197 protein-coding genes, 4 tRNA genes and 5 pseudogenes (1 of these 206 only partly in view) are annotated in these 202,678 nt (G+C 64.3%); 97 read left to right on the forward strand and 109 right to left on the reverse strand.

Features of this window, described 5'->3' with window-relative positions; all coding sequences use genetic code 11:
- The 3 genes from thrC to J8G26_RS06645 form a co-directional block, all read right to left on the reverse strand.
- Nucleotides 1-223, reverse strand: partial view of a threonine synthase gene (gene thrC / locus J8G26_RS06635; RefSeq protein WP_210568346.1) — the 5' portion only. The gene continues 1,208 nt to the left of window position 1, outside the view; only the first 223 of its 1,431 coding nucleotides appear in the window; its start codon is at nucleotides 221-223; the stop codon falls past the left edge of the window.
- A gap of 41 nt (nucleotides 224-264) precedes the next feature.
- Nucleotides 265-1,626, reverse strand: coding sequence for a homoserine dehydrogenase (locus J8G26_RS06640; protein ID WP_210568347.1), 1,362 nt, complete (start codon nucleotides 1,624-1,626; stop codon nucleotides 265-267).
- A gap of 71 nt (nucleotides 1,627-1,697) precedes the next feature.
- A complete protein-coding gene (locus J8G26_RS06645; RefSeq protein WP_210568348.1) occupies nucleotides 1,698-2,927 on the reverse strand; it encodes a pyridoxal phosphate-dependent aminotransferase in 1,230 nt (409 codons plus the stop codon).
- Between the two features lie 157 nt (nucleotides 2,928-3,084).
- Here J8G26_RS06645 and J8G26_RS06650 point away from each other — a divergent pair, with 157 nt between their 5' ends.
- The 4 genes from J8G26_RS06650 to J8G26_RS06665 all read left to right on the forward strand — a co-directional run bounded on the left by J8G26_RS06650 (nucleotide 3,085) and on the right by J8G26_RS06665 (nucleotide 6,417).
- Nucleotides 3,085-3,465 (forward strand): Mth938-like domain-containing protein, encoded by a 381-nt coding sequence (locus tag J8G26_RS06650; protein WP_087744415.1) that lies wholly within the window; start codon nucleotides 3,085-3,087, stop codon nucleotides 3,463-3,465.
- Between the two features lie 134 nt (nucleotides 3,466-3,599).
- A complete protein-coding gene (locus tag J8G26_RS06655) occupies nucleotides 3,600-4,085 on the forward strand; it encodes a peroxiredoxin (protein WP_087744413.1) in 486 nt (161 codons plus the stop codon).
- Nucleotides 4,086-4,267: 182 nt separating this feature from the next.
- Entirely contained in the window at nucleotides 4,268-6,025 is a 1,758-nt protein-coding gene (locus J8G26_RS06660; RefSeq protein WP_210568349.1) for a PhoH family protein, read from the forward strand.
- Between the two features lie 2 nt (nucleotides 6,026-6,027).
- A complete protein-coding gene (locus tag J8G26_RS06665; RefSeq protein WP_210568350.1) occupies nucleotides 6,028-6,417 on the forward strand; it encodes a hypothetical protein in 390 nt (129 codons plus the stop codon).
- Nucleotides 6,418-6,495: 78 nt separating this feature from the next.
- On the opposite strand, the gene dnaB is transcribed toward J8G26_RS06665, so the two are convergent.
- The 5 genes from dnaB to rpsF form a co-directional block, all read right to left on the reverse strand.
- Nucleotides 6,496-7,914 carry a replicative DNA helicase gene (dnaB, locus tag J8G26_RS06670; RefSeq protein ID WP_087744406.1) on the reverse strand — a complete coding sequence of 473 codons (1,419 nt, stop codon included), beginning with the start codon at nucleotides 7,912-7,914 and terminating at the stop codon, nucleotides 6,496-6,498.
- A 167-nt stretch (nucleotides 7,915-8,081) separates the two neighbouring features.
- Complete coding sequence (gene rplI / locus J8G26_RS06675; protein WP_087744403.1) at nucleotides 8,082-8,534, reverse strand: 50S ribosomal protein L9; 453 nt, start codon at nucleotides 8,532-8,534, stop codon at nucleotides 8,082-8,084.
- Nucleotides 8,535-8,546: 12 nt separating this feature from the next.
- Nucleotides 8,547-8,828 carry a 30S ribosomal protein S18 gene (gene rpsR / locus J8G26_RS06680; protein ID WP_005795932.1) on the reverse strand — a complete coding sequence of 94 codons (282 nt, stop codon included), beginning with the start codon at nucleotides 8,826-8,828 and terminating at the stop codon, nucleotides 8,547-8,549.
- A gap of 17 nt (nucleotides 8,829-8,845) precedes the next feature.
- Complete coding sequence (gene priB / locus J8G26_RS06685) at nucleotides 8,846-9,136, reverse strand: primosomal replication protein N (RefSeq protein WP_087744402.1); 291 nt, start codon at nucleotides 9,134-9,136, stop codon at nucleotides 8,846-8,848.
- Nucleotides 9,137-9,156: 20 nt separating this feature from the next.
- A complete protein-coding gene (gene rpsF / locus J8G26_RS06690) occupies nucleotides 9,157-9,567 on the reverse strand; it encodes a 30S ribosomal protein S6 (RefSeq protein WP_086927867.1) in 411 nt (136 codons plus the stop codon).
- 242 nt (nucleotides 9,568-9,809) lie between these two features.
- On the opposite strand from rpsF, the gene grpE reads away from it, so the two are divergent.
- From grpE to accD, 16 genes and pseudogenes are all read left to right on the forward strand, one after another.
- Nucleotides 9,810-10,361, forward strand: a complete 552-nt coding sequence (gene grpE, locus J8G26_RS06695) for a nucleotide exchange factor GrpE (RefSeq protein WP_210568351.1) — start codon at nucleotides 9,810-9,812, stop codon at nucleotides 10,359-10,361.
- An 81-nt stretch (nucleotides 10,362-10,442) separates the two neighbouring features.
- Nucleotides 10,443-12,389, forward strand: a complete 1,947-nt coding sequence (gene dnaK / locus J8G26_RS06700) for a molecular chaperone DnaK (protein WP_087744398.1) — start codon at nucleotides 10,443-10,445, stop codon at nucleotides 12,387-12,389.
- Nucleotides 12,390-12,494: 105 nt separating this feature from the next.
- On the forward strand, nucleotides 12,495-13,637 hold the full coding sequence (gene dnaJ / locus J8G26_RS06705) for a molecular chaperone DnaJ (RefSeq protein WP_087744396.1): 1,143 nt from the start codon (nucleotides 12,495-12,497) through the stop codon (nucleotides 13,635-13,637).
- Nucleotides 13,638-13,890: 253 nt separating this feature from the next.
- On the forward strand, nucleotides 13,891-15,255 hold the full coding sequence (locus tag J8G26_RS06710) for an MBL fold metallo-hydrolase (RefSeq protein ID WP_210568352.1): 1,365 nt from the start codon (nucleotides 13,891-13,893) through the stop codon (nucleotides 15,253-15,255).
- Nucleotides 15,256-15,498: 243 nt separating this feature from the next.
- Entirely contained in the window at nucleotides 15,499-16,437 is a 939-nt protein-coding gene (locus J8G26_RS06715) for a LysR family transcriptional regulator (protein ID WP_087744393.1), read from the forward strand.
- A 36-nt stretch (nucleotides 16,438-16,473) separates the two neighbouring features.
- Nucleotides 16,474-17,895: a 3-isopropylmalate dehydratase large subunit gene (gene leuC / locus J8G26_RS06720; RefSeq protein WP_210568353.1), complete on the forward strand. Its 1,422-nt coding sequence runs from the start codon at nucleotides 16,474-16,476 to the stop codon at nucleotides 17,893-17,895.
- Between the two features lie 11 nt (nucleotides 17,896-17,906).
- Nucleotides 17,907-18,032 (forward strand): entericidin A/B family lipoprotein, encoded by a 126-nt coding sequence (locus J8G26_RS06725; RefSeq protein ID WP_210568354.1) that lies wholly within the window; start codon nucleotides 17,907-17,909, stop codon nucleotides 18,030-18,032.
- Nucleotides 18,033-18,043: 11 nt separating this feature from the next.
- Nucleotides 18,044-18,694: a 3-isopropylmalate dehydratase small subunit gene (gene leuD, locus J8G26_RS06730; protein WP_210568355.1), complete on the forward strand. Its 651-nt coding sequence runs from the start codon at nucleotides 18,044-18,046 to the stop codon at nucleotides 18,692-18,694.
- Nucleotides 18,695-18,770: 76 nt separating this feature from the next.
- Nucleotides 18,771-19,841, forward strand: coding sequence for a 3-isopropylmalate dehydrogenase (gene leuB, locus J8G26_RS06735; RefSeq protein WP_210568356.1), 1,071 nt, complete (start codon nucleotides 18,771-18,773; stop codon nucleotides 19,839-19,841).
- A gap of 310 nt (nucleotides 19,842-20,151) precedes the next feature.
- A complete protein-coding gene (gene asd / locus J8G26_RS06740) occupies nucleotides 20,152-21,282 on the forward strand; it encodes an aspartate-semialdehyde dehydrogenase (protein WP_210568357.1) in 1,131 nt (376 codons plus the stop codon).
- 285 nt (nucleotides 21,283-21,567) lie between these two features.
- Complete coding sequence (locus tag J8G26_RS06745; protein ID WP_246881268.1) at nucleotides 21,568-24,108, forward strand: FimV/HubP family polar landmark protein; 2,541 nt, start codon at nucleotides 21,568-21,570, stop codon at nucleotides 24,106-24,108.
- A complete protein-coding gene (gene truA / locus J8G26_RS06750) occupies nucleotides 24,108-24,977 on the forward strand; it encodes a tRNA pseudouridine(38-40) synthase TruA (RefSeq protein WP_210568359.1) in 870 nt (289 codons plus the stop codon). The genes J8G26_RS06745 and truA overlap by 1 nt, the downstream gene beginning before the upstream one ends.
- A pseudogene (locus tag J8G26_RS06755) lies at nucleotides 24,974-25,736 on the forward strand (phosphoribosylanthranilate isomerase). The gene truA and the pseudogene J8G26_RS06755 overlap by 4 nt, the downstream one beginning before the upstream one ends.
- The gene (gene trpB / locus J8G26_RS06760) at nucleotides 25,714-26,997 is read left to right on the forward strand and encodes a tryptophan synthase subunit beta (protein ID WP_210568360.1); all 1,284 of its coding nucleotides are present in this window, start codon (nucleotides 25,714-25,716) and stop codon (nucleotides 26,995-26,997) included. Before J8G26_RS06755 ends, trpB begins: the two are co-directional and overlap by 23 nt.
- Nucleotides 26,994-27,803 (forward strand): tryptophan synthase subunit alpha, encoded by an 810-nt coding sequence (gene trpA / locus J8G26_RS06765; protein ID WP_210568361.1) that lies wholly within the window; start codon nucleotides 26,994-26,996, stop codon nucleotides 27,801-27,803. Before trpB ends, trpA begins: the two co-directional genes overlap by 4 nt.
- 106 nt (nucleotides 27,804-27,909) lie before the next feature.
- Nucleotides 27,910-28,782, forward strand: coding sequence for an acetyl-CoA carboxylase, carboxyltransferase subunit beta (accD, locus tag J8G26_RS06770; protein WP_210568362.1), 873 nt, complete (start codon nucleotides 27,910-27,912; stop codon nucleotides 28,780-28,782).
- Nucleotides 28,783-28,917: 135 nt separating this feature from the next.
- Here the strand turns inward: accD and J8G26_RS06775 are convergent, their stop codons facing one another.
- Nucleotides 28,918-29,466: a YggT family protein gene (locus J8G26_RS06775; RefSeq protein ID WP_210568363.1), complete on the reverse strand. Its 549-nt coding sequence runs from the start codon at nucleotides 29,464-29,466 to the stop codon at nucleotides 28,918-28,920.
- A gap of 77 nt (nucleotides 29,467-29,543) precedes the next feature.
- Here J8G26_RS06775 and J8G26_RS06780 point away from each other — a divergent pair, with 77 nt between their 5' ends.
- From J8G26_RS06780 to J8G26_RS06835, 12 genes are all read left to right on the forward strand, one after another.
- Nucleotides 29,544-30,182 carry an LON peptidase substrate-binding domain-containing protein gene (locus tag J8G26_RS06780; RefSeq protein ID WP_210568364.1) on the forward strand — a complete coding sequence of 213 codons (639 nt, stop codon included), beginning with the start codon at nucleotides 29,544-29,546 and terminating at the stop codon, nucleotides 30,180-30,182.
- A gap of 4 nt (nucleotides 30,183-30,186) precedes the next feature.
- Nucleotides 30,187-32,112, forward strand: coding sequence for a nucleoside-diphosphate sugar epimerase/dehydratase (locus J8G26_RS06785; protein ID WP_210568365.1), 1,926 nt, complete (start codon nucleotides 30,187-30,189; stop codon nucleotides 32,110-32,112).
- Nucleotides 32,109-33,341, forward strand: a complete 1,233-nt coding sequence (locus tag J8G26_RS06790; RefSeq protein ID WP_210568366.1) for an oligosaccharide flippase family protein — start codon at nucleotides 32,109-32,111, stop codon at nucleotides 33,339-33,341. The genes J8G26_RS06785 and J8G26_RS06790 overlap by 4 nt, the downstream gene beginning before the upstream one ends.
- The gene (locus J8G26_RS06795; RefSeq protein WP_210568367.1) at nucleotides 33,325-33,927 is read left to right on the forward strand and encodes an acyltransferase; all 603 of its coding nucleotides are present in this window, start codon (nucleotides 33,325-33,327) and stop codon (nucleotides 33,925-33,927) included. Before J8G26_RS06790 ends, J8G26_RS06795 begins: the two co-directional genes overlap by 17 nt.
- On the forward strand, nucleotides 33,920-34,978 hold the full coding sequence (locus J8G26_RS06800) for a glycosyltransferase (protein WP_210568368.1): 1,059 nt from the start codon (nucleotides 33,920-33,922) through the stop codon (nucleotides 34,976-34,978). Before J8G26_RS06795 ends, J8G26_RS06800 begins: the two co-directional genes overlap by 8 nt.
- Entirely contained in the window at nucleotides 34,975-36,003 is a 1,029-nt protein-coding gene (locus J8G26_RS06805; protein ID WP_210568369.1) for a glycosyltransferase family 2 protein, read from the forward strand. Before J8G26_RS06800 ends, J8G26_RS06805 begins: the two co-directional genes overlap by 4 nt.
- Entirely contained in the window at nucleotides 36,000-36,698 is a 699-nt protein-coding gene (locus J8G26_RS06810) for a class I SAM-dependent methyltransferase (RefSeq protein ID WP_210568370.1), read from the forward strand. The genes J8G26_RS06805 and J8G26_RS06810 overlap by 4 nt, the downstream gene beginning before the upstream one ends.
- A 73-nt stretch (nucleotides 36,699-36,771) precedes the next feature.
- The gene (locus tag J8G26_RS06815; RefSeq protein WP_087748190.1) at nucleotides 36,772-37,947 is read left to right on the forward strand and encodes a DegT/DnrJ/EryC1/StrS family aminotransferase; all 1,176 of its coding nucleotides are present in this window, start codon (nucleotides 36,772-36,774) and stop codon (nucleotides 37,945-37,947) included.
- Between the two features lie 7 nt (nucleotides 37,948-37,954).
- Nucleotides 37,955-38,587, forward strand: coding sequence for a sugar transferase (locus J8G26_RS06820; RefSeq protein ID WP_087744355.1), 633 nt, complete (start codon nucleotides 37,955-37,957; stop codon nucleotides 38,585-38,587).
- 58 nt (nucleotides 38,588-38,645) lie between these two features.
- Nucleotides 38,646-40,190, forward strand: coding sequence for a lysine--tRNA ligase (gene lysS / locus J8G26_RS06825; RefSeq protein WP_210568371.1), 1,545 nt, complete (start codon nucleotides 38,646-38,648; stop codon nucleotides 40,188-40,190).
- A gap of 156 nt (nucleotides 40,191-40,346) precedes the next feature.
- Nucleotides 40,347-41,345: a diguanylate cyclase gene (locus J8G26_RS06830; RefSeq protein ID WP_210568482.1), complete on the forward strand. Its 999-nt coding sequence runs from the start codon at nucleotides 40,347-40,349 to the stop codon at nucleotides 41,343-41,345.
- Nucleotides 41,346-41,393: 48 nt separating this feature from the next.
- Complete coding sequence (locus tag J8G26_RS06835) at nucleotides 41,394-42,065, forward strand: mechanosensitive ion channel domain-containing protein (protein ID WP_246881269.1); 672 nt, start codon at nucleotides 41,394-41,396, stop codon at nucleotides 42,063-42,065.
- A gap of 76 nt (nucleotides 42,066-42,141) precedes the next feature.
- On the opposite strand, the gene nagZ is transcribed toward J8G26_RS06835, so the two are convergent.
- The 21 genes from nagZ to J8G26_RS06940 all read right to left on the reverse strand — a co-directional run bounded on the left by nagZ (nucleotide 42,142) and on the right by J8G26_RS06940 (nucleotide 60,854).
- Nucleotides 42,142-43,311: a beta-N-acetylhexosaminidase gene (nagZ, locus tag J8G26_RS06840; RefSeq protein ID WP_210568372.1), complete on the reverse strand. Its 1,170-nt coding sequence runs from the start codon at nucleotides 43,309-43,311 to the stop codon at nucleotides 42,142-42,144.
- Between the two features lie 59 nt (nucleotides 43,312-43,370).
- Nucleotides 43,371-43,787 carry a holo-ACP synthase gene (gene acpS / locus J8G26_RS06845; RefSeq protein WP_210568373.1) on the reverse strand — a complete coding sequence of 139 codons (417 nt, stop codon included), beginning with the start codon at nucleotides 43,785-43,787 and terminating at the stop codon, nucleotides 43,371-43,373.
- Nucleotides 43,788-43,846: 59 nt separating this feature from the next.
- Nucleotides 43,847-44,644 (reverse strand): pyridoxine 5'-phosphate synthase, encoded by a 798-nt coding sequence (locus tag J8G26_RS06850; protein ID WP_210568374.1) that lies wholly within the window; start codon nucleotides 44,642-44,644, stop codon nucleotides 43,847-43,849.
- Nucleotides 44,641-45,405 (reverse strand): DNA repair protein RecO, encoded by a 765-nt coding sequence (recO, locus tag J8G26_RS06855; protein WP_087744344.1) that lies wholly within the window; start codon nucleotides 45,403-45,405, stop codon nucleotides 44,641-44,643. Before recO ends, J8G26_RS06850 begins: the two co-directional genes overlap by 4 nt.
- 10 nt (nucleotides 45,406-45,415) lie before the next feature.
- Entirely contained in the window at nucleotides 45,416-46,420 is a 1,005-nt protein-coding gene (gene era / locus J8G26_RS06860) for a GTPase Era (protein ID WP_087744342.1), read from the reverse strand.
- On the reverse strand, nucleotides 46,417-47,100 hold the full coding sequence (gene rnc / locus J8G26_RS06865) for a ribonuclease III (RefSeq protein WP_087744340.1): 684 nt from the start codon (nucleotides 47,098-47,100) through the stop codon (nucleotides 46,417-46,419). Before rnc ends, era begins: the two co-directional genes overlap by 4 nt.
- Entirely contained in the window at nucleotides 47,101-47,463 is a 363-nt protein-coding gene (locus tag J8G26_RS06870; RefSeq protein ID WP_087744338.1) for a DUF4845 domain-containing protein, read from the reverse strand.
- Between the two features lie 33 nt (nucleotides 47,464-47,496).
- On the reverse strand, nucleotides 47,497-48,471 hold the full coding sequence (lepB, locus tag J8G26_RS06875; RefSeq protein WP_210568375.1) for a signal peptidase I: 975 nt from the start codon (nucleotides 48,469-48,471) through the stop codon (nucleotides 47,497-47,499).
- The gene (gene lepA / locus J8G26_RS06880) at nucleotides 48,471-50,279 is read right to left on the reverse strand and encodes a translation elongation factor 4 (protein ID WP_087744335.1); all 1,809 of its coding nucleotides are present in this window, start codon (nucleotides 50,277-50,279) and stop codon (nucleotides 48,471-48,473) included. Before lepA ends, lepB begins: the two co-directional genes overlap by 1 nt.
- A gap of 507 nt (nucleotides 50,280-50,786) precedes the next feature.
- The gene (locus J8G26_RS06885) at nucleotides 50,787-52,253 is read right to left on the reverse strand and encodes a DegQ family serine endoprotease (protein WP_087748189.1); all 1,467 of its coding nucleotides are present in this window, start codon (nucleotides 52,251-52,253) and stop codon (nucleotides 50,787-50,789) included.
- Between the two features lie 269 nt (nucleotides 52,254-52,522).
- Nucleotides 52,523-53,143 carry an RseA family anti-sigma factor gene (locus J8G26_RS06890; protein WP_087744333.1) on the reverse strand — a complete coding sequence of 207 codons (621 nt, stop codon included), beginning with the start codon at nucleotides 53,141-53,143 and terminating at the stop codon, nucleotides 52,523-52,525.
- A 67-nt stretch (nucleotides 53,144-53,210) separates the two neighbouring features.
- The gene (rpoE, locus tag J8G26_RS06895) at nucleotides 53,211-53,837 is read right to left on the reverse strand and encodes an RNA polymerase sigma factor RpoE (RefSeq protein WP_210568376.1); all 627 of its coding nucleotides are present in this window, start codon (nucleotides 53,835-53,837) and stop codon (nucleotides 53,211-53,213) included.
- A 13-nt stretch (nucleotides 53,838-53,850) separates the two neighbouring features.
- Nucleotides 53,851-54,369, reverse strand: a complete 519-nt coding sequence (locus J8G26_RS06900; protein WP_210568377.1) for a hypothetical protein — start codon at nucleotides 54,367-54,369, stop codon at nucleotides 53,851-53,853.
- Nucleotides 54,370-54,494: 125 nt separating this feature from the next.
- Nucleotides 54,495-55,739 (reverse strand): beta-ketoacyl-ACP synthase II, encoded by a 1,245-nt coding sequence (fabF, locus tag J8G26_RS06905; RefSeq protein ID WP_087744327.1) that lies wholly within the window; start codon nucleotides 55,737-55,739, stop codon nucleotides 54,495-54,497.
- Between the two features lie 48 nt (nucleotides 55,740-55,787).
- The gene (gene acpP, locus J8G26_RS06910) at nucleotides 55,788-56,027 is read right to left on the reverse strand and encodes an acyl carrier protein (RefSeq protein ID WP_003058049.1); all 240 of its coding nucleotides are present in this window, start codon (nucleotides 56,025-56,027) and stop codon (nucleotides 55,788-55,790) included.
- Between the two features lie 103 nt (nucleotides 56,028-56,130).
- The gene (gene fabG, locus J8G26_RS06915; protein WP_087744325.1) at nucleotides 56,131-56,877 is read right to left on the reverse strand and encodes a 3-oxoacyl-ACP reductase FabG; all 747 of its coding nucleotides are present in this window, start codon (nucleotides 56,875-56,877) and stop codon (nucleotides 56,131-56,133) included.
- Nucleotides 56,874-57,824: an ACP S-malonyltransferase gene (gene fabD / locus J8G26_RS06920; protein ID WP_087744323.1), complete on the reverse strand. Its 951-nt coding sequence runs from the start codon at nucleotides 57,822-57,824 to the stop codon at nucleotides 56,874-56,876. Before fabD ends, fabG begins: the two co-directional genes overlap by 4 nt.
- Before the next feature lie 57 nt (nucleotides 57,825-57,881).
- Nucleotides 57,882-58,859, reverse strand: a complete 978-nt coding sequence (locus J8G26_RS06925; RefSeq protein ID WP_210568378.1) for a beta-ketoacyl-ACP synthase III — start codon at nucleotides 58,857-58,859, stop codon at nucleotides 57,882-57,884.
- Nucleotides 58,859-59,911 carry a phosphate acyltransferase PlsX gene (gene plsX, locus J8G26_RS06930; protein WP_210568379.1) on the reverse strand — a complete coding sequence of 351 codons (1,053 nt, stop codon included), beginning with the start codon at nucleotides 59,909-59,911 and terminating at the stop codon, nucleotides 58,859-58,861. The genes J8G26_RS06925 and plsX overlap by 1 nt, the downstream gene beginning before the upstream one ends.
- A 108-nt stretch (nucleotides 59,912-60,019) precedes the next feature.
- Nucleotides 60,020-60,202, reverse strand: a complete 183-nt coding sequence (rpmF, locus tag J8G26_RS06935; protein WP_210568380.1) for a 50S ribosomal protein L32 — start codon at nucleotides 60,200-60,202, stop codon at nucleotides 60,020-60,022.
- Between the two features lie 100 nt (nucleotides 60,203-60,302).
- On the reverse strand, nucleotides 60,303-60,854 hold the full coding sequence (locus J8G26_RS06940) for a YceD family protein (protein WP_210568381.1): 552 nt from the start codon (nucleotides 60,852-60,854) through the stop codon (nucleotides 60,303-60,305).
- A gap of 25 nt (nucleotides 60,855-60,879) precedes the next feature.
- On the opposite strand from J8G26_RS06940, the gene J8G26_RS06945 reads away from it, so the two are divergent.
- Together J8G26_RS06945 and J8G26_RS06950 are read left to right on the forward strand one after the other, a co-directional pair.
- Nucleotides 60,880-61,479 (forward strand): Maf family nucleotide pyrophosphatase, encoded by a 600-nt coding sequence (locus J8G26_RS06945; RefSeq protein WP_087744314.1) that lies wholly within the window; start codon nucleotides 60,880-60,882, stop codon nucleotides 61,477-61,479.
- Complete coding sequence (locus J8G26_RS06950) at nucleotides 61,476-62,291, forward strand: SAM-dependent methyltransferase (protein WP_087744311.1); 816 nt, start codon at nucleotides 61,476-61,478, stop codon at nucleotides 62,289-62,291. Before J8G26_RS06945 ends, J8G26_RS06950 begins: the two co-directional genes overlap by 4 nt.
- Nucleotides 62,292-62,412: 121 nt before the next feature.
- Here J8G26_RS06950 and J8G26_RS06955 read toward each other — a convergent pair whose 3' ends face one another.
- From J8G26_RS06955 to J8G26_RS06970, 4 genes are read right to left on the reverse strand one after another with little or no spacing between them, the layout of a single operon-like run.
- Nucleotides 62,413-63,462: a S49 family peptidase gene (locus J8G26_RS06955; RefSeq protein ID WP_087744309.1), complete on the reverse strand. Its 1,050-nt coding sequence runs from the start codon at nucleotides 63,460-63,462 to the stop codon at nucleotides 62,413-62,415.
- A gap of 3 nt (nucleotides 63,463-63,465) precedes the next feature.
- Nucleotides 63,466-63,843, reverse strand: coding sequence for a Rieske 2Fe-2S domain-containing protein (locus J8G26_RS06960; protein ID WP_210568382.1), 378 nt, complete (start codon nucleotides 63,841-63,843; stop codon nucleotides 63,466-63,468).
- Nucleotides 63,844-63,879: 36 nt separating this feature from the next.
- Nucleotides 63,880-64,551: an HAD-IA family hydrolase gene (locus J8G26_RS06965; RefSeq protein WP_087744305.1), complete on the reverse strand. Its 672-nt coding sequence runs from the start codon at nucleotides 64,549-64,551 to the stop codon at nucleotides 63,880-63,882.
- Nucleotides 64,552-64,558: 7 nt separating this feature from the next.
- Nucleotides 64,559-65,590 (reverse strand): RluA family pseudouridine synthase, encoded by a 1,032-nt coding sequence (locus J8G26_RS06970; RefSeq protein ID WP_087744303.1) that lies wholly within the window; start codon nucleotides 65,588-65,590, stop codon nucleotides 64,559-64,561.
- Between the two features lie 599 nt (nucleotides 65,591-66,189).
- On the opposite strand from J8G26_RS06970, the gene J8G26_RS06975 reads away from it, so the two are divergent.
- The 4 genes from J8G26_RS06975 to queF all read left to right on the forward strand — a co-directional run bounded on the left by J8G26_RS06975 (nucleotide 66,190) and on the right by queF (nucleotide 72,146).
- On the forward strand, nucleotides 66,190-69,369 hold the full coding sequence (locus J8G26_RS06975) for an Rne/Rng family ribonuclease (RefSeq protein ID WP_087744301.1): 3,180 nt from the start codon (nucleotides 66,190-66,192) through the stop codon (nucleotides 69,367-69,369).
- Between the two features lie 134 nt (nucleotides 69,370-69,503).
- Nucleotides 69,504-70,286, forward strand: coding sequence for a peroxide stress protein YaaA (gene yaaA, locus J8G26_RS06980; protein WP_087744300.1), 783 nt, complete (start codon nucleotides 69,504-69,506; stop codon nucleotides 70,284-70,286).
- A 36-nt stretch (nucleotides 70,287-70,322) separates the two neighbouring features.
- The gene (locus J8G26_RS06985) at nucleotides 70,323-71,234 is read left to right on the forward strand and encodes a 2OG-Fe(II) oxygenase (protein WP_210568383.1); all 912 of its coding nucleotides are present in this window, start codon (nucleotides 70,323-70,325) and stop codon (nucleotides 71,232-71,234) included.
- Nucleotides 71,235-71,300: 66 nt separating this feature from the next.
- Nucleotides 71,301-72,146, forward strand: a complete 846-nt coding sequence (gene queF, locus J8G26_RS06990) for an NADPH-dependent 7-cyano-7-deazaguanine reductase QueF (protein ID WP_210568384.1) — start codon at nucleotides 71,301-71,303, stop codon at nucleotides 72,144-72,146.
- 30 nt (nucleotides 72,147-72,176) lie between these two features.
- Here the strand turns inward: queF and J8G26_RS06995 are convergent, their stop codons facing one another.
- The 6 genes from J8G26_RS06995 to argH all read right to left on the reverse strand — a co-directional run bounded on the left by J8G26_RS06995 (nucleotide 72,177) and on the right by argH (nucleotide 81,923).
- Nucleotides 72,177-73,739 (reverse strand): PAS domain-containing methyl-accepting chemotaxis protein, encoded by a 1,563-nt coding sequence (locus J8G26_RS06995; RefSeq protein ID WP_210568385.1) that lies wholly within the window; start codon nucleotides 73,737-73,739, stop codon nucleotides 72,177-72,179.
- Nucleotides 73,740-73,842: 103 nt separating this feature from the next.
- Complete coding sequence (locus J8G26_RS07000; protein ID WP_210568484.1) at nucleotides 73,843-75,048, reverse strand: DNA polymerase IV; 1,206 nt, start codon at nucleotides 75,046-75,048, stop codon at nucleotides 73,843-73,845.
- A 166-nt stretch (nucleotides 75,049-75,214) separates the two neighbouring features.
- A complete protein-coding gene (locus J8G26_RS07005) occupies nucleotides 75,215-76,381 on the reverse strand; it encodes an alpha-hydroxy acid oxidase (protein WP_349238308.1) in 1,167 nt (388 codons plus the stop codon).
- Nucleotides 76,382-76,570: 189 nt separating this feature from the next.
- Nucleotides 76,571-78,847 (reverse strand): diguanylate cyclase, encoded by a 2,277-nt coding sequence (locus J8G26_RS07010; protein ID WP_210568386.1) that lies wholly within the window; start codon nucleotides 78,845-78,847, stop codon nucleotides 76,571-76,573.
- Between the two features lie 431 nt (nucleotides 78,848-79,278).
- Nucleotides 79,279-80,265, reverse strand: a complete 987-nt coding sequence (locus tag J8G26_RS07015; protein WP_210568387.1) for a Bug family tripartite tricarboxylate transporter substrate binding protein — start codon at nucleotides 80,263-80,265, stop codon at nucleotides 79,279-79,281.
- 179 nt (nucleotides 80,266-80,444) lie between these two features.
- Complete coding sequence (argH, locus tag J8G26_RS07020) at nucleotides 80,445-81,923, reverse strand: argininosuccinate lyase (RefSeq protein ID WP_210568388.1); 1,479 nt, start codon at nucleotides 81,921-81,923, stop codon at nucleotides 80,445-80,447.
- 51 nt (nucleotides 81,924-81,974) lie between these two features.
- Here argH and J8G26_RS07025 point away from each other — a divergent pair, with 51 nt between their 5' ends.
- Together J8G26_RS07025 and J8G26_RS07030 are read left to right on the forward strand one after the other, a co-directional pair.
- Nucleotides 81,975-83,105, forward strand: coding sequence for a histidine kinase (locus tag J8G26_RS07025; RefSeq protein WP_210568389.1), 1,131 nt, complete (start codon nucleotides 81,975-81,977; stop codon nucleotides 83,103-83,105).
- Nucleotides 83,102-83,869: a LytTR family DNA-binding domain-containing protein gene (locus J8G26_RS07030; protein ID WP_210568390.1), complete on the forward strand. Its 768-nt coding sequence runs from the start codon at nucleotides 83,102-83,104 to the stop codon at nucleotides 83,867-83,869. The genes J8G26_RS07025 and J8G26_RS07030 overlap by 4 nt, the downstream gene beginning before the upstream one ends.
- Before the next feature lie 52 nt (nucleotides 83,870-83,921).
- Here the strand turns inward: J8G26_RS07030 and J8G26_RS07035 are convergent, their stop codons facing one another.
- The 5 genes from J8G26_RS07035 to yghU form a co-directional block, all read right to left on the reverse strand.
- A complete protein-coding gene (locus J8G26_RS07035; RefSeq protein WP_210568391.1) occupies nucleotides 83,922-84,809 on the reverse strand; it encodes a ZIP family metal transporter in 888 nt (295 codons plus the stop codon).
- Nucleotides 84,810-84,934: 125 nt separating this feature from the next.
- Nucleotides 84,935-85,831, reverse strand: coding sequence for a dienelactone hydrolase family protein (locus tag J8G26_RS07040; RefSeq protein ID WP_210568392.1), 897 nt, complete (start codon nucleotides 85,829-85,831; stop codon nucleotides 84,935-84,937).
- A 179-nt stretch (nucleotides 85,832-86,010) separates the two neighbouring features.
- Nucleotides 86,011-86,511: an NAD(P)H-dependent oxidoreductase gene (locus tag J8G26_RS07045; RefSeq protein ID WP_210568393.1), complete on the reverse strand. Its 501-nt coding sequence runs from the start codon at nucleotides 86,509-86,511 to the stop codon at nucleotides 86,011-86,013.
- A gap of 7 nt (nucleotides 86,512-86,518) precedes the next feature.
- On the reverse strand, nucleotides 86,519-87,151 hold the full coding sequence (locus J8G26_RS07050; protein WP_210568394.1) for a glutathione S-transferase: 633 nt from the start codon (nucleotides 87,149-87,151) through the stop codon (nucleotides 86,519-86,521).
- A gap of 27 nt (nucleotides 87,152-87,178) precedes the next feature.
- Nucleotides 87,179-88,054, reverse strand: a complete 876-nt coding sequence (gene yghU, locus J8G26_RS07055; RefSeq protein ID WP_210568395.1) for a glutathione-dependent disulfide-bond oxidoreductase — start codon at nucleotides 88,052-88,054, stop codon at nucleotides 87,179-87,181.
- A 114-nt stretch (nucleotides 88,055-88,168) separates the two neighbouring features.
- Here yghU and J8G26_RS07060 point away from each other — a divergent pair, with 114 nt between their 5' ends.
- Nucleotides 88,169-88,618: an HNH endonuclease gene (locus J8G26_RS07060; RefSeq protein ID WP_232476489.1), complete on the forward strand. Its 450-nt coding sequence runs from the start codon at nucleotides 88,169-88,171 to the stop codon at nucleotides 88,616-88,618.
- A gap of 118 nt (nucleotides 88,619-88,736) precedes the next feature.
- Here J8G26_RS07060 and J8G26_RS07065 read toward each other — a convergent pair whose 3' ends face one another.
- The 3 genes from J8G26_RS07065 to polA form a co-directional block, all read right to left on the reverse strand.
- Nucleotides 88,737-89,042, reverse strand: a complete 306-nt coding sequence (locus tag J8G26_RS07065) for an AzlD domain-containing protein (protein WP_210568396.1) — start codon at nucleotides 89,040-89,042, stop codon at nucleotides 88,737-88,739.
- Nucleotides 89,039-89,782 (reverse strand): AzlC family ABC transporter permease, encoded by a 744-nt coding sequence (locus tag J8G26_RS07070; protein ID WP_210568397.1) that lies wholly within the window; start codon nucleotides 89,780-89,782, stop codon nucleotides 89,039-89,041. Before J8G26_RS07070 ends, J8G26_RS07065 begins: the two co-directional genes overlap by 4 nt.
- Before the next feature lie 312 nt (nucleotides 89,783-90,094).
- Nucleotides 90,095-92,890 (reverse strand): DNA polymerase I, encoded by a 2,796-nt coding sequence (gene polA / locus J8G26_RS07075; RefSeq protein WP_210568398.1) that lies wholly within the window; start codon nucleotides 92,888-92,890, stop codon nucleotides 90,095-90,097.
- 62 nt (nucleotides 92,891-92,952) lie between these two features.
- Here polA and J8G26_RS07080 point away from each other — a divergent pair, with 62 nt between their 5' ends.
- From J8G26_RS07080 to J8G26_RS07090, 3 genes are all read left to right on the forward strand, one after another.
- Nucleotides 92,953-93,312: a hypothetical protein gene (locus J8G26_RS07080; RefSeq protein WP_210568399.1), complete on the forward strand. Its 360-nt coding sequence runs from the start codon at nucleotides 92,953-92,955 to the stop codon at nucleotides 93,310-93,312.
- 54 nt (nucleotides 93,313-93,366) lie between these two features.
- Nucleotides 93,367-94,317, forward strand: a complete 951-nt coding sequence (locus J8G26_RS07085) for a homoserine kinase (RefSeq protein WP_210568400.1) — start codon at nucleotides 93,367-93,369, stop codon at nucleotides 94,315-94,317.
- A 99-nt stretch (nucleotides 94,318-94,416) separates the two neighbouring features.
- A complete protein-coding gene (locus J8G26_RS07090; RefSeq protein WP_210568401.1) occupies nucleotides 94,417-95,259 on the forward strand; it encodes a BPSS1780 family membrane protein in 843 nt (280 codons plus the stop codon).
- A 323-nt stretch (nucleotides 95,260-95,582) separates the two neighbouring features.
- Here the strand turns inward: J8G26_RS07090 and J8G26_RS07095 are convergent, their stop codons facing one another.
- The 3 genes from J8G26_RS07095 to J8G26_RS07105 all read right to left on the reverse strand — a co-directional run bounded on the left by J8G26_RS07095 (nucleotide 95,583) and on the right by J8G26_RS07105 (nucleotide 101,570).
- The gene (locus J8G26_RS07095) at nucleotides 95,583-97,784 is read right to left on the reverse strand and encodes a PhoX family phosphatase (protein WP_210568402.1); all 2,202 of its coding nucleotides are present in this window, start codon (nucleotides 97,782-97,784) and stop codon (nucleotides 95,583-95,585) included.
- A gap of 141 nt (nucleotides 97,785-97,925) precedes the next feature.
- Complete coding sequence (locus J8G26_RS07100) at nucleotides 97,926-99,065, reverse strand: FUSC family protein (RefSeq protein ID WP_210568403.1); 1,140 nt, start codon at nucleotides 99,063-99,065, stop codon at nucleotides 97,926-97,928.
- A gap of 30 nt (nucleotides 99,066-99,095) precedes the next feature.
- Nucleotides 99,096-101,570 (reverse strand): UvrD-helicase domain-containing protein, encoded by a 2,475-nt coding sequence (locus tag J8G26_RS07105; RefSeq protein WP_210568404.1) that lies wholly within the window; start codon nucleotides 101,568-101,570, stop codon nucleotides 99,096-99,098.
- 32 nt (nucleotides 101,571-101,602) lie between these two features.
- On the opposite strand from J8G26_RS07105, the gene J8G26_RS07110 reads away from it, so the two are divergent.
- From J8G26_RS07110 to J8G26_RS07125, 4 genes are all read left to right on the forward strand, one after another.
- Nucleotides 101,603-102,328: a hypothetical protein gene (locus J8G26_RS07110; protein WP_087744239.1), complete on the forward strand. Its 726-nt coding sequence runs from the start codon at nucleotides 101,603-101,605 to the stop codon at nucleotides 102,326-102,328.
- 196 nt (nucleotides 102,329-102,524) lie between these two features.
- Nucleotides 102,525-103,502, forward strand: coding sequence for a GMP reductase (locus tag J8G26_RS07115; RefSeq protein ID WP_087744238.1), 978 nt, complete (start codon nucleotides 102,525-102,527; stop codon nucleotides 103,500-103,502).
- Between the two features lie 147 nt (nucleotides 103,503-103,649).
- A complete protein-coding gene (locus tag J8G26_RS07120) occupies nucleotides 103,650-104,573 on the forward strand; it encodes an NAD(P)-dependent oxidoreductase (protein WP_349238309.1) in 924 nt (307 codons plus the stop codon).
- A gap of 82 nt (nucleotides 104,574-104,655) precedes the next feature.
- Nucleotides 104,656-104,731: transfer RNA gene (locus J8G26_RS07125), tRNA-Lys, on the forward strand.
- An 837-nt stretch (nucleotides 104,732-105,568) separates the two neighbouring features.
- Here J8G26_RS07125 and J8G26_RS07130 read toward each other — a convergent pair.
- The 4 genes from J8G26_RS07130 to J8G26_RS07145 form a co-directional block, all read right to left on the reverse strand.
- Nucleotides 105,569-106,369, reverse strand: coding sequence for a hypothetical protein (locus J8G26_RS07130; protein WP_210568406.1), 801 nt, complete (start codon nucleotides 106,367-106,369; stop codon nucleotides 105,569-105,571).
- A 3-nt stretch (nucleotides 106,370-106,372) separates the two neighbouring features.
- A complete protein-coding gene (locus tag J8G26_RS07135; RefSeq protein WP_210568407.1) occupies nucleotides 106,373-107,053 on the reverse strand; it encodes a hypothetical protein in 681 nt (226 codons plus the stop codon).
- Between the two features lie 111 nt (nucleotides 107,054-107,164).
- Nucleotides 107,165-107,374 (reverse strand): hypothetical protein, encoded by a 210-nt coding sequence (locus tag J8G26_RS07140; RefSeq protein ID WP_210568408.1) that lies wholly within the window; start codon nucleotides 107,372-107,374, stop codon nucleotides 107,165-107,167.
- 2 nt (nucleotides 107,375-107,376) lie between these two features.
- Nucleotides 107,377-107,580 carry a hypothetical protein gene (locus J8G26_RS07145; RefSeq protein WP_210568409.1) on the reverse strand — a complete coding sequence of 68 codons (204 nt, stop codon included), beginning with the start codon at nucleotides 107,578-107,580 and terminating at the stop codon, nucleotides 107,377-107,379.
- Between the two features lie 391 nt (nucleotides 107,581-107,971).
- Here J8G26_RS07145 and J8G26_RS07150 point away from each other — a divergent pair, with 391 nt between their 5' ends.
- Entirely contained in the window at nucleotides 107,972-108,247 is a 276-nt protein-coding gene (locus tag J8G26_RS07150) for a hypothetical protein (protein WP_210568410.1), read from the forward strand.
- Nucleotides 108,248-108,249: 2 nt separating this feature from the next.
- Here the strand turns inward: J8G26_RS07150 and J8G26_RS07155 are convergent, their stop codons facing one another.
- The 14 genes and pseudogenes from J8G26_RS07155 to J8G26_RS07215 form a co-directional block, all read right to left on the reverse strand.
- Nucleotides 108,250-108,681, reverse strand: a complete 432-nt coding sequence (locus J8G26_RS07155; RefSeq protein WP_210568411.1) for a hypothetical protein — start codon at nucleotides 108,679-108,681, stop codon at nucleotides 108,250-108,252.
- A gap of 149 nt (nucleotides 108,682-108,830) precedes the next feature.
- Nucleotides 108,831-109,256: an HGGxSTG domain-containing protein gene (locus tag J8G26_RS19625; protein ID WP_349238310.1), complete on the reverse strand. Its 426-nt coding sequence runs from the start codon at nucleotides 109,254-109,256 to the stop codon at nucleotides 108,831-108,833.
- A complete protein-coding gene (locus J8G26_RS07160) occupies nucleotides 109,156-109,623 on the reverse strand; it encodes a hypothetical protein (protein WP_011806449.1) in 468 nt (155 codons plus the stop codon). Before J8G26_RS07160 ends, J8G26_RS19625 begins: the two co-directional genes overlap by 101 nt.
- A gap of 11 nt (nucleotides 109,624-109,634) precedes the next feature.
- Nucleotides 109,635-110,435: a hypothetical protein gene (locus J8G26_RS07165; RefSeq protein WP_210568412.1), complete on the reverse strand. Its 801-nt coding sequence runs from the start codon at nucleotides 110,433-110,435 to the stop codon at nucleotides 109,635-109,637.
- The gene (locus J8G26_RS07170; RefSeq protein ID WP_011806451.1) at nucleotides 110,428-110,742 is read right to left on the reverse strand and encodes a hypothetical protein; all 315 of its coding nucleotides are present in this window, start codon (nucleotides 110,740-110,742) and stop codon (nucleotides 110,428-110,430) included. Before J8G26_RS07170 ends, J8G26_RS07165 begins: the two co-directional genes overlap by 8 nt.
- Complete coding sequence (locus tag J8G26_RS07175) at nucleotides 110,739-111,149, reverse strand: hypothetical protein (RefSeq protein WP_049756497.1); 411 nt, start codon at nucleotides 111,147-111,149, stop codon at nucleotides 110,739-110,741. Before J8G26_RS07175 ends, J8G26_RS07170 begins: the two co-directional genes overlap by 4 nt.
- Before the next feature lie 154 nt (nucleotides 111,150-111,303).
- Complete coding sequence (locus J8G26_RS07180; protein ID WP_011806453.1) at nucleotides 111,304-111,489, reverse strand: hypothetical protein; 186 nt, start codon at nucleotides 111,487-111,489, stop codon at nucleotides 111,304-111,306.
- A gap of 393 nt (nucleotides 111,490-111,882) precedes the next feature.
- A complete protein-coding gene (locus tag J8G26_RS07185; protein ID WP_210568413.1) occupies nucleotides 111,883-112,704 on the reverse strand; it encodes a hypothetical protein in 822 nt (273 codons plus the stop codon).
- Between the two features lie 101 nt (nucleotides 112,705-112,805).
- Complete coding sequence (locus J8G26_RS07190) at nucleotides 112,806-113,087, reverse strand: BrnA antitoxin family protein (RefSeq protein WP_210568414.1); 282 nt, start codon at nucleotides 113,085-113,087, stop codon at nucleotides 112,806-112,808.
- Nucleotides 113,074-113,352, reverse strand: coding sequence for a BrnT family toxin (locus tag J8G26_RS07195; protein WP_210568415.1), 279 nt, complete (start codon nucleotides 113,350-113,352; stop codon nucleotides 113,074-113,076). Before J8G26_RS07195 ends, J8G26_RS07190 begins: the two co-directional genes overlap by 14 nt.
- Before the next feature lie 56 nt (nucleotides 113,353-113,408).
- Nucleotides 113,409-114,767 (reverse strand): integrase family protein, encoded by a 1,359-nt coding sequence (locus J8G26_RS07200; RefSeq protein ID WP_210568416.1) that lies wholly within the window; start codon nucleotides 114,765-114,767, stop codon nucleotides 113,409-113,411.
- 910 nt (nucleotides 114,768-115,677) lie between these two features.
- Nucleotides 115,678-115,989, reverse strand: coding sequence for a HigA family addiction module antitoxin (locus tag J8G26_RS07205; RefSeq protein ID WP_087744230.1), 312 nt, complete (start codon nucleotides 115,987-115,989; stop codon nucleotides 115,678-115,680).
- On the reverse strand, nucleotides 115,973-116,284 hold the full coding sequence (locus J8G26_RS07210) for a type II toxin-antitoxin system RelE/ParE family toxin (RefSeq protein WP_210568417.1): 312 nt from the start codon (nucleotides 116,282-116,284) through the stop codon (nucleotides 115,973-115,975). Before J8G26_RS07210 ends, J8G26_RS07205 begins: the two co-directional genes overlap by 17 nt.
- Nucleotides 116,281-116,574, reverse strand: a pseudogene (locus J8G26_RS07215) (hypothetical protein); the annotation flags it as partial. The gene J8G26_RS07210 and the pseudogene J8G26_RS07215, both read right to left, overlap by 4 nt.
- 109 nt (nucleotides 116,575-116,683) lie before the next feature.
- On the opposite strand from J8G26_RS07215, the gene J8G26_RS07220 reads away from it, so the two are divergent.
- Nucleotides 116,684-117,916 carry a multidrug effflux MFS transporter gene (locus J8G26_RS07220; RefSeq protein WP_210568418.1) on the forward strand — a complete coding sequence of 411 codons (1,233 nt, stop codon included), beginning with the start codon at nucleotides 116,684-116,686 and terminating at the stop codon, nucleotides 117,914-117,916.
- A gap of 110 nt (nucleotides 117,917-118,026) precedes the next feature.
- Nucleotides 118,027-119,211, forward strand: a complete 1,185-nt coding sequence (locus J8G26_RS07225; RefSeq protein WP_349238311.1) for an HD domain-containing phosphohydrolase — start codon at nucleotides 118,027-118,029, stop codon at nucleotides 119,209-119,211.
- A 70-nt stretch (nucleotides 119,212-119,281) separates the two neighbouring features.
- Here the strand turns inward: J8G26_RS07225 and J8G26_RS07230 are convergent, their stop codons facing one another.
- Nucleotides 119,282-121,147: a DEAD/DEAH box helicase gene (locus tag J8G26_RS07230; protein WP_210568419.1), complete on the reverse strand. Its 1,866-nt coding sequence runs from the start codon at nucleotides 121,145-121,147 to the stop codon at nucleotides 119,282-119,284.
- Nucleotides 121,148-121,463: 316 nt separating this feature from the next.
- A complete protein-coding gene (gene orn / locus J8G26_RS07235) occupies nucleotides 121,464-122,042 on the reverse strand; it encodes an oligoribonuclease (protein ID WP_087748185.1) in 579 nt (192 codons plus the stop codon).
- Between the two features lie 38 nt (nucleotides 122,043-122,080).
- Between orn and J8G26_RS07240 the strand changes: the two genes are divergently transcribed.
- From J8G26_RS07240 to rsgA, 3 genes are read left to right on the forward strand one after another with little or no spacing between them, the layout of a single operon-like run.
- Nucleotides 122,081-123,388: a M48 family metallopeptidase gene (locus J8G26_RS07240; RefSeq protein ID WP_210568420.1), complete on the forward strand. Its 1,308-nt coding sequence runs from the start codon at nucleotides 122,081-122,083 to the stop codon at nucleotides 123,386-123,388.
- Nucleotides 123,385-123,720 carry a 4a-hydroxytetrahydrobiopterin dehydratase gene (locus J8G26_RS07245; protein ID WP_210568421.1) on the forward strand — a complete coding sequence of 112 codons (336 nt, stop codon included), beginning with the start codon at nucleotides 123,385-123,387 and terminating at the stop codon, nucleotides 123,718-123,720. Before J8G26_RS07240 ends, J8G26_RS07245 begins: the two co-directional genes overlap by 4 nt.
- 30 nt (nucleotides 123,721-123,750) lie before the next feature.
- Nucleotides 123,751-124,695: a ribosome small subunit-dependent GTPase A gene (gene rsgA, locus J8G26_RS07250; RefSeq protein ID WP_210568422.1), complete on the forward strand. Its 945-nt coding sequence runs from the start codon at nucleotides 123,751-123,753 to the stop codon at nucleotides 124,693-124,695.
- 42 nt (nucleotides 124,696-124,737) lie between these two features.
- On the opposite strand, the gene J8G26_RS07255 is transcribed toward rsgA, so the two are convergent.
- From J8G26_RS07255 to rpsP, 6 genes are all read right to left on the reverse strand, one after another.
- Complete coding sequence (locus J8G26_RS07255; protein WP_210568423.1) at nucleotides 124,738-125,724, reverse strand: CobD/CbiB family protein; 987 nt, start codon at nucleotides 125,722-125,724, stop codon at nucleotides 124,738-124,740.
- 56 nt (nucleotides 125,725-125,780) lie between these two features.
- Entirely contained in the window at nucleotides 125,781-126,500 is a 720-nt protein-coding gene (locus J8G26_RS07260; RefSeq protein ID WP_349238312.1) for a CoA pyrophosphatase, read from the reverse strand.
- Between the two features lie 95 nt (nucleotides 126,501-126,595).
- A complete protein-coding gene (gene rplS / locus J8G26_RS07265) occupies nucleotides 126,596-126,982 on the reverse strand; it encodes a 50S ribosomal protein L19 (RefSeq protein ID WP_086913118.1) in 387 nt (128 codons plus the stop codon).
- A 140-nt stretch (nucleotides 126,983-127,122) separates the two neighbouring features.
- The gene (trmD, locus tag J8G26_RS07270; protein ID WP_210568424.1) at nucleotides 127,123-127,881 is read right to left on the reverse strand and encodes a tRNA (guanosine(37)-N1)-methyltransferase TrmD; all 759 of its coding nucleotides are present in this window, start codon (nucleotides 127,879-127,881) and stop codon (nucleotides 127,123-127,125) included.
- Between the two features lie 29 nt (nucleotides 127,882-127,910).
- Complete coding sequence (gene rimM / locus J8G26_RS07275) at nucleotides 127,911-128,480, reverse strand: ribosome maturation factor RimM (protein ID WP_210568425.1); 570 nt, start codon at nucleotides 128,478-128,480, stop codon at nucleotides 127,911-127,913.
- A gap of 76 nt (nucleotides 128,481-128,556) precedes the next feature.
- Nucleotides 128,557-128,808 (reverse strand): 30S ribosomal protein S16, encoded by a 252-nt coding sequence (gene rpsP / locus J8G26_RS07280; RefSeq protein WP_010463504.1) that lies wholly within the window; start codon nucleotides 128,806-128,808, stop codon nucleotides 128,557-128,559.
- 147 nt (nucleotides 128,809-128,955) lie between these two features.
- Between rpsP and J8G26_RS07285 the strand changes: the two genes are divergently transcribed.
- Nucleotides 128,956-129,477: a GNAT family N-acetyltransferase gene (locus J8G26_RS07285; protein ID WP_210568426.1), complete on the forward strand. Its 522-nt coding sequence runs from the start codon at nucleotides 128,956-128,958 to the stop codon at nucleotides 129,475-129,477.
- 173 nt (nucleotides 129,478-129,650) lie between these two features.
- Nucleotides 129,651-130,097 carry a hypothetical protein gene (locus tag J8G26_RS07290; RefSeq protein ID WP_210568427.1) on the forward strand — a complete coding sequence of 149 codons (447 nt, stop codon included), beginning with the start codon at nucleotides 129,651-129,653 and terminating at the stop codon, nucleotides 130,095-130,097.
- Between the two features lie 75 nt (nucleotides 130,098-130,172).
- On the opposite strand, the pseudogene J8G26_RS07295 reads toward J8G26_RS07290, so the two are convergent.
- The 9 genes and pseudogenes from J8G26_RS07295 to J8G26_RS07335 form a co-directional block, all read right to left on the reverse strand.
- A pseudogene (locus tag J8G26_RS07295) lies at nucleotides 130,173-130,435 on the reverse strand (DUF47 domain-containing protein); the annotation flags it as partial.
- Nucleotides 130,435-130,797, reverse strand: a complete 363-nt coding sequence (locus J8G26_RS07300; protein ID WP_210568428.1) for a DMT family protein — start codon at nucleotides 130,795-130,797, stop codon at nucleotides 130,435-130,437. The pseudogene J8G26_RS07295 and the gene J8G26_RS07300, both read right to left, overlap by 1 nt.
- A 184-nt stretch (nucleotides 130,798-130,981) precedes the next feature.
- Nucleotides 130,982-131,710: an ABC transporter ATP-binding protein gene (locus J8G26_RS07305; RefSeq protein WP_210568429.1), complete on the reverse strand. Its 729-nt coding sequence runs from the start codon at nucleotides 131,708-131,710 to the stop codon at nucleotides 130,982-130,984.
- A 2-nt stretch (nucleotides 131,711-131,712) separates the two neighbouring features.
- Complete coding sequence (locus J8G26_RS07310; RefSeq protein WP_087748183.1) at nucleotides 131,713-132,495, reverse strand: ABC transporter ATP-binding protein; 783 nt, start codon at nucleotides 132,493-132,495, stop codon at nucleotides 131,713-131,715.
- 20 nt (nucleotides 132,496-132,515) lie between these two features.
- Nucleotides 132,516-133,592, reverse strand: coding sequence for an ABC transporter ATP-binding protein (locus J8G26_RS07315; RefSeq protein WP_087744204.1), 1,077 nt, complete (start codon nucleotides 133,590-133,592; stop codon nucleotides 132,516-132,518).
- A gap of 12 nt (nucleotides 133,593-133,604) precedes the next feature.
- On the reverse strand, nucleotides 133,605-134,534 hold the full coding sequence (locus J8G26_RS07320) for a branched-chain amino acid ABC transporter permease (protein WP_210568430.1): 930 nt from the start codon (nucleotides 134,532-134,534) through the stop codon (nucleotides 133,605-133,607).
- 316 nt (nucleotides 134,535-134,850) lie between these two features.
- A complete protein-coding gene (locus tag J8G26_RS07325; RefSeq protein ID WP_210568431.1) occupies nucleotides 134,851-136,200 on the reverse strand; it encodes a replication-associated recombination protein A in 1,350 nt (449 codons plus the stop codon).
- 93 nt (nucleotides 136,201-136,293) lie between these two features.
- Nucleotides 136,294-136,926 carry an outer membrane lipoprotein chaperone LolA gene (gene lolA / locus J8G26_RS07330; protein ID WP_087744196.1) on the reverse strand — a complete coding sequence of 211 codons (633 nt, stop codon included), beginning with the start codon at nucleotides 136,924-136,926 and terminating at the stop codon, nucleotides 136,294-136,296.
- 54 nt (nucleotides 136,927-136,980) lie between these two features.
- A complete protein-coding gene (locus J8G26_RS07335) occupies nucleotides 136,981-139,317 on the reverse strand; it encodes a DNA translocase FtsK (protein ID WP_210568432.1) in 2,337 nt (778 codons plus the stop codon).
- A gap of 336 nt (nucleotides 139,318-139,653) precedes the next feature.
- On the opposite strand from J8G26_RS07335, the gene trxB reads away from it, so the two are divergent.
- From trxB to rpmG, 3 genes are all read left to right on the forward strand, one after another.
- Nucleotides 139,654-140,607, forward strand: a complete 954-nt coding sequence (gene trxB / locus J8G26_RS07340; RefSeq protein ID WP_210568433.1) for a thioredoxin-disulfide reductase — start codon at nucleotides 139,654-139,656, stop codon at nucleotides 140,605-140,607.
- Nucleotides 140,608-140,793: 186 nt separating this feature from the next.
- Entirely contained in the window at nucleotides 140,794-141,027 is a 234-nt protein-coding gene (gene rpmB, locus J8G26_RS07345) for a 50S ribosomal protein L28 (protein ID WP_086927950.1), read from the forward strand.
- A gap of 11 nt (nucleotides 141,028-141,038) precedes the next feature.
- Nucleotides 141,039-141,209, forward strand: a complete 171-nt coding sequence (rpmG, locus tag J8G26_RS07350; RefSeq protein WP_008904999.1) for a 50S ribosomal protein L33 — start codon at nucleotides 141,039-141,041, stop codon at nucleotides 141,207-141,209.
- A 118-nt stretch (nucleotides 141,210-141,327) separates the two neighbouring features.
- Here the strand turns inward: rpmG and J8G26_RS07355 are convergent, their stop codons facing one another.
- Entirely contained in the window at nucleotides 141,328-142,542 is a 1,215-nt protein-coding gene (locus tag J8G26_RS07355) for a fatty acid desaturase (RefSeq protein WP_210568434.1), read from the reverse strand.
- A 156-nt stretch (nucleotides 142,543-142,698) separates the two neighbouring features.
- Nucleotides 142,699-143,973, reverse strand: coding sequence for an RsmB/NOP family class I SAM-dependent RNA methyltransferase (locus tag J8G26_RS07360; RefSeq protein ID WP_210568435.1), 1,275 nt, complete (start codon nucleotides 143,971-143,973; stop codon nucleotides 142,699-142,701).
- A 133-nt stretch (nucleotides 143,974-144,106) separates the two neighbouring features.
- Between J8G26_RS07360 and J8G26_RS07365 the strand changes: the two genes are divergently transcribed.
- Nucleotides 144,107-144,373 carry a DUF1653 domain-containing protein gene (locus tag J8G26_RS07365; protein ID WP_210568436.1) on the forward strand — a complete coding sequence of 89 codons (267 nt, stop codon included), beginning with the start codon at nucleotides 144,107-144,109 and terminating at the stop codon, nucleotides 144,371-144,373.
- Between the two features lie 82 nt (nucleotides 144,374-144,455).
- On the opposite strand, the gene purN is transcribed toward J8G26_RS07365, so the two are convergent.
- A complete protein-coding gene (purN, locus tag J8G26_RS07370; protein ID WP_087744187.1) occupies nucleotides 144,456-145,037 on the reverse strand; it encodes a phosphoribosylglycinamide formyltransferase in 582 nt (193 codons plus the stop codon).
- Between the two features lie 24 nt (nucleotides 145,038-145,061).
- Between purN and J8G26_RS07375 the strand changes: the two genes are divergently transcribed.
- The 3 genes from J8G26_RS07375 (at nucleotide 145,062) to J8G26_RS07385 (ending at nucleotide 148,237) form a co-directional block, all read left to right on the forward strand.
- Nucleotides 145,062-145,763 carry a YceH family protein gene (locus J8G26_RS07375; RefSeq protein ID WP_210568437.1) on the forward strand — a complete coding sequence of 234 codons (702 nt, stop codon included), beginning with the start codon at nucleotides 145,062-145,064 and terminating at the stop codon, nucleotides 145,761-145,763.
- A gap of 47 nt (nucleotides 145,764-145,810) precedes the next feature.
- Nucleotides 145,811-146,992, forward strand: coding sequence for an acyl-CoA dehydrogenase family protein (locus J8G26_RS07380; protein WP_210568438.1), 1,182 nt, complete (start codon nucleotides 145,811-145,813; stop codon nucleotides 146,990-146,992).
- A 129-nt stretch (nucleotides 146,993-147,121) separates the two neighbouring features.
- Nucleotides 147,122-148,237 carry an acyl-CoA dehydrogenase family protein gene (locus tag J8G26_RS07385; protein ID WP_210568439.1) on the forward strand — a complete coding sequence of 372 codons (1,116 nt, stop codon included), beginning with the start codon at nucleotides 147,122-147,124 and terminating at the stop codon, nucleotides 148,235-148,237.
- Between the two features lie 77 nt (nucleotides 148,238-148,314).
- Here J8G26_RS07385 and J8G26_RS07390 read toward each other — a convergent pair whose 3' ends face one another.
- Both J8G26_RS07390 and J8G26_RS07395 read right to left on the reverse strand, forming a co-directional pair.
- On the reverse strand, nucleotides 148,315-149,256 hold the full coding sequence (locus tag J8G26_RS07390; RefSeq protein WP_210568440.1) for a bestrophin family ion channel: 942 nt from the start codon (nucleotides 149,254-149,256) through the stop codon (nucleotides 148,315-148,317).
- Between the two features lie 96 nt (nucleotides 149,257-149,352).
- Nucleotides 149,353-149,910 carry an HNH endonuclease gene (locus J8G26_RS07395; RefSeq protein WP_210568441.1) on the reverse strand — a complete coding sequence of 186 codons (558 nt, stop codon included), beginning with the start codon at nucleotides 149,908-149,910 and terminating at the stop codon, nucleotides 149,353-149,355.
- Between the two features lie 256 nt (nucleotides 149,911-150,166).
- Here J8G26_RS07395 and J8G26_RS07400 point away from each other — a divergent pair, with 256 nt between their 5' ends.
- From J8G26_RS07400 to lspA, 3 genes are all read left to right on the forward strand, one after another.
- Nucleotides 150,167-151,216 carry a bifunctional riboflavin kinase/FAD synthetase gene (locus J8G26_RS07400; RefSeq protein ID WP_210568442.1) on the forward strand — a complete coding sequence of 350 codons (1,050 nt, stop codon included), beginning with the start codon at nucleotides 150,167-150,169 and terminating at the stop codon, nucleotides 151,214-151,216.
- A gap of 108 nt (nucleotides 151,217-151,324) precedes the next feature.
- Complete coding sequence (gene ileS / locus J8G26_RS07405) at nucleotides 151,325-154,168, forward strand: isoleucine--tRNA ligase (RefSeq protein ID WP_210568443.1); 2,844 nt, start codon at nucleotides 151,325-151,327, stop codon at nucleotides 154,166-154,168.
- Nucleotide 154,169: 1 nt separating this feature from the next.
- Complete coding sequence (lspA, locus tag J8G26_RS07410; RefSeq protein ID WP_210568444.1) at nucleotides 154,170-154,679, forward strand: signal peptidase II; 510 nt, start codon at nucleotides 154,170-154,172, stop codon at nucleotides 154,677-154,679.
- Between the two features lie 42 nt (nucleotides 154,680-154,721).
- On the opposite strand, the gene lolD is transcribed toward lspA, so the two are convergent.
- Complete coding sequence (lolD, locus tag J8G26_RS07415) at nucleotides 154,722-155,402, reverse strand: lipoprotein-releasing ABC transporter ATP-binding protein LolD (RefSeq protein WP_087744171.1); 681 nt, start codon at nucleotides 155,400-155,402, stop codon at nucleotides 154,722-154,724.
- A 46-nt stretch (nucleotides 155,403-155,448) separates the two neighbouring features.
- On the reverse strand, nucleotides 155,449-156,702 hold the full coding sequence (locus J8G26_RS07420) for a lipoprotein-releasing ABC transporter permease subunit (protein ID WP_210568445.1): 1,254 nt from the start codon (nucleotides 156,700-156,702) through the stop codon (nucleotides 155,449-155,451).
- A gap of 80 nt (nucleotides 156,703-156,782) precedes the next feature.
- Between J8G26_RS07420 and J8G26_RS07425 the strand changes: the two genes are divergently transcribed.
- From J8G26_RS07425 to pstS, 10 genes are all read left to right on the forward strand, one after another.
- A complete protein-coding gene (locus J8G26_RS07425) occupies nucleotides 156,783-157,739 on the forward strand; it encodes a phosphoglycerate mutase (RefSeq protein ID WP_210568446.1) in 957 nt (318 codons plus the stop codon).
- Nucleotides 157,736-159,508 (forward strand): single-stranded-DNA-specific exonuclease RecJ, encoded by a 1,773-nt coding sequence (gene recJ / locus J8G26_RS07430; RefSeq protein ID WP_210568447.1) that lies wholly within the window; start codon nucleotides 157,736-157,738, stop codon nucleotides 159,506-159,508. The genes J8G26_RS07425 and recJ overlap by 4 nt, the downstream gene beginning before the upstream one ends.
- A 164-nt stretch (nucleotides 159,509-159,672) precedes the next feature.
- A complete protein-coding gene (locus tag J8G26_RS07435; protein WP_210568448.1) occupies nucleotides 159,673-160,536 on the forward strand; it encodes a 3',5'-nucleoside bisphosphate phosphatase in 864 nt (287 codons plus the stop codon).
- A gap of 32 nt (nucleotides 160,537-160,568) precedes the next feature.
- Complete coding sequence (locus tag J8G26_RS07440) at nucleotides 160,569-161,204, forward strand: L-threonylcarbamoyladenylate synthase (RefSeq protein WP_210568488.1); 636 nt, start codon at nucleotides 160,569-160,571, stop codon at nucleotides 161,202-161,204.
- A 101-nt stretch (nucleotides 161,205-161,305) separates the two neighbouring features.
- On the forward strand, nucleotides 161,306-161,968 hold the full coding sequence (locus J8G26_RS07445) for a site-2 protease family protein (protein ID WP_210568449.1): 663 nt from the start codon (nucleotides 161,306-161,308) through the stop codon (nucleotides 161,966-161,968).
- A gap of 36 nt (nucleotides 161,969-162,004) precedes the next feature.
- Nucleotides 162,005-163,309, forward strand: coding sequence for a tryptophan--tRNA ligase (locus J8G26_RS07450; protein ID WP_210568450.1), 1,305 nt, complete (start codon nucleotides 162,005-162,007; stop codon nucleotides 163,307-163,309).
- Between the two features lie 137 nt (nucleotides 163,310-163,446).
- A complete protein-coding gene (locus tag J8G26_RS07455; RefSeq protein WP_210568451.1) occupies nucleotides 163,447-163,881 on the forward strand; it encodes a thioesterase family protein in 435 nt (144 codons plus the stop codon).
- A gap of 63 nt (nucleotides 163,882-163,944) precedes the next feature.
- The gene (locus J8G26_RS07460) at nucleotides 163,945-165,924 is read left to right on the forward strand and encodes a phosphate transport regulator (RefSeq protein WP_246881272.1); all 1,980 of its coding nucleotides are present in this window, start codon (nucleotides 163,945-163,947) and stop codon (nucleotides 165,922-165,924) included.
- Nucleotides 165,921-167,552 carry a PEP/pyruvate-binding domain-containing protein gene (locus J8G26_RS07465; RefSeq protein WP_210568452.1) on the forward strand — a complete coding sequence of 544 codons (1,632 nt, stop codon included), beginning with the start codon at nucleotides 165,921-165,923 and terminating at the stop codon, nucleotides 167,550-167,552. Before J8G26_RS07460 ends, J8G26_RS07465 begins: the two co-directional genes overlap by 4 nt.
- Nucleotides 167,553-168,113: 561 nt before the next feature.
- Nucleotides 168,114-169,181 carry a phosphate ABC transporter substrate-binding protein PstS gene (pstS, locus tag J8G26_RS07470; RefSeq protein ID WP_210568453.1) on the forward strand — a complete coding sequence of 356 codons (1,068 nt, stop codon included), beginning with the start codon at nucleotides 168,114-168,116 and terminating at the stop codon, nucleotides 169,179-169,181.
- 144 nt (nucleotides 169,182-169,325) lie between these two features.
- On the opposite strand, the gene J8G26_RS07475 is transcribed toward pstS, so the two are convergent.
- Together J8G26_RS07475 and serS are read right to left on the reverse strand one after the other, a co-directional pair.
- Nucleotides 169,326-169,415 (reverse strand) — tRNA-Ser (locus tag J8G26_RS07475).
- Between the two features lie 33 nt (nucleotides 169,416-169,448).
- Nucleotides 169,449-170,765 (reverse strand): serine--tRNA ligase, encoded by a 1,317-nt coding sequence (serS, locus tag J8G26_RS07480; protein ID WP_210568454.1) that lies wholly within the window; start codon nucleotides 170,763-170,765, stop codon nucleotides 169,449-169,451.
- 149 nt (nucleotides 170,766-170,914) lie between these two features.
- Here serS and J8G26_RS07485 point away from each other — a divergent pair, with 149 nt between their 5' ends.
- Complete coding sequence (locus J8G26_RS07485) at nucleotides 170,915-171,613, forward strand: CBS domain-containing protein (RefSeq protein WP_210568455.1); 699 nt, start codon at nucleotides 170,915-170,917, stop codon at nucleotides 171,611-171,613.
- 93 nt (nucleotides 171,614-171,706) lie between these two features.
- Here J8G26_RS07485 and ispH read toward each other — a convergent pair whose 3' ends face one another.
- The gene (ispH, locus tag J8G26_RS07490) at nucleotides 171,707-172,702 is read right to left on the reverse strand and encodes a 4-hydroxy-3-methylbut-2-enyl diphosphate reductase (protein ID WP_087744140.1); all 996 of its coding nucleotides are present in this window, start codon (nucleotides 172,700-172,702) and stop codon (nucleotides 171,707-171,709) included.
- 3 nt (nucleotides 172,703-172,705) lie between these two features.
- Complete coding sequence (locus J8G26_RS07495; RefSeq protein WP_210568456.1) at nucleotides 172,706-173,170, reverse strand: FKBP-type peptidyl-prolyl cis-trans isomerase; 465 nt, start codon at nucleotides 173,168-173,170, stop codon at nucleotides 172,706-172,708.
- Between the two features lie 90 nt (nucleotides 173,171-173,260).
- Here J8G26_RS07495 and radC point away from each other — a divergent pair, with 90 nt between their 5' ends.
- The 6 genes from radC to J8G26_RS07525 all read left to right on the forward strand — a co-directional run bounded on the left by radC (nucleotide 173,261) and on the right by J8G26_RS07525 (nucleotide 179,280).
- Entirely contained in the window at nucleotides 173,261-173,971 is a 711-nt protein-coding gene (gene radC, locus J8G26_RS07500) for a DNA repair protein RadC (RefSeq protein WP_087748179.1), read from the forward strand.
- 89 nt (nucleotides 173,972-174,060) lie between these two features.
- Nucleotides 174,061-174,687 (forward strand): Smr/MutS family protein, encoded by a 627-nt coding sequence (locus tag J8G26_RS07505; RefSeq protein ID WP_246881296.1) that lies wholly within the window; start codon nucleotides 174,061-174,063, stop codon nucleotides 174,685-174,687.
- 206 nt (nucleotides 174,688-174,893) lie between these two features.
- Entirely contained in the window at nucleotides 174,894-175,583 is a 690-nt protein-coding gene (locus tag J8G26_RS07510) for a DUF3334 family protein (protein WP_210568457.1), read from the forward strand.
- 100 nt (nucleotides 175,584-175,683) lie between these two features.
- Nucleotides 175,684-175,771: transfer RNA gene (locus J8G26_RS07515), tRNA-Ser, on the forward strand.
- A gap of 285 nt (nucleotides 175,772-176,056) precedes the next feature.
- Nucleotides 176,057-178,408, forward strand: a complete 2,352-nt coding sequence (locus J8G26_RS19335) for an EAL domain-containing protein (protein ID WP_246881273.1) — start codon at nucleotides 176,057-176,059, stop codon at nucleotides 178,406-178,408.
- Nucleotides 178,405-179,280 (forward strand): phosphate/phosphite/phosphonate ABC transporter substrate-binding protein, encoded by an 876-nt coding sequence (locus J8G26_RS07525; RefSeq protein ID WP_210568458.1) that lies wholly within the window; start codon nucleotides 178,405-178,407, stop codon nucleotides 179,278-179,280. Before J8G26_RS19335 ends, J8G26_RS07525 begins: the two co-directional genes overlap by 4 nt.
- A gap of 34 nt (nucleotides 179,281-179,314) precedes the next feature.
- On the opposite strand, the gene arsB is transcribed toward J8G26_RS07525, so the two are convergent.
- From arsB to J8G26_RS07550, 5 genes are all read right to left on the reverse strand, one after another.
- Nucleotides 179,315-180,340 carry an ACR3 family arsenite efflux transporter gene (gene arsB, locus J8G26_RS07530; RefSeq protein ID WP_210568459.1) on the reverse strand — a complete coding sequence of 342 codons (1,026 nt, stop codon included), beginning with the start codon at nucleotides 180,338-180,340 and terminating at the stop codon, nucleotides 179,315-179,317.
- A 70-nt stretch (nucleotides 180,341-180,410) separates the two neighbouring features.
- Nucleotides 180,411-180,911: an arsenate reductase ArsC gene (locus J8G26_RS07535; protein ID WP_210568460.1), complete on the reverse strand. Its 501-nt coding sequence runs from the start codon at nucleotides 180,909-180,911 to the stop codon at nucleotides 180,411-180,413.
- A 150-nt stretch (nucleotides 180,912-181,061) separates the two neighbouring features.
- On the reverse strand, nucleotides 181,062-182,306 hold the full coding sequence (gene arsJ / locus J8G26_RS07540) for an organoarsenical effux MFS transporter ArsJ (RefSeq protein ID WP_210568461.1): 1,245 nt from the start codon (nucleotides 182,304-182,306) through the stop codon (nucleotides 181,062-181,064).
- A gap of 1 nt (nucleotide 182,307) precedes the next feature.
- The gene (locus tag J8G26_RS07545; RefSeq protein WP_210568462.1) at nucleotides 182,308-183,351 is read right to left on the reverse strand and encodes an ArsJ-associated glyceraldehyde-3-phosphate dehydrogenase; all 1,044 of its coding nucleotides are present in this window, start codon (nucleotides 183,349-183,351) and stop codon (nucleotides 182,308-182,310) included.
- 110 nt (nucleotides 183,352-183,461) lie between these two features.
- Nucleotides 183,462-183,785: a metalloregulator ArsR/SmtB family transcription factor gene (locus J8G26_RS07550; protein ID WP_087744073.1), complete on the reverse strand. Its 324-nt coding sequence runs from the start codon at nucleotides 183,783-183,785 to the stop codon at nucleotides 183,462-183,464.
- Nucleotides 183,786-183,877: 92 nt separating this feature from the next.
- On the opposite strand from J8G26_RS07550, the gene arsA reads away from it, so the two are divergent.
- Together arsA and J8G26_RS07560 are read left to right on the forward strand one after the other, a co-directional pair.
- Nucleotides 183,878-185,638, forward strand: coding sequence for an arsenical pump-driving ATPase (gene arsA, locus J8G26_RS07555; protein WP_210568463.1), 1,761 nt, complete (start codon nucleotides 183,878-183,880; stop codon nucleotides 185,636-185,638).
- A gap of 216 nt (nucleotides 185,639-185,854) precedes the next feature.
- Nucleotides 185,855-186,205, forward strand: coding sequence for an I78 family peptidase inhibitor (locus tag J8G26_RS07560; RefSeq protein ID WP_232476480.1), 351 nt, complete (start codon nucleotides 185,855-185,857; stop codon nucleotides 186,203-186,205).
- Nucleotides 186,206-186,353: 148 nt separating this feature from the next.
- Here the strand turns inward: J8G26_RS07560 and hemW are convergent, their stop codons facing one another.
- The 5 genes from hemW to J8G26_RS07585 form a co-directional block, all read right to left on the reverse strand.
- Entirely contained in the window at nucleotides 186,354-187,604 is a 1,251-nt protein-coding gene (gene hemW / locus J8G26_RS07565) for a radical SAM family heme chaperone HemW (RefSeq protein WP_087744067.1), read from the reverse strand.
- Between the two features lie 7 nt (nucleotides 187,605-187,611).
- Nucleotides 187,612-188,211 carry an RdgB/HAM1 family non-canonical purine NTP pyrophosphatase gene (gene rdgB / locus J8G26_RS07570; protein ID WP_210568464.1) on the reverse strand — a complete coding sequence of 200 codons (600 nt, stop codon included), beginning with the start codon at nucleotides 188,209-188,211 and terminating at the stop codon, nucleotides 187,612-187,614.
- Between the two features lie 45 nt (nucleotides 188,212-188,256).
- Nucleotides 188,257-188,985 carry a ribonuclease PH gene (gene rph / locus J8G26_RS07575; protein WP_210568465.1) on the reverse strand — a complete coding sequence of 243 codons (729 nt, stop codon included), beginning with the start codon at nucleotides 188,983-188,985 and terminating at the stop codon, nucleotides 188,257-188,259.
- A 110-nt stretch (nucleotides 188,986-189,095) separates the two neighbouring features.
- Complete coding sequence (locus J8G26_RS07580) at nucleotides 189,096-189,998, reverse strand: PP2C family serine/threonine-protein phosphatase (RefSeq protein ID WP_210568466.1); 903 nt, start codon at nucleotides 189,996-189,998, stop codon at nucleotides 189,096-189,098.
- Between the two features lie 82 nt (nucleotides 189,999-190,080).
- Nucleotides 190,081-191,097, reverse strand: a complete 1,017-nt coding sequence (locus J8G26_RS07585) for a serine/threonine-protein kinase (protein ID WP_210568467.1) — start codon at nucleotides 191,095-191,097, stop codon at nucleotides 190,081-190,083.
- A gap of 76 nt (nucleotides 191,098-191,173) precedes the next feature.
- Here J8G26_RS07585 and J8G26_RS07590 point away from each other — a divergent pair, with 76 nt between their 5' ends.
- The 4 genes from J8G26_RS07590 (at nucleotide 191,174) to J8G26_RS07605 (ending at nucleotide 195,343) form a co-directional block, all read left to right on the forward strand.
- Nucleotides 191,174-192,091 (forward strand): YicC/YloC family endoribonuclease, encoded by a 918-nt coding sequence (locus tag J8G26_RS07590; RefSeq protein ID WP_210568468.1) that lies wholly within the window; start codon nucleotides 191,174-191,176, stop codon nucleotides 192,089-192,091.
- Between the two features lie 36 nt (nucleotides 192,092-192,127).
- On the forward strand, nucleotides 192,128-192,748 hold the full coding sequence (gmk, locus tag J8G26_RS07595; protein ID WP_087744056.1) for a guanylate kinase: 621 nt from the start codon (nucleotides 192,128-192,130) through the stop codon (nucleotides 192,746-192,748).
- Nucleotides 192,749-192,764: 16 nt separating this feature from the next.
- A complete protein-coding gene (rpoZ, locus tag J8G26_RS07600) occupies nucleotides 192,765-192,968 on the forward strand; it encodes a DNA-directed RNA polymerase subunit omega (protein ID WP_005794722.1) in 204 nt (67 codons plus the stop codon).
- A 95-nt stretch (nucleotides 192,969-193,063) separates the two neighbouring features.
- Nucleotides 193,064-195,343 (forward strand): bifunctional (p)ppGpp synthetase/guanosine-3',5'-bis(diphosphate) 3'-pyrophosphohydrolase, encoded by a 2,280-nt coding sequence (locus J8G26_RS07605; RefSeq protein WP_087744054.1) that lies wholly within the window; start codon nucleotides 193,064-193,066, stop codon nucleotides 195,341-195,343.
- 25 nt (nucleotides 195,344-195,368) lie between these two features.
- Here J8G26_RS07605 and greB read toward each other — a convergent pair whose 3' ends face one another.
- A complete protein-coding gene (greB, locus tag J8G26_RS07610; RefSeq protein ID WP_210568469.1) occupies nucleotides 195,369-195,941 on the reverse strand; it encodes a transcription elongation factor GreB in 573 nt (190 codons plus the stop codon).
- Between the two features lie 79 nt (nucleotides 195,942-196,020).
- Nucleotides 196,021-196,097: transfer RNA gene (locus tag J8G26_RS07615), tRNA-Arg, on the reverse strand.
- A gap of 431 nt (nucleotides 196,098-196,528) precedes the next feature.
- Between J8G26_RS07615 and J8G26_RS07620 the strand changes: the two are divergent.
- The 8 genes and pseudogenes from J8G26_RS07620 to J8G26_RS07655 all read left to right on the forward strand — a co-directional run.
- Nucleotides 196,529-197,852 (forward strand): annotated as a pseudogene (locus tag J8G26_RS07620) (integrase family protein).
- Between the two features lie 15 nt (nucleotides 197,853-197,867).
- Nucleotides 197,868-198,191, forward strand: coding sequence for a type II toxin-antitoxin system RelE/ParE family toxin (locus tag J8G26_RS07625; RefSeq protein WP_210568470.1), 324 nt, complete (start codon nucleotides 197,868-197,870; stop codon nucleotides 198,189-198,191).
- Nucleotides 198,188-198,478, forward strand: coding sequence for a helix-turn-helix transcriptional regulator (locus tag J8G26_RS07630; protein WP_210568471.1), 291 nt, complete (start codon nucleotides 198,188-198,190; stop codon nucleotides 198,476-198,478). Before J8G26_RS07625 ends, J8G26_RS07630 begins: the two co-directional genes overlap by 4 nt.
- Before the next feature lie 103 nt (nucleotides 198,479-198,581).
- On the forward strand, nucleotides 198,582-199,433 hold the full coding sequence (locus J8G26_RS07635; RefSeq protein ID WP_210568472.1) for a hypothetical protein: 852 nt from the start codon (nucleotides 198,582-198,584) through the stop codon (nucleotides 199,431-199,433).
- Nucleotides 199,434-199,506: 73 nt separating this feature from the next.
- Complete coding sequence (locus J8G26_RS07640) at nucleotides 199,507-199,764, forward strand: hypothetical protein (protein ID WP_210568473.1); 258 nt, start codon at nucleotides 199,507-199,509, stop codon at nucleotides 199,762-199,764.
- Between the two features lie 55 nt (nucleotides 199,765-199,819).
- Complete coding sequence (locus tag J8G26_RS07645; RefSeq protein WP_210568474.1) at nucleotides 199,820-200,161, forward strand: hypothetical protein; 342 nt, start codon at nucleotides 199,820-199,822, stop codon at nucleotides 200,159-200,161.
- Nucleotides 200,161-202,128, forward strand: coding sequence for an AAA family ATPase (locus J8G26_RS07650; protein WP_246881274.1), 1,968 nt, complete (start codon nucleotides 200,161-200,163; stop codon nucleotides 202,126-202,128). The genes J8G26_RS07645 and J8G26_RS07650 overlap by 1 nt, the downstream gene beginning before the upstream one ends.
- A pseudogene (locus tag J8G26_RS07655) lies at nucleotides 202,116-202,678 on the forward strand (hypothetical protein); the annotation flags it as partial. The gene J8G26_RS07650 and the pseudogene J8G26_RS07655, both read left to right, overlap by 13 nt.

A 202,678-nucleotide genomic window follows, 5' to 3' on the forward strand; every position in this document is an offset into this window, starting at 1 on the left:
GGTCGGCGGCGGGGATGTCGTCGATGTAGAGCGACAGGATCTGGAACGCCAGCTCAGCGTAGCCCTGCTCGTGGTAGGCCTTGCGCAGGCGCGTGAGGGCGGCGTCGTCCACCTGCGGGTAATGCTCGGGCAGGTACAGGCCGCCATCGGGCGCCAGGCCTTCGAGCAGGATGTCGCAGAAATGCTTGCGGTCGGGGTGGCCGCGTGTGGAGAGGTACAGCATGGCGTTCGTTGTGCTCGTTGTGCTCGTTGTGCTTGCGGCGCTCAGTTCAGCTCTTCCTTGCGGATGCGTGTGATGGGGGCCAGCACCGTGGGCAGGGCCTGCATCTGGGCGATGGCGTCGTTCATGGTGCCTTCGCGCGTGTCGTGCGTGAGGATGATGAGGTCGGTCTGCGTGGAGCCCTCGCCGCCCACTTCGTCGGCCTCGCGCTGCAGCACGGCGTCGATGCTGATGCCGGCACCGGCCAGGATGCCAGTCACCTTGGCCAACACACCGGCCTGGTCGGCCACGCGCAGGCGCAGGTAGTAGCTGGTGACCACTTCGCTCATGGGCAGCACGGGCAGCTCGTTCATGGCCTGGTCCAGCGTGTGTGGTTGGAAGGCCAGGTGTGGCACGCGGTTGAGCGGGTCCACGGTGTGCAGGCGCGTGATGTCCACCAGGTCGGCAATCACGGCGCTGGCGGTGGGCTCGGAGCCCGCACCCTTGCCGTAGTACAGCGTGGCGCCCACGGCGTCGCCCTGCACCACCACGGCATTCATGGCGCCTTCCACATTGGCGATCAGGCGCTTGGACGGCACCAGGCTGGGGTGCACGCGCAGCTCGATGCCACCAACGGCTTTGCCGGCGGCATCGGTTCTTTCCACGCGCTTGGTGATGCCCAGCAGCTTGATGCGGTAACCCAGTTGCTCGGCGTATTTGATGTCGGTGGCGCTGAGCTGGGTGATGCCTTCGACATAGGCCTTGTCGAACTGCACCGGGATGCCAAAGGCGATCGCGCTCATCAGCGTGACCTTGTGCGCGGCGTCCACGCCTTCGATGTCGAAGGTGGGGTCGGCCTCGGCGTAGCCCAGGCGCTGCGCTTCTTTCAGCACCACGGCAAAGTCCAGGCCCTTGTCGCGCATCTCGCTCAGGATGAAGTTGGTTGTGCCGTTGATGATGCCGGCCAGCCACTGGATGCGGTTGGCAGTCAGCCCTTCGCGCAGCGCCTTGATGATGGGGATGCCGCCGGCCACGGCGGCTTCAAACGCCACCATCACCCCCTTGGCCGATGCGGCGGCAAAAATTTCGGTGCCATGCACGGCCAGCAGCGCCTTGTTGGCCGTGACCACATGCTTGCCGGCCGCAATGGCTTCGAGCACCAGCGCCTTGGCAATGCCGTAGCCGCCGATCAGCTCGATGACGATGTCGATCTCGGGGTTGGCGATGACGGCGCGCGCGTCGCTCACCACGTGCACGCCGTCGCCCACCACCTTTTTCGCGCGCTCCACGTCGAGGTCGGCCACCATGGCGATCTCGATGCCACGGCCCGCCCGGCGGCGGATTTCTTCCTGGTTGCGTTGCAGCACGTTGAAGACGCCGCTGCCGACGGTGCCAATGCCCAGCAGGCCTACTTGGATGGGTTTCATGAGAGTTTTATCAATCAAAATTGGCTCTAGCGCTTATACAGCAAGCGCTAGCAGCTATCAAAAAAAGAGTATCAGTCGGTGCCGAACCGCTTGCGGTATTGCGCCAGAAAGCGCGCCACGCGAGCAATGGCCTCGCGCAGGTCGGCCTCATGGGGCAAAAACACGATGCGGAAATGGTCCGGAGCTGGCCAGTTGAAACCCGTGCCCTGCACCAGCATGACCTTGGTCTCCTGCAGCAGCTCCAGAAAGAACTGCTGGTCGTCCTTGATCGGATAAATCACGGGGTCGAGGCGCGGAAACATATACAGCGCAGCCTGCGGCTTCACGCAGGTCACGCCGGGAATGGCGGTGATGAGTTCATAGGCCAGGTCGCGCTGCTTGCGCAGGCGCCCGCCCTCGCCCACCAGCTCATTGATGCTCTGGTAGCCGCCCAGCGCCGTCTGCACGGCCCACTGGCCGGGCACGTTGGCGCACAGGCGCATGTTCGAGAGCATGTTCAGGCCCTCGATGTAATCGCGGGCGGGTTTCTTGTCGCCCGACACCACCAGCCAGCCCGCGCGGTAGCCGCAGGATCGGTAGCTTTTGGACAGCGAGTTGAAGGTGAGTGTGAGCACGTCCTCGCTCAACGAGCCGATGGCCGTGTGCTTGGCGCCGTCGTACAACACCTTGTCGTACACCTCGTCAGCAAAAATGACCAGGCCATGCTCGCGGGCGATGGCGACGATGCCCTTAAGCAGCTCGTCCGAATACAGGGCGCCGGTGGGGTTGTTGGGGTTGATGACCACGATGCCCTTGGTCTGGGGCGTGACCTTGGAGCGGATGTCGTCGAGGTCCGGCATCCAGCCGTTGGCTTCGTCGCACAGGTAATGCACGGGCGTGCCGCCCGACAAGCTGGCCGCCGCCGTCCACAGCGGGTAATCGGGCGAGGGCAGCAGCAGCTCGTCGCCGGTGTCGAGCAGCGCATTGGTGGCCATCACGATGAGCTCGCTGGCGCCATTGCCCAGGTAGATATCGCCGAGCGTGACGCCCTTGATGCCCTGCTTTTGCGTCTCGTGCATCACGGCCTTGCGCGCCGCGAAAATACCCTTGCTGTCCGAATAACCGGCCGAATTGGGCAGGTTGCGGATCATGTCCTGCTGGATCTCTTCAGGGGCATCGAAGCCAAACACCGCCAGGTTGCCGATGTTGAGCTTGATGATCTTGTGGCCGTCTTCCTCCATCTGCCGGGCCGCGTCCATGATGGGGCCCCGGATGTCGTAGCAGACGTTGGCGAGCTTGGCGGATTTGTGGACGGTTTTCATGGGCTGACGGTGGAATGCGGTGGGGCCAGAGACCTGCCAGCGCCCGGGGCGCCTTGGCGAAACCTATAATTTGACCACAGATCGACCGCGCCCCAGAGGCCACAGCGCCCCGCAAAGCCCCGCCCCGCGGCCCGCGCCAACCCAACCCAGCCCTCGCATGAAATTCCAGCCCGAACCGTCCACCGCGCAGACCATCCGTGCCTACGGCCCCGGCTGGATCGGTGTGGATGCGGAAAAGATCACGACCAGCATCATCCTGGGCTCGGGCGGCCTGCGCATGGTCTGGCCCTGCGCCCGCTTCGAAGACCTGACGCCAGACCATTTCGCCCAGCTGGCCACGCTGGAAGCGGAACTGATCGTCTTTGGCAGCGGCCTACGCAACCGCTTTCCGCCGCCGGCCTGGCTGCAGCCGCTGATGGCCCGGCGCCTGGGCCTGGAAACCATGGACACCCCCGCCGCCTGCCGCACCTACAACATCCTCGCCAGCGAAGGCCGCAATGTCGTGGCCGCGCTCATCCTGGAATCACCCGGGTCTTAGAGAAGGCCTTGGAGATTGGTCCTGGGGCGTTTTCAGGGTAAAATCACGGGTTGCGGTCGGGGGCACCACCAAGATCAATAACACCCCAGCTCCCCCGGCTTTTCAACGACTACATCCTGAGAGATTGAAGTGCTATGGCGATCGTTGTCAACAAACCCCTCCCTGAATTTGAAGCCAACGCGACCGGCGGAATCAAGGTCTCCAACACCTCCCACCTCGGCCAGATTGTGATTCTGTACTTCTATCCCAAGGACAACACACCTGGCTGCACCACGGAAGCCATGCAGTTCCGGGACAAGTACAAGGACTTCGCGAAAGCGGGCGCTGCCGTTTTCGGCGTGTCGCGCGACAACATGAAGTCGCACGACGAGTTCAAGGAAAAGCTGGAGCTGCCCTTCGAGCTCATCGCTGACACCGAAGAAAAAATGTGCCACATGTTCGGCGTGGTCAAGAACAAGATCATGTACGGCAAGAAGGTCAAGGGCATTGAGCGCAGCACCTTCCTGATCGGCCCCGACGGCATTCTTCAAAATGAATGGCGCGGCCTCAAGGTGCCAGGCCACGTGGAAGAAGTGCTCAAGGCCGTCAAGACCATCAAGGCCCTGAAAAAGGCCGCCTGAAGCTCTACGCTGCAGGCTCCCCCACACGGACTGCGGACACCTTCCGCGGTCCGACATGGTGAATGGGCATAATGGTTCGATGCTTCTGAAAACAGCCACGCTTTTTTCCTCCCCCCCAAGCCGCCTTGGCCTCCAGGCGGCTTTTTGCTTTCTGAACACCCACTGACCGAGGCCCTGCCAACATGCCCCTGCCCCCCGCCCCCAGCCGGCGCGCTGCCCTGCTTGCGCCCGAAGACTACGAAGCCAGCGCGCGCCCCCGTCATACGGAAAATCTGCTCCCCGACGTTGCCATCAAGGCAGAACCGGCCAGCCGCGTCGGCCGCAAGAGCGAACGCAGCCAGGCCGCCGCCGTCGAGCTGGCCGCGGCGCCCGCGCTCATCCAGGTAGAGACCAAGTCACGCACACCGGCACCCGCCCCCGAGCCAGCCGTCGCCCCCGCACCGGCCGCGCGCCGTACCAGCCGGACACGCAGCAACGGCTCCAGCAAAACCGCCGCCACCGTGCCCACGGCCCCCGTTGCTTCGCGCAGCAAAAAATCAGCACCACAAGGGCCGTCCAAGCTGTTTGTGCTGGACACCAACGTGCTGCTGCACGACCCGACCAGCCTGTTCCGCTTCGAGGAACATGACATCTTCCTGCCGATGATCGTGCTGGAAGAGCTTGACGGCCACAAGAAGGGCATGACCGAAGTGGCGCGCAATGGCCGCCAGACCAGCCGCACGCTGGATGCACTGGCAGGCGTCCATGGTGCCGACATCGCACACGGCCTCAAGCTCGACTCCACTGGCCAGCGCGCCGCCGGCGGCCACCTGTTCTTCCAGACAGTGCCGCTCGACTACAGCCTGCCCACCAGCCTGCCGCAAGGCAAGGCCGACAACCAGATCCTGGGCGTGGTGGAAGCCCTGCGCAAACTGCATGCGCCGCGCGAGGTGGTGCTGGTGTCCAAGGACATCAACATGCGCGTCAAGGCGCGCGCGCTGGGACTGAACGCCGAGGACTACCAGAACGACAAGACACTGGAAGACGGCGACCTGCTCTACTCCGGCGTGCTGGCCCTGCCCACTGATTTCTGGGTGAAAAGCGGCAAGAACGTGGAAAGCTGGCAAAGCGGCGCGCACACCTACTACCGCATCGGCGGCCCCATCGTGCCGCAACTGCTGATCAACCAGTTCGTCTACTTCGAGGCACCGGGCGAGCCCAGCCTGTTTGCCCGGGTCAGCGAAATCCGCGAGAAGACGGCGGTGCTGCAGACGCTCAAGGACTATGGCTCGGCCAAACACGCGGTGTGGGGCGTGACCACGCGCAACCGCGAACAAAACTACGCCATGAACCTGCTCATGGACCCGGAGGTCGATTTCGTCACGCTGACCGGCACGGCCGGCACCGGCAAGACCCTGCTGGCGCTGGCCGCCGGCCTCACGCAGGTGCTGGACGACCGCCGCTACACCGAAATCATCATGACCCGCGCCACCGTGAGCGTGGGCGAGGACATCGGTTTTCTGCCCGGCACCGAAGAGGAAAAAATGGGCCCCTGGATGGGCGCGCTGGACGACAACCTGGAGTTCCTGGCCAAGGGCGATGGCGGCAACGCCGGCGAATGGGGCCGCGCGGCGACCAATGAGTTGATCCGCAGCCGCATCAAGATCAAGAGCATGAACTTCATGCGCGGCCGCACCTTCCTGAACAAGTACGTGATCATCGACGAGGCGCAAAACCTGACGCCCAAGCAGATGAAAACCCTCATCACCCGTGCCGGCCCGGGCACCAAGATCATCTGCATGGGCAACCTGGCGCAGATCGACACGCCTTACCTCACCGAAGGCTCTTCGGGCCTGACCTACGCCGTAGACCGCTTCAAGGGCTGGCCGCACAGCGGCCACATCACGCTGGCACGCGGTGAACGCTCACGCCTGGCAGACTTTGCCAGCGAGGTACTCTGAAGATGGCGCTCGGCTGGGTTGCAGCCCTCAAGCTGGTGCCCTGGGGCGACGTCCTGGAAGCAACGCCCCAGATTTTGCAGGCAGCCAAGAAGCTGCTGGGCAGCAGGCGCCAGGGCACAGCAGATGCCGCTGCGGGCACGCTGGCGGGTGCGGGCGACGCAGCAGTCTCGCCCCCGGTCGCACTGCAGCTGCAGCAATTGCGCGAACGCGTGGCACGGCTGGAGCAGGAGCAGCAAGAGTCCGCCGTCCTGATCCAGTCCCTGGCCGAACAGAATGCCCAAGTGGTGCAGGCGGTGGAAGTGCTGCGCCTGCGCAACCAGCGCCTCACGGCAGTCATCGCGGTGTTGGGGGCGGGATGCGTGGGGCTGGTCGTGTGGGCATTGCGGCAGTAGCGCTGTCGGTCCCTGCACAAATGCTTCAATTTTGATAGCTGCTAGCGCTTACCTAGAAAGCGCTAGCAGCTATTTTTATTAGAAATCGTCGCCCGAGCCCATCGCCAGGCTCTCGAAGCGCGTCTGCGACTTCTGGAAGAACAGCTTCACGGTGCCGGTGGGGCCGTTACGCTGCTTGCCGATGATGACCTCGGCCACGTTCGGCTCCTTGCTGTCCTTGTTGTAATAGTCGTCGCGGTAGATGAACATGATGATGTCGGCATCCTGCTCGATGGCGCCGGATTCGCGCAGATCGCTCATCATGGGGCGCTTGTCGGTGCGCTGCTCCACCGAGCGGTTGAGCTGCGACAGCGCAATCACCGGGCACTGCAGCTCCTTGGCCAGCATCTTCAGGCCGCGCGAGATTTCGCCCAGCTCGGTGGCGCGGTTTTCACCCTGCGAGCCGCTGGAGCCACTCATCAGCTGCAAATAGTCCACCACGATCAGGCCCAGCTTGCCGCACTGGCGCGCCAGGCGCCGGGCGTTGGCGCGCAACTCCGATGGCGTGAGGCCAGGCGTTTCATCGATGTGCAGCGACACGGTGCGCAGCTTTTCGATGGCTTCCGTCAGGCGCGGCCATTCTTCATCACTGAGCTTGCCGGTGCGCAGGTTGCCCTGGTTGATGCGGCCAATCGAGCCCACAATACGCACGGCCAGCTGCGCTGCGCCCATTTCCATCGAGAAAATGGCCACGGGCAGGCCTTCGTTGAGCGCCACATGCTCGGCAATGTTCACGGCAAACGCCGTCTTGCCCATGGAGGGGCGCGCCGCCAGCACCACCATGTCGCCGGCCTGCAGGCCCGAGGTCATGCGGTCGAGGTCGATGAACCCGGTGGGCACGCCGGTGATGTCGTTGGGGTTGTCGGCCATCTCCTGCACGCGGTCGAGCAGGTCCACCACCAGGGTGTCCATGGCCTGAAAGCCCTGCTTCATGCGCGAGCCCTCTTCACCGATGTTGAAGATCTTTTGCTCGGCCTCGTCCAGGATCTTGTCCACCGGCTTGCCCTGCGGGTTGAAAGCGTTGGTGGCGATTTCGTCGCTGGCCGTGACCAGCTTGCGCAGGATGGCCCGCTCGCGCACGATCTCGGCGTAGCGGCGGATGTTGCTGGCGCTGGGCACATATTGCGCCAGGTTGTTCAGATACCCCAGGCCACCGATTTCCTCGGCCTTGCCCAGCCCCTGCAGCTGTTCATACACCGTGATCACGTCGGCCGGCTTGCTGCCATTGATCAGGCCGCCAATGGCGGCGTAGATCAGCTTGTGCTCGTAGCGATAGAAGTCGCCATCCTTGAGCAGATCGCCCACGCGGTCCCATGCGTTGTTGTCGAGCAGCAGCCCGCCGAGCACGCTCGACTCCGCCTCGATCGAGTGCGGGGGCACGCGCAGCTGGGCAATCTCGCGGTCCGGCATGGACGGGGCGAAACCGTGGTCTTCGAGCGGGGGGAAAACAGCGGACATGGGGTTCCTTGGGGCAAGCTTTCAATGCTAGCGCAGAGCAGCCTGACGGGATGGGGACAAGCCTGTGGACAACCAGGGGGCAGACTGTGGGTGACCCTGTATGGACGCAGCGCACCAAAAACAAAAGCCGCCCGAGGGCGGCTTTTGCGACTAGTCACGAATGACGATCAGGCGGTTTCGCCGTAGACCGACACGTTGACTTCCACGACCACGTCGGTGTGCAGAGCCACGCTTACCGAGGTGTCGCTCACGACCTTGATGGGGCCGTTGGGCAGGCGGATCTGGGCCTTGGCAACCTTGTAGCCTTGCTTGTTCAGCTCTTCGGCGATGTCATGGTTGGTCACGGAACCAAACAGACGGCCGTCCACGCCAGCCTTTTGCGTCAGCTTGACGGTGGTGCCGGCCAGCTTCTCGCCTTGGACCTGGGCTTCTGCCAGCTTGGCAGCAGCGGCCTTTTCGAGTTCGACGCGCTTGGCTTCGAACTCAGCCTTGTTGGCTTCGGTGGCGCGGCGGGCGCGGCCCGAAGGAATCAGGAAGTTGCGGGCGTAGCCGTCCTTGACCTTGACGATTTCGCCCAGGTTGCCGAGGTTCACAACCTTGTCGAGCAGGATGATTTGCATGGGTTGTGCTCCTTAGATCTTGTGCTGGTCGCTGTAAGGCACCAGCGCCAGGAAGCGCGCGCGCTTGATGGCGGTGTTCAGCTGACGCTGGAAGATGGCGCGCGTGCCGGTCAGGCGCGCGGGGATGATCTTGCCGTTTTCGGCGATGAAATCGCGCAGCGTGTCGACATCCTTGTAGTCGATTTCTTCAACGCCCGTCACCGTGAAGCGGCAAAAGCGCTTGCGCTTGAACAGCAGGGACTGGGTGTTGCGCTTTGGGCGCTTGTCTTTGTTGAACTTCTTGAACGTGGCCATTGCGGACCCCTTGCAAATTAATTTTGTTGAATATCCTGGATGTGGAGCACTGCGTTCTTGCCGTTGCGCGGTGTGGCCAGAAACCCACTGAAAGTCCAGAGACTTCCGATGTTCTGCCTTGCCAGACGCTCGGCCATTGCACCAAAGGCAACGGCTTTCATGGCGGCCTTGACGTCCCGGGGCTGACCTGCTTCTGACTGGCTTGACTCGTGTTCGAGGCGCAAGGCAATGGCAGGCAATCCGGCGGGCGTGTAGCGCAAGGCCTCGGCCTCGGCGATACAAGCGGTCAAGACAACGCGGTTTTCCACTCCTCAGGCGGAACTGTCAATCAGCGATCGCCAGAACGCTCGCCACGATCACCACCGCGCTCGCCAGCAGCCGCGTATTCGGCTTGGCTGACCTTGCGGGCTTCTTCGCGCTCGACGGTCTTCATCATCGAAGACGGGCCCGTGTCGGCCTTCTTCTTTTGAACCGTCAGGTGGCGCAGCACGGCGTCGTTGAACTTGAAGGCATGCTCCAGTTCAGCCATCACGGCCTGGTCGGCTTCGATGTTCACGCACAGGTAGTGGGCCTTGGCCAGCTTGTTGATCAGGTACGCCAGTTGACGGCGGCCCCAGTCTTCCACGCGGTGCACCTTGCCACCGCCAGCGGTGATCATGCCCTTGTAGCGCTCCAGCATGGCTGGAACTTGTTCGCTTTGATCCGGATGGATCAACAAAATGATTTCGTAATGACGCATGCATACTCCTTCTGGGTAAGACCACCCGTTGCGTCCCAATCCTTGGTGGATTGCGCGGTGTGGCAAGGCAAAGCCGGCGATTATAGCCTGCATCCTGGCGCTTGTACACTCAGACCCTCACCGATGCATCTCCGCGGTGTTATTTCGCCCGACCAAAGCAGCGTTGTGCCACCGCGGACCTTGAAATACAGGCCGCCCGCCCCATTCTTTTCGCGTATCCGTTCGTTTCAAAAAATCCCGACATGTCCGATAACAGCCAGCAATCCCCCCTCCAAAGCACTCCTGCCCCCGAAGAAGTCGAAGCCGCCATGGCCGCCCACGCTTCTGACGAAATGGCCCGCCTGCAGGGCGAACTGGCCGAAATCAAGGCCAAAAGCGCAGAACTGGCCGACCAGTTCCTGCGCGCCAAGGCCGAGGCCGAAAACGCCCGCCGCCGCGCCGAAGACGAGGTCTCCAAGGCCCGCAAATTCGGCATCGAAAGCTTTGCTGAAAGCCTGCTGCCCGTGGCAGACAGCCTGGACGCGGCACTGGCCATCAAGGAAGCCACCCCGCAGCAGCTGCGCGAGGGCGCCGACGCCACGCTGCGCCAGCTGACCTCGGCCCTGGAGCGCAACAAGGTGCTGGCCATCAACCCGGCCGCAGGCGACAAATTCGACCCGCACCAGCACCAGGCCATCAGCGTGGTGCCTGCCGAGCAAGAGCCAAACACCGTGGTGGCCGTGCTGCAAAAAGGCTACGTGATCGCCGAGCGCGTGCTGCGCCCCGCCCTGGTCACCGTGGCCGCCCCCAAATAATTTCCGGAAAACAGCTTGAACCCCTTCAGGTTATCCACAAGTTACTAGTCATCCAACCATTCCAACATTGCGGAGAAGAACATGGGAAAAATCATCGGTATCGATCTGGGCACCACCAACAGCTGCGTGTCCGTCATGGAAGGCAACACCACGCGCGTGATCGAAAACAGCGAAGGTGCCCGCACCACGCCGTCGATCGTGGCCTACCAGGAAGACGGTGAAGTGCTGGTCGGTGCCTCGGCCAAGCGCCAGGCCGTGACCAACCCCAAGAACACGCTGTACGCGATCAAGCGTCTGATCGGCCGCAAGTTCACCGAAAAAGAAGTGCAAAAGGACATCGACCTGATGCCCTACAAGATCACGGCCGCCGACAACGGCGACGCCTGGGTCGAAGTGCGCGGCACCAAGATCTCGGCCCAACAGGTCAGCGCCGACATTCTGCGCAAGATGAAGAAGACCGCCGAAGATTACCTGGGCGAACCCGTCACCGAGGCCGTCATCACCGTGCCCGCCTACTTCAACGACGCCCAGCGCCAGGCCACCAAGGACGCCGGCCGCATTGCCGGCCTGGAAGTCAAGCGCATCATCAACGAGCCCACAGCAGCCGCGCTGGCCTTCGGCCTGGACAAGCAGGAAAAGGGCGACCGCAAGATTGCCGTGTATGACCTCGGTGGCGGCACGTTCGACGTGTCCATCATCGAAATCGCCGACGTGGATGGCGAAAAGCAGTTTGAAGTGCTGTCCACCAACGGCGACACCTTCCTGGGCGGCGAAGACTTCGACCAGCGCATCATCGACTTCATCATTGCCGAGTTCAAGAAAGAGCAAGGCGTCGATCTGTCCAAGGACGTGCTGGCCCTGCAGCGCCTGAAGGAAGCCGCTGAAAAGGCCAAGATCGAGCTGTCCAACAGCGCGCAGACCGACATCAACCTGCCCTACATCACGGCCGACGCCTCGGGCCCCAAGCACCTGAACATCAAGCTCTCGCGCTCCAAGCTCGAAGCCCTGGTGGAAGAGCTCATCGAGCGCACCATCGCCCCCTGCCGCACGGCCATCAAGGACGCCGGCATCAGCGTGTCCGACATCAACGACGTGATCCTGGTCGGCGGCATGACCCGCATGCCCAAGGTGCAAGACAAGGTCAAGGAATTCTTCGGCAAGGAACCCCGCAAGGACGTGAACCCCGACGAAGCCGTGGCCGTGGGCGCGGCCATCCAGGGCCAGGTGCTGTCGGGCGACCGCAAGGACGTGCTGCTGCTGGACGTGACGCCGCTGTCGCTGGGCATTGAGACCCTGGGCGGCGTGATGACCAAGATGATCACCAAGAACACGACCATCCCGACGAAGTTCGCGCAGACCTTCTCGACGGCCGACGACAACCAGCCGGCCGTGACCATCAAGGTCTTCCAGGGCGAGCGCGAGATGGCTTCGGGCAACAAGCTGCTGGGCGAGTTCAACCTGGAAGGCATTCCACCCGCATCGCGCGGCACGCCGCAGATCGAAGTGTCGTTCGACATCGACGCCAACGGCATCCTGCATGTGGGCGCCAAGGACAAGGGCACGGGCAAGGAAAACAAGATCACCATCAAGGCCAACTCGGGCCTGTCGGAAGAAGAAATCCAGCAGATGGTGAAGGACGCCGAGCTGAACGCTGCCGACGACAAGAAAAAGCTCGAACTGATCCAGGCCCGCAACCAGGGCGAAGCCGCCGTGCACAGCGTGAACAAGAGCCTGGCCGAGCATGGCGACAAGCTCGATGCGGGCGAAAAGGACGCCATCACTGCTGCCGTCAAGGCGCTGGAGGAAGTCCTCAAGGGTGAAGACAAGGACGCCATCGATGCCAAGACCACGGCACTGATGACCGCCAGCCAGAAGCTGGGCGAGAAGATGTATGCCGAATCCCAGGCGGCGCAGGCGGCCCAGGCAGCCGGTGGCGCGGACGCGGCCAGTGCATCGGCTTCTTCGGCCAAGCCTGCGGACGACGACAACGTGGTCGATGCTGAAGTGAAGGAAGTCAAGAAAGGCTGAACAAGCCCCCATTGACCCCAGCCGCCGCGCGGGGCCCGAAGGACCTTTCAACCGAGGTTCCAAGGCCGGCGCGGCGTTCCTGTTCCAACCGGGCGCAGAAAGACCATGTCGAAAAGAGACTATTACGAAATCCTGGGTGTTCCCAAAAACGCCTCGGAAGAAGACATCAAGAAGGCCTATCGCAAGCTGGCGATGAAGCACCACCCTGACCGCAACCAGGGGGACACCGCCAAGGGCGCCGAAGAAAAGTTCAAAGAGGCCAAAGAGGCCTACGAAATGCTGTCGGACGCCCAAAAGCGCGCGGCCTACGACCAGTACGGCCACGCCGGCGTGGACCCGAACATGCGCGGCCCCGGCGGGCCCGGTGCCGAAGGCTTTGGCGGCTTTGCCGAGGCCTTTGGCGACATCTTTGGTGACATGTTCGGCCAGCAGGGTGGACGGCGCGGCGCGGGGGGCCGGCAGGTGTACCGCGGCAGCGACCTCAGCTACGCCATGGAAATCACCCTGGAGGAAGCCGCGCGCGGCAAGGATGCGCAGATCCGCATTCCGTCGTGGGAAAGCTGCGACACCTGCCACGGCAGCGGCGCCAAGCCCGGCACCAGCGCCAAGACCTGCTCCACCTGCACGGGCAGCGGCACGGTGCAGATGCGCCAGGGCTTTTTCAGCGTGCAGCAAACCTGCCCGCACTGCCGCGGCACCGGCAAGATCATTCCCGAGCCCTGCACCACCTGCCACGGCCAGGGCAAGCTCAAGAAGCAAAAGACGCTGGAAGTGAAGATTCCGGCCGGCATCGACGACGGCATGCGCATCCGCAGCACCGGCAATGGCGAGCCCGGTACCAACGGCGGCCCGCCGGGCGACCTGTACATCGAGATCCGCCTGAAGAAGCACGACATCTTCGAGCGCGATGGCGATGACCTGCACTGCCAGGTGCCGGTGAGCTTCATCACCGCCGCCCTGGGTGGCGAGATCGAGGTGCCCACGCTGGCCGGCAAGGCGGCCATCGACATTCCCGAAGGCACGCAGGCCGGCAAGCAGTTTCGCCTGCGCGGCAAGGGCATCAAGGGCGTGCGCGCCAGCTACCCCGGCGACCTGTATTGCCACATCGCGGTGGAAACGCCCGTCAAGCTCACCGAACACCAGCGCAAGCTGCTGCGCGAGCTGGAAGAATCGCTCAAGAAGGGCGGCGGTCGCCACTCGCCCAGCGGTGATAGCTGGACCGACCGGCTGAAGAACTTCTTCAGCTGAACACCGGGCGCCGCGCAAGGCGCCACGCGCCCCGCGCCCCGCGTTTCGCGTTTCGCGTTTCGCGTTTCGCACCAGGCTGCCCCGCACCACGCCGGGCAGCCTTTTTTCTTACCCCCCGCGAGCCCCTTTCCCGCTTTCCTGCAGTCTTTGCCAACGCAGCTTGACCTGAACCACATGACGCCCCGCTCCGCCGTGAGCCGAAGGACGGCGCAGGCCGCTACGATGGCAGCCATTGCACGCAGGGAGAATCGCTATGGACGTCACCATCACTTTTCTGGGCGGTGCGGGCACCGTCACCGGCTCCAAATACCTGGTGCGCCACAACGGCCACAGCATGCTGGTCGATTGCGGCCTGTTCCAGGGCTACAAGCAGCTGCGCCTGCGCAACTGGCAGCCCCTGCCCCTCACGCCCCACCAGATCGACGCCGTGGTGCTGACCCATGCGCACCTGGACCACAGCGGCTACCTGCCCCTGCTGGCACGCGACGGCTACATCAAGCCCATTCACGCAACCACCGGCACGCGCGACCTGTGCGCCATCCTGCTGCCCGACAGCGGCCACCTACAGGAAGAAGACGCCGCCTTTTTGAACCGCCACCAGCTCTCGCAGTACGCACCGGCGCTGCCGCTGTACACCCGGCTGGATGCGCAGCATTGCATGAAGCAGTTCCGCATCCATGCCTACCACAAGGCGTTTGAGCCCATTGCTGGCTGGCGCGTGAGCTTCACGCCGGCCGGGCATATCCTGGGCGCGGCCAGCGTGCTGCTGGAAGTGGGCGGTCGGCGCATCCTGTTCTCGGGCGACCTGGGCCGCCCCGACGACCTGGTCATGAACCCGCCCGAGGCACCACCCCAGGCCGACACGGTGCTGGTCGAGTCCACCTACGGCGACCGCCAGCACCCGCAAACAGACATCTTGCAGGAACTGGCCCCCGCCCTGCAACGCCTGTCCCAGCGCGGCGGCGTGGCCGTGGTGCCGGTGTTTGCCGTGGGCCGCGCGCAGGCGGTGCTGCATGCGATCAACCTGCTCAAGAAGCAGGGCGTGGTTCCGCGTTCACTGCCGGTGTTTCTGGACAGCCCCATGGCCGTCAGCACCACAGGATTGTTCGCGCACCACGCGGGCGAGCACCGGCTGACGGCGCACGAGGCAGACGCCCTCTCGCACGGCGCCACCATGGTGCAGACCACCGAAGAATCGAAGGCCCTGGCGCGCCGCCACGGCCCCATGGTGATTCTTTCGGCCAGCGGCATGGCCACGGGCGGGCGCGTGCTGCACCACCTGGCGCTGTATGCGGGCGACCACCGCAACATGGTCATCATCACCGGCCACCAGGCGCCAGGCACGCGCGGCGCGCGCATCGCCAGCGGCGAAAAGACCACCCGCATCCACGGGCAGGACATTGCGGTGCGCGCCGAAGTGGTGCAACTCACCGCCGCCTCGGCCCACGCCGACGCCAACCAGACCCTGGCCTGGCTGCGCAGCATGGGCCATGCGCCCGACCGGGTTTACGTGGTGCACGGCGAGATGGGCGCGGCCGACATGCTGCGCCAGCGCATCGAGCATGAACTGCGCTGGCGCGCCGCAGTGCCCGAGCATGGCAGCACACTGACCGCCTGAGGGCGCGCAATGGACTGCGCGACAAGCGCAACGCATCAAAAAGATGAGCACCTTGCGCTCGTCTTTATTGGATTTGAGCGATAAAAGCCTCTGAAGAGCATTGAAATCAAGCGCCAACAGCTCACTTTTTTGATGAACTAACCCCTTGCACGACGAATGCCATCGTGTTCTGCGATGACAAACACGAAAAATTGGGTGGAAAATGCGAAGTCTTCTCAAAACAAGAAGGCTACGCCCCAACCCATGAAAAGCTCCGAGCGCAGTTTTGCGCGCCGCATTGACCTGACCTCGCTGCAACTCTTTGTCGCGGTGTGCGAGCTCGGCAGCATCGGCCGCGCGGCGGAGCGCGAGTTCATTGCAGCATCGGCCGTCAGCAAGCGCCTGTCCGACCTGGAAACCGCCGTGGACACCGCCCTGCTCTACCGCCACAGCCGGGGCGTCACCCTCACGCCGGCGGGCGAAAGCCTGTTGCACCATGCGCGCACGGTGCTGTTTGGCCTGGAGCGCATGCAGGGCGAACTGAGCGAATACGCCGAAGGGGTGCGCGGCCATGTGCGCATGCACGCCAACATCTCGGCCATCGTGCAGTTTCTGCCCGAAGACCTGGGCGCTTTTGCGCGCGCGCACAGCCAGGTCAAGATCGACCTGCAGGAACACCTCTCCAGCGATGTGCTGCACGCCGTGCAGGAAGGCGCGGCCGATCTGGGCATCTGCAACACCGGCGGGCCCGCCGCCGCCGACCTGCAAAGCCGCCCCTATCGCACCGATCGCTTAGTGCTGGTTGTGCCCGCAGCGCACGCCCTGTCTGCGCAAGCTGCTATTCATTTTGAAGAAGTGCTGGACTGGGACATTGTCGGCCTGCACGCCAACAGCAGCATCAGCCTGGCCATGCGCGCCGCCGCCGCTGCCGCTGGGCGCCCACTGCGCCAGCGCATTCAGGTCACGGGGCTGGATGCCATGTGCCGCATGATCGACAACGGCCTGGGCGTGGGCCTGCTGCCCGACCGGGCCTTTGCCCTCATGCACGGCGTGGGCCGGCTGCAGGCGGTGCCCCTGACCGACCCCTGGGCCCAGCGCGAGTTGCGCGTGGTGGCCCGCGACTTCGATGCCCTGCCCGTCACCGCGCGGCTGCTGGTGGAACACCTGGTTCGCCCGTCGCCCGGCACTTTCACGCCGACCTAAAATCCAACTTACCCCCACCCACGAAAAGAGACCGCCATGGGACGCACCCTGTACGACAAGATCTGGGACGAACACGTCGTCCACACCGAAGAAGATGGCACCTCCATCCTCTACATCGACCGCCATCTGGTGCACGAAGTGACCAGCCCCCAGGCCTTTGAAGGCCTGCGCGAGGCGGGCCGCAAGGTCTGGCGCATGAGTTCCATCGTGGCCACGGCCGACCACAACACACCCACCACCGGCTGGGAAAACGGCTACGACGGCATCACCGACCCGATCAGCAAGGAACAAATCACCACGCTGAACGACAACATGGCGCAGATCACGCCCGCCGCGTTCTTCCCCTTCATGCACAAGCGCCAGGGCATCGTGCATGTGATTGGCCCCGAAAACGGCGCCACCCTGCCCGGCATGACGGTGGTCTGCGGCGACAGCCACACCAGCACGCACGGTGCGTTTGGCGCGCTGGCCCACGGCATCGGTACCAGCGAGGTCGAGCATGTCATGGCCACGCAGACCCTGCTGGCCAAGAAGGCCAAGAACATGCTGGTGCAGGTGGACGGCCAGCTCGCCAATGGCGTGACACCGAAAGACGTGGTGCTGGCCATCATCGGCAAGATCGGCACGGCGGGCGGCACGGGCTACACCATCGAGTTTGCAGGCTCCGTCTTCCGCGCGATGAGCATGGAAGGCCGCATGACCGTGTGCAACATGGCCATCGAAGGCGGCGCACGCGCGGGCCTGGTGGCGGTGGACGACAAGACCATTGAATACGTCAAGGGCCGCCCCCTCTCGCCCACCGGCGTGGAATGGGATCAGGCCGTGGCGTACTGGAAGACGCTGCACTCCGACCCCGACGCGAAGTTCGACACCGTGGTCAAGCTCGACGCGGCCGACATCGTGCCGCAAGTCACCTGGGGCACTTCGCCCGAAATGGTGCTGGGCGTGGATGCCCGCGTGCCCGACCCCGACAAGGAAAAAGACGCCAACAAGCGCGGCGCCATCGAACGCGCCTTGACCTACATGGGCCTGCAACCCGGCAAGGCGATCAACGACATCACCATCGACAAGGTGTTCATCGGCAGCTGCACCAACAGCCGCATCGAAGACATGCGCGAAGCCGCCGCCGTGGTGAAGAGCCTGGGCCGCAAGGTGGCCAGCAACGTGAAGCTGGCAATGGTGGTGCCCGGCTCGGGCCTCGTCAAGGAACAGGCCGAGCGCGAAGGCCTGGACAAGATCTTTGTCGCCGCAGGCTTTGAGTGGCGCGAGCCCGGCTGCAGCATGTGCCTGGCCATGAACGCCGACCGCCTGGAGTCCGGCGAGCGCTGCGCATCCACCAGCAACCGCAACTTTGAAGGCCGCCAGGGCGCTGGTGGCCGCACCCATCTCGTCAGCCCCGCCATGGCCGCCGCCGCCGCCGTGCACGGCCATTTTGTAGACATTCGCCAATTCGCCTGAAGGAGACCGCCATGAAGAAGATTGCCACCCTCATCGCCCTGTCCGCCGCTTTTGTGCTGGCGGGTTGCAACACCGTCAAGGGCGTGGGCCAGGACATTGGCAAGGCCGGCAACGCCATCGAGCGCGCCGCCAAATAACAAAGAACGCCATGCAGAAATTCACCAAGCTCCAGGGCCTTGTGGCCCCCATGGACCGTGAGAACGTCGATACCGACGCGATCATCCCCAAGCAGTTTCTGAAGTCGATCAAGAAGACCGGCTTTGGCGTGAACCTGTTTGACGAATGGCGCTATCTGGACCACGGCGAGCCCGGCCAGGACCCCGCCAGCCGCAAGCCCAACCCCGACTTCGTGCTGAACCAGCCGCGCTATGCAGGCGCCTCCATCCTGCTGGCGCGCAAGAATTTTGGCTGCGGCTCCAGCCGCGAGCACGCGCCCTGGGCGCTGGACCAGTACGGCTTTCGCGCCGTGATTGCGCCCAGCTTTGCCGACATCTTCTTCAACAACTGCTTCAAGAATGGCCTGTTGCCCATCGTGCTGCCCGAGGCAACGGTGGCCCAACTGTTTGACCAAGTGCTGGCCTTCCCCGGCTACCACCTCACCATCGACCTGGAGCGCCAAGTCATCGTGCGCCCCCAGGGCGAAGAGATCCCGTTCGAGGTGCAGGCCTTCCGCAAATACTGCCTGCTCAATGGCTTTGACGACATCGGCCTGACCCTGCGCCAGTCCGACAAGATCAAGGCCTTTGAAGCCCAGCGCCTGGCGACCAAGCCGTGGCTGGCGCACTCGATGGTCTCCTGATTCAATTTTCAAGCAAAAACAGCCTCTAGCGCTTACCAGACAAGCGCTAGTAGCTATCAAAAACAAAGTAAAACCAATGAAAATCGCAGTTCTGCCGGGTGACGGCATTGGCACCGAAATCGTCGCCGAGGCCGTCAAGGTGCTCCAGGCGCTCGACCTGAAGTTCGAGATGGAATCGGCCCTGGTCGGCGGCGCCGCGTATGACGCCCACGGCCACCCGCTGCCCGAATCGACCCTCCAACTCGCCAAGGAAGCCGACGCCATCCTGTTCGGCGCCGTGGGCGACTGGAAATACGACAAGCTCGACCGGCCGCTGCGCCCCGAGCAGGCCATCCTGGGCCTGCGCAAGAACCTGGGCCTGTTCGCCAACTTCCGCCCCGCCATCTGCTACGAGCAGCTGGTGGGCGCATCCAGCCTCAAGCCCGAACTGATCGCGGGCCTCGACATCCTCATCATCCGCGAGCTGACGGGCGACATCTACTTTGGCCAGCCGCGTGGCCGCCGCGTGGCCACCGATGGCCACTTCCCCGGTGCCGAAGAAGCGTTTGACACCATGCGCTACAGCCGCCCAGAGATCGAACGCATCGCCCACGTCGCCTTCCAGGCCGCCCGCAAGCGCAGCAAGAAGGTCACCAGCGTGGACAAGGCCAACGTGCTCGAAACCTTCCAGTTCTGGAAGGACGTGGTGACCGAAGTGGGCCAGCAGTACCCCGATGTGGAACTGCAGCACATGTACGTGGACAACGCGGCCATGCAGCTGGTGAAGGCGCCCAAGGCGTTTGACGTGGTGGTCACCGGCAATATGTTTGGCGACATCCTCTCGGACGAAGCCTCCATGCTCACCGGCTCGATCGGCATGCTGCCCTCGGCCAGCCTGAACAGCAGCAACCAGGGCCTGTACGAACCCAGCCACGGCAGCGCGCCGGACATCGCCGGCAAGGGCATTGCCAACCCGCTGGCCACCATCCTCAGCGCCGCGATGATGCTGCGCTTCAGCCTGAACCAGGAAGCCGCCGCCCAGCGCATCGAAGCCGCTGTGCAAAAGGTGCTGGCCCAAGGCCTGCGCACGGGCGATATCTGGAGCGAAGGCACCACCAAGGTGGGCACGGCGCAGATGGGGGATGCGGTGGTGAAGGCGCTGGGGTAATCCTTCACTGCATTCCACCAGGGCGGCCATGTGCCGCCCTTTTGCGTCCACGAGGCGCGCGACCCGTCCCCGGAAGTTGGCACCATGCAGCCATCCGGTACAATCATCCCCCATGTTTGCCGCCCGCCCGTTCGCCCTGAACACCGCTACTGCCGCCCTGGCAGGCGTGGCTGTGCGCGCAATCACCACCAAAACCACGACCATTAAGGGCTGATCCAGCTCCGGTACCGTCGTGCGCCCTCCCTGGCCAGACGAGCCGGGGCAAACAGTCTGGTCTGGCACTGTTTCTTAATCTGAAAGGGGCGTTGAAATGAGCAAGTTGGTAGGTTTGGTCGGCTGGCGCGGCATGGTCGGCTCGGTGTTGATGGACCGCATGGTCGAAGAGAAAGACTTCGACCTGATCGAGCCATTGTTCTTCTCCACGTCCAACGCTGGCGGCAAGGCCCCCGCGCAGGCCAAGAACGAAACCACGCTGCAAGACGCGTACAACATCGACGCCTTGAAGCGCTGCGACATCATCATCACCGCGCAAGGCGGCGACTACACCACCGAAGTCTTTCCCAAGCTGCGCTCGGCCGGCTGGAACGGCCACTGGATTGACGCCGCCTCCACCCTGCGCATGGAAAAAGACGCCGTGATCATCCTGGACCCCGTCAACATGCCCGTCATCAAGGACGCGCTGACCAACGGCGGCAAGAACTGGGTGGGCGGCAACTGCACCGTGAGCTGCATGCTGATGGGCGTGGGCGCGCTGTACAAGGCCGGTCTGGTCGAGTGGATGAGCACCCAGACCTACCAGGCCGCATCGGGCGGCGGTGCGCAGCACATGCGCGAGCTGCTCACCCAATACGGCACGCTGAATGCCGAAGTGAAGGCCCTGCTCGACGACCCCAAGAGCGCCATCCTGGAGATCGACCGCAAGGTCATCGCCAAGCAGCGCAGCCTGTCGGCCACTGAAACCGCCAACTTCGGCGTGCCCCTGGGCGGCTCGCTGATCCCCTGGATCGACAAGGACCTGGGTAACGGCATGTCCAAGGAAGAGTGGAAGGGCATGGCCGAGACCAACAAGATTCTGGGCCTGGGCGAGGGATTCAGCTCTGCCGCCATCCCGGTTGATGGCTTCTGCGTGCGCGTGGGTGCCATGCGCTGCCACAGCCAGGCCCTGACCTTCAAGCTCAAGAAGGATGTGCCCGTGGCCGACCTCGAAGCCATGATCGCCGCCGACAACGAGTGGGTGAAAGTGGTGCCTAACACCCGTGAAGCCACCGTCAAGGACCTGACCCCCGTGGCCGTGACCGGCACCATGACCATCCCGGTGGGCCGCATCCGCAAGCTGGCCATGGGCCCCGAGTATGTGGGCGCCTTCACCATCGGCGACCAGTTGCTGTGGGGTGCCGCCGAGCCGCTGCGCCGCATGCTGCGCATTCTGCTGAACGCCTGATACACCCTGCCCAAAAGCGCGCGCAAACCCCAATTGCGCGCGCTTTTTTGCGCCCAGCACGCTGACACAGTCCGTTACGCCGCGTTGGCAATTGGCAACATATCAATACCCCAACACAGAGCATCGTCACCTCGACTAAAGCCTCGGCGCCACCTCAGCTTGTCAGTGCAAAACATTGATGCTATGGTGCTTTTTACATATTTTCACGCGCCGGGGCGGGATCAATCCATGAGAAGAACAACGCCGCTCAACCGAGCCGCACAACCACCACGTTTGATGGCACACATGCATCGTTGGAAATTTTCTGTCCTGGCGGCCGCGGCCGTCGCTTTGACCGGTTTTTATGCCGACGATGCCTCCGCCCTCGCACTGGGCCGCATTACGGTGCAATCTGCTCTTGGTGAGCCACTGCGCGCAGAAATCGACCTGCCCCAAATCACACCGGCCGAGGCCGACACCCTGAGCGCCAAAACGGCATCTCCCGAAGTCTTTCGTGCCCAGGGCATGGAGTTCACTCCGGCGGTGAACAATCTGCGCGTGCAGCTGCAGCGGCGGACCGACGGCACGGCGGTGCTGCGCTTGTCCAGCGACCGCCCTGTCAACGACCCCTTCATAGACCTGGTTCTCGACGCCTCCTGGAGCAGCGGCCACATCGTGCGCAGCTACACCATGCTGTTCGATCCGCCAGCCTTGCGCCGCGCAACGCCCACGGTAACCGCGGCACCGCAGGTTTCGGCCCCCGTGGCCCAGGCGCAAACGGGTTCTGCACCGATCGCCCCGCGTGCAACGGCGCCTTCCGCCCCGCGTGCGCCCCGCAGCGCTGCAGCCGCCAGCCCACGCCCCGCTTCAGCCAACAGTGTCACCGTTCGGCCAGGCGACACGGCGGGTCGCCTGGCCAACACGTATCGCCCTGCCAGCGTATCGCTGGACCAGATGCTGGTGGCGCTGATGCGCGCCAACCCGGACGCCTTCATCCAGGGCAACGTCAACCGGATCAAGGCCGGTGCCGTGCTGCAAATGCCGGACGAGGCAACCGCATTGGCGACCCCACCGGGCGAAGCCCGCCAGGTTCTGGCGGCACAAAGCCGGGATTTCAACGTGTTCCGCCGCAAACTCGCTGCGGCAGCGCCCACCGCCCAAGTGGCGGCCGCAGAGCGCTCTGCCAGCGGCACGGTGCAAGCCCAGGTCGAAGACAAGAAACCCGCAACCGCCGCGCCCGACAAGCTGACCCTGTCCAAGGGCGCCATGACGGGCCAGAAGGCGGCAGAAGACCAGCTGGCCAAAGACAAGCAGGCCAGCGAATCCTCGGCCCGCATGGCCGAACTGGCCAAAAACATCAACGAGCTGAACAAGCTCAGCGCGGCGTCTGCGCAGGTCAGTGCACCTGCCGCCGCAGCCTCCAGCGCGCCCGGCGCAGTGGCAGCAGCCATGCCGGCTGCGGCGTCCATCCAGCCAGCGGCCTCCGAGCCCGCGGCCATGGCGGCATCCCCCGCAGCCAGCGTGCCTGCAGAAGCCGCGGCACCCGCATCCGCCCCTGCGCCAAAACCTGTACCCAAGCCCGCACCGGTGCCAGCGCCAGCCCCTGCACCCGAGCCGAGCTTCCTGTCGGGCCTCATGGAAGACCCCCTGGTGCCTGCCGGGGGGCTCCTCGCACTGATCGCGCTGGGCGGTTACGGTGCCTACCGCGTGGTGCAACGACGTCGCGCCAATGCCGGTGTCGACAGTTCGTTCCTGGCAAGCAGCCTGCAACCCGACTCCTTCTTTGGCGCCAGCGGCGGCCAGCAAGTGGACACGGCCAACAGCCAGATGACCACCGGCTCATCTATGGCCTACTCTTCCAGCCAGCTCGATGCCGGCGGTGACGTGGATCCCGTGGCCGAAGCAGACGTTTACCTGGCGTATGGCCGCGACCTCCAGGCCGAAGAAATCCTCAAGGAAGCGATTCGCCACAATCCAGCCCGCGTATCGGTGCACGTCAAGCTGGCCGAGATTTACGCCAAACGGCAGGATCGCAAGGCCCTGGATGCAGTGGCCGCAGATGTGTTCAAGCTGACGCAAGGCGAAGGTCCGGACTGGACCCATGTCAGCGAACTGGGCCGCGATCTGGACCAGGAGAACCCGGTGTACCAGCCTGGCGGCCGTCCTGGCACGAACCAAGGCGATGCCACCGCTCCATCCCCGGCCACTTTGTCGGCCGCCGTGATGGCCATGCCCCCCGCAGCAGCACTGCCACCCGACCTGGATTTCAATCTCGATCTGGATTTGCCCGAAGATGCGCTAACCGAGGCGCCAGCCGCTGCGGGTGGCTTTGCCGCAGCGGCGGCAGCTGCAACCGCCGCCGAGGAAAGCGACACCGAATTGGCAGCCGTTGCGCAACTTGACCTGCCCGCATCGCTGTCTGCCGTCCAGCCCGCCGAGGCAGCCGCACCTGCGATCGCGACGCCGCCGATGGCCGACCTCGATTTCCCGACCTCCGACGACCTCACCATGCTCCCGTCCGACGCCATGTCGCTGACGGACAGCGCCACGGAGGACACCACCGACATGGCCCCCATGGAAACAGCTCCCATGGAGTTCGACCTGGGCGACCTGACGCTGGACCTGGATGCACCTTCCCAGTCTGCCTCAGCCACGGCAATGGCGCCCGCCGCAGCAGACAGCGACGTCGATGCCGACGACCCCTTGGCCACCAAGCTAGCGCTGGCGCATGAGTTCAATGCCATCGGCGATACCGACGGGGCCCGCACCCTGGTCGAAGAAGTGGTTGCCGAATCCACGGGGGCGCTCAAGGCCCGCGCCCAGCGGCTGCTGGCCGACCTGGGCTGATGCGCCCCATCGATCCAGACACCCCGCAAGACACCGACCCAGGCACTCTCTCCAGGGTGGCCATGGGGGTGGCCTACAACGGCCAGCGTTACAGCGGCTGGCAAAGCCAGTTGTCGGGCAACACCATCCAGGATCATCTCGAAGCGGCCCTGGGCCGCTTTGCCACGCACCAGGTCAGCACGCTGTGCGCGGGCCGCACCGATGCGGGGGTGCACGGCCTCATGCAGGTCGTTCACTTTGATACGCCACTGCACCGCCCGGCGTCGTCGTGGGTGCGCGGCACCAACACCTTTTTGCCAGCGGATATTGCGGTGCAATGGGCCCAGCCGGTGCCCGAAAATTTTCACGCGCGTGCCAGCGCGACTGCGCGGCGCTATGCCTATGTGCTGCTGCAGTCGCCCGTGCGCCCCAGCGTCGATGCGGGCCGCGTCGGCTGGGTGTTCTACCCGCTCGACCACGCCGCCATGTTGCAGGCCGCGCAACAGTTGCTGGGTGAACACGACTTCACCTCCTTCCGGGCTTCGGCTTGCCAGGCCAAGTCGCCCGTCAAAACCTTGCAACGCATCGACATCACCCGCACGCCGGCCACCGGGGCAGCGCCGTCAGAAGGCTTTGCACCCTGCTACTGGCGCTTCGAGTTCGAGGCCAACGCCTTTCTGCACCACATGATTCGCAACATCATGGGTTGCCTGATTGCCGTGGGCCAGGGCAAAAAGCCCCCGCAATGGATCAGCGAGGTGCTGGCTGCGCGCTCCCGAGATGCGGCAGCCCCCACCTTTTCACCCGATGGCCTGTATTTTCAGGGCCCCGTCTATGAACCCCACTGGGGCCTGCCCAGCCGCACGGCTGCGTATGATTGGCTGCCATGAGCAGCCTGCCGCCAGAAAAACCACACCCCTCTTCCTGCATTCGCACCCGCATCAAGGTTTGCGGCCTGACACGCGAGCAGGATGTGGACGCAGCCGTTGCCGCCGGCGTGGATGCCATCGGCTTCGTGCTGTATGCCCCAAGCCCCCGGGCCGTCTCCCCACAAAGGGCTGCCGCACTGGCCGACCGCCTGCCACCCTTCGTCACCCCAGTGCTGTTGTTCGTCAACGAGACCGCTTCAAATATCATAGCTGCAAGCGCTTTACTGGCGGGCGCTACAATCCAATTTCACGGGGATGAGTCCCCTGCCGAATGCCTGGCCTCCACCCTGGGGGGCGCCCGGCCGTTTCTGCGCGCAGCCCGCATTCCCCTGGGCGACGGTGCAGCGCGGTTCGACCTCGTAAAATACGCCCATGATTACTCGAAAGCCCAAGCCATCCTGCTCGACGCCCATGTCGACGGTTTTGGCGGCGGCGGCAAGGCATTCAATTGGTCACTCCTTCCACCAAGCGTAGCCTCTCATCTCGTTTTGTCTGGTGGACTCACGCCTGCAAACGTGACCGATGGCATTGTGCAAGTACGCCCGCGAGGCTTCTCGCTGGCCGTTGATGTCAGCTCCGGCGTCGAGGCCGATGGCCCCGATGGCAAGCCCATGAAGGGCATCAAGGACGCCGACAAGATCCATCGCTTCGTGGCCGCCGTGCGTGCGGCCGATGCACAACTTGCAAAGAATCCCCCATGAATTCCTACCAGCAACCTGACTCCTCGGGCCACTTTGGCCCCTACGGCGGCAGCTTCGTCAGCGAGACGTTGACCCACGCCATCCAGGAACTGCGCGAGGCCTATGCCCGCTACCAGCACGACCCCGAGTTCCTGGCCGAGTTCCACTACGAGCTCAAGCACTTCGTGGGTCGCCCCTCGCCCGTGTACCACGCAGCGCGCACCAGCCGCGAGATGGGCGGCGCGCAGATTTATCTCAAGCGCGAAGACCTCAACCACACCGGCGCCCACAAGATCAACAACGTGATCGGCCAGGCCATGCTCGCCAAACGCATGGGCAAGCCGCGCATCATTGCCGAAACCGGCGCCGGCCAGCACGGCGTGGCCACGGCCACCATCTGCGCCCGCTATGGCCTCGAATGCGTGGTGTACATGGGGGCGGAAGACGTCAAGCGCCAAAGCCCCAACGTGTACCGCATGAAGCTGCTGGGCGCCACCGTGGTACCCGTCGAGTCGGGCAGCAAGACGCTGAAAGACGCACTCAACGAAGCCATGCGCGACTGGGTGGCCAACGTGGACAACACCTTCTACATCATCGGCACGGTGGCGGGCCCCCACCCCTACCCCATGATGGTGCGCGACTTCCAGAGCGTGATCGGCAAGGAATGCATCGACCAGATGCCCGAAATGCTGGCCGCCCAGAAGGCAGCGACCACGCAGCCCGATGTGGTGGTGGCCTGCGTGGGCGGCGGCAGCAATGCCATGGGCATCTTCTACCCCTATATTCCGTTTGAAAAGACCCGCCTGATTGGCGTGGAGGCTGCGGGCGAGGGGCTGGAATCGGGCAAGCACTCGGCATCGCTGCAAAAGGGCAGCTCGGGCGTGCTGCATGGCAACCGCACCTTCATCCTGCAGGATGCCAATGGCCAGATCACCGAAACCCACAGCATCAGCGCGGGCCTGGACTACCCCGGCGTGGGCCCCGAGCACGCCTGGCTGCAAGAGATCGGGCGTGCCGAATATGTCGGCATCACCGACCAGGAAGCGCTGGCCGCCTTCCACTACCTGTGCCGCACCGAAGGCATCATCCCCGCGCTGGAATCCAGCCACGCCGTGGCCTACGCCATGAAGCTGGCCAAGACCATGCGCCCCGACCAGTCCATCCTGGTCAACCTGTCGGGCCGGGGCGACAAGGACATCGGCACCGTGGCCGACCTCAGCGGCGCCGATTTTTACTGCCGCCCCAGCTGCCAGGGGCAGTCCGTCAAGGGCGGCGAGCAAACCATCAAGGTGGTCCAATGAGCCGTATCGAATCCACGTTTTCCGCACTCAAGGCCCAGGGCCGCAAGGCGCTCATTCCTTATGTGACCGCCGGTTTCCCGTTTGCCGACATCACCCCCGCCCTCATGCACGGCATGGTCGAGGCCGGTGCCGACGTGATCGAGCTGGGCGTGCCGTTCTCCGACCCCATGGCCGATGGCCCGGTGATCCAGAAGGCGGGCGAAAAGGCCCTCGGCCTGGGCATTGGCATGGTGCAGGTGCTGAACCATGTGCGTGAATTCCGCAAGCGCAACAACACCACGCCCGTGGTGCTGATGGGCTATGCCAACCCCGTGGAGCGCTACGACCAGCAACACGGCACCGATAGCTTCGTGCGCGATGCGGCTGCGGCTGGCGTCGATGGCGTGCTCGTCGTGGACTACCCGCCCGAGGAATGCGAAGCCTTTGCCGCCAGCCTGCGCGCACACGGCATGGACCTGATCTTCCTGCTGGCCCCCACCAGCACCGACGAGCGCATGGCCCAGGTGGCCCGCGTGGCCAGCGGCTATGTGTATTACGTGTCGCTCAAGGGTGTCACAGGTTCTGGCGCACTCGACACCGCTGCGGTGGAGCAGATGCTGCCCCGCATCCGCCAGCATGTGCACATCCCCGTGGGCGTGGGCTTTGGCATCCGCGATGCCGCCACGGCCCAGGCGATCGGCAAGGTGGCCGACGCCGTGGTGATCGGCAGCCGCATCATCCAGCTGATCGAAGACCAGGAACACGCCAAGGTGGTGCCCATCACGATCGACTTCCTGCGCGGCATCCGAAAAGCGCTCGACGCATAATGCAGCCCGGCGCACCTTCGGGGTGCGCCAACAGATTCACACCCGGCTCGCCCGGCGAACGCCCACCAGCTTCGCCGTAAGCCGGGCCAATGAAGAGGAAAACACCATGTCTTGGCTCGAAAAACTTCTGCCCGCCAAAATCCAGCAAACCGACCCTACCGAGCGCCGCCAGGTGCCCGAAGGTCTGTGGATCAAGTGCCCGAGCTGTGAAACAGTGCTCTACAAGGCCGATCTGGAGCAAAACCAGAACGTCTGCCCCCACTGCAGCCACCACCACCGCATCGGTGCACGGGCCCGGCTGAACACCTTCCTCGACCCGGAAGGCCGCTACGAAATCGGCCAGGAAGTGCTGCCCGTGGACGCCCTCAAGTTCAAGGACAGCCGCAAATACCCCGAGCGCCTGAAGGAAGCATTGGAAAACACCGGTGAGACCGACGCCCTCATCGTCATGGGCGGCGCGGTCAAAAGCATCAACCTGGTGGTCGCCTGCTTCGAATTCGACTTCATGGGCGGCAGCATGGGCAGCGTGGTGGGCGAACGCTTTGTGCGCGGCGTGGAAACCGCTATCGAGCAGAAAGTGCCGTTTCTCTGCTTCACCGCCACCGGTGGCGCGCGCATGCAGGAAGGCCTGCTGTCGCTCATGCAGATGGCCAAGACCAACGCGGCCCTGACCCGCCTGGCCAAGAAGGGCCTGCCCTACATCAGCGTGCTGACCGACCCGACCATGGGCGGCGTGAGCGCCGGTTTTGCCTTTGTGGGCGATATCGTGATTGCCGAGCCCAAGGCCTTGATCGGCTTTGCCGGCCCCCGCGTGATCGAATCCACTGTGCGCGTGACGCTGCCCGAGGGCTTTCAGCGTGCCGAGTTCCTGCAGACCAAGGGCGCCGTGGACTTCATCTGCGACCGCCGCGAACTGCGCGACACCGTGGCCCGCAGTCTGGCCATGCTGCAACGCCTGCCTGCCGACGCCGTGATGTGAACCCAGGCAGCCCCGTGCGCAAAGCCGCACACAGGGGCGGTGGGCCACGCGGGCGGCATGAAGATACTATTATTTTGATAGCTATCAGCGCTTTATCCATAAGCGCTAGTGGCCAATTTCGCTGATATTTTCAGATCATCGCAGAACGCTGGCCTGCAAATGGCCCAGCACGATCATCACGACCTGCAGCAGCACCAGCACCGCCAGCGGCGACAGATCGATGCCGCCCACCAGCGGAATGACACGGCGAAACGGCCGCAAGATGGGCTCGCACAACCGTGCAATCACATCGGCCAAGGGTGAGCGCGCCTGCACCCACGACATCACGGCGAAGACAATCAGCAAGCCGATCAGCCCCGACACCGCCACGCGCGCCAGACCGAACAATGCCAGCCACGGCAGCCAGGCCCATGCCGATGCGGCGCCCAGCAGCAATGTGAGCAAGAAATACTGCACCAGTTGCAGCAGCACGGCGGCCACCAGGCTCGACACATCCCAGCGCCCCACGGGCGGAATCACCCGGCGCAGCGGCATGATGAGCCAGTCCGTCAGCGCAAAAACCAGCCCACCGACCGGATTCGAGAACGAAACACGCTGCCACTGCATGTACAGGCGCAAAAGGCAAGCCCCGGTCAGCAGGCCACCAATGACGTCGAGCAGGAAAGAGGCGATCTGGTAGAGCATGGATGAGACAAATTGGAGTGGGTCGCGAGCGCAAGAAGACCGCGCCATGGGATGATAGCGGCCGAAGACCTGCGCCCATGACACAACCCCTCACCCTGTCATCCCTTCCGCTGTTTCCGCTCCATTCCGTGCTGTTTCCTGGCGGAGTGCTGGCGCTGCGCGTGTTCGAGGTGCGCTACCTCGACATGGTGCGCAAATGCCACCATGCAGGCGCCCCCTTTGGCGTCGTGGTGCTCACGCAGGGCCAAGAGGTGCGCCATGCGGGCGCGCCCGACGAGCTATTCCACGACATCGGCACCCTGGCCGTGATCGAGAAGATCGACAACCCGCAGCCCGGGTTGATCACCCTGCTGTGCCGCGGCAGCCAGCGTTTTCGCATCACAGAGCGCAGCCATTTGCCCCACGGCCTGTGGGTTGCCAATGTGGAGCAATTGGCCGCTGACATGCCCGTGCCGATTCCCGAGGATCTTCTGCCCACCGCCACCACCCTTGCCCAGGTGCTGTCATCCCTGCGCGAACGGGACGCCGACGCTGCTACAGCCATCACACCCACCCCCGCTCAACTGGCCGACTGCGGCTGGGTTGCCAACCGCTGGTGCGAGCTGCTGCCCATCCCGCTGAAACTCAAGCAGCAGCTGATGGAACTTGACAACCCACTGGTCCGGCTGGAGCTGGTGGGGGATGTGCTGGAACGCACCGGAATTGCGCCCCCCTAGACGAATGCCCCAAGACCGGCATTTATTGCGCCATGTTCTGGAATGGCCGCGCTCTGCCAAACGACTGTTCGTCGTGGCCATGGATGGCTGCATGGGCATCCTCGCCATGTGGCTGGCTTTCAGCTTGCGGCTGGACACCCTGCATTGGCCCGAAGGCCTGCAATGGCCGGTTTATGCCATGGCGCCCCTGCTTGCCTTCCCTATTCTGGTAAACCAGGGACTTTACCGCGCCATATTTCGCTATACCGGGGTCACAGCGCTGATCACAACAGGCAAGGCGGTGGCAATCTATGGCGCCGTTCTTTTATCAATATTACTCAGCGTGCAATGGGAAGGTGTTCCCCGAAGCGTGGGCATTCTGCAGCCGCTGATTCTGTTGTTGATGATTGGCACCAGTCGCGCTCTGGGTTGGCACTGGCTCAGGGGACGCCCGGGCACTGCACCGAGCCGATTGCTGATTTATGGTGCTGGGAGCGCTGGCGCGCAGACAGCGGCCGGCCTTGGGGGTGCACATCAGTACCTGTTGCAAGGTTTTGTGGATGACGACGCTGCCAAGGCCGGGCGTAGCATCAATGGCACCCGCGTCTATGCACCACAAGACCTGCCCCACATCATTGATCGCCTCGGCGTCACCGACGTATTGCTGGCACTGCCCAGCGCCACGCGCCAGCGCCGCCGCCAGATCATCGAAAGCCTGCGCGATTTGCCCGTGCGCATTCGCACCCTTCCCGGGCTGACCGACCTGGCCAGCGGGCGAGTCACCATCACCGACTTTCAGGACCTGGACATTGAAGACCTGCTCGATCGCGAACCTGTAACGGCCAATCCCGAGCTGCTAAGCCGCAATTTGGCAGGCAAGGTAATCATGGTCACCGGCGCAGGCGGCAGCATCGGCAGCGAACTGTGCCGTCAGATCGTGCAGGAAGGCCCGGCGCGGCTGCTGCTGGTAGATCACAGCGAATACGCGCTCTACGCCATCCACCACGAGTTGCAGGCGCTGCACGACCAGGGCGTGCACGCCTGCGAACTCGTGCCACTGCTGGCCAGCGTGGCCGACCCGCGGCGCATGGCTGATATCTACCATGCGCACTGCCCCGGCTCCATTTACCACGCCGCCGCCTACAAACATGTGCCGATGGTCGAGGCCAATGCGGGCGAAGGCGTGCTCAACAATGTGTTCGGCACGCTCAATATGGTGCGCATGGCGCTGGAATATGGGGCACGGCATTTCGTGCTCGTTTCCACCGACAAGGCCGTACGCCCCACCAACATCATGGGCGCGAGCAAGCGCGTGGCCGAACTGGTTCTGCAGGCCATCGCGGCCAGCGACCAGCCGCCGTTTGACACGGCAGTGGCCACGCCCCCCTGGCACTGCCCTACGCGCTTTTCCATGGTGCGCTTCGGCAACGTGTTGGGCTCCAGCGGCAGCGTGATTCCGCTGTTCCGCCACCAGATCACTGCGGGCGGCCCCATCACGGTCACGCACCCGGAGGTCACGCGCTATTTCATGACCATCCCCGAGGCGGCGCAGCTTGTGCTTCAAGCCGGCGCCATGGCTGAGGGCGGCGATCTGTTCCTGCTCGACATGGGCGAGCCCATCCGCATCGTGGAGCTGGCCCGGCGCATGGTGGCGCTGTCGGGTCTGACCGTGCGCGACGAGCAGCATCCGGGCGGCGACATCGCCATCGAGTTCACCGGCCTGCGCCCTGGCGAAAAACTCTACGAGGAACTACTCATCGGCGACCACCCCCTGCCCACCGCGCACCCGCGCATCCTGCGCGCACGCGAGGAACACGCCCCCTGGGAAGGTATGCAGGCCACACTGGAGACCTTGCGCAACGCGGCCCTCGCGGACGACACCCTCACCATCAAGGCCCTGTTGCGCCAGCTGGTGCCCGGCTACCAGCCCGCCGATTCCACCCAACCATGACGTCCGGCCTGCTGCGCGCCACGTTGACGCTGCTCACGGGCAGCGTGCTGGCCCACGCCCTGCCGTTGCTGCTGGGCCCGTTGCTCACGCGGCTGTACGCGCCCGGCGATTTCGGCCAGTACGCCCTGCTCTGGGCCGTGGCCACCAACCTGGCCGTGGTGGCGTGTGCGCGCTACGAGTTCGCCCTGCCGCTCGAAAAGAAACCCCAGGGCGCTGCGCTGCTCATGGCCCTGTGCGCGCGCCTGCTGCTGGCCGCCACGGCCGCGTCCATCCTCCTGGCCGCGGTGCTGCTGTTCTGGCAGGACATGGCCCTGGCCTGGCTGCTGCCGGCGGGCGTGCTGGCCATCGGCGCCACCCAGTGGCTGATCCTTTGGGCCACGCGCGCGCAGCGCTTCGGCTTGCTGTCGGCGGCGCGCTTGGTACAGCAGGGCGGCGGCGCCGTGCTGCAGGTGCTGCTGGGCCTGCTCAAGGCGGGGCCCGTGGGCCTGCTGCTCGGCCCCATCGTGGCGGGCCTGGGCGCCGCCTGGCTGCTGGCCCGGCCGGCCCCGCAGGGTGGTTGGCGGCGCTTGCTGCGCCAGCCGCTGCCGCGCCTGAAGGCCATGGCCGCGCGCCACCGCGACTTCCCGCTCTACAACACGCCGCACGCCTTCATCGGCGCACTGCAGGACACGTTGGCCCTGCTGCTCATCGCCGCCTGGGCGGGCGATGCGGCCGCCGGCTTCTGGGCACTGGCGCTGCGCTACCTCAAGGCCCCCGCCACGCTGCTGGGCGGCGCGCTGTCGCAAGCGCTCTACCCGCAGCTGCTACAGGCCCGCAGCGCGGCCGAGGCCCGTGCCCTGGTGCGCCGCGCCATGCTGGCGCTGGCGCTGCTGGCCGCGCCGCTGGCCGCCGTGCTGCTGCTATGGGGGCCTGGCCTGTTCACATGGATCTTCGGAGCACAGTGGTCCGATGTCGGAGCACTGGCGCGCGGCCTGGCCCTTTACATCGGGCTGCACTTCATCGCCTCCCCGCTGTCGGTGGTTACGCTGGCCTGGCGCGCCCAGCCCTGGGCGCTGCGGCTCTCGCTCGTCGGGCAGGGAGTGTTCTTTGCCGGACTGGCGGCCGGACTCCATTGGGGCGGGCTCGCAGGCGCGGCCTGGGGCGTTTCGGCGGCGATGGCGGCGTACTTCCTCTACTATTTCCGGGCCCTCGCGTTCTGGAGCGACATTCCCCATGAGAGCCTTGCTTAACCGCTGGCGCCGCTGGCTCTGGCGGCAGCTTTTCTACCGCATGGTGTTCGGCGAGCAAGGCCGCGCGGGCCAGGCCCTGCCGCACACCCGCATCGCGCCCAGCACCTGCATCGATGGCACACAGGGTCTCGATCTCGCCGACCATGTGTTCATCGGCCAGTTCAACTTCCTCGACGCCACGGCCGGGCTGCGCATCGCCGAGGGCGTGCAGATCACCAACTTTGTCAGCATCGTCACGCACAGCTCGCACCGCAGCATCCGGCTGCTGGGCCGCGCCTACGCCGGCCACGCCAACACCATGCCCGGCTACGTGTGCGCGCCCATCGAGATTGGCGCCTACAGCTTCATCGGCCCGCACAGCGTGGTGGAGGCAGGCAGCCGTATCGGCAAGGGCGTGGTGGTGTGCTCCCACTCGCGCGTGCGCGGCGAGGTGCCAGATTTCGCCATCGTTACCGGCTCGCCCGCGCGTGCCATCGGCGACGTGCGCGCCAAAGACGCCCAGTTGCTGGCGCAGCACCCCGAGCTGGCCGCCCACTACGCCGCCTGGGCCGGCGAGCTGCCTCGCGCGGAGCCCAGACATGGCTGAAAGGCAGCCCCACCTGTGCCTGCTGGGCGACGCCAACAGCCCCCACACCCGGCGCTGGGCGCTGGAGATGCGCGCGCGCGGCTGGCGCGTTTCCCTTGTCACGACGCGGCCCGAGCCGCTCGAAGGCGTGGAGCAGCGCATCCTGCCGCCAGTACGGCGCCAGACCGACTGGCTGCTGCGCCTGGCGGACGCCCAGCGCCATGTGCGCGAACTGGCCCCGGACATCGTGCACGCGCACTATGTCACCTCCTACGGCTACCTGGCCGCGCGCTGTGGCCACCACCCGCTGGCGATGACGGCCTGGGGCAGCGACCTGCTGGTAACGCCGCGCACCCGTCCATGGATGCGCTGGCTCACCGGCTGGATCCTGCGCCGCGCCGATCTCATTACAGGCGACTCAGCCAGCCTGGTCGAAGCCGCGCGGCAGTACCGCCCACGCGCCCCTGTGCACGAGATCCACTGGGGCGTGGACCGCGCGCGCTTCGCCCCAGCGCCCAGGGAAGACAAGAACGGCGTGCAGATCGTGAGCCTGCGCGCCTGGGAACCCAATTACCAGATAGCCACGCTGATCGATGCCTTCGCGCTGCTGTGCCAGCAACTGCCCGGCACACCGCTCCAGTTGCACCTGCTCGGTGGCGGCTCGCTCGAAGCGCAATTGCGCAGCCAAGTGCAGGTACGGGGACTCGATCGAAGCGTCAACTTCCACGGCCGCCTGGACGACGCAGGCATGGCCGCCGTGCTGGCGCGCTGCAAGATTTCGGTCAGCGTGCCCACGAGCGACGCCACCTCCGTGGCCATGCTCGAAAGCATGGCCTGTGGCCTGGCGGTGGTGGCGAGCGACCTGCCGGCCAACCGGCAATGGATCACACCCGACCTGCTGGTGCCCGCGGGCGACGCACGCGCGCTGGCCGGGGTGCTGCAGCAACTTGCCTGCGACGACGCCCGCATGCACCAGGTCGGAGCGCACAATGCCGAGCGCATCGCGCTCGACGGCGACCGCAAGGCGCAGATGGACCATATCGACCGGCTGTACCGGCAACTCCTGCAATGACACACGCCACCATGCCCCGCCTGCTGAGCGTGATCGCCCCCTGCCGCAACGAAGCGGCCTTCATCGACGCTTTCTGCGACTCGGTGCTGCGCCAGCAGCTCCCCGAGGGCTGGCGCATGGAGGTGCTGATCGCCGATGGCGAGAGCGATGACGGCACGCGCGAGCGCCTGCAGCAGCGCTGCGCGCGCGACGGGCGGCTGGTGTGCGTGGACAACCCAGGCCGTATCGTCTCCACCGGGCTCAACGCCTGCATCGCGCGCGCCCAGGGCACAGTGATTGCCCGGCTCGACATCCACACGGTGTTCGCCCCAGACTACCTAGCGCGATGCATTGAAACCCTGGAGCGCAGCGGTGCAGACAACGTGGGCGGCCCCTGGGTCGCGCAGGGCACCGGCCCCATGGGCGAGGCCATCGCTGCGGCCTTCCAGTGCCGCTGGGTGGTCGGCGGCGCGCGCTCACGCGACCAGGGCTACGAGGGCGCGGTCGATACCGTGTACCTGGGCTGCTGGCGGCGCGAAGCGTTCGCGCGCTTCGGACTGTTCGACGAGGCGCTGGTGCGCAACCAGGATGACGAGCACAACCTGCGCCTGCGCCGGGGCGGTGGCCGAGTCTGGCAAAGTGGCACCATCCGCTCGGTCTACCACCCGCGCGGATCGCTGCGCCACCTCTATGCCCAGCAGCAGCAGTACGGCTACTGGCGGCCCTTCGTGGTGCGCAAGCACGGCCAGCCGAGTTCACTGCGCCAGCTCGTGCCAGCGCTGTTCGTCGCCGCGCTGGGTCTAGCTGCCCTGCTGCTTTCCTGGACGCCGTGGCCCACCATCGCGCTGCTGGCGCTCTACGGACTCTACCTCCTGCTGGCCAGCATGGCCGCCGCGCGTGCCGCGGGGGCTTGGCACACACTGTGGCGCTTACCCGCCGTGATCGCGGCCTTCCACCTTGGCTACGGCTGGGGCACTTGGCAGGGCCTGTGGGATGTACTGCGCGCGCGCGTGCCTTCATCGCGCTTCGCGAGGATCACCCGGTGAGCACGCCCGAACCCCGCGCCGTCGAAAACCGCTACGCGCGCCGCGACAGCAATGCCGACGCGCAGCGCTACAGCCTGTATGCCAATGCTGCAGCCCTGCAGGCGCAGCAGGAGCGCTTGCGCGCCATGGCCGCCCTGTGGCGCGCGCACGGCTGGGACAACCTGGTCGACCGCCCCCTGCTCGAAGTGGGCTGCGGCAGCGGCGGCAACCTGTTGGACCTATTGCGCCTGGGCGCCTTGCCCGGGCAGCTCACTGGCATCGAGCTGCTGCCCGAACGCGCCACGGTGGCGCGAGCAGCCCTGCCGGAGCCGGTACGCATCGTTCAGGGCGACGCCTGCACTACGCCGATCACCGACGGCAGCCAGCAGGCCGTGCTGGCCTTCACCGTGTTCAGCTCGCTACTTGACCCCGGCTACCGGCAACAGTTTGCACGCACGCTGTGGCGCTGGGTGGCACCGGGCGGTGGCGTGCTGGTCTATGACTTTGTCGTCAACAACCCACACAATGCCGATGTGCGCAAGGTGCCTGCAGACGAACTGCGAGCACTGTTCCCTGAAGCACGGTTACATGCGCGGCGCTTGACGCTCGCGCCGCCGGTCGCACGGCGGCTGCCAGCGCCACTGATCGGCGCGGCGTCACTGCTGCTGCACCCGCTGCGCACCCACCGCCTGACCTGGGCGGTCAAACCCCGATGAACACCCCTGGACAGCCATGCAGGCATTGGGGCAGGAAAACCACACCATCGGCCGCTGCGCCCCTGAACACACCATGCCCCAAACCGCACCACCCTCCCCGCCTTTTCTGCCCTTCGCCCGCCCCGACATCGGCGACGCGGAAATCGTCGCCGTGACCGAGGCCCTGCGTTCGGGCTGGGTGACCACCGGGCCCAAGGCCAGAGAATTCGAGCAGGCTTTCACCGACTTCCTTGGCGGTAATGGCCTGCAGTCCATTGCCGTCAACTCCGCCACGGCCGGCCTGCACCTGGCGCTCGAAGCGCTGGGCTTTGGCCCGGGCGACGAGGTGATTGCGCCCACGCTGACTTTCACCGCCACGGTGGAAGTGGTGCGCTACCTGGGTGCCGACCCGGTGCTGGTGGACGTAGACCCGGTCACACTGAACATGCACCCCGAAGCCATCCGCGCCGCCATCACCCCGCGTACCAAGGCCATCATGCCGGTGCACTACGGGGGCTTGGCCTGCGATATGGACGCCATTCTGGCCATTGCGAGCGAGCACGGCCTCAAGGTGGTGGAAGACGCCGCGCACGCCCTGCCCACCACCTGGCACGGCACGCTGGTAGGCCAGCTGACATCCGACGTGACAGTGTTCAGCTTCTACGCCAACAAGACCATCACCACCGGAGAGGGCGGCATGGCCGTGACACGCGACCCAAAGCTGGCCGAGCGCATGCGCGTAATGCGCCTGCACGGCATGAGCCGCGACGCCTTTGACCGCTTCACTTCCAAGACCCCGGCGTGGTACTACGAGGTGGTGGCCCCCGGCTTCAAGTACAACATGACCGACGTCGCCGCCGCCATGGGCGTGGTCCAGCTGCAGCGCCTGCCGCAATTCGTGCGGCGCCGTCAGCATCTGGCAGCGCGCTACCAGGCGCAGCTGGCCCACTTGCCCCTGGTGCTGCCTGCAGACGCGCCGGCGGGCGATGTGCACGCCTGGCACCTCTACGTCATCCGGCTGGCGCAGGGCGCGCGCATGGGCCGCGACGAGCTCATCCAGGCGCTGTCGGACCGGGGCATCGGCACCAGCGTGCACTACGTGCCATTGCACCGCCACCCCTACTGGCGCGACCGCTACGGGCTTACGCCAGAGCAATTTCCGCAGGCCGATGCAGCCTACCAGGCCATGCTCAGCCTGCCGCTGTTCACGGCTATGCAAGATGCCCACCAGGACCGCGTGATTGCCGCGCTGCACGAGTTGCTGGGCTGAACCTTCCATGGCCAAACGCCTGTTCGACATCGCTTTTGCCGCCTTGGCTCTGCTGCTGCTGGGCCCGGTGCTGCTGACCGTGGCGCTGTGGGTGCGGCTGGATTCGCCGGGCCCGATGTTCTTTCGGCAGCAACGTGTGGGGCAAGGTGGGCGACTGTTTGGCATCTATAAGTTCCGCACCATGCAGACCGGTGCCGAGGCGGCGGGCCCACAAATTACGGTGGGCCAAGACGCCCGCATCACACGCGCGGGCGCCTGGCTGCGCCGCAGCAAGCTGGACGAGTTGCCGCAGTTCCTCAACGTGCTTTGCGGCGACATGAGCGTGGTCGGCCCACGCCCCGAGGTGCCGCGCTATGTGGCGCACTACCCCGCCAACCTGCGCACGGTGGTGCTCAGCGTGCGCCCCGGCATTACCGACCTGGCCTCCATCGCATACCGCAACGAGAGCGATCTGCTGGCGCAGAGCCCTGACCCCGAACGCACCTATTTGGAGCAGATCCTGCCCACCAAACTGCACTATGCACAGCAGTACGTGCACACGCGCAGCCTGTGGCTGGATCTGCAGATCATTGCCTGGACGGCGCTGGCTGTGCTGGGCCTGTATTCCGCGCGGCACCAGAACCCTGCCGATAACCCATAAAATCCATAGTTTGGCTGCCACCAGCCCCTACATTCCACGCCCCGTAGCCACGGCACCTATGTCAGAACAACACCAAGCCCCCGCCCCCCACGACGAAAACCAGCTCATCGCAGAGCGCCGGGACAAGCTGCGCGCCTTGCGCGAGGCCCATGCCGAGGGCGCAGGCGTCACGTTCCCCAATGATTTCAAACCGGCGCACCACGCTGCCACGCTGCAGGATCAGCATGCCAGCAAAGACGCAGAGTCGCTTGAAACCCACGCCGTTCATGTGAGCGTGGCCGGGCGCATGATGCTCAAACGTGTGATGGGCAAGGCCAGTTTTGCCACCGTGCAGGACGGCTCGCTGGGCGAAACCGGGGGGCGCATCCAGCTCTACATCACGCGCGATGCGCTGGGTGAAGACCTGTATGCGGCCTTCAAACACTGGGATCTAGGCGACATCATTGGCGCCGAAGGCACGCTGATGAAGACCAAGACCGGCGAGCTGTCGGTCAAGGTGACTACCCTGCGGCTGCTGACCAAAAGCCTGCGCCCCATGCCCGACAAGTTCCACGGAGTGGCCGATCAGGAGGTCAAATACCGCCAACGCTACATCGACCTGATGACCGACGAGGCCGCACGCAAGCGCTTCGTGGCGCGTAGCAAGGCCGTGAGCGGCATCCGCGACTTCATGGTGCAGCACGACTTTCTGGAGGTCGAAACGCCCATGCTGCACCCCATTCCAGGCGGTGCCAATGCCAAGCCGTTTGTCACGCACCACAACGCGCTGGAACAAGAGATGTACCTGCGCATTGCACCCGAGCTGTACTTGAAGCGCCTGCTGGTGGGCGGCTTCGAGCGCGTGTTCGAAATCAACCGCAACTTCCGCAACGAAGGCATCTCGGTGCGCCACAACCCCGAGTTCACCATGATGGAGTTCTATGCGGCTTACTGGAACTACCAGGACCTCATGGGCTTTACCGAGCAGCTTGTGCGTGATGCCGCCCTGAAGGCCGCAGGCACGCTGCAGTTGTCGTACCAAGGCCGAGAAGTGGACTTGGGCCAGCCGTTTGCCCGCCTGACCATTCGCGAAGCCATCTTCCAGCACACCGAAGCCGGCGCGCATGTGGACGATGCGGCCTGGCTCATCAGCGCGCTCAAGAAGCTGGGCATGTCGGAAGAAAAGACCCAGCTTGCGGGGCGCACCCTGGCCAGCCTGCAGGTGCTCTATTTCGAAGAGACGGTGGAAGACAAGCTGTGGCAGCCCACGTTCATCATGGAACACCCTACCGAGATCTCGCCGCTGGCCCGCGCCAACGACACGCGCCCCGAAGTCACCGAGCGTTTTGAGCTCTACATCACGGGCCGCGAGTTCGGCAACGGTTTCAGTGAGCTGAACGATGCGGAAGACCAGGCCGCGCGCTTTCATGCCCAGGTGGCCGCCAAGGACAGCGGCGATGACGAAGCCATGTACTACGACCACGATTTCGTGCGCGCCCTTGAGTACGGCATGCCCCCCGCGGGTGGCTGCGGCATTGGCATTGACCGCCTGATGATGCTGCTGACCGACAGCCCCAGCATCCGCGACGTGATTCTGTTCCCGGCTCTGCGGCGCGAGTCCTGAACCGTTGCCATTCAGGCATGGGCGCCTGCACGCATCCCAGCAGATGCCGGCAGGCCACCCTGAGGTGCAAAAAGGCCTGCGAGACAATCCGGGCCACAAGGAAACACAGTGACAGCCCCCACGCCCCTCCTCCGCCCCCTCCCTGCAGCCGCGCCGATCGGGGCAGCGCTGTCGGACAACCCGTTTTCCGTGCTGGTCGTGGAAGACATGGATTCGGTGCGTGCCGCGCTGGTCGCCGAGCTGCGGCAGGCGGGTGTGGCCGATGTCCTGGAAGCCCCCGAGGGTGCGCTGGCCCTGCACCTGTTCAAGACCCGGCGCCCTGACCTGGTGCTGCTGGACATCAAGCTCCCGGGCAAGGACGGTTATTGGGTGGCGCAACAGATGCGCGAAGCCGAACCTGGCGACTGGACTCCCATCATCTTTCTGTCGGGCCTGGACGGCGACCTGGACGTATGGCGCGGCATCGAGGTGGGTGGAGACGACTATCTGGTCAAGCCCGTCAAGCCGATTGTGCTGATGGCCAAGCTGCGCGCCATGCGCCGGTTGCTGGACATGCGCCGCCGACTGGTTTCGGTGTCGGCCGAGTTGCACCAGGCCAACCAACGCCTCAATGAAATGGTCGAGGTCGATGCACTCACCGGCCTCGTCAACCGGCGCGGGTTTGACCGCATCCTGCACAACGAGATCCTTGCAGCCCGGCGCGACGGCACACCGCTCACTCTGATGCTCTGCGACCTCGACCATTTCAAGCGCTACAACGACGCCAGCGGCCATGTGCAGGGCGATGCCTGCCTCAAGGAAGTAGGTCGCGTGCTGCGCGAGGTGTGCGTGCGGCCACGGGATGTGGCCTCGCGCTATGGCGGCGAAGAGTTCGCGCTGATCCTGCCCCACACCCCGCGCTCGGGAGCCATGACCTTTGCGCGTGCGCTGGGGCAACTGCTCAAGGTGCGCGCGCTTGCGCACGCCGACTCGCCGCTGGGCAGCACGCTGACGCTGTCGGGCGGCATCACCACCTGCGTACCCGACGACAGCACCAATGCCGAGAGCATGATCATGCGGGCCGACCAGGCGCTCTACGCCGCCAAGGCACAGGGCCGCAACCGCTTCTTCAGCTTCGAGATGCAGATGGACACGGTGGAGCAGTTGCACGGTTGACCACTCCTGTGCCGATCTTCTTTTTTTGACGCCACACGGCGCACGCCCATGGCCATTTCCCGAATGCAACTCCTGAAAGCCCGCCTGCCCGAATGGGTGCAGGACTGGCTTGACGTCATCATCCCCGGCTCGCAGATCGTGCTGATCCTGCTTGCGGCCTGGCTGCTGCAACGCGCGCTACGCCGCCTGGTTCGCCGCGCCAGCGCGCACTACCAGTTTCCCAACGAGCTGCTGGTGCCCATCAACGGCCTGATCCGCTGGCTCATCATTGCCAGCGCGCTGCTGCTGGTGCTAGAGAGGGTGGGCGTTTCGGCCACGGTGCTGTGGACGGCGTTTACCGGCTTTGCCACGGTGGGCGCCGTGGCGTTCTTTGCAGCCTGGAGCGTTTTGTCCAACCTGTTCTGTGCGCTGCTCATCTTCACCGTGCGGCCTTTTCGCGTTGGCGACCACATCGAGGTGCTGGACACCGCCGAAAAGCCCGGCGCCAAGGGCCGGGTAGTGGACATCAACCTGCTTTACACCACCCTGGAAGACCATGGCGCAGCAGCAGACCAGACTGCCTGGCTGCAGATTCCAAACGCATTGATCTTCCAGCGCGTGGTGCGCCGCTTTCAGGGGGTACCACCACCCGCTGCGCTACCCGCCAGCCCCACGGATACCACCGAGAACGCCCCGTCAGCCATACCACCGGTCACCCCCGGGCCTTTCAACACGCCTTAGCGGGTGAAAGCAGGACACACGGCGCGAGAAGGTGTTTGGTGGTCCCGCGCTGGGCCACACTTTCTCTTTCTGACTCTTATGGAAGCAGATCCAGCGCCTGCAGATAGGCGGGCTGATACATCAGGTCGTCCCACGCCTGAGGCAGGGTTTCGGGCAGCAGGGCGAGGCGGCGCGATTCGCTGTCCACGCTGGGCTGCCAACGACCTTGGGCACGGGCCTGGTCCAGGCCGGCGATGAGTGCATCCACGGCCTTGCCATCGCCCACGCTCTGGTTGCACAGCAGCACCAGATCGCAGCCCGCTGCCAGCGCGGCGATGGCCGCATCGGTGTAACTGACCACCTGACCATCGAGGCGCCGCGCGCCTTCCATGCTGAGGTCGTCGCTGAAGATGGCGCCGTCAAAACGCATCTGGCGGCGCAGGATGTCTTGCAGCCAGCGCTGCGAAAAACCTGCGGGACGGCTGTCCACCTTGGGGTAGATCACATGGGCCGGCATCACGCTGGTGAGCGTGCTGCTGAGCCAGGGGTACGGCGCAGCGTCGTCGGCCAGGATGGCCTTGAGGCTGCGGTTGTCCACGGGCACCTCGGTGTGCGAATCGGCCTTCACGAAGCCATGCCCCGGAAAATGCTTGCCGCAGTTGGCCATGCCCGCCTGCAGCAGACCATGCATGAGGCTCTTGGCCAGCAGGGCCACCACGCGCGAATCGCGGTGGAAGGATCGGTCGCCGATGACGCCGCTTCGGGAAGCGCCGGGCCGCCCCAAGCTTTCCGAGCCCCCTCGGGGGGCAGCCAGCGCTTGCGCTGGCGTGGGGGCATCGTCAGTCCAATCCAGGTCCAGTACGGGCGTGAAGCTGAAGTCCACGCCGCAGGCGCGCAGCTCGGTGCCCAGCACGTAGCCCGCCGCCGTGGCCGCGTTGGTCGCGCGCAGTGCGCCGCTGCCGGGCACCGCCTTGGCGCCCTTGCCGTCATCCATCCACATTTCACCCAGCGCGCGCATGGGCGGCAGGTGGGTAAAGCCATCGGTGCGAAAGCGCTGCACGCGGCCGCCTTCATGGTCCACGCAGATCAGCAGGTCATCGCGTACGGCCTTGATGCTGCTGGTGAGCTGCAGCAGCTGTGCGCGGTTTTCCCAGTTGCGGGCAAACAGGATCACGCCGCCCGTCAATGGGTGGGCCAGGCGGCGGCGATCAGCGGCGCTGAGCGTTGTGCCAGCCACGTCGAGGATGAGAGGTGCGTGTTCAGTCATATGGATTTCGGTTCAGCCAATGAATTGCTATTTAATTTATAGCTGTTAGCGCTTAACTATCAAGCGCCAGAGCAAGTTTTTATGTCAATCGTTTCGACCACGCAAAAGCTGGCGGCGTAGTCGGTTTCGTCGGTCACGCTCAGGTGCGCCTGCAGGCCTTTGGCGTCGAACCATTCCTTGAGCGCGCCATGCAGCACGATCACCGGCTGGCCTGATGGCAGCTTGGCGACCTCGCAGTGGCGCCAGGTCATGGGCATGCGCATGCCCAGGCCAATGGCCTTGCTGAACGCTTCTTTGGCCGAAAAGCGCGTGGCCAGGTAGCGCAGGCCCCGGTCGGGCCAGCGGCTGCTGCGCTCGCGCCAGGTGGCCAGCTCGCCATCGGCCAGCACTTTTTCGGCAAAGCGCTCGCCATGGCGCGCCAGGCTGGCCGCGATGCGGCGCACGTCGCAGATGTCGGTTCCGATGCCGTAGATCATGGAATATGAATAAAAATGGCCTCTAGCCGCTTGATGGATAAGCGCCAGCAGCTATCAAATCAGGAGTTTTTGATGGGCGCAAAGCCCGCTGCAATACAGCCCAGATACGCCTGCACCGTGGCGGCATAACCGAGCTCCAGCGCATCCGCAATGAGGGCGTGGCCGATCGACACCTCCAGCACACCGGGCACCTCGCGCACAAAGGCGGCGAGGTTGTCGCGGTTCAGGTCGTGGCCGGCGTTCACACCCAGGCCTGCATCCAGGGCGGCCTGGGCGGCGGCGGCATAGCGTTGCAGCTCCACGGCTTGCTGCGGCGTGCCCCAGGCGGCGGCGTAGGGTTCGGTGTACAGCTCCACCCGGTCCGCGCCCACCGCCCTGGCTGCGGCCATCTGCTCCGGGACCGGGTCCATGAACAGGCTCACACGCACGCCCAGGCTGCGGCATTCGGCAATCAGCGGCGCCAGGCGCTCGGCATCCTTCGGAAAGCTCCAGCCATGGTCGCTGGTGAACTGGTCTTCGCTGTCGGGCACAAAGGTGGCCTGGTGGGGCCGCATGCCCTGGCCCGCCAGCTCGCGAATGAACTCCATCAGGTTCTGCGACGGATTGCCTTCGATGTTGAATTCGCACTCGGGCCAGGCTTGCATCAGCGCTGCCAGCGCGAACACATCCTGGCGGCGGATGTGGCGCTCATCGGGCCGGGGATGCACCGTGATGCCCTGCGCACCCGCCTGCAGGCACAGCTCGGCCGCCCGCGTGACGCTGGGAATGCCCAGGTGGCGCGTGTTGCGCACCAGGGCCACCTTGTTGACGTTGACCGACAAGGCGGTGCGGTGCGGGATGGGTTCGGACATGTTCATAGAGACTGCAGGTCGATCATGAGCTGGCGGGTGCGCAGCGTCGGGCTGCCGCAATGGTATTGCAGCAGGGCACGCAGCTGGGGCTTGAGTTCGGCGGCTACGGGCGCACAGGCGCGCAAGGTGGCGGTGTAGCTGGCCACGCCATCCAGCGCGCGCTGCAGGGCCTGCCACTGGCTGCCAAGCAGGCCGGCACGGTCTGCCGTGGACGCAGCGCGCAAGCCGCCTTCGGGCACCAGCGTGTAGCGCGTGCCGGGCTGCAACGGCGCAAAAGTCATGGTCTGGGCATCCAGGCTGGGCAGCAGGCCGATCTCGCGCAGCAGCAATAGCTCAAAGCTGCGCAATACCGGCTCCAGCGCTTCGCCGTGTTCACTCGCCAGCACACGCACCACGCCGGCATAGGCATCGAACAGCGCAGCGTGCGGGTCGGCGCGCGCCAACAGGCGCAGCAGCAGCTCGTTGAGGTACAGGCCCGACAGCAGTGCATCGCCCGTGGGCATCACATGCCCCCCCACCCACTCAGCGCCCTTGAGCGTGTGGATGTCGGCGGTGCCGTCACCGGCCAGGGTGTAGGTCACGAGCAAGGGCTGCAGCGGCAGCAGCACCGGACGGAAGTTGGAACTGGGCTTTTTCGCGCCCTTGGCCACCAGGGCCACACGCCCCTGGCGGCGGCAAAACACTTCCAGAATCAGGCTGGACTCGCTCCAGTCGTAGCTGTGCAGCACGAAGGCGGGTTCATCGGAAATGCGCTTCGCGGCAGCCACGGAACGGAGGTCACTCGTAGCCGAAGGAGCGCACCCGGGCTTCGTCGTCGGCCCAGCCGGAGCGGACCTTGACCCACAGCTCCAGGAACACCTTGGCGTCCATGAGCTTTTCCAGCTCCTGGCGGGCTTCGGTGCCGATGCGCTTCAGGCGCTCGCCCTTGTCGCCAATGACCATCATCTTGTGGTTGTCGCGCTCGACCACGATGGTGGCGGCGATCTTCACCATGCGTTTGTGCGCCTTGCTGGCTTCTTCTTCAAACTTGTCGATGACCACCGTGGAGGTGTAAGGCAGCTCATCACCGGTAAAACGGAACAGCTTTTCGCGCACCGTCTCGGAGGCCAGGAACTTTTCGCTGCGGTCGGTCAGCTCATCTTCGGCGTACCACCAGGCCTGCTCGGGCAGGTATTTGGCGCAGATGCCAAACAGGCGCTCGATGTCGCCCTTGTTCTTGGCCGACATGGGCACGAACTCGGTAAACGGGTGGCGCTCCTGCATGCTCTTGAGCCAGGGCGCCAGCTCGGCACGGCGGTGCACCATGTCGAGCTTGTTGGCCACCAGCAGCGTGGGGATGCCGGGCTTGAACAGGCTCAAGACCTTGGCATCGGCCAGCGTGAAGTTGCCGGCTTCGACCACAAACAGGATCAGGTCCACGTCGCCAATCGCGCCCATCACGGTCTTGTTGAGCGACTTGTTGAGCGCCGTGGCGTGGCGGGTCTGGAATCCGGGCGTATCGACAAAGACGAACTGCGTCTGCTCGCGCGTGCGGATGCCGGTGATGCGGTGGCGCGTGGTCTGCGCCTTGCGCGAGGTGATGCTGATCTTCTGGCCCACCAGGGCATTGAGCAGGGTGGACTTGCCCACGTTGGGCTTGCCCACGATGGCGATCACGCCACAGCGCTGGCCCGGCACGGCCGCTGGAGCGCCGGCGGCAGCCAGCATGGCTTCTAGGTCATTTTGTACCGGAGCGCTTTCAGCGCCTGCGTCACCAGCTACATCTTTGGTAGCATCATTCATAAGTTCTTTGCTTTCAGTGTGGCCAGCATGGCGGCGGCGGCGGCCTGTTCGCCGGCACGGCGCGAACCGCCGATGCCCCGTTCGGCCAGGCCCAGTTCGGTGATTTCGCACTCCACGTCAAAGGTCTGGCGGTGCGCCGCCCCTACCGTGGCCACCACGCTGTATTGCGGCAGCTTCATTTTGCGGCCCTGGAGCCACTCCTGCAACGCGGTCTTGGGGTCCTTGGCGGCAGCCTGCATCTGGGGGTTGATCTCCACGCGCTCAAACAGGCGGTGCACCAGCGCCTCGGCGCTGGTGTAACCGGCGTCCAGATAAACGGCGCCAATCAGGGCTTCGAGGGCATCGGCCAGGATGGACGGCCGCAACTGGCCGCCGGACTTGGACTCGCCCTCGCCCAGGCGCAGCACCTCCGACACCTGCAGGCGCAGTGCCAGCTGGTGCAGGGTGTCCTGCTTGACGAGATTGGCGCGCACGCGCGAGAGATCGCCCTCGGGCAGATCGCTCAGCCGCTGGTAGAGCAGGCTGGCCACGGCCAGGTTGAGCACCGAATCGCCCAGAAACTCCAGGCGTTCATTGTGGTCCGCCGAAAAACTGCGGTGCGTGACGGCACGTTGCAGCAGCGAGGCGTTGGAGAAGGTGTGCTGCAGACGGTTCTGCAGCGCTGACAGAGCCGGCTGCACCTAGTTGGTCTGCGCGTCAAAGCGATACACCAGGAAGGCAGGGCCTGCCAGTGCAATCTCGCGCGCATATTTGAATGACACCACCACCTTGTCGTCACGCTTGGTGATTTCAAGGTCCGCCCCTTTGACCGAATGGATATCGTCAATGGCGGCGGCGCGGTCAAAGGCGGCACGAATGGCGGGCACAGTGGTCTCGCTCTTGGCCTTCTCGATGGCCTTTTTGGCCGCGACATATTCCAGAAAGATCGGAATGGACTGCCCGCCAATGGCAAAGGCCGCCACGGCAAACAAGCCAATGAAGATCACGCCAAAAAACGACACCCCTCGCTGGCGTGACCGGCTGGCTGTGCGATGCATGCTCATGTTTTTACCCTCTCGTTATTGAGTCTGCTGTCTTCAATGAAACGAACCAATCCGCTTGAGGTTGCCAAAATTCATCCAGACAAAGAACGCCTTGCCCACGATGTTGGCCTCTGGCACAAACCCCCAGTAACGTGAATCCAGCGAATTATCGCGGTTGTCACCCATCATGAAATAGTGCCCCTGTGGCACCTTGCAGACGACGCCTTCCACGCTGTAGCGGCAGTTGTCGCGGTAAGCGAAGCTGCTGGCACCTTGCACAAACGCCGGCACTTCGGGGTTGTTCAGCAGCCGGTGCGGCTGGCCACCCAGCTGCTCCTCGTACTGCTTGAAATAGCGCATGGCGTCTTCATCAAAGAAATCGGGCACCGCCGTGGTTTCGACCGGCTTGCCGTTCACGGTGAGGCGCTTATTGAGATAGGCCACCTCATCGCCGGGCACGCCCACCACGCGCTTGATGTAATCCAGGCTGGGCTGCGGCGGATAGCGAAAGACCATCACATCGCCACGCGCAGGCGAGTTGCCCTCGATGATTTTGGTGTTGATGACCGGCAGCCGCACGCCATAGGTGAACTTGTTCACCAGAATCAGGTCGCCCACGAGCAGCGTCGGAATCATGGAGCCGGACGGGATCTTGAAGGGCTCGAAAAGGAACGAGCGCAGGAAGAACACCGCGGCGATCACCGGAAACAACCCGGCAGTCCAGTCCAGCCACCAGGGCTGCATCAGGATGCGGCCCTTGGCCTCCTGCACATCCACATCCACCTTCTGGATGCCCATGCGGTCGAGTTCGGCGCGGCGCTGCACGGCCGCATCCTCGATGGCCTGGGCCGCGCGGCGCCTGCGTGGCAGAAAAACCAGGCGCTCGGCCAGCCAGTAGACCCCGGTGACCACCGTGGCCAGAAACAACAGCAAGGCGAAGTTGCCCTCGATCGCCCCCGTGTACCAGGCACCCACATAGCCCACGAAGGCGGCGAGCACCAGCGAAGTCAGAATTTGCATGAACTGCATCAATCTTCCACCTGCAAAATGGCGAGGAATGCCTCCTGGGGCACCTCGACCGAGCCAATCTGTTTCATGCGCTTCTTGCCTGCCTTCTGCTTTTCGAGGAGCTTGCGCTTGCGGCTGACGTCGCCGCCGTAACATTTTGCCAGCACGTTCTTGCGCAGCGCCTTGATGGTTTCGCGCGCGATGATGTTGGCGCCAATGGCTGCCTGAATGGCCACGTCGTACATCTGGCGGCTGATGATCTCGCGCATCTTGGCCACCACGGCGCGGCCGCGGTACTGCGACTGCGAGCGGTGCACGATGATGGACAGCGCGTCCACCTTCTCGCCATTGAGCAGGATGTCGACCTTCACCACGTCGGAGGCGCGGTATTCCTTGAACTCATAGTCCATGGAGGCATAACCGCGCGACACGGATTTGAGCTTGTCGAAGAAGTCGAGCACGATCTCTCCGAGCGGCATTTCATAGGTCAGCATGACCTGGCGGCCGTGGTAGGCCATGTTCATCTGCACACCGCGCTTTTGGTTGGCCAGCGTCATCACCGGGCCCACGTAGTCCTGGGGCATGTACAGGTGCACCGTGACGATGGGCTCGCGGATTTCTTCCAGCCGCCCCTGGTCGGGCATCTTGGAGGGGTTCTCGACCATGATGACTTCGCCATCGGCCCGGACCACCTGGTAGACCACGCTGGGCGCGGTGGTGATGAGGTCCTGGTCGAACTCGCGCTCCAGCCGCTCCTGCACGATTTCCATGTGCAGCAGGCCCAGAAAGCCGCAGCGGAAACCAAAACCCAGCGCCTGGCTGACCTCGGGCTCGTAATGCAGCGATGCATCGTTGAGCTTGAGCTTTTCGAGCGCATCGCGCAGCGAGTCGTATTCGCTGGCCTCGGTGGGGTACAGCCCGGCAAACACCTGGGGCTGGATTTCCTTGAAGCCCGGCAGCGCTTGCGTTGCGGGGCCCGCGTTGTTGGGCAGCTTCTTTTCAAGCGTGATGGTGTCGCCGACCTTGGCGGCCTGCAGTTCCTTGATGCCGGCGATGATGTAGCCCACCTGGCCGGCATCGAGCGAGTTGCGCGGCTCGTTGGCGGGCGTGAACACGCCCAGGTTGTCGGCGTTGTACACGGCGCCGCTGGCCATCATCTTGAAACGTTCGCCCTTGAGCAAGCGGCCATCGACCACGCGCACCAGCATCACCACGCCCACATAGCTGTCGAACCAGCTGTCGATGATCATCGCGCGCAGCGGGCCATCCGGGTTGCCCTTGGGCGCAGGCACCTTGGCCACGATGGCTTCAAGAATTTCGTCAATGCCCATGCCAGTCTTGGCAGAGCAGGGAATGGCATCGGTCGCGTCAATGCCGATCACATCTTCGATTTCGGCCTTGGCGTTGTCGGGATCGGCGTTGGGCAGATCCATCTTGTTGAGCACGGGAACCACTTCCACCCCGAGGTCGAGCGCGGTGTAGCAGTTGGCCACGGTCTGCGCTTCCACGCCTTGCGATGCATCGACCACCAGCAGCGCACCTTCGCAGGCCGACAGGGAACGGCTCACTTCATACGAGAAGTCCACATGCCCGGGCGTGTCGATCAGGTTGAGGTTGTAGACCTGCCCATCCTGGGCCTTGTATTGCAGCGCGGCGGTCTGCGCCTTGATGGTTATCCCACGCTCTTTCTCGATGTCCATCGAGTCAAGCACCTGCGCCTCCATATCGCGATCAGCAAGCCCGCCGCACCGCTGGATCAAGCGATCGGCCAACGTCGATTTGCCATGGTCGATGTGCGCAATGATGGAAAAATTTCGAATGTGTTTCATCAACGGAAAACGTCAAGTAATTGAATTGAAACGGCGCGGACAAGAAAAAAGGGCGCGTCGAATGGCGACGCGCCCTGAACCAACAATCATTGGCAACTGCGAAGGTTGGGCGTTCATTGTAGGCAAAAAGCCTGCGCCAATGGGCCACAACCCCGCATGCGAAGCGCGTTGCTGCAGTGCAACAAGCATTTTACACACAGCTTATTCACAATCGGCACCCAACCATATGAACAACTTGTGCGCTCGCTGTGGATCCGCTGTGCATGGGCTACGCCCCATTCCACAATGCGGCCGCAACGTCGACTGTTATGTCGATATGTGTTGAACAAAGGCTCGTATTCTATCCAGAATGCTGAATGAGCAACTCACCAAGTGAGCGAACGCCAACTTCCAATTCCCCGAAGAAATTTAAATCTGCTCGCTGCCTGTGGCCATCCAGGCACAAGAAACCCCGGGAAAACACCCGGGATTTCGCCATGTACCTGGGGCGTAAGCCTCAACGCGGGGTCACTTCGAAGGGCGGATCAAGGCGTATTGGGCCCATTCGCCCCGCCGGAACAACACATTGATGGGCTTGCTCTTGTCCACCTTGGCCAGCACCGCTTCGAAATCCCGGACCCCGCTGATTTCTGTGTTGGCGATGGAAAGGAGGATGTCGCCTTCGCGCAGACCGGCACGGGCAGCGGCGTCGGTGGCCGCATTCACCACCACGCCGCCGCGAATTTTCAACGCTTTCTTTTGCGCATCGGTCAACGCACTCACCGACAACCCGAGCAACTGTGCAGCAGCGGAAGCCTTGGGCTTTTCTTCCCGTTCTGCGGGCTTGCTCGCCGGCTTGTCACCCTCGATTTCCGCGATGGTGATGCCCAGGTCCTTGGCGCTGCCACGACGGAACACCGTGACCGTGCTTTTGGTGCCGGGCTTGGTGCTGCCCACCATGCGCGGAAGATCCGCCAGCTTGTCGATCACCTTGCCATCAAAACGGGTGATGATGTCGCCCGCCTCGATGCCCGCCTTGTCGGCCGGCGATCCCGCTTCCACCCCGGTCACCAGTGCGCCCGATGCCTTGCCCAGCCCAATGGATTCGGCAACTTCCTTGGTGACCTGGCCAATCTGCACGCCAATGCGCCCACGGGTCACACGGCCGGTGGCGCGCAGCTGCTCGCTCACCCGCACGGCCTCGTCCATGGGAATCGCAAACGAGATGCCCATGAATCCGCCAGACCGCGAATAGATCTGGCTGTTGATGCCCACCACCTCACCGCGCATGTTGATCAACGGCCCGCCCGAGTTGCCGGGGTTGATGGCCACGTCGGTCTGGATGAACGGCAGATAGTCGCCCGTGTCGCGCTGCTTGGCGCTCACGATCCCTGCCGTCACCGTGCTCTCCAGGCCAAACGGCGAACCGATGGCCATCACCCATTCGCCCACCTTCAGGCGGCTGACATCACCCACCTTCACGGCGGGAAGCCCGGTGGCGTCGATCTTGACCACTGCCACATCGGTGCGTTTGTCGGCCCCCACGATCTTGGCCTTGAACTCGCGCTTGTCCGTCAACGTGACGATGACCTCGTCAGCGCCCTCGACAACATGGGCATTGGTCATCACATAACCGTCGGCGGTCAGGATGAATCCCGAGCCCACGCCGCGCGGCTGTTCTTCATCGGGCTGCGGCCGCTGGGGCCTTTGTTGCCGGGGCATATTGGGAATGGGCACGCCAAAACGCTTGAAGAACTCGAGCATTTCTTCGTCCATGCCATTCGTATTGGTGCGGGCCGACACCTTTTCGGAGGTGCGGATGTTCACCACCGACGGCCCCACCTGCTCCACCAGTTCGGTGAAGTCGGGCAAGCCCCGCGCTACAGCGGGTTGCGCCAGGGCCGCGCCGTGCGGCACGGCCAACAGACTTGCCGCCCCCATCAGCGCGCTGGCCAGCGCATAGGACTGCAGTTTTTTCCAATCGATCCTGAGCATCATCGACCCTTCTTGAATGGTGGTGTTGGTTACAAACAAATGTGATGTTGTATGACTGTGAAGGAAACCGCAGGGGCTTGGTTCCCTGATCCACGCGCGCTCTTTTTTCCCACGTTGACTTGGGGCCCATGCCAATCACCCGTGCAGCCACGACGTGGTGCTGCGATCAAGTCACAGCACCGCAGCCCACAGCGTGAAACAGGCCACCACAGCGCATCGCGCGCACCGGCCGCCATGCATCATTCCCGACAGAATCGCCCGTCAGGACATCAGCGGTCAGACCTCTCGAACGTGGCATTGCGCAGAAACCCTGCTGGCATCTGCAATGCAGAGGTGCTTCCAAATTGCTTGTGCGCGGCAAGAAGCTCGTCCAGGCGCGGATCGCGAATCATGACCTGCTGCCCCTCGTTGCCCGCAGCGGCAACCACGGGTGCGGCGGGCGGCTGGGCCGGCGCAGGCGCTACGGCCAGTGGAGCACCGGGAGATCCCGCGCCTTGCAGTCCCGCGAAAGAACTCCAGCCAATGGCCGCCACAGCGGCCAATGATGCGAATCCCGCCGCCAGCTTCCAACGGTACACCGCGGCATTGGCGGCAACCGCTGCTTCTGGGCGTTCGATCTGCGCCGCCACGGGTGCGCCTTCCGGCAGCCGTCCGTGCAGGGGTTCTTGCGCCAATTGCTCCCGCACACGCATCACCATGGAACGCGTGCCATGCTGGTGTTGGGCCAACTCGGGCGAGCGCAGAACATCACCCACCAAATGGTAAAGCTGCCAGGTGGTTTGCCCGTCTTCCTGTGCAGCGAACTGCAGGGCCTGCGCCCATTCATCGCCTTGCAATTGCCCGTCGGCCAAGGCCGACAACTGTTCGCGTTGCATCAAATCTGTGTTCATAGCGTCACCCGCCCATCTCATCCAGCCACTGCGGCCGCAACCAAGAGCGGCCTCCAAAAAATCTGACTCACCACCGCTTGCCCGACTGGTTTTCCAGCAGCGGGCGCACGCGCGCGGATATCGCCTCGCGCGCCCGAAAAATCCGTGACCGCACCGTGCCGATGGGGCACTCCATCGCAGTGGCAATCTCTTCGTAAGTCAATCCCTCGATCTCACGCAAGGTGACCGCCTGCCGCAAATCGTCCGGCAATGCCTCCATGGCCGCGTTCACGGCCTCGGCAATTTCACGGGCTGCAAGAACGGTTTCGGGCGTTTCTTCGGAAGTTAGTTCGTGTCCAAGGCGGGAAGTTTCATCTTCCTCATCACTGCCGCGCAAGGCGTTTTCTGAAATGACGGGATTGCGCTTCATGTCCATCAGCGCCTTTTTGGCCGTGTTCACGGCAATCCGGTACAGCCAGGTATAAAACTGCGCTTCGCCCCGAAACTGGTGCAGCGCCCGGTAGGCGCGAATAAAGGTTTCCTGCGCAATGTCGGGCACGAGGTCCGTGTCTCGCACCATGCGGCCAATCAGGCGCTCTATGCGCCTCTGGTATTTGATGACCAGCAATTCGTAGGCGCGCTGGTCACCCGCCACCGTGCGCTCCACCAGTTGGAGGTCGCTGTCTAAGGGAGCTACGGGGGGAGTTGCGGTCATTGTCACTTTGAATTCACGCCTGCGGGCGGTGCACCGCTGCGGGTTCGTCTGCGCGGGAGCCCCCCGGCCTGGGGCGCGAATATACCGCACGCCGCAGATCGCCCCAGCGTTCTGGCGCGCCTTGGCGCTCCAGCCACAACCAGGCGTGGCGCCCGTCTTGCCCATCCAGACAAACCCAGAGGTGATTTTGAAGGTCCAGCCGCACCCACAGGGTTCCTTCGAAGGAATGCACCGACCGGCCAAGCTGGTCGATTTCCAGACGCCAGTGCACTCCGTCCCACTGCAGCAGCCCACGGATCCGCTTCCGCCAGAAATGCCATACCGCAGACGCGGCAACGGACCAGACCAGCATGGCAACGAACAGTCGCATCGCCGAATCGCCGGCCCCCTGCAAGAGCCAGAAAACCAACACAGCGCCGCCAGTACCGAGCAGGATTAGCAAGCCCCAACGCAGCACCGAACCCGGCCCCACGGGATAACGCACAGGCGGTGCGGAGAAATGGCGAGAAACGCGTCGCGTGGTCAGCGCCATTCGCTACTCCACCAAGCGAGAACAGACAGCCGCACACGGACGGCCAAACCCGCTGAACAGGCCGCTGCATGGTAGAACGCCGTCTCCCAGGCTGTCACCAACAGGGCCTGGTGACAGCAAGCGCATCAGATCCGCTTGAAGACCAGCGTGCCGTTGGTGCCACCAAAGCCGAAGTTGTTTTTGACGGCCACGTTGATGGGCATATCACGCGCCGTGTTGGCGCAGTAGTCCAGGTCACACTCGGGGTCCTGGTTGAAGATATTAATGGTGGGCGGCACCTTCTGGTGGTGCAGAGCCAGCACCGTGAACACGCTTTCAATACCGCCAGCGCCACCGAGCAGGTGACCCGTCATAGACTTGGTGGAGCTCACCACGGTCTTGTAGGCATGCGCGCCCAATGCCGCCTTGATGGCGTTGGTCTCGTTCAGGTCGCCCAGCGGAGTGGATGTGCCGTGGGCATTGAGATAGTCCACCTGGTCGGCGTTGATGCCCGCGTTGTGCATGGCGCTCAGCATGGCGCGGCGGGGGCCGTCCATGTTGGGAGCGGTCATGTGGCCAGCATCGGCACTCATGCCAAAGCCGGTCAGTTCGGCGTAAATCTTGGCACCGCGCGCCTTGGCGTGTTCGTACTCTTCGAGCACCATGACGCCAGCGCCCTCGCCCAGCACAAAGCCATCACGGTCTTTGTCCCAGGGGCGGGAAGCCGTTTGGGGGTCGTCGTTGCGTGTGGACAGTGCACGCATGGCGGCAAAGCCACCCACGCCCAGGGGCGACACAGTGGACTCGGTGCCGCCGGCCACGGCCACGTCGGCATCGCCGTATTCAATCATGCGACCAGCCTGGCCAATGCAGTGCAAGCCCGTGGTGCAGGCGGTCACCACCGAAAGGTTGGGCCCCTTGAAGCCGAATCGCATGGAAACATGCCCTGCCACCATGTTGATGATGGAAGCGGGCACGAAAAAAGGAGTGATACGCCGAGGACCTCGGGCGGTCAACTCGGCGTGTGTGTTCTCGATCAGCGGCAAGCCGCCAATTCCGGAACCGATCACACAGGCAATGCGCGTTGCCAGGTCATCGTGCAGTGCGTCCCCCGTGGGCAAGCCTGCGTCCTGCACAGCCTGGGCCGCCGCAGCGATGCCGAAATGGATGAAAGTGTCCATCGCGCGCGCATCCTTGGCGCTGATGTACGACTCCAGATCAAATCCCTTGACCTCGCCTGCAATCTTGCAGGAAAAGTTCGACGTGTCGAACTTGGTGATGAGATCAATGCCGGACTTACCGGCCAGGACATTGGCCCAGGAATCCGCCACCGTGTTACCCACGGGACTGACACACCCCAGGCCGGTCACGACAACGCGACGACGGCTCATGCGTAAAAACCTTCTGCTGATCGCTCAAGTCAGGCGTAGGACGCCCGCTCAGGCTTTCTGGTGGGTGTTGGCGTAGTCGATGGCGTTTTGCACCGTCGTGATCTTTTCGGCGTCTTCGTCAGGAATTTCGATGCCGAATTCGTCTTCGAGTGCCATCACGAGTTCGACGGTATCCAGCGAATCAGCGCCGAGGTCGGCCACAAAGGCTTTTTCGTTGGTGACCTGGGACTCTTCAACGCCGAGTTGCTCAGCAATGATTTTTTTGACGCGTGCTTCGATATCGCTCATGGTTTCCCTCTGGGGGTTGTGAATGAATCCGCGATTCTAGCCGCTTGAGGAAAGCCCCCAAGCCGACCCGTCGCACGGATGAACCGACGTTAACTCTCAACAATTACATGTACATGCCGCCATTGACGTGCAATTCCTGCCCCGTCACATAGCCCGCCTCGCGCGATGCCAGGTAGGCCACCGCATGGGCGATGTCGGCTGGCTTGCCCAGATGGCCCAGGGCGATCTGCGCTTGCAGGGCTTTTTGCTGCTCTTCGGGCAGGTTGGCCGTCATGTCGGTTTCAATGAATCCGGGTGCCACGCAATTGACCGTGATGCTGCGGCTGCCCAGCTCGCGGGCCAGTGCACGCGTCATGCCGGCCACACCGGCCTTGGCGGCCGCATAGTTAGCCTGCCCTGCGTTGCCCGATGCGCCCACCACGCTCGTGATGCTGATGATGCGCCCAAAGCGTTGCTTCATCATCGGACGAATCGCCGCACGGCTCACGCGGAAAACGGCCTTGAGATTGGTGTCCAGCACGGAATCCCAGTCCTCGTCCTTCATGCGCATGGCCAGCGTGTCGCGCGTGATGCCGGCATTGTTCACCAGCACATGCAAACCGCCTTGCTGCTTGACGATGGAGTCCATCAGCGCCTCGATGGCCGCGCCATCGTTGACGTTCAGGTTGGCGCCCCGGCAGCCCGGATAGGCCGACAGCGCCTGGCTGATGCGTTCTGCGCCCTCGTCCGTGGTGGCGGTGCCCACCACCTGGTAGCCGCGCACGGCCAGCTCCAGGGCAATCGCCGCGCCAATGCCGCGCGATGCGCCGGTGACCAGCGCCACTTGCGCTTCAGATGCAGATTGCGTCATGCCAACAACTCCCGGGTTTCGGCCAGTGTGGCCGGGTCAAACAGTGCGGCGCCGACCAGTTCGGGGTCGATGCGCCGGGTCAGGCCCGCCAGCACTTTACCGGGGCCGCATTCAATGAGATGGGTGATGCCGCGCGCCTTGAGCGCCTGCACGCACTCGACCCAGCGCACCGGGCCAAAGGCCTGGCGGTACAACGCGTCCCGAATGGCGTCGGCGTCCTGCTGCACGGCCACGTCCACGTTGTTGAGCACTGGAATCTGCGGCGCAGCCAGTGCCACATCGGCCAGCGCCACGCGCAGTTTTTCTGCGGCAGGCTTCATCAGGCTCGAGTGGAACGGCGCCGACACGGGCAGCGGCAGCGCACGCTTGGCACCCGCCGCCTTCAGTAACTCGCAGGCCTTGTCCACGCCCGCCTTGGTGCCGGCGATCACGGTCTGTATTGGATCGTTGAAATTCACGGCCTCGACCACTTCGGTCGAACCCGCGCCAAAGGAAGCCGCCGCCTCGGCGCAGCCCGCAATAACCCGCGAGGCCTCCATGCCCAGAATGGCCGCCATGGCCCCGGTACCCACCGGCACGGCCTCCTGCATGGCGGCGGCGCGCAGACGCACCAGCGGTGCCGCCTGGGCCAGCGTCAGCACGCCCGCCGCCACCAGCGCCGAATACTCGCCCAGCGAATGCCCGGCCACGGCCAGCGGCAGGGCGCCACCTTCGGCGCGCCAGACGCGCCATGCGGCAACGCCGGCCACCAGCATGACCGGCTGGGTGTTGGTCGTCAGGGCCAGCGCCTCCTTGGGGCCTTCCTGGATCAACCGGGCAAGGTTCTCCCCCAGGGCGTCAGAGGCTTCCTGAAGCGTCTGGACCACGACGGGGTGATCGCCCCAGGCGTCGAGCATGCCCACCGATTGCGAGCCCTGCCCCGGAAAGACAAATGCAAAGGATTTCATAAAACCAAAAATTTATAAGAAATATACCTGTAGCGCTTATTCAGAAAGCGCTAGCAGCTATAACTTCAGGAGCACAGCACCCCAGGTGAAACCACCCCCGACTCCTTCGAGCAGCAGGGTTTCACCCTTCTTGACCTGGCCCGAGCGCACCGCGTGGTCCAGCGCCAGCGGAATCGACGCGGCCGACGTATTGCCATGCTGGTCCACCGTGACCACCACCTTGTCCATGGACAGCTTCAGTTTTTTGGCGGTGCTCTGCATGATGCGGATGTTGGCCTGGTGCGGGACCAGCCAGTCGATGTCGGCCTCGGTCAGGTTGGCCTTGGCCAGCGTGGCGCGGGCGGCTTTGTCGAGCACGCCCACCGCCAGCTTGAACACGGCCTGACCATCCATCTTGAGCACGGGATCACCCAGCACCGCGCCGCCCGATACACTGCCCGGCACACACAGAATATCGACATACCGGCCATCGGCATGCAGGTCGCTGGCCAAGATGCCAGGCGTGTCCGATGCCTCCAGCACCACCGCGCCCGCGCCATCGCCAAACAGCACACAGGTGGTGCGGTCCTTGAAATCCAGAATGCGGCTGAAGACCTCGGCCCCGACCACCAGCGCGCGCTTGGCGGCGCCGGTCTGGATCATGGCATCGGCCACCGTGAGGGCATAGACGAAGCCGCTGCACACGGCCTGCACATCAAACGCGGGGCACCCATTGGCACCCAGCTTGTTCTGCAAGATGCAGGCCGCCGAGGGAAACACCATGTCGGGCGTGGAGGTGGCGACGATGATCAGGTCGATGTCCTGCGGCTGGCAGCCTGCGGCCTCCAGCGCTCTCTTGGCCGCCTCCAGGCCCAGGTCGCTGCAAGTCACATCCGGCGCCGCAAAGTGGCGCGCCCGGATTCCGGTGCGCTCCACGATCCATTCATCGGAGGTTTCGATACCGCTCTGTGCCAGTTCGGCCACCAGATCGGCGTTGGTTACCCGGCGGGGTGGCAGATAGCTGCCGGTGCCGGTAATGCGGGAATAGCTTCTCATCAATGGGTTGTCGCTGAAGCACCGGGCACAGGCTGGGCAGCGGCAGGCACCAGCAGGGGCGCCGCGTGCGCAATCCGGGTCCGGACACGATCGAGCAGGTTGTTGCGGGCTGCATCATACGCCCGGTTCAATGCCTGCTCGAAGGCCATGATGTCAGCCGAACCGTGGCTCTTGAACACCAGCCCCCGCAGACCCAACAGCGCCGCGCCGTTGTAACGCCGGTAGTCCATGCGATTCATGAGCGCTTTGAGAACCGGATAGGCAAAGATGGCTGCAGCCTTGGTGAAGATGCTGCGTGAAAACTCGCGCTTGAGCCCGCCGACCACCATGGATGCCACGCCTTCGCTGGCCTTCAATGCGACATTGCCCACAAAACCGTCACACACCACGATGTCCACAGTGCCTTTGAAGATGTCATTGCCTTCGACATTGCCATAAAAATTCAGATCACCAGAATTCGCAGCAGATCGCAGGAGTTCGCCCGCTTTTTTAATGACTTCACTGCCTTTGATGATTTCTTCACCAATATTGAGCAAGCCTACGGTGGGCTCTTCAACACCCTTGAGCACCGACACGAGCGCCGAGCCCATGACGGCAAACTGCAGCAAATGCTCGGCCGAGCAGTCCACATTGGCACCCAGATCAAGCACGGTGGTGGCGCCTCCCTGGGCGTTGGGCATCTGGGTGGCAATGGCCGGGCGGTCAATGCCATCGAGCGTCTTGAGGATATAGCGGGCAATGGCCATCAAGGCGCCCGTGTTGCCGGCGGAAACGGCTGCGGCAGCCGTGCCATCCTTGACCTGCTGGATGGCAACGCGCATGGACGAGTCCTTCTTGCGGCGCAGGGCAATCTCCACCGGGTCGTCCATGGCGACCACTTCGGTGGCCGGCACCACGGTGGCGCGCTGGTGCGAAAAGGATTGCAAACTGTCCTTCAGGCCGACCAGCAGCAGATGGGCATCGGGATGATTGTCGAGGAACTGACGGCACGCCGCGAGCGTGACGCGGGGGCCGTGGTCGCCCCCCATGCAGTCAACAGCCAGTGTGATCATGGGCGACTTGTCCGGCCCGCTGTGCGGACCGAAAGATAAATACGACGGTCAAAACAAAGGCCCGCGCTACAGTAATAGTAGCAACGGGCCTTGCAGGGAGGGCTAAAGTCAGACTTCAGACTTGTTCTTCAGCACCTGGCGGCCACGGTAGAAGCCGTTGGGGCTGATGTGATGACGCAGGTGCGTTTCACCGGTGGTGGGTTCCACGGCAATGCCCGGCACGTTCAGGGCATTGTGCGAGCGGTGCATGCCGCGCTTGGAAGGGGACTTTTTGTTTTGCTGAACGGCCATGATGGCTCCTGGTCTTGAATAGGGTTGGTAAAAACGCGATCAGCCCATTAAAGACACGAGGGGATTCGCGTGAAGCCCTCGATTATATCCCAAACGCCAATTACTGTCCTTTTTCTTCTTTGCGCAGGCTGGCCAGCGCAGCAAAGGGGTTGGGTTTTTCGGCACTGGCGGCCTCGAAATCATCGTCGCTGGAGGCCAGCGGCACGGCGGTAGGGCATTCGTCGTGGCGGGGCACCACGGGCAGCGCCATCAACAGTTCATCTTCGATCAGCTCGCGCAGATCAAACTCACGGCTCAGTGCCAGCAGGTCTTCCTCGCTCTCGTCGTCCAGGGCCTCGGCAGTGGCCTCATCGGCCACAAAACGGAAAGACCGCTCCACGGCCAACGGCACATCCACCGGTGTCAGGCAGCGCTGGCATTCCATGGGAAAGGTGGCCTGCGCTTGCACATGCAGCCACACCTGCCCAATGCCGCCCAGCGCAGTGCGTACTTCACCCGTGGCCGTCCAGTCCACGCGCAGATCGGGATGCAGGCTCTTGGCCTCCTGGGACAAGCGCTCGTATTTCAGCAGCGAGTCATGCCCGGACAGCTGCCCGCCCGCCTGCGCAAAAGCCTTGACGTCGAGCCGATCGGGGGAGAATTCCTTGGTCATGGCGGCAGTGTAAGAGAATCGGCCGATGCATCCATCTTCCCACCCGCAACGCCCCCTGGTATTGGGCTCCACTTCGCGTTACCGCCACGAACTGCTGTCGCGGCTGAACCTGCCTTTCGCGGTGGCAGCCCCAGAGGTTGACGAAACCCCGCTCGCGGCAGAAACGCCCCGCGCCCTGGCCCTGCGCCTGGCCCTGGCCAAGGCCCACGCTGTGGCCCGCCAGCACCCACAAGCGGTGGTGATCGGTTCGGACCAGGTGGCCGACCTGGGCGGCCAGCCACTGGGCAAGCCCGGCACGCACGAGCGCGCGGTGGTCCAGTTGCGCCAGATGCGCGGCCAGACCGTGGTCTTTCAGACGGCGGTGGCGGTGGTCTGTGCCGCCACGGGGTTCGAGCAGGTGGATCTGGCGCCGGTCGAGGTGCGCTTTCGCATGCTGACCGACGAAGAAATCGAACGCTATCTGCGCGCCGAAGAACCCTACGATTGCGCGGGCAGCGCCAAAAGCGAAGGCCTGGGCATTGCACTGCTCGATGCCATCCACAGCGACGACCCCACCGCCCTGATTGGCCTGCCGCTGATCCGCACCTGCCGCATGCTGCGCGCCGCCGGGATGGTTTTGCCATGAGCACACGCCCCGCCACCCCGCTGGACGCGCCCGGCAACACCGCCGTCAACGGCACGCTGTACCTGGTGCCCGCGCCGCTCGACTTTGGCTGCGACACCCAGGTGCCGCTGCAGGACGCACTGCCCGACGGCACATTGAAAACGGCCGCCCGCCTGTCGCACTGGATCTGCGAGAACGCCAAGAGCACGCGCGCCTACCTCAAGCGCATCGAGCCCCTGCACCCGCTGGCCGCATCGCTGCAGCAACAAACCATCACCGAGCTACCACGCGAGGTGCACAAGAAAGGCGACCACGGCGACAAGGGATCGGCCCCATTCGACGCCCGCCCGCTGCTGGCCGCCGCCCTGTTGGGGCACGACATGGGCCTGATCAGCGAAGCCGGCATGCCCGCCGTGGCCGACCCGGGCTCGTCCGTGGTGCGCGCGGCGCACGACCTGGGCATTCCGGTGGTGCCGCTGGTGGGCCCCGTCTCGCTGCTGCTGGCGCTGGCCGCCAGCGGCCTCAACGGCCAGAACTTCGCATTCACCGGCTACCTGCCGCAAGACGCGCAGGAGCGCACCCAGCGCATCCGCGAGCTGGAATCGCTGGCGCTCAAGACAGGGCAAACCCAGCTCTTTATTGAAACGCCCTACCGCAACGCAGCGCTGTGGCAGGCCCTGGTGCAGACGCTGCAGCCCCACACGCGGCTGGCATTGGCGGGGGGGCTGACCTTGCCCCAGGTGCAGATTCGCAGCCAGCTGGTGCGCCAGTGGCGCCAGCAGGCGGTGCCCACGGACAACCGCACGCCGGTGGTGTTTGCGTTTGGCCGATAGGCGTTGCAACCCTGTTTTAGCTATTTAATTGATAGCTATCAGCGCTTGCTGCATAAGCGCTATCGGCTAATTTCTTCAATATTCCATCGAATCTGCCGCCCAGAACCCCGGGGCTGCAAATTCAACGCAATTGCGGAGCTGCGCTGGCCGCCAGGGCCTTGGCCGCACCCACGCCCATCGCCGCGCCGAAACGCTTGGCCAGGCGTTCGGCCACGTTTTCGCGGCGCGTGTAGTCGATGATGTCTTCGGCCTTGACCACTTCGCGCGCCACAAAGTCGAGGCTGCCCAGTTTGTCGGCCAGGCCCATCTCGATGGCCTGCTGGCCCGTCCAGAACAGGCCGCTGAAGGTTTCTGGCGTGGGCTTCAAGCGGTCGCCCCGCCCGGCCTTCACCACGCCAATGAACTGCTGGTGGATCTGATCGAGCATGGTCAGGGCGTATTCGCGCTGTTTTTCCGTCTGTGGGCTGAAGGGGTCAAGAAAGCCCTTGTTCTCGCCGGCGGTGAGCAGGCGGCGCTCCACGCCCAGTTTTTCCATGGTGCCCGTGAAGCCGAAACCATCCATCAGCACGCCAATGCTGCCCACGATGCTGGCCTTGTCCACAAAGATTTCGTCGGCCGCCGCGGCAATGTAATAGGCGGCCGAGGCGCAGGTCTCTTCCACCACCGCATACACGGGCTTGTTGTGCTTGGCCTTCAGGCGCACGATTTCGTCATTGATGATGCCGGCCTGCACCGGGCTGCCGCCGGGGGAGTTGATCAGCAGCACCAGCGCCTGCGAGCCTTCGTCCTCCAGGGCGCTGCGCATGGCCGCCACCACCAGCTCGGCGCTGGCTTCGGCGCCGGAGGCGATTTCGCCCTTGATGTCCACCACTGCGGTGTGCGGCGCCGTTTTGCTGGTGCCGCTGGTGTTCTGGTACAGGGCCGCCCAGGCCACCAGCAGTGCCACCAGCAGCCAGGTCAGGCGAAAGAAGATCTTCCAGCGGCGGGCACTGCGCTGCTCATTGAGGACCGAGAACGCCAGCTTTTCCAGCGTGGCGCGCTCCCAACCGGGTTCACGCGATGAATCGCTCACTTTTGCTCCCGAATTTGTAGCTTGCTGCGCCCACAGATCGGGCGCTTGCGGTGGATTTTTCCCAGAACCCGTGGGCTCGGTGCGGGTGGGGTCGGTCATGGGTCAGAACTCAACAGGTTGCAGGTTGTAGGCAGTATGCCAGTGCACCACCCCGTCCACTTCGGACAGGGCAATTTTCACCAACCCGCCACGGCAGGGGCCGCCCGCGCAGGCGCCGGTGTCGGGCCGGTAGGCCGCGCCGTGGGTGGCGCACAGCAGCCACTGGCCGGTGTCGTCAAAAAAGCGGTCGGGCTGGTAGTCCATCTCCATGGCCACATGGGTACACCGGTTCAGAAAGGCGTGGGGCTGCCCCTCGAAGCGGATGGCAAAGGCCCGGCAGGTCTGCCCGGCATACACCACGTCAAAGGGCACGGCCAGGTGGCGCTCCTGCAGATCGGCGCTGCGGCACAGCGCAATGGCGATGGAATCGGTGGTGGTCATGGGCGAACAGGCACCAGCGATGCAAGGGCGCGCCAATCAGGCATGGGACAGCAGCCAGTCGTGCAAATCGCGCACCGAATGGGCCACATGCAAGGGGTTCAGCGCTTCAAAGGCCTCAGGTTCATGGGCGCCGTAGCTCACGCCCACGCTGGCACAACCGGCCGACAGCGCCATCTGCAGGTCGTGGGTGGTGTCGCCAACCATGAGCAGGCGCTCGGGCGCCACATCCAATTCGGCCATCAGTTCCTGCAGCATCAGCGGATGGGGTTTGCCAGCGGTTTCGTCGGCGGTGCGGGAGCTGTCGAAAACGCCCTTGAGCTGCACCGAGTGCAGCGCCTCGTCCAGGCCCCGGCGGCTTTTGCCGGTGGCCACGGCCAGCAGGTGGCCTTGCGCCCGCAGGTCGGCCAGCAGGGGCAGCACGCCGGCAAACAGGCTCAGGTCATCCTGGTGCTGCAAATAGTGGAAACGGTAGCGGTTGTTCAGCTCGGGGTATTTTTCAGGCGGCACATCGGGCGCCGCATGGGCCAGCGCCTGGGTGAGCGCCATGCCGATCACATAGGCGGCGGCCTGGTCGGTGGGCACGGTGCCGCCCACGTCGCGCACCGCCTCCTGGATGCTGCGCACGATGATGGCCGTGGAGTCGAACAGGGTGCCGTCCCAGTCAAAGGCGATCAGGTCAAAGCGGCGCGGGCGGGCGGTGGGGCGCATGGGGCAATCAGGCGGTTGGAATGAAATCGACAAGCTCCGGCGGCAGTTCAGCGTTCAGTTGCACGCGTTCGCCGCTGGCCGGGTGCGTGAACTGTAACCGCCAGGCATGCAGGAACATGCGCCGCATCCCCAGCTTCTGCAGGCGTTTGTTGAGATCGAAGTCGCCATATTTGTCGTCCCCCACGATGGGGTGGCCCTGGCTGGCCAGGTGCACACGGATCTGGTGCGTGCGGCCGGTCTTGATGGTCACCTCCAACAGGCTCATGGCGGGCAGGCCTTGCGCCGCACGCGCGGGCAGCAACTGCCGCACCTTGACCAGCGTGATGGAGCGCATGCCGTCCGGGTCGTCGGCGGTGGTCACGCGCACGCGGCGCTCGCCAGCACCGGCGGTGCCTTCCGGCCCCGCCTGCAGGTATTTGTGCAGCGGCAGGTCGATCACCTTCTTGTTGGCGGGCCAGGCGCCCGTCACCAGCGCCAGATAGGTTTTGCCGGTTTCGCGTTCACGGAACTGGTCTTGCAAGTGCGTGAGCGCCGACCGCTTCTTGGCCACCAGCAGGATGCCCGAGGTTTCGCGGTCCAGCCGGTGCACGAGTTCCAGGAACCGGGCCTGCGGCCGCGCCTGGCGCAGTTGCTCGATCACGCCAAAGCTCACCCCGCTGCCACCGTGCACCGCCACGCCAGCGGGTTTGTCCAGGGCGATCAGGTGCTCGTCTTCGAGCAGGATGGGAAATTCGCGCGCTGGTGCGGGCCGTTCGGCCTTCTCGGCCACCTTGTCGGAAATGCGCACGGGAGGCAGGCGCACCACATCGCCCGCCGCCACACGGGTGTCTGCGTTGACCCGGCCTTTGTTGATGCGCACCTCGCCGCTGCGGATGATGCGATAGACATGGGTTTTGGGCACGCCCTTGAGCTGGCGTATCAAAAAGTTGTCCAGGCGCTGGCCGGCGGAGTCTTCGTCGACCTCCACCAGGCGCGCTGCGGGAGCGGAAGCGACCGGGAGACGGTCGGATGGCGGTTTGGCCCCTATAATGTGTTTCACCTGCGCGTTGTGATGTAAGTGGTTGATTTGTCTGGAGTTTAGTCCACACAGCCCTTGCATTGGCGCAGGCAGGTCGATGCCAGCGGGCGTCGTACATGCAGATTGCAGGCCAGATGCCTGCAATGGCCTGTGCGACGTGCGGCGGGCTGACAAATTGAAACACTGATACGGAATCCCCCAAGCTGGCAGATTCGCCCCACCCGGGCGCAGTCTGCCAGCGGATCGAAGCGAGCATGTGGTTGTTGATGAATTGGATGGTGACCTTGTGGCGGTGGCTGATGCCCCCGGCTGCATGCTCCAATTCGGCCCCAGCGTCCACTCAGCAAGCGCAACCAGCTACCCTTTTGGTAGCAAAACTGCGCCACTCTCACTCGCCCCCTTCCACGCGCCCCGGCCTTTACCTGCTGCGCTAGTGCGCCGCAGGTTTTTGGCATCTCCGGCAATTCCCTTCGTTTCGATGCGTCAGTCCAGGCATTCACAGCTCCTGTAGAGCTTGTTGTATTGGTTTGGAACGGCGGGTGGCAGCCCGCGCAGCCCTCCCCTGTTGGTTAGGTGGGCTGCGCCGCTGCCCACCGCAAAACACGCAAAGGAATCGCATCATGAAGCGGATGCTCATCAACGCCACGCAGCCCGAAGAACGCCGCCTGGCCATCGTCGACGGACAAAAGCTCCTCGACTACGAAATCGAAATCGAAGGGCGCGAACAGCGCAAGGGCAATATCTACAAGGCCGTCGTCACGCGCGTCGAGCCCTCGCTGGAAGCCTGTTTTGTGGATTACGGCGAAGACCGCCACGGCTTCCTGCCGTTCAAGGAAATCTCGCGCAGCTACTTCGCCCCCGGTGTCTCGCCCAGCCAGGCGCGCATCAATGAAGTGATCAAGGAAGGCCAGGAGTTGCTGGTCCAGGTCGAAAAGGAAGAACGCGGCAACAAGGGCGCGGCCCTGACCACCTTCGTCTCGCTGGCCGGCCGCTATGTGGTGCTGATGCCCAACAACCCGCGTGGCGGTGGCGTTTCGCGCCGCATCGAGGGCGAGGACCGTGCCGAGCTCAAGGAGGCGATGGACCAGCTCGAATACCCCAACGGCATGTCCATCATCGCGCGCACGGCCGGCATCGGCCGCAGCGCGCCCGAGCTGCAGTGGGACCTGAACTACCTGCTGAAATTGTGGAACGCCATCGACGGCGCCGCCAAGGGTGGCAAGGGCGCCTTCCTGATCTACCAGGAATCGAGCCTGGTGATCCGCGCGATCCGCGACTACTTCAACAACGACATCGGTGACATCCTCATCGATACCGACGACATTTACGAACAGGCGCAGCAGTTCATGGCGCACGTCATGCCCGAGCATGCCGCCCGCGTCAAGCGCTACCGCGACGACGCTGCCCTGTTCAGCCGCTTCCAGATCGAGCACCAGATCGAATCGGCCTACGCCCGCACCGTGCAGCTGCCCTCGGGCGGCGCCATCGTGATCGACCACACCGAAGCGCTGGTGAGCGTGGACGTGAACTCGGCCCGCGCCATCAAGGGCGGCGACATCGAGGAAACCGCCACGCGCACGAACCTGGAAGCCGCCGACGAGGTGGCCCGCCAGATGCGCCTGCGCGACCTGGGCGGCCTGATCGTGATCGACTTCATCGACATGGATGAGAGCAAGAACCGCCGCGAAGTGGAAAACCGCCTGCGCGACGCGCTGCGCCAGGACCGCGCCCGCGTGCAGTTCGGCACCATCAGCAAGTTCGGTCTCATGGAAATGAGCCGCCAGCGCCTCAAGCCCGCCTTGAGCGAAGGCTCGTCCATCCCCTGCCCCCGCTGCGGCGGCTCGGGCCACATCCGCGACACCGAATCGTCGGCCCTGCAGATCCTGCGCATCATTCAGGAAGAATCGATGAAGGACAACACGGCCGCTGTGCACTGCCAGGTGCCGGTGGAAGTGGCCAGTTTCCTGCTCAACGAAAAGCGCACCGAAATCGCCAAGATCGAACTCAAGCAGCGCGTGGCCGTGCTGATGGTGCCCAACAAGACGCTGGAAACCCCCAACTACCGCCTGGAACGCCTCAAGCACGACGACCCGCGCCTCGATCACATCGAAGCCAGCTACAAGCTCGCCGAGGAAGTGGAAGACCCCACGGCCGTGACGCGCCGCTCGCAAGAGCCCACCAACAAGCAAACGCCGGTGATCAAGGGTGTGCTGCCCGATGCACCCGCGCCCATCGCCGAACCGCGCCCCGAAGGCGCTGCACGCCCACCGCGCGCGGGCCAGCGCCCTGCGGCTGCGGCCCCTGCGCAAGCCGCCGCACCGGCAGCTCCTGCAGCACCCCGTGCCCCGGCCGCGCCGCAGGAACCAGGTTTCTTCGGCTGGCTCAAGCGCCTGTTTGGCTGGGGTGACACGCCGGCATCCGCGCCGGCTGCCGCCCCCGCACCTGCCGCAGCGCCCGCCGAAGCCGGCACGCGCGGTGAACCCCGCCGCGATGGCCGCAATGGCGAAGGCCGTGGCCGCCGTGGTGAGCGCGGTGAACGCAGCGCCGGCCGCGACGGCAACCGCGAAGGCGGCGCCCGTGATGCCAACCGCGAAGGCACCGGCGAAGGCCGTGGCCGCCGTGGCGAGCGCCCGACCGAAGGCCGTGCCCCACGCGACGGCGAAAGCCGGGCACCGCGTGACGCGGAAGGCCGCACCCCGCGCGATGGCGAAGGCCGTGCGCCCCGTGGCGAAGGCGAAGGCCGCAACGGCCGCGAAGGCCGCGAAAGCGGCCGTAGCCGCCGCGATGCCGAGCCCCGCAACAACGCTGCCGGCGCCGACACCGACAACGCCGCCGCCCAGACCGCCATCCAGGCGCAAGTGGTCGGCCCGAACGGCCATGGTGCCGAGGCGGCTGGCGCCCAGCCGCGCAGCGAACGCGGCCCCCGCCGTGACCGCGGCGAAGGCCAGGGTCGCCGTGAACGTGGCGAGCGCCCAGAGCGCGGCGAACGCCCACCGCGCGCAGCAGAAGCCCCGCAAGACACCGGCGCCCCCGCCGCCGACTTTGCGGACACAGCCCCGCTGGCATCGCTGCCCGACCTGGACCTGACCGTCAACGACACCGCGCCGGCCAGCGATGAGCGCCGTGAGCGCCGTTCACGCGACCGTTATGGCCGCGACCGGCGCGAGCGCGGTGAACGCGCCCCCCGCGGCGCAGTGGAACCCGCCGCACCCACGATGATGGAGTTCGACGCCACGGCCCCGGTGGCCGCGCCAGTGGCCGATGGCCAGGAAGAGCCCGCACGCCGCAGCTACTTCAACGCGGCCCCCACGGCATCTACCTCTGCACCTGCCCCGGCTCCCGTGCCCGCAGCCACCCCGGTCGCGGCGCCCACACCGGCACCCGAGCAGGCCCACGCCGAAACCGTGGTGCAAGCCACGGCCCCTGCGCCTGCGCCAGTTGCAGCACCGGCACCCGTGGCCGCTGCGCCCGTGGCTGTGGCTCCAAAGGCCGCACCCGTGGCGGCACCGGCACCTGCCGCAGCGCCTGCCGCACAGGGCATGCCCCGCGTCCAGGGCTTCACGCTGCCGCTGGATGACTTGCAGCAAGTGGCTGCTGCGTCGGGCCTGCAATGGGTGAATTCGGATGCAGAGAAAATCGCCGCCGTGCAGGCCGCGATCGCCGCCGAGCCGCAACCCATCCGCGTGCCGCGCGAGCGTCCGCCCGCCGTGGTGCTGGACGAAGGCCCGCTGGTGCTGGTGGAAACCCGCCGCGACCTGTCGGCCATGACGCTGCCGTTTGAGCAGCCCCCTGCTGCCTGATGCAGCAACCAAGAAGGCGGCCCAGGCCGCCTTCTTTCATTGGGGCTTCTTGGGGCACTGACCGCTCCCGTCTTGCGGACTGAATTACCCTTCGTCATTGCCCTTTGAGATCCCCGGACCACCACGCCCTCACCATGCTGTTCCTGCTGTCTCCCGCCAAATCACTCGACTACGAAACGCCCCTGCCCGAGGGGTTGCCGCACACCCTGCCGCAGTTCGTGCCGCAGTCCACGCAGCTGATCGAGGTGCTGCGCGACAAATCCCCCCAGGACATCGCCTCGCTGATGGGCCTGAGCGACAAGCTCGCCGCCCTGAACGTGGCGCGCTACCAGGTCTGGCAACCCCAGTTCACCGCCGCCAATTCGCGCCAGGCCGTGCTGGCCTTCAACGGCGACGTGTACGAAGGCCTGCAGGCGCAGACGCTTTCCGGCGACGATCTGCAGTGGGCGCAGCAGCACCTGGCCATCCTTAGCGGCCTGTACGGCGTCTTGCGTCCGCTCGACCGCATGCAGCCCTACCGCCTGGAGATGGGCACGCGCCTGGCCACCGCTGCGGGCAGCAACCTTTACCAGTTCTGGGGCCGCCAGATTGCCGAGCACCTCAACACCTGCCTGCGCGCCGACACCACGCCGGTGGTGGTCAACCTGGCGTCGCAGGAATATTTCAAGGCGGTGGACTGCAAAGCCCTCAAGGCGCGCGTCATTGAATGCGTGTTCGAGGACTGGAAAGGCGGCGCCTACAAGATCATCAGCTTTCACGCCAAGCGCGCGCGCGGGCTGATGGCGCGCTACGCCATCACCCACCGCATTGCCACGCCCCACCAGCTCGAAGCCTTTGATCTGGAAGGCTACGCCTTTGCCCCGGCATCCTCCGAGCCCGAGCGCCTGGTTTTCCGGCGCAAAACACCCACAGCGTAAAGCCGAAAAACACCCCGCCCACGTTGAAGGACTGCCATGGCATCGCGCTCTGACCCGCCTGCGGACAACACCACTGCAAGCACCCAGCACAGCAGCGCCGCGCGCCAGACCATCACGCCCGAGCTGCGCCGCTGGCTCATCGAGCAGGCCCAGGCCGGCTTCACAAAAACCGTGGTGCTGCAATCCATGCGCGACGCGGGCTGGGATGCACAGTTGGCGGCCGATGCGCTGCACATCACGCTGCAGGATCATCTCGACGAAAGGGCTGTGCCGCAGCGCCAGCCGGCCGCCGTGCCGGTGCCCGAGCCACGGCTCGATGCGTCCCCCGCCCAGCTGGACTGCGGCGACCGCACCGTGAACGTGCTGCTGGCCATGGACCGGCCGCGCATGGTGGTGTTGGGCAACCTGCTGTCGCCCGAGGAATGCGATGCCCTGATCGCCGCAGCGGGTGCCCGCATGGCGCGCTCGCTCACGGTGGCCACGCAAACGGGTGGTGAAGAAATCAACGACGACCGCACCAGCGACGGCATGTTCTTTCAGCGCGGCGAGAGCCCGCTGATCCAGCGCATCGAAGAACGCATTGCCCGCCTGCTGAACTGGCCCATCGAAAACGGCGAGGGGCTGCAGGTGCTGCACTACCGCCCCGGCGCCGAATACAAGCCGCATTACGACTATTTCGACCCTGCCGAGCCTGGCACGCCCAGCATCCTGCAGCGCGGCGGGCAGCGCGTTGGCACGCTGGTGATGTATCTCAACACGCCCGAAAAAGGCGGCGGCACCATCTTTCCGGAAACACAAATCGAAGTGGCACCGCAGCGCGGCAACGCCGTGTTCTTCAGCTATGCGAGCCCCGACCCGTCCACCCGCACGCTGCATGGCGGCGCGCCGGTGATCGCGGGCGACAAGTGGATCGCTACCAAATGGCTGCGCGAGCGCGAATTTATATGAAAACAGGCTCTAGCGCTTATCCCATAAGCGCAAGCAGCTATTAATTCAATAGTAAAAGGACACACCATGACCACGCCAGAACAATCGCAGCTGGGCAAGGCATCGGCGTATGCCGACCAGTACGATGCCGCGCTGCTGTTCCCCATCCCCCGCGCGGGCAAGCGGGCCGAGATCGGCATCACCGGCGCGGCCCCCTTCTTCGGGGCCGACCTGTGGACGGCGTTCGAGCTGTCGTGGCTGAATGCACGCGGCAAGCCGCAGGTGGCGCTGGCGCACATCACCGTGCCGTGTGAGACGCCCAACATTGTCGAGAGCAAGTCGTTCAAGCTCTACCTCAACAGTTTCAACAACACACGCTTTGCCGACGCCGCCGAGGTGCAGGCGCGCATCCGCGCCGACATCAGCGAGGCCGTGTGGCGCGGTGCCGAACACCCCGCCACCGTGGGCGTGAAACTGCTGCTGCCCGAGCTGTTTGACCGCGAGCCGGTGCACGAACTCGACGGCCTGAGCCTGGACCGGCTGGACGTGGAATGCACGCGCTACCAGCCCGCGCCCGAGCTGCTGACCGCCGCGTTTGGCGAAGCGCCCGTGTCCGAGGTGCTGACCAGCAACCTGCTCAAGAGCAACTGCCTGGTCACGGGCCAGCCCGACTGGGGCAGCGTGCAGATTGCCTACAGCGGCCCGCAGATCGACCAGGAAGGGCTGCTGCAATACATCGTGAGCTTTCGCAACCACAACGAATTCCACGAGCAATGCGTGGAGCGCATCTTCATGGACGTGTGGACGCGCTGCCGCCCCATCAAGCTCACGGTGTATGCGCGCTACACCCGCCGCGGCGGGCTTGACATCAACCCGCTGCGCACCAGCCACCCCCAGCAGCTGCCCGCCAACACGCGCACGGCACGGCAGTAAAAGCGCCCGGCGTGCCGCGCTGGCACGGCATCACCGCAGGCGAAACACCTCTACCGAGCGCGACAAGGACACCGCGTTACCCTTGAGCGCCTGGGCTGAAGCGGCCGTTTCCTCGACCAGCGCTGCGTTCTGCTGCGTCACGGTTTCCAGTTGCGTGACAGCCTCGTTCACCTGGCCGATGCCGATCGACTGTTCGGCCGTGGCCTGGCTGATCTCGCGCACCAGGTCGCTCACGCGGGACACCGACGACACCACGTCGGCAATCGTCTGGCCCGCCTGGTCCATCTGGCGCGAGCCATCAGCCACCTGCGACACCGAGGTGCCGATCAGCGCCCGGATCTCCTTGGCCGCGCCCGCGCTGCGCTGCGCCAGGGCGCGCACCTCACCGGCCACCACGGCAAAGCCCCGCCCCTGCTCGCCGGCGCGGGCCGCTTCCACGGCGGCGTTGAGCGCCAGCAGATTGGTTTGAAAGGCAATGCCCTCGATCACCGAGACAATCTCGCCCACCTTGCGCGACGACTGCTCGATGGCATGCATGGCCTGGCCCACCTGCTGCACCGCCGCGCCGCCAGCGCGCGCCACTGCGGCGCTGTGGGTGCTGTCCTTGGCCACCGCGCCGGATGTGTCGGCGGTTTGCCGCACGGTGCTGGACAGTTCCTCCATTGCGGCGGCGGTTTCCTGCAGGTTGGCGGCCTGCGCCTCGGTGCGCTGGTAAAGATCGTGCCCGCCCTGGGCGATTTCTTCGGCCGACCGCAAAAAGCCTGCAATCTCGGTGCGCACATCGCCCACCACGGCACGCAGGTTGACCTGGATCTGCTCCAAGCCACGCACCAGGGGCGCCAGCGACGGCGCGCACTGCCCGTTGTCCAGCGTGGCGGCCAGGTTGCAGCCGGCAATGTCGCCGGCAAACCGCTCGACCGCGCGCATGCCGCCCACGATGCGGCCATGAAACCACGCCAGCACACCGCCAACGCCCGCCAGCAGCAGCGCCAGCTGCGCGCCCCAGCCCAAGGCGCCCTGCCAGCCCAGCCAGTGCGGCAGCATGCCCACCAGCACCACGCCCAGCAGCATCAGCGCCAAGGTCTGCGTGGCCGACATTTGCTGCAGCCGCTGCAGCGCACCGCGCATGCCGGGATAAACCACCCGGCCGTGCTGCAAACGGACGGTCTCGCGCTGCGCCGCCTGGTCGCTGCGCAGTTGGGCATACAGGGCTTCGGCCTGCTGCACCTCGGCACGGCCCGGCCTGGTGCGCACCGACAGGTAGCCGCGCGGCTTGCCCTGTTCCATGATGGGAGTGACATTGGCCCGCACCCAGTAGAAACCGCCGTCCTTGCGGCGGTTCTTCACCAGCCCGGTCCAGGTGTGGCCGCGCCCGACGGTGGACCACATGTCCTTGAACGCCTGGGGTGGCATGTCGGGGTGGCGGATCAGGTTGTGCGGCTGGCCTATCAGTTCGTCGTGGCTGTAGCCGCTGGCATCGATGAAGGCAGGGTTGCCATGCAAGATGATGCCCTTGGTGTCGGTGGACGACACCAGCATGCTGTCGTCGGGAAATTCATACTCGTGCTGGGTTACCGGCAAATTCACACGCATACGCTGGGGTCCTTGTGCTGTCCCAGCCGGAAAACGGCAGGAAAACCTTTGATTCTAATCATTTTGTCACAAATCAACACAAATACGCCGTCCCAGCGCAGCGTCAAAACAGCGGCGCGGTGTGCGGGTCGGGGTGGCGTGCCTGGCGGGTGGCTGCGCAAACGGGTTCGCCCCCCGAAAGCAGGTGCTCGGACAGGCGCACCAGCGCCCCCACCCGCACGCCCAGCAGGCGCAAGCGCCTGTCCAGGGGCACGCGCTTGAGGCACAGCCCCGCCGTGTGGCGGATGGTGGCCGCGTCCTGCGTGGGCGCGGGCAAGGTGTGGTCGCGCGTGGCGGTCCTGAAATCGTCATAGCGCAGCTTGATGCCAATGGTCTTGCCCACATAGCCCTTGCGCTGCAGATCCTCGGCCACGCGCTGGCACAGGTCGGTGAAGATGCGCGAGAGTTCGGCCTTGTCGCGCACGGCGTGCAGGTCGCGCTCGAACGTGGTTTCGCGGCTCATGCTCACGGGTTCGCTCTCGGTCACCACGGGGCTGTCGTCCTGGCCCCAGGCCACGCGGTGCATCCAGGCGCCGGTCGATTTGCCAAAGTGACCCATCAGCCACTGCGGGTCTTGCTCCGCCAGCTCGCCAATGGTGTGCACGCCCAGCAAGGCCAGCTTTTCGCCCGCCTTGGGGCCGATGCCGTTGATCTTGCGCACATTGAGCGGCCAGATGGTGGTCTGCAGATCTTCCGCGTAAACGATGGAGATGCCATTGGGCTTGTTGAACTCGCTGGCCATCTTGGCCAGCAGGCGGTTGGGCGCCACGCCGATCGAGCAGGTCAGGCCCGTGGCGTCGAAGATGCTTTTCTGGATGAGGCGCGCCAGCACGCGACCGCCCTCGCGCTGGCCGCCGGGCACGTCGGTGAAATCGATATAGACCTCGTCCACGCCCCGGTCCTGCATCACCGGCGCAATGTCGGTGATGGTGCGCTTGAACAGGCGCGAGTATTTGCGCACCTCGTCAAAATCCACCGGCAGCACGATGGCCTGGGGGCACAGCCGGGCAGCCTTCATCATGCCCATGGCCGAACCCACGCCAAACTGCCGCGCGGCATAGGTGGCGGTGGTGATGACGCCCCGGCCCACATAGTCCTTGAGCAAGGGGAAATCGGCCACGGGAATGAAGCACGGCTCGCGCGGGCCGGTGCCATCGGGGCTTTGCAGCAGCAGATCGTCCACCCTGCGCCGCCCGCCACCAATCACCACGGGCAGCCCCTGGAGCTGCGGATAGCGCAGCAACTCGACCGATGCAAAGAACGCATCCATGTCAAGGTGCGCAATGCGGCGCAGCCGTGCGGGGCGATCCGCGGCAGGTGCGGTTGCCGGGGCAGAAAAAGCAGGAGCAGCTTCGGTCACAGCCGCTATTTTGCGCGGCCCCGCCAACCCGCGTTGCCTTCGCCTTCTGCTTTTCTCAGCCTGATTGCAAACCCTGTCAGGCGAGCGGATAGGTGCCCGGCAGCAGGATGCTGCGGTCCACCTGGTCGATGTGGGTGCGGCCGCAGAAGGCCATGGTGATGTCCAGCTCTTTCTGGATGATCTCCAGCGCCCGGGTCACACCCGCCTCGCCATAGGCGCCCAGGCCATACAGAAAGCTGCGGCCGATCAGCGTGCCGCGCGCGCCCAGGGCGCGGGCCTTGAGCACGTCCTGGCCGCTGCGAATGCCGCCATCCATCCACACCTCGATGTCCTTGCCTGCAGCTGCGGCAATGGCGGGCAGCGCGGTAATCGACGAGGGCGCGCCATCGAGCTGGCGGCCGCCGTGGTTGCTGACGATGAGCGCGTCGGCGCCGCTGTTGGCCGCCAGGCGCGCGTCTTCGGCGTCCATGATGCCCTTCAGAATCAGCTTGCCGCCCCAGCGCTTCTTGATCCACTCCACGTCGCCCCAGTTGAGCTGCGGATCGAACTGCTCGGCCGTCCACGATGCCAGCGACGACATGTCGCCCACGCCCTTGGCATGGCCGACGATGTTGCCGAAGGTGCGGCGCCTGGTGCCCAGCATGCCCAGGCACCAGTGCGGCTTGGTGGCCAGGTTGATGAGGTTGGCGAGCGTGGGCTTGGGCGGCGACGAGAGGCCATTCTTGATGTCCTTGTGGCGCTGGCCGAGGATCTGCAGATCGAGCGTGAGCTGCAGCGCCGAACAGTTGGCGGCCTTGGCACGGTCGATCAGGCGCTCGATGTAGTCGCGGTCGCGCATCACGTACACCTGGAACCAGAACGGGTGGTTGCCGGTGTGCCGGGCCACGTCTTCGATGGAGCAGATGCTCATGGTGGAGAGCGTGAACGGAATGCCAAACGCCTTGGCCGCACGCGCGCCCAGGATCTCGCCGTCGGCATGCTGCATGCCCGTGAGGCCGGTGGGCGCAATGGCCACGGGCATGGCCACGTCCTGGCCCACCATGGTGGTGCGAGTGCTGCGGCCCTCCATGTTCACGGCCACGCGCTGGCGCAGTTGGATGCCCTGGAAATCGGCCGTGTTGGCGCGGTAGGTGCCCTCGGTGTACGAACCTGAATCGGCATAGTCATAGAACATGCGCGGCACGCGGCGCTGGGCAACAACACGCAGGTCTTCAATGCAAGTGACTTTGGACAGATTGGGCACGCGGGCACTCCGGATAAAAGGGAATTGGCATTGAATGGTAGGCGGCGGCACACGCCAGGGCCATCAAAATTATTTTCGCCACCCTGCAGCAAATTTCGCGCTCCACAGCCAAGGGCACGGCGCCTCGCCACAAAATTTCAACGAAATAGCGCCGAAGCGCTTATACAGCAAGCGCAGGCAGCTATTCATTCAGGAGCAAGCTGAGGCCCGATCGCCTTCGAGGGCCACGCGCACGGACTCGGCATCTGCCCCGGCATACAGGCGAAACTGCCGCCGGCCCGCATGTTTGGCGGCATACATGGCCGCGTCGGCATGGCGCGACAGCGCTTCGAAGTCCTGGCCATGCTCGGGAAACAGGGCGATGCCGCCGCTCAGATCCACGGACAGCACGTGGCTGCTGAGCTGATAAGGGGCGCTGCATGCGGCCATGATCTTGCACGCCACCTGGCAGGCCTGCTCGGCGGCGTCGATGCCCGGCAGCAGCACCACGAATTCGTCGCCGCCCTGGCGGCACACCGTGTCGGACGCGCGCACGGCACCCGTGAGGCGCTGGGCCAACTGCACCAGCAACTCGTCGCCCACGTCGTGGCCCCGGGTGTCATTGACTTGCTTGAAGCCATCCAGATCGATGTACATCACGGCCACCGAGTTGCCATCGCGCCGGGCATGTGCCAGCGCCTGGCGGGCCCGGTCTTGCAGCAGCACGCGGTTGGGCAGGTCGGTGAGCGCGTCGTACTGCGCCAGGTGCGCCATGTGCTCGGCCATGGCCACGGCGTCGGTCACGTCGCGCAGCACGGCCACGGCCCCGGTGATCTGGCCGTGGCGGTCGGTGATGGGGCTGGCCGATTCTTCCACGTCAAAGCGCTGGCCGCTGGTGCGGTGCAGCACCACGCCGCGCGTGGGCTCCACGGGCTTTTTCTGCTGCAGCGCCAGGCGCAGCGGGCTGGGCTGGGGCGCCTGATCGTCCGGGACCAGCAGGTGCACCACCTCATCCACATTGCGCCCTGCGGCATCAAACCCCTGCCAGCCCGTCAGGCGCTGGGCCACTGGGTTCAGGTAGGTGACCAGGCCCTGCGCATCGGTGCAGACCACGGCATCGCCAATGGACCTGAGCGTCAGGCGCATGCGCTCCTTTTCCTCGAACAGCGCCTCTTCCATGCGCTTGCGCTCGGTGATGTCGGTGACCTGCACGAAAATGCCGCGCACCTCATCGCCGTCAAAGTCGGGCACATACGAGGCGATGGCGTAGCGCTCCACCCCGGCGGGGTCGACGATGGTGCGCTCGAAAAGCTGCTCGTGCCCCTGCAGCGCCTGCTCCAGATAAGGCCGGTTCTTTTCGTAGAGCTCGTCGCCCAGCAGCTCGCGGATGTGCCTGCCGCGGATTTGGCCGGGCGCCTGGCCAAACCAGTCCAGATAGGCATGGTTGGCAAAACGGTTGCACAGGTCGCGATCCCAGTAACCAATCATGGAGGGCAGATTGTTCAGGATGGTGCGCAGGTCGCGCTCGGCCTGTTCCAGCCTGGCACTGATCTGCTGGCGGCGGCGCAACTCGCGCGCAAACAGCCCCGCCAGCCCCACACAGGCCGCCATCAGCAGCAGGGCAAAACCACCCAGAATCCAGGCGCTGCGGTACCAGCCGGCCAGGATGTCATCCACCGACTGGGCCACATTCACCATCAGGGGATAGTCGCCCACATGCCGGAACGCATAAAGGCGCTCAACATTGTCAATCGCGGAACGGCCGGTAAAAACGCCGCTGCGGGCCGACTGAAAGGCGCGGATATTGGCCGTGCCCGCCAGGCTGCGGCCCCGCACGTCTTCGCTGAAGGGAAAACGCGCAATCACAATGCCATCGGAGCGAAACAGGTTCAGGCTGCCACCGGGCCCGAGGTTCAAGGCTTCGAACAGGCTTTGGAAATGCGCCAGCCGCAAGGTGCCCACCACCACACCGGCCAGCTGGCCATCGGGCCCATAGTAGGCGCGGCTCAGGGGCAGGCTGTACCGGCCGGTCAGGCGCGCACGCACCGGCGCGCCCACATACAGACCTGTGTGGGCGCCGCTATCAAACACCTTGACGTAGTCTCGATCGGCAAAGTTGGCCTTGCGGGGCTCCAGAAACTCGGAGTCGATCACCACGTTGCCGGCCCGGTCCAACACCAAAAGGGAGCCAATACCCTGCACACGCAACGAATTGTCGAACAGCGCGCGTTGGCGCATTTCGACCGGCAGGGCCATCACGTACGGATCGGTGACGCCTTCCACCACCCTCTGCATTGACAGGTCAACAGACTCCATCGTGCGGGCTATGTTTTGGTCCAGCGTGCGCACCAGATTGACGCTGGTGCGCTCGGCATGGTGCCACGCCTCCTCGCGCAGCGTCCAGATGCTGCGGGCAAACAGGCCGCCAATGCCCAAGGACAGCAGCACGGCCAGCAGGATCAGACGGGAAGTGGCAGAGAAACGCACAAGCAAGGCAGCGAACAGATCTTTACAATTTTACGCACCGGCAGGATTTGTGCTGGATGGTACATGCGTTGGCCACCTTGTCACAGCCCCTGCGCCGCGCTGGCACGCACTCCGGCATCCCGGTGCGTGCGGCGCCCCCCCGTGGTGGCGGGTGCGGTGGCACTGTGGCTGTGGACGGCAGGTTTTGAACGGTCAACGGCTTTCAGCCAATCCACACCGCCACCAGCTGGTGGTCTGACACCTGCGTTGCCGCATTCACGGCAAAGCGCTGCACCCGGCCCTTAAAAAAATGCACAAATACGGCTGCAGCGCTTGCTACAAAAGCGCATACAGCTATTTATTCAATAGCATCAATCACTGAAAGAAACCAAGCGTCGACAGCCATTTTTGCGTCGGATTTCCGCCACAGCGGCGCCCTCGCCCCGTGGGGCTTACTGCGGCACAAACCCGTTGGTCTTGATGATGCGGCGCCAGGTTTCGGTGTAGGCATGTTCGCGCGCACCCAGTTGCTGCGGCGTCATGAAGCCCACCGTGAGGCCCATGGCGGTGAGATGGTCGTGCACCTCGGGTTTGGCAACCACCTTGGCCAGCGCCGCCGCGAACTGCTGGATGAATGGCTGCGGCGTGCCGGCCGGGGCATAAAAGCCGTAATACGGCAGGTCGGCAAAGCCCTTGAGGCCCAGTTCGTCGAACGTAGGCACCTGGGGCATGGCCGCCTGGCGCTTGGTGCCCAGCACCGCCACCACGCGCAGCTTGCCGGCCTTGTGGTTTTCCATGAAGTCCTGCACCGAGCCCACGCCCGCGCCGATCTGGTTGCCCAGCATGTCGGCCATCATGGGCGCGGCACCGCGGTAAGGTGCCGACACCAGGTCGAGCTGGAATTTCTCACCCACCAGCTTGACCAGAAACTCCGGCGTGGACGCCGGCGCCGGAATGCCCACGGCGCCCTTGCCACCGCCCTGGGTGCGCACCCACTGCACATATTCACCAAAGGTGTTGGCGGGGGTGCCGCCCGACACGGCAAAGGCATTCACAAAGGTGGCAAAGCCGCCCACGGGCACGAAGTCACGGTCGGGCTGGTAGCCGGGGTTCCTCACCACCAGCGGCAGGATGGAGATGGTGTGGTCGTGTGTGAGGAACACCGTGGTGCCGTCGGCAGGCGAGGCCTTGAGCACCTGCGCGGCAATCTGCCCGCCGGCGCCGGGCCGGTTGTCCACCACCACCGGCATCCCCAGGGCGTCCTTGAGGCCCTCGGACAGCGTGCGCGCAATGGCGTCGGTGCCGCCGCCCGGCGGAAAGCCCACCAGAATGCGCAGGGGCTTGGCCGACTGTGCCATGGCCGTGGACAGGGCCAGGCCCGCCGCCAGGGCAGCCAGGGCGCGTGAGACGCGTGAGACAACGGTGCGACGCAAAGACATATCCAACTCCTCAGGAGGAAAACCGGGCGGACAACGCGAAAAAATGCCGGCCCGAAGGCTGCCAACCGGTAACGCAAGGCTGCCACGCGCTGCGTCAAGCACACTCAAACGCTATCTAATAAAGAGCAGCTTGCGCAATACCAATAAGCGCCAGAGCCTCATTTCATTCGAAAAATTGATCATGCCGCCAGACGCGCCTGGTGGCGGGCGATCTGCGCGCGCACCTGCGCCGGCGCGGTGCCGCCCAGGGTGTTGCGCGCGTTGAGCGATCCGCGCAGGCTCAAGGCTTCGTACACGTCTTTTTCGATCTGCGGGTGAAAGCCTTGCAGCACGGCCAGCGGCAGCTCCGACAAGTCACAGGCGTGCGTGGTGGCCGCCTTCACGGCGTGGGCCACGGTTTCATGCGCATCGCGAAACGGCAGGCCCTTCTTGACGAGGTAGTCGGCCAGGTCGGTGGCGGTGGCGTAGCCGCGCAGTGCGGCCTGCTCCATCGCGGGCGCGTTGACGGTGATGCCGCCTTCTTTTTGGCCCGTGGCGGGGTTGCGCTGGCCGCCCACCATTTCGGCAAAGATGCGCAGCGTGTCCTTGAGCGTGTCCACCGTGTCGAACAGCGGCTCCTTGTCTTCCTGGTTGTCCTTGTTGTAGGCCAGGGGCTGGCCCTTCATCAGCGTGATCAGCCCCATCAGGTGGCCGACCACGCGGCCGGTCTTGCCGCGTGCCAGTTCAGGCACGTCGGGGTTTTTCTTCTGCGGCATGATGGACGAGCCGGTGGTGAAGCGGTCGGCAATCTTGATGAAGCCGAAGTTCTGGCTCATCCAGATGATGAGTTCTTCCGACAGGCGGCTCACGTGCACCATGCACAGGCTGGCGGCGGCGGTGAACTCGATGGCGAAGTCGCGGTCGCTCACGGCGTCCAGGCTGTTCTGGCAGACCACGGGGAACCCGTTCGCATCCACCATGCCCAGCGTCTTGGCCACGCGCTCGCGGTCCAGCGGGTAGGTAGTGCCGGCGAGGGCCGCCGAGCCCAGCGGCAGCACGTTGACGCGGCGGCGCACATCCTGCATGCGCTCGGCATCGCGCGCGAACATTTCCACATAGGCCAGCATGTGGTGACCGAAGCTCACCGGCTGCGCCACCTGCAGGTGGGTGAAGCCGGGCAGGATCACCTCGACGTTCTGCGCGGCCACATCGACCAGCGACACCTGCAGCTCTTTAAGCAGGTCGCCGATCAAATCAATCTCGCCGCGCAGCCACAGGCGCACGTCGGTGGCCACCTGGTCGTTGCGGCTGCGGCCGGTGTGCAGGCGCTTGCCGGCGTCACCCACCAGCTGGGTCAGGCGCGCCTCGATGTTCAGGTGCACGTCTTCCAGATCGAGCTTCCACTCGAAGGCGCCGGATTCGATCTCCTCTTTGATCTGCGCCATGCCGCGCTGGATGGATGCGTGGTCGTCGGCACTGATGATGCCCTGGGCGGCCAGCATCTCGGCGTGCGCCAGGCTGCCCGCGATGTCGGCCTGCCACAGGCGCTTGTCAAAAAACACGCTGGAGGTGTAGCGCTTGACCAGATCGCTCATGGGCTCGGAAAACAGGGCGGACCATGCCTGCGCCTTGGTGTCGAGCTGGTTGTGGGAAGGGGTCGTGGCTTGGCTGGTGGGCATGGCAGGGCAATAATCGGGTGGAACTGACACCCGGAACAGCCGGATGCCTCAATGCAAAACAAGCAAATTTTATCGACCCAGCCCCTGGAGCTGGAAACGGCGCCCGCAAAGCCGCGCCTGCTTGGCAAAGTGCAGCGTGCGCTGGTGTTCGATGCCTGCCATGTGGGCGTGGTGCTGCGCGCCGTGCTGTTTGTGGAAATCGTGCTGGGCGTTGGCGCGCTGTATGGCGCCAGCACGCCGCTGGAGTGGCTGGCACGCGTGTCGCTGCTGACAGGTGGCGCCCTGCCCGCCACGCTGGTCTGGCTGATTGCCGCCTGCAGCTTCAAGACCGTGTTGCAGCGCCTGGGCACCAACGGCCAGTTTGTGGCGGGCGTGCTGCTGGGCACCCTGGCGGGGCTGTATGCATGCGCCATGCTGGCCCTGGTGGGCGTGGCAGAACAAGCGCCCTGGCTGGCCAGCGCGGCCAGCGGCGCGCTGCTATCGGCAGCGCTGGTGGCCGCGCTGGTAATGCGCGCACGCGGGCGCACCCCGGCGGCCACCACGGCGCGCCTGGCCGAGCTGCAGTCGCGCATCCGCCCGCACTTTCTGTTCAACACGCTCAACAGCGCCATTGCGCTGGTGCGCGCAGAGCCGGCCAAGGCCGAATCGCTGCTCGAAGACCTGAGCGATCTGTTTCGCCATGCGCTGGTGGAGCAGGGCGAATCGGTCACGCTGGCCGAAGAGATCACGCTCGCGCAGCGCTACCTGGCGATTGAAGAGGTGCGCTTTGGCCAGCGCCTGCAGGTGCAGTGGAGCCTGGACCCGCGCACCGACAACGCCCACCTGCCCCCGCTGCTGCTGCAACCGCTGGTGGAAAACGCCGTCAAGCACGGCGTGGAGCCCAGCGCGCGCGGCGGCAAGCTGCGCGTGCTGACCGAGCTGCGCGGCAGCCGCGTGGTGGTGCGCATCACCAACACCCTGCCCGACACCAACACCCGCACCCACGGCATGCCGCGCGGCCACGGCATTGCGCTGGACAACGTGCGCGCCCGTCTGGCGCTGCTGCATGATGTGCAAGGCGAGTTCAGCGCGGGCGTGCAGGATGGCCTGTACCAGGTGCGCATCACCCTGCCGGTCCCCACCAAGCCAAAGCCTGCCGCTCCAGCGCACGCATCCAGAACCCCGCGCCGCTCCAAGCCATGAACATCCTCATCGTTGACGACGAAGCCCTGGCCCGCAGCCGACTGCGCACCCTGCTGGGTGATTGCCAGGACACCGTGCGCACCACCGTGGCCGAAGCCGCCAACACGGGCGAAGCCCTGGCGCAACTCAGCCCCACAGGCGGGCGCGCATTCGACCTGCTGCTGCTGGACATCCACATGCCCGGCCAGGACGGCCTGAGCCTGGCCCATGCCGTGCAAGCGCTGCCGCACCCCCCCGCCGTGGTGTTTGTGACCGCCCACGCCGACCACGCCGTGAGCGCCTTCGAACTCGACGCCGTGGACTACCTCACCAAGCCCGTGCGGCGCGAACGCCTGCTGCAGGCCCTGACCAAGGCCCAGCGCAGCCACCGGCGGGGCGCACCCGCCGTCGCCCCCGGCAGCCACAGTGCCGCCAGCGCCGCCGACGGCGAAACCCTGCTGATCCAGGACCGCGGCCGCACCGAGCGCCTGCCGCTGGCCGAGGTGCTGTATTTCAAGGCCGAGCTGAAATATGTGACCGTGCGCACCATCACGCGCAGCTACATCATGGATGGCTCCTTGAGCGAGCTGGAGGCCAAGTTCGCCCCGCGCTACCTGCGCATCCACCGCAACGCGCTGGTAGCGCGCCGCGCCGTGCGTGCGCTGGAAAAACACTACGACCCCGACGAAGGTGAAGGCTGGGCCGTGCGCCTTCAGGGGCTGACCGAGCTGCTGATGGTGTCGCGCCGGCAGGTGGCGGCGGTGCGCGAGGAGCTGGCGGGCTGACCGGCGAAGCGCAAACCGGGTATCGCAATGCCCTCAGAACGCGTTCACGATCTCAGTGCAAATGCGCCGCGCCGCTCACCAGCATCACGAGGCCCATACCCACCAGCAGCCAGACAATCTGGGCCAGTGTTTCGCGTGCCGACAGGCGTTTTTGCAGCTGCGGAATCAAATCGGCCAGGGCCACATAGACAAAGCTGCTGGACGCCACGACCAGAAAATACGGCAGCCAGTCGTGCAACTGTCCGACCAGGAAATACCCCACCAGCCCGCCCAGTGCCGTCACAGCTCCGGCCAGCGAGACCTTGACCAGCGCCATGCGCCGGTTCGGGCTCGCCTGGCGCAGCACCACCAGGTCGCCCATGTGGTGGGGCACCTCGTGGGCCAGCACGGAAACCGCGGCAATCACGCCCAACCGCATATCCGCCACGAAGGCCGAGGCAATCAGGATGCCGTCGCCAAAGCAATGCACGCTGTCGCCGGTGAGCACCGCCCAGCCCCCTGCCGTCTTGGGACCATGGTGGTGGGCGTGGGCGTGGCGGTGCTCGTGTTCGTGCCCATCTGCATGTGCGTGCGCACGCCCGTGCAGCACCTCCTGTGCATGGTCATGCCCCGTCTCGCCATGCCCGGTTGCGGGCGGCGCCTCATGGCTGTGCTCGTGGCCGTGGTGCCACAGCTCGGCCTTGTCGAGCAGAAAGAAAAACACCAGGCCCACCAGCAGCGTGGTGAACAGATCGTGGCCGTCCACAGGGCTCTCGAACGCTTCGGGCAGCAAGTGCATGAAGGCCGTGGCCAGCAGGGCACCGGCCGCCAGGCTGAGCAGGCGCTGCGGCCCCACACTGCTGCCGCCGCCTTTGAGCCCCGCGCCCATCAGCAGCGCTGCCAGCCATACGCTGCCGATGCCCGCCGCCAGGGTGGCCAAAATAATTGCTACCAAAGTCATAGCTATATGCGCTTGTTATATATGCCCAGGGGCATGTTTTGACCAAAAATGCGGTGCACGCGTCCCCAAAAAACGAAGCCGCCCCCGCTGCGGCCGGGGCGGCTGGTGCAAAGGGTAAGGCCGTTTCAGACCACGCCGTGGGCCTTGAACCAGGCCAGCGCACGCTTCCAGCCGTCTTCCGCCGCTTCCTTGCGGTAGCTGGCGCGGTAGTCGGCATGAAAAGCGTGCGGCGCGTCGGGGTACACCACGAACTGCGAAGCCTTGGCGGCGGCCGTTCCGCTGGCCAAGGCAGATTTCATCTTATCAATCGTGTCAAGGGGGATGCCGGTGTCTTTTTCGCCATAAAGACCCAGCACGGGGGCCTTGAGGATGGGCGCCAGCTCCACCGGGTGCTTGGGCGTGAGTTCGCTGGCCTGCCCCACCAGGCGGCCATACCAGGCCACGCCGGCCTTCACCGAGCCGTGCGCGGCATAAAGCCAGGTGATGCGCCCGCCCCAGCAAAAGCCCGTAATGCCCACCCGGGCCAGGTCGCCGCCGTTGGCCCCGGCCCATTGCACGGCGCCATCGAGGTCGGCCATCACCTGCGCATCGGGCACCTTGGCCACCACCTCGGCCATGAGCTTGCCCACTTCGGTGTAGGCGGCCGGGTCGCCCTGGCGCGCATAAAGCTGCGGCGCAATGGCCAGATAGCCGGCCTTGGCAAAGCGCCGGCAGGTGTCTGCGATGTATTCGTGCACGCCAAAGATTTCCTGGATTACCAGCACCACCGGCAGGCCCGTCTTGCCCGCGGGCGCGGCGCGGTAGGCAGGCACCTGGAAGCCGCCCACCGTAAAGCTAACCTCGCCCGCATCCAGCCCATCGGCCGGGGTGGCAATGGCCGTTTGCGCCATCAGCGGCGCCGCCGCTGCCGCATAGCCAAGGCCGATGGCCGCCTGCAAAGCGGTGCGGCGGGTGGTTCCCGCCTCGGTAGCGCGACCGGGGAGCAAGGCGTTGACATCGGAACGGGCATCTTCATTGAGCATGGCGCATCTCCTGTGGTAACGAGGGTTCAAGTCAATCGAGGCTGCAGTTTAGGGCGTGTCCTCCGCCCTTCCCTCCCTGCACGGGCATAGCCCAGCGCCACCGGTGTGCAAGCATGGTCGACAAAAAGGCCTCTAGCGCTTACTGGATAAGCGCTATCAGCTATCAATAAAATAGCAATCTAAAACACCCCCAGCACCAGCCCCGCCGCCAGCGCCTCGCCCAGCGCCCTGCAGCGCGCAAGGTCTGCATCGCCAATGTGCTTGGGCGCCAAAATGGCCTCGGGCGTCTGGGCGTGGGTGCACACGATCAGCGGCTCGGCCACCGCCTTGAGGCGCCAGCCGGTGGCAATGCGCGCGATCTGCCGCGCCGCGTTGCTGCCATCGCTGCCCGCGCAAACCAGGCTGGCGTAGGGGCGGCCGTTGACCTGATCGAGCACCCCGTAGTAGCTGCGATCAAAAAAGTCCTTGAGCTGCCCGCTCATCGCCGCCAGATTCTCAGGCGTGGCAAACACATAGCCATCCGCCGCCAGCACGTCCTGCGGCCCAGCCTGTGCGGCGTGCAGCAGGCGCACCACACAACCCGTTTCGGCTGCGGCACCCATGCGCGCGGCCTCGGCCATCTGCCGCGTGCCACCCGTGAGCGAGTGGTAAACGATCAGCAAGGTTTTGGCCGCGCTCATGCAGAGATTACAAAGACATTGACGGCCGGGCCGCCATGGCCGCGCGCCAGCGCAGCAAATGCGGGTGCTGCTCGCCCGGCTTTTGCTTGACCACGCGCGCAAAGTCCACCGCCACCACGGCCGTGATGTCGGCCACGCTGAAGCGATCGGCGGCAATGAAGTCGCGGCCCGCCAGGCGCTCGTTCAGCAGCGCAAAAAACTGCCCGATGCGTGCCAGCCCGCGCTCGGCCAGCGCGGGGATTTGCGGGTAGTCCACCGCGCCCGGCAGCGCCCGGTTGGCCATGGCGGGCGCGCTGTTGCGCAGCGCCTCGGCAATCGCCAGCAGGCCTTCAAACTCCACGCGCCAGTTCCAGCTGGCGATCTCGGCCTTTTGTTCGGGCGTCTCGCCCAGCAGCGCAGGTTGCGGATAACGCGCTTCGAGATAAGCAATGATCGCCGCGTTGTCGGTCAACAACAAACCTTCTTCGGTGCGCAGCGCAGGCACCGTGCACTGCGGGTTGATACGCCGATAGGCCTCGCCCAGCTGCTCGCCGCTGCGCAGGTCCACCGGCACGGTGTCGTGGGCGATGCCCTTTTCGGCCAGCAGGATGCGGGCGCGGCGCGGGCTGGGCGCCGTGGCGCAATCGTACAAAGTGATCATTGCAAAGTCCTTGGTGGCGAGGAAGGGTCAAGAGCCTGGGCTCAGCTTGTCTTGCGTCTTGGTATCGAAGTCGCTCGCTTCGTGCCGCTCGTGCAGCTGGCTGGCGGGCTCGCCCCAGGTGCGGTTGACCTTGCGACCGCGCTGCACGGCCGGGCGCTGCGCGATCTGGTCGGCCCAGCGCACCACATGGGTGTATTCATGCACCTGCAAAAACTCACCCGCCTCGTACAGCTGGCCCTTGGCCAGCGCGCCATACCACGGCCAGGCCGCCATGTCGGCCACGGTGTATTCGCTGCCCGCCAGATACTCGTGCGCGGCCAGGCGCTGGTTGAGCACATCCATCTGGCGCTTGGACTCCATCGCATACCGGTTGATCGGGTATTCGTACTTCTCGGGCGCATAGGCGTAGAAGTGCCCGAACCCGCCGCCCAGAAACGGCGCGCTGCCCATCTGCCAGAACAGCCACGACAGGCACTCGGCCCGCCGGGCGGGATCGGTGGGGACAAAAGCACCAAACTTCTCGGCCAGGTACAGCAGGATGGCGCCGGACTCGAACACACGCACCGGCTCGGCACCGCTGCGGTCCATCAGCGCCGGAATCTTGGAATTGGGGTTGACGGCAACGAAACCGCTGCTGAACTGCGCACCCTCGTTGATGGGAATCAGCCAGGCGTCGTACTCGGCGCCGCTGTGGCCCAGGGCCAGCAGCTCTTCCAGCATGACCGTGACCTTGACGCCGTTGGGCGTGGCCAGCGAATACAGCTGCAGCGGGTGGCGGCCGACGGGCAGCTCCTTGTCGTGCGTGGCGCCCGCGATGGGGCGGTTGATGCTGGCGAACTTGCCGCCGCTCTCCTTGTTCCATTGCCAGATGGCGGGCGGGGTGTAGGGGGATGAATCGGTCATGTGGGGGCTCCTTCAGGCAAATCGGTTGGCCACGGGCTGTGTGGCAGGGTGCTGAACGAGTGTACTGACGCGGGCCGGAATTTGCTTTGCCCGCAATCTCAAAGCAACTTCAGCTTGGGCTTCAATCGCGTCAACGACGACGGGATAGTTGTTCAAGCCCTTTCAACGCTTGAGGCCGAAGACAATCCTCTTTCCCCTCCCGTACTTCCCGATATTGATCTTCCCGCTGCCGGGACTGAAGGTGCTGCGCACCTTGTATCTCATCTACGCCGCGAACGAAATCAGGCAATTGTCGAAGCAAAGAAGGCTGCAATCCTCAACGCCAAAGGGCGCTTGTGCTGCGAAGTATGCGGCTTCGATTTCTTCGCTCACTACGGCGTCCTCGGAGCTGGCTTCTGTGAGGTTCATCATTTGGTGCCGCTGTCGGCAGCAACGGAGTCGGTCACCGCCACGCTTGATGCTTTGGCCATCTTGTGCTCGAACTGCCACCGAATCATCCACCGTTCAACACCCATGCTTTCAGTTGTGGAGTTATCTCAACTGGTTATCCGTGGCCGCCCCTAACCTTTCGTTGCAGGACACGCTCCGCCTATCGGCGGCTCGCCCGTGAACTCAAACATTAATCGTCTGCATTCACTGGCCGCCACCGACTGCTCTTGGCCGACAGCAGCCCAGTAACCAGTCACCCCCACCACCGCACCAGCCCCGCTGCTGCCGCCCCCAGCAGCACCACCAGCAAGAACGGCAGCCGCAGCCACAAGGCCAGCGCCGCCACGGCCAACGCGGCAAGGCGCGCATCGATGACCAGGGCGGTGCCTGCGGCAAAGGTGTTCATCACCGTCAGCGCCGACAGCAGCGCCACGGTGATGGCGCCGGCCACGCGGGCCATGCGGGGGTTTTGCAGCCAGCGGGCGGGCACGGCGTAGCCCGCGAGTTTGGTGAGGTAGGTGGCGGCGCAGGCCAGCAGGATGGCGGACCAGAGCGTCATGGGGCCTCCGTTGTGGTGGCTGCGGACGGCGCCTGCGGGGGCGCATCGGCGCCGGTGCTCCGGCTCCACCAGCCCCAGGTGGCGCCGACCACGGCGGCCAGCAAAATGGGCAAGCCGGGCGGCAGCAGCGGCACGGCCAGGGCAGTGACCACGCCGCAGACCACGGCCAGCGCCACGGGTTCGCGCTGTTTCAGGCGCGGCCACAGCAGGGCCAGGAAGGCCGCCACGGCGGCGCCGTCCAGGCCCCAGCGGCGCGGGTCGCCCAGGGCATCACCCAGCACGGCGCCGAGCAAGGTGAACAGGTTCCAGAGCACGAACACGCCGACGCCCGCCGTCCAGAAGCCGCGCCGCTGCTCATCCGGCGCCTGCTGGCCTGCGGCGGTGGCGGCGGATTCGTCGATAGTGAGCTGCGCGGCCACGGCCTTGCGCCAGCCGGTGGGGGCGATCATGCCGTTCAGCTGCATGCCGTACACCGCGTTGCGCACGCCCAGAAGCGCCGCCGCACCCAACGCAGCCGAGCCCGCGCCGCCGCCCGCGATGACGCCGATGAAGGCGAACTGCGAGCCGCCCGTGAACATGAGCAGGCTCAGCGCCATGGCCTGCCACACGGTGAGGCCGGCGGCCACGGCCAGGGCGCCAAAGGAGATGCCGTAGAGGCCGGTGGCGACGGAAATCGACAGGCCCATGCGGATGGCGGGGGTCCAAGTGGACGGGTGCAAAGTGGGTGGAGATGGGTTCATTCGCTTCTGATTTGATAGCTGGTAGCGCTTGTTGCGTATGCGCTAGAGGCTAAAAACACTTAAAACTTTACCGGATGTCGCCATGGTGGCCGACCCGTGCTCTGACAAGGCTGCGCCCCTGGTTCCGGTTTGGGGGTCAGAGCACGAGTTTCGCTGCGCGAAATCGTGATCTGACCCCCAAGCCTACGCCGTGATCGGACCATCATGCCTGCCGCCGCGCATGCCATGGGCGATTCCCAGGCCAGCGCCGCCGCGCTGGGGGCGTCCCCCTGGGAGGAAGACGCGAAGCGGCTCAGGGGGGCTTCATATCCATCAATGCGCCTTGTCCCAGTTCGGCCCCACGCCCACCTCGGCCAGCAGCGGCACCTTGAGCGCTGCCACCTCGGCCATCAGGCGCGGGATGTGGCTCTTGAGCCAGTCCACGTCGCCCTCGGGCAGCTCAAACACCAGTTCGTCGTGCACCTGCATGATGATTTGGATGGCGGGTTGGTGCGCATCGAGTTCTTTTTGCACGGCCACCATGGCCAACTTGATGAGGTCGGCCGCCGTGCCCTGCATGGGCGCGTTGATGGCGGCGCGCTCGGCACCGGCGCGGCGCGGGCCGTTGGGCGAGTTGATTTCGGGCAGGTACAGGCGGCGGCCAAACACGGTTTCGACATAGCCGCGCGCCTTGGCCTGGGCCTTGGTTTCGTCCATGTATTGCTTGACGCCGGGGTAGCGCTGAAAGTAGCGGTCGATGTAGGCGGCGGCGGCCTTGGTCTCGATGCCCAGGTTCTTGGCCAGGCCGAAACTGCTCATGCCGTAGATCAGGCCAAAGTTGATGACCTTGGCGTAGCGGCGCTGCTCGCTGGTCACCTGGTCCACGGCCACGCCAAACACCTCGGCGGCGGTGGCGCGGTGCACGTCCAGGCCGGCGTGGAAGGCGTGCAGCAACGCATGGTCGCCACTCAAATGGGCCATGATGCGCAGCTCGATCTGGCTGTAGTCGGCGCTGGCGATCACGCAGCCGGCGGGCGCCACGAAGGCCTCGCGAATGCGCCGGCCCTCGGCCGTGCGGATGGGGATGTTCTGCAGATTGGGGTCGTTGCTCGACAGCCGCCCCGTCACGGCCACGGCCTGCGCGTAGTGCGTGTGCACGCGCCCGGTGCGCGGCAGCGCCAGCTGCGCCAGCTTGTCGGTGTAGGTGCCCTTGAGCTTGCTTAAGGACCGGTGCTCCAGCAGCTTGGCGGGCAGCGGGTAGTCTTCGGCGAGCTTTTCGAGCACCTCTTCGTCGGTGCTGCGCGCGCCGGTGGCGGTCTTCTTGACCACGGGCATGCCCAGCTTGTCGAAGAAAATTTCGCCCAGCTGCTTGGGGCTGCTCAGGTTGAAGGGCTGGCCGGCAATCGCATACGCATCGGTTTCGAGCTGCACGATGCGCTGGCCCAGCTCGTGGCTTTGCGCGGCCAGCGTGGGCGCGTCGATCAGCACGCCGTTGCGCTCGATGCGGAACAGTGCCTCGCTGCTGGCGATTTCCAGTTCGTAGATGAAACGCAGCTTGTCATCGGCCTGCAGCAGCGGCCACAGCGCGTTGTGCACATCGAGCGTCTGGTCCGAGTCTTCACACGAATAGGCCGCCGCCTTGTCCACCGGCACCTGGGCAAACGGGATCTGGTGCGCGCCCTTGCCGCACAGGTCTTCGTAGCTGATGCCCTTGCGGCCCGTGTGGCGCTCGGCCAGGCTGGTGAGGTTGTGCGGTTTGTGCACTTCGAGCACATAGCTTTGCAGCATGGTGTCGTGCACATAGCCGCGCACCTCGATGCCGTGGTTGGCGAACACATGGCGGTCGTACTTGATGTGCTGACCCAGCTTGGGGCGCTTGGCGTCTTGCAGCCAGGGCGCCAGGCGGGCCAGCACTTCATCGCGCGGCAGCTGCGCGGGGGCATCCGGCCCGGCGTGGGCCAGCGGGATGTAGGCCGCCTCGCCGGGCTGCACGCTGAAACTGATACCGACGATTTCGGCGCGCATCTCATCCAGCGAGGTGGTTTCGGTGTCCAGCGCCACCAGCTCGGCTTTCAGCAGGCGCTGCAGCCAGTGGTCAAAGTCGGTCCAGTTCAGGATGGTGTCGTACACCACCGGGCGGTGCTGCGCGGCCTTGGCCACGGGGCTGGCGGAGTGGTCGGCGAACAAATCGCCGCTCTGGCCCGGCATGGCCACTGCGGGCGCGGGCGCGGCGGCGGGTGACGCTGCATCGCCCAGCGCGCGCGCCAGGCCCTTGAAGCCGTATTTTTGGTAAAAATCGCTTAAAGCCCCCGTATTCTCTGCGCCTATAGCTATTGATTCAATAGCAGGAAAGCCCGGCACATAGCTGTCCAGGTCGCAATCGGTCTTGATGGTGAGCAGCTGGCGGCCCGTGGGCAGCCAGGCCAGCGCCTTGCGCAGGTTCTCGCCGGCCACGCCCTTGATCTTGTCGGCGCTGGCCACCACGGCGTCGAGCGAGCCATATTCCTGCAGCCACTTGGCGGCCGTCTTGGGGCCCACCTTTTCCACGCCGGGCACGTTGTCCACCTGGTCGCCCACCAGGGTCTGAAAATCCACCATCAGGCGCGCGGGCACGCCGAACTCGGCCTGCACGCCAGCCAGGTCGCGGCGCTTGCCGTTCATGGTGTCGATGATGGTGATGTGCTCGTCCACCAGCTGCGCCAAGTCCTTGTCGCCGCTGCTCACGATGACCTCGATGCCCTGGCGCGCCGCCGTCACGGCCAGCGTGCCGATCACGTCGTCGGCCTCGACGCCGGGCACGTCCAGCACCGGCCAGCCCAGCAGGCGCACCACCTCGTGGATGGGCGGGATCTGCGCGCGCAGGTCGTCGGGCATGGGGCTGCGGTGCTGTTTGTATTCAGGATAGATCTCGTCGCGGAAGGTGGGGCCCTTGGCGTCGAACACGCAGGCGGCGTAGTCGGCATGCACCTCTTTGCGCAGCGCCTGCATCATGTTGATCATGCCGCGGATGGCGCCCGTGGCGGGGCTGGCCGGGTCGCCGGGCACAGCGCGCAGGTCGGGCATGGCATGGAAGGCGCGGTACAGGTAGCTGGAGCCATCCACCAGCAGCAGGGTCTTTTTGTCACTCATGCGGCGATTGTGCACACGAAGCCGCTGCTGCTTTGCAAGCACACGCCGCCTACAATGGCGCCATGCGCGCTGTTCACCTCTTTTTGCTGCTGGGCCTGGCTGCCAGCCCCCTGCTGGCCCAGACCACCCCTCAAAATGCCCCGCAAGGCAATACGGACAAGCGCGAGCAGCTCCCAAATGCAGAGCAACTGGACGGCCGCAAAAACCAGCGCGCCGAGCGCATCCGCGTGGAAGACGAGGGCAGCCGCGTTGACGAGCTGCGCGTGGGCGGCCAGACGCAGAGCATCACCGTGCAACCCAAGACGGGCGACCTGCCCGAATACGAAGTGCAGTCGCCCGACGGTGCCCGCAGCCGGGCCGGCAGCCGCAGCGGCGCCGAAACCAACACCGCCCCGCGCGTGTGGAACGTGATCAAGTTCTGACACCGCGCTGGCGGCAGCCCTTTCCTTTTTCCTTACCCGTATTTGCGCTGAGCGATGGCCGTTTTTACCGAAGTCTCGACGAATGAGGCGCGCGAACTGCTGCGCCGTTTGCAACTGGGTGACCTGGTGGCGCTGCGCGGCATTGAGGGCGGCATCGAGAACACCAACTACTTTCTCACCAGCGACCAGGGCGAATTCGTGCTCACGCTGTTCGAGCGCCTCACCGCCGAGCAACTGCCGTTCTACCTGTACCTGATGAAGCACCTGGCCCACGGCGGCATGCCGGTGCCCGACCCCCGGCCCGACGCAAACGGCGACATCCTGCACACCGTGTGCGGCAAGCCCGCCGCTGTGGTCAACAAGCTGCGCGGCAAAAGCCAGCTGGCGCCGCAGCCCGTGCACTGCGCGGCCGTGGGCACCATGCTGGCGCGCATGCACCAGGCGGGGCGCGATTTTGACCGGCGCCAGCCCAACCTGCGCGGTCTGCCCTGGTGGAACGAAACCGTGCCCGTGGTGCTGCCCCACATTGGCCCCGAACAGGCCGCGTTGCTGCGCGCCGAACTGGCCTACCAGAACCATGTGGCCGCATCGTCGGCCTATGCGGCGCTGCCGCGCGGCCCGGTGCATGCCGACCTGTTCCGCGACAACGTGATGTTTGACGGCGACGAACTCACCGGCTGCTTCGACTTTTATTTTGCGGGCGTGGACACCTGGCTGTTCGACCTGGCCGTGTGCCTGAACGACTGGTGCATCGACTTGGCGCAAGGCACCCACGACGCCCCCCGCGCCGCCAGCATGCTGAACGCCTACCAGGCCGAACGCCCACTGACCGCGGCAGAGCGCGAACTGCTGCCCGCCATGCTGCGGGCCGGCGCCCTGCGGTTCTGGATATCGCGGCTGTGGGATTTTTACCTGCCCCGCGAGGCCTCCATGCTCGTCCCGCACGATCCTGCGCATTTCGAACGCGTTCTGCGCGGCCGCATTGCCCACCCAGTGCACGCCTGAGGTCTTTCACACCGCCGCCCTGGGGCACTGGGTTAAATTCACCCGTGCTGCCGCGCCACCCATGGGCCGGCGCCCTTTTCTGATTGTCAAAGCCACCCCATGAAACTCCACATCGTCCCCGCACGCACCGGCCTGGCCTGGGTCAAGCTTGGCATCCGGGCGTTCTGGCGGCAACCCATGGCACTGGCAGCGCTGTTTTTCATGGCCATGGCGGCCATGTCGCTGGCCACCATGATTCCGCTGGTGGGCCCCGCCGTGGCGCTGGCCCTGCTGCCCTCAGCCACGCTGGCCATGATGGTGGCCGCCGCCGAGGCCGTGCAGGGCCGCTTTCCCACGCCGGCCGTGCTGCTGGTGGCCTTTCGCACCGGGCGCCAGCGCCTGCGCGACATGCTGGTGCTGGGCGCGCTGTATGCGGCGGGTTTTCTCGCGGTGATGGGCCTGTCGGCCCTGATCGACGGGGGCCAGTTCGCGCAGGTGTACCTGGGCGGCGCCCCGCTCACCCGCGAGATGGCCGAAACGCCCGCCTTCCAGGGTGCCATGTGGCTTGCCATGGTGCTCTACCTGCCCCTGTCGTTGCTGTTCTGGCATGCACCCGGCCTGGTGCACTGGCACGGTGTGCCGCCGGTGAAAAGCCTGTTCTTCAGCATCGTGGCCTGCCTGCGCAACTTCGGTGCCTTCACGGTCTATGGGCTGGCCTGGATGGGCGTGTTTCTGCTGGGCGGCCTGGTGATCAGCCTGGTGGCGGGCCTGCTGGCCATGGGAGGACTTACCTCAGTGGTGGGCGGCATCATGGTGGGCGCAGCCATGATGATGGCGGCCATGTTCTTCACGTCGGTGGTTTTCACGTTCCGTGATTGTTTTGAGCGACCTGAGAAGCCCCAGCCGCAGGCATTGGATAGCCACCCGTCCGGTTCCACACCGGGGACAGACGGCAGGGTGTAACGCACGCCCGGTAAGGCAGGCCGCAGGCGGAAGATGCTTGTGCAGACAACCTGCACTGGCTCATCCACAGGGCAAACTGTCCATGGGCGGCTAGAAAAAGGGCCCACAACCGTCGCGTAGTCGGCCACGCATCCGGTCACCCCTCCTTTTGGGCCAGCCCCTGGCCGCACTTCAGCCGCGCCCGCACGACCGCACACGCCCGGCTGCTCCAACCGGACCTTGTAAAGGGCAGCCCCAAAAAACAAAAAGCCCACCGGCCCAGAGTTGCCAGCCATCTGGCAACCCCAGGCCGGCGGGCCGGCGGGGGAAGAAGACGCAACCGGTCAGGTACCGATCTTGCCGCCGTCGTTCTTGGTGATGACGATGGTGGCCGAACGAGGGCGCTTGCCGGCGCCGTAACCGGCGTTGGCTGGCCACTGGCTCTGGTACTTGGTGGCATCACCAATGTTGGCCATGGCGGTGCCTTCGCCCGGGTGCTGAATGTTCACGAAGATGGCCTTGCCATCCGGTGTTTCAGCCAGACCGGTGATTTCGCTGCCCTTGGGGCCGACCAGGAAGCGCTTGAGCGTGTCAGGCGTGGCGGCCTTGCCCACGGGCGTGACGATGTCAAGCTTGCTGCCATCGGCCTTGGTGTAGCTCAGCGTCTTCTTGGCACCGTCGCCCACCTGGCCGGGCACAGCGGCCAACATCATGCAGTTGGAGACATCGGTGTACGCGCCATCGTCGGTCTGAATCCAGCAGATGCCGGTGGCCTTGCTGAACACCAGACCATCGGGGCTGGAGAAGTCTTGGTCTGCGGTCAGTGCCGAGATATTGACCAGGGCCTTGTCGGCACCGGCTTCAGCGCCGAACAGGTACACGTCCCAGCTGAAGCCAGAGACGGAAGAACCTTCCTTCAGGCGCACCAGGTGGCCGTTGGGGTTGCCAGCTTGTGCGCTGGTGCCCTTCATGTCGGTGTAGGCGCGTGGGTTGGCGGCATCCGGCAGGTATTGGCTGCCGGTGGGGTTGACGCTGCGGTTGCTGTTGTTGGTCAGCGTGAAGTAGATCTCGCCATTGGCGGGGTTCACGGCATTCCACTCGGGGCGATCCATCTTGGTGGCGCCCACAGCGTCGGCTGCCAGGCGGGTGTTGATGGCAATGTCGGCAGCGTCGGCAAAGCTGTAGGTGGTGTAGCCCGAAATCGCTGTGTTGGTCAGCGAGAGCTCCACCCAGGTGCCGGTGCCGTCGGCGTTGAACTTGGCAGCGTAGAGCTTGCCGCTGTCCAGGAACTTGTCGCCCACAGCCATGCGGTCGGTGGCGTTGGCGTCGGCAGCGCTCCACAGCGCGGTGGACACAAACTTGTAGATGTATTCGCCGCGCGAATCGTCACCCATATAGATAGAGAGAGGCTTGCCGGCTTCCACCTTGCCGAATGCTGCGCTCTCGTGCGCAAAACGGCCGAGGGCCGTGCGCTTCTTGGCCGTGCGGGTCTTGTCATAGGCGTCGATTTCGACGATGTAACCCATGCCGTTCATCTCGTTGCGGTAGTCGTCGCTGCCATTGGCCGAAGTGCCGGTCTTGCTGTTGTTCCAGCGCTGGAACCTGTCGTCGGTGCCTCCAGTTTCCCAGCCGTGGCGCGAAGTCGCACCCTGGTTGCGGCCATAGCGCTTGAGCGACGTGACGCTCTTGTCGTTGTTGCGCGCTGCATCGTCGGCTGCACCGCGGGTGAAGTAGCCAAACCAGTTTTCTTCGCCGGTCAGGAACGTGCCCCAGGGCGTCTTGCCCGTGCCACAGTTATTCAGCGTGCCGCGGGTCTTGGTGCCATCGGTCGAATACTTGGTGATGAGTTGCGCATGGCCGCGGGCGGGGCCTGCAATCTCGATATCGCTCAGGGCGGTCAGGCGGAAATTCAGCGCCGAGTTGGGCGCATAGCCCCACTTGCCAGCCGTCTTGGCCACTTCGATCACTGCAATGCCGTGGATGGCGGTTTCCTTGTCCACTTCCGAGGCGGGGCGTGGCAGGGTCGAGGTGCCGCCATTGGCGTGCAGAAAGAAAGAAGACAGCTTTTCGTCCGTGGTGGCTTCGTGGTTGATGGCCAGCAGACCGCGATCGGTGGCGCTGTCGTTGCGCTTGCCGTCGGCACCCAGGCCAAACCATTCCATGCCGTCGTGGTGGTCGCCTGCACGCTTGTCGAAGTCACCATCGGTGCCGTCGTTTTTGTAGGCTGCCACGCCTGCGGCGAGGGGGTCGCCCAGTGCAAACAGTACGCTGGCGGTGTAGCCAGCAGGCACGACCACGGTGTCAGCCAGGCTCTTGGGCACGGCTGCGAAGCCCAGAAGGGCAGGCTCGTCGTCGCTACCGCCACAGGCGGTCACGCCAAAGCCGCCCAGCACGGCAGTGCCCACCGTGCCAACGCTGCCCCGCAGCAGGCCGCGGCGCGACAGGCGGGCGCCCAGCACAGCGTCAAACGTCGGGTTGGCGGAGGTGTTGGAATTCTCGTTGTTGAAATCAATCGCCTGCTCGGGCGCATCCACCCGGTGTGTCATCGGGGTTCCTTGGGTTGTGGGTTGCGAAACCACTGGAGCCTAAGAACCCTTTGCGACACCGCCATGACGGTTTCGGGGCACTTTGATGGCACCCCCCAACTCCGATGAAACGATCGCGCGAAAATCGGCACCCCTCCCCACTCAGCGCCCAGCCGCGCCCCTGCTACGGTGCTCATGCAGATACACGCGGTCATCCACGCTGGAAAAAACCACCGCAAACACAATGCCCAGCACCGCGCCCAGCATGGTGTCCAGCACGCGCTCGACCGGCATGCTCGCGGCCACTGCGGGCGATGCCAGATAGGTCATGAGCAGCGCCATGGGCGTCACGGTGATCTGGCCGAGCGCGTAGTTGTAGCCAATGATGACCTCGGTCAGAAACTGGAACAGCACAATCGCAGCCACCACCACCCAGAACGATGGCTGCTGCGCCAGCATGGCCCAGACGATGAAGGAGCCCACGACGGTCCCTGCCATGCGCTGCAGCGCGCGGTTCATGGTGATGTGCAGGTGCCCGCCCTGCATGACCGACACCGCACCAATCGCCGCCCATGCCGGGTGGTGCCAGCCGAGCATGAAGGCAATCCAGGCCGCCAGCGCGGCACAGGCGGTGATGCGCCCCGCCGCAATCCACTGGCGCGACCAGGGGGCCACATGCGGGGGCGGCAAGCGCAGGGTTTTGAGTTCAGGGGCTCGCCAGCGGTCCGTCACCAGGCAAGTCAACACCGCCACCACGCCACCGGCGAGTGTGGCCAGCACACGGGCCAGCACCTCCTCGCCACTGCCCACGGGGTTGTATGCAGCGCCCGCTGCAAACACAATGATCACCGCCCCGGGCCCGCCCAGGCTCCACCACGACACCGCCACGGTGGATGCGCCGGCCACCAGGGCCAGCGCCAGCACCATCATCCACGGCAGCGCGCCCGCCCACGATGCCAGCGACGGCACCAGCACCCCCAGCGCCAGCAGCAACGCGCAGATCACGACGATGCGCATGCGCCGCTCCACCGTGGCAAAGCGCCCGAACAAGGCCGCCAGCGCGCCGAGCGACGCGTATCCCACCAGCTGAGGCCAGGGCGAGAAATGCGTGGCCACAATCGCCAGCAGCACGGCCAGCGCGGCCTGCCCCCCCGCTATGGCGAAGATGCGCAGCGAGGGCGGTGCGCCGATGGCCACGCTCTCTGCCCACTGCGCAGGGCTGACGAGATGGCGCGCCGACGCGCCGCGCGAGGCACGGCGAAGGCGCGGTTTTTTGGGGGATGAATTGTTGTTATCAGGCATAGATGGCCTCATTCTGCGCGACTGGCGCGTTCACTCCACCACCGTCAGTTTGGCCACGCTCAGCGCCAGCCACTTGGTGCCGTGGCGCGGAAAGTTGACCTGCGCGCGCGCATCGTCGCCGGTGCCTTCGATGGCCAGCACCTTGCCTTCGCCGAACTTGGTGTGGAACACGTTGATCCCGGCGCGCAAACCGTGCGAGGGCGCAGCCTTCTGCACCGGCACGGGTGGGCTGGCAAAGGTCTCAGATTTGAAGCCAAATTGACCTCTGGCGCTTGCCCCGTATGCGCCACCAGCTCCTGATTTAGTAGCAAAACTCGGCGCATACGAGCCAAAGCCCTGCTGCTTGGGCGTAATCCACTTGAGGGCCTGTTCGGGCAGCTCGTCAAAAAACCGGCTCTTGACGTTGTAGCGCGTCTGGCCGTGCAGCATGCGCGTTTGCGAGTGGCTCAGGTACAGGCGTTTGCGGGCGCGGGTGATGGCCACGTACATCAGGCGGCGTTCTTCCTCCAGGCCATCGCGGTCGCTGGCAGCGTTTTCGTGCGGGAACAGCCCCTCTTCCAGGCCGCCGATGAACACGCCGTCAAACTCCAGGCCCTTGCTGGCGTGCACGGTCATCAGCTGCACGGCGTCTTGCCCGGCCTGGGCCTGGTTGTCGCCCGCCTCCAATGCAGCGTGGGTCAGGAAGGCGGCCAGGGGCGAGAGGGTTTCTCCGGTGTCGATGTCCACGATGCCGGGCACGGCGGGCTTCAAAGGTTCATCGAGCACCGGCGCGTTAGGATCAATCCCTTGGCTCACCGCGCTCTGCGTGAGCGGCGTGCCATGCTCATCCAGTGGCAGCGCCACCGCGTCGCGGCCAAAGCCTTCTTGCGTGACAAAGCTCTCGGCGGCGTTGACCAGCTCCTGCAAGTTCTCGATGCGGTCGGCGCCTTCCTTCTCGGAGCGAAAGTGCTCCACCAGCCCCGTGGATTCGAGCATCTGCTCGATGATGCCCCGCAAGTTCAGGCCCTGGGTCTGCTCGCGCAGCACGTCCACCATGGCCACAAACGCACCCAGATTGGCACCCGCCTTGCCGGGCACGGCGCTCACCGCGTCGTGCAGCGAGCAACCGGCAGCGCGGGCCGCGTCCTGCAGCACCTCGATGCTGCGCGCGCCAATGCCGCGCGGCGGAAAGTTGACGACGCGGGTGAAGCTGGTGTCGTCGTGCGGGTTCTCCAAGAGACGCAAATACGCCAGCGCGTGCTTGATTTCTGCGCGCTCAAAAAACCGCAGGCCGCCGTACACGCGGTAGGGCACGCTGGCATTGAACAGCGCCGATTCGATGACCCGGCTTTGCGCGTTGCTGCGGTAGAGCACGGCGATCTCTTTGCGCTCAAAGCCATCGTTGCGCACCAGCTGCTTGATTTCATCGACCATCCACTGCGCCTCGGCCAGATCAGAGCTGGCCTCGTACACGCGCACGGGCTCGCCCGCGCCCTGCGTGGTGCGCAGGTTTTTGCCCAGGCGGCGGCTGTTGTGGCTGATGAGGGCGTTGGCCGAATCAAGAATGTTGCTGTAGCTGCGGTAGTTTTGCTCCAGCTTGATTTGGCGCTGCACGTCAAACTCGCGCACAAAGTCGGTCATGTTGCCCACGCGCGCGCCGCGGAAGGCGTAGATGCTCTGGTCGTCGTCGCCCACGGCAATCACGCTGCAATCTCCAGAACGGGCCTCAAAGCGCCCGCCCACCTCGTTGCCCGCCAGTTGCTTGAGCCAGGCGTACTGCAGCTTGTTGGTGTCCTGGAACTCATCGACCAGGATGTGCTGGAACCGGCGCTGGTAGTGCTCGCGGATCGGGTCGTTGTCGCGCAGCAGCTCGTAGCTGCGCAGCATCAGCTCGCCGAAGTCCACCACGCCTTCGCGCTGGCATTGTTCCTCGTACAGCTGGTAGATCTCGACCTTCTTGCGGGCGTCGCTGTCGTGGGCCTCGACGTTGGCGGGGCGCAGGCCTTCTTCCTTGCAGTTGGCGATGAAGTACGCCAGCTGCTTGGGCGGAAAACGCTCATCGTCCACGTTGTGCTGCTTGCACAGGCGCTTGATGGCCGAAAGCTGGTCTTGCGTATCCAAAATTTGAAACGACTGCGCCAGGCCTGCGGCCTTGTGGTGCGCGCGCAAAAGCCGGTTGCACAGGCCGTGGAAGGTGCCAATCCACATGCCGCGCACGTTCACCGGCAGCATGGCCGACAGGCGCGCCACCATTTCCTTGGCGGCCTTGTTGGTGAATGTGACAGCCAGGATGCCGCCGGGCGTGGCGTAGCCGTTTTGCAGCAGCCAGGCGATGCGGGTGGTGAGCACGCGCGTCTTGCCCGAGCCAGCGCCCGCCAGGATGAGTGCATGGCCTGCGGGCAGCGTGACGGCGGCCAGTTGCTCGTCGTTGAGGTTGGCCAGGAGGGGCGATGCAGCCGAGGGCGCACCGGCGTGTGGGGGCACCAGGGCTTGTGGTGCGCCCGATAACGGGTCTTGTGGGAACATGCAGCCATTGTAGAAAGCACCCCGCCCTACCCATGAGAAAAACGGCCTTCACCCTGACTGCCCTCCTGGCACTGCACAGCCCCTATCTGGCGGCGCAGGCCAGTTGCAGCAGCAACGGCGCACCCCGCCCCGTGGCACTGTTTGAGCGCTTCATCAGCGCCGACTGCGCAGCCTGCTGGAGCGACCGCGCCACGCCGGCGCCCTCGGCCAGCGCACTGGTACTGGACTGGATCGTGCCGGGTGCGCTGGGCGACGATGCACCGTTGTCGGCCGCCGCCAGCACCGATGCCTTGCACCGCTTGCAGGCGCTGGGGCGCCAGGCACCCGCCGGCACCGATGTGTTCACCGCACCGGTGGAAGGCGCGCCCTCTGCGCGGCTGCGCGTGGCGCACGGCATGGCCTTCAACGACTATGTGGGCACCGCCATCGCATTCACGCCGGCAAGGGCAGCGCCGGGGCGCACCGCAGCGGCCACCGACTGGCGCTTTTATCTGCTGCTGGTAGAGGCCGTGCCTGCAGGCACCGAGGGCTCTCCCGTGGCGCGGAATATGGTTAGAAACATGCTGCAGGGCACATGGATAAAGCGCAATAAGCTATTTAATAGAGAGCAAACGCACTGGATGGAAGCACGCCCCATGCGCATCCCCGACGGCGCCCAAGCCGAACGCCTGCGCGTGGTGGGCTGGGTGCAGGATGCGCAAGGGCGGGTTGTGGCCGCAGCGCAATCCGATTGCGGGGCGCAGCCCGGCGGCAGGTAGGGACATTCGCGAAATACGGCGCACGGGTAGAATCAATCACCGGGCCCAAGTTTCTTGACGTCCGGTTTTTTTGTGCCTGCGCTCAGCAGGGTTCGGAGCGGCCACCACGGCCCCGCCCACACAACCGGTCGCCAGGCCAAGCGCCCACCGCAGCCAAAATTGTTTGGCTGCGTCCCTTGATGGAGCTTGGAATCTCATGGAAATCTTCGACTACGACAACGTTCTCTTGCTGCCGCGCAAGTGCCGCGTGGAAAGCCGCGCGGAATGCGACGCCAGTGTGGAACTGGGCGGCCGTTCGTTTCGCATCCCGGTGGTGCCGGCCAACATGAAAACGGTGGTGGACGAAAAAATCTGCACCTGGCTGGCGCAAAACGGCTACTTTTACGTGATGCACCGGTTCGACCTGGACAACCTCCAGTTCGTGAAGGACATGCACGCCAAAGGCTGCTACGCCTCGATCTCTCTGGGCGTAAAGCAGCCCGACTACGACACCGTGGACCAGCTCGTGGCGTTGGGGCTCACCCCCGAATACATCACCATCGACATCGCGCACGGCCACGCCGACAGCGTGAAGAACATGATCGGCTACCTCAAAAAGCACCTGCCCCAGTCATTTGTGATTGCCGGCAACGTGGCCACACCCGAAGCCATCATCGACCTGGAAAACTGGGGCGCCGACGCCACCAAGGTGGGCGTGGGCCCGGGCAAGGTGTGCATCACCAAGCTCAAGACGGGCTTTGGCACTGGAGGCTGGCAGCTCAGCGCGCTCAAGTGGTGTGCCCGCGTGGCCACCAAGCCCATCATTGCCGACGGCGGCATCCGCAGCCATGGCGACATCGCCAAGAGCATCCGTTTTGGGGCCAGCATGGTGATGATCGGCTCGCTGTTTGCCGGCCATGAAGAATCGCCCGGCAAGACCGTGGAAGTGGATGGCGAGCTGTTCAAGGAATATTACGGCTCGGCCAGCGACTTCAACAAGGGCGAATACAAGCACGTAGAAGGCAAGCGCATCCTGGAGCCCATCAAGGGCAAGCTGGCCGACACGCTGGTCGAGATGGAGCAGGACGTGCAAAGCTCCATCAGCTATGCCGGTGGCACCCGGCTGATGGATGTGCGCAAGGTCAACTATGTGATCCTGGGTGGCGACAACGCGGGAGAACACCTGCTGATGTAAGCCACGCGTTCGTCGGCGTGTGCGCGGTCAGGCCCACGGCAGCTGGGCAAGGGCTTGGCGCACGTCCTTGGTGCGTGCCACCATCCCGCCGTGGTCGGCACGCTGCAAGCTCGCTGACAGGGAGCGGCAGCGAAAAAGACCATGATGATGGCAAAGATATCAGCTGCCAAGGATGCGCCCATGACCACCACCACACCACCACTTCGCATTGCCGTCCTCGGCATTGGCATGATGGGGCTGCCCATGGCCCGGCGCCTGTGCGCGGCAGGCCACCAGGTGCACGCCTGGAACCGCACCCGCGCCAAGGCCGATCCGCTCGCATCCCTGGGCGCCACGGTGCACGGCGCACCGTCTGAGGCAGTCCGAAACGCCGACTTCGTCATCAGCCTGCTGGAAAGCGGCCCCGTGGTCGAGCAGGTGCTTTTCGAGCTGGGCACGGCACAGGCCATGCGGCCGGGCGCCCTGTTCATCGACATGGCCTCGATACAACCGCGGGAAGCCCGCGACCACGCGGCCCGCCTCGATGAGATAGGGCTGGCCCATCTGGACGCACCGGTCTCGGGCGGCACGGTTGGCGCAGAAAACGGCACACTGGCCATCATGGCCGGCGGTCAGGCGCAAGATTTTGCGCGTGCACAACCCATCTTCGCCGTTTTTGGCCGGGCCACCCATGTAGGCCCTCATGGCGCCGGCCAGCTGGCCAAGCTGGCCAACCAGATGATTGTGGGCATCACCATTGGCGCGGTGGCCGAGGCGCTGCTCTTTGCCGCCAAAGGCGGTGCCGACATGGCAAAAGTGCGAGAAGCCATCAGTGGCGGCTTTGCCGACAGCCGGATTCTGCAACTGCACGGCCAGCGCATGGTGGACCGCGACTTTGCACCCAGAGCCCGCATGGCGGTGCAACTCAAGGATCTGGACAACACCCTGATCACCGCCCAGGAAATCGGCTTCGATGCCCCCATCACCAGGCTTTTCGAAGCGCTGTACAAAGATGGCGTCGAACACGGACTGGGCCAACTGGACCACAGCGGCCTGTTTGTGGAGCTGGCCAGCCGCAATGCGATGCAATAATTTTTCACGCACCCTTGCCAACATCAGAAAAATTAGTGCATAATTCGAGGCTCAGCAGCAATGCTGACAGATTAAAAAGTTTGGGTTCTTAGCTCAGTTGGTAGAGCAGCGGACTCTTAATCCGTAGGTCGAGTGTTCGAGTCACTCAGGACCCACCAAGCTAGCCCGCATGGGCACACGAAACCCTGCTATCAAACCGGTAGCAGGGTTTTTTGTTTTTGGCTTCGTTCCGGCTCATGTAGCCACCATGTAGCCAGCGGTACAGGGTTTTGCACCGTGTAGCCAGCATGTAGCCACCCAGCGCCAGGCAAAAGAAAAGCCCCACGGCGGGGGTTCATGGCGTCCTGGGGATGCGCTTCTCACTGGTAACCGTTTCCAGTGAGCGACGCCCCACGGCGGGGGTTCATGGCGTCCTGGGGATGCAGCGCTGCGCCACCAGCCACGGGCAGCGGCTTGCTATTGGGTCTTGCCGTTGCGTTCTACGGTGCGTTGCTCGCTTATCTGGCGGTTTCCTCCAGATAGCCATGCGCCAGCACCCAAAAGCCCCACGGTGCGAATTACTGGGGCGGCAGGTCTTTGATTGCAGTTTGATTGATGAAAGCTATCAAAAACGCATGGCATGGAATATGCAACCCGCAACAAATGTGCCTGATAGCTTTTGAAAATAATGCTGCACTATGGTTTTTGTAGCAGCGGGTTTGATGGGGTCGGTTTGGCATGGAATGACCAGCAAGGGCACCAGCACCAGCTACAAAAAAGCCCCACGGCGGGGGCTTGCTATCAGGTCTTGCCGTTGCGCTCCAGGGTGCGGGCCGCTGGCGCATTGGAGCCACCTCTTATCCGTGGGGGGCGTCTGGGAGGGTGGGTACTGAGTGCCCACCCAAAAGCATTGGAGCCACCCCTCAACCGTGGGGGGCGTATGGCTCCGCACTCAGTGCGGGCCTGCATGTTGATGGGATGCAGCGCCAGGGCGTAACCTTTGCCGTAACCATGCCTCAGTCCTGCCGGTTCAGCAGCAACTCAAGCTGCGCGGTCGGGTCGGGTGGTTGGGGGGCTCGCTGGCTGGCGTCTGCTCGGCTGCGGCTGGGCGGCCTGGTCGTCGCGGCGGTGGACATGCTCGGGGCTCTTTTTGCTGCCACCCTCTGCACCCCTTCAACATCCTGAACACCCGTCGCTGCGCTCGCTGTAGATGGTTCTCTAGATAGGTGTCCGTGTGGCGGGACAGAGAGAGCCCCAAAATCACCCCGGATAGCACCGTGGGGCGGTACAGTGGACGCCCTCTCTGTACCGTGGGGCGGTGCAATAGGGCGGTCTATGGGACCGTGGGACGGTACAAGGGATGCGTTTTTCTCTGTACCGTGGGGCGGTACAGGCGATGCGTTTTGCACGGGGTCTTTCATCCGGTACGCGCCCCGCTGAAATGCCTCGGCTGTACCCACGTCATACCCCGGATTCCGGTCGAGTGCCCGCCAGGTCACCGCATACCGGGCGGCCTTGTTCGGGCGCTGGCCCTTCACTGTCTCGAAGATGAACCCAGCATCCAGCAGCTCGCGCTTGGCCTTGGTCAGCATGTCGTTTGAGTTCCAGCCCCGGCCCGCCATGTAGGCCCGAGACAGCAGCAGCCAGCCGTTGTTGTCCCGCGTGAACTGCCGGGCCACTTCCAGCAGCAGGGCGCGGGCGTGCATGGATAGCCGGGTGTAGGCGGGGCTGTCCAGCACGGCCCACGGCAGCGCCACAAACCCGCCAGCATCCCGGCCCGCATCGCCCCGGCGCAGCTTGTTGCGTCCGTTCGCCATGGCTCAGTGCTGCGCCGTGGTGCTGACTCTACGCTGTGCTTTGCTGAGTCTGGCGGCCTTCATGCGCTCCACGAAAGCGGCCTTCTCTTTTGCGTCCAGCTCCGCCATGGTTGCTTGCAAGCGCTCGGCCTCGGCAATCTTGGCGGCCATGTATTCCCTGTGTCGGGCATGCTTGGCCATGAAAGTCAGAGCCTCACCGATAACCTCCATGAAAGCGGTGCCAGCACCGCGCCGTGATGGTTTGCCGTGGGGCTCATCGCTGGCCTGCAATGCAGCCTTGATGACGTGTTGCTTGATGATGTGCGGCCCGTAGCCACGCGCCAGGGCGTCCAGCAGCTCGGCGGCGCAGCGGTAGCCAGTGACGAACCCCGCGTAACAATGCTCTTCAGGAACATCAAAGCAGCGGTCCCCAGTCCATCCACCCACTCGGCTGACTTCTTCGGTGACAAAGGACAAAGCCCCTCGGCGCGTGCGTGTGCCGTCTGGGTGCCGAATGATGGGATGGGCTGCATGCTTGCGCAGAAGCTGCACGTCTGCCTGGGGCAGCTCTGAAAACAACGGGTGCCAGGCGTCTGCCTGGGTGGGCAGGTCAATCGTGCGCTGCCAGCCGCCGGGAAACGCCAGCAGCGCGGTCTTTCCGTATTCCCCTGTGCCCAGCTCCAGCAGGCGCGTTGGTTTGGTCACTCCTTCGGAAATGTGGCGGGCCGGCGTCAACGGCCCGGCTGCGGGTGTAGTTGGGCCCCTGCCATCAGTCGGGTTGAGTGGGGTATCTGCCGGGATGAAGTGCGTCATGGCTCAATCCTCCTTGCCGGTCAGGGCGTCATGGGCCAGGGCGCAGATGCTGCCGACAGCCCAGGTGTCGCCGTCAATGGTCATCCGGTCGTGTGCCTCGATGGCGCAGCCGTCATCAATAGCCTTCTCCAGCGCGGCCAGTGCCAGGCGCAGGGCTTCACGCAATGCAGCGGCCTCGCCCTGGGGGTGGGCGGTGTGGGTGGTGCTGCTCATGGTCAGCCCTCCGCTTGCAGTTGGCCTATGGATGCCAGCGCCTGCACCAGCTTGCGCCGGGCGGCGGTGAAGTTGCCCCGCTCGATGTAGCTAGTTGCCAGGTTCGCCGCATTGAAGGCGGCCAGAACGGCGGTCAGGTTGGCGGTGGGGATGGTGTCCGTGGTGGACGTGCTGGGCGCGGGTTTGCGCTCCGTGATTGCGGTCATGGTCTTGGCTCCTTCGGGAGTGGCAAGGAATCCACCGTTTGCGTGTCTAGCGCATAAGGTGGGCGGGGTGTTAGACACACGTCCGAAGCCGTGCCGCCGTCCTTGCGGATAGACGCACCCCGCCCGAAACCATGGGAGACAAGTGCAGGCGCACCAGCCCCAGAATTTGGGCGTGACAAAACCCCGCTTATCGGTGGGGGCTGCTACCGCTTCGGATGTGGTGTGTCTAGCACCGGGCCTTTCGGCTTGGGGGAACTGTAGCACGGTCGCGTGTCGTTGAGTGCAATTCATGTCTGTAGAATTCAGGCCATGCCGTAAGCCAGCCCTCCTTGAGATAAACCATTGCACAGCACCAGTCGTGTTGTGCGTTTCTACGTCTCAAGGAGAAGATATGCCTTACGTCCGTACAGCTCGCGCCTATGTTTGGGTCGATGCCCAAGCCACAGCAAAGCCTGAAAAGTCCACCCCTTCTGCTGAGGAAGTCCGGTGGGCAAAGAATCCGCTCCATACCCATCACGGCATGTGCATCGGGTTTGCCGATACACCACGCGGCGCGTTTGTGGCCGTCAAAAGGTCATCGGGCACGTTCTGGCTTGCCGCCGACCACGTTCTTCATCCCCGTGAGCTTTCCGATTGGCTGCGCACAGGGTTCGGCCATGCCGCCTAGCTTCACACCGTGCGCGCCCCCTGCGCCAGCAGGTGCGTCACCAGCCGGTCAAAGGCATCTTGCCAGCGCATCGCACTGCTCACGGGTAGGTCTTGGGGACGTTGCGTTTTGGTGCACTGTGGTGCAGCCTCATCTCTGGCCTGCCAGCCCCCAGCGGGCACCCGCTCGGGGTCATCGCTCAGGTGGTACGGGTTGCACCGGCCCTTGTCCTGCATCTCTAAGCTCTTTGCCTGCGTGCAGTCCGCGCAGTAGTTCAGCCGGGCGTTGAATGCCGGTTCGCCATCAGCGGCCACGATGATGACCGGCTGGCTACCATTGTGGTTCTGCGCTGCGGCTGCGCTCTTGAGGTAGGCAATCCAGCTCGCCCGGTTGAAGAAACACGGCGGTGGCGGCGGTGCAAGGTCATCCACGGCGTCGGACAGGTTCAGGCGCATCGCTTTGCTTCGGGTGGTTGTACTGCCTAAATTTTAAGCAACGCGGGATTCTCTGTTTAGGCTTTGTGCAGTCTGTAAACCCAGTGGCAACCCGGCGTCAACTCAGCGGTGACCCATTAGTGACCTCAAAGTGAGCTTTCCCCCTCCGCTCACGGGCTCGGGTTCTTGCGCGGCCTTCCACCCTTGGCCCCGTTGATGCGCGATTGCTCGCGGCCTGCCTGGGTTTTTGGCCCGGTGGACATTCCACCATGCAGCTTGCAGCGGCCCGACTTGTAAAGCCCGGTCAGCTTGCACGGGGTGCCTGCCCGTGTCGTAGCCCCGCATTGGAGCCCCTGCACGGCTTCCGGCTGGGTGGGCATGGGTGGGCGCGGCGCGGGCCTTCCTGCCGCCTCCCAAGCCCCTTGCGCACGAAAGTAGGCATCAACGTAGCTTCGCCACATGCGGCGGCGTTCTGCATCGGTCATGTCGGGGCTCTCAAAGCAGTGAAGCCTGGGCAGCGGGTGCACTGGTGCACTGTGCTGTTGTGGAATCCGATTCCACGGCGGGCCAGGCCTGTGGCTGCGGACCTTTGCCATAGCCTTCCTCGAAGTCTGCGCACCACTCGCTGGCCAGGTCTAGCAGCGCCCGTAGCTGGGTCGTCTCATAGCTCAGGTCGGCATGTCGGTGGTCGCTGTGCTGCGCCATCCAATCAGCAAGGGCCTCGATACGGTCATGCAGGCCCACCATGCGGCGCTGCAAGGTGGCGATGGCCTTTGCGGCTTGCGTGTCGCTGGCGATGATGCCGAATTGCTCGCAGACTGCGCGAAGCTGGTACGGGTGCACCAGCACCGTGCTGGGCTCGGTGTAGCCGCCCTCGTCGTGCTGGGTCAGCATGATGGCCGTGCCGTGGTCGTCGTTGACCAGCTCGGCGCTCAGGTGGTGGTGGGTAAGTTTGGTGGTCATGGTGGTGTCTTTCAATGGGTGGTGACGTGCTGGCGATTCAGCAGGCCGGTGAAAAGGTGAACGGGCTTTGCTGTCAGTCGGCGGTAGCTGCCATGCCCATGAATGCAGGTCGTTTGCCCCGTAGGGGTGGCAATGTATAAAGGTGATACACGCGGTGTCCTATGGCTTGCCTTTTTAGGTGAAGGTGAAAACTCAGCCGGAACCCGCATGGTTGCTTGGTTTGCGGCCTTTTCCGCCATAGTCACGCCGTGTCCTAGTCCTTCAATCCAGGTGTCACGCGGTGTCCTAGTTTTGGCCCCGACTAGGACACGCGGTGACGTGGTATGTGTCACGCCGTGTCCTAGGCTTTTCAATTTTTCGGGGGTCGCTTTGATGGCAGATTCAGCGGCTGCAATCAGGTCTAGGCCATGCTGCGCACTGGTGACGCGCTTCCATTCGTTGGTTTCCTTTATGGCCTCCAGGTGCTTCGCTGGGATGGCGTAGCACTCGCGGTCTGTAAGTCGATACAGGTTCGGCAGGCGCTGCCCACCTTTGGTACAGCCACCCTTGCGCGTGACTGCAATCAGGCCCACGGCGCACAAAGCCCGAAGGCTTCGCGCCAGGGTCAGGTGGTGCCCAATGCCGCACTTCTTCGCACGGGTCAGGGGTAGGGACAAGTCGCCGTTGTTGTAGGCTTTGAGTTCGCGCAGCAGCGCCAGATAGGCCAGCACGTCATGCGGCGACAAGGCAGCGAATGCGGCGCTGTCGAACACATCGCTGTAGATGCGCAGGCTGTGCCCGCGTGGGTCTTTGAATGCCTTGTTCCTACTCATGACGGGCCCCCTTTTCGCGTGCCTTGCGGGTGCGGTGCAGCAGGTCGCCTTTGATGAGTGCCAGCAGGTCGTGACGCTGGCGCGGTGTCATGGTCGGAAGTTCGGCCAGGAACTCGCGCTGTGCATCGTGCGGCATGGCCTTTGCCAGCGTCTCGCAGTGCTTCATTGCCAGCAGGCCACCATGGGCGGCTTTGACCAGCTCCGGGCAGCCATAGCGATGCACTGCCAGGGCTTGGAACACCAGGCGGCGCGACACGCCCGCGCTGTCTGCCAGTTGCTGCATGGTCGGGTGCATTGGTGCACTCATGCTGCACCCCCCTCAAACAATCCCTGCTGCCCCGGATGGTGACGGCGGGCTTTGCGGGCGGCGTTTGCGCGCTCTGCCTCGCGTCGGGCCTGGGCGGCATGGGCACGGCGGGCGCGGCGGGCAGCGCGTACCTTGGCGCACCAGTCGCCAGCGCCATCGGCCATTGCGCGGGCCACGATTTCAGGGCCAAGGAAGTATTCAGCCACCCACGCCACGCGGCCATCACGGCACCCTGCTGCCTTGTCCACGGCCTCAATGGGCCAGCCGTACTTTTCCGCAAGGTAGAAGGTCACAGCAGATAGGCGGGTGGTGCTGGCCTCGTCCACAGCGTCAAGACTGGTCAGGCGCTCATAGTTGAGCAGGCGGGCCAGTACCTCGGCGGTGACGGTGTTCAGCTTGGCGGGCAATCCACCGGGGGTGATAATCTGCGCACCTTGCCGGGTAGCGCTCGATACTGCTTTTGTGGTGTCGGGCGTTTTCACTTGGCGGCCCTCCCACGGTTGAACCAGCGGGACGGGGCGGCGCACCACAGCGCCAGCAGCAGGCGATTGATAGCGGCGCTCATTCCGTCGCCTCCATTTCATCGGCCAGCTCTAGCAGCTTTGCAGCCACTTCGCGCAGGCCAGCCGGGCCAATCAGTGCATAAGCGCTCAGGCCCTCGGCATCGTTCGATGTAAACAGGCGGCCCGCGGCAGCCTCGAAAAAGATTTCGCCCTCGCCATCTGGGTGCAGGTAAAGCGCTTTCATTACGCCACCCCCAGCACGCGGCGCAGTTCAGAAACGGGCCACGCAAGGCGGCCAGATATACGGATGGGGCGCAGCGGCCCGTTTTCCAGACAAGCCCATGCGCGGCATGTCTGCGGCTTGCGGTTCAGGTAGTAGGCAGCGGCTGCGGTGTCCACTGTCGGGCGGGTAACAGATTCCAGCGGGGGGAACTGTTGAGGCTCAGGTACAGCGCGGCGGGTCTCTGCGCTGTGTTCGGTTGCTTGCATCGGTTTGCACTTTCAACCCAGCAGCACAGGCCGGGTATGGTGCATACCTTTTTCGGGGCATCGCTTGCCCTCAAAGCGAAGCAATAACGCTGTAACCCGCATGAATGCTAGGTTTTGCGGGGCAACGCTTGCCCCGAATTTTCTTGCCCTATTTGCCCCGGCGTATTGACGTTGATAGCTGTCTGTTTTGTGCGCTCGATATGCCTTTGAGTGCATGGCGCTTGATGTACGCACCCGTTAGCGGCTTGCCACCGGCACCCACAATGCAGGCTTGTCGAAACTCTCTTGCAATCTCGTCTGCTATAGCCTCTTGGCTTGGGTGCAGGTCTTTTTCTCTCTGGCGCTTGATGATTTCGCCAGCCCTTTCCCGCGCCATCGCCTTCCACGCTTCGCCATCATCTGCGCTCTCTGCCACCACAGGCGCAGGCGCTGCGGCCTGGGGCTGCGCTGGCAAAGCCTCTACTGCGGCAGGTGCGGGCTGTTGCGGTGCGGGTGTCGCCCTCTCGCCCATCAATTCGGGGCTGTAGCGACAGGCAATGTCTCGTAGGGCTGCGGCTGCTATCGCGCTCCACATGGGCTGTTGCGCGATTTCGTACACATCGGCGGCCAGCATGTGCCATGTGGATGCTGCGGGCGGGTAGTTGAATGCGTCCTTGTCGCCCCGATAGGCCAGCATGGCCTTTTTTCCCAGCGTGCGCCATATCCCTGCCGGGTTGGATGCTGGTTTGCCGTAGCGGCTAATCCCCGCAGAGTTGTGCGCTTGCTTGCCGTCGCTGTTGGTGATGTTGCCGTTCTGCCATGGCTGGTGCGGCGGATACAAGTGGGCGGTCAGAAACCCATTCGCGGCCTGCTGCGCAAGCCAATGCAGTTCCTCCAAGCCCGCTGTACCGCGTGCGATGGCAATCGCGGTAGCAATCTCGGCCAGTGCGATGAGGTGGCTTGGGCTGCAGGTCTGAGTCCGCGATTTCATTGCACCCCCGATGCAGCCCCGGTATCAGGAGCCCCAGCAGGCCAGCGGGGGAACTGGCTTTTCGGCCCGGTTTCGAGGCGGGCCTAGCTGGGGCGAAACGGTCAGGCGTGCGCCCGCACCCAGCTTTTCAGGGCCTCATTGATGCGGGTTTGCCAGCCATCGCCCGATGCCTTGAACTTCTCCAGCACCTCTACATCCAGGCGCAGAGTGACCTGGGCCTTTGTGCCACTACCCAGCGGGCGGCCACGGCGTGCCAACGGCTTGACCTGCTCCCATTCGGTGTCGGTGAAGGGCGCAGCGTCAGGGTCTGCCAGCGCAGCGGCGGTAATGGCTGCATCCTCGGCAGGCGTCGGCTGGATGGTTCCGGTTTTAAGTTTCGGCATAGCGTTTCACCTCTCGCGTGTTGGCTTTTCTCAAACTGATAACGCGGCGCTCGGTCGGCTGCTCTGGCGGACGGTCAACAAACACCACGTACATGATGCGCAGGCCGATATAGCCCAGCGCCACCATGCGGGGCTCGCCATAGTCCCGGCGTGTGTCCGGCCACACCACGGCGGTTTCCCATTCGAAGCCCACGGCATCCAACAATGAAAACCCATGCTTTGCCAGATTGGCGGCATCTTTGGCCGGGTCGAACGTCACATTCATGGTTTAGTGTAGCTACGTTTATTTAGATTGCAAGGATTATTTGTAGTTGCGTTATTTCAGACGGCCACCACACGCAGCGCACCGGGCGCGGCCTTGGCATCAAACACAATCCCGGCCTGTTCCAAAATCCACGCCTCTATGCGCTCATGGTGTACGCGCAGCAGGTCTAGCGGGCGCACGGTGTAGTGCTTTTCAGCGGTTGCGCTGGGCTTGTGGCCCATGATTTGAGCCACCACACCGGCGGGAATTTCGAGCCACTCCGTCAGGCTCTTGAATGACCTGCGCAGCCCATGCAAGGTAAGCCCCTCGATACCAGCCACGGCGCACGCAGCAGTATGCGGGGCTCTTGGGATGCTCAGGGTCTGCCCTTCGGTGTCCTTGCCCCGTGCGGTGCTGGGAAACACCCAGTCACTGCGGCGCGGCAGCGAGTGCAGCAGGTGCGACACATAGGGCGTCAGGGGTATGACTCGCTCCCCTTCCACCTTATCCCGGATGGTCAACCCCTTCCACTTGGTGTTGACATCCTCCCAGCGCAGCCCCAGCACCTCGCCCGGCCTTGCACCAGTCAGCACCAGCACTTGCAGGTAGGCGGCTGCAATGGGGTTTTGAATCTGTTGCACGGCGGCAAACCACGCAGGTAGCTGTTCTTTCAGCAGCGCATCCTGCTTCACACCGGCCTTGCCCAATGCCTCGCGGGCCTTCTTGGTCTTGGCAGGGTTCACGCTGGGCATCGCTGGCGCATATTCCGGCTGTTCTGCGCACCAGCTCAAAAAGGCTTTCAGGCAGCGCCATGCCAGCCGGGCGGATGTTGGGCGGGTCTGCGCTTCGCGTGCTGCCCATGCCTCGATAACAGGCGCGGTCAGGTCACGCAGTGCAAGCCCCATCAGCGGATGCAACGGCCCGGCCACAGTCACACCACGGCCACGGGTGCCACGCTTGGAAACCTCGCCACCGGCCTGAACCAGCTTCACATGGTCGGCATGGTGCCGTGCGCCCCAGTGCGGGCGGCGGGCTTCAAGGTACACGGCCCACACCTCGCCCACGGTAACGGCTTGGACGGCTGCGGTCGCCTTGGCTGCGGCCTTGTCTGCCTGTTGCTGGCGCTCTATCTCTCGGGGGTCTTGCCCGTTATCCAGCACCACGGCAAGGCGGCGGGCTTCGGTGCGGGCCTGTTCAATGCTCCACAGCTTCACGTCCCCAATGGTGCGGCGGATGGTTTGCCGGTCTAGCTTGGCCTCATAGACAAAAGACTTCGCACCAGCAGCGGTTACACGTACACGCAGGCCGGGCGCTTCGCTGTCTCGCATGAATGCCTGTTGCTTGCCAGCGGGGCAGGCCAGGCGGTCGATTGCGCCAGCAGTCAGGTTGATGCGCTCGGCAATGTCTGGCGTGTCTGTCTTTTTTGGGCGGGCCATGTTGTTGCTCCGGTTGGCTTTGGCTACACGGGCAGTCCATGTAGCCACCATGTAGCCACCATGTAGCCACCATGTAGCCACCATGTAGCCACCATGTAGCCAAAAACCCCATATTTTGGGGAATATCAATCAACGCTTATGCTGTGTTCTTACCCAGTACATCAGCCGTAAGTTGTTGATTTATATTGATTCTATCAGCACCAATCAACACGGCCAAATATATATTTACTCCGACTCTTAATCCGTAGGTCGAGTGTTCGAATCACTCAGGATCCACCAAGCTAGCCCGCATGGGCACACGAAACCATGCTATCAAACCGGTAGCATGGTTTTTTGTTTTGGGTTTTCGCTCGTCCGATGCAAGGGCAGATGTAAGCGAATTTCGGGAATCGCGCCCCAGCACCAGCACCCCAAAAGCCCCACGGCGGGGACTGGGGTGGTGGTTTACGGTGCCAGCACGTTAAACACGGCGGCGCTGTTGAACGTCCGTTGAATGAGCGTTGCGAAGGCCCTCTGAAGGGGTGGAACGGTTTCAGGGGTATGCCGTGGCATCGTTTGCTCATGCCGTGGCAATGCCGGGTGCTGGGGCACGGCATCTGTGTGATTCACACAGATAGCGGCGCATCTTGGGAATTCCCAAGATAGACGCACGGGGTGGAGTCCGACTCCACTCCAGGCAGGACGCTCCCCACGGCTGAGGGGGGCTCCCATACGCCTCGGTCATCAATCGTCCAATACCGGCTTTCAGGGCATGGCAGTAGCATCGCTTCCGCATGACTGCGGTTGTACGGATTGTCTGTTGACACAGCGGCATCCCCCGATGCACCCCGGTATCAGGAGCCCCAGCAGACCAGCGGGGGGACTGGCTTATCGGCAGGATTGCGGCCCGGCCTAGCTGGGGCGAAAACGGTCACGCCATCGCTGGCGCAGGTTGGACGTGCATAGGCGCGTCTTTGAAACGCTGTGCGGCCTGCCACATGTCGTAGGCACTTTGCTCTGCCAGCCACACACGGGCATCACCACCACGCTCCGGCCCCAGCCACGCCTCTATGCGCAGGGCCATTTCTGGGGAGACAGCAGCGCGGCCATTGAGCACACGCGACAAGGTCACGCGGGACACGTCCAACTGCTGGGCGGCCTGGGTCACACTCAGCCCCAGCGCGGGCAAAACATCATCGCGCAGCGCCAGGCCAGGGTGCGGGGGGTTAAACATGCGTGCCATCGTTGCTTCTCCTGTCTCTGTGGTAGTCCTGATAGTCCACCAATACGGCATTCACGCCTTCAAAGGCGAAGGTCATGCGCCAATTGCCATTCACGGACACCGACCAATGCCCGGCAAGGTTGCCATGCAGCGAGTGCAGGCCCCAGCCGGGCAGGTTCATATCCTGGGGCTGTTGCGCTTGGTCGAGTCGGGCCAGTTGCCGGGCCAGCTTGGGCGCATGGGCGGCCTGAATGCCCGCCTTGGTGCCTCGCTCGAAAAAGGCTTGCAGCCCCTTGTGACGGAATGACTTAATCACGGGTTGATTGTAGCGCGTGGCGATACGAAATGCTTGTCACCCAGCCACCATGCGCAGAGCACCGGGCGCGGCTGGGCATCAAACACAATCCCGGCCTGCTCCAGAACCCACGCCTCGATGCGCTCATGGTGCACGCGCAGCAGGTCTAGCGGGCGCACGGTGTAATGCTTTTCAGCGGTTGCGCTGGGCTTGCGTCCCATGATTTGAGCGACCACGCCAGCGGGAATATCGAGCCACTCCGTCAGGCTTTTGAAACTGCGGCGCAGGCCATGCAAGGTAAGCGCGTTCATTGGTCTCTGGCTTGCCTGCCGGCGCCACGGGAAAGGGCTCGTCCATAATGGGCCTGGCCTCGGCGCCGCTTCTGGCGCACTACTTCATTTCCTCCCTTCAACCATCCTCATGAATCCACACGCCCACCTGCTATGGCCCGCACCCCGGTGGGCGCTGGCCGTGCTGCTGGCCTTGCTGGGCATGCTGGGGCCCTTTTCGATCGACACCTACCTTCCCGGGTTCTCGGGCATTGCCATTGCTCTGGGCGCCACCCCGGTGGAGATGCAGCAGACCCTGTCCGCCTATTTGTTCGGCTTTGCCTTCATGAATCTCTTTCATGGCGCGCTGGCAGACAGCTTTGGCCGCAGACCCGTTGTGCTGACGGGTATTGCCATCTTCACCATCGCATCGGCTGGGTGTGCACTCTCCCAGAGCATTGAGCAACTGGTGTTCTTTCGCGCCTTGCAGGGCCTTTCCACCGGCGCAGGCATTGTGGTGTCGCGCGCCGTCATCCGTGACATGTTCCCGCCTGCCCAGGCACAGCAGGTCATGAGCCAGGTCACCATCTACTTTGGTGTTGCGCCGGCCCTTGCACCCATCGTGGGCGGCTGGCTTTTTGTGCATCTGGGCTGGAACAGCATTTTTTGGTTCCTGACGCTGGTGGGCGTGGCACTCTGGATCGCCAATCTGCGCTTCCTGCCCGAGACGCTGCAAGCGAGCCATCGCCAGCCCTTCAACATACCGCACCTTCTTCGAGGCTACTGGGAGCTGGGGTCGAGCATGCGCTTTCTCCTGCTGGCCTTCGCCAGCGGGGTGCCGTTCAATGGCATGTTCCTGTATGTACTGGCAGCCCCGGCTTTTCTGAGTGACCACCTGAGGCTTGCACCCACGCAGTTTTTCTGGTTCTTTAGCCTGACCATCTGCGGCATCATGGGTGGCGCGTGGCTAAGCGGTCGGCTGGCCGGGCGCATTGCGCCCAAACGGCAGATCCAGCATGGTTTCGTGATCATGTGTGTAGTGGCGGTTGCCAACGTGATCGCCAATGCATTGTTTACAGCGCATGCCAGCTGGGCACTGCTCCCCATTGCCGTTTTCGCTTTTGGCTGGGCACTGATGGTGCCAGTGGTGACCTTGCTGGTGCTGGACCTGTACCCGCAGCGGCGCGGCATGGCGTCGTCGCTGCAGGCGTTCGTCGGCTCCGCTGCCAACGGCGTGGTGGCCGGCGTGGTGGCCCCGCTGGTCATGCACTCCACGGTTTGGCTAGCGGTGGCATCGTTCTTGATGATGGGCGTGGGCATGCTGGCCTGGATCTACCTGCACCATCGCTGGCCCGAGATCGGACGCATCTCCGCCCGTGCCTGACGACGGTGCCACGGCCAATCGTCGGCCACTCTGCAACAATCGTTGGGAGAGACACCACACCGATGTGAAAGATTGACGACACAGATGACGCGATCAACCAAGGGCCGGCCGTGCAATTATTGAAACTGGTGGAGTCCGAAATCCAGATGGACGCTCCGCTACCGTGGAACGTTCGCAATCATGATTGCACGCTGCTTCTCGCACGCGGGCATGTCATCAGCAGCGAGACCCAAATGCAGGCACTGCTAGAGCGTGGCATGTACGTGGACCTGGAGGAAAAGCGGGCGGTAGAAGCCCTTGCTTCGCCCAAGCCTGCACCCACCAAGAGCATCTATGTGCACTGGACGGATGCCATCGACACCCTGGAGTCGCTGCTGCACAACCTACCAGATGCACCTGACTTCCTTGCAAAGATAGATGCACTGGCCCAGGAGTTGATCACATTGGCGGAACTGGATGCCGACATTGCCATCTTCATGGCCGTCCGCCAGGACCAGGCAAGACACCTGCGGTACGGCTTCAGCCACAGCGTCTACACCGCGCTGCTGACCATCCTCATGGCACAACGCATGGAATGGACTACTGCAAACATTCGCCTCGTCACGCTGGCCGCGCTCACCATGAATGCCAGCATCGCCGACCTGCAGGGCCAGATGGCGAGCCAAGACTACCCCATGCTGGATCGACAGCGCGTCCAACTGCGCGCCCATCCCTTCGACAGCGCTGCATTGCTCGCCCAGGCGGGCATCACCGACACCCAATGGCTGAATGCGGTGCGCCAGCACCATGAACAAGCCAATGGCAAAGGCTACCCCACCGGCACCACACAAATCAGCGAACTGGCGCAGATGCTGCGCATGGCCGATGTTTTCATGGCGCGCATCAGCCCCCGCGTGATCCGTCCGCCGATGAGCGTCCAGGATGCCGCCCGCCAGATGTTTCGGGACGACAAGGGGGGAGCGATGTCGTCCGCCATCATCAAGGTGTTGGGGATTTACCCGCCAGGGAATCTGGTGAAACTTGCATCCGGAGAACTGGGCGTGGTGATGCGCCGCGGCGCAGAAGCCCGCACACCTCTGGTGGCAGCCGTTACCGATGCACAGGGACGAAGCGTCACCACCACCCTGCACCGCAACACTGCCGAACCTGCCTTTGCCATCACCGGCCCCGCAACAAACGACAAAAACCTGCTGGCGCGAGTGCCGCCCGAGCGGCTGTATGGCTATGCCCAGAGGGTGCCCAGCGGCCCTGACCCGAGCACGCATCGGAGGGACGGCAGCACCCATGACGGATAAAAAAGGGCTGGCTCCTCACGGAACCAGCCCTTTTCAACGTGTCAGTGAGGCCTGAGCAGTCGTTGATGACTCAGCGTGCAGGGCGCGCAGGGCGCTTGCGGGCATCATGGGGCACAAATGGCTTGCCGCCACCAGCACCAGCTGGCTTGGAGAAAGCGGGCTTGCGGGGAGCGAAGTCGCCGCGCGGTGCGCCCGCATCGCCACGGGGAGCGAAACCACCCCGGCCAGCGTCGCCAAAGCCGGGCTTGCGGCCATAGGAGTCGCCATCACGGCGGGGAGCAAAACCACGATCACCGCCGCGGTCGTCACGGCCAGCGAAACCGCCACCTTCAGCACGGGCAGGAGCGCCGCGGTTATCGCGACCGGCAAAGCCGCCGCCAAAACCACCACCGAAGCCGCCGCGGTCATTGCCACCACGGGCAGGGCCGCCAAACTTGCGCTCACGGCTATCGCGGTCGTAGCCACCACCACCTGCGCGACCACGGCCGCCAAAGTCACCACCGCGGGGGGCCTGGGGTGGGCGCGCCGACGGCTCCATGCCCGGAATCACTTCGGCCTTGAACTGCTGGCGGCTGTACGACTCAATGTCGTAGATCTTGCGGCGATCGCGGAACTCGGCAAAGGTGATGGCCAGACCATCGCGGCCCGCACGGCCGGTGCGGCCGATGCGGTGGGTGTAATCCTCGGCCTTCATGGGCAGGCCAAAGTTGAACACGTGGGTGATGGTGGGCACGTCGATACCACGTGCCGCCACATCGGTGGCCACCAGGATCTGCACCTGGCCAGCGCGCAGTGCCATCAAACGGCGGTTGCGCAGGCCCTGGCTCAGGGCACCGTGCAGCGCCACGGCCGAGAAGCCTTCTTGCTGCAGGTCGTTGGCCAGGCCGTCGCACTCCACCTGGGTGCTGGCGAAAACGATGGCCTGGTTGATCGTGGTGTCACGCAGCCAGTGGTCCAGCATCTTGCGCTTGTGTTGGGCGTTGTCGGCCCAGTACAGCATCTGCTTGATGTTGGCGTGCTTCTCTTGCGGAGAATCGATGGTCACCTTTTGCACCGACGAACCACCGTCGTGCATTACACGCATGGCCAATTGCTGGATGCGTGGCGCGAACGTGGCGCTGAACATCATGGTCTGCTTGCGCTGGCTGGTCAGCTGGTTCAGCTCGGCCAGGTCGTCCGAGAAGCCCAGGTCGAGCATACGGTCGGCTTCGTCCACAACCAGGAACTGCACCTTGTCGAGCTTGATCTGCATTGAACGCTGCAGGTCCAGCAGGCGGCCAGGCGTAGCCACTACGAGGTCGGCGTTCTGCAGCTTGGCGATCTGCAACTGGTAGGGCATGCCGCCCACCACGTTGGCCACGCGCAGGCCACGGCAATGCTTGACCAGGTCGATGGCGTCGTGTGCGACCTGTTGCGCCAGCTCACGCGTGGGGCACAGGATCAGGGCGCCGGGGGTGGCGGCCTTGAAGTTGCGCGAGCTGGTGGGGTCCTTGCGCTTGGCGCGCTTGGGAGCGGGTTCGCCACGGGCAGCGGCCTCGGCCACGGAGCGGTCGAACGCAGCGCGTTCTTCAGCTTCGGCGGCCGCCTGCTGGTTGATCAGCGTATTGAGCACCGGCAGCAGGAAGGCGGCGGTCTTACCGCTGCCGGTCTGGCTGGAGACCATCAGGTCGATGAAATGCTTGGCATCCGCGCCAGCGCCCATGGCCAGGGGGATGGCCTTGAGCTGCACGCTGGTCGGCTGGGTGTAGCCCAGATCGGCCACGGCTTGCACCAGTTCGGGGGCCAAGCCCAGTTCGATGAAGCCATTGGGCTCGGCAGTGACTGCCTCGCTGGTGGATTCCGCAGAGGATTCAAGGGTGGACTGCACGGAAATATCGGCAGCAATAGAAGTGTCTGCAGGCGCGAAATCGCCCTGCACCAAAGAGGTGTCGGTCATGAATTTTTCTCTCACGAAGACGGTCGCAAGCGCAGCCTGCGATGGCTTCGTCAATGGTTAAAAAACATCAACCATCAAACGAAACCTGCATGCGCTCTGGGCGAATGCTGGTGGGCGTTGTTCGCCAGTCCTGCGCTGTCTGAGACAGCCGGCTGGCAAGCCCGGTGTGTGAGGGGAGATGCACAATCTGCGTACAGTTTCCTGCGCAGCTCGCAATTATGGCACGGATAGGGGTTTCCCCGCAAGCCCCTACTCCTAACATACCGCCATGACAGAGGATTGAAGTCCGCCGCGGCAACGCGGCGTCCAGCCACCATCAAACCGACAGCAGCTGCTTGCGATAGTGCGCCAGCTCGTCAATGCTTTCATGCACATCGGCCAGCGCCGTGTGCTTTTGCGCCTTTTTGAAGCTGCTGTAGGCCTCGGGCTTCCAGCGTTTGGCAAGCTCCTTGAGAGTGCTCACGTCCACATTGCGGTAGTGAAAGAAACGCTCCAGCCTGGGCATATAGCGCACCAGAAAGCGCCGGTCCTGGCCAATGCTGTTGCCACACATGGGCGCGACCCCCTTGGGCACGTAACGGGCCAGAAAATCCAGTATCTGCTGCTCGGCCTCGGCCTCGGTCACCGTGGAGGCTTTGACCTTGTCGATCAGGCCGCTACGGCCATGCGTGCCCTTGTTCCAGGCGTCCATCTTGTCCAGCAGTTCATCCGCCTGGTGAATGGCCAGCACCGGGCCTTCGATGCGGGGCTCCAATTGGGGGCCGGTCACGATCACGGCAATTTCCAACAGGCGGTCGGTATCGGGCTCCAGGCCGGTCATCTCGCAATCCAGCCAGACCAGGTTCTGGTCCGATTTGGAAAGCACGGGGGGTACGGGGTTGTTGGCTTCAGACATGGCGGGCATTGTCGCTGATGGCCTAAACTCGCCCCCACATGCCCGTTTCCGACGCCTTTTCGCCCTCCACCGCCCTCACACTCGCCTTTGCTGCGGTGATCTGTGCCGGCCTGTTGCTCAAGTTCTGGCTGGCTTCGCGCCAGATTCGCCATGTGGCCCAGCACCGGTCCAGCGTGCCCGAGGCCTTTGCCACGCGCATTGCGCTGGCCGCCCACCAGAAGGCTGCCGACTACACCATCACCAAGGCCCGTTTCAGTCTGCTGGAGATGGCGCTGGGCGCCGCCGTCTTGCTCGGCTGGACACTGCTGGGCGGGCTGGATGTCCTGAACCGGGCCCTGCTGGACGCCCTGGGCGGCGGCATGTGGCAGCAACTGGCCTTGCTGGCCGCGTTCGTGGTCATCAGCGCCGCCATCGACCTGCCGGTAACGCTGTACCAGACCTTCGTGATCGAGCAGCGTTTCGGCTTCAACAAGATGACGCCCGCACTGTGGCTGGCCGATCTGGCCAAGTCCGCCCTCGTGGGCACCCTGATTGGCCTGCCCGTTGCGGCGCTGATCCTGTGGCTGATGGGCGCGGCTGGCCCGCTGTGGTGGCTGTGGGCCTGGTGCTTCTGGATGGGATTCAACCTGCTGCTGATGGTGATCTACCCCACCTTCATCGCGCCGCTGTTCAACAAGTTCCAGCCACTTGCAGATGAATCGCTCAAGGCCCGCGTCACGGCGCTGATGCAGCGTTGCGGCTTTGCGGCCAAGGGGCTGTTCGTGATGGATGGCAGCCGCCGCAGCGCCCACGCCAATGCCTATTTCACGGGCTTTGGCGCCGCCAAGCGCGTTGTTTTCTACGACACCCTGCTGCGCCAACTCTCGCCGGGCGAAGTCGAAGCCGTGCTGGCCCATGAGCTGGGGCACTTCAAGCACCGCCACATTCTCAAGCGCGTGGTGAGTCTGTTTGCCCTGAGCCTGGCCGGCTTTGCCTTGCTGGGCTGGCTGTCCACCCAGGTGTGGTTCTACACCGGGCTGGGAGTGCGCCCCAACATTTCGCTGGACCTGGCCGTAGCCCCGGCGCCCAATGATGCGCTGGCCCTGCTGCTTTTCCTGCTGGCCGTGCCTGTTTTCACGCTGTTCATTGCGCCCCTGTTTGCTCAGCTGTCGCGCCGCCACGAATTCGAAGCCGACGCGTATGCCGTGGCCCAGGCCAACGGTGGCGACCTCGCTGCGGCACTGCTCAAGCTCTACGAAGACAACGCCTCCACACTCACGCCCGACCCGGTGTATGTGAAGTTCTACTACTCGCACCCGCCCGCCACCGAGCGGCTGGCGCGCATGCCATCGCCTGCCCAACCATGACCACGATGTTGAAGAAAAAAGACTGGTCAGCGCTTACCCGCCGTGCGCTGACAGCTACAGAAATAGTAGCGAATCTGGCCAAGATCGAAGGCTGGTCGCTGAGCGGTGACGGCGCCCAGGTGGCCATCGAGAAGACCTTCCATTTCGCCAATTACTACGAAACCATGGCGTTCGTGAATGCCGTGGCCTTCGTTGCCCACGCGCAGGACCACCACCCCGATTTGTCGGTGCACTACAACCGTTGTGTGGTGCGGCTGAACACGCACGACGTGCAGGGCATCTCCGCCACCGACTTCGATTGCGCGTCCCGCTTCGATGCCCTGACGGCATGAACCCCGCCAGCCCCATATCCCGCCGCCACCATGACTGAACGCAGCGCCTTGATGGAAGGTTTCGTCGTGGCCGGCCACGGACGCCACTGCATGGTGGAGACCGCCAACGGGCAGCGCCGCATCTGCCATCCGCGCGGCAAGAAAAGCCAGGCCGTGGTCGGCGACCGCGTGCTGTGGCAGGCTCCGCCGCCGGGCCAGGGCGAGGAAGGCACCATCGAAAAAGTGCTGGAGCGGCGGAACCTGTTCTACCGCCAGGACGAAATCCGCACCAAATCCTTTGCCGCCAATCTCGACCAGATCCTGATCCTGATCGCCGCCGAACCGGTGTTCTCGGAAAGCCAGCTGGCCCGCGCGTTGATCGCCGCCGAGGCCGCCGGCATCCAGCCCCTGATCGCGCTCAACAAGAGCGATCTGGTGGAACCCTTTGCCCGCGCCTGGGAGCGCCTGCTGCCCTACCGCCACATGGGCGGCGGGCACCACTATGGCGTGCTGCCGCTGTCGCTATCGCTATCGGGCGACGTGGACCGCGCTCTGCTGATGCAGCACCTGCAGGGCAAGACCACGCTGGTGCTGGGCCCCTCGGGTTCGGGCAAGAGCACGCTGATCAACCTGCTGGTGCCCGGCGCCACCGTGCTGACGGGAGAGATTTCACAGGCCCTGAACTCGGGCAAGCACACCACCACCAGCACCAACTGGTACTGGGTGGACAGCGCCCGCACCACGGCCCTGATTGATTCGCCGGGTTTTCAGGAGTTTGGCCTGCAGCACATCGCGCCCATGCAACTGGCCTCCTGCATGCCCGACATTGCCGCCCACGCCACCGACTGCAAGTTCTACAACTGCACTCATCTGCACGAACCGGGCTGTGGCGTGCTCACTGCGCTCGAAAATGGCCCTGGCGCAGATGGAATCAGCGCAAACCGCTATCGAATATATAGCGACCTGTTTACCGAGTTGGGCCACACCCGCTACTGACCCCGCTCCCGCATCAGCCACCCGGCCTGGGAAGCCGGCCAATCAACCCAGCAAACGCGCCAGGGTCAACAGCGCCAGCAGCAGCATCCACACCACCACCGAGCGCCAGACCAGGCCCACCACGCTGCGCAGATGCCCCACCTCGGGCTCGCGGCCGGGGGTGCTGTCGCTGTCGCCCATGTCGGCCTCGATTTCCAGCCCCTGCGGTGTCTGCAGATCGGCGCGGGCACGCAGGGCCTCGCCACCCAGCCGCACGTTGATGGCACCCGCCGTGGCGGCCAGCACCACGCCGTCGTTGTCATTGGGAAAGCGCTGCGCATGAAAGCGCCAGCCTTCAATGGCCTCTTCAAAGCTGCCCACCACCGCGAAGCTCAAAGCGGTCATGCGCGCGGGAAGCCAGTCGATCAAGGTCCAGGCCTGCGCCGCGGCACGGCGCAACGCCGGGCTGGCCAGTTGAGTGCCCGTGCGCTCCTTGTATTGCCAGTAGCGCGAAACAAATTCGGCCATCCTGTACAGCACAGCACCGGTAGGCCCCAGGCCCAGCGCCGCCAGCACAGAAAACAATGCCAGCACGCCAAACACATGGCGGTGTGCCGACAGCACCGAATACTCGATCACATGGCGCACGATCTCGCTGCGCGGCAACGCACCGACGTCCACCTGCTGCCAGTCGGCCAGGCGTTCGCGCGCACGGTCTTCATCGCCCTCTTCCAGCGCATCGCGGATGCCGGTGAAGTGGTGGCTGAACTGGCGAAACCCCAGGGTGACATACAGCACCGCCACACTCCAAACCACCGCAAACGGCCAGCCCAGTGCCAGCATCAGCAGCCAATGCATGCCCAGGGTGACCAGGGCGGGAACGATGACCGCGAGGCTCCAGGCCACCCAGCCGTGGTGAGGCTTGCCCGCGTCGAAATTGCGGCTGACCGATAAGGCCCACGCCCGCAGTCCCGCATGGATGGGGTTGGTGCGGGCCAGGGGACGGGCCTGCTCGATCAGCAGCGCGAACAGGATGGCGAAGAAGCTCATGGAGGGCAATGATACTGGCGTGGCGCGTATTTGGGCCACACAGCATCGCCGCGCCCTCACGCCTGCATGAAGCGATAAAAGTTGCGCAGCATGCCGGCCGTGGCGCCCCAGATGTAGCGGCTTTTGTCGCCATCCTGGTAGGGCATGGAAAACCACTCGCGGCGAATGCCTTGCCACTCAAAAATGTGGCGCTGGTGGTGGGCCGGATTCAGCAGAAACGCCAGCGGCACCTCGAACATATCGGCCACTTCATAGGGGTTCGGGTACAGCGCGCAGTCCGGTTGCACCAGCGCCACGACCGGCGTGATGATGAACGAGGAACCGGTGACATAGGTGGGCAGAACGCCCAGCACTTCGACAAAGCGCCGCTCCAGCCCCACTTCTTCCTCGGCCTCGCGCAAGGCCGTGTCGGCCGTGGAGGCATCTTGCGCATCCGCCCGCCCGCCCGGAAAGGCCACCTGGCCCGAATGGGTGGACAGATGGGCCGTGCGTTCGGTGAGCAGCACCATGGGCTGCTCGCGCAGCACGATGGGCACCAGCACGGAGGCATGGGCCGGCTCGCGGTTCATGAACTTCTTTTCCAGCACCACCTCGGGCGTCCACACGGGCGGGTGGGCAAAACGCGCGCGCAGGGCCTGTGGCGTCTGGGCCTGCGCCGGCACGGCCGGCAGATGCGCATCCACCCCCACCACCGGGACAGCACGAGGATCGAAATCGGGCAGCGTTGACAGCGACGCAGGGAGGACCGATGGAACAGGGGTGGGCGACGGATTCACAACAAGCCTGGAACGCAAGACCCAAGGGTTCGCAAAAAACAAAAAGCCGCTACAGGCAGATGCTGTAGCGGCTCCGGTCAGGGATGGCCTGTGCCTTATGCGGCGACGGGGGCAGCCACCTTGACGCGCGAAGGCAGCTTTTCCTTGATACGTGCCGACTTGCCGCTGCGTTCACGCAGGTAGTACAGCTTGGCGCGGCGCACATCACCGCGGCGCTTGACTTCGATGTTGGCGATCAACGGGCTGTAGGTCTGGAACGTGCGTTCCACGCCTTCGCCGCTGGAGATCTTGCGCACGGTGAAACCGCTGTTCAGGCCGCGATTGCGCTTGGCAATCACCACGCCTTCATAGGCCTGCACGCGCTTGCGCGTGCCTTCAACCACGTTCACGCTCACGATCACGGTGTCGCCAGGAGCAAACACGGGAATCGTCTTGTTCAAGCGGGCAATTTCTTCCGCTTCCAGGGTCTGGATCAGGTTCATTTTGGTATCCAACGATCTTGTCCGCGCCAAAAATGGCAGCGTCGGGATTGACGATTCAGGGTTTTGCGGCAGGCTTTGCAGACAAAGCTTCTGGGCAAAACGGCCGGCCAGAGGATCGAAAAGCCTTTGATTATAGCAATTCAGGCCAGCTTGGCCAACACCGCCTCGTCGGCGGGCGCCAGGCGCCCCGCTTTGCGCGCGGCATCGATCAGGTCGGGCCGGTGCCGGGCGGTGATGGCCAGGCGCTGATCGCGCCGCCAGCGCTCAATCTGGGCATGGTGCCCCGACATCAGCGGCGCGGGCACCGGGCGACCCGCCCACTCCTCGGGGCGGGTGTAGTGAGGGCAATCGAGCAAGCCATCGAGGGCCGGATTGAAGCTGTCGAGCTGGTGGCTGCCCTCGTCATTGAGCACGCCCGGTTGCAGGCGGGCCACGGCATCGAGCAATGCCATGGCGGCAATTTCACCGCCCGAGAGCACGAAATCGCCCAAGCTCATCTGCAGATCGACATGGGCGTCGATAAAGCGCTGGTCGATCCCTTCGTAGCGCCCGCACAGCAAAACAGCGCCTGCACTGGCCGACCAGCGCTCCACCGCCGCATGGTTGAGGGTTTCGCCGATGGGCGAAAAAAGAACCAGCGGCGCCTGGCCGTCTTCCGGTTCGCCGCGTTCGGCCCGGATGGCGGCAAGACATCGCGCCAGCGGCTCGGCCAGCATCACCATGCCCGGGCCGCCGCCAAAGGGCCGGTCGTCCACGCGGCGGTAGTTTCCTTCGGCATGGTCGCGTGGGTTCCACAGATGCACATCGACCTGCCCGCTGGCGTAGGCGCGGCGGGTCACACCGCTGGCCAGAAACGGCGCGAACAACTCCGGAAACAGGGTGATGATGTCAAAACGCATGGTGCGCGGCGCGCCAGAGTGCGGGCCGATCAGTAGTCCGGCTGCCAGTCCACCGTGATGCGCTTTTCAGGCAGATCCACCTGGTCAACAAACGCCGAGACGAACGGAATCATGCGCTCCTGGGTCTTGCCGTCTTGCGCGTAGGCCAGCACCAGCACGGTCTGCGGTCCGGTGGACATCAGCTCCTGCACCTGGCCCAGCGCCACGCCTTCGCGGTTGACGACCGAGAGGCCGATCAGATCCACCCAGTAGTACTCGTCTTGCGTGGTGGCAGGGAAGCCCGACCGCGGCACAAAAATGCGCGCGCCCCGCAAGGCCTCGGCGGCATCGCGGTCGTCAATGCCCTGCGCCCAGGCCACCACCGTGTCGGAATGGTCCTTGACCTGGCGAATCTGCAACTGCACCGTGCCGGAAAACGCTTTGGCGCCGCGCTCGGAAGGCTGCAGATACCAGCGCTTGGCGGCAAACAGCGCCTCGGGCGTGGTGCTGTGCGACACCACCTTGAACCAGCCCTTGACGCCCCAGGCATCGGCAATGCGCCCGACCTCGACGGCATCGGCAGGGAGTTCGGCGGGTTCGAGCGTCAGGGGTGCAGCCATGGTGTATTTCGTGCAAAAAAAGAAAAGGGCGGGTTCCGCCGGGCAAGCCAACGGAACCCGCCCTTTTCGGGGAGCTTTAAGCAGCCTTCTTGGCGGCTTGCTTGATCAGGCGATCCACCGTGGGAGAGGACTGGGCGCCCACGCTTTGCCAGTACGTCAGACGGTCTTGCACGATGCGCAGGCCTTCTTCGGTTTCCTTGGCGGTGGGGTTGTAGAAGCCGATGCGCTCGATGAAGCGGCCATCACGGCGCACGCGCTTGTCAGCAACGACGATGTTGAAAAAAGGACGACCTTTAGAGCCGCCGCGGGAAAGTCGAATGACGACCATGATTTATCCTTCGGGTGGTGAACTCCGGCAACATTTGCCTTGAGCCACAGTATTTGCAACCATATTCGCAACGCTTGAGACACGCGACATGGCCACCCGGCCAGCGACACGCTGCAAAGCCCGCGATTATATCCATTTCCCTCTTTCATGCCCATTATTCGTCCCAGCAACGACAGCGACCTGCCTGCGGTCACCGCCATCTATGCCCACCATGTGCTGCACGGCACGGGTACGTTCGAGATCGATCCACCCACTGAGTCCGACATGGCCGCGCGCCGCGCCGACGTACTGGCACGCGGCCTGCCCTGGCTGGTGGCCGAAAAAGACGGGCAGGTGCTGGGCTTTGCCTACGCAAACTGGTTCAAGCCGCGCCCGGCCTACCGCTTCTCTGCCGAAGATTCGATTTATGTGGCCGACAGCGCACGCGGCATGGGTGTGGGGCGCAAACTGCTGGCCGAACTCGCGACACAGGCGGAAGCAGCCGGCGTGCGCAAGCTGCTGGCCGTGATTGGCGACTCGGCCAACGCGGGCTCGATCGGATTGCACCGCGCGCTGGGCTTCACCGACGTCGGCGTCCTGCGTTCAATGGGCTGGAAATTCGGCGCCTGGCGCGACATCGTGCTGATGGAAAAGACCTTGGGCGCCGGTGACACCACTTCACCGGAATAATCAGGGCATGAACCATTACCCTCACGCCTCCCACTTCGCGTGCTCACTTCTCCCTGACGGGGCCGCTTTTCATCTTGGGGCAGCCCGGCGATGAAAACTTACCCCCACGTTCCCCACTTCGTGTGGTCACTGCCCCCCGAGGGGGCCGCTTTTCATCTTGGGGCGGCCCGGCGATGAAAAACAAAACCGTGGCCGCCTGGCTCGCCTTCGTGGGTGGGCCTTTGGGTCTGCACCGCTTTTATCTGCATGGCCTTTCCGACATGCTCGGCTGGCTGCTGCCCATTCCCACAGCGCTGGGCCTGTATGGCATCCAGCGGGTGCAGGAGTTGGGGCAGGACGATCACTACAGTTGGGTGCTGATCCCGCTGCTCGGGTTCACCATCGCAGGCTGCGCCTTGCAAGCCATTTTGTTTGGCCTGATGACGCCGGAAAAATGGAATGCCCGCTTCAACCCGGCGGCCGCGCCGGATGCACCTGCCGGCCGCACGCGGTGGGCCACGATTTTCGCCATCGGCCTGGCGCTGATGTTCGGCACGGCCGTGCTGATGGCCAGTCTGGCTTTCAGCTTTCAGCGCTATTTCGAATATCAAATCGAGGAAGCGCGCAAGATCTCGCAATAGCAACCGAATTCAAGCCAAAAGAGCTTCTGGCGGTCTCAGTACAGCTGCAGACTGACCCAGTAAACAATGGCAGCAACGAAGGCGCTCGCAGCATTTCAGACTCAGATTGGTCAGGCGCGTGACCTCCTCGGTCATGTGATACACGTCGTACAGCGCCATGGTTTCGGCCGAATCCTGGATCAGACGGTTGACATCCTGGGTGACACGGTCGGTGGCACGCTCAGCGTTGTCACCATCCTGGTTGTACTTTTCGCGCAGGTGGGGTCGCTGCGGTTCACCTCCAGCAGCAAAAAGGCCCGGGCGGCCTCGACGATGCGGTCTGCTATCCAACCCGCCATCAGCCCCCGCGGAAGATGAAATACACCGCGCCGATCATGCACAGGCCAGCCCACAAATAGTCCCACTTCAGGGGCTGGTCAAGATAAAGCACGGCAAACGGCACAAACACCGACAGCGTGATGACCTCTTGCAGTATTTTGAGCTGCCCCACATTGAACTGGGTGTAGCCAATGCGGTTGGCGGGCACCTGCAGCAGATACTCGAACAGCGCAATGCACCAGCTGACCAGCGCCGCCACGTACCAGGGCGACGTTGCCAGGTTCTTCAGGTGCCCATACCAGGCAAAGGTCATGAAGATGTTGCTGGCCACCAGCAACACGATGGTTTGAAGGCTGACGGGGAGCGATTGCAGAGAGTTCATGGACACCAAGCCACAGGGCAGCAAATACAAAAATACAAGCCAAATATCGCTCTAGCCCTTGCTGGATAAGCGGAAATAGCTATCAATTATGAAGCTTTTTACACATACCGCGCGACCAACAAAAAAGGCACTGCCGCCAGTGCAGTGCCTTTCAAAACAACACCAGCGCCCGCAGGCGCCGCGTTCACTCGCCGAGATAAGCGGCGCGCACGCGCGGGTCGCTCAGCAGTTCCTGGCCGGGGCCGGTCATGGTGATGAGGCCCGATTCCATGACGTAGCCACGGTCTGCCAGGGCCAACGCGCGGCTGGCGTTCTGCTCCACCAGCAGTATGGTGACGCCCAGCGCGTACACGTCGCGCACCACCTCGAAGATCTTGTCCACCATGATGGGCGACAGGCCCATGGAGGGCTCGTCCAGCAGCAGCACTTTGGGCTGGCTCATCAGCGCGCGGCCCATGGCCAGCATCTGCTGCTCGCCGCCCGACATGGTGCCAGCGAGCTGGTCCTTGCGCTCGCGCAGGCGCGGGAAGATGGTGAACATCTTCTCGATGTCGGCCGCAATGCCCGCCTTGTCGTTGCGGATGTAGGCGCCCATCTGCAGGTTTTCGGTGATGGTCATGCGGGCGAACACACCGCGGCCTTCCGGCACCATCACCAGGCCCTTCTTGACCAGATCCCATGCGCCCTTGCCCTTGATGCTCTCGCCCAGGTACTCGATGTCGCCATCGTTGATGGGCAGCGTGCCGGTGATGGCCTTCATGGTGGTGGTCTTGCCGGCGCCGTTGGAGCCGATCAGCGAGACCAGCTCACCTTCGCGCACTTCAAAGTCCACGCCCTTCACGGCCTGGATACCGCCGTAGGCCACCTTCAGCCCCTTGACCCGCAGCAGTACCTTGTTGGATTTTTCGGCCATTCTCAATGTCCTCCGGTGCCCAGATAGGCCTCAATCACTTTTTCGTTCTTCTGCACGGTCGCAGGCGTGCCTTCGGCGATCTGCTTGCCGTAGTCGAGCACGGTCACGCGGTCGCACAGGCCCATCACCAGCTTCACGTCGTGCTCGATGAGCAAGATGGTGCGGTTGTCGTTGCGGATGCGGTCGATCAGCTCGCGCAGCTGCACCTTCTCGGTGGCGTTCATGCCAGCGGCGGGCTCGTCCAGGGCAATCAGCTGCGGGTCGGTGGCGAGCGCCCGGGCAATCTCCAGGCGGCGCTGGTCACCGTAGCTCAAGGTGCGCGCCTTGTAATCGGCAAACTTGCCGATGCCCACGTAGTCGAGCAGCTCTTGCGCGCGCTTGGCGATGGCGGCTTCTTCCGCCTTGAAGCCCTTGGTGCGCAGCACGGCGCCCAACAGGCCCGATTGGGTACGAATGTGGCGGCCCACCATCACGTTTTCCAGCGCCGTCATTTCTGCAAACAGGCGTATGTTCTGGAAGGTGCGGGCAATGCCCGCCTTGGCCACTTCATGCACGGTCGTGGGCTCGTAGGGCTTGCCGGCCAACTCGAAGCTGCCGCTGTCGGGCGTGTACAGGCCGGTGATCACGTTGAAAAAGGTGGTCTTGCCCGCGCCGTTGGGGCCGATCAGGCCATACACCTGGCCCCGTTCGATGGTGATGCCCACGTCGGACAATGCCTGCAAGCCGCCAAAGCGCTTGGAGATGCCGGCAACCCGCAGCACCACATCTTTGTTTTGTTCTGCCATGTTTTCGCTCTCTGTGGTGTTCAGGTCTTCTGCGTGAGGCTCTTGCCGCGCTCGGGCGCTGGCCACAAACCACGGGGACGCAACAGCATGATGATGATCATGGCCAGCGCAATCAGCAGCTGGCGCAGGATGGCCGAGTCGATGCGGCCGTCGGTCATGGCCTGCAGCGGGCCGGCCACATAGCGCAGCACTTCGGGCAGGGCCGACAGCAGCACCGCGCCCAGAATCACCCCAGGAATGTGGCCAATGCCGCCCAGCACCACCATGGCGACGATCATGACCGACTCCATCAGGCTGAACGACTCGGGCGAGACAAAGCCCTGGAACGCACCAAACATGGCGCCCGACACGCCGCCGAACGAGGCCCCCATGCCAAAGGCCAGCAGCTTCATGTTGCGGGTGTTGATGCCCATGGCCTTGGCGGCGATTTCGTCTTCGCGGATGGCCATCCAGGCACGGCCGATGCGCGAGTCCTGCAGGCGGTAGCAAATGATGACGGAGATAACCACCAGCACCAGGAACAGGTAGTAATAGAGCGTGACGGAATTGATGTCAAAACCGAACAGCTCCAGCCGCTTGCCCAGATCGAGCCCGAAGATCTTGACCGAGTCGATCTGGCCCATGCCCTTGGGGCCGTTGGTCAGGTTGACGGGGTGGTCCAGGTTGTTCAGGAAGATGCGGATGATCTCGCCAAAGCCCAGCGTCACGATGGCCAGGTAGTCACCGCGCAGCTTGAGGGTGGGCGCGCCCAGCAACGCCCCGAAAAACGCCGCCACCAGCGCGGCCAGCGGTATGACGATCCACAGCGAGGTGTGCAGCCCGTTGGGAAACATGGCGGCAAAGGCCGCAAAGTTATCGGCCAGGTGCGGCGAGGCCATCAGGGCGAACAGGTAGGCGCCCACGGCGTAGAACGCCACATAGCCCAGGTCCAGCAGGCCGGCGTAGCCCACCACGATGTTCAGGCCCAGGGCCAGCATCACATAAAGCAAGGCCAGGTCCGCAATGCGCACCCAGGCGTTGCCAAAGTACTGCAACAGCAGTGGCAGGACCAGCAGGGCGATAGCGCCCAGGATCCAGTTGATTTTGGTGTTCTTCATGGCAATAGGTCCTCAGGCACGGTCGGCCACGCGTTCACCCAGCAGGCCCGAGGGGCGCAGCGTGAGAATGATGATGAGCACGATGAAGGCAAAAATGTCGGTGTAGTGGCTGCCCAGAACGCCGCCCGTGAGGGTGCCGATATAGCCCGAACCGATGGCCTCGATCAAGCCCAGCAATATGCCGCCCACCACGGCGCCGGCCAGGTTGCCGATGCCACCGAACACCGCCGCCGTGAAGGCCTTGAGCCCCGGCAGAAAGCCCATGGTGTGCTGTGCCGTGCCGTAGTTGGAGGCATACATGATGCCGGCGATGGCCGCCAGGACGGCGCCGATGATAAAGGTGGCCGAGATCACCATGTCGGGCTTGACGCCCATGAGCGACGCCACGCGGGGGTTTTCGGCCGTGGCGCGCATGGCACGGCCGAGCTTGGTGTAGTTCACCAGGTACATCAGGGCAGCCAGGGCCACCACGGTCACGCCCAGAATCAAAATTTGGGTAGAGGTGATGACCGCCCCGCCCACCTGGAACGGCGTGGCCGGCAGCAACGTGGGATAGGACTTGTAGTTGGGCTTCCAGATGATCATGGCCAGCGTCTGCAGCAGGATCGACATGCCGATGGCCGTGATCAGCGGCGCCAGGCGCGGGCTGGAGCGCAGCGGCTTGTAGGCCACCTTCTCAATCACGAAATTGAGGGTGGCTGCCACCACACAGGCAATGATGGTGGCCAGCAGCAGGATGAGCCAGCCCGGCGCGCCCGGCATGGCCTGCTGCATGAGCCCGATACAACTCCAGCTGGTGAGAGCGCCGACCATGAGCACTTCGCCGTGGGCGAAATTGATCAGCTGAATAATGCCGTACACCATGGTGTAGCCCAAGGCTATCAAGGCGTACATGCTGCCAAGAACCAGACCGTTGATGATCTGCTGCAGCAAAATGTCCATAAGAGAAGTCCTTCGTTTGTGACGTACCCACCGCTTTGGCACCGAAATCGGTACAGCCTTGTGGGCCCGACTGCCATGTAGCAAAAAACCCGCCAGGAGTGCAGCTGCGCGGGTTTGAGGACGGGGTTGTAGCCAGTAGTCTTCGGCAGCCGGCGCCTTGTCTGACGGGGTTTTCCCTTGAGTTTCTGACCCATCAGCCGGACACGCCATGCATAAGCACGATGGATGGACCTATCTCAAATGCTGTGCAAACTTAGTACTGACAGCAAGCCAGACCGGTTTGAATGCCCCGTCGCCCGTCCGGTCCAGCCCCGGCTCAGGTGTTGTCGGCATCCGGGGTGGCAGCGGCGGCATTGCGCGCGCGCAAATCGCGCAGTTTTTGCGCGATCTTGATTTCCAGCCCGCGCTCCACCGGCTGGTAAAAGCCCGGCTCCGCCATTCCGTCGGGCAGGTAACGCTCGCCCGCTGCAAACCCGCCTTCCTCGTCGTGGGCATAGCGGTAGCCCTTGCCGTAGTCCAGCTGTTTCATGAGCTGGGTGGGCGCGTTGCGCAGGTGCATGGGCACGGGGCGCGTGCTGTCCTGCTTCACATAGGCGCGCGCGGCGTTGTAGGCCTTGTACACGGCGTTCGACTTGGGCGCCACGGCCAGATAGACCACGCATTCGGCCAGCGCCAGCTCGCCCTCGGGGCTGCCCAGGCGCTCGTACACCTCGGCGCAGTCGAGTGCCAGGCGCAGCGCGCGCGGGTCGGCCAGGCCAATGTCTTCACTGGCCATGCGCACCAGGCGGCGCGCCATGTAGCGCGGGTCGGCGCCGCCGTCGAGCATGCGCACCAGCCAGTACAGCGCCGCGTCGGGGTCAGAGCCGCGCACCGATTTGTGCAGCGCGCTGATGGTGTCGTAGAACTGCTCGCCGCCTTTGTCATAGCGTCGCATGCGCTCGCCCAGCACCTTGAGCAGCCAGGCGTCGGTGATCTCGGTCAGTTTTTCCTGCGCGGCCGCCATGGCCAGGGTTTCGAGCGTGTTGAGCAGACGCCGCGCGTCGCCATCGGCGTAGGCCACCAGCCGCTCGATTGCTCCCTTTTCGATAGCTTGAAGCGCTTGCTCTGATTGGGCCAGGGCCACAATTTGCTTCAAATCCTGTTCCGAGAGCGGCTGCAGCACATACACCGCCGCACGCGACAGCAGCGCGGAATTGACCTCGAACGACGGGTTCTCGGTGGTGGCGCCGATGAAGGTGAACAGCCCGCTTTCGACATGCGGCAAAAAGGCGTCCTGCTGGCTCTTGTTGAAGCGGTGCACCTCATCGACGAACACGATGGTGCGCTGCTGCATCAAGCCATCGCGGGCGGCCTCGGCGCGCTCCACGGCCTCGCGGATGTCCTTGACCCCACCCAGCACGGCGCTGATGCTGATGAACTGCGCATCGAACGCATCGGCCATCAAGCGCGCAATCGTGGTCTTGCCCACGCCCGGTGGGCCCCACAGGATGCAGCTGTGCGGTCGGCCCGATTCAAAGGCCAGGCGCAGCGGCATGCCCGGCCCCAGCACATGCTGCTGGCCAATGACTTCAGAGAGCCGGCGCGGGCGCAGGCGCTCGGCCAGGGGCCGGTGCGCGGGGTGTGCGTTGTGCGCGTGCGAGGGTGCGGAGGCACTGCGTGCTGCCATGTTCTTGTCCCGTTTACATCACGCTGTTTTTTGAGCCAAATGTGCCTCTAGCGCTTTACCAGAAAGCGCTTGAAGCTATCATTTACGTAGCATTTACTGCTTCACCACGTCTGCCCCTTGCGGCGGCCTGAACTGGAAGCTGGCCGCTGGCAGCGCGGCGTTGGTCTGCATGCCGGTAAAGCGGATGGCCGAGCGCTGACCGAAGCTGTCCAGGATGTCAAGCGCGGCCAGTTGCTCGCCCGCAAAGCCCACACGTACGCTTTGCAGCTGGCCGTCTTTGGCCTTGGGGCGAGCCAGCACCCATTGCAGGCCATCCTGGTCGGGTGCGGCTTCAAGCGTGAAATCTGCCCGCAAGGCCGACAGGTCGGGCGCCGATGCCAGCAGCGCGGCGGGCGTGCTGCCCAGGGCCTGGGACTGCGAACGCTGCGTGACCTGGTTCAGGTCCACGTCGTAAAGCCACAGCGTCTGCCCGTCGGCCACGATGGTCTGCTCGAAAGGCTTTTTATAGACGAACCTGAAACGCCCCGGCCGCTGGAACTCGAAGGTGCCGCTGCTGGTTTTGGTGCGCGCGGCCTGGCCGTCCTTTGGGGGCGAGGTGACGACCTGGGTGAAGTCGGCGCGGCCCGTCTGGCTGCCCTTCATGAAGGATTCGAGGCTTTTTAGCCCGTCGGCGCTTGCCAGTGTTGCGCTAGCAGCTATCAAAATTGCAGTAACGATCTTTTTCAACAAAAACTCCTTGGTTTGGAGACCCACGGAACCAGGCCCGTCGCCCTGCCCGGGTCATTCGCTGCGTGCGGGCACCAGCACTTCGCGCTGGCCGCTGGTGGTCAGGCCGCTCACCAGGCCCGCCTTTTCCATGTCTTCGAGCAGACGCGCCGAGCGGTTGTAGCCAATGCGCAGCTTGCGTTGCACATACGAGATGCTGGCCTTGCGGTCTTTCAGCACCACTTCGACGGCCTGGTCGTACATGGGATCCTTCTCGCCGCCATCGCCACCGCCGCCTTCTCCTGACAGATCACCGTCGCCGTCCACAGTTCCGCCTTCGAGCACGCCCTCGATGTAATCGGCTTCGCCCTGGGTCTTGAGGTAGCTCACCACGCGGTGCACTTCTTCGTCACTGACAAAGGCGCCATGCACCCGGATCGGCAGGCCGGTGCCGCTGGCCATGTAGAGCATGTCGCCCATGCCCAGCAGCGCCTCGGCGCCCATCTGGTCCAAAATGGTGCGGCTGTCGATCTTGGAACCCACCGAGAACGCGATGCGGGTAGGAATGTTGGCCTTGATCAGGCCGGTGATCACGTCCACGCTGGGGCGCTGGGTGGCCAAAATCAGGTGAATGCCGGCGGCGCGCGCCTTTTGCGCCAGGCGGGCGATCAGCTCTTCGATCTTCTTGCCCACCACCATCATCAGGTCGGCCAGCTCGTCGATGATCACCACGATGTGCGGCAGGCGCTGCAGCGGCTCAGGCTCTTCGGGCGTGAGACTGAATGGGTTGTAGATGAACTCCTCGCGCGCCTTGGCCTCGTCGATCTTCTGGTTGTAGCCAGCCAGGTTGCGCACGCCCAGTTTGGACATGAGCTTGTAGCGCCGCTCCATCTCGGCCACGCACCAGTTCAGGCCATGGGCGGCCTGCTTCATGTCGGTGACCACGGGCGCCAGCAGGTGCGGAATGCCTTCATAGACCGACATTTCCAGCATCTTGGGGTCGATCATCAAGAGGCGCACATCGCGTGCCTCGGCCTTGTAGAGCAGCGAGAGGATCATGGCGTTGATCCCCACCGACTTGCCCGAGCCCGTGGTGCCGGCCACCAGCACATGCGGCATCTTGGCCAGGTCGGCCACCACCGGGTTGCCCACGATGTCCTTGCCCAGGCCCATGGTGAGCATGCTCTTGGCCTCATGGTAGATGTGCGAACCGAGGATTTCGGACAGCCGGATCGACTGGCGCTTGGCGTTGGGCAGCTCCAGCGCCATGAAGTTCTTGCCTGGAATGGTTTCCACCACGCGGATGGACACCAGGCTGAGCGAGCGCGCCAAGTCCTTGGCCAGGCCCACGATCTGCGAGCCCTTGACGCCGGTGGCGGGCTCGATCTCGTAGCGGGTGATCACCGGGCCGGGCATGGCGGCCACCACGCGCACTTCCACGCCGAAGTCCTTGAGCTTCTTCTCGATCAGGCGGCTGGTCATCTCCAGCGTCTCGGGCGCCACGGTTTCCTGGCGCTGCAGCGGGCCGTCGAGCAGGTCCACCAGGGGCAGCTTGCTGTCGGGCATTTCGGTGAACAGGGGCTTTTGCCGCTCTTTCACCACACGGGCGCTTTGCGGCACATCGGCCAGCACGGGCTCGATGATCTGCACCGGCTGCGGGTGGTGCTCTTCACTCTCGGTGCGCTCTTCCAGCACCACCACGGCGCGCTCGCGCGCGGCCTTGCGGCCCACGGCCACGTCCTTGGCCACCTCGCGTCGGGCCAGACGCGACTGCACCAGGGCATCAATGCGCGCGCCCAGCACCTCGGCCACATGCCCCCAGGAAAAGCGGAACACCAGAGCGGCCCCCAACACCAGCGCCACGATGCCCAGCAAGCCCGAGCCGGTAAAGCCCAGCCATTTCACGCTGGCGGGCCCCACCAGGAAACCCAGCACGCCACCCGCGTGGCCGGGCAGGAAGGCTTCAAGGCGATACAGGCGCGACCATTCCAGTGCCGTGCTGGCGCACATCAGCAGCACCAGCCCGCCCCAGAACAACGCACGGCGCGCGAAGGGGCTGGCAGCACCCGCCGCCAGTTCACCACCGCGCATCCACCGCGCCAGCGAAGCGATCCAGGCACGCACCCCTGCCGCCACGCACCACCACACCGAAAACCCCAGCGCGAAATAGCTGCCATCGGCCAGCCAGGCGCCAAAACGCCCCGCCCAGTTGGCCACCAGCAGGTCGCCGCGCGTGCCCGAGGTGGACCAGGCTGCGTCCTGTGCGGAATAGCTGGTCAGTGCCAGCAGCCAGAAAACCAGCGCCAAAAGGCCGACAACAAGGCCTATTTCCTGGCCGAAGCGGGCGGCGCCAGTGCGTGGCGCGGACTTGGCCGCAGAGGATGCATTCAGGGTATTAAGGGAGTAGGTCATAAGCGTGCCGGGCAAGCTTACCCCATGCATGGCAGGAGCTACACGGCTCCGCAGTGGCGTTCGCACCAACCACGTTCACATCCAGTAACGCCAGTGACGCTATCTTGCCGTTCTGCCGCAGGCACCGGGCACGCCGACGCACCGCCACCGCCGACCTGCACCTGGTGCGACACCGCGCAACCCAAGCCACGACGGGTTTTTCATGGGTTCTTACAATCGCGGTGATTGATAAGGGCCCGCCTGAAGAGGCCGCACACGGTGGATACTTCGCCACCGATCCCGAATTTTCTCAACAGCATCCGCTCTGTGGCGGATGCAACACACAGGTTTTTTTCCATGTCCACCACCCAACACGCGAAAGTTCTGATCCTCGGATCTGGCCCCGCAGGCTACACGGCGGCCGTCTATGCGGCACGCGCCAACCTGAACCCGGTGCTCATCACCGGCATCGCCCAAGGCGGCCAGCTCATGACCACCACCGAGGTGGACAACTGGCCGGCCGACGTGCACGGCGTGCAGGGCCCGGACCTGATGCAGCGCTTTCTGGAGCACGCCGAGCGCTTCAAGACGCAGATCATTTTTGACCACATCAACAAGGTCGATTTCAGCCGGCGCCCCTTCACGCTCACGGGCGACAGCGGCACCTACACCTGCGACTCGCTCATCATCGCCACCGGCGCATCGGCCAAATACCTGGGCCTGCCCTCGGAAGAAGCCTTCATGGGCAAGGGCGTGTCGGGCTGCGCCACCTGCGACGGTTTCTTCTACCGCGACCAGGACGTGTGCGTGGTGGGCGGCGGCAACACGGCCGTGGAAGAAGCCCTGTATTTGTCAAACATCGCCCGCAAGGTGACGCTGGTGCACCGGCGCGACAAGTTCAAGGCCGAGCCCATCCTCGTGGACAAGCTCCATGAAAAAGTGGCCGCCGGCAAGATCGAGCTCAAGCTGTTCCACACCCTCGACCAGGTGCTGGGCGACAACACGGGCGTCACGGGCATCCGCATCAAGAGCACGCAAGATGGCAGCACCCAGGACATCACGCTGCAGGGCTGTTTCATCGCCATTGGCCACGCGCCCAATACCGAGATCTTCCAGGGCCAGCTCACCATGGAAAACGGCTACATCGTCACGCAAGGCGGCCTCAAGGGCTTTGCCACTCAGACCAGTGTGCCCGGCATCTTTGCCGCGGGCGACGTGCAGGACCATGTCTACCGCCAGGCCATCACCAGCGCCGGCACGGGGTGCATGGCAGCCCTTGATGCGCAGCGCTTCCTCGAACAAGAGGCTTGATGAAAAAATAAGCTGCAGGTTATAATCTGCGGCTTTGCTGAATTCGGGCCGGTTTTTCAATCGCGCTTACGGGCAGGCAAATCGGGTTACCGCCACCCTTTCTGGCGAGGTGAGGCCGCAAGCAGGCCTTCGGGATCAAGCCCGGGGGCGCCAGCAAACGGCCGTTAAAAAGTATCGGATGTCCTCATGGCACGCGTCTGCGACGTAACGGGCAAGAAGCCCATGGTCGGAAACAATGTTTCCCACGCCAACAACAAAACCAAGCGCCGGTTCCTGCCGAACCTGCAATACCGCCGTTTCTGGGTCGAGACCGAAAACCGTTGGGTGCGCCTGCGCATCTCCAACGCCGGTCTGCGTCTGATCGACAAGAACGGTATTGATTCTGTGCTCGCAGACCTGCGCGCACGTGGCCAGGCTTAAGGAGAAACACCATGGCAAGCAAAGGCGGACGCGACAAAATCAAGCTGGAATCCACTGCGGGTACCGGCCACTTCTACACCACCACCAAAAACAAGAAGACCATGCCCGAGAAGATGCTGATCATGAAATTTGATCCAAAAGCTCGCAAGCATGTGGAATACAAGGAAATGAAGCTGAAGTAATTCAGCCTCCGATCTTTCGGAAAAACCGCCCTGCCGCAAGGTTGGGCGGTTTTTTCATGCCCGCGCCCAACCCACCCAAATGACCCACCACCTTCACAGGCTGCGGGCGGGCATGAAATCAGGCCTTGGCAGCGCGCAAGCGCATCGAGAAATCACGCAGTGCCGCAATGCCGCTGTCTTCGGCCCGGCGGCACCAGGCCTGCAGGTCCGCCGTGAGCTGCTCGCGCGAGTGCGAGGTGTTGAGCCACAGCTGGCGCAGCTCTTCGCGCATGGTGATCATCGTGTCGAGCACTGGCGACGCGGCGCGCGCCTGGGCCAGCTGCGGCAAAGCCACGGCGGGCACCTTCTCCGCATCCCGGTGCAGCCAGCGCCTGGCCGCCTGGAGCACCGACGCATCGGCCTGGCGCGCCTGCAGCGCGGCCATCTCGGCCTTGCAGGCCTGGCGCACACCGCGCGCATAGCTGGCCATCACCTCGTAGCGGTTGGCAATCAGCGCCTCCAGCGTCTTTTCATCGGCCACGGGCTTCACATCACCCAGTCGCAGCCTGGGCGGCACCTTCTTCACCGTAGCCCAGCCGACCGCCTGCATCAGACGGATATAGGCCCAGCCCATGTCGAACTCATAGGGCTTGACCGAGAACTTGGCCGATGTGGGGTAGGTATGGTGGTTGTTGTGCAGCTCTTCGCCGCCAATGACGATGCCCCAGGGCGAGAGGTTGGTGCTGGCGTCCGGCGCCTCGAAGTTGCGGTAGCCCCAGTAGTGGCCCACGCCATTGACCACACCGGCCGCCCAGAACGGAATCCAGACCATCTGCACGGCCCACACAGCCGCGCCGAGCGCGCCGAACAGGGCCAGATCCAGGATCAGCATGAGCGCCACCCCCTGCCAGCTGAAGCGGCTGTACAGGTTGCGCTCGATCCAGTCACTCGGCGTGCCTTGGCCGAACTTTTGGAGGGTTTCCATGTTCGTCGACTCAGCGCGGTACAGCTCGGCGCCGCGCCACATCACGGTGGCCAGGCCGCGCGTCTGGGGGCTGTGAGGATCGTCCACGGTTTCGCATCGGGCGTGGTGCTTGCGGTGGATGGCCACCCATTCCTTGGTCACCATGCCCGTGGCAAGCCACAGCCAGAAACGAAAAAAATGCGCGGGAATGGCGTGCAGATCCAGCGCACGGTGCGCCTGGGCGCGGTGCAAAAAGATCGTGACCGCCGCAATGGTGATGTGGGTGGTTGCCAGGGTGTACAGCACGATCTGCCACCAGGCCAGGCGCCACAAGCCATGGCCCAGCCAGTCAATGGCGGCGTTCAGGACAGCCCAATCGGGTAACAGCATAGTCAAATCACCTTGCTCCAGAAGAAACATCCCCCAACACGGTGGGATGCTGGCGTTGGAATGCCGCACCCCGCTGGAGTTCGGGGCGCGGCGCTGTTTTCAGGACCATTGTGCGGCCGACGGGGCGGGCACTTTCATGCCCCCGCCAGCGCCACCTCAGGGCTTTTTAACCCAGACCGCCGCGAAAAATCCGTCCGTCTGGTGCAAATGGGGCCACAGGCGCAAATAGCCAGTGCCCAAGGCGCCGCCGCTGCACAGGCTGCGGGCGTCCGCCACCTTCAGCTGCTCCAGCAATTCGCCGGCATCGAGCATCTCGAAATCTGCGTGCGCGGCACTGAACGCCTCGGCAATGGCCTCGTTTTCCTGGGGCAGGATGCTGCAAGTGGCATACACCAGGCGCCCGCCCGGCTTGAGCAAGCGCGCGGCGCTGTCGAGGATGGCCGTTTGCTTGGCCACCAGCTCCTGCACGCTTTGGGCCGACTGGCGCCATTTGAGGTCAGGGTTGCGGCGCAGCGTGCCCAGGCCCGAGCAGGGGGCATCCACCAGCACGCGGTCGATCTTGCCGGCCAGGCGCTTGATGCGCTCGTCCCGCTCATGGGCGATGGCGGCAGGGTGCACATTCGACAGGCCACTGCGCGCCAGCCGCGGCTTGAGCGCATCGAGCCGGTGGGCCGACACGTCAAACGCATACAGGCGGCCGGTGCTGCGCATGGTGGCGCCAATGGCCAGCGTCTTGCCGCCCGCGCCGGCGCAAAAATCCACCACCATCTCGCCGCGCTTGGCGTCCAGCAGCAGGGCCAGCAGCTGCGAGCCTTCGTCCTGCACCTCGATGGCGCCGCGCGTGAAGGCATCCAGTTTGGTCAGAGCGGGCTTGTCGTCAATGCGCAGGCCCCACGGAGAATAAGGCGTTGCTACCGATTTAATAGCTGCTTGCGCAAGCTCCTTCTGCACATCCGCCCGTTTTTCCTTCAAGGCATTGACACGCAGATCGAGCGGGGCCGGTTGCGACAGGCTCTGCGCCAGCGGCCAGAAACCCGCGCCCAGCTGCTCCTTGAGGGGCTGAACCAGCCACTCGGGCAGGTTATGGCGATGGCGCTCCATCAGGTCATCGGGCTTGACGGCGTCGCACTGGGCCAGCCAGTTTTTTTCCTGCTCGGTCAGGCCGCCCAGCAAAAAATCGCGCGGGCCATGGAAGCCCAGAATGGCCAGGCGCCGCTCTTTGGGGCCGGAACCCGAGGGGGCAATGTGGTCAAACAGCAGCTTCTTGCGCAGCACGGTGTAGACCGTCTCGGCCAGCGTGGCGCGCTCGCGGGGGCCCAGGCCCCGGTTGTCGCGAAAGAAACGCGACACCACGGCATCGGCGGGGTGTTCAAAGGTGAGGGTGAGCCTGATGAGTTCTGCACAGGCATCGATAAGTACTTTGGGGTGCATGCCCCGATTGTCCCACCGACACCGCGATCGGCACGCACACACCACCCCAGCGGCAAAGCCGCCACAGTCCACCGGCAGGCGCGCACAATCGGCGCATCCTCTCTCTGCGGCCCCTACGGCTCGCTCTTGCCACATGACCGACGACGACCTGCCCACACTCATCCACACGCCGCCGGGCCTGTACCGGCACTACAAGGGCGGGCTTTATGAAGTGATCGACACCGTGCGCCACAGCGAAACGCTGGAGCCCATGACGCTGTACCGCGCGCTATATGGCCAACGGGGCCTGTGGGTGCGGCCTGCGGCCATGTTTCTGGAAAACGTGTCGTTCAACGGGCAGATGCGGCCGCGCTTTGAGCGGTGCAGCGAAGGCGCAACCCCTGGCAACGAATTTGAATGAAAACAGGCTCTAGCGCTTACCAATCAATCGCCATACGCTATTAATTAAATAGCAACCTCACACTGCGACGCCACGCAAAGGATCAGAGCGCCTGCACCAGCGCCCGCACGGCGCGCGGGTAGATCACATGCTCTTGCGTCAGCACGCGGGCGGCCAGCGTCTCGGCCGTGTCGCCTGGCAGCACCGGCACCACGGCCTGGTCCAGGATCGGGCCCACGTCCAGCTCGGCGGTCACCTGGTGCACCGTCACGCCCGCGAACTTGCAGCCCGCATCGATGGCGCGCTGGTGCGTGTGCAGCCCAGTGAAAGCGGGCAGCAGCGAAGGATGGATGTTGATCAGCCGCCCGGCGTAATGCGCCACAAAACCCGGCGTGAGGATGCGCATGAACCCGGCCAGCACCACCAGCGCGGGCTGGTGGCGGTCGATGGTTGCGGCCAGCTCGGCATCGAACGCTTCGCGGCTGGCAAAGGCCTTGTGGTCCAGCACGGCAGTGGCAATGCCCTGCTCGCGGGCAAAAACCAGCCCTGCGGCATCGGGCTTGTTGCTGATGACGGCCGCCACCTGGGCGCCGTAGCGCCGGGCCCAGTTCTCTTGTTGTGCGGTGCGAACGATGGTGGCCATGTTGGAGCCGCCGCCAGAGATCAAAATGACGATGTTCTTCATAAATTGCCCCGGATTATCCCTGCCATGCCTTTTGATCCTGCGACCCGTCCCCTCACTCCCAACGAAGCCCGCGTGCTCGCCACCCTGATGGAGAAGGCCCGCACCGTGCCCGACAGCTACCCCATGTCGCTCAACGGCTTGCTGACGGGCTGCAACCAGAAAACCAGCCGCGACCCGGTGATGACCCTCAGCGACGCCGAGGCGCAGGAGGCGCTGGATTCGCTCAAGCTGCTGACCCTGGCGTTTGAGAGCAGCGGCAACCGCACCACGCGCTGGGAACACAACTTTCAGCGCGGCGTGGGGGTGCCCGAGCAGTCGGCCGTGCTGCTGGGCCTCTTGATGCTGCGCGGCCCGCAGACGACGGGCGAGTTGCGCATCAACGCCGAGCGCTGGTACCGGTTTGCCGACATTTCGTCAGTCGAAGCCTTTCTGGACGAACTGCAGGAGCGCAGTGCCGAAAAGGGCGGCCCGCTGGTGGTGCAGTTGCCCCGCGCCCCCGGCGCCCGCGAGCAGCGCTGGGCGCACTTGATGTGCGGGCCGGTGGACACCACGGCCAGCAACCCAGGGGCAGGCCACAGCGTCGCAGGCGCGTCCCCTGCCCTGCAGGCCCGGGTGGACACACTGGAGAAAGAAGTGGCCAGCCTCCAGGCCACGGTGCAGCGGCTGTGCTCTGAACTGGGCATTTCCCCAGACCCCGCGCCCATGTCACCACCCGGACAGGCTTAAAACGAACGACCGTGCTACAAACACAGAATCATTAGGAGACGCACCGCATGGATCTCGCATTCACCCCCGAAGAGCAGGCCTTCCGCGAAGAAGTTCGCGCCTGGGTTCACGCCAATCTGCCCAAAGAAATCTCTCACAAGGTTCACAACGCCTTGCGCCTGACCCGTGCAGACATGCAGGGCTGGGCCAAGATTCTGGGCAAAAAAGGCTGGCTGGGCTTTGGCTGGCCCAAAGAGTTTGGCGGCCCCGGCTGGACGGCCGTGCAAAAGCACTTGTTTGAAGAAGAGTGCGCGCTGGCCGGTGCGCCGCGCATCATCCCCTTCGGCCCCGTGATGGTGGCCCCGGTGATCATGGCGTTTGGCAATGCCGAGCAGCAAAAGCGCTTTTTGCCCGGCATCGCCAGCGGCGAAGTCTGGTGGAGCCAGGGCTACAGCGAACCGGGCTCGGGCTCGGACCTGGCCAGCGTCAAGACCCGCGCCGAGCGCGTGGGCGACAAGTACATCGTCAACGGCCAAAAGACCTGGACCACCCTGGGCCAGCATGGCGACTGGATGTTCAACCTGGTGCGCACCAGCACCGAGGGCAAGCCGCAGACCGGCATCTCCTTCCTGCTGCTGGACATGAAGTCCAAGGGCGTCACCGTGCGCCCCATCAAGCTGCTGGACGGCGAGTGCGAAGTCAACGAAGTGTTCTTCGACAACGTCGAAGTGCCCGCCGAGAACCTGATTGGCGAAGAGAACAAGGGCTGGACCTACGCCAAGCACCTGCTGAGCCACGAGCGCACCAACATCGCCGACGTGAACCGCAGCAAGCGCGAGCTGGAGCGCCTCAAACGCATCGCCAAGACCGAAGGCGTGTGGGACGACCTGCGCTTCCGCGACCAGATTGCGCTGCTGGAGGTGGACATCGTGGCGCTGGAAATGCTGGTGCTGCGCGTGCTGTCGGCCGAGAAATCGGGCAAGAACTCGCTCGATATCGCCGGGCTGCTCAAGATCAAGGGCAGCGAGATCCAGCAGCGTTATGCCGAACTGATGATGCTGGCCGCCGGCCCCTTTGCCATGCCCTTCATCGAAGAGGCCATGGAGGCTGGCTGGCAAGGCGACTTCCCTGGCGGTGTCACCGCCAACGCGCCGCTGGCGTCCACCTACTTCAACTTGCGCAAGACCACCATCTACGGTGGAAGCAATGAAGTGCAGCGGAATATCGTTGCGCAGACTGTTCTCGGCTGACGCCGAAAACAGTCCCCGCACTGCGCGACAGGACTGCTCCCCCGTGCCCCCTCCAGGGGGGGGGTCTAGTTAGAGCTTCGCTGGTTGTAGAAGGCGCCACGGCGCCACAGCCAGTACAAGGAGAGACATATGGATTTCGATTTTTCTGACGACCAGGAACAGCTGCGCGACGCCGTGCGCAAATGGGTGGACAAGGGCTACACCTTTGAGCGCCGCCGCGCCGCGGTGGCCGCTGGCGGTTTTGACCGCGCCGCCTGGGGCGAGCTGGCCGAGCTGGGCCTGACCGCCCTGACCGTGCCCGAAGCACACGACGGCATGGGCCAGGGCGCCATCGACGCCATGGTGGTGGCCGAAGAGCTGGGCCGCGGCATCGTGCTGGAGCCCATTGCCCAGGCCTTCATGGCCAGCAGCGTGCTGTCGCACTACGCCCCCGCCGACGTGCAATCGGCCTGGCTGCCCCGCGTGGCCAGTGGTGAGGCGCTGGTGGTGCTGGCGCAGCAGGAGCGCAAGGCGCGCTACCGCCTCGATGTTTGCGAGGCAAAAGTCACGCAGGCGCAATCAGGGTATGCGGTAACGGCTGTCAAAAGCATAGTTCCTTCCGGTGACCAGGCCGATGCATTCATCGTGCCCGCGCAACTGGACGGCAAGATCGCCCTCTTCCTGGTGGAGCGCAGCGCCAGCGGCGTCACCACCCAAGGCTACGTCACACAAGACGGAAGCCGCGCGGCAGAGGTGCAGCTCGCGAGCGCCCCCGCCACGCTCATCACCACCGACGGCCTGGCCGCGCTGGAGCTGGCCGTGGACACCGGCATTGCCCTCACCTGCGCCGAAGCCGTGGGCGTGATGGACAAGACGCTCGCCATCACCGTCGAGTACATGAACCAGCGCAAGCAGTTTGGCGTTTTTATCGCCAGCTTCCAGGCGCTGCGCCACCGCGTGGCCGACATGAAGATGCAGCTGGAGCTGGCGCGCTCCATGAGCTACTACGCCAGCCTCAAGCTGGGCGCCCCCGCCGCCGAACGCCGCGCCGCCATGGCTCGCGCCAAGGTGCAGCTGGGCCAATCGATGCGCTTTGTGGGCCAGCAGGCCGTGCAACTGCATGGCGGCATCGGCGTGACCGACGAGTACATCGTGAGCCACTATTTCAAGAAGCTCACACAGCTGGAAGTGACCTTTGGCGACACGCTGCACCACCTGGGCGAAGTGTCCGCTCGCATGCAAGACACCGCAGGCGTGTTTGCCTGAAAGTGCGGGTCTGGCCCAACGGAAAACCGCCCGAGGGCGGTTCTTCGTTGCCGCGCCACCCCGCCCGCAGCCATCGTTCAGGTCAGCCTGAAATTCACGGGCAGCAAGGGCGCCGGCAGGTCTTTCTCGCCCAGCGATTCCCGCAAATTGATCTCGATGGCCCGGCACAGGGTGTCGAGCGGTAGGTCGTTGCTTTCCAGACCGAAGGGCTCCTCGATCTCGTCGCCCAGCGCATCGAGGCCAAAGAAGGTGTAGGCCACGATGCCCACCACAAAGGGCGTCATGAACCCCGTGGTATCCACCAGCCCGAAGGGCAGCAAAAAGCAATACATGTACGCCGTGCGGTGCAGCAGCAGAGTGTAGGAAAACGGCACCGGCGTGTTCTTGATGCGCTCGCACGATGCGCCAGCAGCGGTGAGGGACGACAGCGTGGCATCCACCGATGCCGCCAGGCAGGGATCGATCTGCCCCCGGCGCACGCACTCGCCCAGGTCGCGCCCCATGTGCAGCATGAGCGTGTCGGCGGGGTTCGAGGTGTTGCGGGCCTTGTCGAACTCGGCAGCGGTCAGCCAGCGCTGCAGCACCGCGTCATCGCGTTGATCGCGCAGTTGCAACCGCAGCGCATGCACAAAGGCAATAGCGCGGTGCACCATGCGCACCCGCACATCGTCGTCACGCCGCGCGGCGTCCAGGCTGTCGGGCAGGTTGATCAGACCCTGGCATTGGCGCGACAGCGAGCGGGTGCGGTGCACGATCTCGCCCCACAGCTTGCGGGCTTCCCAATAGCGGTCGTAGGCGGTGGTGTTGCGAAACCCCAGAAAAATGGCCAGTGGCAGGCCAATCAGGGTGAAGGGAATGGCAGTGAGCGTGATCTTGAGCGTGAACAAGTTGCCATGCAGCAGGGTGACCAGCGTCGCCAGCAGGATGTTGAGCAGCAGGGTGAGGCGAATGCGCTGCAGCACCGAGCCGCGCAGCACCAGAAACAACCGTAGCCCGGAGGGGCGCTCACGAACGATCATGCCAAAAAACCAAGGGAAAACGCCTATTGGACCACAGCCAAACGGCCTGGGACGAAGGCCGTGTGCGCCGCAATAAACAGGCGGCCGGCAGCCCCTTCACACCAGCAGGCGCGACGATTTGGGCACATGCGCCATCAAAAACTCCATCTGGTCGGCCAGGATGCGCCGGTTGCGCAGGATGAAGTCTTCCCACAGGCTGGGCACATAGGGCGCATACAGCAGCGGCATGTGGGCCTGCTCGGGCGTGCGCGGGCCCTTGCGGTGGTTGCAGGGGCGGCAGGCGGTGACCACGTTCATCCAGTGGTTCTGCCCATTGCGCGCAAAGGGCACGATGTGCTCGCGCGTGAGGTCTTCTTCGTGAAAGTACCCGCCGCAATAGGCGCAAATGTTGCGATCGCGCGCAAACAGCTTGCTGTTGGTGAGGCTGGGCTTGAGATCGAAGGGGTTGATGCCCGGCACGCCACGCGTGCCGATGATGCTGTTGACGGCAATCACCGATTGCTCGCCCGTGATGGCGCTGTAGCCGCCCCGGAAACGGGCGATCTGTCCGCCCGATTCCCAGCGCACCTCTCCGGCGGCATAGTGAATCACCGCCTGCTCCAGCGTGATCCACGATTGGGGCAGCCCTTGGGCTGACAGCTTCAAGACCTTCAAAACACGCCTCCTGGAACAAAAGTACACAAGGACATGACTTACGCAAAACAGGACTCTGGCAAGTGGCTCGCCCCTGGGAAAAGGCGGTTGTTGCATCCCGATTTGCGCAAGTCCTAAAGGATTCTGAACGCAGATGTCTCGCGGGCAGCCCTGCGCGGGGCAAGCCATGGGTCACAATATACTCCGATTTCATGACAAATTGGCGTCTTGCGCTTGATGCATAAGCGCACGCTGCTATCAAAACAATATCAAACCGATGAAGATTTTTCGCGGCTTTCACCACCCGGGCATCGCCCGCGCCTGCGCGCTGACCATTGGAAATTTCGACGGCGTGCACCGGGGTCACCAGGCCATGCTGGCCTTGCTGAACAGCGAAGCCGCGCACCGGGGCGTGGAAAGCTGCGTGCTGACCTTCGAACCCCATCCGCGCGACTATTTCGCGGGCGTGCACCACAAGCCCGATCTGGCCCCGGCCCGCATTGGCACGCTGCGCGACAAGCTCACCGAGCTCAAGCGCTGCGGCGTGCAGCAGACCGTGGTGCTGCCGTTCGACGCGCGGCTGGCCGCCCAGTCGCCCCAGGCCTTCATCGACGAGGTGCTGGTGCGTGGCCTGGGCGCGCGCTATGTGCTGGTGGGCGACGATTTCCGCTTTGGCGCCCAGCGGGCGGGCGGCTACGCCATGCTCGACGCCGCCGGCCCGGCCCGCGGCTTTGATGTGGCGCGCATGAACAGCTATGAGGTGCACGGGCTGCGCGTTTCCAGCTCGGCAGTGCGCCAGGCCCTCGCTGCAGGCGACATGGAAGCCGCCGCGCGCCTGCTGGGCAGGCCCTACGCCATCAGCGGCCATGTGGTGCATGGGCGCAAGCTCGGGCGCGCGCTGGGCGCCAGCAGCGCCGAGGCCGGTGACGGTTTTCGCACCCTGAATCTGCGCTTTGCCCACTGGAAGCCCGCCGCCAGCGGCATCTTTGCCGTGCTGGTGCACGGCCTCGGCGATGCACCCCTGCCGGGCGTGGCCAACCTGGGCGTGCGCCCCTCGCTCGATCCGACCGACGTGAACGGGGGCCGCGTGCTGCTCGAAACCCATTGCCTGAGCTGGCCCGCCGATCTGGGGCCCGAAGGGGCGTACGGTAAAATCATCCGCGTGGAACTGCTGCACAAACTGCACGACGAGCTCAAATACGACGGTCTCGATGCCCTGACGGCGGGCATTGCCAAAGACTGCGCCGATGCGCGTGCCTACTTTGCCTCGGCCCACGCCCCCTCCGATACCGAGACCCGGCGCCAGACCACGCGCGACCGAATTTGAGGTGGCTGCCCTGCGCAGCGCCTGCTCGGGCGACCCCCTTCGCCTCTCTTGCCCTCTTCCCGTTTTGACCCGGGCCCGCCCCGCAATGCCCCGCTTTAAGGCTTATCCATGTCCGACAACGCCAGCCCCGCACCCACCGACTACCGCAGCACGCTGAACCTGCCCGACACGCCCTTCCCGATGCGCGGCGACTTGCCCAAGCGCGAGCCAGGCTGGGTCAAGGAGTGGGAAGACCAGGGCATCTACAAAAAGCTGCGCGACGCGCGCTGCGGCAAGCCCAAGTTCATCCTGCACGACGGCCCGCCCTATGCCAACGGGCAATTGCACATTGGCCACGCGGTCAACAAGATCTTGAAGGACATGATCACCAAGGCGCGCCAGCTCGAAGGCTTTGACGCGCTGTATGTGCCCGGCTGGGACTGCCATGGCCTGCCGATCGAGAACGCCATCGAAAAGCTGCACGGCCGCAACCTGCCGCGCGACGAGATGCAGGCCAAGAGCCGCGCCTTTGCCACCGAGCAGATCGCGCAGCAGATGGCCGACTTCAAGCGCCTGGGTGTGCTGGGCGAATGGGACAACCCCTACAAGACCATGAACTTCGCCAACGAGGCGGGCGAGTTGCGCGCCTTGAAGCGCGTGATGGAGCGCGGCTACGTGTACCGCGGCCTCAAGCCCGTGTACTGGTGCTTTGACTGCGGCTCGTCGCTGGCCGAGTTCGAGATCGAATACCAGGACAAGAAGAGCCAGACGCTGGACGTGGCCTTCAAGGCCCACGACCCCGCCCGCCTGGCCGCCGCCTTCGGCCTGTCCGCGTTACAGAAGGACGCCTTCGCCGTCATCTGGACCACCACCGCCTGGACCATCCCCGCCAACCAGGCGCTCAACCTCAACCCCGATCTGCCCTATGCGCTGGTCGACACCGAGCGCGGCCTGCTGATCGTGGCCGAAACGCTGGTCGAGTCCTGCCTGCAACGCTGGAACCTGCAAGGCCAGGTGCTGGCCGTGGCCCAGGGGGAAAAGCTCGCGGGCATCGAGTTCGAGCACCCGCTGCACGATGTGGATGCCGGCTACCGCCGCCTGTCGCCCGTGTACCTGGCCGAATACGCCACGGCCACCGACGGCACGGGTATCGTGCACTCGGCGCCCGCCTATGGGGTGGAAGACTTCAACTCCTGCGTGGCGCACGGCATGCCGTACGACGACATCCTCAACCCGGTGCTGGGCAACGGCCGCTATGACGAGTCGCTGGCGCTGTTCGGCGGGCTCAACATCTGGAAGGCCTGCCCGATCATCATCGAGACGCTGCAGGCCGCCGGCCGCCTGCTGGGCACCACCACCATCACGCACAGCTACCCGCACTGCTGGCGCCACAAGACGCCCGTGATCTACCGCGCCGCCGCCCAGTGGTTCGTGCGCATGGACGAGGGCGAAGGCGTGTTCACCACCGACAAGGCCCCCGGCACGCTGCGCCAGACCGCCCTGGCCGCCATCGAGCAGACGCATTTCTACCCCGAGAACGGCAAATCGCGCCTGCGCGACATGATCGCCGGCCGGCCCGACTGGTGCATCTCGCGCCAGCGCAGCTGGGGCGTGCCCCTGCCGTTTTTCCTGCACAAGGATTCGGGCGAGCTGCACCCGCGCACCATGGAGATCATCGACCAGGCCGCTTCAATCGTTGAGCAAGGCGGCATCGAGGCCTGGAGCCGCATGACGGCCGAGGAAGTGCTGGGCGCCGAGGACGCCGCGCACTACACCAAGAGCACCGACATCCTCGAAGTGTGGTTCGACTCGGGCTCCACCTTCTGGCATGTGATGCGCGGCACGCACGGCAGCATGCACCATGACGAAGGCCCCGAGGCCGACCTGTACCTCGAAGGCCACGACCAGCACCGCGGCTGGTTCCACAGCTCGCTGCTGCTGGCCAGCGCCATCTACGGCCGCGCGCCCTACCGCGGCCTGCTCACGCACGGCTTCACGGTGGACGGCCAGGGCAAGAAGATGAGCAAGTCGGTCGGCAACACCGTCTCGCCGCAAGAGGTGAGCGGCAAGCTCGGCGCCGAAATCATCCGCCTGTGGTGCGCATCCACCGACTACTCGGGCGACCTGGCCATTGACGACAAGATTCTGGCGCGCGTGGTCGATGCCTACCGCCGCATCCGCAACACGCTGCGCTTCTTGCTGGCCAACGTGAGCGACTTCGACCCCGCCAACGATGCCGTGCCTTTCGAGCAGATGCTCGAAATCGACCGCTACGCCCTCGTGCGCGCCGCGCAGTTCCAGGAAAACATCCTGGCCCATTACAAGGTGTACGAGTTCCACCCGGTGGTCGCCAAGCTGCAGCTGTATTGCTCGGAAGACCTGGGCGGCTTTTACCTGGATGTGCTCAAGGACCGCCTCTACACCACCGCCCCCAAGAGCCTGGCGCGGCGCAGCGCCCAGACCGCGCTGCACCAGATCACGCACGCCATGCTGCGCTGGATGGCGCCGTTCCTGAGCTTCACCGCCGAAGAGGCGTGGAAGATTTTTGGCGATTCCGAGTCGATCTTCCTGGAGACCTTCTCGGCGCTGGGCCAGAGCGACGACGGCCTGCTGGCCAAGTGGAGCCGCATCCGCGAGATCCGCGATGCGGTGAACAAAGAAATCGAAGCCCTGCGCGCCGCCAGCCAGGTAGGCTCGTCGCTGCAGGCCAACGTGGCGCTGACGGTGGCCCCCGAAGACCACGCCCTGCTCGCCAGCCTGGGTGACGACCTGAAGTTCGTCTTCATCACATCCACTATCGAATTAATAGCTGGAGACGCTTTGCAGGTAAGCGCCAGTGCCAGTTCTGATGCCAAATGCGAGCGCTGCTGGCATTACCGCGACGACGTGGGCCACGACGCGGCCCACCCCACGCTGTGCGGGCGCTGCACCAGCAACCTGTTTGGCAGCGGTGAAGACCGCAAGGTGGCCTGAGATGGCCCGGGGCAACACCTCGCTCGTGCGCGGCTCGGGCGCCAGCCTGTGGCCCTGGCTGGCCTGGGCGGTCATCATCCTGATGGCCGACCAGTTCACCAAGACACTGATCCTGGGCTACTACCAGCTGGGCGACACCACCACCATCACCAGCTTCTTCAACATCGTGCGGGCGCACAACACAGGGGCGGCCTTCTCGTTTCTGGCCGACGCGGGCGGCTGGCAGCGCTGGCTTTTCACGGGCATCGGCGTGGCCGCCACGCTGTTCATCGTCTGGCAACTGCGCGCGCACCCAGGGCAAAAGCTGTTCTGCTTTGCGCTGTCGAGCATCCTTGGCGGCGCCGTGGGCAACGTGGTGGACCGGCTGATGCACGGCTATGTGGTCGATTTTCTCGACGTCCATGTACGCGGCTGGCATTTCCCGGCGTTCAACATTGCCGATGCAGCCATCACCGTGGGTGCGATCTGCCTGATCCTGGACGAGCTGCTGCGCGTGAGGAACGCGCGCTAAGGGCCACCGGCCCTACGCCACTGGCCAACGACGCCTACGCCCTCACTCGCTCAGGTGCCCTGCCACCAGCCGCACCACGCGGTCGCAGCGGGCGGCGAGCGACTCGTCGTGCGTCACCATCACAAACGCGGTGCCCTGGTCGCGCGCCAGTTGCAGCATCAGGTCAAACACGCCATCGGCCGTGCTGCGGTCGAGGTTGCCGGTGGGCTCGTCGGCCAGCACGCAGGCCGGCCGCGTCACCAGCGCGCGGGCAATGGCCACCCGCTGGCGCTCGCCGCCCGACAGCTCGGCCGGGCGGTGCTGCAGGCGGTCTTTCAAACCGACGGAGGTAAGCACCCGCTCGGCCTCTGCACGGCATTGCGCCAGCGGCAGGCGGCGGATGCGCAGCGGCATGGCGACGTTGTCGAGCGCGCTGAACTCGGGCAGCAGGTGGTGGAACTGGTAGATAAAGCCCAGGTGCTGGTTGCGCAGCTGGCCCTGGCGTTCGGCCGACAGCGCGGACATTTCTTCGCCCTTCAGGCGCACCGTGCCCGAAGTGGGCGCATCCAGCCCGCCCAGCAGGTGCAGCAGGGTGCTTTTGCCCGAGCCCGAAGCGCCCACGATGGCCAGCGTTGCGCCGGCATGGATCTGCAAGTCCACGCCCTGCAGCACGGTCACATCCAGGCGGCCTTCGGTGAAGCGCTTGGTCAGGCCCTTAGCCTCCAGCACCACGTCATTTTTCAAGCCATTTTGGCCTTTGGCGCTTTCTGGATAAGCGCTAGCAGCTACATTATTCATAGCGAAGTGCCTCGGCGGGATTCACACGGCTGGCGCGCCAGCTGGGGTAGAGCGTGGCCACGAAGGCCAGCACGAGGGAGATGACCGTGATCGGCACGATGTCGCTGCTCTGTGGCTCGCTGGGCATCTTGCTGATGAGGTAAATATCCTTGGGCAAAAAGCTGGCATTGAGCGCGCGCTCGATGGCGGGCACGATCACGTCGATGTTGCTGGCAATGGCCAGGCCCAGCAGCAGGCCGGACAGCGTGCCGATCACGCCCACCATGGCGCCCTGCACGACAAAGATGCCCATGATGCTTTTGGGGCTGGCGCCCAGCGTGCGCAGGATGGCGATGTCGGCGCGCTTGTCGGTCACCGTCATCACCAGCGTGCTCACCAGGTTGAACGCGGCCACGGCCACGATCAGCGTGAGGATGATGAACATCATGCGTTTTTCGAGCTGCACGGCGGCAAACCAGGTGCGGTTTTGCTGCGTCCAGTCGCGGATCAGCAGCTGGTCGCTCAGGCTGCCCGCCAGTTGCTGGGTCACCTCGCGCGCCTGGTGCAGGTCCTTGAGCTTGAGGCGAATGCCCGTGGGGCCCTCAAGGCGGAAGATGCGCTGCGCGTCCTCGTGGTGCAGCAGCACCAGGGCCGCGTCGTATTCATAGTGGCCCGAATCAAACGTGCCCGCCACCGTCATCTGCTTGAGGCGCGGCACCACACCGGCGGGCGTGACCTGCCCGGCCGGCGCGATCAGCGTCACGGCGTCGCCCACGCGCACGCCCAGGGCGCGGGCCAGCTCGCCGCCCAGCACCACGCGAAACTCGCCGGGCACCAGCAATTTGAGCGTCTCTTCGTTGGTGGCTGCCAGATCGGTCACCGCGCCTTCGAGCGCCGGGTCGATGCCGCGCACCAAAGCGCCCTTCATGTCCTCGCCGCGGGCCAGCAAGGCCTGCGCGCCCACAAAGGGCGCAGCGCCGATCACGTTGGGGTTTTGCTTGGCCTCGGCCAGCGTGCGCGCCACATCGGGCAGGGCCGCGCCCTGGGGTGCAAAAATTTCGATGTGCGAGACCACGCTCAGCATGCGGTCGCGCACCTCTTTCTGAAAGCCGTTCATCACACTGAGCACGATGATCAGCGCCGCCACCCCCAGCGCAATGCCCAGCATGGACACGCCCGAGATGAACGAGATGAAACCGTTGCGCCGCGTGGCGCGGCCCGCGCGCGTGTAGCGCCAGCCCAGGGCCAGTTCGTAGGGAATTTGCATGGTTTGAAAAGAAGGTCTGCGCCCTACGCGGATGGCAAGCGCCAGACAGATCCGATTGTGGCATCCCGGACAATAGAGGGATGTCGGACACCACCCATTTGCTCATTCCCTACGCCACCAGTGCTTCCGAGGGAAGCCAGCAAGCCCTGCAGGGCCTGAGCCTGCCCCACCTGGACCGGCTTCTGGCCCGGCTCAGCCCCCACACACACCACATCCATACCGGCGAGGAAACCAGCTTCTCCGCCCCGCACGAGCGCGCACTGGCGCAAGCCCTGGGCCTGCCCGTTGAAGATGGCCGCATCCCCTGGGCCGCCTGGCACCGCCACCAGCAGGGCCAGCCCACCGACGGCCAGGCCTGGGCCTTTGTCACGCCCTGCCAGTGGCATGTAAGCACCGACCACATCACCCTGCGCGACCCCGAGCACCTTGCGCTGGATGAAGCCGCCTCGCGCGCGCTGCTGGCCATCGTGGCGCCCTGGTTTGCCGACGATGGCGTCACCCTGCACTACGACCAGCCCACCCGCTGGCTGGCCAGCGGCGCGCTGTTTGCCGACCTGACCACCGCATCGCTGGAGCGCGTGCTGCTGCGCGACGTGCGTGCCTGGATGCCCGATGCGAAACAGGCCCGCACCCTGCACCGCCTGCACAGCGAGATGCAGATGCTGCTCTACACCCACGCCTTCAACGGCGAGCGCGCCGCGCGCGGCCTGCCGGAGGTCAACTCGTTCTGGGTGCATGGCACGGGCCCCCTGCCCACGCCCGCCCCGGCAACCACCACCGCGCCCACGGTGGCCACCACGCTGCGCGATGCGGCGCTGCGCGAAGACTGGCGCGCCTGGGCGCAAGCCTGGACGGCACTCGACGCCGGCCCCGTGGCCGCACTGCTGCGCCAGGCCGAAAGCGGCGCGCCCGTGCAACTCACGCTGAGTGGCGAGCGCCATGCGCTGGGCTTCCGCAACGCGCCGCGCGGCCTGGCACAACGCATTCAAGGCTTTTTCAGGCCCCAGCGCTTTATCGACCTGCGCAATAAGCTATGAAAATAGTAGCAAGAGACATTCCCCCCCGCGCCGCCTGGGCGCTGGAACAGGCCGGCGTGCACCCGCTGCTGGCGCGCCTGTATGCCGCGCGCGGCGTGCGCGCGAAAGACGAGCTCGACGATGGCCTGGCCCGCCTGTTGCCCCCCAGCGGCTTGAAAGGCATCGACGCCGCCGCGCGGCTGCTGGCCGACGCCATGGCACACCACAAGCGCCTGATGATCGTGGCCGACTACGACTGTGACGGCGCCACCGCCTGCGCCGTGGCCGTGCGCGGCCTGCGCCTGCTGGGCGCAACCAACGTGGACTATCTGGTGCCCGACCGCGTGACCGATGGCTACGGCCTCACCGCTTCCATCGCCCGCCGCGTGGCCGAGCGCGGCGCCGACGTGCTGATCACCGTGGACAACGGCATCGCCAGCGTGGAGGGCGTGGCCGAGGCCAAGGCGCTGGGCCTGCAAGTCCTCGTCACCGACCACCACCTGCCCGGCCCCGAGCTGCCGGTGGCCGACGCCATCGTCAACCCCAACCAGCCCGGCTGCACGTTCGAGAGCAAGTCCATGGCCGGCGTGGGCGTGATGTTCTATGTGCTGCTGGCGCTGCGGGCCGAGCTGCGCGCGCGTGGGGTTTTTGACGTGCCGAGCGCCCCCTCGGGGGGCAGCGAACCACGCGCAGCGGGGAGCGTGGGAGCGCACAAGCCCTTACAACCCAAGCTCGACCCACTGCTCCCCCTCGTCGCCCTGGGCACCGTGGCCGACGTGGTCAAGCTCGACGCCAACAACCGGCGCCTGGTGGCACAGGGCCTCAAGCGCATCCGCGCGGGCCAGATGCCCGCCGGCGTGGCCGCGCTGTTCACCGCCGCTGGCCGCAAGACGCCCGTGGCCACCACGTTCGACTTCGGCTTCGCTTTGGGCCCGCGCATCAACGCCGCAGGCCGCCTGGCCGACATGACACTGGGCATCGAATGCCTGCTGACCGACGACGCGGGCCGCGCCGCCGAGCTGGCCGCCACGCTGGACGGCATCAACCGCGAGCGCCGCGAGATCGAGGGCGGCATGCGCGACCAGGCCCTGCTGATGGCCGAAAGCCTGTTTGACGAGAGCGAGGAGCCCCCGCCCGCCATCAGCGTGTTCAACCCCGACTTTCACGAAGGCGTGGTCGGCATCGTGGCCTCGCGCATCAAGGACAAACTGCACCGCCCCACCTTCGTGTTCGCCGCCAGCAGCGCGCCGGGCAAGGCGCACGAGCTCAAGGGCTCGGGCCGCTCCATCCCCGGCTTTCACCTGCGCGATGCGCTGGATCTGGTGGCCAAGCGCCATCCGGGCGTGCTGCTGAAGTTCGGCGGCCATGCCATGGCGGCCGGCTGCACCGTGGCCGAAGCAGCGTTTGAGGTGTTCGAGCAGGCCCTGGCCCAGGTGGCGCGCGAATGGCTCGATGGGGCCGCGCTCACCCGCCGCATCGAAACCGACGGCCCGCTGGCGCCCGAATACTGCCGCGCCGACATGGTGGACACCCTGCACCGCGAGGTCTGGGGCCAGGGCTTTGCACCGCCCACCTTCAGCGAAGAAGTGCAGGTGCTGAGCCAGCGGCTGGTGGGCGATGGCAAGAACCACCTGTCCATCAAGCTCATCCATCAGGGCCACCCCATCGACGCCATCTGGTTCGGCCACACCGAGCCCCTGCCCGCGCGCGTGCTGCTGGCCTTTCGGCTCGACGTGAACGAGTGGAAGGGCGAGCGCAAGGTGCAGTTTCTGGTGGAAGGGGCGGGTTGAATATGCGATGAAAAATGCCTGTAGCGCTTACTGGTAAAGCGCCTACAGCTATTAATTCAGAAGCATTCTGGCATCTCGCGCATGCCCGGTTTGCGCAGGCACCATGGCGGCGGCGCGGGTCGCCAACGCCAGCGCCCGCTGCAGCAAACCCGTAGAATTGATCAGTGACCACTTACCTCAACGCCGACCTGCACTCCCACTCCGTGGTATCGGACGGCACCATGGCACCCGAAGACTTGGCCGCGCGTGCCAAGGCCAACGGCGTAGAGCTGTGGGCCCTGACCGACCACGATGAGATCGGCGGCCAGCACCGCGCCGCCGCAGCCGCCCGCGCCCTGGGCATGGCCTACCTCACCGGCACGGAAATCTCTGTCAGCTTTGCCAGCGCCACGGTGCACATCGTGGGCCTGGGGTTCGACCCCGACAACCCGCAGCTTGCGCAAGGCCTGGCCGCCACCCGGGGTGGCCGTGGCGGGCGTGCCCGCGAAATGGCCGCGCAGCTGGCGCAGGTGGGTATCCACGGCGCCTACGAGGGCGCCCTGCAGTTCGTGGGCAACCCCGAGCTGGTCTCGCGCACGCACTTTGCGCGTTTTCTGGTGGACACCAAGGTCTGCCGCGACACCTCGGAGGTGTTTCGCAAATACCTGGTCGAAGGCAAGCCGGGCTATGTGCCGCACCGCTGGGCGGCGCTCGGTGATGCGGTGCGCTGGATCACCGAGGCCGGGGGCGTGGCGGTGATCGCCCACCCGGCCCGCTACAAGCTCACGGCCAATGAGGAATACGCGCTGTTCTCCGAATTCAAGGCCCATGGCGGCCAGGGGGTAGAAGTGGTCACCGGCAGCCACAGCGCGGCCGAATACATCACCTACGGGGCCATGGCACAAGAATTTGGCCTGGCTGCCTCGCGCGGCAGCGACTTTCACAGCCCCGAAGAATCCCACACCGACCTGGGCGCCCTGCCCCTGCTGCCCGGCACCCTGACCCCTGTGTGGGAGCTGCTGGCCGCGCGGGTGCGCCCGGCCGCCTGACATCGACCATCGACCCGGAGGCATTGACGGCCATGGCCCAGTATTTCGAAGTCCACCCCGAAAACCCGCAACCGAGGTTGCTCAAGCAGGCGGCGGCGTTGCTGCAAAAAGGCGGCATCGTGGCCGTGCCCACCGATTCGAGCTACGCCCTGGTGTGCCACCTCGACGACAAGGACGCCGTCGATCGCCTGCGCCGCATCCGCCAGGTGGATGAAAAGCACCACCTGACCCTGCTGTGCCGCGACCTGTCGGAGCTGGCCAATTACGCACGGGTCGATAACCGGCAATACCGGCTGCTCAAGCTGGGTACGCCGGGGCCCTACACCTTCATCCTGGAAGCCACCAAAGAGGTGCCGCGCCGCGTGAGCCACCCTTCGCGCAAGACCATCGGCCTGCGCGTTCCCGACCGCAAGGGGCTGCAACTGCTGCTGGAGCTGCACGGCGCGCCGCTGCTGGCCACCACGCTGATTCCGGCCGGCGAGACCGAGCCGCTCAACGATCCACAAGAAATCCGCGACCGCTACGAAAAGCTGCTGGACGCCATCGTGGACGCGGGCGCCTGCCCACAGGAGCCCACCACGGTGATCGACCTCACGCCCATGGGCGCTGGCGGCGACCCCGAAGTGCTGCGCGAAGGCCGCGGCAGCGTGCAGGCGCTGGGGCTTTGAGCCTGTATACGAATTCAAGCAAAATCACCCTCCAGCGCTTATACAGAAAGCGCTGACAGCTCTCTTTTTTGCAGCAATCTACAGCCTGAGACAATCGCCCGGTGGAAAACATCATCCAAACTGTTCTGATCTACGCCCTGCCGGTGTTGTTTGCCATTACCGTGCACGAGGCGGCCCATGGCTACGCAGCGCGCCACTTTGGCGACAACACGGCCTATATGCAGGGCCGCATCACCCTCAACCCCATCAAGCACATCGACCCGGTTGGCACCATCCTGATGCCGCTGCTGCTGTATTTCGCCACGTCGGGCGCCTTTTTGTTCGGCTACGCCAAGCCGGTGCCGGTGAATTTTGGCAACCTGCGCAACCCCAAACGCCACATGGTGTGGGTCGCGCTGGCGGGGCCGGCCTCCAACTTCATCCAGGCGGTGCTGTGGGCCATTGTGCTGGTGGTGCTGGTGGGCACGGGCGTGGACGAGCGCTTTTTCATTGAAATGGCGCGCGCCGGCGTGCTGGTCAACCTCGTGATGTGGGCGTTCAACCTGTTTCCGCTGCCGCCGCTCGATGGCGGGCGCATCCTGGTGGGCTTGTTGCCCTGGAAGCAGGCGCACATGGTGTCGCGCATCGAGCCCTGGGGCTTTTTCATCGTGATGGGGCTGGTGATTGCCGGCGTGGTGGGCGCGCTGTGGCTGCGCCCGCTGATGGGCCTGGGCTACGCGGCCATCAACCTGCTTCTCACACCGCTCACCGCCCTGCTGCGCTGAAACGTTTCTTCCCCTTTATCTGCTGATTTCGCCCCCATGAGCACCACGCGCTTTCTCACCGGCATCACCACCACGGGCACGCCCCACCTGGGCAACTTCGTGGGTTCCATCCGCCCCTCGGTGGCGGCCAGCCTCACGCCTGGCGTGCAGAGCTTTTATTTTCTGGCCGACTACCACGCGCTCATCAAGTGCGAAGACCCGGCGCGCATCCAGCGCTCCACGCTAGAGATCGCCGCCAGCTGGCTGGCTGCGGGGCTGGACCCGGAACGCGTCACGTTCTACCGCCAGTCCGATATCCCCGAGACCACCGAGCTGACCTGGCTGCTGACCTGCGTGACCGGCAAGGGCCTGCTCAACCGCGCCCATGCCTACAAGGCCGCGCAAGACAAGAACGCCGCCGCCGGCCGCGAGCCGGACGACGGCGTCACGGCCGGCCTGTTCATGTACCCCGTGCTCATGGGTGCCGACATCCTGGTCTTCAACGCCCACAAGGTGCCCGTGGGCCGCGACCAGATCCAGCACATCGAGATGGCGCGCGACATGGCGGCCAGCTTCAACCACCTGTACGGCGAGCACTTCACGCTGCCCGAAGCGGCCATCGACGAGCATGTGGCCACGCTGCCGGGGCTCGATGGCCGCAAGATGAGCAAGAGCTACAACAACACCATCCCGCTGTTCAGCTCGCGCGAGCAGTTGCGCAAGCTGATCGGCGGCCTGCTGACCGACTCGCGTGCCCCCGGCGAGCCCAAGGACGTGGAAGGCTCGGCGCTGTTCCAGATCTACCAGGCCTTTGCCACGCCCGCCGAGACCGAGGCGCTGCGCCAGCAATACGCCGAGGGCATTGCCTGGGGCGATGCCAAAGAGCTGCTGTTCGAGCGCATCGACCGCGACGTGGCCCCCATGCGCGCGCGCTACGACGACCTGATGGCCCACCCCGAGAAGATCGAGCAGACCCTGCTGGCCGGCGCCGAGCGCGCGCGCCAGATTGCCACGCCCTTTGTGCGCAAGCTGCGCTCTGCCGTGGGCCTGCGCAGCCTGGCCCAGGCCAGCGCCGCCCCCAAGGCCGCCAAAGCAGCCAAGGCCGCCCTGCCCAGCTTCAAGCAATACCGCGAAGCCGACGGCCGGTTCTACTTCAAGCTCGTGGCCGCCGACGGCCGCCTGCTGCTGCAAAGCACGGGCTTTGCCGCGCCCAAGGATGCGGGCCAGGCCATCGCCCGCCTGCAGCAGCAGGGCGAAAGCGCCCTCACCGCCCTGGCGGGCCAGCTGGCACCCGTGGAAGGCGTGCTGGCGCAGGAATTGACCGCCGCGCTGCAGCAACTGGCCGAGGCCTCCAACGCCTGACAAGTTGTCACAAAATGCTATTATTTCAATAGCTGCTAGCGCTTTATACATATCAGCCACAGCGGTCTTTCCCGGCTCTCTTCCCCGCCCATAAAGCGGGCACCGGTGGCTTCACGGCGCAGGCGACAATCACCCACATGCCATGGGACTATCCACAACCGTTCACCCAGCCCGCCATGCCGCAGGCACCGGACATTGACGGACTGAACCACACCAACAACGCCGTCTATGTGCAGTGGTGCGAAAAAACCGCCTGGGCGCACTCGCGGGCCCTGGGGTTGGACCTGCACGATTACCACCGCCTGGACCGGGCCATGGCCATCCGCCGCAGCGAATACAACTACCTGCTGCCGTCGGTGGAGGGTGACGCGCTCACCTTGGGCACCTGGCTGGTGGCCAGCGACGGCAAGCTGACCCTGGACCGGCGCTTCCAGCTCATCCGCAACCGCGACCAGACCACCATCCTGCGGGGCCACTGGGAGCTGGTGTGCATCGAGCTGGGCAGCGGCAAGCCACGGCGCATGCCCGAGGAATTCTGCCGCGCCTACCTGCCCGCCCTGACCACCCGCTGAGCAGGTGTTGACGATCTGAGGCACGGCAGGGCTGTCATCAGCCTGCCATCCGCACGGGCGTAAATGCCCCTTGAACTTGCGGAGAACGAATCCATGCTCAAGGAAAAAGCGGTTGCATCCCTGGGGCAACCCTCGCTGCTGATGCCCGCGTGGATCAAGGCGGCCCTGGCGGCCAATGACCGGCTCAAGTTCTACCTGACCCTGCTGCAATCGGCGGCACAGCGTGCGTCGGCGCCCAATGGGCCGGTGGGGCACTGGGAAAAAGACATCGCCCAGAGCGGCCTGCAGGACGCCCCCTGGGCCCAGGAGCTGGTGGGCGGCGCCTATTACGACGACGACCTGCTCATCCTGCCCCGCATCGAAAACCTGCTGGAGGCCTTGTCGAACGACCTGTCCACCATGGCCCGCCCCGTGTGCGACACCGGGCAGGCCAGTGCCGCACCGCTGGCCGGGCGGCGCGACCACTGGCTGCAGCAACTGCACGCCCTGGCCGACAACGAAGGCCTGCGCCGCACCGCCCTGAACGAGCTGACCCACGGCGACCGCCAGCGCGGCGACAGCCTGCACCTGCTGGTGATGGACCTGCACAAGCAGATCAACGCCCTGTCGAGCGAACTGGCCACCGAAGATGTCGATGGCGCCCACGCCTGGCAGGTGCACGACGACGACCGCCCGCTGATCCAGGCCTTCATGCGCGGCCTGCACCGCACGGCCGCCCTGAAGTTTTCGCACCCCGGGCTGGACACCGCCGTCACGCGCGACGGCAAGCGGCTGCTGATCCAGAACGATATCGGCACCAACGACGTCCATGTGCTGGTCATCGAAGTGCAGGACAGCACCATCTCGCTCACCTATTCCGATCTGCATCCAGGCCGTTTCAGCTTTTTCCGGCAGATGCTCGAAGACATGGGTTTTGCCTGGAAGGTCTTCGACCCGCGGGTTTCCGAAGGGCTCAACGCCGGCAAGCCCTACATGGTGGGCCAGGCCCATCTGGCCGCGCAGAACAACGCCGAGCTGCAATCCGGCCTGGAAAACATCGCCTCGCGCATCGTCTTCGTGATCGACTGGAACCGGGCCCGCAAGCGCCTGCAGCATTTTGTGAGCAAGCCCCGGGCCATCGAGCTGCTCACGCAGGCCGCGCGCAGCAACTGGGGGCACATGGCCTGGCTGCTGGCGGGGGCCGAGCGCCTGGTCTACAACGCCATGCAAGCCCTGGACAGCGAGGCCTTCCATGTGGGCGACCGGCTTGACGACGTGCTGGGCGAAGCCGCCGCCAGCGCCTATCTGCTGGAGCTGCTGCGCATCTCCAGCGTGCTGCTGCGCGAGCAGCAACCCGTGTCGCTGGTGGCCGATGAAGCCCGCCTGCTGCTGGCCCGCGTGCTGCGCCAGCGCACCTTCGAATTCGACCTGCTGGCCGAGCACGCCGCCTTCACACACGCGCTGGCCGAGGGCCTGTGCGATGCCCTGGAAAACCCCGGTGATGCCGCCCAGACCCAGGCCCAGGTGCTGCGCGCAAAGAACTGGGAGCGCCAGGCCGACCACCTGCTCATGGATGCCCGCCAGCGGGCCGAGCGCCGGCCCCGCTGGCAGCCCGTCGTCGATTGCCTGGCCAAAGCCGACGATGTGGCCGATGCGCTGGAAGAGGCCACCTTCATGCACTCGCTCACGCTGATCCATCCCGTGCCCGGCCTGCCCGCCGAAGTGCGCGCAGCGCTGTGCCAGCTGGCCGCCACCACCCTGGCGGCCATCCAGGACCAGGTCAAGGCCATCGAAATTGCCCGCCAGGTCAGCCAGCGGGCCGATGGCCCCGACAGCGAGCTGTTCCTGCAAACCCTGTGGCGCATGCTGCGCGCCGAGCGCCAGTGCGACGAGCTGTTTCGCCAGGCACGCGCCACCATGGTCAAAAACCTGCACAACGCCCCGGTGGACCTGATGCTGGCCAACGACCTGGCCGCCACGCTGGAAAAGGCCACCGACAACCTGCTGCGGGTTGGCTATGCATTGCGCCAGATGGTGCTCAACAAAACGGGAATGTCGGCATGAAATCGAGCTCCAGCCTGCCCAAGCATCTGTACCTTGTTCGCACGCCGCCCAGCCAGAACCTGCACAAGCCCTCGCCCGCCACCATGGGCGGCAAGGGCTACAACCTGCACCGCATGACCCAGGCCGGGCTGAATGTTCCCGTCGCGCTGGTCATTGGAACGCACTACACCCATGCCCCGCAAGATTGCTTTTTGCCGGTGTTTTCCGTGGGCCTGCACGCGCTGGAAGAAAGCACCGGCCTGCTGTTTGGCGACGAGCGCAACCCGCTGATCCTGTCGGTGCGTTCGGGCGCCCCGGTGTCGATGCCAGGCATGCTGGAGACCCTGCTCAACATCGGCCTGAACGACCACACCCTGCCCGGCCTGGTGCGCCAGACCGGCAACCCCCGCATGGCCTGGGATGCCTACCGGCGCCTGGTGGCCAGCTACGGCGAGGTGGTGCAAGGGCTGCCTGCAGCGCTTTTCGAAGCCGAAATCGACCGCCTTACCCAGGGCGAGGACGAGCGGCTGCTCGACTTCAGCCAGCTGCGCCAGCTCACTCGCACTTTTCTGGCCCTTTATGAAACCCATGCCGGCCGGCCCTTCCCGCAAGACGCCCGCGAGCAGCTCTCGGGCGCCATCGAGGCGGTGTTTGCCTCGTGGAACGCCGACAAGGCGGTGGAATACCGGCGCATCCACCAGATCGACCACGACATGGGCACCGCCGTGATCCTGCAGCGCATGGTGTTCGGCAACACCGGTGGGCATTCAGGTGCTGGCGTGGGCTTCACGCGCGACCCCAGCACCGGCGAGAGGCGCCTGTGGGTGGATTTTCTGGCCAACGCGCAGGGCGAAGACGTGGTCTCGGGCCGGCGCAATGCCCACGGCCATGCCACCCTGGCGGCGGTGGCGCCCGATGCCTGGCAGCAGCTGCAGGCGTCTGCCCAGGCACTGGAGCAGCATTTCAAGGACATGCAGGATTTCGAATTCACCGTGCAGGACGGCGTGCTGCACATGCTGCAAACGCGCGACGGCAAGCGCACCCCGCTGGCCGCCGCGCGCATTGCCCTGGACTTGCTGGAAGAAGGGCTGATCGACAGCACCGAGGCCCTGGCGCGCACCCAGGCCATCGCCATGGACGCGCTGGGCACCGTGCGCATGGTCGCCGGCGACGACCCCGACAATGCCCCCGCCCCGCTGGCACTGGCCAACCCGGCGTGCTCGGGCGTGGTGTCGGGCGCCATTGCGCTGGATGCGCAGGCCGTCGAGCGCCTGGTGCAGCGCGGCGTGCCAGCCATCCTGGTGCGCCAGGACGCCGAAACCAGCGACATCGCCGCCATGCAAGGGGCGCAAGGCCTGCTCACCCAGCGCGGCGCCCGCACATCGCACGCCGCCGTGGTGGCGCGGCAAATGGGCAAGACCTGCCTGGTGGGCTGCACGGCGCTGCACATCGACGAAGCCGCGCGCACCGTGCAGATGGGCGGCCAGACCCTCGCCGAGAACGAGCTGATCACCCTGGACGGCAACGACGGCGCCATCTACGCGGGCCAGGCCACCAGCGCCCTGGTGCCCGACACCGCGCTGCGCGCGCGGCTGGAAGACCTGCGCAACCACAACCATGACAAGAAAGCGCGCCTCCACAAGCATTGATCGCAACCGTCTGACGGTCTTGGGCATTGAAAACTGGCGTCCGCCCCGGCAATGAGGGCTTTTTGCCGGATTCACGGTCGCATGGCGGTGTTCAACGAACACGGCAACGAAAGGCCTGTTGCAGGGGATTTGCGGGGCGATTCTCAAGTCGAACCTGCTGCAGGGGGGCCGCCCTGATCCCCGCTTCAGTTGACTATTGAGGTCACGCAAGGCGTGGAAAAGCACAAGGACGCTCATCGGTCCCCACCGTTGCGCACGAGGGCCAACACAGCTTGCGAGACGGTCGGCAGTCGCCGCAGCCTCGCCGCACCGTGCACGAGCCCCATTGAATCCCATTGCAACCAACCTGGTTTCCTGACCTCCACAAGGGAAATAGGTGCTCTGTTACGATTCATTTCTTCGTCATTGGCATGGCAAAAATTTCAATGCCCCATAAATGCCAGCAGGCATTCAAGTGCGCAAGATAACCTTGTCCGCACATTGACCCACTCCACCTCCATTCCAATAAAGCGTCTCATTTATTTGATGCTTTAAATACATACAGAGATTACAACAACCGTCATGAATCGCATTTGTTTCGTATTGGTTTTTATCATTTCCACGGTGGGCTCCATGAGCACAATGGCCCAAAGCATTACCGGTGCTGGCTCTTCGGCAGCCGCGCCCATCTACCGCAGCTGGGCCAAGGCGTACGCCCACGCAACAGGCGTAACGGTTGAATACGATCCCGTGGGATCATCGAGCGGCCTCCGGAAGATCCGCCAAAACGACGTGGGATTCGGAGGATCGGATGTGGCGCCTGCCGCCAAGGAACTTACCGAAGGTGGCCTGGTCACCTTCCCGGTTGCCATTACCGGGATATCACCCGTATTCAATCTGACCAAAATATCCGATGGCCAACTGCGCCTGTCTGGCGAATTATTGAGTCGCATCTACATGGGAGAAATCAGTCGCTGGAATGCGCCAGAAATCACCGCACTCAACCCCGGCGTCGCACTGCCCGACGAGGCAATCAAGGTCATAGTGCGCTCGGACGGTTCGGGCACCACCTACAACTTTGCGGATTATCTCAGCAAGGTTTCTTCCAAATGGAAGACGACCTATGGTGCAAAAACAAGCATCCAATGGGCTGACGGATTTATCGGCGCCAAAGGCAGTGACGGTGTCGCCAAGGCTCTGAAGGACACTCCGGGCTCCATTGCGTATATCGACCACGGTTATGTAAAGGAATATGGACTTGCCACCGCCCAGATGAAAAACGCAGAAGGCAATTTTGTCCGCCCATCGGTTATTGCATTCAAGGCCGCGCTGGCCAACAGCGAATGGGCCACATCCGGGTCGTTTTCAGAAACATTGACCCAGAAATCAGGCAAAGGCTCGTGGCCCATCACCATGGGTACTTTTGTTGTCGTCCCCAAGGTGGCCAACAACCCGGAGCAAACGCTGGCGGCCCTCAAATTCTTTGCCTGGGCGTTCCTCAATGGCGATACGCTGGTGCAGGAAAACAATTTCGTCCGCTTGCCAGACCGCGTACAGGCCACCGCCTTCAAGACAATCACGTCCATCAAGGACAAGTCGGGCGCCCCCATTGGCATGAACCTGATCTCATCCTTGCTGAGCACCCGGTGACGCCAAAGCCCTGCGCCGAGCGATCACAGCCACACGGCTGGATCATTGTCCAGCGGCTTTCTTCAGGCATCTGCGCAAACGAAGCCGTGCAAAAAGCAAAAAAGGTTTGCTGCTAAATATATAGCAGCAAACCTTTGTGCATACTGGCGGAGAGGGTGGGATTCGAACCCACGGTAGTGTTGCCACTACGCCTGATTTCGAGTCAGGTACATTCGACCACTCTGCCACCTCTCCTGTGTGTCGAAGCCTGCGAGTATAGCAAGGTTTTCAGGGCGCCAAAACAGCAATGCCGCCCATGTAGGGGCGGAGCACTTCGGGCACCGTCACGCTGCCATCGGCCTGCTGGTAGTTCTCCAGCACCGCCACCAGCGTGCGGCCCACGGCCAGGCCAGAGCCATTCAGGGTGTGCACCAACTCGTTTTTGCCCTGGGCGCTCTTGAAGCGGGCCTGCAAACGGCGGGCCTGGAAAGCCTCGCAATTGCTGACCGAGCTGATTTCGCGGTAGGTGTTCTGCGCGGGCAGCCACACTTCCAGGTCGTAGGTTTTGGCGGCGCCAAAGCCCATGTCACCGGTGCACAGGCTCATCACGCGATAAGGCAAGCCCAGCTTTTGCAGCACGGCCTCGGCGTGGCGGGTCATGTCCTCCAGCGCTTCGTAGCTTTTTTCGGGGTGCACGATCTGCACCATCTCGACCTTGTCGAACTGGTGCTGGCGGATCATGCCGCGCGTGTCGCGGCCATAGCTGCCGGCCTCGGAGCGAAAGCATGGCGTGTGGGCCGTGAGCTTGATGGGCAGATCGGACTCTGTCACCACCACGTCGCGCACGAAGTTGGTCAACGGCACTTCGCTGGTGGGGATGAGGTACAGCGCTGCATTGTCGGGCACGGGCTCACCGTCCTGGCCGCCCTTTTTGGCGGCGAAGAGGTCGCCTTCGAACTTGGGCAATTGCCCGGTGCCTTTGAGCGAATCGGCATTCACGGCGTAGGGCACGTAGCACTCGGTGTAGCCGTGTTCGCCGGTCTGCACGTCGAGCATGAACTGGGAGAGGGCGCGGTGCAGGCGGGCGATCTGGCCTTTCATGACCGTGAAGCGCGAGCCCGAGAGCTTGACGCCCATGTCGAAGTCCAGGCCCAGCGGGGTGCCCACGTCCACATGGTCCTTCACCTCGAAGGCGAAGGTGGCGGGCGTGCCCCAGCGGCGCACTTCCACGTTGCCGGATTCGTCGCTGCCCACGGGCACGCTTTCGTGCGGCAGGTTGGGCACGGCGACCAGCATGGCCAGCAGTTCGGCCTGGATCTGCTCCAGCCGCGCGGCGGACTGCTCCAGTTCTGCCTTGCCCGCAGCCACCTGGGCCTTGGCGGCTTCAGCGCCGTCCTTGTCGCCACGGCTCATCAGCATGCCGACCTGTTTGGACAGCTGGTTGCGCTGGGCTTGCAGCTCTTCGGTGCGGGTCTGCAGCGTCTTGCGCTCGGACTCCAGGGCCTGGAATGCGGAGACGTCCAGGAAGGCCTGGGGCTTTTTGCGGGTTTCCAGCCGCGCAATGGCGGTGTCGAGGTCTTTGCGGAGGAGAAGAATGTCAAGCATGGTGGGATTTTAGGGGGTGGCATGTCTGCCCCAGTGCAGGGTGGGCCACGCGGGGTGCAACACACCGATACACACAGCACTGCTGTGCGCGGCCGAACCTGTCGATAACATCGGTCATATGGGCTGCACGCGGCCTGCAGGAGGCATGCATGTTCTTTGTATTCGGCCCGTCGGGCCAGATGTACCGGGGCGGGCCAGAGAATCTGGCGCACATCGCGGCCGTGCGGCGGGTGGCGCGCCCCCAGGCGCTGCGCACGCGCGGCCCGGAGGTGGATGGCGCGCTTTCGCCGCCCGCACCTGCGCCCATGCCGCACTCGGCGGCCGCCACCGTCAACCTGCGCATGCAAGGCGCGGTCAGCGCCTATTCGCAGGCCGGGCAAGGTCCCCAGTTGGCACGCCAGCCCCTGACCCAAGTGCGCGACGTGATGACCACAACCCCCCTCAGCGTGCCCCCCGACCTGCGCGCGAATGATGCCTGGCAGATCCTGGCCGAGCGCCAGGTGGCGCAAGCCCCGGTGGTGGATGCGCTGGGCCGCGTGATCGGGCTGCTGCTGCGGGCCGACATGGCACCGCTGGACCTGCTGCCCGAACCCGGTGCCGTGAAAAAGACCATCGAGCTGGCGCGCCGCCCGGTGTCCGAGGTCATGGTGAGCCCCGTGCCCACGGTGGCGGCCGACACCGAACTGCGCCGCGTGGCCGCCGTGCTGCTCGACACCGGGCTGCCGGGCCTGCCGGTGACTGACGAAGCCGGCGTGCTGTCAGGCTTCATCGCGCGCACCGACATCTTGCGGGCCGTTGCGGCCGACCCGCCGCTGGATTTGTGGAGCGGGCCTGCGGTGTTGCTGTAGCGTCATCCCGGCAGGAATTTGAACCAAACAAGCCTCCAGCGCACGTCCAATAAGCGCTAGCAGCTATCAATTCAGTAGTTGCAACCTACGGGCTCAATGCCCCGCTGGCCCCGTCTCGGGCAGGCGCTCGGAAATTTCGAGGCCGGTGGCCGCGTCGATCTTGAGGCCTTTGGGCAGCGGGAACTTGATGGTTTCCTCGATGCCGTGCATCTTGCGCACCGACACCGCGCCCAGCGCCTTGATGCGTTCGATCACCTGCTGCACCAGAATTTCGGGGGCCGAGGCGCCAGCCGTGAGGCCCACGCGGGCGATGCCGTCAAACCATTCGTGGCGCAGCTCGTCCGCACTGTCCACCATGTAGGCCGTGGTGCCCAGGCGGGCCGCCAGCTCGCGCAGCCGGTTGCTGTTGGAGCTGGTGGGGCTGCCCACCACGATCACCACGTCCACCTGCGGGCTCAGCAGCTTGACGGCATCCTGCCGGTTTTGCGTGGCGTAGCAGATGTCCTGCTGCTTGGGTTCGCGCACCGTGGGGAAGCGCGCCCGCACGGCAGCGGTGATCTGGGCCGCGTCGTCCACGCTCAGCGTGGTTTGCGTGACCACCGCCAGCTTTTCGGTCTGCCCGGGCTGCACACGGGCCACATCGGCCACGTCTTCCACCAGGTGAATGCCGTGGTCGAGCTGGCCCATGGTGCCTTCCACCTCGGGATGGCCCTTGTGGCCGATCATGATGAACTCGTAGCCCTCTTTGGCGAGCTTGGCCACCTCGACATGCACCTTGGTCACCAGCGGGCAGGTGGCGTCAAAAATGCTGAAACCGCGCGCCTGGGCCTCCTGCTGCACCGCGCGGCTCACGCCGTGGGCGCTGAACACCAGCGTGGCGCCGGGCGGCACGTCAGACAGCTCTTCGATGAAGACAGCGCCCTTGGCCTTGAGGTCGTTGACCACGTAGGTGTTGTGCACGATTTCATGGCGCACATAGATCGGGCGGCCAAACTTTTGCAGCGCACGCTCGACGATCTCGATGGCGCGGTCCACGCCGGCGCAAAAGCCGCGCGGCTCGGCCAGCAATATTTCTTGAGGCTTCTGCATGGCTCAGAGCACGCCGATGATCTGCACTGCAAACGTCACCGGCTGGCCCGCCAGCGGATGGTTGAAGTCGAACAGCACGGCGCCATCTTCACGCACCTGCATCACGGCGCCCGCGTAGCTGCCCTGCCCGTCGGGCGTGGGGAACTGCACCACATCGCCCACGTTGTATTTCTCGTCGGGGTCGCCCAGTTCATTGAGCAGCTTGCGCGCCACCCATTGCTGCATGTCGGCGTTGCGCTCGCCAAAGGCTTCGCCGGCGGCCAGCTCGAACGTGGCGTGCGTGCCCTCGGGCAGGCCCAGCAGGCGCTGCTCCATGGCGGGCGACAACTCGCCCGTGCCCAGCGACAAGGTGGCGGGCTTGTCCTCAAACGTGTTGATCACATCCCCGGCCGGACCGGCCAGGCGGTAGTGCAGCGTAAGGAAAGAGCCGGACTGGACGGAGGGAAGGGAGGCTGCGGTAGATGTCATGAAAGTCCCGATAAACTGGCCCGTATTGTAGAAAACCGGGCAAAGCCCTACGCCCGTCGCTCCTTGGCGGGCGCCCTGCCCCCCAGCGCCATGCCCCTCAAAGACCTGCCCGCCGATGCCCAGCCCCGCGAAAAACTGCTGGCACGCGGCCCCGCCGCGCTGGCCGATGCCGAACTGCTGGCCATCTTGCTACGCACCGGCATCGTGGGCAAGGGCGTGCTGCAGATGGCGCAAGAGCTGCTCGACCCACCCGCGGTCAATGCCACCGGCCAGCTCAGCGGCGGCTTTGGCGGCATTGCCGGCCTGCTGCACACCAGCGCGGCCGACCTGGAGCGCATCAAAGGCCTGGGCCCCGCCAAGCGCGCCGAGCTGGTCGCCGTGCTCGAACTGGCCCGCCGCGCCCTGGCGCAGCAACTGCGCGAGCGCGAGGTGTTCGACTCGCCCGACGCCGTCAAGCACTACCTGCAGCTGCACCTGGCGGCCAAGGGCCACGAGGTGTTTGCCGTGCTGTTTCTCGACAGCCAAAACCGCCTGCTGGCCATGGAAGAGCTTTTCCGGGGCACGCTCACGCAGACCAGCGTGTACCCGCGCGAAGTGGTGCTGCGCGCCCTGCACCACCAGGCCGCCGCTGTGGTGCTGGCCCACAACCACCCCAGCGGCAGCGTGCAGCCCAGCCGGGCCGACGAGGCCCTGACGCAAACCCTCAAAACCACGCTGGCGCTGGTGGACGTGCGCGTGCTCGACCATGTCATCGTGGCGCCGGGCCAGGCCTTGTCGATGGCCGAGAAAGGGCTGGTGTGATACCGTCCAGGCCTGCCGCGCCAGCCCCAACCCGCCGCACCACCCCGGCGCCGCGCCGCGCCAGCCTGCGCATCCAGGGCCTGCACGACCTGGCCAGCGTGGCCCGCCAGCTGCGCGAAGAGCGCGAGCGCGCCGAGGCGCAGGCCCAAGCCCAGCGCGAGGCCGCGGCCCGGCTGGAGGCCGAGCGCCACCTGTTCAGCCGCAGCGTGGGGCCGGTGACCGCACTGCGCAGCCCCAACCTGGCGCGCCTGCGCGATCGCCAGCCACCGCCACTGCCCGTGCAGCACTGGATGGACGAAGAGCGCGTGCTGCTCGAATCCATCAGCGACGATTTCGATGTGAGCACCCTGCTCGACACCGACGACCAGCTCAGCTTTCGCCGCCCCGGCATCGGCGTGGAAGTGACGCGCCGCCTGCGCGCGGGGCACTGGAGCATCCAACGCCAGCTCGATCTGCACGGCCTGCGCGTGGACGAGGCCCGCGAGGCCCTGGGCCAGTTCATCCGCCACGCGCACAAGACCGGCCTGCGCTGCGTGCGCGTGGTGCATGGCAAAGGCCTGGGCTCACCGGGCAAAAGCCCCGTGCTCAAAAGCCGCGTGCAGCGCTGGCTGGTGCAAAAAAACGAAGTGCTGGCCTTTGTGCAGGCGCGGCCCATGGATGGTGGCGCGGGGGCCTTGGTGGTGCTGCTCAAGCCCGTACACAACAGAAATACATAGAAAATATGCCTCTAGCGCTTACTGGATAAGCGCTAACAGCTATACAATTAATAGCAAATACCAGCCATAATCAGTCACGCATCGGTTGACATCACCCTGGCCAGGCGCCAGCCCAGGGCCAGCACGCATATCGTTGGTGCCCCAAGCCATTCGTCACCTATGCTGTGCACACCCGTCATCTTCCAAAGCCCCCCACATTTCGCACCATGAGCACCCCAGAAACCTCCGTCGTTTACGGCACCGAAGATCTGCTGATCAGCCTGTGCAACTCGGTCACCCGCGTGCTGAACGTGGCCACTCAGGGCCAGATCCACTATTCCGGCATGGTGCAGCGCATCAGCAAGACCTGCCTCAAACCCGACATTGGCTGCTTTGTGCTGTTCGACGGCGGCTTCTCGGGCCTGGTGATCATCAACTTCTCGGCACCAGCCGCCATGGAGCTGTACCAGAGCTATCTGCTCAACATGGGCATGTCGAAAGACGACCTGGTCACGTCCTACACCTCGGACGAGGTGAGCAACGTGATGGGTGAACTCATGAACCAGGTGGTGGGCGACTTCACCGGCAAGGTGCGGCGCGAGCTGCAAACCCACATCACCCAGAACCAGCCCAAGATGCTGGTGCTGAACAAGCAGGTGATGCTGAGCGTGGACGCCAACCTGGACAAGCCCGAGGCCCGGCGCGTGACCTTTTACACCGGCAACAACAACATCTTCTATCTGGAGCTGGCCATCGACCGCACCGAATTCATCAAGCTGTATGACTTCGAGCCGCAGGAAACCCCCGATCCCGACGCACTGATGGCGCAGACCCGCGCAGACGCAGATGCAGCAGTGCCCCGGCCCCCCACGCCCTCCAGCGACACCGACGAACTGCTCAAGTCACTGGGCATGTGAGGCAACAGGGCCCGACGCACATGGGCTGCCTTTGTCCGTGCCAAAGGCAGGCAACAAAAATCAGTGCAGGCGGGCAGCTAGAATACGCGGCTTACAACCCGGAGACTTGGGTGAGTGGTTTAAACCAGCAGTCTTGAAAACTGCCGACGGGCAACCGTCCGTGAGTTCGAATCTCACAGTCTCCGCCAGATCCAGGTATTCATGCGATTTGCAGGCGATCATCGAGCCCTCTCCCATGGAACCCGCCACAAGCTGAACAGGCTGAGGCAAGCGCAGAAAAGCCCCAGCAATGGGGCTTTGTTGTTTCTGGTCTTTGGCATGCTCTGTATGCGCAGCGCGAATGCACGAGCGACGCATCCCCCGGCCGTCGAACACCAGTGCGTGGCGCGGAAAATGACAAGCCCGGATTTGACATGCATTCGTCACAAATTTGTCGCACGATCAGCAGTTGACCTTACAGATCGCCCCCTCGCTTGATCCCCAACACCTTTCGCTCCGTCATCGCAAAGCGGCTCAGTGGCCCCGTCGGCAGCTCTCAGCGATTGCAGTGGATCAGCATTGCGGCTTTGGTGATCGTGCTGGCCTTGATGTGGCTATTGACCTGGCAGCGCTTGAGGGCCGAGGCGGCGCTGCTGGAGAAGAATGCCGAGCTTCAACAACGCAGTCTGGCGGCCATCATTGCGGAAAATCTGGCCCAGGTGGTGGATCGCAGCCGATTGATGGCGGTTACCGTGGACCATTCCGCAGACGAAGATCAATCGAGCGCATCCGCTCGATTGACGTCGATGCTGGCGTCAGACCGCATTTTTCTCAGGCTTGCACTCTATGACAGCGCGCTGAATCGGCAAAGCTCATCGTCTCCGTTTGCAGATGGCCCGGAAATCAAGGCATTCCTGCAGCGGGTGGGTAATTCCACCGATGACCTTCTGGCAACAGACGCGGATGTTCAGGTGGGCCCGCTGCTCAAAGAAAACGCATGGCAAGTTCCGCTCCTGGTATCGGCTCCCAATGGGCACCCCCCGCAATCGGGCTACCTGCTTGCCATGCTGGACCTTGGTTATTTTCTGCAGCTTTACCGCAACATCGATATGGGCACCACGGGGTCCATCCATATCCTGGGGCTGGATGGCGTTGAGATCGCCGAGGCGCGCCCAGAAGGGCTGTCGTTAAGCCAGCAGCCCCGCCGCCTGCCGCAGTTCGCTCCGGCGAATTCATCCGAGGGCCTGTGGAGAGGCGTCCTGCCCGGGCACGAGGGTGAGCAATTGGCACGCTTTCAGCGGGTAGAGCGTGCGCCCTTCATCGTTGCAGTCAGTCGCGGAATGCAGGAGATTCACAGCAACGGCAGCAGTCTGCGCGTATGGGGCATCCTGGGCTCTCTCAGCTTCATCTTGGCTGCCGCTGCTTGGGGGCTGGTGCGCAGCACGCGCCGCCAGCAGACGTTGCTGGAAGCGCTGCACGCATCTGATGAGGAAAAGCGTGAGTTGATCGTGCACCTGGAGAGCGAGACGACTCGGGCAATGACACTGGCATCCTTCGACCACTTGACTGGATTGCACAACCGGCGGATGTTCAATGAAATCGCCGCCAGCCATCTGGAAGGGGCCCGGCGCAGCCGCAAGCACTACATGCTGATGTATCTGGATCTGGATCGGTTCAAGCTCATCAATGACACCCTGGGTCACCATGTGGGCGACAAGCTGCTGCGCGCCATGAGTGAGCGCCTTCGAAGCAATGTGCGCAGTTCCGATGTAGTCGGCCGCATGGGCGGCGATGAATTCGCTGTGCTGATAACGTCCCTTGATCGGCCAGAGGACATGGACGCACTGGCTTCCAAGCTGGTAGCGCAACTGAGCCTTCCGTATCTCGATATCGATGGTCATGAGATCAAGGCCAGTCCGAGTGTCGGCATTGCATCGTTCCCGCGTGATGGCCACGACGTGACCACGCTGTGCCGGCATGCGGATGCAGCGATGTACGAGTCCAAGCGCATGGGGCGGGGGCGCTTCACCTACTACAACGCCAGCCAGAATCCAACGAACGATCGAATCCTTCAACTGGAGCGGCAACTTCCCATCGCGATCGATAAAGACGAACTGGTGCTTCACTTTCAACCCAAAGTGGATTTGGCCGACTATCGCATCACAGGCCTGGAGGCTCTGGTGCGATGGCAGCACCCAGACCATGGACTGGTATATCCCGGCGATTTCATTGCATCGGCTGAAAAGTCCGGGCTGATCGTTCAGCTTGGCGATTGGGTCATGAAGGCGTGCTGCATTCAGCAAGCCCAATGGAAAGCCCAGGGCATACCGCGGGTGCCTTTGGCGTTCAATGTGTCGCCAAGGCAGTTGCGTGACGGCAGCCTGGCAACAAAGATTGCGCAGTTGTTGCAAGACCATGATTTAAGCCCCGGCGATCTGGAAATAGAGATTACCGAGAACTGTCTGGTCGAGCCAGTTGACCAGGCCGTCAAGGTCCTTGAAGACCTTCGCAAGCTGGGCATACGCATCGGTCTGGATGACTTTGGCAGCGGTTTTTCCAGCCTGAGCCAGATACGTGACCTGCCCATCAGCACGGTCAAGATTGATCGGTCATTCATCAACGACATTCGCAGCCACAAGGACGTTGGCGTGATCGTCACTTCGATCATTACGCTTGCGCACGGGTTGCAGATGCGCGTTGTCGCCGAGGGCGTTGAACTGATGGATCAACTGGTGCAACTGAAAATGGCTGGATGCGACGAGGTCCAGGGCTACTTCCTCAGCAGGCCGGTGCACAGCGCCGAGGCCGAGAAACTCTTGGTACAAGCAACTATCGTCCCGACATGAGCCACTTATTCTTTTTCATCGTTTTTGTGGCTGCAATTTTGGTGCCCTTACGGGCGTCCGCGTCGGATGCCGCCTGTGATGACCCCCACGTCCTGCGCGTTGCCTTGATCCCCAAGGGCAACAACCAAAAGCAGTTGCAAGAATTCAGCCCCATCCAAATGGAACTGGAGAAGGCACTACAGCGCCGTGTGGCGCTTGTGCCATCGCCCTCTTATGCGGCCGTCATGGAAGGGCTGCTGAACGAAAGCATTGATCTGGCCGAGCTGGGCCCCGCTGCCTATGCCATGCTGATGGACCGCAACGCAGCCGTGACACCGTTTGCCGCCACCTCTGGCCGTGGCCCGGCCGGCGCCAACATGCTTGCGACGTACCGTTCCATTTTGATTGTGCGATCCAACCGGGGGATTGCCGGAATCAATGACCTGCGCGACCGGTCCCTGAGCCTGACCGACCCGGCAAGCACCTCCGGCAACCTGGTGCCAAGACAGTTCGTGAAGAAAAAGACGGGCCAGAGCATCGACAACTACTTCAGCCGCATCTCGTTTGCCGGCTCGCATGACCGCTCCATTGATGCGGTTCAAAAAGGCCTGGTGGATGCGGGGTTTGTGTCCACCGCACGCTTTGAAGAGGCCCTGAAAATGGGGCGCATTGCCCCCGGCGAACTGGCGGTTCTTTGGCAATCGGAGCCCATACCATACGACCCATTCGTCTTGCGCAATCGCCTGTGCAAAACGGTCGTGGAGAAAGTTCACCGCGTGTTTTTCAACGCCGCGCCCTTGCGGGCCATGCTGGAATCCAGGGGCGCCGAGCAATTTGTGCCGGTCACCAACGCGGACTATCAGGTGATCAGGGATCTTTTTTCGGAGCGCTGAAACCCCACGGGCAACGGCTCACCGGCTCACCAGCTCATGCACGCGGGGCGTGCACATGCGGCCGCCATGCATTGACGATCGCCACCAGCGAGAGCATCACGGGCACCTCGACCAGCACGCCGACCACCGTGGCCAGGGCGGCGCCAGAGTTCAGCCCAAAAAGCGAAATCGCCACCGCCACCGCCAGCTCAAAGAAGTTGGATGTGCCGATAAGGCAGGCGGGGCCCGCCACATCGTGGGGCAGCTTGAGCAGCTTGGCGCCCCACCAGCTGATGAAAAAGATGCCATAGGTCTGCAACACCAGCGGAATGGCAATCAGGCCGATCACCGCGGGTTGCTCGACGATGGTGCCCGCCTGAAAGCCGAACAACAACACCACCGTGGCAATGAGGCCCACGATGGACCAGGGCTTGAGCCGCGCCACGAACGCGCCGACCGCCTGCGGCGAGCGCCGGGCCAGCTGGTGGCGGGTCGCCATGCCAGCGGCCAGGGGCAGCACCACATACAGCACGGTGGACAACACCAGGGTCTCCCAGGGCACGGTGACGTTGGTCACGCCCAGCAAGAAGGCGGCGATGGGAGCAAAGGCCACCACCATCACCAGATCGTTCACCGAGACCTGGACCAGCGTGTAGTTCGCGTCGCCTTTGACGAGCTGGCTCCACACAAACACCATGGCGGTGCAAGGCGCAACGCCCAGCAAAATCATGCCGGCGATGTACTCGCTGGCCGATTGCGGGTCCACCCAGGGGGCAAAGAGGTATTGGAAGAACAGCACACCCAGCGCAGCCATGGTGAACGGCTTGATCAGCCAATTGACGGTCAGCGTCAGCAGCAGCCCTTGCGGCTTCTTGCCCACGTCCTTGATGGCGGCCCAGTCGATCTGGATCATCATCGGATAAATCATCACCCAGATGAACACCGCCACCACGAGATTGACCTGCGCAATCTCCAGGCCGGCAACGGCCTGAAAAAGCCCCGGAAAAACCAGCCCCAGCCCCACACCGGCAGCAATGCCCAGCGCAACCCAGATCGTCAAATACCGCTCAAACAGCCCCATGGTGGTTCCCCTCGCTCAATGAAAAGGGCCTGGACCATCGCATGTCCAGGCCCGTCTGCATGTGGATTTTTCAGTCGTTGGTTTGTCCAATCTGGACCAGCTCTTTGTGCAGCGCCAGTTTGTCGAGCTTTTCCAGCGGCAGGCTCAGAAAGAGCGCAATGCGGCGGTTCAACACGATGAAAGCGTCTTTGAGCGCGTTGTTCACGGCTTCTTCATCGCCCTCGACCGCTGCCGGGTCAGGCACACCCCAGTGCGCCGACATCGGCTGGCCCGGCCAGACGGGGCACACCTCGCCCGCCGCCTGATCGCATACCGTGAGCACGTAGTCCATCACCGGTGCGTCGGGCGCCGCGAACTCCTCCCAGTTCTTGCTGCGCAAGCCCTGCGTCGAAAAACGATTCCGCTCCAGCAGATCGAGCGCACGCGGGTTGACCACGCCCGCGGGGTGGCTGCCGGCGCTGAAGGCACGGAATCTGCCAGCGCCGTTCTGGTTCAGGATGGCTTCGGCCAGAATGCTGCGCGCGGAGTTGTGCGTGCAGATGAAGAGCACGTTGTAGATGCGATGGGACATGTGAATACCTGCTTTCGGCACCAAGGGTTGAGGGAATGGGAGAGTGAATAATTTGCGGCGCTGCGCCAGCCCGGCGGCGCAGCAGTGGGGTTTTGCAGAGTGTGGAGCGCCATGGTTACTTGCGCGTTACGTGGTGCCCGTGCGCAGCCCTCAAGCCGCTGCGGCTGTTTTTTTGTCCTTTGTCACCGGCAATGTGAGCGTGACCAGCCAGCAGACCACCAGCATCACGGCAGAGCCGATGAGCGCATACAGCAACCCGCCCCACTGGTACAGCAGGCCCGACAGCAGCGTGCCGCCAAAGCGCCCCAGGGCGTTGGCGGCGTAATAAAAGCCCACGTCTTCGGCGGCTTTTTCCGAGCCGGCGTAGGCGAGGATCAAGTACGAGTGAACGGACGAATTGACGGCAAACGCAAAGCCAAACAGCCCCAGGCCGCCGACCACCACCCATTGCAGGTGCGGCACCTGCAGGGCCACTGCCACGGCGATGGCAACGGGAACCACCGCCAGCAGGGCCGACCACCGCCGCGCGGCAGGCACCTCGGTGCTCAGGCCGTCGGTGCTGCGTTTGACCAGCTGCGGCGCCATGGCCTGCACCAGGCCATAGCCGATAGTCCAGGCGGCCAGAAAACCGCCCACCATGGTGAACGTCCAGCCCTGCGAATACAAAAACACCGGCACGCCCACCACAAACCAGACATCGCGCGCGCCAAACAGCACCACGCGGGCGGCGGCCAGGGCGTTGATGCCGGCATTTTTGGCAAACAGCTCCTTGGCCGATTGGGAGGCCTTGCTCTTGCCCATCATCCGGGGCAGCGAAGTGACCACCCCCACCAGCACCAGCGCCAGCAGCGCCGCCATGGCCCACAGCGCGTGCTGAAAACCCAGCGCCTGCAGCAGCAGCCCGCCCAAAAAGAAGCCCACGCCCTTCATGGCGTTCTTGCTGCCGGTGAACCAGGCCACCCATTGGAAAAGCTGGCCCGCGCCCTGCTCTTTGGCTTGTGCCGAGGTGACCTTGATGGCCGATTTGCTGGCGGTCTTGGTCAAATCCTTGGCCACGCCGCAGATGCCCTGCGCCAGCACCACCCAGGCCACCGACAGGGCCACCGACCAATCGGGGTTGAGCTGCGACAGCAGGGTAAAGCCGATGATTTGCGTCACCAGCCCCACCGTCAGCATGCGCGTGATGCCGTAGCGCGTGGCCAGCCAGCCGCCAATCAGGTTGGCCAGCACGCCCGCCGCTTCATAAAGCAAAAACAGAAACGCCAGCGTGAACGGCGAGTACCCCAGGCGATAAAAATGCAGCAGCACCAGCATGCGCAGCGCGCCATCGGTGAGGGTGAAGCCCCAATACGCCGCGGTGACGATGGCGTAGTTGCGCGTGGCGTGGCTTTGCATGTCAGATGCCCACTTCCTGCATGTGGCAGGCCAGATCGACCATGCGGCAGGCATAGCCCATTTCGTTGTCGTACCAGGCGTACACCTTGAGCAGCGTGCCGTCGGTGACCATGGTCGAGAGCGCATCGACGATGGAGCTGCGCGTGTCGCGGGCGTAGTCGGCGCTCACCAGCGGCAGCGTTTCGTAGCCCAGAATACCCGACAGGTACGAGCTAGCGGCCTGCTCGAACAGCGCGTTCACCTCTTCCACCGTGGTCGGGCGCTGCAGCTCGAACACGCAATCGGTGAGCGACGCGTTCAGCACCGGGGCGCGCACCGCATGGCCGTTGAGCTTGCCCTTGAGTTCGGGGTAAATCAGCGCAATGGCGGTGGCGCTGCCGGTGGATGTGGGCGCCAGGCTCTCCATGGCGCTGCGGGCGCGGCGCAGGTCTTTGTGCGGCGCGTCCACCACCACGTTGGTGTTGGTCGGGTTGTGGATGGTGGTGATCTGCCCGTGGCGGATGCCGATGTGCTCATGCACCACCTTCACCACCGGCGCCAGGCAGTTGGTGGTGCACGACGCTGCCGTGACGATGCGGTTTGTGGCCGGGTCGTACAGCGGGTGGTTCACGCCCACCACGATATTGAGCACGTCGCCCACCTTCACCGGCGCGGCCACGATGACGCGCTTGGCACCGCGATCCAGGTGGCCCTGGATGGTCTCGGGCGTCAAAAACTTGCCGGTGCATTCCAGCACCACGTCCACGCCCAGGTCGCCCCACGGGATTTCTGCCGCCGTGGCATGCGCGCTGAACGAGAGCCGCTGCTGGCCGATATGGATGGCGTTGTCGCCCTCCGCCTGGATGCGCTCGCGCCACTTGCCTTGCACGGTGTCAAAAGCCAGCAGGTGGGCGGTGGCCGCGGCGCCACCCTTGATTTCGTTGAGGTGCACCACCTCCAGGCGATTGCCGGCGCGGGGGTCGTCTTGCGGGCGCTCGGCAGCGCCCATGGCCGCGCGCAGCGCCAGGCGGCCGATGCGGCCCATTCCGTTGATGCCCACTTTCATGATACGGCCCTCTTATTCAATTCTATATTCATTGAAATATTGCATTATTTAATGGCGAATGAATGACAAATGGCTGATGTGCCCACGCACAAGCGCATGCCACTCCTGCGTCAGCAACCGCAGGACGTTGCCTGGGGCGCCAGGCACTCAGCACCCTGGCAACAGTTTTCGGTCAAAAAGCCCAGCAAGTCGTTCATGGTGGTGATGGAGGCGCGGTAAATCAGGTTGCGGCCCTGGCGCTCCTGGCTGACCAGGTTCGCATGGGTCAGCTCTTTGAGATGAAACGACAGGGTGTTGGGCGCCACATCCAGTTGTTCCGCCAGCGCGCTGGGCGTCAGCCCCTGGTTGCCCGCCACCACCAGCGCACGAAACACCCGCAGGCGCATTTCCTGGGCCAGAGCGGCGAGCGAACGGACAGCGTCGGTTTCATTCATGCAAGAACTATACAACGATTATTGAAATATTGTAAAGTGCAATCCATCGGTGCATAGCCAGTAGCGCGCGCCCCGGCCCACCCAGGAATCACATGCCCGCACCCATCCACCTTCTCGACCAGCCCACCAAATACCTGTTCTTCACGGGCAAGGGTGGCGTGGGCAAGACCTCGGTTTCCACTGCGGTGTCGATCGCGCTGGCAGACGCGGGCAAAAAGGTGCTGCTGGTCAGCACGGACGCCGCCTCCAACCTCGATGAAATGCTGGGCATCGAACTGCGCAACCAGCCCGTGGCGGTGCCCGGCGTGCCGCGCCTGCAGGTGCTCAACATCGACCCCGATGCCGCTGCAGCGGATTACCGCGCACGCGTGGTTCAGCAGATGGGGCCACAGGCCAGCGACCAGGACATTGCCACGGTGCGCGAGCAACTGTCGGGCGCCTGCACCACCGAAATCGCCACCTTTGACGAATTCTCCAACCTGCTGTCGCAGGGCGGTGCCGCCTATGACCATGTCGTTTTCGACACGGCCCCCACCGGCCATACGCTCCGGCTGCTGAGCCTGCCCAAGGCCTGGAGCGGCTTCCTGGAAGGCAACAACCGCGGTGCGTCCTGCCTGGGGCCGCACTCGGGCCTGAAGATGCAGGAACAGCTTTTCAACGCAGCCCTGGCAGCACTCAATGACGCCACGCAAACCACCGTGGTGCTGGTGGCCCGGCCCGACAAAGGCGCGCTCGATGAGGCGGCCCGCACCTCGGATGAACTGCGCGCGCTGGGCCTGACCCACCAGCGCTTGGTGGTGAATGCCGTGTTCCATCGCACCCATGCGGACGACCCGATCGCCGCGGCCATCGAAGCACTGGGGCGCAAGGCGCTCGACGAACTGCCAGCCGCGCTGCGGCCGCTGGTGGCCGACCACATTCCACTGCGGGCGGTGGACTCGGTGGGTTTGCCCGCACTGCGCGGGCTGCTGGCCGCCGAGCCCCCATGCACCACGGGCGCAGCCACCCCCGCAGCGCCCGCCATGGAGCACCACAAGCTGTCCGAGCTGGTGGCCGAGCTGGCCCAGGGCGAACGCGGCCTGATCATGGTCATGGGCAAAGGCGGGGTCGGCAAGACCACCATGGCCGCCGCCATTGCGCTGGGTCTGGTCCGCCACGGCAAATCGGTGCACCTGACGACGACCGACCCGGCTGCGCACCTGACCGTCACACTCAACGCCGAGGTGCCAGGGCTCAGCGTGGACCGCATCGACCCCCAGGCCGAAACGCAGAAATACGTGGACAAGATCGTGGCCTCCCGCGCGGCCACGCTGACCGAGGACGAAAAAGCCCTGCTCATTGAAGACCTGCGCTCGCCCTGCACCGAAGAAGTGGCCGTCTTTCACGCCTTCTCGCATGTGGTGGCGCAAGCCCGAAGTTCGTTTGTGGTGCTGGACACCGCGCCCACCGGGCATTCGTTGTTGCTGATGGATGCCACTGGCGCCTACCACCGCCAGATGGTGCGGGAATTCGAGGGCAAGGCGGCGGGGCGCATCGTGACGCCGCTGATGCGGTTGCAAGATGCGGACTACACCAAAATCATTCTGGTCACACTGCCGGAAGCCACCCCGGTTTCGCAGGCCGCCGCGCTACAGGACGACTTGCGCCGGGCCCAGATCGAACCCTTCGCCTGGGTCGTCAACAAATCGCTGCTGGCCACCGGCACGGCCGACCCCCTGCTGCAAACCCGCCTGCACAGCGAGCTGCAGCAGATGCAGCGGGTGGCCGCGCACACCCGCCACGCTGTGCTGGTGGTGCCGTGGACGGCGCAGCCACCCATTGGCCCCGACGCACTCGGCAAGCTGCTGGAATGACTGCACGGTTGGCCATTGCAGCCCTCTGACGATGGCCCGCCGAGCCGCACTGCTGGCACAGGCGCGCACGACAGATCCAGCCCAGTGAAGGTTGATGCGCCAAATGGCCGGATCACCAAGCGATACGGTTACCTGTCGTGACAGCCAGGAGGGCTGGCGCACGATAAGGTGTCCTACAACCGGCAACCCCCGCCACCGATCCCCCAGGAGAAAACCATGCAGATGACCCGACCGCATACCCTCACCGCCAACCTGACCACCTGCCTGTGCGCTGCCTTGCTAGCCGGCTGCGCCGGCTTGCCGGGGGGAACAGGCGGTGCGGGCGGTGCGGCGCCGCCCTCGGTGGGCCCGGGGCCACGCGGCGGCGTGTGCAATGCGGCGCCCGCCCAGGGGGTGATCGGCAAGCAAGGCACCCCGTCGGTGATCGAGCAAGCCCGGGTGGCATCGGGCGCGGCCATGGCACGCCTGCTGCACCCCCGCCAGGCGGTGACGCTGGAGTTCAACACCGAACGACTGAACCTGGTGGTGGATGGCAATGGGCGCATCACGGCGGTGCGCTGCGGCTGAACGAAGCCCCACCGCTGCCGGCAAAACAGCGTGGGGCGCTGCCTATTTGCTCATATTTACATAGCACATAGCGCTTTATCCATAAGCGCTAGAGCCCGATTTAATGCAAACTCATCGCACCAGCTGCGCCCGTGTGGGCGCCGCGCTGTCAGTCGGCCAGAAACAGCGCCTGCAGATCGTTCAAAAAGTCGAACCCGCGCTCGGTCGGGCGCACATGGGCCATGTCGCGGGTGATCAGGCCCTTGCGCTCGGCCTCGTCCAGCGCCTTGGCAATGGCGGTCAACGGCAGGCCCGTGCGCTCGACAAAATCCTGCAGCGCAAAACCCTCGCGCAGGCGCAGCGCATTGAGCATGAATTCGAACGGCAGGTCGGCGCGGCGCACGTCTTCATCTTGCGCCACGGCGTGGCCCGCCAGCGCGTTGTCCATGTACAGGCGGGGGTCGCGAAACCGCGTCTGGCGCACCACGCGGTGGGCAAAACTGAGTTTGCTGTGCGCGCCCGCGCCCAGCCCCAGGTAGTCGCCAAACTGCCAGTAGTTGGTGTTGTGAAAACACGCATGGCCCGGCCGGGCGTAGGCCGATATTTCATAGCGCGCCAGCCCCGCCTGCGCCGTCATCTCGGTGATGCGGTCGAGCATGGCGTAGGCATCGTCGTCCGGCGGGATGGCGGGCGGAAACTTGGCGAAATAGGTGTTGGGCTCGATGGTGAGGTGGTAGATGGAGATGTGGGGCGGCGCCAGTGCCAGCGCCGTGGCCATGTCCTGCTCCAGCTCTGGCAGCGTCTGGCCGGGCAGCGCGTACATGATGTCCAGGTTGAAGGTGTCGAAGGCGCTGGCCGCCTCCTGCACAGCGGCCAGCGCCTGCGCGCGGTCGTGCACCCGGCCCAGCGCCTGCAAGTGCCGGTCATTGAAACTTTGCACGCCCACCGACAGCCGCGTGACACCGGCCGCGCGGAAGGCGCGGAAGCGGTCTTTCTCAAAGGTGCCGGGGTTGGCCTCCAGCGTGATCTCGCAATCGGCGGCCAGCGGCAGGCGCGCGCGGATGTCGCCAATCAACCGATCGATGGACTGCGGCGAAAACAGGCTGGGCGTGCCGCCGCCGATGAAGATGCTGTGCACGCTGCGGCCCCACACCAGGGGCAGCGCCGCCTCCAGGTCGGCCACCAGGGCATCGAGGTAGCGGGCTTCGGGCAAGCCACCGGCGCCGCCAGCGTCACGCCATTCATGCGAGTTGAAGTCGCAATACGGGCATTTTTTCAGGCACCAGGGCAGGTGCACATACAGCGCCAGGGGCGGCAGGCTGGTGAGCTGCAGCAGCCCCGGGCGCATGTAGTGCTGGATGTCGCGCTGCGGTGCGGGTGCAGCCTCGGCAGCAGGAATGATGGGGATGGAAACTGCCATGGTGAATTCAGAACCAGCGCTCGCGCATCAGCGCCAGCATCTGCTGCGCCGCGCGTCCGCGGTGGCTGTGGGCGTTCTTGACGTCGGGGGGCAACTCGGCAAAGGTCTGGCCGAATTCGGGGATGAACATCACGGGGTCGAAGCCAAAGCCATTGCTGCCGCGCGGCGCGCGGGTGATTTCGCCCACCACGCGGCCCACGGCAATCAGGGGCTCGGGGTCTTGCGGGCTGCGCACGGCGACCAGGGTGCTGACCATGGCGGCACGGCGGTTGTCCTGGCCCTGCATTTGCTCCAGCAAGGCGCGCACGTTGGTGTCATCGCCTTTTTCGTAGCCGAACTGGGTGGCGTAGTAGGCCGTGTCCACGCCCGGCAGGCCGCCAAAAGCGTCCACGCACAGGCCGGCGTCGTCGGCCAGCGCGGGCAGGCCCGTGTGCTGCGCGGCAAAACGCGCCTTGGCCAGGGCGTTTTCGACGAAGGTGCGGTGCGGCTCTTCGGCCTCGCCCACGCCCAGGTCGGCCTGGCGCACCAGCTCGATGCCCAGGGGCGCGAGCATGGACTGCAGTTCGGCGAGTTTGCCGCGGTTGTTGGATGCGAGAACCAGTTTCATAGTCAAATTGGCTTGTAGCGCTTATGTATAAAGCGCAAGCAGCTATTATTTTAATAGTGAATGTTGCTGCAGGCGCACCAGCTCGGCGATGCCCTTGTCGGCCAGCGCCAGCAGCTGGTCCATCTCGGCGCGGGTGAAGGCCACGCCCTCTGCCGTGCCCTGCACTTCCACAAAATGGCCGGCGCCCGTCATGACCACATTCATGTCGGTGTCGCAGCCCACGTCTTCCACATATTCCAGATCCAGCAGCGGCGTGCCCTGCACGATGCCCACCGAAATGGCGGCCACCGGCCCCAGGATGGGTGTCGCGGTGATCTTGCCGCTGGCCAGCAGCTGGCCCACCGCATCCTGCGCCGCCACCCAGGCACCGGTGATGGCGGCGGTGCGCGTGCCCCCGTCGGCCTGGATCACATCGCAGTCGAGCTGGATCGTGCGCTCGCCCAGCAGCTGGAGGTCAAACACCGCCCGCAGCGATCGGCCGATGAGGCGCTGTATCTCTTGGGTGCGGCCGCTTTGCTTGCCCTTGGCCGCCTCGCGGTCGCTGCGCCGGTGCGTGGCGCGGGGCAGCATGCCGTATTCGGCGGTAACCCAGCCCTCGCCGGTGCCGCGCTGGTGCGGGGGCACTTTTTCCTCGACCGACGCGGTGCACAGCACCTTGGTATTGCCAAACTCGATCAGCACCGAGCCCTCGGCGTGCATGGTGTAGTGGCGGGTGATGCGCACGGGGCGCAGCTGGTCGGCGGCGCGGCCGCCCGTTCGGGTAAAGGAGGTCATGTGGATCAAAGGTAAGAAGGCAATGGACCCGGTGGGCAGCAGGTGGTTCCCAAAGCCGGGGACCGGGGCGCGGTCAGACGCACGGGCTTGGTCGGCGCGGGCGCGGGGGGTCAGGCCTTGCGCGCAGCCGAGCGGCGGATGGCTTCGTTGATCTCGGCAATCGAACGCTCGATGGCCTCGTCATCCAGATCGTCCACCAGCCCATCCAGGGGCCCCGCCTGGATGGTCGAGGCAAAAACATCGTCGCTGATGCTGTCGGTCGAAACCCCTTGCGTGGACTCGAAGGCGTCGGGGGTTTCCCATTCGAGCGCCACCACCGTGACGTTGTCGCTGCCATCGCCTGCCTTGCGCAAGGCGGCCTCCACCAGATCAGGCACCACGTTCGACACCGTCTGCCGGCCCAGCTGAGAGGCAATTTCTTCATCGCTGAGCGCGCCCCACAGGCCGTCCGAGCACAGCAAAATGCGATCGCCCTGCTCCAGGTGCACGGGCCCGGTGCTGTCGTAAATGGGTTTTGTGGGCGAGCCCAGGCAGGTGAACAGCACGTTGCGGTTGATGCGGTCCAGCCCGAGCGGCGGCGCATTGCGCAGTTCAAGGTAGGAATGGTCGCGCGTGCGGGTCAGCAGCTCGCCACCACGCACCATATACAGGCGCGAGTCGCCGCAGTGGATCCACGACGCAGCGCCCGCCTGCACCACGACAGCCACCAGCGTGGTGCGCGGCGTGTCAAGCATGCCTTTGCCCGAGGCATAGCGCAGGATCTGGTGGTGGGCCGCCAGCAGGGCCGACGACAGGAACTCCTGCACATTTTCGAGCTGCGGCTTGGCCTGGCGCTGGAACAGGGCCGAGATGGTTTGCAGCGCGATCTGCGCGGCCACTTCGCCCTCAGGGTGCCCGCCCATGCCGTCCGCCAGCACAAACAACCCCGATTCGCGCGTGTAGCAGTAACCCATGCGGTCTTCGTTTTTCTCGCGCCCGCCGCGGCGGCTGATCTGGAATACCGAAAACTTCATAGGGACTCACGCAAACAAGGATGCGCCAAGGCATCGGAAATGACCATGCCGCTCGCCAGAACCCGCTTTGCGCAAGTCGTGCTCATTTGGGCTTGGCCCCGATGCCCGTGGCTTCACCCATTTTTTGCACATTTTTCTTGGTGTCGGACACCAGGGTGTCAAGCTGCAGCCGCATCTTCTCGGCCACCGACAGCTTGGTGTAGCGGCGCTCGCCCTCGCGGCTGAGCTCTTTTTGCAGCGCAAACACCGACTGCGGGCGCGACAGCGGATCAAGCGCCATGCACCACTCCACCACCTCGATGAGGTTGTCCGAGTACACGCCGCGCAGCTTGGTCAGCGCCAGCGACAGGCGGTCTTTCTCGATGCGCTGGGGCGCCTCGTTGGGCGGAAAGCCCTGCATGCAGGCGTAGATGCAGGCGCCAATGGCATAAATATCGGTCCACGGGCCCATGGACGAATCGCGCCGGTACATCTCGGGCGCGGCAAAGCCGGGGGTGTACATGGGGCGGATGAAGTTGCCCTCTTTGGACAGCACCTCACGCGCCGCGCCAAAATCGATCATCACGGCCTTGTTGTCGTCGGTGATGAAGATGTTGGCCGGCTTGATATCGAGATGCAGCATCTTGTGCTGGTGCACGATGCGCAGACCGCGCAGCACCTCGTCAAACAGCGAGCGGATGGTGGATTCGCGAAACACCTTTTGCGCCTTCAGGTCGCGCGCCGTGATGATGAAGTCCTGCAGGGTGGCGCCCTCCAGGTAGTTCATCACCATGTAGACGGTTTCGTTCTCGCGGAAAAAATTGAGCACGCTCACCACCGAGGCGTGCGAGATCTGCGCCAGCGAACGGCCTTCCTCAAAAAAGCTCTTGAGCCCCAAGCGGTACAGCGACAGCTTTTCGGGTGGAACCTTGGGCAACAACTCCCCCGGGGCCCGGGTGGCCAGGGAAGTGGGCAGATATTCCTTGATGGCGATCTGCTGGCCCTCGGCGTCAAGCGCCAGATAGACCACACCAAACCCGCCGGAAGACAATCGGCGCACCACACGGTAGCCCCCAATAACGGTATCGGGCGGCAATGGCGCCGGCTTGATTTTTGACATATTTTGCGAAGATGACCCGGGTGTAGAGCGGAACCCGGATAATCACCGGATCGCAAGCAACCATCAAAAAAGTCCAATGCCAGTTTACAGCATGACCGGATACGCCAGCGCACAGCACGGCGCCTCTGCCACTGGCGCTGACACCGACACCCGCCCCCCTGCCGCCCGCCGGCTGGGGCTCGAAATCCGCTCGGTCAACAGCCGCTTTCTGGATCTATCGTTCCGCCTTCCCGACGAGCTGCGCGCCCTCGAACCCGTCTTGCGCAGCCTGCTGACCTCGCAACTCAAGCGCGGCAAGGTCGAAGTGCGTGCCGCGCTCGAAAACGACGACGGCAACAGCCTCCAGGATCCGGCGCCCCGCCTGCTGCAACGCATCAATTCGCTGCAGGACGCCGTGAAAGCCTGGCTGCCCCAGGCCGCCCCCCTCACGGTCGCCGATGCGCTGCGCCTGTGCGCCAACGCCAGCGCCGGCCCCGAGGACTGGAGCGATGCCGTACCGCCCCTGGCAGAGCAGGCGCTCGCACAGTTGATGGCGGCGCGTGCCCGCGAAGGCGAGCGTCTGGCCGCCATGCTGCACGACCGGCTCGGTCAGCTGCGCAGCCTGGCGCAACAGGCGGGCCCCATGGTGCCCTTGCTGGTTGAACAGCAACGCCAGCGCTTCATGGAGCGCTGGAAAGAGGCCATGGCCCTGACCGACGGCTCCACCCTGCCAGAGGCCGCACGCGACCGCGCACTCACCGAGGCAACGGCCTTTGCCATCCGCATCGATGTGGCAGAAGAAATCACCCGCCTGAACTCGCACCTGGACGAGATCGAGCGCTTGCTCCAAAAAGGCGGCGAAGTGGGCAAACGTCTCGATTTCCTGATCCAGGAACTGCACCGCGAAGCCAACACACTGGGCTCCAAATCGGCGGCCCTGGACCTCACGCGCATCAGCGTCGACATGAAGGTGTTGATCGAGCAGATGCGTGAGCAAGTACAAAATATCGAGTAACACTCATTTTTTGATAGCACCCAGCGAACATCACCCATGGATTACCCTGGAAATCTCTTTGTAGTGGCCGCCCCCAGTGGCGCTGGCAAATCCAGCCTGGTCAAGGCACTTCTCGAACTCGACTCCCACGTTCACCCATCCATCTCGCACACAACGCGCGCGCCGCGTGGCCAGGAAAAGCATGGTCGCGAATATTTTTTCGTGTCAGAGCCGGAATTCGACGCCATGGTGCAAGGCAATACCTTCGTGGAATGGGCCATCGTGCATGGCAACCGCTACGGCACGTCCAAAAAGGCCATCGAAGAACGCATCGCGCAGGGATCGGACGTGATCCTGGAAATCGATTTCCAGGGGGCACTCCAGATCAAGAAAGCCTTTGCCAACGCCATCCTCGTCTTCATCCTGCCCCCCAGCTGGGAAGAACTGCGCTCGCGCCTGGAGCGCCGAGGCGAAGACTCGGCGGATGTCATCGAAGTCCGCCTCAAGAACGCCGCCATCGAGATGGCCCAGGTGGGCAAATTCGACTTCGTTATAATCAACGAGTTGTTTGAGCGCGCGCTTTTCGACCTGAAAGCCGTAGTTCACGCCCAGCGACTCAAGTACGCCGCCCAGCGCCGCGCCCGTGCTGACACCTTCCAGTCGCTCAATATCACCTGATTCCCGGAGAAACCCGATGGCACGCATCACCGTAGAAGATTGCCTGGAAAAGATTCCTAACCGATTCCAACTCGTGCTGGCCGCCACCTACCGCGCCCGCATGCTGAGCCAGGGCCATGCCCCGCGCATCGAGAGCCGCAATAAGCCTGCCGTAACCGCCCTGCGCGAAATCGCCGAAGGCAAGGTTGGCCTGGAGATGCTCAAGAAGGTTCCCGGTTGATCTTTTCGACTGGCACCTTGGACAAATGGCACCGCACAGCGGTGCTTTTTTTTGCGCCTTGGGCTTCTCGCGCACGACCGCGCTACATTTAGGCTATGAACGCGGTGCTTAATTCCTATTCTGCGACGCAGATTCGACCCGGTGACAGCCCCGCTTCGGGTACGGTCAGTGCGTCAGCGGCAGCCGCCAATGCAGCGGCGGCCAGCTTTGCCGCGCTGACAGACAGCCTCGATTACCTGGATCCAGCCAGCATTGAACTGGTACGGCAGGCCTACCGCTTCGCCGACGAGGCGCATCTAGGTCAGCTGCGCAACAGCGGTGAGCCCTACATCACCCACCCGATTGCGGTCGCTGCGCTGTGTGCCAGCTGGAAACTGGACGCCCAGGCATTGATGGCAGCACTGCTGCACGACGCCATGGAAGACTGCGGCGTGACCAAGGCCGACCTGATCGACCGCTTTGGTGCCCCGGTGGCCGAGCTCGTGGACGGGCTCACCAAGCTCGACAAGCTTCAGTTCAATACGCGCGAGGAAAACCAGGCCGAGTCTTTTCGCAAGATGCTGCTGGCGATGGCGCGCGACGTTCGTGTGATTCTCATCAAGCTGGCAGATCGCACGCACAACATGCGCACGCTGTCGGACATGCCGCGCAGCAAATGGGGCCGGATTTCTTCTGAAACGCTGGAGATTTACGCACCGATCGCCCACCGCCTAGGCTTGAACCAGACGTATCGCGAACTGCAGGATCTCTCCTTCCGGCATTTGCATCCGTGGCGCTACCACACGCTCTCCAAGGCCATCAACAAGTCGCGCAACCGGCGCCGTGATCTGGTGCAGAAGGTGCAGGCAGAAGTAGATGCGGCGTTCTCGCGCATTGGCATGCCGGTGCGCCTTGCCGGACGCGAAAAAACGCTGTACGCCATCTACCAGAAGATGGACATCAAACACCTGAGCTTTGCGCAGGTCACCGATATCTATGGCTTTCGGGTGATTGTTCCCAGCATCACGGACTGCTATACGGCCCTCGGCATCCTGCACCAGATGTACAAGCCGGTACCCGGGAAGTTCAAAGACCACATTGCCATCCCCAAGCTCAATGGCTACCAATCCCTGCACACCACTTTGGTCGGTCCCTCGGGCGTGAACATCGAATTTCAGATGCGTACCGACGAAATGCATGTGATTGCCGAAGCAGGCGTTGCAGCCCACTGGCTCTACAAAGCGCAAGACAGTGAAGGCAACTCGGCCGAGCGCCTAGGCACCAAATGGCTGCAGTCCCTGCTGGACATCCAGAACGAAACCCGGGACGCCGCTGAATTCTGGGACCATGTCAAGGTCGACCTGTTCCCGGACGCGGTATATGTCTTCACACCAAAAAGCCAGATCATGGCCATGCCACGCGGTGCTACCGTGGTCGATTTCGCCTATGCCATCCATAGCAACGTGGGTGACCGCACCACAGCAGGCAAGATCAACAATGAACTGGTGCCTCTGCGCACCGAGCTGAAAAACGGCGACGTGGTGGAAATCATCACCGCCCCTGTCTCCACACCCAATCCGGCATGGCTGGGATTTGTACGCACGGGCCGTGCACGCTCCAAGATTCGCCACTATCTCAAAACACTGGCACAGACAGAGTCGGAAGGACTGGGCGAAAAGCTGCTGACACAGGCGCTGCGTGCAGAGGGTCTGGTCAGCCTCCCGCCCATGGACGCCGAAACCCAGCCCCTGTGGGACAAGCTGCTGCGCTTCACAGGAAACCGCACGCGCAGCGAACTGATGACAGACCTGGGCCTGGGCAAGCGCATCGCCAGCATTGTGGCCAAGCGCCTCATGGTGCTGATGTCCGAGCATGGGCACCGGCCCGATGCGCTGCTCATGACCCGAGAGCGCTATACATCCCACGAATCACTGTCCCAGGGCGCAGTGACACTCGACGGAAGCGAAAACGCCTCAGTCCAATATGCACACTGCTGCCGCCCCGTACCGGGCGACAGCATTGTTGGATATCTGGGCCGTGGAGAAGGTTTGGTGGTTCACAATGCACATTGCAGCGTGGCCAAGCGGCTACAGCACAAAGACAGCGAGCGCTTCATTGCCGTGGACTGGTCGGACGAGCCCTCGCGCATGTTCGAGACCGGGGTAGTGGTTACCGTAAGCAACGGAAAAGGCGTGCTGGCGCGCGTGGCCGCAGAACTGGCCAACTCGGAAGCCGATATCACCCATGTGGACATGGACGATGAGGTGGCACTCGATACCACAGACCTGCGCTTCGTGGTGGCAGTGCGAGACCAAGCTCACCTTGAAACAGCATTGCGCGGCCTACGACGCACTCAAGCTGTGATTCGAGCGTCTCGAATCATTCCCCAGGCCTGAACCAGAACGATGGGCAGTATCACCGTCAGTTCCCGGTCTCTTGCGCTGGTTTACCGGGATAGCAAACAGCCATCACCTCCAGCCGATGCACGCCCCCCGGGGCGGCCAATGTAATTTCATCCCCAACCCTGGACTTCAGGAGCGCGCGCGCGACCGGTGCCATCCAACTCACTTGGCCCTGGTTGCTTTCTGTCTCGTCAATTCCGAGTATGGTGATCGTTCGCTCCACGCTGTCATCTTCCAGGTAAGTGACGGTCGCGCCAAAAAACACCTGATCACTTCCATGGTGGATGGCCGGATCGGCGATCTCTGCGATCTCCAATCGCTTGGTTAGAAACCTGATGCGCCGGTCAATTTCGCGCAAACGCTTCTTGCCATAGAGATAGTCCCCGTTCTCCGATCGGTCTCCATTGCTGGCAGCCCAATGAACGATGTCCACGATCTTGGGACGCTCGGAGTCAATCAAATCGAGGAGCTCTGACCGCAATCGAGCGTAGCCTTGGGGGGTAATGTAGTTTTTTCCACCGACCGGAAGCGCAGGCGATGCCAGCTCGTCATCATCCTCGACATCCATTTCCTTGGTAAAGGCTTTGCTCATGGCTATATCTTGCATGAAAGCTGAAAAGCAATTCACAAATGAAAAAGCCTGCAACTTTTCAGTTGCAGGCTTTCAACATTGGTGCGGCTGGCAGGAATCGAACCCACGACCCCTTGGTTCGTAGCCAAGTACTCTATCCAGCTGAGCTACAGCCGCTAAGCTTTGAATTATAGCATGAAATTTAGAGCAATCTAAAAATCAAACCACTTCTGATAAGTGATTGCATTACCTGCATCATCACCTACCTATCCAAATCATGGGTGCAATTGTAATGCACCCGGAACGCCCCTTGACCCAGATTCATGAAATTCTCGTGAAGAATGCGTGAGGGCAGGCCATGATCGTGCAGACAATCATTGGTAGGGCGTGTTGGACTTGAACCAACGACCAAAGGATTATGAGTCCCGTCAATGCCATATTTCACAGTGTTGATTGATGCTGATATAATCAATATAAATCAACAACTTAGGCGCACAACACTGGGCAAGTGAACAGCCTGAGCGTTGATTGAAATTCAGCAATTTCTAGCAAAATCGCTTACATCCGCCCTTACATCCTGGCCGATGTAAGCGCACAAGGGACACCACATGGCAAAGACTGCATTCACCGCTGGCCGGGTTTCAGGGTTCAAGTGTCCGCCTGACAAGAAACAGGCTTTCATGTGGGATGCGACCGCGCCGGGGCTGGGGCTGCGAGCAACGCCAGCCGGAAAACCCGCCTACGTGTTCCAGAGCAAGTACCAAGGCAAAGACATTCGCCTGACCATCGGGAGCCCTGCCGCTTGGAGCATTCCAGACGCGCAAGGCAAGGCACGCGAACTGCAACGCCTGATTGATGAAGGCAAAGACCCCCGCGACTTGAAGCGCGAAGCCATCGCCGCCGTGGAAGCCAAGCGCCAACAAGAACAGGAGCAGGAGCAAGCCGACAAAGTGGCCGCTGTGACCGTGGGCGAGGCATGGGCCGCCTACCTGGCCGAACGCACCCCGCACTGGGGCGACCTTCACCGCAAAGACCATGAGCGCCTGACCCGAGCCGGTGGCGAGACTTCCAAGCGTGGCACCCGTGGCCGTGGTGTGACCATTGCCGGGCCATTGCACCCGCTGCTGGGGCTGGCGTTGCGTGACCTGACGGCACCCGTTATCGAGGCATGGGCAGCACGGGAAGCGCAGACCCGCCCCACTGCCGCCCGGCTGGCATGGCGACTGTTTAGGCTGGTGCGCAGAACAGCCGGAATATGCGCCAGTGCTGCCCAGCGTGAACCCTGCCAAAACAAAGAAGGCACGCGAGGCACTGGGCAAAGCGAAAGCGAAGGACGATTCATTGCTGAAAGAACAATTGGCCGCATGGTTTACAGCCGTGCGCAGTATTGGCAATCCGGCCGTGGCCGCCTACCTGCAAACGCTGCTCCTGACTGGCGCACGCCCTGGCGAGGTGCTGGCGATGCGCTGGGACGACTTGAACACCCAATGGCGAGGCCTGACCATCCGGGACAAGGTGGAAGGCGAGCGCGTTATTCCCCTGACGCCCTACGTTCACCACCTGCTGGCCACCCTGCCCCGCCGCAATGAGTTTGTGTTTGCCAGTAGCCGCAACGAGAACACGCCACTGACTGAGCCCAACCATGCACACGACAAAGCGTGCAAGGTGGCCGCCATTGATGCCCTGACCCTGCATGGCCTGCGCCGCAGTTTTGGCACCTTGTCGGAGTGGCTGGAGGTGCCTGCTGGCGTGGTGGCGCAGATTCAAGGCCACAAGCCGAGCGCCACAGCGGAAAAGCACTACCGCGTGCGCCCGCTTGACCTGCTGCGCGTACACCATGAGCGCATCGAAGCCTGGATTCTGGAACAGGCCGGTGTGCAGTTTGATGCCCAGGCCGCGCCCGGTGCGCTGCGTGTGGTGGCCGGAAAATAGCAAAATAGCTATACTATGAACACTTGGACAGTGACATTGCACCCGCAGGCAGAGCCTGAACTGAAAGCCCTTCCCGCCGACATGCAAGCCCGGTTTGTGCACATTGCCGAACTGCTGCAAGACTTTGGCCCGCAGCGTGTCGGACTGCCGCATATCCGCCCACTGGAGGGCAAGCTGTGGGAGATGCGAATGCAAGGCCGTGACGGTATCGCCCGCGCCGTGTATGCCGCCATCCAAGGCCGCCGCCTGCTGGTGCTGCATGTGTTTGTGAAGAAAACCCAGACCACGCCCCGCAGCGCGATTGATACCGCCCGCAAACGCCTGGAGGCCGCAACATGAAAACCCTGAAAGACATCAAGCGCGAACTGCTGGCAGACCCCGCAACCCAGGCCGCCTACGAAAGCCAAACCGCTGAATTCGACATGGCCCGCGAACTGATTGCAGCCCGCAGCCGCGCCGGGCTGACGCAAAGCGACGTAGCCCAGCGCATGGGCACCACGCAAAGCGTGATTGCACGACTGGAAGGTGGGAAGGGCACGCCATCCATGCGCACGGTGCAGCGCTATGCCCAGGCCGTAGGAGCCCGCGCCGTGGTGCGTATCGAGCCCCAGGCCGCGCACGCCTGACCGTTTTTGCCCCAGCTAGGCAGGGCAGCAATCCTGCCGAAAAGCCAGTCCCCCCGCTGGCCTGCTGGGGCACCTGATACGGGGTTTTGCATCGGGGGATGCAGTGACCGAAGCCAAGACCGAACACACCCTAGAACTGATAGAGGCTGCGCGCCTGCTGAAATTCAACGCTGCGACCGGCTGGCCGCAGTCCTTCGCACATGACAAATTGGCAGTGCTGCAAACCTGGCGCAAAGGGATAGAGCGCAAAGATTGGTTCAAGGAGGCCGCAACCTGGCAAGAGCTTTTGCGGCTGGTGGTGGAGTCCGACGCAATAGAGCACACGACCACGCCCGAGCGCGTACAGACCACGCCCCCGATTAGACGCACCGTCAATCCTGGATACGGTTCTCGCGAATGGACTGAGCGCGATTTTGCTGGCGCCCAAGTGGAAAGCCGCAGTTTCTTGGGCGGGACACTGGTAACCGGCTACATCCAGCCTGCCAAATACAAAGACGTGACGCGCCATCACATCACCGCGCCCGTTTTCGCTGCCTGGCTGGCCGCGCGGGGAAAAGAGCCCGCGCCCCTTGTCGCCGCCTGGTTCAAGGCCGTAGGCGTCCGCACCCAGCCCGAAACCGCGCCAGCCCAGACAGCCGCAGCGCCCGCGCCCGTCATGGCAGGGAGTGCCAGCAGTGCGCCGGGCAATGCACGTCGTGACCTTTTGGTGCCAGTGATTGAGGCCGCGCAAAGGGAGTGCAAAGACCCATTCGACCCGCCCGCCGTTTGGGCTGCGCTTTCGCAGATGGCGCAGGCTGGAAAACGCCCCCTGGTGGGTGTTACCGAAGATGGCATCAAGTGGAACGATGCCGAGGACAATCCGCAGTTTTTCAAACTTGGGAGCCTTCGCGACCGCCTGCGCCGCATCAAGAAAAAAGCGCCGCAGAGTGCGATAAGGCGCGCCAACACGCGTTAAGACTCGCGAGCTAGGGGAAACATACACCCCCGAAAAATCATCGCTGCATCCCAACTTTCTTGGATGCAAAGCGATGCAAACCAGCCCCACCGAACATATCGCAGACACCCGCCGCACTGTACCTGAGCCCCAGCAATTCCCACCGCTGGAACTGGTCAACCGCCCCACGGTGCCGACCGAACAGGCCGCCCATTACCTGCTGCGCCGCCCCCAGACTTTGCGCGGCTGGGCTTGTGCTGAAACCTTCCCCGCTGGCCTGCGCCCCGTGCGCATCAATGGCCGCCTGTGCTGGCCTGTAGCTGGCATCCGCGCTGCGCTGGGGGTGGCCTGATGCTGGCCGCCGTTTTGTACCTGGCACTGCGCTGGCGCTGGTGGAGGGCTGGCCGATGAAGTCGCCGCAGCAACCCGCCGGGGCCGCTGGCGAACAGCTTTCTTTTCTGCCGCCCGCGCCGTTCGCGCCCACCTGGCCGCAGCGTGGCACGCTTGCCGACCGTGCGCTGGGCATGTTGATGGATGGCCGCCTGATTGACCATCCCGAGTTCGAGAACAGCACGCAATCCTGGCGACTGGGTGCCGTGGTGTTCACGCTGCGCACCTTGGGCTGGCCGGTGGAAACCATTGAAGTGCCCAGCCCCACCGACGACGCACCCCACCGCATCATTGCTCTGTATCACCTGCCCGCCCGCTACGTGGCACAGGCGCTGGCGCTGAACGGGGGTGGCGCTTGATGGCCGCCGACAGTGACCGCGCCCGCGATGCGCTGCAAGCCATACCGCCCGGCCTGCCCTACGATGAATGGTTGCGCGCTGGCATGGCTGCACAAGCTGCTGGCCTTGACTTCGGCACGTTCAACGATTGGAGCGCCGGGGCTGGCAACTACAGCGAACGCGACGCCCGCGATACGTGGCGCAGTTTCAAGCCGGGCAAGGGTGTGGGGGCTGGCACCTTGTTTCGCATGGCCGCTGAACATGGGTGGCGCATGGGCGAAGGCAAGCCCCAGCAACGCCAGCCACAAGCCCCCAGGAAGGCCGCAGAGCCCCCGCGCAAGCCCGCCCCAGGCATGAGCCCTGCCGAGGTGTGGATACGTTGCGAAGCTGCAACCGCTGCACATGGCTACATCGTGGCAAAGGCCGCCGCCGGGGTGCCGTTGGATGCCCTGCGCGTGGTGCCTGCTGGTGACCCCCTGCGCATTGCCGGGCAGCGCATGGCCGGGGCTTTGGTGGTGCCAGCGCTTGCTGCTGATGGCGCATTGCAAAGCCTGCAACTGATACCGCCGCCCGGCGCTGGCCGCAAGCTGAACCTGCCCGGCGCACCGATGGCCGGAGCGTCGTTCACAGTGGGCGAGGTGGTGCCCGGTGCGCCCGTGTATCTGTGCGAGGGCATCGGGCAAGCATGGGCCTGCTGGCGGGCGACGGGCAATGCTGCCGTGGTGTGCTTTGGCTGGGGCAACGTGGCCCGCGTGGCTGCCGACCAGCGCCAGCGTGACGCCGCCGCCCGGCTGGTGTTGGTGCCTGATGTGGGCAAGGAAGAAAGCGCCGCAGAAATTGCCCAGACGCTGCAATGCGCCGTGGCCTACATGCCCCAGGGCGAGGTGCAGAACTTCGACGCGAACGACCTTGCGCAGCGTGACGGGCACGACGTATTGGCCGGGGTGCTGGAGGCTGCGCAAGAGCCGCCCAGGCCCGAGCCGCGTTACAAGCTGCTGACTGCCGCCCAACTGCGCGACCTGCCCCCGCTGGCCTGGCGCGTGCGTGGTGTGCTGCCTGCCGTGGGGCTGGCCGCGCTGTATGGCCCGAGCGCATCGGGTAAATCGTTCCTGGCCTTCGACCTGGCCGCATCCATTGCCGAGGGTTCGCCCTGGTTTGACTGCCGCGTAGAAGCCGCGCCGGTGGTGTATGCCGCGCTGGAAGGTGAAGCCGGGTTCAAGCTGCGCGCCCAGGCATGGGAGGTGAGCCGGGGCCGTGCGCTGCCCGATGGCCTGCGCATGATGCTGCAACCGTTCAAGCTGACCGACCCCCAGGACGTGCTAGACCTGGCCGCCGTGGTGCCTGCTGGTGCTGTGGTGGTGGTGGACACCTTGAACCGCGCCGCACCCACTGCCGACGAAAACGCGAGCAAGGACATGGGCGAGGTATTGGAGGCCGCCAAGCTGCTGCAAATGCTGACCCGTGGCCTGGTACTGCTGGTGCACCACACGGGCAAGGACAGTGCACGGGGCTTGCGTGGGCACAGTTCGCTATTTGCCGCGATGGATGCCGCCATCGAAGTTTCACGCGATGGCGACCGCCGTGAATGGCGGGTTGCAAAAAGCAAGGACGGGCAGGACGGAGAGGCGCACCCGTTCAAGCTGTATGTGGAGGTGCTGGGCACTGAGCCGACCGGCGATGAAATCACATCCTGCGTGGTCATGCGAGACACCGCAGCCCAGGACGTGCGCGCCGTGAAGCTGCCCCAGGGTGGCAATCAGCGCCTGGTGTTGGATGCCCTGCGCCCCTTGTTCAAGGATGGCCGCGTGGGCAAGCCGGGTGCCCCACCGCTGCGCCCGTGCATCGCATTGGAAGCCGCTGTATCTGCTGGCGCTGCAAAGCTTTCATGCCCTACTGACCGCCGCGCTACACGCACCAGAGAGGCAATCACCGGACTGGTGGCGCGTGGGGTCTTGGGCTTGCATGAGGGGTGGCTATGGCTGGCATGACCCATAACCGAAATTCGCCGTTTTCGCCGTTTCCGGTGAATTCCGTAACCGAAATTCTCCACTCCCCCTTTAGGGGGGAGGAGAAAAACGGTGGCGAAAACCGGCGACCGGAAAAAGACCCCTTTGACGCCCGCGTGGTGTGCCCTGACTGCCAGCACCTGGCGCAGCGCAAGCGCTGCATGAACTGGAAAGCAGCCGGGCTCAGAGCCCCCGAGGTGGCCGCAGGTATCAAAGCCATGCACCAGCACTGCCCAGGCTTTGCGCGGCTGCTGCCCAGTGCCCAAGGCCCACCACCTGCGCCAGCCCCAACACCAAGACCGACACAGACCGAAGCAAGACCGACTGCGACCGAACCGCCGCAACCCGTTCAACCAATTTTGAAAGGCCATGACATGGCACTGACCGTTTCTGAGGGTGCGACCGGCACCTACACCCCGCCCGAGGCTGGCACCTTCCCTGCCCGCTGCTGCGCGTTGATTGACTTGGGCACCCAGACTGCAACCTATGAGGGCCACCCCTTTCAAGGTGTTGCCCTCCCAGCCTTGATAAC

The sequence above is a fragment of the Acidovorax sp. JG5 genome (assembly GCF_017939685.1).
In the GTDB taxonomy this organism is placed as follows: domain Bacteria; phylum Pseudomonadota; class Gammaproteobacteria; order Burkholderiales; family Burkholderiaceae_C; genus Acidovorax.

Bases quoted from the DNA above. Each gene is read 5' to 3' on its own strand.
- J8G26_RS06640 (WP_210568347.1), bottom strand. From the start codon at position 1,626: ATGAAACCCATCCAAGTAGGCCTGCTGGGCATTGGCACCGTCGGCAGC.
- J8G26_RS06645 (WP_210568348.1), bottom strand. From the start codon at position 2,927: ATGAAAACCGTCCACAAATCCGCCAAGCTCGCCAACGTCTGCTACGAC.
- J8G26_RS06650 (WP_087744415.1), top strand. From the start codon at position 3,085: ATGAAATTCCAGCCCGAACCGTCCACCGCGCAGACCATCCGTGCCTAC.
- J8G26_RS06655 (WP_087744413.1), top strand. From the start codon at position 3,600: ATGGCGATCGTTGTCAACAAACCCCTCCCTGAATTTGAAGCCAACGCG.
- J8G26_RS06660 (WP_210568349.1), top strand. From the start codon at position 4,268: ATGCCCCTGCCCCCCGCCCCCAGCCGGCGCGCTGCCCTGCTTGCGCCC.
- J8G26_RS06665 (WP_210568350.1), top strand. From the start codon at position 6,028: ATGGCGCTCGGCTGGGTTGCAGCCCTCAAGCTGGTGCCCTGGGGCGAC.
- dnaB (WP_087744406.1), bottom strand. From the start codon at position 7,914: ATGTCCGCTGTTTTCCCCCCGCTCGAAGACCACGGTTTCGCCCCGTCC.
- rplI (WP_087744403.1), bottom strand. From the start codon at position 8,534: ATGCAAATCATCCTGCTCGACAAGGTTGTGAACCTCGGCAACCTGGGC.
- rpsR (WP_005795932.1), bottom strand. From the start codon at position 8,828: ATGGCCACGTTCAAGAAGTTCAACAAAGACAAGCGCCCAAAGCGCAAC.
- rpsF (WP_086927867.1), bottom strand. From the start codon at position 9,567: ATGCGTCATTACGAAATCATTTTGTTGATCCATCCGGATCAAAGCGAA.
- grpE (WP_210568351.1), top strand. From the start codon at position 9,810: ATGTCCGATAACAGCCAGCAATCCCCCCTCCAAAGCACTCCTGCCCCC.
- dnaK (WP_087744398.1), top strand. From the start codon at position 10,443: ATGGGAAAAATCATCGGTATCGATCTGGGCACCACCAACAGCTGCGTG.
- dnaJ (WP_087744396.1), top strand. From the start codon at position 12,495: ATGTCGAAAAGAGACTATTACGAAATCCTGGGTGTTCCCAAAAACGCC.
- J8G26_RS06710 (WP_210568352.1), top strand. From the start codon at position 13,891: ATGGACGTCACCATCACTTTTCTGGGCGGTGCGGGCACCGTCACCGGC.
- J8G26_RS06715 (WP_087744393.1), top strand. From the start codon at position 15,499: ATGAAAAGCTCCGAGCGCAGTTTTGCGCGCCGCATTGACCTGACCTCG.
- leuC (WP_210568353.1), top strand. From the start codon at position 16,474: ATGGGACGCACCCTGTACGACAAGATCTGGGACGAACACGTCGTCCAC.
- J8G26_RS06725 (WP_210568354.1), top strand. From the start codon at position 17,907: ATGAAGAAGATTGCCACCCTCATCGCCCTGTCCGCCGCTTTTGTGCTG.
- leuD (WP_210568355.1), top strand. From the start codon at position 18,044: ATGCAGAAATTCACCAAGCTCCAGGGCCTTGTGGCCCCCATGGACCGT.
- leuB (WP_210568356.1), top strand. From the start codon at position 18,771: ATGAAAATCGCAGTTCTGCCGGGTGACGGCATTGGCACCGAAATCGTC.
- asd (WP_210568357.1), top strand. From the start codon at position 20,152: ATGAGCAAGTTGGTAGGTTTGGTCGGCTGGCGCGGCATGGTCGGCTCG.
- J8G26_RS06745 (WP_246881268.1), top strand. From the start codon at position 21,568: ATGCATCGTTGGAAATTTTCTGTCCTGGCGGCCGCGGCCGTCGCTTTG.
- truA (WP_210568359.1), top strand. From the start codon at position 24,108: ATGCGCCCCATCGATCCAGACACCCCGCAAGACACCGACCCAGGCACT.
- trpB (WP_210568360.1), top strand. From the start codon at position 25,714: ATGAATTCCTACCAGCAACCTGACTCCTCGGGCCACTTTGGCCCCTAC.
- trpA (WP_210568361.1), top strand. From the start codon at position 26,994: ATGAGCCGTATCGAATCCACGTTTTCCGCACTCAAGGCCCAGGGCCGC.
- accD (WP_210568362.1), top strand. From the start codon at position 27,910: ATGTCTTGGCTCGAAAAACTTCTGCCCGCCAAAATCCAGCAAACCGAC.
- J8G26_RS06775 (WP_210568363.1), bottom strand. From the start codon at position 29,466: ATGCTCTACCAGATCGCCTCTTTCCTGCTCGACGTCATTGGTGGCCTG.
- J8G26_RS06780 (WP_210568364.1), top strand. From the start codon at position 29,544: ATGACACAACCCCTCACCCTGTCATCCCTTCCGCTGTTTCCGCTCCAT.
- J8G26_RS06785 (WP_210568365.1), top strand. From the start codon at position 30,187: ATGCCCCAAGACCGGCATTTATTGCGCCATGTTCTGGAATGGCCGCGC.
- J8G26_RS06790 (WP_210568366.1), top strand. From the start codon at position 32,109: ATGACGTCCGGCCTGCTGCGCGCCACGTTGACGCTGCTCACGGGCAGC.
- J8G26_RS06795 (WP_210568367.1), top strand. From the start codon at position 33,325: ATGAGAGCCTTGCTTAACCGCTGGCGCCGCTGGCTCTGGCGGCAGCTT.
- J8G26_RS06800 (WP_210568368.1), top strand. From the start codon at position 33,920: ATGGCTGAAAGGCAGCCCCACCTGTGCCTGCTGGGCGACGCCAACAGC.
- J8G26_RS06805 (WP_210568369.1), top strand. From the start codon at position 34,975: ATGACACACGCCACCATGCCCCGCCTGCTGAGCGTGATCGCCCCCTGC.
- J8G26_RS06815 (WP_087748190.1), top strand. From the start codon at position 36,772: ATGCCCCAAACCGCACCACCCTCCCCGCCTTTTCTGCCCTTCGCCCGC.
- J8G26_RS06820 (WP_087744355.1), top strand. From the start codon at position 37,955: ATGGCCAAACGCCTGTTCGACATCGCTTTTGCCGCCTTGGCTCTGCTG.
- lysS (WP_210568371.1), top strand. From the start codon at position 38,646: ATGTCAGAACAACACCAAGCCCCCGCCCCCCACGACGAAAACCAGCTC.
- J8G26_RS06835 (WP_246881269.1), top strand. From the start codon at position 41,394: ATGGCCATTTCCCGAATGCAACTCCTGAAAGCCCGCCTGCCCGAATGG.
- nagZ (WP_210568372.1), bottom strand. From the start codon at position 43,311: ATGACTGAACACGCACCTCTCATCCTCGACGTGGCTGGCACAACGCTC.
- acpS (WP_210568373.1), bottom strand. From the start codon at position 43,787: ATGATCTACGGCATCGGAACCGACATCTGCGACGTGCGCCGCATCGCG.
- J8G26_RS06850 (WP_210568374.1), bottom strand. From the start codon at position 44,644: ATGAACATGTCCGAACCCATCCCGCACCGCACCGCCTTGTCGGTCAAC.
- era (WP_087744342.1), bottom strand. From the start codon at position 46,420: ATGAATGATGCTACCAAAGATGTAGCTGGTGACGCAGGCGCTGAAAGC.
- J8G26_RS06870 (WP_087744338.1), bottom strand. From the start codon at position 47,463: ATGAGCATGCATCGCACAGCCAGCCGGTCACGCCAGCGAGGGGTGTCG.
- lepB (WP_210568375.1), bottom strand. From the start codon at position 48,471: ATGCAGTTCATGCAAATTCTGACTTCGCTGGTGCTCGCCGCCTTCGTG.
- lepA (WP_087744335.1), bottom strand. From the start codon at position 50,279: ATGAAACACATTCGAAATTTTTCCATCATTGCGCACATCGACCATGGC.
- J8G26_RS06885 (WP_087748189.1), bottom strand. From the start codon at position 52,253: ATGCTCAGGATCGATTGGAAAAAACTGCAGTCCTATGCGCTGGCCAGC.
- J8G26_RS06890 (WP_087744333.1), bottom strand. From the start codon at position 53,143: ATGAACACAGATTTGATGCAACGCGAACAGTTGTCGGCCTTGGCCGAC.
- rpoE (WP_210568376.1), bottom strand. From the start codon at position 53,837: ATGACCGCAACTCCCCCCGTAGCTCCCTTAGACAGCGACCTCCAACTG.
- J8G26_RS06900 (WP_210568377.1), bottom strand. From the start codon at position 54,369: ATGGCGCTGACCACGCGACGCGTTTCTCGCCATTTCTCCGCACCGCCT.
- fabF (WP_087744327.1), bottom strand. From the start codon at position 55,739: ATGAGCCGTCGTCGCGTTGTCGTGACCGGCCTGGGGTGTGTCAGTCCC.
- acpP (WP_003058049.1), bottom strand. From the start codon at position 56,027: ATGAGCGATATCGAAGCACGCGTCAAAAAAATCATTGCTGAGCAACTC.
- fabG (WP_087744325.1), bottom strand. From the start codon at position 56,877: ATGACGCAATCTGCATCTGAAGCGCAAGTGGCGCTGGTCACCGGCGCA.
- fabD (WP_087744323.1), bottom strand. From the start codon at position 57,824: ATGAAATCCTTTGCATTTGTCTTTCCGGGGCAGGGCTCGCAATCGGTG.
- J8G26_RS06925 (WP_210568378.1), bottom strand. From the start codon at position 58,859: ATGAGAAGCTATTCCCGCATTACCGGCACCGGCAGCTATCTGCCACCC.
- plsX (WP_210568379.1), bottom strand. From the start codon at position 59,911: ATGATCACACTGGCTGTTGACTGCATGGGGGGCGACCACGGCCCCCGC.
- rpmF (WP_210568380.1), bottom strand. From the start codon at position 60,202: ATGGCCGTTCAGCAAAACAAAAAGTCCCCTTCCAAGCGCGGCATGCAC.
- J8G26_RS06940 (WP_210568381.1), bottom strand. From the start codon at position 60,854: ATGACCAAGGAATTCTCCCCCGATCGGCTCGACGTCAAGGCTTTTGCG.
- J8G26_RS06945 (WP_087744314.1), top strand. From the start codon at position 60,880: ATGCATCCATCTTCCCACCCGCAACGCCCCCTGGTATTGGGCTCCACT.
- J8G26_RS06950 (WP_087744311.1), top strand. From the start codon at position 61,476: ATGAGCACACGCCCCGCCACCCCGCTGGACGCGCCCGGCAACACCGCC.
- J8G26_RS06955 (WP_087744309.1), bottom strand. From the start codon at position 63,462: ATGACCGACCCCACCCGCACCGAGCCCACGGGTTCTGGGAAAAATCCA.
- J8G26_RS06960 (WP_210568382.1), bottom strand. From the start codon at position 63,843: ATGACCACCACCGATTCCATCGCCATTGCGCTGTGCCGCAGCGCCGAT.
- J8G26_RS06965 (WP_087744305.1), bottom strand. From the start codon at position 64,551: ATGCGCCCCACCGCCCGCCCGCGCCGCTTTGACCTGATCGCCTTTGAC.
- J8G26_RS06975 (WP_087744301.1), top strand. From the start codon at position 66,190: ATGAAGCGGATGCTCATCAACGCCACGCAGCCCGAAGAACGCCGCCTG.
- yaaA (WP_087744300.1), top strand. From the start codon at position 69,504: ATGCTGTTCCTGCTGTCTCCCGCCAAATCACTCGACTACGAAACGCCC.
- J8G26_RS06985 (WP_210568383.1), top strand. From the start codon at position 70,323: ATGGCATCGCGCTCTGACCCGCCTGCGGACAACACCACTGCAAGCACC.
- queF (WP_210568384.1), top strand. From the start codon at position 71,301: ATGACCACGCCAGAACAATCGCAGCTGGGCAAGGCATCGGCGTATGCC.
- J8G26_RS06995 (WP_210568385.1), bottom strand. From the start codon at position 73,739: ATGCGTGTGAATTTGCCGGTAACCCAGCACGAGTATGAATTTCCCGAC.
- J8G26_RS07000 (WP_210568484.1), bottom strand. From the start codon at position 75,048: ATGGATGCGTTCTTTGCATCGGTCGAGTTGCTGCGCTATCCGCAGCTC.
- J8G26_RS07015 (WP_210568387.1), bottom strand. From the start codon at position 80,265: ATGTCTTTGCGTCGCACCGTTGTCTCACGCGTCTCACGCGCCCTGGCT.
- argH (WP_210568388.1), bottom strand. From the start codon at position 81,923: ATGCCCACCAGCCAAGCCACGACCCCTTCCCACAACCAGCTCGACACC.
- J8G26_RS07025 (WP_210568389.1), top strand. From the start codon at position 81,975: ATGCAAAACAAGCAAATTTTATCGACCCAGCCCCTGGAGCTGGAAACG.
- J8G26_RS07030 (WP_210568390.1), top strand. From the start codon at position 83,102: ATGAACATCCTCATCGTTGACGACGAAGCCCTGGCCCGCAGCCGACTG.
- J8G26_RS07035 (WP_210568391.1), bottom strand. From the start codon at position 84,809: ATGACTTTGGTAGCAATTATTTTGGCCACCCTGGCGGCGGGCATCGGC.
- J8G26_RS07040 (WP_210568392.1), bottom strand. From the start codon at position 85,831: ATGCTCAATGAAGATGCCCGTTCCGATGTCAACGCCTTGCTCCCCGGT.
- J8G26_RS07045 (WP_210568393.1), bottom strand. From the start codon at position 86,511: ATGAGCGCGGCCAAAACCTTGCTGATCGTTTACCACTCGCTCACGGGT.
- J8G26_RS07050 (WP_210568394.1), bottom strand. From the start codon at position 87,151: ATGATCACTTTGTACGATTGCGCCACGGCGCCCAGCCCGCGCCGCGCC.
- yghU (WP_210568395.1), bottom strand. From the start codon at position 88,054: ATGACCGATTCATCCCCCTACACCCCGCCCGCCATCTGGCAATGGAAC.
- J8G26_RS07065 (WP_210568396.1), bottom strand. From the start codon at position 89,042: ATGACGCTCTGGTCCGCCATCCTGCTGGCCTGCGCCGCCACCTACCTC.
- J8G26_RS07070 (WP_210568397.1), bottom strand. From the start codon at position 89,782: ATGAACCCATCTCCACCCACTTTGCACCCGTCCACTTGGACCCCCGCC.
- polA (WP_210568398.1), bottom strand. From the start codon at position 92,890: ATGAGTGACAAAAAGACCCTGCTGCTGGTGGATGGCTCCAGCTACCTG.
- J8G26_RS07080 (WP_210568399.1), top strand. From the start codon at position 92,953: ATGCGCGCTGTTCACCTCTTTTTGCTGCTGGGCCTGGCTGCCAGCCCC.
- J8G26_RS07085 (WP_210568400.1), top strand. From the start codon at position 93,367: ATGGCCGTTTTTACCGAAGTCTCGACGAATGAGGCGCGCGAACTGCTG.
- J8G26_RS07090 (WP_210568401.1), top strand. From the start codon at position 94,417: ATGAAACTCCACATCGTCCCCGCACGCACCGGCCTGGCCTGGGTCAAG.
- J8G26_RS07095 (WP_210568402.1), bottom strand. From the start codon at position 97,784: ATGACACACCGGGTGGATGCGCCCGAGCAGGCGATTGATTTCAACAAC.
- J8G26_RS07100 (WP_210568403.1), bottom strand. From the start codon at position 99,065: ATGCCTGATAACAACAATTCATCCCCCAAAAAACCGCGCCTTCGCCGT.
- J8G26_RS07105 (WP_210568404.1), bottom strand. From the start codon at position 101,570: ATGTTCCCACAAGACCCGTTATCGGGCGCACCACAAGCCCTGGTGCCC.
- J8G26_RS07110 (WP_087744239.1), top strand. From the start codon at position 101,603: ATGAGAAAAACGGCCTTCACCCTGACTGCCCTCCTGGCACTGCACAGC.
- J8G26_RS07115 (WP_087744238.1), top strand. From the start codon at position 102,525: ATGGAAATCTTCGACTACGACAACGTTCTCTTGCTGCCGCGCAAGTGC.
- J8G26_RS07120 (WP_349238309.1), top strand. From the start codon at position 103,650: ATGGCAAAGATATCAGCTGCCAAGGATGCGCCCATGACCACCACCACA.
- J8G26_RS07130 (WP_210568406.1), bottom strand. From the start codon at position 106,369: ATGGCGAACGGACGCAACAAGCTGCGCCGGGGCGATGCGGGCCGGGAT.
- J8G26_RS07140 (WP_210568408.1), bottom strand. From the start codon at position 107,374: ATGAGCAGCACCACCCACACCGCCCACCCCCAGGGCGAGGCCGCTGCA.
- J8G26_RS07145 (WP_210568409.1), bottom strand. From the start codon at position 107,580: ATGACCGCAATCACGGAGCGCAAACCCGCGCCCAGCACGTCCACCACG.
- J8G26_RS07150 (WP_210568410.1), top strand. From the start codon at position 107,972: ATGCCTTACGTCCGTACAGCTCGCGCCTATGTTTGGGTCGATGCCCAA.
- J8G26_RS07155 (WP_210568411.1), bottom strand. From the start codon at position 108,681: ATGCGCCTGAACCTGTCCGACGCCGTGGATGACCTTGCACCGCCGCCA.
- J8G26_RS19625 (WP_349238310.1), bottom strand. From the start codon at position 109,256: ATGGCAAAGGTCCGCAGCCACAGGCCTGGCCCGCCGTGGAATCGGATT.
- J8G26_RS07160 (WP_011806449.1), bottom strand. From the start codon at position 109,623: ATGACCACCAAACTTACCCACCACCACCTGAGCGCCGAGCTGGTCAAC.
- J8G26_RS07165 (WP_210568412.1), bottom strand. From the start codon at position 110,435: ATGAGTAGGAACAAGGCATTCAAAGACCCACGCGGGCACAGCCTGCGC.
- J8G26_RS07170 (WP_011806451.1), bottom strand. From the start codon at position 110,742: ATGAGTGCACCAATGCACCCGACCATGCAGCAACTGGCAGACAGCGCG.
- J8G26_RS07180 (WP_011806453.1), bottom strand. From the start codon at position 111,489: ATGAAAGCGCTTTACCTGCACCCAGATGGCGAGGGCGAAATCTTTTTC.
- J8G26_RS07185 (WP_210568413.1), bottom strand. From the start codon at position 112,704: ATGAAATCGCGGACTCAGACCTGCAGCCCAAGCCACCTCATCGCACTG.
- J8G26_RS07190 (WP_210568414.1), bottom strand. From the start codon at position 113,087: ATGCCGAAACTTAAAACCGGAACCATCCAGCCGACGCCTGCCGAGGAT.
- J8G26_RS07195 (WP_210568415.1), bottom strand. From the start codon at position 113,352: ATGAATGTGACGTTCGACCCGGCCAAAGATGCCGCCAATCTGGCAAAG.
- J8G26_RS07200 (WP_210568416.1), bottom strand. From the start codon at position 114,767: ATGGCCCGCCCAAAAAAGACAGACACGCCAGACATTGCCGAGCGCATC.
- J8G26_RS07205 (WP_087744230.1), bottom strand. From the start codon at position 115,989: ATGGCACGCATGTTTAACCCCCCGCACCCTGGCCTGGCGCTGCGCGAT.
- J8G26_RS07220 (WP_210568418.1), top strand. From the start codon at position 116,684: ATGAATCCACACGCCCACCTGCTATGGCCCGCACCCCGGTGGGCGCTG.
- J8G26_RS07230 (WP_210568419.1), bottom strand. From the start codon at position 121,147: ATGACCGACACCTCTTTGGTGCAGGGCGATTTCGCGCCTGCAGACACT.
- orn (WP_087748185.1), bottom strand. From the start codon at position 122,042: ATGTCTGAAGCCAACAACCCCGTACCCCCCGTGCTTTCCAAATCGGAC.
- J8G26_RS07240 (WP_210568420.1), top strand. From the start codon at position 122,081: ATGCCCGTTTCCGACGCCTTTTCGCCCTCCACCGCCCTCACACTCGCC.
- J8G26_RS07245 (WP_210568421.1), top strand. From the start codon at position 123,385: ATGACCACGATGTTGAAGAAAAAAGACTGGTCAGCGCTTACCCGCCGT.
- rsgA (WP_210568422.1), top strand. From the start codon at position 123,751: ATGACTGAACGCAGCGCCTTGATGGAAGGTTTCGTCGTGGCCGGCCAC.
- J8G26_RS07255 (WP_210568423.1), bottom strand. From the start codon at position 125,724: ATGAGCTTCTTCGCCATCCTGTTCGCGCTGCTGATCGAGCAGGCCCGT.
- rplS (WP_086913118.1), bottom strand. From the start codon at position 126,982: ATGAACCTGATCCAGACCCTGGAAGCGGAAGAAATTGCCCGCTTGAAC.
- trmD (WP_210568424.1), bottom strand. From the start codon at position 127,881: ATGCGTTTTGACATCATCACCCTGTTTCCGGAGTTGTTCGCGCCGTTT.
- rimM (WP_210568425.1), bottom strand. From the start codon at position 128,480: ATGGCTGCACCCCTGACGCTCGAACCCGCCGAACTCCCTGCCGATGCC.
- rpsP (WP_010463504.1), bottom strand. From the start codon at position 128,808: ATGGTCGTCATTCGACTTTCCCGCGGCGGCTCTAAAGGTCGTCCTTTT.
- J8G26_RS07285 (WP_210568426.1), top strand. From the start codon at position 128,956: ATGCCCATTATTCGTCCCAGCAACGACAGCGACCTGCCTGCGGTCACC.
- J8G26_RS07290 (WP_210568427.1), top strand. From the start codon at position 129,651: ATGAAAAACAAAACCGTGGCCGCCTGGCTCGCCTTCGTGGGTGGGCCT.
- J8G26_RS07300 (WP_210568428.1), bottom strand. From the start codon at position 130,797: ATGAACTCTCTGCAATCGCTCCCCGTCAGCCTTCAAACCATCGTGTTG.
- J8G26_RS07305 (WP_210568429.1), bottom strand. From the start codon at position 131,710: ATGGCCGAAAAATCCAACAAGGTACTGCTGCGGGTCAAGGGGCTGAAG.
- J8G26_RS07310 (WP_087748183.1), bottom strand. From the start codon at position 132,495: ATGGCAGAACAAAACAAAGATGTGGTGCTGCGGGTTGCCGGCATCTCC.
- J8G26_RS07315 (WP_087744204.1), bottom strand. From the start codon at position 133,592: ATGAAGAACACCAAAATCAACTGGATCCTGGGCGCTATCGCCCTGCTG.
- J8G26_RS07320 (WP_210568430.1), bottom strand. From the start codon at position 134,534: ATGGACATTTTGCTGCAGCAGATCATCAACGGTCTGGTTCTTGGCAGC.
- J8G26_RS07325 (WP_210568431.1), bottom strand. From the start codon at position 136,200: ATGGCAGCACGCAGTGCCTCCGCACCCTCGCACGCGCACAACGCACAC.
- J8G26_RS07335 (WP_210568432.1), bottom strand. From the start codon at position 139,317: ATGACCTACTCCCTTAATACCCTGAATGCATCCTCTGCGGCCAAGTCC.
- trxB (WP_210568433.1), top strand. From the start codon at position 139,654: ATGTCCACCACCCAACACGCGAAAGTTCTGATCCTCGGATCTGGCCCC.
- rpmB (WP_086927950.1), top strand. From the start codon at position 140,794: ATGGCACGCGTCTGCGACGTAACGGGCAAGAAGCCCATGGTCGGAAAC.
- rpmG (WP_008904999.1), top strand. From the start codon at position 141,039: ATGGCAAGCAAAGGCGGACGCGACAAAATCAAGCTGGAATCCACTGCG.
- J8G26_RS07355 (WP_210568434.1), bottom strand. From the start codon at position 142,542: ATGCTGTTACCCGATTGGGCTGTCCTGAACGCCGCCATTGACTGGCTG.
- J8G26_RS07360 (WP_210568435.1), bottom strand. From the start codon at position 143,973: ATGCACCCCAAAGTACTTATCGATGCCTGTGCAGAACTCATCAGGCTC.
- J8G26_RS07365 (WP_210568436.1), top strand. From the start codon at position 144,107: ATGACCGACGACGACCTGCCCACACTCATCCACACGCCGCCGGGCCTG.
- purN (WP_087744187.1), bottom strand. From the start codon at position 145,037: ATGAAGAACATCGTCATTTTGATCTCTGGCGGCGGCTCCAACATGGCC.
- J8G26_RS07375 (WP_210568437.1), top strand. From the start codon at position 145,062: ATGCCTTTTGATCCTGCGACCCGTCCCCTCACTCCCAACGAAGCCCGC.
- J8G26_RS07380 (WP_210568438.1), top strand. From the start codon at position 145,811: ATGGATCTCGCATTCACCCCCGAAGAGCAGGCCTTCCGCGAAGAAGTT.
- J8G26_RS07385 (WP_210568439.1), top strand. From the start codon at position 147,122: ATGGATTTCGATTTTTCTGACGACCAGGAACAGCTGCGCGACGCCGTG.
- J8G26_RS07390 (WP_210568440.1), bottom strand. From the start codon at position 149,256: ATGATCGTTCGTGAGCGCCCCTCCGGGCTACGGTTGTTTCTGGTGCTG.
- J8G26_RS07400 (WP_210568442.1), top strand. From the start codon at position 150,167: ATGAAGATTTTTCGCGGCTTTCACCACCCGGGCATCGCCCGCGCCTGC.
- ileS (WP_210568443.1), top strand. From the start codon at position 151,325: ATGTCCGACAACGCCAGCCCCGCACCCACCGACTACCGCAGCACGCTG.
- lspA (WP_210568444.1), top strand. From the start codon at position 154,170: ATGGCCCGGGGCAACACCTCGCTCGTGCGCGGCTCGGGCGCCAGCCTG.
- J8G26_RS07420 (WP_210568445.1), bottom strand. From the start codon at position 156,702: ATGCAAATTCCCTACGAACTGGCCCTGGGCTGGCGCTACACGCGCGCG.
- J8G26_RS07425 (WP_210568446.1), top strand. From the start codon at position 156,783: ATGTCGGACACCACCCATTTGCTCATTCCCTACGCCACCAGTGCTTCC.
- recJ (WP_210568447.1), top strand. From the start codon at position 157,736: ATGAAAATAGTAGCAAGAGACATTCCCCCCCGCGCCGCCTGGGCGCTG.
- J8G26_RS07440 (WP_210568488.1), top strand. From the start codon at position 160,569: ATGGCCCAGTATTTCGAAGTCCACCCCGAAAACCCGCAACCGAGGTTG.
- J8G26_RS07450 (WP_210568450.1), top strand. From the start codon at position 162,005: ATGAGCACCACGCGCTTTCTCACCGGCATCACCACCACGGGCACGCCC.
- J8G26_RS07455 (WP_210568451.1), top strand. From the start codon at position 163,447: ATGCCATGGGACTATCCACAACCGTTCACCCAGCCCGCCATGCCGCAG.
- J8G26_RS07460 (WP_246881272.1), top strand. From the start codon at position 163,945: ATGCCCCTTGAACTTGCGGAGAACGAATCCATGCTCAAGGAAAAAGCG.
- J8G26_RS07465 (WP_210568452.1), top strand. From the start codon at position 165,921: ATGAAATCGAGCTCCAGCCTGCCCAAGCATCTGTACCTTGTTCGCACG.
- pstS (WP_210568453.1), top strand. From the start codon at position 168,114: ATGAATCGCATTTGTTTCGTATTGGTTTTTATCATTTCCACGGTGGGC.
- serS (WP_210568454.1), bottom strand. From the start codon at position 170,765: ATGCTTGACATTCTTCTCCTCCGCAAAGACCTCGACACCGCCATTGCG.
- J8G26_RS07485 (WP_210568455.1), top strand. From the start codon at position 170,915: ATGTTCTTTGTATTCGGCCCGTCGGGCCAGATGTACCGGGGCGGGCCA.
- ispH (WP_087744140.1), bottom strand. From the start codon at position 172,702: ATGCAGAAGCCTCAAGAAATATTGCTGGCCGAGCCGCGCGGCTTTTGC.
- J8G26_RS07495 (WP_210568456.1), bottom strand. From the start codon at position 173,170: ATGACATCTACCGCAGCCTCCCTTCCCTCCGTCCAGTCCGGCTCTTTC.
- radC (WP_087748179.1), top strand. From the start codon at position 173,261: ATGCCCCTCAAAGACCTGCCCGCCGATGCCCAGCCCCGCGAAAAACTG.
- J8G26_RS07510 (WP_210568457.1), top strand. From the start codon at position 174,894: ATGAGCACCCCAGAAACCTCCGTCGTTTACGGCACCGAAGATCTGCTG.
- J8G26_RS07525 (WP_210568458.1), top strand. From the start codon at position 178,405: ATGAGCCACTTATTCTTTTTCATCGTTTTTGTGGCTGCAATTTTGGTG.
- arsB (WP_210568459.1), bottom strand. From the start codon at position 180,340: ATGGGGCTGTTTGAGCGGTATTTGACGATCTGGGTTGCGCTGGGCATT.
- J8G26_RS07535 (WP_210568460.1), bottom strand. From the start codon at position 180,911: ATGTCCCATCGCATCTACAACGTGCTCTTCATCTGCACGCACAACTCC.
- arsJ (WP_210568461.1), bottom strand. From the start codon at position 182,306: ATGCAAAGCCACGCCACGCGCAACTACGCCATCGTCACCGCGGCGTAT.
- J8G26_RS07545 (WP_210568462.1), bottom strand. From the start codon at position 183,351: ATGAAAGTGGGCATCAACGGAATGGGCCGCATCGGCCGCCTGGCGCTG.
- J8G26_RS07550 (WP_087744073.1), bottom strand. From the start codon at position 183,785: ATGAATGAAACCGACGCTGTCCGTTCGCTCGCCGCTCTGGCCCAGGAA.
- arsA (WP_210568463.1), top strand. From the start codon at position 183,878: ATGCCCGCACCCATCCACCTTCTCGACCAGCCCACCAAATACCTGTTC.
- J8G26_RS07560 (WP_232476480.1), top strand. From the start codon at position 185,855: ATGCAGATGACCCGACCGCATACCCTCACCGCCAACCTGACCACCTGC.
- hemW (WP_087744067.1), bottom strand. From the start codon at position 187,604: ATGGCAGTTTCCATCCCCATCATTCCTGCTGCCGAGGCTGCACCCGCA.
- rdgB (WP_210568464.1), bottom strand. From the start codon at position 188,211: ATGAAACTGGTTCTCGCATCCAACAACCGCGGCAAACTCGCCGAACTG.
- rph (WP_210568465.1), bottom strand. From the start codon at position 188,985: ATGACCTCCTTTACCCGAACGGGCGGCCGCGCCGCCGACCAGCTGCGC.
- J8G26_RS07580 (WP_210568466.1), bottom strand. From the start codon at position 189,998: ATGAAGTTTTCGGTATTCCAGATCAGCCGCCGCGGCGGGCGCGAGAAA.
- J8G26_RS07585 (WP_210568467.1), bottom strand. From the start codon at position 191,097: ATGTCAAAAATCAAGCCGGCGCCATTGCCGCCCGATACCGTTATTGGG.
- J8G26_RS07590 (WP_210568468.1), top strand. From the start codon at position 191,174: ATGCCAGTTTACAGCATGACCGGATACGCCAGCGCACAGCACGGCGCC.
- gmk (WP_087744056.1), top strand. From the start codon at position 192,128: ATGGATTACCCTGGAAATCTCTTTGTAGTGGCCGCCCCCAGTGGCGCT.
- rpoZ (WP_005794722.1), top strand. From the start codon at position 192,765: ATGGCACGCATCACCGTAGAAGATTGCCTGGAAAAGATTCCTAACCGA.
- J8G26_RS07605 (WP_087744054.1), top strand. From the start codon at position 193,064: ATGAACGCGGTGCTTAATTCCTATTCTGCGACGCAGATTCGACCCGGT.
- greB (WP_210568469.1), bottom strand. From the start codon at position 195,941: ATGAGCAAAGCCTTTACCAAGGAAATGGATGTCGAGGATGATGACGAG.
- J8G26_RS07625 (WP_210568470.1), top strand. From the start codon at position 197,868: ATGAACACTTGGACAGTGACATTGCACCCGCAGGCAGAGCCTGAACTG.
- J8G26_RS07630 (WP_210568471.1), top strand. From the start codon at position 198,188: ATGAAAACCCTGAAAGACATCAAGCGCGAACTGCTGGCAGACCCCGCA.
- J8G26_RS07640 (WP_210568473.1), top strand. From the start codon at position 199,507: ATGCAAACCAGCCCCACCGAACATATCGCAGACACCCGCCGCACTGTA.
- J8G26_RS07645 (WP_210568474.1), top strand. From the start codon at position 199,820: ATGAAGTCGCCGCAGCAACCCGCCGGGGCCGCTGGCGAACAGCTTTCT.
- J8G26_RS07650 (WP_246881274.1), top strand. From the start codon at position 200,161: ATGGCCGCCGACAGTGACCGCGCCCGCGATGCGCTGCAAGCCATACCG.